At 67.4% G+C, this 226,296-nt stretch carries 199 protein-coding genes, 2 other RNA genes, 5 pseudogenes, 1 riboswitch and 1 other annotated feature (1 of these 208 only partly in view); of the genes and pseudogenes, 110 read left to right on the top strand and 96 right to left on the bottom strand.

Features of this window, described 5'->3' with window-relative positions; translation table 11 throughout:
• The 14 genes from murG to A3M1_RS0104530 all read left to right on the top strand — a co-directional run.
• A protein-coding gene (gene murG / locus A3M1_RS0104595; RefSeq protein ID WP_026221142.1) for an undecaprenyldiphospho-muramoylpentapeptide beta-N-acetylglucosaminyltransferase crosses the window boundary here: on the top strand, positions 1 to 851 show its 3' portion. 262 nt of this gene lie to the left of the window's left edge; 851 of the gene's 1,113 nt are visible here — the last part of the coding sequence; its start codon lies beyond the left edge, outside the window; it ends in the stop codon at positions 849 to 851.
• 111 nt (positions 852 to 962) lie between these two features.
• Positions 963 to 2,372 (top strand): UDP-N-acetylmuramate--L-alanine ligase, encoded by a 1,410-nt coding sequence (gene murC / locus A3M1_RS0104590; RefSeq protein ID WP_018387786.1) that lies wholly within the window; start codon positions 963 to 965, stop codon positions 2,370 to 2,372.
• Positions 2,369 to 3,289: a UDP-N-acetylmuramate dehydrogenase gene (gene murB / locus A3M1_RS0104585; RefSeq protein WP_018387785.1), complete on the top strand. Its 921-nt coding sequence runs from the start codon at positions 2,369 to 2,371 to the stop codon at positions 3,287 to 3,289. Before murC ends, murB begins: the two co-directional genes overlap by 4 nt.
• A 35-nt stretch (positions 3,290 to 3,324) precedes the next feature.
• Complete coding sequence (locus A3M1_RS0104580; RefSeq protein WP_018387784.1) at positions 3,325 to 4,245, top strand: D-alanine--D-alanine ligase; 921 nt, start codon at positions 3,325 to 3,327, stop codon at positions 4,243 to 4,245.
• Between the two features lie 74 nt (positions 4,246 to 4,319).
• Positions 4,320 to 5,225 (top strand): cell division protein FtsQ/DivIB, encoded by a 906-nt coding sequence (locus A3M1_RS0104575; protein ID WP_018387783.1) that lies wholly within the window; start codon positions 4,320 to 4,322, stop codon positions 5,223 to 5,225.
• Entirely contained in the window at positions 5,222 to 6,544 is a 1,323-nt protein-coding gene (gene ftsA, locus A3M1_RS0104570) for a cell division protein FtsA (protein WP_245261568.1), read from the top strand. The genes A3M1_RS0104575 and ftsA overlap by 4 nt, the downstream gene beginning before the upstream one ends.
• An 87-nt stretch (positions 6,545 to 6,631) precedes the next feature.
• Positions 6,632 to 8,347: a cell division protein FtsZ gene (ftsZ, locus tag A3M1_RS0104565; RefSeq protein WP_018387781.1), complete on the top strand. Its 1,716-nt coding sequence runs from the start codon at positions 6,632 to 6,634 to the stop codon at positions 8,345 to 8,347.
• A gap of 306 nt (positions 8,348 to 8,653) precedes the next feature.
• Entirely contained in the window at positions 8,654 to 9,592 is a 939-nt protein-coding gene (lpxC, locus tag A3M1_RS0104560; RefSeq protein ID WP_018387780.1) for a UDP-3-O-acyl-N-acetylglucosamine deacetylase, read from the top strand.
• 405 nt (positions 9,593 to 9,997) lie between these two features.
• Complete coding sequence (locus tag A3M1_RS0104555; protein ID WP_018387779.1) at positions 9,998 to 10,816, top strand: outer membrane protein assembly factor BamD; 819 nt, start codon at positions 9,998 to 10,000, stop codon at positions 10,814 to 10,816.
• Between the two features lie 192 nt (positions 10,817 to 11,008).
• Positions 11,009 to 12,682, top strand: coding sequence for a DNA repair protein RecN (gene recN, locus A3M1_RS0104550; RefSeq protein WP_018387778.1), 1,674 nt, complete (start codon positions 11,009 to 11,011; stop codon positions 12,680 to 12,682).
• Between the two features lie 105 nt (positions 12,683 to 12,787).
• Positions 12,788 to 13,942 (top strand): glycosyltransferase family 2 protein, encoded by a 1,155-nt coding sequence (locus A3M1_RS0104545; protein WP_018964199.1) that lies wholly within the window; start codon positions 12,788 to 12,790, stop codon positions 13,940 to 13,942.
• Positions 13,939 to 15,471, top strand: a complete 1,533-nt coding sequence (locus A3M1_RS0104540) for a glycosyltransferase family 39 protein (RefSeq protein ID WP_018387776.1) — start codon at positions 13,939 to 13,941, stop codon at positions 15,469 to 15,471. Before A3M1_RS0104545 ends, A3M1_RS0104540 begins: the two co-directional genes overlap by 4 nt.
• Before the next feature lie 65 nt (positions 15,472 to 15,536).
• Positions 15,537 to 17,759: an NAD-dependent DNA ligase LigA gene (gene ligA, locus A3M1_RS0104535; RefSeq protein ID WP_018387775.1), complete on the top strand. Its 2,223-nt coding sequence runs from the start codon at positions 15,537 to 15,539 to the stop codon at positions 17,757 to 17,759.
• 29 nt (positions 17,760 to 17,788) lie between these two features.
• Complete coding sequence (locus A3M1_RS0104530) at positions 17,789 to 18,346, top strand: cysteine hydrolase family protein (protein ID WP_018387774.1); 558 nt, start codon at positions 17,789 to 17,791, stop codon at positions 18,344 to 18,346.
• Positions 18,347 to 18,417: 71 nt separating this feature from the next.
• Here A3M1_RS0104530 and A3M1_RS25760 read toward each other — a convergent pair whose 3' ends face one another.
• The 3 genes from A3M1_RS25760 to A3M1_RS0104515 form a co-directional block, all read right to left on the bottom strand.
• Entirely contained in the window at positions 18,418 to 18,570 is a 153-nt protein-coding gene (locus tag A3M1_RS25760) for a DUF3309 domain-containing protein (RefSeq protein ID WP_018387773.1), read from the bottom strand.
• 106 nt (positions 18,571 to 18,676) lie between these two features.
• Positions 18,677 to 20,509 (bottom strand): aminopeptidase P family protein, encoded by a 1,833-nt coding sequence (locus A3M1_RS0104520; RefSeq protein ID WP_018387772.1) that lies wholly within the window; start codon positions 20,507 to 20,509, stop codon positions 18,677 to 18,679.
• Positions 20,510 to 20,665: 156 nt separating this feature from the next.
• Complete coding sequence (locus A3M1_RS0104515) at positions 20,666 to 22,015, bottom strand: aspartate aminotransferase family protein (RefSeq protein ID WP_018387771.1); 1,350 nt, start codon at positions 22,013 to 22,015, stop codon at positions 20,666 to 20,668.
• 101 nt (positions 22,016 to 22,116) lie between these two features.
• Between A3M1_RS0104515 and A3M1_RS0104510 the strand changes: the two genes are divergently transcribed.
• From A3M1_RS0104510 to A3M1_RS0104500, 3 genes are all read left to right on the top strand, one after another.
• The gene (locus A3M1_RS0104510) at positions 22,117 to 22,989 is read left to right on the top strand and encodes a LysR family transcriptional regulator (RefSeq protein ID WP_018387770.1); all 873 of its coding nucleotides are present in this window, start codon (positions 22,117 to 22,119) and stop codon (positions 22,987 to 22,989) included.
• A gap of 75 nt (positions 22,990 to 23,064) precedes the next feature.
• Positions 23,065 to 25,551 carry an ATP-dependent helicase gene (locus tag A3M1_RS0104505; protein WP_198291119.1) on the top strand — a complete coding sequence of 829 codons (2,487 nt, stop codon included), beginning with the start codon at positions 23,065 to 23,067 and terminating at the stop codon, positions 25,549 to 25,551.
• Positions 25,552 to 25,648: 97 nt separating this feature from the next.
• Positions 25,649 to 26,581: a 50S ribosomal protein L11 methyltransferase gene (locus A3M1_RS0104500; RefSeq protein WP_018387768.1), complete on the top strand. Its 933-nt coding sequence runs from the start codon at positions 25,649 to 25,651 to the stop codon at positions 26,579 to 26,581.
• Positions 26,582 to 26,611: 30 nt separating this feature from the next.
• Here the strand turns inward: A3M1_RS0104500 and A3M1_RS0104495 are convergent, their stop codons facing one another.
• Positions 26,612 to 27,124, bottom strand: coding sequence for a thioesterase family protein (locus A3M1_RS0104495; protein WP_018387767.1), 513 nt, complete (start codon positions 27,122 to 27,124; stop codon positions 26,612 to 26,614).
• A 254-nt stretch (positions 27,125 to 27,378) separates the two neighbouring features.
• Between A3M1_RS0104495 and A3M1_RS0104490 the strand changes: the two genes are divergently transcribed.
• The gene (locus A3M1_RS0104490; protein ID WP_026221137.1) at positions 27,379 to 28,794 is read left to right on the top strand and encodes an FAD-linked oxidase C-terminal domain-containing protein; all 1,416 of its coding nucleotides are present in this window, start codon (positions 27,379 to 27,381) and stop codon (positions 28,792 to 28,794) included.
• A gap of 173 nt (positions 28,795 to 28,967) precedes the next feature.
• Positions 28,968 to 32,594, top strand: a complete 3,627-nt coding sequence (locus A3M1_RS0104485; RefSeq protein ID WP_018387765.1) for an AsmA family protein — start codon at positions 28,968 to 28,970, stop codon at positions 32,592 to 32,594.
• 35 nt (positions 32,595 to 32,629) lie between these two features.
• On the opposite strand, the gene serB is transcribed toward A3M1_RS0104485, so the two are convergent.
• Positions 32,630 to 33,523: a phosphoserine phosphatase SerB gene (gene serB, locus A3M1_RS0104480; RefSeq protein ID WP_018387764.1), complete on the bottom strand. Its 894-nt coding sequence runs from the start codon at positions 33,521 to 33,523 to the stop codon at positions 32,630 to 32,632.
• A 50-nt stretch (positions 33,524 to 33,573) separates the two neighbouring features.
• On the opposite strand from serB, the gene miaA reads away from it, so the two are divergent.
• The gene (gene miaA, locus A3M1_RS0104475; protein ID WP_018387763.1) at positions 33,574 to 34,524 is read left to right on the top strand and encodes a tRNA (adenosine(37)-N6)-dimethylallyltransferase MiaA; all 951 of its coding nucleotides are present in this window, start codon (positions 33,574 to 33,576) and stop codon (positions 34,522 to 34,524) included.
• A 4-nt stretch (positions 34,525 to 34,528) separates the two neighbouring features.
• Here the strand turns inward: miaA and A3M1_RS0104470 are convergent, their stop codons facing one another.
• The 3 genes from A3M1_RS0104470 to purE form a co-directional block, all read right to left on the bottom strand.
• Positions 34,529 to 35,500 carry a sulfite oxidase heme-binding subunit YedZ gene (locus A3M1_RS0104470; RefSeq protein WP_018387762.1) on the bottom strand — a complete coding sequence of 324 codons (972 nt, stop codon included), beginning with the start codon at positions 35,498 to 35,500 and terminating at the stop codon, positions 34,529 to 34,531.
• 141 nt (positions 35,501 to 35,641) lie between these two features.
• On the bottom strand, positions 35,642 to 36,733 hold the full coding sequence (locus A3M1_RS0104465) for a 5-(carboxyamino)imidazole ribonucleotide synthase (protein ID WP_018387761.1): 1,092 nt from the start codon (positions 36,731 to 36,733) through the stop codon (positions 35,642 to 35,644).
• Positions 36,730 to 37,239 carry a 5-(carboxyamino)imidazole ribonucleotide mutase gene (gene purE / locus A3M1_RS0104460; protein ID WP_018387760.1) on the bottom strand — a complete coding sequence of 170 codons (510 nt, stop codon included), beginning with the start codon at positions 37,237 to 37,239 and terminating at the stop codon, positions 36,730 to 36,732. Before purE ends, A3M1_RS0104465 begins: the two co-directional genes overlap by 4 nt.
• A gap of 297 nt (positions 37,240 to 37,536) precedes the next feature.
• Here purE and A3M1_RS0104455 point away from each other — a divergent pair, with 297 nt between their 5' ends.
• Both A3M1_RS0104455 and A3M1_RS0104450 read left to right on the top strand, forming a co-directional pair.
• A complete protein-coding gene (locus A3M1_RS0104455) occupies positions 37,537 to 39,633 on the top strand; it encodes a murein L,D-transpeptidase (RefSeq protein WP_245261566.1) in 2,097 nt (698 codons plus the stop codon).
• A gap of 264 nt (positions 39,634 to 39,897) precedes the next feature.
• The gene (locus A3M1_RS0104450; RefSeq protein WP_018387758.1) at positions 39,898 to 41,613 is read left to right on the top strand and encodes a DUF882 domain-containing protein; all 1,716 of its coding nucleotides are present in this window, start codon (positions 39,898 to 39,900) and stop codon (positions 41,611 to 41,613) included.
• Between the two features lie 81 nt (positions 41,614 to 41,694).
• On the opposite strand, the gene A3M1_RS0104445 is transcribed toward A3M1_RS0104450, so the two are convergent.
• From A3M1_RS0104445 to A3M1_RS0104435, 3 genes are all read right to left on the bottom strand, one after another.
• Positions 41,695 to 41,979, bottom strand: coding sequence for a DUF2312 domain-containing protein (locus A3M1_RS0104445; RefSeq protein WP_018387757.1), 285 nt, complete (start codon positions 41,977 to 41,979; stop codon positions 41,695 to 41,697).
• Between the two features lie 173 nt (positions 41,980 to 42,152).
• Positions 42,153 to 42,455 (bottom strand): DUF1244 domain-containing protein, encoded by a 303-nt coding sequence (locus A3M1_RS0104440; RefSeq protein WP_018387756.1) that lies wholly within the window; start codon positions 42,453 to 42,455, stop codon positions 42,153 to 42,155.
• Positions 42,456 to 42,481: 26 nt separating this feature from the next.
• Complete coding sequence (locus tag A3M1_RS0104435) at positions 42,482 to 43,330, bottom strand: N-formylglutamate amidohydrolase (RefSeq protein WP_018387755.1); 849 nt, start codon at positions 43,328 to 43,330, stop codon at positions 42,482 to 42,484.
• Positions 43,331 to 43,505: 175 nt separating this feature from the next.
• Between A3M1_RS0104435 and A3M1_RS0104430 the strand changes: the two genes are divergently transcribed.
• Together A3M1_RS0104430 and A3M1_RS0104425 are read left to right on the top strand one after the other, a co-directional pair.
• Positions 43,506 to 44,798, top strand: a complete 1,293-nt coding sequence (locus A3M1_RS0104430; protein ID WP_018387754.1) for a glycerate kinase — start codon at positions 43,506 to 43,508, stop codon at positions 44,796 to 44,798.
• Entirely contained in the window at positions 44,767 to 45,354 is a 588-nt protein-coding gene (locus A3M1_RS0104425; protein WP_018387753.1) for a DUF1036 domain-containing protein, read from the top strand. The genes A3M1_RS0104430 and A3M1_RS0104425 overlap by 32 nt, the downstream gene beginning before the upstream one ends.
• A 136-nt stretch (positions 45,355 to 45,490) precedes the next feature.
• Here A3M1_RS0104425 and A3M1_RS0104420 read toward each other — a convergent pair whose 3' ends face one another.
• From A3M1_RS0104420 to A3M1_RS0104395, 6 genes are all read right to left on the bottom strand, one after another.
• Complete coding sequence (locus A3M1_RS0104420) at positions 45,491 to 46,990, bottom strand: Do family serine endopeptidase (RefSeq protein ID WP_018387752.1); 1,500 nt, start codon at positions 46,988 to 46,990, stop codon at positions 45,491 to 45,493.
• 219 nt (positions 46,991 to 47,209) lie between these two features.
• Positions 47,210 to 47,395, bottom strand: a complete 186-nt coding sequence (locus A3M1_RS0104415) for a DUF2065 domain-containing protein (RefSeq protein ID WP_018387751.1) — start codon at positions 47,393 to 47,395, stop codon at positions 47,210 to 47,212.
• A 12-nt stretch (positions 47,396 to 47,407) separates the two neighbouring features.
• The gene (gene hflC, locus A3M1_RS0104410) at positions 47,408 to 48,343 is read right to left on the bottom strand and encodes a protease modulator HflC (protein WP_018387750.1); all 936 of its coding nucleotides are present in this window, start codon (positions 48,341 to 48,343) and stop codon (positions 47,408 to 47,410) included.
• A complete protein-coding gene (gene hflK, locus A3M1_RS0104405; RefSeq protein WP_018387749.1) occupies positions 48,340 to 49,494 on the bottom strand; it encodes an FtsH protease activity modulator HflK in 1,155 nt (384 codons plus the stop codon). Before hflK ends, hflC begins: the two co-directional genes overlap by 4 nt.
• A 180-nt stretch (positions 49,495 to 49,674) precedes the next feature.
• A complete protein-coding gene (locus A3M1_RS0104400; protein ID WP_018387748.1) occupies positions 49,675 to 49,953 on the bottom strand; it encodes a ribbon-helix-helix domain-containing protein in 279 nt (92 codons plus the stop codon).
• Positions 49,950 to 50,138 (bottom strand): DUF4169 family protein, encoded by a 189-nt coding sequence (locus A3M1_RS0104395; protein WP_018387747.1) that lies wholly within the window; start codon positions 50,136 to 50,138, stop codon positions 49,950 to 49,952. The genes A3M1_RS0104400 and A3M1_RS0104395 overlap by 4 nt, the downstream gene beginning before the upstream one ends.
• Before the next feature lie 401 nt (positions 50,139 to 50,539).
• On the opposite strand from A3M1_RS0104395, the gene fumC reads away from it, so the two are divergent.
• A complete protein-coding gene (gene fumC / locus A3M1_RS0104390) occupies positions 50,540 to 51,931 on the top strand; it encodes a class II fumarate hydratase (protein ID WP_018387746.1) in 1,392 nt (463 codons plus the stop codon).
• Positions 51,932 to 52,177: 246 nt separating this feature from the next.
• Positions 52,178 to 52,684 carry a Spy/CpxP family protein refolding chaperone gene (locus tag A3M1_RS0104385; RefSeq protein WP_245261565.1) on the top strand — a complete coding sequence of 169 codons (507 nt, stop codon included), beginning with the start codon at positions 52,178 to 52,180 and terminating at the stop codon, positions 52,682 to 52,684.
• A 122-nt stretch (positions 52,685 to 52,806) separates the two neighbouring features.
• On the opposite strand, the gene A3M1_RS0104380 is transcribed toward A3M1_RS0104385, so the two are convergent.
• Positions 52,807 to 53,286 carry a GNAT family N-acetyltransferase gene (locus A3M1_RS0104380; RefSeq protein ID WP_018387744.1) on the bottom strand — a complete coding sequence of 160 codons (480 nt, stop codon included), beginning with the start codon at positions 53,284 to 53,286 and terminating at the stop codon, positions 52,807 to 52,809.
• The gene (locus tag A3M1_RS0104375; RefSeq protein WP_018387743.1) at positions 53,286 to 54,080 is read right to left on the bottom strand and encodes a thymidylate synthase; all 795 of its coding nucleotides are present in this window, start codon (positions 54,078 to 54,080) and stop codon (positions 53,286 to 53,288) included. Before A3M1_RS0104375 ends, A3M1_RS0104380 begins: the two co-directional genes overlap by 1 nt.
• 183 nt (positions 54,081 to 54,263) lie before the next feature.
• On the opposite strand from A3M1_RS0104375, the gene A3M1_RS0104370 reads away from it, so the two are divergent.
• The 5 genes from A3M1_RS0104370 to A3M1_RS0104355 all read left to right on the top strand — a co-directional run bounded on the left by A3M1_RS0104370 (position 54,264) and on the right by A3M1_RS0104355 (position 57,724).
• Positions 54,264 to 54,581: a hypothetical protein gene (locus A3M1_RS0104370; protein WP_018387742.1), complete on the top strand. Its 318-nt coding sequence runs from the start codon at positions 54,264 to 54,266 to the stop codon at positions 54,579 to 54,581.
• A gap of 35 nt (positions 54,582 to 54,616) precedes the next feature.
• Positions 54,617 to 54,970: a transfer-messenger RNA gene (ssrA, locus tag A3M1_RS25755) on the top strand.
• A gap of 52 nt (positions 54,971 to 55,022) precedes the next feature.
• The gene (locus A3M1_RS0104365; protein WP_018387741.1) at positions 55,023 to 55,850 is read left to right on the top strand and encodes an SspB family protein; all 828 of its coding nucleotides are present in this window, start codon (positions 55,023 to 55,025) and stop codon (positions 55,848 to 55,850) included.
• A gap of 63 nt (positions 55,851 to 55,913) precedes the next feature.
• Positions 55,914 to 57,218, top strand: coding sequence for an NAD(P)/FAD-dependent oxidoreductase (locus A3M1_RS0104360; protein ID WP_018387740.1), 1,305 nt, complete (start codon positions 55,914 to 55,916; stop codon positions 57,216 to 57,218).
• Entirely contained in the window at positions 57,215 to 57,724 is a 510-nt protein-coding gene (locus tag A3M1_RS0104355; protein WP_018387739.1) for a dihydrofolate reductase, read from the top strand. The genes A3M1_RS0104360 and A3M1_RS0104355 overlap by 4 nt, the downstream gene beginning before the upstream one ends.
• Before the next feature lie 98 nt (positions 57,725 to 57,822).
• Here the strand turns inward: A3M1_RS0104355 and A3M1_RS0104350 are convergent, their stop codons facing one another.
• From A3M1_RS0104350 to A3M1_RS0104320, 7 genes are all read right to left on the bottom strand, one after another.
• Complete coding sequence (locus tag A3M1_RS0104350) at positions 57,823 to 58,479, bottom strand: hypothetical protein (RefSeq protein ID WP_018387738.1); 657 nt, start codon at positions 58,477 to 58,479, stop codon at positions 57,823 to 57,825.
• Between the two features lie 103 nt (positions 58,480 to 58,582).
• Positions 58,583 to 58,708, bottom strand: a complete 126-nt coding sequence (ykgO, locus tag A3M1_RS0104345; RefSeq protein WP_013167868.1) for a type B 50S ribosomal protein L36 — start codon at positions 58,706 to 58,708, stop codon at positions 58,583 to 58,585.
• Positions 58,709 to 58,855: 147 nt separating this feature from the next.
• Positions 58,856 to 59,254, bottom strand: a complete 399-nt coding sequence (locus A3M1_RS0104340) for a DUF4260 domain-containing protein (protein ID WP_018964201.1) — start codon at positions 59,252 to 59,254, stop codon at positions 58,856 to 58,858.
• Between the two features lie 16 nt (positions 59,255 to 59,270).
• Positions 59,271 to 59,795: a ribonuclease HI gene (rnhA, locus tag A3M1_RS0104335; protein WP_018387736.1), complete on the bottom strand. Its 525-nt coding sequence runs from the start codon at positions 59,793 to 59,795 to the stop codon at positions 59,271 to 59,273.
• Positions 59,792 to 60,772, bottom strand: a complete 981-nt coding sequence (locus A3M1_RS0104330; protein ID WP_018387735.1) for a homoserine kinase — start codon at positions 60,770 to 60,772, stop codon at positions 59,792 to 59,794. The genes rnhA and A3M1_RS0104330 overlap by 4 nt, the downstream gene beginning before the upstream one ends.
• Positions 60,773 to 60,787: 15 nt before the next feature.
• Positions 60,788 to 61,768 (bottom strand): 4-hydroxy-3-methylbut-2-enyl diphosphate reductase, encoded by a 981-nt coding sequence (gene ispH / locus A3M1_RS0104325; protein WP_018387734.1) that lies wholly within the window; start codon positions 61,766 to 61,768, stop codon positions 60,788 to 60,790.
• Between the two features lie 68 nt (positions 61,769 to 61,836).
• Positions 61,837 to 62,463 (bottom strand): YceI family protein, encoded by a 627-nt coding sequence (locus A3M1_RS0104320; protein WP_018387733.1) that lies wholly within the window; start codon positions 62,461 to 62,463, stop codon positions 61,837 to 61,839.
• Between the two features lie 265 nt (positions 62,464 to 62,728).
• Here A3M1_RS0104320 and A3M1_RS0104315 point away from each other — a divergent pair, with 265 nt between their 5' ends.
• A complete protein-coding gene (locus A3M1_RS0104315) occupies positions 62,729 to 63,439 on the top strand; it encodes a DUF1013 domain-containing protein (RefSeq protein ID WP_018387732.1) in 711 nt (236 codons plus the stop codon).
• 76 nt (positions 63,440 to 63,515) lie between these two features.
• Here the strand turns inward: A3M1_RS0104315 and A3M1_RS0104310 are convergent, their stop codons facing one another.
• Both A3M1_RS0104310 and A3M1_RS25750 read right to left on the bottom strand, forming a co-directional pair.
• Positions 63,516 to 65,444, bottom strand: a complete 1,929-nt coding sequence (locus A3M1_RS0104310; protein ID WP_018387731.1) for a propionyl-CoA synthetase — start codon at positions 65,442 to 65,444, stop codon at positions 63,516 to 63,518.
• A gap of 329 nt (positions 65,445 to 65,773) precedes the next feature.
• On the bottom strand, positions 65,774 to 65,950 hold the full coding sequence (locus A3M1_RS25750) for a YdcH family protein (protein WP_018387730.1): 177 nt from the start codon (positions 65,948 to 65,950) through the stop codon (positions 65,774 to 65,776).
• 209 nt (positions 65,951 to 66,159) lie between these two features.
• Here A3M1_RS25750 and A3M1_RS0104300 point away from each other — a divergent pair, with 209 nt between their 5' ends.
• Positions 66,160 to 66,366: a YdcH family protein gene (locus A3M1_RS0104300; protein WP_018387729.1), complete on the top strand. Its 207-nt coding sequence runs from the start codon at positions 66,160 to 66,162 to the stop codon at positions 66,364 to 66,366.
• Positions 66,367 to 66,489: 123 nt separating this feature from the next.
• On the opposite strand, the gene A3M1_RS0104295 is transcribed toward A3M1_RS0104300, so the two are convergent.
• The gene (locus tag A3M1_RS0104295; protein WP_018387728.1) at positions 66,490 to 66,975 is read right to left on the bottom strand and encodes a peroxiredoxin; all 486 of its coding nucleotides are present in this window, start codon (positions 66,973 to 66,975) and stop codon (positions 66,490 to 66,492) included.
• 134 nt (positions 66,976 to 67,109) lie between these two features.
• Positions 67,110 to 67,970, bottom strand: a complete 861-nt coding sequence (locus tag A3M1_RS0104290; protein WP_018387727.1) for a protein-disulfide reductase DsbD domain-containing protein — start codon at positions 67,968 to 67,970, stop codon at positions 67,110 to 67,112.
• A 129-nt stretch (positions 67,971 to 68,099) separates the two neighbouring features.
• Here A3M1_RS0104290 and A3M1_RS0104285 point away from each other — a divergent pair, with 129 nt between their 5' ends.
• Complete coding sequence (locus tag A3M1_RS0104285; RefSeq protein WP_018387726.1) at positions 68,100 to 68,726, top strand: YqgE/AlgH family protein; 627 nt, start codon at positions 68,100 to 68,102, stop codon at positions 68,724 to 68,726.
• A 53-nt stretch (positions 68,727 to 68,779) separates the two neighbouring features.
• Here the strand turns inward: A3M1_RS0104285 and A3M1_RS0104280 are convergent, their stop codons facing one another.
• From A3M1_RS0104280 to A3M1_RS0104270, 3 genes are all read right to left on the bottom strand, one after another.
• Positions 68,780 to 71,845 (bottom strand): EAL domain-containing protein, encoded by a 3,066-nt coding sequence (locus A3M1_RS0104280; RefSeq protein WP_245261859.1) that lies wholly within the window; start codon positions 71,843 to 71,845, stop codon positions 68,780 to 68,782.
• A gap of 288 nt (positions 71,846 to 72,133) precedes the next feature.
• Complete coding sequence (locus A3M1_RS0104275; RefSeq protein ID WP_018387724.1) at positions 72,134 to 73,171, bottom strand: tetratricopeptide repeat protein; 1,038 nt, start codon at positions 73,169 to 73,171, stop codon at positions 72,134 to 72,136.
• Entirely contained in the window at positions 73,171 to 73,830 is a 660-nt protein-coding gene (locus A3M1_RS0104270; protein WP_018387723.1) for a thiamine phosphate synthase, read from the bottom strand. The genes A3M1_RS0104275 and A3M1_RS0104270 overlap by 1 nt, the downstream gene beginning before the upstream one ends.
• 296 nt (positions 73,831 to 74,126) lie before the next feature.
• Between A3M1_RS0104270 and A3M1_RS0104265 the strand changes: the two genes are divergently transcribed.
• Positions 74,127 to 76,622 (top strand): carbohydrate-binding protein, encoded by a 2,496-nt coding sequence (locus A3M1_RS0104265; RefSeq protein WP_018387722.1) that lies wholly within the window; start codon positions 74,127 to 74,129, stop codon positions 76,620 to 76,622.
• Between the two features lie 78 nt (positions 76,623 to 76,700).
• On the opposite strand, the pseudogene pstB reads toward A3M1_RS0104265, so the two are convergent.
• The 5 genes and pseudogenes from pstB to tkt all read right to left on the bottom strand — a co-directional run bounded on the left by pstB (position 76,701) and on the right by tkt (position 83,296).
• Positions 76,701 to 77,548, bottom strand: a pseudogene (gene pstB / locus A3M1_RS24925) (phosphate ABC transporter ATP-binding protein PstB).
• 160 nt (positions 77,549 to 77,708) lie between these two features.
• Positions 77,709 to 78,731, bottom strand: a complete 1,023-nt coding sequence (locus tag A3M1_RS0104255) for a class I fructose-bisphosphate aldolase (protein ID WP_018387719.1) — start codon at positions 78,729 to 78,731, stop codon at positions 77,709 to 77,711.
• 128 nt (positions 78,732 to 78,859) lie between these two features.
• Positions 78,860 to 80,059 (bottom strand): phosphoglycerate kinase, encoded by a 1,200-nt coding sequence (gene pgk, locus A3M1_RS0104250; protein ID WP_018387718.1) that lies wholly within the window; start codon positions 80,057 to 80,059, stop codon positions 78,860 to 78,862.
• Between the two features lie 79 nt (positions 80,060 to 80,138).
• Positions 80,139 to 81,149 carry a type I glyceraldehyde-3-phosphate dehydrogenase gene (gene gap, locus A3M1_RS0104245; RefSeq protein ID WP_018387717.1) on the bottom strand — a complete coding sequence of 337 codons (1,011 nt, stop codon included), beginning with the start codon at positions 81,147 to 81,149 and terminating at the stop codon, positions 80,139 to 80,141.
• Positions 81,150 to 81,304: 155 nt separating this feature from the next.
• Entirely contained in the window at positions 81,305 to 83,296 is a 1,992-nt protein-coding gene (tkt, locus tag A3M1_RS0104240; protein ID WP_018387716.1) for a transketolase, read from the bottom strand.
• Positions 83,297 to 83,700: 404 nt separating this feature from the next.
• Here tkt and A3M1_RS0104235 point away from each other — a divergent pair, with 404 nt between their 5' ends.
• From A3M1_RS0104235 to A3M1_RS0104210, 6 genes are all read left to right on the top strand, one after another.
• Complete coding sequence (locus A3M1_RS0104235) at positions 83,701 to 84,000, top strand: DUF4164 domain-containing protein (protein WP_018387715.1); 300 nt, start codon at positions 83,701 to 83,703, stop codon at positions 83,998 to 84,000.
• 9 nt (positions 84,001 to 84,009) lie between these two features.
• The gene (locus A3M1_RS0104230) at positions 84,010 to 84,393 is read left to right on the top strand and encodes a cell division protein ZapA (RefSeq protein WP_018387714.1); all 384 of its coding nucleotides are present in this window, start codon (positions 84,010 to 84,012) and stop codon (positions 84,391 to 84,393) included.
• A gap of 149 nt (positions 84,394 to 84,542) precedes the next feature.
• On the top strand, positions 84,543 to 85,331 hold the full coding sequence (locus A3M1_RS0104225; RefSeq protein ID WP_026221132.1) for an inositol monophosphatase family protein: 789 nt from the start codon (positions 84,543 to 84,545) through the stop codon (positions 85,329 to 85,331).
• A gap of 139 nt (positions 85,332 to 85,470) precedes the next feature.
• Positions 85,471 to 86,532 carry a hypothetical protein gene (locus tag A3M1_RS0104220; RefSeq protein WP_026221131.1) on the top strand — a complete coding sequence of 354 codons (1,062 nt, stop codon included), beginning with the start codon at positions 85,471 to 85,473 and terminating at the stop codon, positions 86,530 to 86,532.
• Positions 86,532 to 87,566, top strand: coding sequence for a peptidoglycan -binding protein (locus tag A3M1_RS0104215; protein ID WP_018387711.1), 1,035 nt, complete (start codon positions 86,532 to 86,534; stop codon positions 87,564 to 87,566). The genes A3M1_RS0104220 and A3M1_RS0104215 overlap by 1 nt, the downstream gene beginning before the upstream one ends.
• Before the next feature lie 10 nt (positions 87,567 to 87,576).
• Positions 87,577 to 88,059 carry an N-acetyltransferase gene (locus tag A3M1_RS0104210; protein ID WP_018387710.1) on the top strand — a complete coding sequence of 161 codons (483 nt, stop codon included), beginning with the start codon at positions 87,577 to 87,579 and terminating at the stop codon, positions 88,057 to 88,059.
• Between the two features lie 75 nt (positions 88,060 to 88,134).
• Here A3M1_RS0104210 and A3M1_RS0104205 read toward each other — a convergent pair whose 3' ends face one another.
• Positions 88,135 to 89,979: an ABC transporter transmembrane domain-containing protein gene (locus A3M1_RS0104205; RefSeq protein WP_018387709.1), complete on the bottom strand. Its 1,845-nt coding sequence runs from the start codon at positions 89,977 to 89,979 to the stop codon at positions 88,135 to 88,137.
• 101 nt (positions 89,980 to 90,080) lie between these two features.
• Here A3M1_RS0104205 and rpmE point away from each other — a divergent pair, with 101 nt between their 5' ends.
• The gene (gene rpmE / locus A3M1_RS0104200; protein ID WP_018387708.1) at positions 90,081 to 90,305 is read left to right on the top strand and encodes a 50S ribosomal protein L31; all 225 of its coding nucleotides are present in this window, start codon (positions 90,081 to 90,083) and stop codon (positions 90,303 to 90,305) included.
• A gap of 140 nt (positions 90,306 to 90,445) precedes the next feature.
• Here rpmE and A3M1_RS0104195 read toward each other — a convergent pair whose 3' ends face one another.
• On the bottom strand, positions 90,446 to 91,018 hold the full coding sequence (locus A3M1_RS0104195) for a DUF1465 family protein (protein WP_018387707.1): 573 nt from the start codon (positions 91,016 to 91,018) through the stop codon (positions 90,446 to 90,448).
• Between the two features lie 271 nt (positions 91,019 to 91,289).
• Entirely contained in the window at positions 91,290 to 91,496 is a 207-nt protein-coding gene (locus tag A3M1_RS0104190) for a DUF1192 domain-containing protein (protein WP_018387706.1), read from the bottom strand.
• Between the two features lie 147 nt (positions 91,497 to 91,643).
• On the opposite strand from A3M1_RS0104190, the gene A3M1_RS0104185 reads away from it, so the two are divergent.
• The 5 genes from A3M1_RS0104185 (at position 91,644) to A3M1_RS0104170 (ending at position 95,366) form a co-directional block, all read left to right on the top strand.
• Positions 91,644 to 92,645, top strand: coding sequence for an NAD(P)H-quinone oxidoreductase (locus A3M1_RS0104185; protein ID WP_018387705.1), 1,002 nt, complete (start codon positions 91,644 to 91,646; stop codon positions 92,643 to 92,645).
• A 271-nt stretch (positions 92,646 to 92,916) separates the two neighbouring features.
• A non-coding RNA gene (gene ssrS, locus A3M1_RS25745) (6S RNA) lies at positions 92,917 to 93,072 on the top strand.
• A gap of 11 nt (positions 93,073 to 93,083) precedes the next feature.
• Positions 93,084 to 93,689, top strand: a complete 606-nt coding sequence (locus tag A3M1_RS0104180) for a 5-formyltetrahydrofolate cyclo-ligase (RefSeq protein ID WP_018387704.1) — start codon at positions 93,084 to 93,086, stop codon at positions 93,687 to 93,689.
• 3 nt (positions 93,690 to 93,692) lie between these two features.
• Positions 93,693 to 94,508: a TIGR00282 family metallophosphoesterase gene (locus tag A3M1_RS0104175; protein WP_018387703.1), complete on the top strand. Its 816-nt coding sequence runs from the start codon at positions 93,693 to 93,695 to the stop codon at positions 94,506 to 94,508.
• Positions 94,509 to 94,619: 111 nt separating this feature from the next.
• Entirely contained in the window at positions 94,620 to 95,366 is a 747-nt protein-coding gene (locus A3M1_RS0104170; RefSeq protein WP_018387702.1) for a YebC/PmpR family DNA-binding transcriptional regulator, read from the top strand.
• A gap of 60 nt (positions 95,367 to 95,426) precedes the next feature.
• Here the strand turns inward: A3M1_RS0104170 and A3M1_RS0104165 are convergent, their stop codons facing one another.
• Positions 95,427 to 96,173 (bottom strand): sulfite exporter TauE/SafE family protein, encoded by a 747-nt coding sequence (locus A3M1_RS0104165; protein ID WP_018387701.1) that lies wholly within the window; start codon positions 96,171 to 96,173, stop codon positions 95,427 to 95,429.
• Between the two features lie 238 nt (positions 96,174 to 96,411).
• Between A3M1_RS0104165 and A3M1_RS0104160 the strand changes: the two genes are divergently transcribed.
• From A3M1_RS0104160 to A3M1_RS0104140, 5 genes are all read left to right on the top strand, one after another.
• Positions 96,412 to 97,341 carry a DMT family transporter gene (locus A3M1_RS0104160; RefSeq protein ID WP_018387700.1) on the top strand — a complete coding sequence of 310 codons (930 nt, stop codon included), beginning with the start codon at positions 96,412 to 96,414 and terminating at the stop codon, positions 97,339 to 97,341.
• Between the two features lie 97 nt (positions 97,342 to 97,438).
• Positions 97,439 to 97,990: a crossover junction endodeoxyribonuclease RuvC gene (gene ruvC / locus A3M1_RS0104155; protein ID WP_018387699.1), complete on the top strand. Its 552-nt coding sequence runs from the start codon at positions 97,439 to 97,441 to the stop codon at positions 97,988 to 97,990.
• Positions 97,987 to 98,604 (top strand): Holliday junction branch migration protein RuvA, encoded by a 618-nt coding sequence (ruvA, locus tag A3M1_RS0104150; RefSeq protein WP_018387698.1) that lies wholly within the window; start codon positions 97,987 to 97,989, stop codon positions 98,602 to 98,604. The genes ruvC and ruvA overlap by 4 nt, the downstream gene beginning before the upstream one ends.
• Positions 98,601 to 99,638, top strand: a complete 1,038-nt coding sequence (ruvB, locus tag A3M1_RS0104145) for a Holliday junction branch migration DNA helicase RuvB (protein WP_018387697.1) — start codon at positions 98,601 to 98,603, stop codon at positions 99,636 to 99,638. Before ruvA ends, ruvB begins: the two co-directional genes overlap by 4 nt.
• A gap of 56 nt (positions 99,639 to 99,694) precedes the next feature.
• Positions 99,695 to 100,327, top strand: coding sequence for a TetR/AcrR family transcriptional regulator (locus A3M1_RS0104140; RefSeq protein ID WP_018387696.1), 633 nt, complete (start codon positions 99,695 to 99,697; stop codon positions 100,325 to 100,327).
• A gap of 64 nt (positions 100,328 to 100,391) precedes the next feature.
• Here A3M1_RS0104140 and A3M1_RS0104135 read toward each other — a convergent pair whose 3' ends face one another.
• The gene (locus A3M1_RS0104135; RefSeq protein WP_018387695.1) at positions 100,392 to 100,871 is read right to left on the bottom strand and encodes a hypothetical protein; all 480 of its coding nucleotides are present in this window, start codon (positions 100,869 to 100,871) and stop codon (positions 100,392 to 100,394) included.
• Between the two features lie 141 nt (positions 100,872 to 101,012).
• Here A3M1_RS0104135 and A3M1_RS0104130 point away from each other — a divergent pair, with 141 nt between their 5' ends.
• From A3M1_RS0104130 to glmM, 11 genes are all read left to right on the top strand, one after another.
• Entirely contained in the window at positions 101,013 to 101,429 is a 417-nt protein-coding gene (locus tag A3M1_RS0104130; RefSeq protein ID WP_018387694.1) for a DUF2852 domain-containing protein, read from the top strand.
• An 85-nt stretch (positions 101,430 to 101,514) separates the two neighbouring features.
• Positions 101,515 to 102,024, top strand: a complete 510-nt coding sequence (ybgC, locus tag A3M1_RS0104125; RefSeq protein ID WP_018387693.1) for a tol-pal system-associated acyl-CoA thioesterase — start codon at positions 101,515 to 101,517, stop codon at positions 102,022 to 102,024.
• 390 nt (positions 102,025 to 102,414) lie between these two features.
• Complete coding sequence (tolQ, locus tag A3M1_RS0104120; protein ID WP_026221130.1) at positions 102,415 to 103,119, top strand: protein TolQ; 705 nt, start codon at positions 102,415 to 102,417, stop codon at positions 103,117 to 103,119.
• A 3-nt stretch (positions 103,120 to 103,122) separates the two neighbouring features.
• Complete coding sequence (tolR, locus tag A3M1_RS0104115) at positions 103,123 to 103,575, top strand: protein TolR (protein WP_026221129.1); 453 nt, start codon at positions 103,123 to 103,125, stop codon at positions 103,573 to 103,575.
• A gap of 3 nt (positions 103,576 to 103,578) precedes the next feature.
• Entirely contained in the window at positions 103,579 to 104,562 is a 984-nt protein-coding gene (locus A3M1_RS0104110) for a hypothetical protein (RefSeq protein WP_018387690.1), read from the top strand.
• Positions 104,563 to 104,588: 26 nt separating this feature from the next.
• Positions 104,589 to 105,959, top strand: a complete 1,371-nt coding sequence (gene tolB / locus A3M1_RS0104105; protein ID WP_018387689.1) for a Tol-Pal system beta propeller repeat protein TolB — start codon at positions 104,589 to 104,591, stop codon at positions 105,957 to 105,959.
• 164 nt (positions 105,960 to 106,123) lie between these two features.
• A complete protein-coding gene (gene pal / locus A3M1_RS0104100; RefSeq protein ID WP_371258776.1) occupies positions 106,124 to 106,609 on the top strand; it encodes a peptidoglycan-associated lipoprotein Pal in 486 nt (161 codons plus the stop codon).
• A 190-nt stretch (positions 106,610 to 106,799) separates the two neighbouring features.
• Complete coding sequence (gene ybgF, locus A3M1_RS0104095) at positions 106,800 to 107,654, top strand: tol-pal system protein YbgF (protein ID WP_245261564.1); 855 nt, start codon at positions 106,800 to 106,802, stop codon at positions 107,652 to 107,654.
• Positions 107,629 to 108,684: a tRNA lysidine(34) synthetase TilS gene (tilS, locus tag A3M1_RS0104090; RefSeq protein ID WP_018387686.1), complete on the top strand. Its 1,056-nt coding sequence runs from the start codon at positions 107,629 to 107,631 to the stop codon at positions 108,682 to 108,684. The genes ybgF and tilS overlap by 26 nt, the downstream gene beginning before the upstream one ends.
• Before the next feature lie 148 nt (positions 108,685 to 108,832).
• Positions 108,833 to 110,755, top strand: coding sequence for an ATP-dependent zinc metalloprotease FtsH (gene ftsH, locus A3M1_RS0104085; RefSeq protein WP_026221128.1), 1,923 nt, complete (start codon positions 108,833 to 108,835; stop codon positions 110,753 to 110,755).
• A 284-nt stretch (positions 110,756 to 111,039) separates the two neighbouring features.
• Complete coding sequence (glmM, locus tag A3M1_RS0104080; protein WP_018387684.1) at positions 111,040 to 112,383, top strand: phosphoglucosamine mutase; 1,344 nt, start codon at positions 111,040 to 111,042, stop codon at positions 112,381 to 112,383.
• Positions 112,384 to 112,596: 213 nt separating this feature from the next.
• On the opposite strand, the gene choV is transcribed toward glmM, so the two are convergent.
• From choV to A3M1_RS0104065, 3 genes are all read right to left on the bottom strand, one after another.
• Positions 112,597 to 113,793: a choline ABC transporter ATP-binding protein gene (choV, locus tag A3M1_RS0104075; RefSeq protein ID WP_018387683.1), complete on the bottom strand. Its 1,197-nt coding sequence runs from the start codon at positions 113,791 to 113,793 to the stop codon at positions 112,597 to 112,599.
• Between the two features lie 3 nt (positions 113,794 to 113,796).
• Positions 113,797 to 114,648: a choline ABC transporter permease subunit gene (choW, locus tag A3M1_RS0104070; RefSeq protein ID WP_018387682.1), complete on the bottom strand. Its 852-nt coding sequence runs from the start codon at positions 114,646 to 114,648 to the stop codon at positions 113,797 to 113,799.
• 213 nt (positions 114,649 to 114,861) lie between these two features.
• Complete coding sequence (locus tag A3M1_RS0104065; RefSeq protein WP_018387681.1) at positions 114,862 to 115,824, bottom strand: choline ABC transporter substrate-binding protein; 963 nt, start codon at positions 115,822 to 115,824, stop codon at positions 114,862 to 114,864.
• Positions 115,825 to 116,216: 392 nt separating this feature from the next.
• Between A3M1_RS0104065 and betB the strand changes: the two genes are divergently transcribed.
• Positions 116,217 to 118,385 carry a betaine-aldehyde dehydrogenase gene (gene betB / locus A3M1_RS24915; protein WP_018387680.1) on the top strand — a complete coding sequence of 723 codons (2,169 nt, stop codon included), beginning with the start codon at positions 116,217 to 116,219 and terminating at the stop codon, positions 118,383 to 118,385.
• Complete coding sequence (gene betA / locus A3M1_RS0104055) at positions 118,385 to 120,055, top strand: choline dehydrogenase (protein WP_018387679.1); 1,671 nt, start codon at positions 118,385 to 118,387, stop codon at positions 120,053 to 120,055. Before betB ends, betA begins: the two co-directional genes overlap by 1 nt.
• A gap of 14 nt (positions 120,056 to 120,069) precedes the next feature.
• Here betA and A3M1_RS0104050 read toward each other — a convergent pair whose 3' ends face one another.
• From A3M1_RS0104050 to A3M1_RS0104020, 7 genes are all read right to left on the bottom strand, one after another.
• Complete coding sequence (locus A3M1_RS0104050) at positions 120,070 to 121,020, bottom strand: phosphatase PAP2 family protein (protein ID WP_018387678.1); 951 nt, start codon at positions 121,018 to 121,020, stop codon at positions 120,070 to 120,072.
• Between the two features lie 275 nt (positions 121,021 to 121,295).
• Positions 121,296 to 122,069 carry a hypothetical protein gene (locus A3M1_RS0104045; protein WP_018387677.1) on the bottom strand — a complete coding sequence of 258 codons (774 nt, stop codon included), beginning with the start codon at positions 122,067 to 122,069 and terminating at the stop codon, positions 121,296 to 121,298.
• Positions 122,066 to 123,259: an electron transfer flavoprotein subunit alpha/FixB family protein gene (locus tag A3M1_RS0104040; RefSeq protein WP_018387676.1), complete on the bottom strand. Its 1,194-nt coding sequence runs from the start codon at positions 123,257 to 123,259 to the stop codon at positions 122,066 to 122,068. Before A3M1_RS0104040 ends, A3M1_RS0104045 begins: the two co-directional genes overlap by 4 nt.
• A complete protein-coding gene (locus A3M1_RS0104035) occupies positions 123,256 to 125,187 on the bottom strand; it encodes a DUF3483 domain-containing protein (RefSeq protein WP_018387675.1) in 1,932 nt (643 codons plus the stop codon). The genes A3M1_RS0104040 and A3M1_RS0104035 overlap by 4 nt, the downstream gene beginning before the upstream one ends.
• A gap of 52 nt (positions 125,188 to 125,239) precedes the next feature.
• Complete coding sequence (locus A3M1_RS0104030; protein WP_018387674.1) at positions 125,240 to 127,279, bottom strand: NADH:flavin oxidoreductase; 2,040 nt, start codon at positions 127,277 to 127,279, stop codon at positions 125,240 to 125,242.
• A gap of 121 nt (positions 127,280 to 127,400) precedes the next feature.
• Positions 127,401 to 128,183 carry a YoaK family protein gene (locus A3M1_RS0104025; RefSeq protein WP_245261563.1) on the bottom strand — a complete coding sequence of 261 codons (783 nt, stop codon included), beginning with the start codon at positions 128,181 to 128,183 and terminating at the stop codon, positions 127,401 to 127,403.
• 154 nt (positions 128,184 to 128,337) lie between these two features.
• Positions 128,338 to 129,318 carry a GlxA family transcriptional regulator gene (locus A3M1_RS0104020; protein ID WP_018387672.1) on the bottom strand — a complete coding sequence of 327 codons (981 nt, stop codon included), beginning with the start codon at positions 129,316 to 129,318 and terminating at the stop codon, positions 128,338 to 128,340.
• A 163-nt stretch (positions 129,319 to 129,481) separates the two neighbouring features.
• Between A3M1_RS0104020 and A3M1_RS0104015 the strand changes: the two genes are divergently transcribed.
• Complete coding sequence (locus A3M1_RS0104015; protein ID WP_018387671.1) at positions 129,482 to 130,231, top strand: hypothetical protein; 750 nt, start codon at positions 129,482 to 129,484, stop codon at positions 130,229 to 130,231.
• 9 nt (positions 130,232 to 130,240) lie between these two features.
• Here A3M1_RS0104015 and A3M1_RS0104010 read toward each other — a convergent pair whose 3' ends face one another.
• The 3 genes from A3M1_RS0104010 to A3M1_RS0104000 form a co-directional block, all read right to left on the bottom strand.
• Positions 130,241 to 131,407, bottom strand: coding sequence for a hybrid-cluster NAD(P)-dependent oxidoreductase (locus A3M1_RS0104010; protein ID WP_018387670.1), 1,167 nt, complete (start codon positions 131,405 to 131,407; stop codon positions 130,241 to 130,243).
• Between the two features lie 303 nt (positions 131,408 to 131,710).
• Positions 131,711 to 132,970 carry an SRPBCC family protein gene (locus A3M1_RS0104005; RefSeq protein ID WP_018387669.1) on the bottom strand — a complete coding sequence of 420 codons (1,260 nt, stop codon included), beginning with the start codon at positions 132,968 to 132,970 and terminating at the stop codon, positions 131,711 to 131,713.
• 190 nt (positions 132,971 to 133,160) lie between these two features.
• Positions 133,161 to 133,955, bottom strand: coding sequence for a DUF4394 domain-containing protein (locus A3M1_RS0104000; protein WP_018964206.1), 795 nt, complete (start codon positions 133,953 to 133,955; stop codon positions 133,161 to 133,163).
• Positions 133,956 to 134,121: 166 nt separating this feature from the next.
• On the opposite strand from A3M1_RS0104000, the gene A3M1_RS0103995 reads away from it, so the two are divergent.
• Entirely contained in the window at positions 134,122 to 134,706 is a 585-nt protein-coding gene (locus tag A3M1_RS0103995; protein ID WP_018387667.1) for a sigma-70 family RNA polymerase sigma factor, read from the top strand.
• Positions 134,703 to 135,425, top strand: coding sequence for an anti-sigma factor domain-containing protein (locus A3M1_RS0103990; protein ID WP_018387666.1), 723 nt, complete (start codon positions 134,703 to 134,705; stop codon positions 135,423 to 135,425). The genes A3M1_RS0103995 and A3M1_RS0103990 overlap by 4 nt, the downstream gene beginning before the upstream one ends.
• Positions 135,426 to 135,435: 10 nt before the next feature.
• Here the strand turns inward: A3M1_RS0103990 and A3M1_RS0103985 are convergent, their stop codons facing one another.
• The 6 genes from A3M1_RS0103985 to A3M1_RS0103960 all read right to left on the bottom strand — a co-directional run bounded on the left by A3M1_RS0103985 (position 135,436) and on the right by A3M1_RS0103960 (position 143,486).
• Positions 135,436 to 136,488 carry a GlxA family transcriptional regulator gene (locus A3M1_RS0103985; protein ID WP_018964207.1) on the bottom strand — a complete coding sequence of 351 codons (1,053 nt, stop codon included), beginning with the start codon at positions 136,486 to 136,488 and terminating at the stop codon, positions 135,436 to 135,438.
• Between the two features lie 82 nt (positions 136,489 to 136,570).
• Positions 136,571 to 137,935 (bottom strand): L-serine ammonia-lyase, encoded by a 1,365-nt coding sequence (locus A3M1_RS0103980; RefSeq protein ID WP_018387664.1) that lies wholly within the window; start codon positions 137,933 to 137,935, stop codon positions 136,571 to 136,573.
• A gap of 222 nt (positions 137,936 to 138,157) precedes the next feature.
• Positions 138,158 to 138,730, bottom strand: coding sequence for a sarcosine oxidase subunit gamma (locus tag A3M1_RS0103975; protein WP_018387663.1), 573 nt, complete (start codon positions 138,728 to 138,730; stop codon positions 138,158 to 138,160).
• A 16-nt stretch (positions 138,731 to 138,746) separates the two neighbouring features.
• On the bottom strand, positions 138,747 to 141,797 hold the full coding sequence (locus A3M1_RS0103970) for a sarcosine oxidase subunit alpha family protein (protein WP_018387662.1): 3,051 nt from the start codon (positions 141,795 to 141,797) through the stop codon (positions 138,747 to 138,749).
• 1 nt (position 141,798) lies between these two features.
• Positions 141,799 to 142,098, bottom strand: coding sequence for a sarcosine oxidase subunit delta (locus A3M1_RS0103965; RefSeq protein WP_018387661.1), 300 nt, complete (start codon positions 142,096 to 142,098; stop codon positions 141,799 to 141,801).
• 11 nt (positions 142,099 to 142,109) lie between these two features.
• Positions 142,110 to 143,486 carry a sarcosine oxidase subunit beta family protein gene (locus A3M1_RS0103960; protein ID WP_018387660.1) on the bottom strand — a complete coding sequence of 459 codons (1,377 nt, stop codon included), beginning with the start codon at positions 143,484 to 143,486 and terminating at the stop codon, positions 142,110 to 142,112.
• Between the two features lie 135 nt (positions 143,487 to 143,621).
• Between A3M1_RS0103960 and A3M1_RS0103955 the strand changes: the two genes are divergently transcribed.
• Entirely contained in the window at positions 143,622 to 144,479 is an 858-nt protein-coding gene (locus tag A3M1_RS0103955) for a tellurite resistance TerB family protein (protein WP_018387659.1), read from the top strand.
• Positions 144,480 to 144,838: 359 nt separating this feature from the next.
• Entirely contained in the window at positions 144,839 to 145,537 is a 699-nt protein-coding gene (locus tag A3M1_RS0103950) for an outer membrane protein (protein ID WP_018387658.1), read from the top strand.
• 24 nt (positions 145,538 to 145,561) lie between these two features.
• Here the strand turns inward: A3M1_RS0103950 and A3M1_RS0103945 are convergent, their stop codons facing one another.
• Positions 145,562 to 146,056: an SH3 domain-containing protein gene (locus A3M1_RS0103945; RefSeq protein ID WP_018387657.1), complete on the bottom strand. Its 495-nt coding sequence runs from the start codon at positions 146,054 to 146,056 to the stop codon at positions 145,562 to 145,564.
• Between the two features lie 41 nt (positions 146,057 to 146,097).
• The gene (locus A3M1_RS0103940; RefSeq protein WP_018387656.1) at positions 146,098 to 146,601 is read right to left on the bottom strand and encodes an invasion associated locus B family protein; all 504 of its coding nucleotides are present in this window, start codon (positions 146,599 to 146,601) and stop codon (positions 146,098 to 146,100) included.
• Positions 146,602 to 146,809: 208 nt separating this feature from the next.
• On the opposite strand from A3M1_RS0103940, the gene A3M1_RS0103935 reads away from it, so the two are divergent.
• The 3 genes from A3M1_RS0103935 (at position 146,810) to serA (ending at position 151,535) form a co-directional block, all read left to right on the top strand.
• Positions 146,810 to 148,405 (top strand): asparagine synthase C-terminal domain-containing protein, encoded by a 1,596-nt coding sequence (locus A3M1_RS0103935; RefSeq protein WP_018387655.1) that lies wholly within the window; start codon positions 146,810 to 146,812, stop codon positions 148,403 to 148,405.
• 152 nt (positions 148,406 to 148,557) lie between these two features.
• Positions 148,558 to 149,733, top strand: coding sequence for a phosphoserine transaminase (locus A3M1_RS0103930; protein ID WP_018387654.1), 1,176 nt, complete (start codon positions 148,558 to 148,560; stop codon positions 149,731 to 149,733).
• 215 nt (positions 149,734 to 149,948) lie between these two features.
• Positions 149,949 to 151,535: a phosphoglycerate dehydrogenase gene (gene serA, locus A3M1_RS0103925; protein ID WP_018387653.1), complete on the top strand. Its 1,587-nt coding sequence runs from the start codon at positions 149,949 to 149,951 to the stop codon at positions 151,533 to 151,535.
• Between the two features lie 72 nt (positions 151,536 to 151,607).
• On the opposite strand, the gene eda is transcribed toward serA, so the two are convergent.
• Positions 151,608 to 152,255: a bifunctional 4-hydroxy-2-oxoglutarate aldolase/2-dehydro-3-deoxy-phosphogluconate aldolase gene (gene eda, locus A3M1_RS0103920; protein WP_018387652.1), complete on the bottom strand. Its 648-nt coding sequence runs from the start codon at positions 152,253 to 152,255 to the stop codon at positions 151,608 to 151,610.
• Between the two features lie 148 nt (positions 152,256 to 152,403).
• On the bottom strand, positions 152,404 to 153,237 hold the full coding sequence (locus A3M1_RS0103915) for an oxidoreductase (protein WP_018387651.1): 834 nt from the start codon (positions 153,235 to 153,237) through the stop codon (positions 152,404 to 152,406).
• A gap of 54 nt (positions 153,238 to 153,291) precedes the next feature.
• Between A3M1_RS0103915 and A3M1_RS0103910 the strand changes: the two genes are divergently transcribed.
• The 3 genes and pseudogenes from A3M1_RS0103910 (at position 153,292) to A3M1_RS0103900 (ending at position 155,342) form a co-directional block, all read left to right on the top strand.
• A complete protein-coding gene (locus A3M1_RS0103910; RefSeq protein ID WP_018387650.1) occupies positions 153,292 to 153,936 on the top strand; it encodes a TetR/AcrR family transcriptional regulator in 645 nt (214 codons plus the stop codon).
• A gap of 112 nt (positions 153,937 to 154,048) precedes the next feature.
• A pseudogene (puuE, locus tag A3M1_RS0103905) lies at positions 154,049 to 154,963 on the top strand (allantoinase PuuE); the annotation flags it as partial.
• Positions 154,964 to 154,982: 19 nt separating this feature from the next.
• Entirely contained in the window at positions 154,983 to 155,342 is a 360-nt protein-coding gene (locus tag A3M1_RS0103900) for an MliC family protein (protein ID WP_018387648.1), read from the top strand.
• Here A3M1_RS0103900 and A3M1_RS0103895 read toward each other — a convergent pair.
• Positions 155,285 to 155,803 (bottom strand): ion channel, encoded by a 519-nt coding sequence (locus A3M1_RS0103895; protein ID WP_018387647.1) that lies wholly within the window; start codon positions 155,801 to 155,803, stop codon positions 155,285 to 155,287. The genes A3M1_RS0103900 and A3M1_RS0103895 overlap by 58 nt on opposite strands.
• A gap of 31 nt (positions 155,804 to 155,834) precedes the next feature.
• Here A3M1_RS0103895 and A3M1_RS0103890 point away from each other — a divergent pair, with 31 nt between their 5' ends.
• The gene (locus A3M1_RS0103890) at positions 155,835 to 156,674 is read left to right on the top strand and encodes a GNAT family N-acetyltransferase (protein ID WP_018387646.1); all 840 of its coding nucleotides are present in this window, start codon (positions 155,835 to 155,837) and stop codon (positions 156,672 to 156,674) included.
• Here the strand turns inward: A3M1_RS0103890 and A3M1_RS0103885 are convergent.
• Both A3M1_RS0103885 and A3M1_RS0103880 read right to left on the bottom strand, forming a co-directional pair.
• Positions 156,615 to 157,592: a DMT family transporter gene (locus tag A3M1_RS0103885; RefSeq protein WP_018387645.1), complete on the bottom strand. Its 978-nt coding sequence runs from the start codon at positions 157,590 to 157,592 to the stop codon at positions 156,615 to 156,617. The two genes, A3M1_RS0103890 and A3M1_RS0103885, sit on opposite strands and share 60 nt — an antisense overlap.
• A 159-nt stretch (positions 157,593 to 157,751) precedes the next feature.
• Entirely contained in the window at positions 157,752 to 158,651 is a 900-nt protein-coding gene (locus A3M1_RS0103880) for a VOC family protein (RefSeq protein WP_018387644.1), read from the bottom strand.
• A gap of 280 nt (positions 158,652 to 158,931) precedes the next feature.
• Between A3M1_RS0103880 and A3M1_RS0103875 the strand changes: the two genes are divergently transcribed.
• The 3 genes from A3M1_RS0103875 (at position 158,932) to A3M1_RS27065 (ending at position 162,096) form a co-directional block, all read left to right on the top strand.
• A complete protein-coding gene (locus A3M1_RS0103875; RefSeq protein ID WP_018387643.1) occupies positions 158,932 to 160,227 on the top strand; it encodes an adenylosuccinate synthase in 1,296 nt (431 codons plus the stop codon).
• A 28-nt stretch (positions 160,228 to 160,255) separates the two neighbouring features.
• Positions 160,256 to 161,755 (top strand): hypothetical protein, encoded by a 1,500-nt coding sequence (locus A3M1_RS0103870; protein WP_018387642.1) that lies wholly within the window; start codon positions 160,256 to 160,258, stop codon positions 161,753 to 161,755.
• Between the two features lie 212 nt (positions 161,756 to 161,967).
• Positions 161,968 to 162,096 (top strand): hypothetical protein, encoded by a 129-nt coding sequence (locus A3M1_RS27065; RefSeq protein ID WP_018387641.1) that lies wholly within the window; start codon positions 161,968 to 161,970, stop codon positions 162,094 to 162,096.
• Between the two features lie 62 nt (positions 162,097 to 162,158).
• On the opposite strand, the gene sucD is transcribed toward A3M1_RS27065, so the two are convergent.
• The 7 genes from sucD to gcl form a co-directional block, all read right to left on the bottom strand.
• The gene (gene sucD, locus A3M1_RS0103860) at positions 162,159 to 163,055 is read right to left on the bottom strand and encodes a succinate--CoA ligase subunit alpha (protein ID WP_018387640.1); all 897 of its coding nucleotides are present in this window, start codon (positions 163,053 to 163,055) and stop codon (positions 162,159 to 162,161) included.
• The gene (gene sucC / locus A3M1_RS0103855) at positions 163,055 to 164,254 is read right to left on the bottom strand and encodes an ADP-forming succinate--CoA ligase subunit beta (RefSeq protein ID WP_018387639.1); all 1,200 of its coding nucleotides are present in this window, start codon (positions 164,252 to 164,254) and stop codon (positions 163,055 to 163,057) included. The genes sucD and sucC overlap by 1 nt, the downstream gene beginning before the upstream one ends.
• 133 nt (positions 164,255 to 164,387) lie before the next feature.
• Positions 164,388 to 165,161, bottom strand: a complete 774-nt coding sequence (locus A3M1_RS0103850) for a fumarylacetoacetate hydrolase family protein (RefSeq protein ID WP_018387638.1) — start codon at positions 165,159 to 165,161, stop codon at positions 164,388 to 164,390.
• A 12-nt stretch (positions 165,162 to 165,173) separates the two neighbouring features.
• Entirely contained in the window at positions 165,174 to 166,151 is a 978-nt protein-coding gene (locus A3M1_RS0103845; protein ID WP_018387637.1) for a 2-dehydropantoate 2-reductase, read from the bottom strand.
• A 370-nt stretch (positions 166,152 to 166,521) separates the two neighbouring features.
• Positions 166,522 to 167,412, bottom strand: coding sequence for a 2-hydroxy-3-oxopropionate reductase (locus A3M1_RS0103840; protein WP_018387636.1), 891 nt, complete (start codon positions 167,410 to 167,412; stop codon positions 166,522 to 166,524).
• A 51-nt stretch (positions 167,413 to 167,463) separates the two neighbouring features.
• A complete protein-coding gene (otnI, locus tag A3M1_RS0103835) occupies positions 167,464 to 168,249 on the bottom strand; it encodes a 2-oxo-tetronate isomerase (RefSeq protein WP_018387635.1) in 786 nt (261 codons plus the stop codon).
• A gap of 183 nt (positions 168,250 to 168,432) precedes the next feature.
• Positions 168,433 to 170,196 carry a glyoxylate carboligase gene (gene gcl, locus A3M1_RS0103830; RefSeq protein WP_018387634.1) on the bottom strand — a complete coding sequence of 588 codons (1,764 nt, stop codon included), beginning with the start codon at positions 170,194 to 170,196 and terminating at the stop codon, positions 168,433 to 168,435.
• A 383-nt stretch (positions 170,197 to 170,579) separates the two neighbouring features.
• Between gcl and A3M1_RS0103825 the strand changes: the two genes are divergently transcribed.
• On the top strand, positions 170,580 to 171,398 hold the full coding sequence (locus tag A3M1_RS0103825) for an IclR family transcriptional regulator (protein WP_018387633.1): 819 nt from the start codon (positions 170,580 to 170,582) through the stop codon (positions 171,396 to 171,398).
• A gap of 359 nt (positions 171,399 to 171,757) precedes the next feature.
• On the opposite strand, the gene frc (A3M1_RS0103820) is transcribed toward A3M1_RS0103825, so the two are convergent.
• The 6 genes from frc (A3M1_RS0103820) to A3M1_RS0103795 form a co-directional block, all read right to left on the bottom strand.
• On the bottom strand, positions 171,758 to 173,008 hold the full coding sequence (gene frc / locus A3M1_RS0103820; protein ID WP_018387632.1) for a formyl-CoA transferase: 1,251 nt from the start codon (positions 173,006 to 173,008) through the stop codon (positions 171,758 to 171,760).
• 168 nt (positions 173,009 to 173,176) lie between these two features.
• A complete protein-coding gene (locus tag A3M1_RS0103815) occupies positions 173,177 to 173,617 on the bottom strand; it encodes a PAS sensor domain-containing protein (protein ID WP_018387631.1) in 441 nt (146 codons plus the stop codon).
• Between the two features lie 133 nt (positions 173,618 to 173,750).
• Positions 173,751 to 175,028: a formyl-CoA transferase gene (gene frc / locus A3M1_RS0103810; protein ID WP_018387630.1), complete on the bottom strand. Its 1,278-nt coding sequence runs from the start codon at positions 175,026 to 175,028 to the stop codon at positions 173,751 to 173,753.
• A 103-nt stretch (positions 175,029 to 175,131) separates the two neighbouring features.
• Positions 175,132 to 176,871 carry an oxalyl-CoA decarboxylase gene (oxc, locus tag A3M1_RS0103805; RefSeq protein WP_018387629.1) on the bottom strand — a complete coding sequence of 580 codons (1,740 nt, stop codon included), beginning with the start codon at positions 176,869 to 176,871 and terminating at the stop codon, positions 175,132 to 175,134.
• Positions 176,872 to 176,914: 43 nt separating this feature from the next.
• Positions 176,915 to 177,640 (bottom strand): GntR family transcriptional regulator, encoded by a 726-nt coding sequence (locus A3M1_RS0103800; RefSeq protein ID WP_018387628.1) that lies wholly within the window; start codon positions 177,638 to 177,640, stop codon positions 176,915 to 176,917.
• Between the two features lie 408 nt (positions 177,641 to 178,048).
• Positions 178,049 to 178,750, bottom strand: coding sequence for a GntR family transcriptional regulator (locus tag A3M1_RS0103795; protein WP_018387627.1), 702 nt, complete (start codon positions 178,748 to 178,750; stop codon positions 178,049 to 178,051).
• Positions 178,751 to 179,357: 607 nt separating this feature from the next.
• On the opposite strand from A3M1_RS0103795, the gene oxlT (A3M1_RS0103790) reads away from it, so the two are divergent.
• Together oxlT (A3M1_RS0103790) and oxlT (A3M1_RS0103785) are read left to right on the top strand one after the other, a co-directional pair.
• Positions 179,358 to 180,674 carry an oxalate/formate MFS antiporter gene (gene oxlT / locus A3M1_RS0103790; protein ID WP_018387626.1) on the top strand — a complete coding sequence of 439 codons (1,317 nt, stop codon included), beginning with the start codon at positions 179,358 to 179,360 and terminating at the stop codon, positions 180,672 to 180,674.
• A 657-nt stretch (positions 180,675 to 181,331) separates the two neighbouring features.
• Positions 181,332 to 182,657, top strand: a complete 1,326-nt coding sequence (oxlT, locus tag A3M1_RS0103785; RefSeq protein ID WP_018387625.1) for an oxalate/formate MFS antiporter — start codon at positions 181,332 to 181,334, stop codon at positions 182,655 to 182,657.
• A gap of 103 nt (positions 182,658 to 182,760) precedes the next feature.
• On the opposite strand, the gene A3M1_RS0103780 is transcribed toward oxlT (A3M1_RS0103785), so the two are convergent.
• Both A3M1_RS0103780 and thiC read right to left on the bottom strand, forming a co-directional pair.
• Positions 182,761 to 183,204 (bottom strand): NUDIX hydrolase, encoded by a 444-nt coding sequence (locus A3M1_RS0103780; protein WP_018387624.1) that lies wholly within the window; start codon positions 183,202 to 183,204, stop codon positions 182,761 to 182,763.
• 57 nt (positions 183,205 to 183,261) lie between these two features.
• The gene (gene thiC, locus A3M1_RS0103775; protein ID WP_018387623.1) at positions 183,262 to 185,079 is read right to left on the bottom strand and encodes a phosphomethylpyrimidine synthase ThiC; all 1,818 of its coding nucleotides are present in this window, start codon (positions 185,077 to 185,079) and stop codon (positions 183,262 to 183,264) included.
• A gap of 96 nt (positions 185,080 to 185,175) precedes the next feature.
• A riboswitch (TPP riboswitch) is annotated at positions 185,176 to 185,303 on the bottom strand.
• 118 nt (positions 185,304 to 185,421) lie between these two features.
• Here thiC and A3M1_RS0103770 point away from each other — a divergent pair.
• Positions 185,422 to 186,669: a lytic murein transglycosylase gene (locus A3M1_RS0103770; protein ID WP_018387622.1), complete on the top strand. Its 1,248-nt coding sequence runs from the start codon at positions 185,422 to 185,424 to the stop codon at positions 186,667 to 186,669.
• Positions 186,670 to 186,788: 119 nt separating this feature from the next.
• Here A3M1_RS0103770 and A3M1_RS0103765 read toward each other — a convergent pair whose 3' ends face one another.
• The 5 genes from A3M1_RS0103765 to A3M1_RS0103745 all read right to left on the bottom strand — a co-directional run bounded on the left by A3M1_RS0103765 (position 186,789) and on the right by A3M1_RS0103745 (position 191,519).
• Positions 186,789 to 187,676 carry a cation diffusion facilitator family transporter gene (locus A3M1_RS0103765; protein ID WP_018387621.1) on the bottom strand — a complete coding sequence of 296 codons (888 nt, stop codon included), beginning with the start codon at positions 187,674 to 187,676 and terminating at the stop codon, positions 186,789 to 186,791.
• A 131-nt stretch (positions 187,677 to 187,807) separates the two neighbouring features.
• A complete protein-coding gene (locus tag A3M1_RS0103760; protein ID WP_018387620.1) occupies positions 187,808 to 188,716 on the bottom strand; it encodes a sugar kinase in 909 nt (302 codons plus the stop codon).
• A 110-nt stretch (positions 188,717 to 188,826) separates the two neighbouring features.
• The gene (locus A3M1_RS0103755) at positions 188,827 to 189,588 is read right to left on the bottom strand and encodes an SDR family NAD(P)-dependent oxidoreductase (RefSeq protein ID WP_018387619.1); all 762 of its coding nucleotides are present in this window, start codon (positions 189,586 to 189,588) and stop codon (positions 188,827 to 188,829) included.
• Between the two features lie 110 nt (positions 189,589 to 189,698).
• On the bottom strand, positions 189,699 to 190,280 hold the full coding sequence (locus tag A3M1_RS0103750) for a lysozyme inhibitor LprI family protein (protein WP_018387618.1): 582 nt from the start codon (positions 190,278 to 190,280) through the stop codon (positions 189,699 to 189,701).
• A gap of 30 nt (positions 190,281 to 190,310) precedes the next feature.
• Positions 190,311 to 191,519 carry a pyridoxal phosphate-dependent aminotransferase gene (locus tag A3M1_RS0103745; RefSeq protein ID WP_018387617.1) on the bottom strand — a complete coding sequence of 403 codons (1,209 nt, stop codon included), beginning with the start codon at positions 191,517 to 191,519 and terminating at the stop codon, positions 190,311 to 190,313.
• 170 nt (positions 191,520 to 191,689) lie between these two features.
• Here A3M1_RS0103745 and A3M1_RS0103740 point away from each other — a divergent pair, with 170 nt between their 5' ends.
• The 5 genes from A3M1_RS0103740 (at position 191,690) to A3M1_RS0103720 (ending at position 197,752) form a co-directional block, all read left to right on the top strand.
• Positions 191,690 to 192,871: a GNAT family N-acetyltransferase gene (locus tag A3M1_RS0103740; RefSeq protein ID WP_018387616.1), complete on the top strand. Its 1,182-nt coding sequence runs from the start codon at positions 191,690 to 191,692 to the stop codon at positions 192,869 to 192,871.
• A 106-nt stretch (positions 192,872 to 192,977) separates the two neighbouring features.
• On the top strand, positions 192,978 to 193,805 hold the full coding sequence (gene map / locus A3M1_RS0103735; RefSeq protein ID WP_026221122.1) for a type I methionyl aminopeptidase: 828 nt from the start codon (positions 192,978 to 192,980) through the stop codon (positions 193,803 to 193,805).
• Between the two features lie 17 nt (positions 193,806 to 193,822).
• The gene (locus A3M1_RS0103730; RefSeq protein ID WP_018387614.1) at positions 193,823 to 194,455 is read left to right on the top strand and encodes a DNA repair protein RadC; all 633 of its coding nucleotides are present in this window, start codon (positions 193,823 to 193,825) and stop codon (positions 194,453 to 194,455) included.
• A 186-nt stretch (positions 194,456 to 194,641) separates the two neighbouring features.
• The gene (locus A3M1_RS0103725; protein ID WP_026221120.1) at positions 194,642 to 195,883 is read left to right on the top strand and encodes a site-specific integrase; all 1,242 of its coding nucleotides are present in this window, start codon (positions 194,642 to 194,644) and stop codon (positions 195,881 to 195,883) included.
• A gap of 600 nt (positions 195,884 to 196,483) precedes the next feature.
• Positions 196,484 to 197,752: an MFS transporter gene (locus tag A3M1_RS0103720; protein WP_018387613.1), complete on the top strand. Its 1,269-nt coding sequence runs from the start codon at positions 196,484 to 196,486 to the stop codon at positions 197,750 to 197,752.
• A gap of 13 nt (positions 197,753 to 197,765) precedes the next feature.
• Here the strand turns inward: A3M1_RS0103720 and A3M1_RS0103715 are convergent, their stop codons facing one another.
• Positions 197,766 to 198,740, bottom strand: coding sequence for an AraC family transcriptional regulator (locus A3M1_RS0103715; RefSeq protein ID WP_018387612.1), 975 nt, complete (start codon positions 198,738 to 198,740; stop codon positions 197,766 to 197,768).
• Between the two features lie 167 nt (positions 198,741 to 198,907).
• On the opposite strand from A3M1_RS0103715, the gene A3M1_RS0103710 reads away from it, so the two are divergent.
• From A3M1_RS0103710 to A3M1_RS0103695, 4 genes are all read left to right on the top strand, one after another.
• The gene (locus A3M1_RS0103710) at positions 198,908 to 199,963 is read left to right on the top strand and encodes a helix-turn-helix transcriptional regulator (protein WP_245261562.1); all 1,056 of its coding nucleotides are present in this window, start codon (positions 198,908 to 198,910) and stop codon (positions 199,961 to 199,963) included.
• 269 nt (positions 199,964 to 200,232) lie between these two features.
• Positions 200,233 to 201,669 carry a basic amino acid/polyamine antiporter gene (locus A3M1_RS0103705; RefSeq protein ID WP_018387610.1) on the top strand — a complete coding sequence of 479 codons (1,437 nt, stop codon included), beginning with the start codon at positions 200,233 to 200,235 and terminating at the stop codon, positions 201,667 to 201,669.
• A gap of 25 nt (positions 201,670 to 201,694) precedes the next feature.
• On the top strand, positions 201,695 to 202,933 hold the full coding sequence (locus tag A3M1_RS0103700) for an arginine deiminase (protein ID WP_018387609.1): 1,239 nt from the start codon (positions 201,695 to 201,697) through the stop codon (positions 202,931 to 202,933).
• A 68-nt stretch (positions 202,934 to 203,001) separates the two neighbouring features.
• Positions 203,002 to 204,426 carry a basic amino acid/polyamine antiporter gene (locus A3M1_RS0103695; RefSeq protein ID WP_018387608.1) on the top strand — a complete coding sequence of 475 codons (1,425 nt, stop codon included), beginning with the start codon at positions 203,002 to 203,004 and terminating at the stop codon, positions 204,424 to 204,426.
• 284 nt (positions 204,427 to 204,710) lie between these two features.
• On the opposite strand, the pseudogene A3M1_RS0103685 reads toward A3M1_RS0103695, so the two are convergent.
• Positions 204,711 to 205,847: pseudogene (locus tag A3M1_RS0103685) on the bottom strand (Fic family protein).
• A 341-nt stretch (positions 205,848 to 206,188) separates the two neighbouring features.
• Between A3M1_RS0103685 and trbB the strand changes: the two are divergent.
• From trbB to A3M1_RS0103630, 11 genes are read left to right on the top strand one after another with little or no spacing between them, the layout of a single operon-like run.
• Positions 206,189 to 207,160, top strand: a complete 972-nt coding sequence (trbB, locus tag A3M1_RS0103680) for a P-type conjugative transfer ATPase TrbB (protein WP_018387605.1) — start codon at positions 206,189 to 206,191, stop codon at positions 207,158 to 207,160.
• The gene (locus tag A3M1_RS0103675; RefSeq protein WP_026221119.1) at positions 207,157 to 207,489 is read left to right on the top strand and encodes a TrbC/VirB2 family protein; all 333 of its coding nucleotides are present in this window, start codon (positions 207,157 to 207,159) and stop codon (positions 207,487 to 207,489) included. The genes trbB and A3M1_RS0103675 overlap by 4 nt, the downstream gene beginning before the upstream one ends.
• Positions 207,489 to 207,758, top strand: a complete 270-nt coding sequence (locus A3M1_RS0103670) for a VirB3 family type IV secretion system protein (protein ID WP_018387603.1) — start codon at positions 207,489 to 207,491, stop codon at positions 207,756 to 207,758. Before A3M1_RS0103675 ends, A3M1_RS0103670 begins: the two co-directional genes overlap by 1 nt.
• Before the next feature lie 13 nt (positions 207,759 to 207,771).
• Positions 207,772 to 210,210: a conjugal transfer protein TrbE gene (gene trbE, locus A3M1_RS0103665; protein WP_026221118.1), complete on the top strand. Its 2,439-nt coding sequence runs from the start codon at positions 207,772 to 207,774 to the stop codon at positions 210,208 to 210,210.
• On the top strand, positions 210,207 to 210,959 hold the full coding sequence (gene trbJ, locus A3M1_RS0103660; protein ID WP_018387601.1) for a P-type conjugative transfer protein TrbJ: 753 nt from the start codon (positions 210,207 to 210,209) through the stop codon (positions 210,957 to 210,959). The genes trbE and trbJ overlap by 4 nt, the downstream gene beginning before the upstream one ends.
• A gap of 11 nt (positions 210,960 to 210,970) precedes the next feature.
• A complete protein-coding gene (gene trbK-alt / locus A3M1_RS0103655) occupies positions 210,971 to 211,240 on the top strand; it encodes a putative entry exclusion protein TrbK-alt (RefSeq protein ID WP_018387600.1) in 270 nt (89 codons plus the stop codon).
• A 3-nt stretch (positions 211,241 to 211,243) separates the two neighbouring features.
• On the top strand, positions 211,244 to 212,473 hold the full coding sequence (gene trbL, locus A3M1_RS0103650) for a P-type conjugative transfer protein TrbL (RefSeq protein ID WP_018387599.1): 1,230 nt from the start codon (positions 211,244 to 211,246) through the stop codon (positions 212,471 to 212,473).
• Entirely contained in the window at positions 212,470 to 213,159 is a 690-nt protein-coding gene (gene trbF, locus A3M1_RS0103645) for a conjugal transfer protein TrbF (RefSeq protein WP_018387598.1), read from the top strand. Before trbL ends, trbF begins: the two co-directional genes overlap by 4 nt.
• The gene (gene trbG / locus A3M1_RS0103640; RefSeq protein ID WP_018387597.1) at positions 213,156 to 214,139 is read left to right on the top strand and encodes a P-type conjugative transfer protein TrbG; all 984 of its coding nucleotides are present in this window, start codon (positions 213,156 to 213,158) and stop codon (positions 214,137 to 214,139) included. Before trbF ends, trbG begins: the two co-directional genes overlap by 4 nt.
• On the top strand, positions 214,136 to 215,317 hold the full coding sequence (locus tag A3M1_RS0103635) for a TrbI/VirB10 family protein (RefSeq protein WP_018387596.1): 1,182 nt from the start codon (positions 214,136 to 214,138) through the stop codon (positions 215,315 to 215,317). The genes trbG and A3M1_RS0103635 overlap by 4 nt, the downstream gene beginning before the upstream one ends.
• A gap of 2 nt (positions 215,318 to 215,319) precedes the next feature.
• Positions 215,320 to 215,541 carry a DUF2274 domain-containing protein gene (locus tag A3M1_RS0103630; RefSeq protein ID WP_018964212.1) on the top strand — a complete coding sequence of 74 codons (222 nt, stop codon included), beginning with the start codon at positions 215,320 to 215,322 and terminating at the stop codon, positions 215,539 to 215,541.
• 168 nt (positions 215,542 to 215,709) lie between these two features.
• Here A3M1_RS0103630 and A3M1_RS0103625 read toward each other — a convergent pair whose 3' ends face one another.
• Positions 215,710 to 216,492 carry a LuxR C-terminal-related transcriptional regulator gene (locus tag A3M1_RS0103625; protein WP_018387594.1) on the bottom strand — a complete coding sequence of 261 codons (783 nt, stop codon included), beginning with the start codon at positions 216,490 to 216,492 and terminating at the stop codon, positions 215,710 to 215,712.
• A gap of 2 nt (positions 216,493 to 216,494) precedes the next feature.
• Here A3M1_RS0103625 and A3M1_RS0103620 point away from each other — a divergent pair, with 2 nt between their 5' ends.
• From A3M1_RS0103620 to A3M1_RS26365, 4 genes are all read left to right on the top strand, one after another.
• Positions 216,495 to 217,226 (top strand): acyl-homoserine-lactone synthase, encoded by a 732-nt coding sequence (locus A3M1_RS0103620; RefSeq protein WP_245261561.1) that lies wholly within the window; start codon positions 216,495 to 216,497, stop codon positions 217,224 to 217,226.
• A complete protein-coding gene (locus tag A3M1_RS0103615) occupies positions 217,186 to 218,478 on the top strand; it encodes a cytochrome P450 (RefSeq protein ID WP_018387592.1) in 1,293 nt (430 codons plus the stop codon). The genes A3M1_RS0103620 and A3M1_RS0103615 overlap by 41 nt, the downstream gene beginning before the upstream one ends.
• 499 nt (positions 218,479 to 218,977) lie before the next feature.
• Entirely contained in the window at positions 218,978 to 219,214 is a 237-nt protein-coding gene (locus A3M1_RS27160) for a peptidoglycan-binding protein (protein ID WP_371258734.1), read from the top strand.
• Between the two features lie 99 nt (positions 219,215 to 219,313).
• Complete coding sequence (locus A3M1_RS26365; RefSeq protein ID WP_156029665.1) at positions 219,314 to 220,573, top strand: endonuclease/exonuclease/phosphatase family protein; 1,260 nt, start codon at positions 219,314 to 219,316, stop codon at positions 220,571 to 220,573.
• A 320-nt stretch (positions 220,574 to 220,893) separates the two neighbouring features.
• Here the strand turns inward: A3M1_RS26365 and A3M1_RS0103600 are convergent.
• A protein-coding gene (locus A3M1_RS0103600; protein WP_085930248.1) for an IS3 family transposase occupies positions 220,894 to 222,125 on the bottom strand; the annotation gives its coding sequence in 2 pieces (ribosomal slippage) (positions 220,894 to 221,828 and positions 221,828 to 222,125; 1,233 coding nt in all).
• Positions 221,725 to 221,841 (bottom strand) — a sequence feature (AL1L pseudoknot). It overlaps the preceding gene by 117 nt.
• A gap of 47 nt (positions 222,126 to 222,172) precedes the next feature.
• Here A3M1_RS0103600 and A3M1_RS25735 point away from each other — a divergent pair.
• Positions 222,173 to 223,533, top strand: a pseudogene (locus A3M1_RS25735) (IS66 family transposase); the annotation flags it as partial.
• A 33-nt stretch (positions 223,534 to 223,566) separates the two neighbouring features.
• Positions 223,567 to 223,886, top strand: a pseudogene (locus tag A3M1_RS26820) (Si-specific NAD(P)(+) transhydrogenase); the annotation flags it as partial.
• Between the two features lie 46 nt (positions 223,887 to 223,932).
• Here A3M1_RS26820 and A3M1_RS0103585 read toward each other — a convergent pair.
• The 3 genes from A3M1_RS0103585 to A3M1_RS24895 form a co-directional block, all read right to left on the bottom strand.
• Positions 223,933 to 224,745, bottom strand: coding sequence for a SapC family protein (locus A3M1_RS0103585; RefSeq protein WP_018387588.1), 813 nt, complete (start codon positions 224,743 to 224,745; stop codon positions 223,933 to 223,935).
• A 91-nt stretch (positions 224,746 to 224,836) separates the two neighbouring features.
• A complete protein-coding gene (locus A3M1_RS0103580) occupies positions 224,837 to 225,391 on the bottom strand; it encodes an invasion associated locus B family protein (RefSeq protein WP_018387587.1) in 555 nt (184 codons plus the stop codon).
• A gap of 59 nt (positions 225,392 to 225,450) precedes the next feature.
• Positions 225,451 to 226,296 (bottom strand): autotransporter outer membrane beta-barrel domain-containing protein (locus A3M1_RS24895; protein WP_018387586.1); only part of this gene is annotated, 846 nt, incomplete at its 5' end.

Below are 226,296 nucleotides of genomic sequence, written 5' to 3'. Positions count from 1 at the left end.
TCCGGCTGATGCGGGCGATGCGGCCGGCCATTGTCGTCGGCTTCGGCGGCTACCCCACCCTGCCGCCGATCCTCGCCGCCCATTACGCCGGATGCCCGACGTTGATCCACGAGGCGAACGCGGTGATGGGGCGGGCGAACACGCTGCTCGCTCCCCGCGTCACCGCCATCGCCTCCGGCTACCCCGACATCTGCGCCGGCAAGCCCACCCTCGCCGCCAAGGCGCATCACACCGGCAACCCGGTGCGCCCATCAGTGATCGCCGCTGCCAATGTGCCTTTCGCGCCGTTGGAGCCGGACGGGCCGATTGACCTGCTGGTGACCGGCGGCAGCCAGGGCGCGCGGGTGATGAGCGAGGTGGTGCCGGCCGGTGTCGAGGCGCTCGACGCGGGGCTGCGCGCCCGCCTGCGCCTCGTTCAGCAGGCGCGGCCGGAAGACATCGAGGCGGTGCGCGCCACCTATGCCCGCCTCGGCGTGCAGGCGGAAGTCGAACCCTTCTTCGCCGACCTGCCGGCACGCATCGCCCGGGCGCATCTCGTCATCTCCCGATCCGGCGCGATGACGGTGGCGGAACTGGGTGTTATCGGCCGTGCCTCCATCCTCGTCCCGCTACCGGGGGCTCTCGACCAGGACCAACTGGCCAATGCCACAGCGCTGGCCAATGGCGGTGGCGCGGTGGTGATGCCGCAAAGCCATTTCACTCCCGAGAGCCTCGCCGCAGCGCTCACTCGCCTCGCCAATGAGTCCGGTCGCCTGGAGGCGATGGCAAGGGCAGCCCGTGCCATGGGGCGCGCGGATGCTGCGGAGCGCTTAGCCGGACTCGTGCTCGCCATCGGCAAGATCGATGTCTAGAACCGCACCGCCCGCTTGTACCAAAGGCCCGGTGACGGGCGTGGCGCGCTCGTCTATTGCTGCGCGCCGGCAAAGCACGCCCGCCGCTCGTGCGGGCGGAAGGAAGATCCCATGAAGCTCCCGCTCTCTCTCGGCCCCATCCATTTCGTCGGCATTGGCGGCATCGGCATGAGCGGCATCGCCGAAGTGCTGCACAATCTCGGCTACACGGTGCAGGGCTCCGACGTCGCCGAGAGCGCCAACGTGAAGCGCCTCGCCGAGAAGGGCATCAAGGTGCTGATCGGCCACGCGGCCGAGAACATCGATGGCGCCGAGGTGCTGGTCGTCTCCACCGCCATCCGCCGCGACAATCCCGAACTGGTGGCCGCCCGCGCCAAGCGCCTGCCGGTGGTGCGCCGGGCGGAAATGCTGGCCGAACTGATGCGGCTGAAAAGCTGCGTCGCCATCGCCGGTACCCATGGCAAGACCACCACCACCTCTCTGGTCGCCACATTGCTCGATGCCGGCGGCTTCGACCCGACCGTCATCAATGGCGGCATCATCAACGCCTATGGCACCAATGCGCGCCTGGGCGATGGCGAATGGATGGTAGTGGAGGCGGATGAGAGCGACGGCACCTTCCTCAAGCTGCCGGTCGAGGTGGCCATCGTCACCAATATCGACCCCGAGCATCTCGACCACTTCAAGACCTTTGAGGCGGTGCAGGCCGCGTTCCGCAGCTTCATCGACAACCTGCCCTTCTACGGCTTCGCTGTCATGTGCACGGATCATCCCGTGGTGCAGGACCTCGTCGGCCATGTCGAGGACCGGCGGGTCATCACCTATGGCGAGAACCCGCAGGCGGATGTGCGGATCGTCGATGTCGACCTGCGCGGCGGGCTGTGCCGCTTCGCCGTGCTTTTCCGCGACCGCACCGGCGCGGTGGTGCACGAATTGCGCGACCTCGTCCTGCCGATGCCGGGCAAGCACAACGCGCTGAACGCTACCGCCGCCATCGCTGTCGCTCATGAGCTCGGCGCCAGCGATGAGCAGATCCGCAGCGCGCTGGCCGGCTTTGGCGGGGTGAAGCGGCGCTTCACCCGCACCGGCGAGGTGAACGGGGTCACCATCTTCGACGATTACGGTCACCACCCGGTGGAGATTGCCGCCGTGCTGCGCGCCGCCCGCGCCTCCACCGAGGGGCAGGTGATCGCGGTCGTGCAGCCGCATCGCTATACGCGCCTGCAGTCGCTGTTCGACCAGTTCGCTACCTGCTTCAACGATGCCGACCATGTCATCGTCGCCGACGTCTATGCCGCCGGCGAGCCGCCGATTGCGGGCATCGACCGCGACCATCTCGTCGAGGCGTTGCGTGCCCGGGGCCACCGCTCGGTAGTGGCGCTGAAGGGGCCGGAGGCGCTGGCAAAGCTGGTGAAGGGGCTGATGAAGCCGGGCGACTATGTCGTGTGTCTCGGTGCCGGCAATATCACCCAATGGGCCTATGCGCTGCCAGAGCAGCTGGAGATCGGGGCGGGCGCATGACCTTCCCCGACCTCACCGATGAGCTTTCCGCCCGCCTGCTGGATCTGCGCGGCCGGCTGATCGCCAACCAGAGCTTGGCCGAGTTGACCTGGTTCCGCGTCGGCGGGCCGGCGCAGGTGCTGTTTACCCCGGCGGACGAGGGCGACCTCGCTTATTTCCTCGCCAATCTGCCAGCCGAGATCCCGGTGACGGTGATCGGCCTCGGCTCCAACCTTATCGTGCGCGATGGCGGTGTGCCGGGCGTGGTGATTCGGCTCGGGCGCGGCTTCAGCGAGATCGCGGTGGAGGAGGGGTACCGGCTGCGCGTCGGTGCGGCGGTGCCGGACGTGAAGCTCGCCCGCGCGGCGGCGGAGGCGGGGATCGACGGGCTGGCCTTCTATCGCGGCATTCCCGGCGGCATTGGCGGGGCGCTGCGGATGAATGCCGGGGCCCATGGCGGCGAGACCTGCAACCCGCTCATTGAGGCGCGCGGCGTCGATCGGGCGGGGCATGTCCGCACCTTCTCCAACGCCGATTTCGGCTTCAGCTACCGGCATTCGCAAGCCCCCGCCGATGTGATCTTCACCAGCGCGCTGTTTCAGGGGCGGCCGGGCCAGACGACGGCGATACTCGCCGAGATGGACCGAATCACTGCCGCGCGCGAGGCCTCGCAGCCGATTCGCGAGAAGACCGGCGGCTCGACCTTCAAGAATCCGCCGGGCCAGAAGGCCTGGCAGTTGATCGACGCGGCCGGCTGTCGGGGGCTGACACGCGGCGGGGCTCAGATGTCGAAGCTGCACTGCAATTTCCTGATCAACACCGGCGGCGCCACCGCCGCCGACATTGAGGGGCTCGGCGAAGAGGTTCGCCGGCGCGTGAAGGACCAGTCCGGCGTCGAGCTGGAATGGGAGATCAAGCGTATCGGCCTTCCCGCCTGAGCGATGCGGCCTCATCGGCCGCCGAGGAGAATATGATGGGCAAGCATGTCGCCGTCCTGATGGGCGGCTGGTCGCCGGAGCGGCAGGTGTCGCTGTGGTCGGGCGAAGCGTGCGCGAAGGCGGCAGAAAGCGTCGGCTACCGCGTCACCCGCGTCGATGTGGGACGCGACATCGCGCAGGTGCTCAGCGCGCTCCAGCCCGACGTGGCGCTGAATGTGCTGCATGGCCGGCCGGGCGAGGACGGCACGATCCAGGGCATTCTTGAGGTGCTGCGCATCCCCTACACCCATTCCGGCGTGCTGGCCTCGGCGCTGGCCATGGACAAGACGCAGGCCAAGATCATCCTCGCCGCCCATGGCATCCCCGTGCCGGAGGGCCGCATGGTGTCGCGGGCCGAGGCCGCGCGCGAACATGTGCTGCCGCGCCCCTATGTGCTCAAGCCGAATACCGGCGGATCCTCCGTGGGGGTGTTCATCGTTCGCGAGGACCAGGAGTACCCGCCGCAGGAGCTGCATCGCGCGGACTGGGGATTCGGTGAGGAGCTGCTGGCGGAGCGTTATATCCCCGGCCTGGAGCTGACCTGCGCCGTGATGGGCGATCACGCGCTCGGCGTCATCGAAATCCAGTCCGACCTAAAGTTCTACGATTACGAGGCAAAATACGCTCCGGGCGGTTCCCGCCACATTCTGCCGGCCCAAATTTTACCGAATATTTACCAAAAGGCGCGGATGTTAGCGGTCAGGGCGCATCGCGCGCTCGGCTGTCGGGGCATCAGCAGGACTGACTTCCGCTACGACGACCAGGCCGGGGACGAATCCGGTCTTGTCTGTCTGGAGGTCAATACGCAGCCCGGAATGACCGAGACGTCGCTTGTGCCCGAATTGGCAGCCCATGAGGGCCATTCGTTCGGTGAGCTAATACGATGGATGGTGGAGGACGCTTCGCTCGATCGCTGACCCCGCGGCAGACGCTGGCGGGCAAGCGGACCGGCGCGGCCACCGGCGATTCGACCCGAGGCGAGCGGGCCCGTATGCCGGCGCGCCCGGCGCCGGTGTCCGAGCGTACCCGTCTGCTCGACCGAACCATCATCGGCGGCCGGCGGTTGCTCGTCGGCCTGTGCACCTCGCGCGCCGTCTTCACCGGCGCCGGGGCTTGGCTCACGGCGGCGCTGTTCGTCGCCACCGGCCTCTACGGCATGGAGCGCGGCGGCCATATGCCCGCGGCGATCGAGACCGCCCGCGACATGGGCGATGCCGCCGCCAACCTCGCCGGGCTCAGGATCGCGAACGTCAATCTCTCCGGCCAGAATCACGTCACCCCCGGCGACATCCTCGCCACGGCCGGGGTGAAGCCGACCTCCTCGCTGCTGTTCCTCGATGCCGAGGGTGCGCGCATGCGTCTCGAAGAGCTGGCGTGGATCAAGCGTGCCACGGTGCAGAAGCTCTATCCCGACCGCCTCGATATCCAGATTGTCGAGCGCGAGGGCTTCGCGCTCTGGCAGAAGGACGGCAAGATCAACGTCATCGCCCGCGACGGCACGGTGATCGCGCCCTATTCCGACGATCCGCGCTATATCCGCCTTCCCATCGTTGTTGGTGACGGCGCCGAGACCAGCGTGGTCGAGATCGTCGAGGCGCTGAGCCTGGTGCCTGGCGTGCGCGACCAGGTGCGCGCCGCCATCCGTGTCGCCGACCGCCGCTGGACGCTGAAGATGCGCAACGGCGTCGATGTGCGCCTGCCCGAGCAAGGGCTGAACGACGCGCTCGAACAACTCGCCCTGCTCGATCAGCAGAAGTCGCTGCTCTCGCGCGACATCACCATTGTCGACCTGCGCCTTCCCGACCGGATCTCGGTCCGTCTTTCCGACGCGGCTTATGCCGCCCGCGAGGCCGAGCTGAAAGCCAAGGCCAAGGCCAAGAAGGGCAGCAGCTCATGAGACCGCGTGCTCCCTTCGAGATCGCCCCGAAAATGCGGCCGCTGCCGCCGCGCCGCACCGGCGTGGTCGGCGTGCTGGAAGTCGGTACCTCCAAGATTGTGTGCATGATCGCCCGGCTGAAGCCGCGCGAGGCGACGTCCAGCCTGCGCCGGCGCACCCATTCGGTGGATGTGCTTGGCATCGGTCATACCAGCGCCCATGGCATCAAGGGCGGCACCGTCATCGACATGGAACGCGCCGAGCATGCGATTCGCCGCGCGGTGGATGCTGCCGAGCGCATGGCCGGGGCGCAGATCGCCTCCGTCATCGTCTCGCTGGCGGGCGGCCGGCTCGCCTCCGAGCATTTCAATGCCGAGGTTGATCTGCCGGAGCCGGCGGTCGCCGAGGGCGATATCCGCCGCGTGCTCGACGCCGCCTCCACTTTTGCCGTCGGCGAGGGGCGCACCATTCTGCACGCTTTGCCGGTCGGATACGCGCTCGACGGCGCTGGCGGCATTGGCGAGCCGCGCGGCATGCTCGGGCGCCGGCTCGGCGTCGACCTGCACGTCGTCACCGCCGAGGCGGCCGCCGTCCGCAACCTGCTTCTGTGCATCGAGCGCTGCCATCTCGGCGTCGAGGCCATGGTGGCAGCTCCCTATGCCGCGGCGCTGTCCACGCTGGCTGACGACGAATCGGAACTGGGTGTGACGCTGATCGATTTCGGCGCCGGCACCACGACGGTGGCGGTGGTCGAGAATGGCCATTGCGTGCATGTTGACGGCATCGCCATTGGTGGCCAGCACGTGACCAACGACGTGGCGCGCGGGCTCTCCACCCGCCTTGCCGATGCCGAGCGGCTGAAGAGCCTGCATGGCGGGGTGATGGCGATGGGCGCCGACGAGCGCGAAATGCTGACCGTGCCGAGCATTTCCGACGACCACGACCTGCCGCGGGCGATCCCCAAGGCGCGGCTGGTGCGGATTGTTCGCCCGCGTGTCGAGGAAATCGTCGAGTTGGTGCGCGACCGTCTTCATGCCTCCGGCCATGCGGCGGGCGCGGGGCGGCGCATCGTTCTCACCGGCGGTGCCGCTCAACTCACTGGCCTCGCCGAGCTTGTCGGTAACATACTGGGACCACAGGTGCGAATCGGTCGCCCGCTCGGTATTTCGAAGCTGCCCGAAGCGACGCGCGGCGCGCCGTTCGCTGTCGCCACCGGGCTTCTGGTCTATCCGCAGGTCGCGGGACTCGAACATTTCGAGGCCCGCCGCCGCCGCCTCTCGCAGGGCGACGGCTCCGGTTATTTTTCGCGCGTCGGTCACTGGCTGAGGGAGGCCTTCTGACGTGCTCCATCTAATCCGCGCCGGCGGAACCGGCACCACAGGGATCATGACGGGCCGCGCGCCCGCCGGCGTTAGGGGACACTAAAAATGACCATCAACCTCCAGGTACCGGACATCCGCGAACTGCGTCCCCGCATCACCGTGTTCGGTGTCGGCGGCGCCGGTGGCAACGCCGTCAACAACATGATCACGGCCGGCCTGACGGGGGTCGACTTCGTGGTCGCCAACACCGACGCGCAGGCGCTCACCCTCTCCAAGGCCGAGCGCATCGTGCAGATGGGCGTCGCCGTCACCGAGGGTCTCGGCGCCGGTTCGCAGCCGGAAGTCGGCCGCGCCGCTGCCGAGGAAGCGCTCGACGAGATCCGCGATCACCTGGCCGGCGCGCACATGGTCTTCATTACCGCTGGCATGGGCGGCGGCACCGGCACCGGCGCGGCCCCCGTCATTGCTCGCGCGGCCCGCGAGCTCGGCATCCTCACCGTCGGCGTCGTGACCAAGCCCTTCCACTTCGAGGGCCAGCGCCGGATGCGTATCGGCGAGATGGGCATCAACGAGCTGCAGAAGGGCGTCGATACCCTTATCGTCATCCCGAACCAGAATTTGTTCCGGGTTGCCAACGAGCGCACCACCTTCGCCGACGCTTTCGCCATGGCGGACCAGGTGCTCTATTCGGGCGTCGCCTGCATCACCGACCTGATGGTGAAGGAAGGCCTGATCAATCTCGACTTCGCTGACGTCCGCGCCGTGATGCGTGAGATGGGCAAGGCGATGATGGGCACCGGCGAGGCCTCCGGCGAGCAGCGTGCCCGCCACGCGGCCGAAGCGGCGATCGCCAACCCGCTGCTCGACGAAGTGTCGATGCGCGGCGCGCGCGGCCTGCTGATCTCGATCACTGGCGGCAAGGACCTGACCCTGTTCGAGGTGGACGAGGCGGCGACCCGTATTCGCGAGGAAGTCGATCCCGACGCCAACATCATCCTCGGCGCCACCTTCGACGAGACGCTGGAAGGCCTGATCCGCGTGTCGGTCGTCGCCACCGGTATCGACCCGGCGGTGATTCCCGAGCAGATCCCGCACGCCCTCAACAACCTTCCCGACCTTGGCGGGCGCCGCGTCTCGAACGCCGGTCGCGCCGCCGTGGAAGCGCGCCGCGACGCCGCTCTGCGCTCGGTCGCCTCGGCGCTCGACGCGGAAGATTTCGGCGCCCCGCATCACGAGCCGAGCTTCGCTGCCGCGCCGGTCAACGACCACCCCTATGGCGAGCCGTCCTATTCCCAGCCCGCCTATTCGCAGGCTTCCGCCGCGATCGACGAGGTGACGATCCGCCAGATGGCGCCCAAGCAGCCGCTCTATGCCGAGCCGGAGCCTGCCCCCTACAATGAGGCGGCCTATGAAGAACACGCGATCGAGCCCTTCATTCCGCCGCAGGCCGAGCGTCCCGCCCCGCGCATGCCGCGCGTCGACGAGCTGCCCATGCCGGCACAGAACCAGATCCGCGCGGCGCGCGGTGAGATGACCGATCACCATCACGCCGAGAAGAAGCGCATGACGCTGCTGCAGCGCCTGGCCAATGTCGGCCTCGGCCGCAGCCAGGAGGAGGACGAGGTGGAGCCGCCGGCGGACATGCGTCCGGTGGTGCGCCGCGCCCCGGCCCAGCCCGAGGCCCGGCCGCTCGCCGAGATGCGCCCCGAGGCTTCCGAATACGCCAAGCGCCCGGCGGCTCGCCCCGCCGATCCGCGTGCCGCGCGTCCGGCCGAGGACGACCATCTCGACATTCCCGCCTTCCTGCGTCGTCAGGGCTGAGGCGGGCATGACAGGCGGGCGCGTGCCGCCTGTTACAAAAGGTGTGACGCAGTGCAGCGCCCGGATCGTGAGGTCCGGGCGTAGCTATTTGGAATTAAATGAATTTTCAGGTTTTTGCGTCAGCGTAGAAACGGTAACAGACGGTAAGCAAGCGTGATTTGGCGCGGACTCTCGGCGCCGTTATCTTGCCAGCCAACGATAAGCGGCCGTAGCGGATTCGGTTCCGCGCTCTAAAGGGCGGCGCACTGTGTTGGTTTTGGGGATTGGGGAGAGCGGGGCGCTTGGCGTTGCCGCTTTTTGGGTCGAATGAACGCTGTACGGCAGACCACCCTTGGCGATGACGTGACGCTTTCCGGCGTCGGCGTCCATTCCGGCAAGATGGCGCAGATGCACCTCTCGCCCGCCGAAGCCGACAGCGGCATCGTTTTCTTCCGCAAAGACACCAATCAGTCCGTGCGCGCCTGCCGGGGCGCGGTGCGCGGCAGTGACCTCGCCACCGTGCTGCGTGATTCGAGCGGCCCGGCCGTTTCCACCGTTGAGCATCTGCTGGCCTGCTTTGCTGGCCTTGGCGTCGACAATGCCCGGGTCGAGATCGACGGGCCGGAAGTGCCGATTCTCGATGGCAGCGCCGGCGATTTTGTGGCGGCCGTGGATGAGGCCGGCATTGTCGAGACCGGCCATGCTCGCCGCTATCTGCGCGTGCTCAAGCCGATTCGCGTCGAGACCGAAACCGGCTTCGGCGAGCTCGTGCCCTATGACATGGGCTTCCGGCTCGAAGTCGAGATCGATTTCGACCATGCCGCCATCGGTCGTCAGCGCTTCGCCGCCACCATGTCGCCGGAGGTGTTCCGCAAGGAGCTCGCCGCCGCCCGCACCTTCGGCTTCGTCAGCGATGTCGAGCGCCTGTGGCAGGCGGGCTATGCGCTCGGCGCCTCGCTCGACAATACCATCTGTCTCGGCGACGAAGGCGTGATCAACACCACCGGCCTGCGCTATGCCGACGAGTTCGTGCGCCACAAGGCCCTGGATGCCATTGGCGACCTTGCCATTGGCGGTCTGCCGCTGCTGGCCCGCTACCGTTCCTACCGTGGCGGCCACAAGCTGAATTTCGCCGTCGTCGACGCGCTTCTGTCCGACCGCTCCGCCTATGAGATCGTCGAAGCCCGTATCCCGGCCCGCCGCACCGTCAGCAGCAATGCCGGCCTGATCGCGGTCGCCGTCCCGGCCTACGCGCCGGAGCTTTGAGTCTCCCTTCGCTGCGCCTTGGCCTAGCATCGGTACAGGCCGCTGGGTTGGCTTCTTTCCCATTGGGGTTTGTCGGCTGCGGGCGACGTTTGGCTGTTCCGTCTCCTCGCCGCCTTGGCGCGACCCGCCCGGGCCCGTTCTTTCCGCCCGCCACCTAGACCGCGTCCGGCGCGCAACAGGTGGCATGAAATGGTGGCCGGTGGCACCTCTTTGCTCTTGGCATCCCAAGGCGCCATAATCCGGTCGGAAAGCCGCCTTAGCGCCTGACCACGCACTTGGCGTCGAAGCAGCGACCAGATCGGGATCCAACTTGTGATGCGTCTTCTCTGTCTCGGCCAGACTGTTCCCGCACAGGGGACCCCTGCCATCCGCCGCGCCGGCACAGCGTGCTCGGGTGTCGTCGCCGTGCGCCTGCTGGGCCTTGTCCTGGCCGGCGCCTCGCTCGGTGGCTGCGCCAGCCTGTTCGACACCAGCAAGGAAGAGACGGTCTACCCCGACGTCCCGGCCGAGCAGCGCTACAATGAGGGCCTGACCCTCATGCAGAAGGGTGAATATGCCCAGGCGATCACCCGCTTCGAGGATGTCGACCGCCAGCACCCCTACTCGGATTGGGCGCGCAAGGCGCTGCTGATGATCGCCTATGCCAATTACACCCAGGGCTCCTATGACGAGTGCATCGCCGCGGGGCGGCGCTACCTCGCGCTGCATCCGGGCTCGGAAGATGCCGCCTATGCACAGTACCTGATCGCGGCCTCCTATTTTGACCAGATTCCGGACATCTCCCGCGACCAGCAGCGCACCCAGCGCGCGATGGATTCGCTTGAGGAAGTGATTCGCAAATTCCCCAACACCGAATACGCCGTCAGCGCCAAGAAGAAGCTCGAAGTCGCCCGCGACCAGCTGGCCGGCAAGGAGATGATGATCGGGCGCTATTATCTCGAACAGCGCAATTATGCCGGCGCCATCAACCGGTTCAAGGTGGTGGTCACGCGCTATCAGACCACCCGCCATGTCGAGGAGGCGCTCTACCGCCTCACCGAAGCGTATATGGCGCTGGGGGTGATGAGTGAGGCGCAGACCTCGGCGGCGGTGCTCGGCTATAATTTCCCCGACAGTTCCTGGTACCAGGACGCCTACAAGCTGGTTCAGTCGCGCGGCGTCGATCCGAAGATGAACGAGCAGTCCTGGATCGCCAAGGCCTTCAAGGGCTTCACTCTCGGCTGAGGCCTGACAAGGGCCTTCGGGGCGGATGATCGAGCGGTTATTTTCGGGCGCGTTGCCGCAGCAGGAAAAGCGCCCCTTTCGCCGCGTCGCGACCTGTGAGAACATAGCAAGAACACGAATGCGCGCCCTGCCGCGGCATGCTAGAAGGGCGCGCCCCCTTGTCCTGCGGGTAAACGTTCTGGAGCGTCACGCATGCTGATCGCCCTGTCGATCAGGGATATCGTGCTCATCGAGCGGCTCGACCTCTCCTTCCATGCTGGCCTCACCGTCCTGACCGGCGAGACCGGCGCGGGCAAGTCGATCCTGCTCGATGCCTTCACCCTCGCCCTTGGCGGGCGAGGCGACGGGTCGCTGGTGCGCCAGGGCACGACGCAAGGGCAGGTGACGGCCGAGTTCGACCTCGCCGCCGACCATCCGGTGCGCGGAATGCTCGCGGAAGCGGGCATCGACGATGATGGCGCGCTGGTGCTGCGGCGGGTGCAGCACGCCGACGGCCGCACGAGGGCCTTCGTCAACGACCAGTCGGTGAGCGCGCAGATGCTACGCGGTCTCGGCCGGCGGCTGGTGGAAATCCACGGTCAGCATGACGATCGGGCACTGGTCGACCCCGCCTCGCACCGCGCCCTGCTCGACGCCTATGGCGGGCTGGTGGAACTCGCCGAGGAAGTGGCCGCCCGGGCGCGCGGCTGGCGCGTGGCACGTACCGAGGCGGCGCAGGAAAAGGCGCGGCTCGACGAGGCGGCCAAGGAGGCGGATTTCATCCGCCACGCGGTGGAAGAGTTGACTGCCCTAGGTCCCGAGCCGGGTGAGGAAGAACGGCTCGCCACGCGCCGCACTGAGATGATGCGCTTCGAGAAGATCGCGACCGATCTCGCCGATGCGCAGGACGCCGTCGGCGGCAATAATTCGCCCATTCCCGGCCTTGCCGCCGCCGTGCGCCGGCTGGAACGCCGGGCCGGCGAGGTGGAGGCGTTGGTGCGGCCGGCGGTCGAGGCGATCGACGCAGCGCTGAACGCACTGGACCTCGCCCGCACCCATCTCGACGCCGCACTGCGCGAGGCTGATTTCGACCCGAACGAGTTGGAGCGCATCGAGGAGCGGCTGTTCGCCCTGCGCGCGGCCGGGCGGAAATATGCCTGCACGGTGGATGACCTTGCCAATGTCGCGGCGCGCTTCGCCGACCAGATCGACGCGCTCGACCATGGCGCGGAGACGCTGAGGGGGCTAGAAGCCCGCGCTGATGCCATGGAGGCGGCCTATCGTCAGGCCGCGCGCGACCTGTCGCTGAAGCGCCGGGCCGCCGCGGTGGCGCTGGACGCGGCGGTGAACGCTGAACTGCCGCCGCTGAAGCTGGAGAGGGCGCGCTTCCTCACCGACTGCCAGATGGACGAAGCGGCGCAGGTGGACGGCTATGACCGGATCGAGTTCTGGGTCCAGACCAATCCCGGCACCCGTCCCGGCCCGATGATGAAGGTGGCGTCCGGCGGCGAGCTGGCGCGCTTCCTGCTGGCGCTGAAGGTGGTGCTGGCCGACAAGGGGTCCGCGCCGACGCTCGTCTTCGATGAAATCGACACCGGGGTTGGCGGGGCGGTGGCCGATGCCATCGGCGCCCGGCTGGCCCGGCTCTCGTCCCGTGTGCAGGTGGTGGCGGTAACGCACGCCCCGCAAGTGGCGGCGCGGGCGGGGAATCACTTCCGAATCGCCAAGGAGGCCATGGCCGATCTCGACCGGGTGGCGACGCGCGTGGCGCCGCTGGCGCCCGATCACCGGCGCGAGGAGATCGCCCGCATGCTCTCCGGCGCTGAAGTGACATCCGAGGCACGGGCGGCTGCCGACAGGCTGCTGAAAGGTGCCATAGCCGATTGATGCTATGCCCGGCCGGTGCTCGCGGCCGCGCGAGCCCGTCGACTTCCGCGCCGTGCTGTCCTATTCGACGTCCGCACGCTCCGTTCCTCTCTCCGCCGGCTGCTCATGACGTCCTCGCTTCCCCCCGCGCCCGCCCCTGCCGCGCCGGTCTTCATCGGCGCAAACCCGGGCCCGGCCGTAGCTCCCGACCTGACAGTGGTCATCCCCACTTTCAACGAGCGCGGCAATCTGGAGCCGCTGGTGGCGCGGCTGGCGCATGTGCTGGCCGGCATCGCCTGGGAGGCGATCTTCGTCGACGACAATTCCCCCGACGGCACGGCGGACGCGCTGCGCGGCATCGGCCGGCGCGACCCGCGCATTCGCTGCATTCGCCGCGTCGGGCGGCGGGGGCTGGCGGGGGCGTGCATCGAGGGCATGCTGGCGGCGCAGGCGCCGGTCGTCGCCGTGATGGACGCGGATCTCCAACATGATGAGAGCCTGCTGCCGCAGATGCTGGAAGCGATGGGAACGGGTGCCGATGTGGTGGTGGCTACGCGCTACGCTCCGGGCGGCGACGCGGAAGGCTTCAGCGCCTGGCGCGGCCGGGGCAGCCGGCTCGCCACCACGCTCGCCCAGCGCGTGCTGAAGGTCACGTCCTCCGACCCGATGAGCGGCTTCTTCATGCTGCGGCGGGAAACGGTCGAGGAACTGGCGCCGAAGCTGTCGACACAGGGGTTCAAGATCCTGCTCGACATTCTCGCCTCCGCGCGGGGGCGGCTGAAGGTGAAGGAGCTGACCTACAGCTTCGGCGTGCGGCAGAGCGGCGACAGCAAGCTCGACAACCGGGTGCTGATGGATTTTCTCGGCCTGATCGTCTCCAAGGCGTCCGGCGGCCTCGTCTCGCTGCGCTTTCTTTCCTTCGCCACCGTGGGCGCGGCCGGGCTTGTCGTTCATCTCGCGGCGCTGCGCCTCGGCCTCGGCTTCGCGCTCAGCTTCCTGGTGGCGCAGACCATCGCCACGCTAACGGCGATGACCTTCAATTATGTGCTGAACAACCTGCTCACCTATCGCGACCGCCGGCTGTCCGGCTGGGCCTTCCTGCGCGGGCTGCTGGCGTTCTATGCGATTTGCGGGCTCGGGGCGGCCGCCAATGTCGGCGCCGCCGAATGGGCCTTCTACCAGACCGCGCAATGGTGGCTTGCCGGCATCGCCGGTGCCTGCATCGGCGCGGTGTGGAACTACGCCATGAGCCGGGCACTGGTGTGGAAGGACGCGGCATGAGCACGCTTTCCGCCGGTCCGGCGCCGGCCTCGTCCTCGGCCGGCGATATCGCCACGCGCGGCGCGCTGGCGCTGATCGGCCTGATGCTGGTCTGGCGGCTGGTGCTCGCCGCCTTTGTGCCGCTGGTGCCTGATGAGGCCTATTATGCGCTGTGGGCACAGGGGCTCTCGGCCGGCTATGTCGATCATCCGCCGATGATCGCGTTCTTCATCCGCGCCGGGCAGATGCTGCTGGGCGACACCCCGCTCGGGGTGCGGCTGTTCAGCGTGTTGGCCGCGCTGCCGGCGAGTTGGTTCGTCTGGCGGGCGGCGGAGGATCTGCTGGAGGATCGCCGCGCCGGGGCGCTGGCGGCGGTGCTGTTCAATGCGACGATCTTCGGCTTTCTCGGCATGACGCTGGCGACGCCCGACGCGCCGCTGGCGCTGTTCTGCGCAGCCATGGTCTGGTGTGCCGCGCGGTTGGTGCGCGCGCCCCGTCCACTCTGGTGGCTCGCCATGGGGCTGGCGACCGGGCTGGCGGCGCAATCGAAATACTCCGGTGCGATGCTGGCCGGCGCCTTTTCACTGGCGGTGCTCGCGCTGGCGCCGTTGCGGCGACAGCTGCTGACTCCCTGGCCCTGGCTTGCGGCGCTGCTCGCGCTGCTGGTGTTTCTGCCGAACATCGCCTGGAACGCCGCTCATGACTGGGCGACGCTGACCAAGCAGGGCGGCCGGGTGACGGCGCAGGCGCCGTTCCGCCCCGGCTTCCTGCCGGAATTCGTCGGCTCGCAGATCGGGCTGGCGACACCGCTCATCTTCCTGTTCGCCGTCCTTGGCCTGCTGCCGCGCCGCGCGGCGGCCGCCTTCCGGCCAGGCGGCGGGCGGGCGCTAGTGATGATCCTGCTCTTTGTGCCGCTGGCCTATTTCGCTGTACATGCGCTGCGCTCGCGGGTCGAGGGCAATTGGGTCGGCTTCCTCTACCCGCTCGTGGCCATCGCGGCGGCGGCGGGCATGCTGGCCCCCGCGGGCAGCGGCTGGGCCGGGCGAAACCTGCCGGGGCTGGCGCGGGCGACGCTGCCGCTGGCGTTCGGCCTGATACTGGCTTTGGGGATTCACGCGCTGTTCGTGCCCACGACGCTGGCGGGAAATAAGGATGCGGTGCTGCGGATGACGCGCGGCTGGCCGGAATTCGCCGCCGAGATCGACGCAAAGCGGCGCGCCATCGGCGCCAGCGCGATCCTCACCAATGACTACCAGATGACCTCTATGCTGAAGCGGGAACTACCCGGCGTCACCGTGCAGCAATTCGACGAGCGCCAGCGTTACGCCTTCATGGACGAGCCGGAGGTGCTCTCGCTGCCGGGGCCGCTGCTGCTCGTGCTGTCCACCTTCCGCTCCTTCAACGACATCACCGGCGCCTTTGGCGGGCGGGAGGACCTCGGCGAAGTGTCGCGGCGTTTCCGCGATGTGACGATGCCGCCGGTGCGGCTGTTCCGCCTCGACCCGGTGGAAACGCCCGCACCTGACGCGCCTGCGCCGCCCGTGCCCTGATCGGGAGACTTGAGGCGGTCGGCGATTTCTGGAAAAGGGAGAGGGCCCCGGCGGTGCCCCCGCCCATGCCTGCGGTGAATGCCATGTCGCGATCCCTGACGCCTTCCTCCGCCACGCCGGGCGACGAGCGGCCCTATGATGCCGGGCCGGTGGATGTGACGGCGCTGACCGCCGATGAGGCGGCTCGCGCGCATGCGCGGCTGGGCGAGGAGATCGCCGGCCATGACCGGCGCTACTACCAGGATGACGCGCCCACCGTCTCCGATGCCGAGTACGACGCGCTGCGCCGGCGCTATGAGGCGATCGAGGCGCAGTTTCCCGAGCTGCGCGGCATGGACAGTCTCTCGGAAAAAGTGGGCGCGGCGCCCGCCGCCAAATTCGCCAAGGTGCGCCACGCCGTGCCCATGCTCTCGCTCGGCAATGCCTTCGCCGACGAGGAGGTGGAGGAGTTCGTCGCACGGGTGCGCCGCTTCCTCGGCCTTGCCACGGATGCAGGCCTCACCTTCACCGCCGAGCCGAAGATCGACGGTCTGTCCTGCTCCCTGCGCTATGAGAACGGCGTGTTCACGCAGGCGGCGACGCGCGGCGACGGCTTCGAGGGCGAGGACGTGACCGCCAATGTCCGCACCATCGGCGAGATCCCGCAGCGGCTGAAGGGTGATGATGTCCCCGCCGTGTTCGAGGTGCGGGGCGAGGTCTATATGGGCCACGACGCCTTTGCGGCCATCAATGAACGCCAGCAGGAGGCGGGCAAGCCGGTCTTCGCCAATCCGCGCAACGCAGCGGCGGGCAGCCTGCGCCAGCTCGACCCGAAGATCACCGCCAGCCGGCCGCTGCGCTTCTTCGCCTATGCCTGGGGCGAGGTGAGCGAAGGCGGGCTTCCCGCCGACACCCAATTCGGCGTGATCGAGGCGTTCGCGCGCTGGGGCCTGCCGACCAACCCGCTGACCGTGCGCTGCCCTTCGGCGGCGGAACTGCTGGCGCACTACCGGATGATTGGCGAGCAACGGGCGACGCTGGGCTACGACATTGACGGTGTCGTCTACAAGGTCGACAGCCTCGCTTTGCAGGCACGACTCGGCTTTGTCTCGCGCTCGCCGCGCTGGGCGCTGGCGCATAAATTCCCCGCGCAGCGGGCGATCACCCGGCTGGAGCGCATCGAAATCCAGGTCGGGCGCACCGGCGCGCTGACTCCGGTCGCCAAGCTCACCCCGGTGACGGTGGGCGGCGTGGTGGTCTCCAACGCCTCGTTGCACAATGAGGATTATATTCGCGGCATCGGTGGCAATGGCGAGCCGATCCGGGGCGGGGTGGACATCCGCGAGGGCGACTGGGTGGTGATCCAGCGCGCCGGCGACGTGATCCCGCAGGTGGTCAGCGTGGAGCTGGACCGCCGGCCGGCCGAGGCAAAAAGGTATGAGTTTCCCACGCTCTGCCCCGCCTGCGGCTCGCATGCGGTGCGCGAGGAGGGCGAGGTGGTGCGCCGCTGCACTGGCGGGCTGATCTGCCCGGCGCAGGCGGTGGAGCGCATCCGCCATTTCGTCTCGCGCGACGCCTTCGATATCGAGGGGTTGGGTGAGAAGCAGGTGCAGGCCTTCTTTGAGGCCGGGCTGGTGAAGCAGCCGGCCGACATCTTCACGCTGGAGGCGCGCGATTCCGCGCCCGGCGCGCTCACAAGGCTGAAGAAACGCGATGGCTGGGGGGAAACGTCGGCCAAAAATCTGTTCGCGGCGATCGCGTCGCGCCGTCAGGTGCCGGTGAACCGCTTCCTCTACGCGCTCGGCATCCGTCATGTCGGCGAGACCAACGCGAAGCGACTGCTGCGCCATTTCCCCACCATCGAGGCGCTGCGCGAGACCGCGCTGGCGGCGCTGCCGCCGGGCGAGGCGCATCCCAAGGGCAATGAGGCCTGGGCCGAACTCGTGGGCATCGAAGGTATCGGCGCGGTCGTGGCGGAGGCGGTGGTCGATTTCTTCGGCGAGCCGAACAACCAGGCCGCCGTGGAGGCGCTGCTGCGCGAGGTGACGCCTGAGCCGATGGAGGCGATCGCTAGCGCTGGCGCGGTATCCGGCAAGACGGTGGTGTTTACCGGCGCGCTGGAGAAGATGACCCGCGACGAAGCCAAGGCCATGGCCGAGCGGCTGGGCGCCAAGGTGGCGGGCTCGGTGTCGAAGAAGACCGATTATGTCGTCGCCGGGGCCGATGCGGGTTCCAAGCTCGCCAAAGCGCGCGATCTCGGCGTAGCTGTTCTGACCGAAGACGAGTGGCTGGCGCTGGTGGCTGGCTGAAGGCGGCGAGACCGCGAGAGGGAAAGCACATGACCACGACGGCCCTGCTGATCATCGACTTGCAGAACGACTATTTCCCCGGTGGCCGCTATCCGCTGGACGGCACTGAGGTGGCCGCCGTGAAGGCGGGTGAACTGCTCGCGCTCGCCCGTGAGCAGGGCACGAACGTGGTGCATGTGCGTCATGAAATGGTGGGAGAGGACGCCCCGTTCTTCGCGCGCGGCACGCAGGGGGCGGAGATACATCCCAGCCTTGCGCCGTTGGAGGGGGAGGCGGTCGTGGTCAAGGAAGCGGTAAATGCCTTCCTGAACACCGATCTCGACGCGCTGCTGCGCGGGCGCGGCATCACACGACTGGTGATCGTGGGGGCGATGAGCCACATGTGCGTGGACGCGGCGAGCCGGGCGGCGCTCGATCTCGGCTATGAAGTGACGCTCGCCCATGACGCGACAGCTACCCTGCCGCTGTCCTTCGGCGGCACTGATGTGCCCGCGCCGTCCGTTCAGGCGGCGATGATGGCGGCGCTGGAATTCGCCGGGGCGGCCGTGGTCACGGCGAAGGACGCCGCGGCAGCGCTTCGCGCCTGAGCCGATCACACCACATGAAAAAGCCGCCGCGGGGGGAGACGCGGCGGCTTTTCCGGTTCGGCGCGCGACGGTCAGAGGCGGCCGGTAAGCATCATCACGATCAGGATCACCAGCAGAATGGTGACGAGGCCGCTCGGGCCATAGCCCCAATTGCGGCTGTAACCCCAACTCGGCAGGGCGCCGACAAGGATCAGGATCAGAATTACAATCAGAATAGTCGTCATCGCCGAGTCTCCAGCCGTCCCGTTACATTGGTCGCTGGGATAACGTCGTTGCGAGGCGATGGTTCCATTGAACCATTCTTGTCCTGTCGGGCGCTGAAACGGGCCGTCAGACCGCCAGCGGCGCGGTGGCGGCCTCCAGCCAGGTGCGGGTCGCCTCATCCACCAGCGGGCCGATCTCGGCGCGCACGCGCGCATGATAGGCGTCGAGCCAGGCGACCTCATCGTGTGTGAGCAGCGCCATTTCGATGCCGCGCCGGTCGAAGGGGGCGAGGGTGAGCGTCTCAAAGGCGAGCAGCGTCCGCTCCGCCCCGGGAATGACCGGACCGTCGACCACGATCTCCAGATTCTCCAGCCGGATGCCATAGGCGCCGGTCTTGTAGTAGCCGGGCTCGTTCGAGAGCACCATGCCGCGCGCCAGCGCCACCGTGCCGAGCTTGGAGATGCGCGCCGGGCCCTCATGCACCGAGAGATAGGCCCCGACGCCATGGCCGGTGCCGTGGTCGAAGTCGAGCCCCGCCGCCCACAGATGCTGGCGGGCGAAGCTGTCGAGCTGTGAGCCCGACGTGCCGAGCGGGAACACGGCGCGGGCAATGGCGATATGCCCCTTCAGCACCCGGGTGAAGCGGTCGCGCATCTCCGCGGTCGCGGTGCCGACGATGAGCGTGCGGGTAACGTCGGTGGTGCCGTCCTCATACTGCGCACCTGAATCGATGAGGAACAGCTCATCGGCACAGATTGGCCGGTTGGTCGCCTCGCTGACGCGGTAATGCACGATGGCGCCATTGGGCCCGGCGCCCGAAATGCTGGGGAAGGAAATATCCCTCAAGGCGCCGGTGTCGCGGCGGAAGCTCTCCAGCGCACAGACCGCGTCGATCTCGGTCAGTGCGCCTTTGGGTGCTTCCGAGTCGAACCAGGCGAGGAAGCGGGCGAGCGCAGCCCCGTCGCGCCGGTGCGCGGCGCGCATGCCGGAAAGCTCAGCCGCGTTTTTCGCCGCCTGCATCAGCGCCACCGGGCTCACCCCGTTTGAGGCCTTGCCGCCAGCCGCCTCGATCCGCGCCGCCAGCAGGCAAGGGGCGGTCGCCTGGTCGAGCCGGATGGTGGCGCCGCCGGCGGCCGCCATTTCCACCGCCCGCTCCAGCAGCACCGGCTCGGCGATTTCGGTAAACTGGCCGAGGGCGTCGCGCACGGCGTTGGAGAGCTTGCGCCCGTCGACGAACAGGGTCGGTCGGCCGGTGCGCGGAATAAGCGCCCAGGCGAGCGGCAGCGGGGTGAAGTTCACATCGCCGCCGCGAATGTTGAAGACCCAGGCGACCGAATGCGGATCGGAGACAACCAGCGCATCGAGCTTCTGCTCCCCAAGCGCCGCCTGCACGCGGGCGATCTTGTCGGGCGCGCTTTCGCCGGCCAGAGCCGGGTCGCGCAGAGTGACGGGGGCGAGCGGGGGCGCCGGGCGGTCATGCCACACAGCGTCGAGCGGGTTGCCGTCCACGGCCACCAGCACGCCGCCGGCGGCGGTGGCGGCACGGCGCAGCTTCTGCTCGCTCTCCACCGTGGTCAGCCACGGGTCGTAGCCGAAATGCGCACCGGCCGGCAGGTACTTCGCCAGCCAGCGGTCGGGCGCAGTCTCGGCCAGCGGAACCACGGTGAAGGAGGCGGTGTCGACCTGGGCGGCGGCCTGCAGCGTGTAGCGCCCGTCGACGATGATCGCCGCCTCGTCGCGCAGCACCAGCGCGACGCCGGCCGAGCCGGTGAAGCCGGTGAGCCAAGCGAGCCGCTCGTCGCAGGGCGGCACATATTCGTTCTGGTGCGCATCGGCGCGGGGAATGAGGAAGCCGTCCAGCCCGCGCCGCTCCAACTCCTCCCGCAGCAGCTTCAGCCGGGCGGAGCCCAGCGCAGGGGCGGCGGAGTCGGCGAAAGTCTGGAACTTGGCTTCAAACATCGGGGGCCTTGGAGCGTGCTGCACGGGTGGGATTCCGCGTGATCAGACCATGCCCGGCCCGCCGATGCCAGCGCCGTTAAACAGCCCCACGGCCTTACGCTGGGTCCGGTATCGGTCCGCCGGCTGCGCCTGCAAGGGCCGCTGCCAGCGCCCCCCTCAGCGTGTGGCGGCAGTGATGGAGTCGGAGATGATCTCCAGTCCGCGGTCGATCTCGGCTTCCGACACGGTCAGTGCCGGGGCGATGCGGAACACGCCGCCCATGCCCGGCAGCTTGACGATGTTCATGCTGAGGCCGCGCGTCATGGCCTCTTCCATCACGCGGGCGCCAAGCTCGAAGCCGGGCTCCTTGGTGCTCCGGTCGAGCACGGTTTCCAGCCCGAGCAGCAGGCCGCGCCCCCGCACATCGCCCACGCACTCATGGCGCTGCTGCAGCGAGAGGAGGCCGTCCTTGAGCCGCTGCCCGCGCGCGATCGCCTGCTGCACCAGCCCGTCGCGCTCGACCACGTCCAGCACGGTTACGCCGACGGCGGCCGGCAGCGGGTCCGAGACATGGGTGGTGTAGAACAGGAAGCCCTTCTCGAAGGCCTTTTCCTCGATGTCAGGAGCGGTCATGACGGCGGCGAGCGGCAAGCCGGCGCCGAGCGTCTTTGACAGTGTCATGATGTCCGGCGTCACGCCGTCGCGCTGGAAGGCGAACATGTCGCCGGTGCGGGCGATGCCGGTCTGCGCCTCGTCGAGGATGAGCAGCATGCCGCGCTCCTCGCATTTGCGCTTCAGCGCCCGGAGGTAGCCCGGCGGCAGTTCGAGAATGCCGCCGCTCGACAGGATCGGCTCGGCGATGAAGGCGGCCAGCGCCCCGGTGGACTGGCGGTCGATCAGGGAAAACGCGTCGTCCAGCTCGGTCTGCCAGTCATTGGAGCCGTCCAGATGGGTGAAGCGCGGGCGGTAGGAGTTCGGCGCCGGAATGACGAAGGAGCCGGGCGAAACCGGCCCATAGCCTCGGCGGCCGGCGCTATAGGTGGCGGCTGCCGCCGCGCCGGTCATGCCGTGCCAGCTCTGGGCGAAGGCGACGATTTCGTGCCCGCCGGTGACGAGCTTGGCCATGCGGATGGCGGCTTCGTTCGATTCCGCCCCGGTGGAGAGCAGTTGCACCCGCTCCAGCCCCGGCGCCAGCGTGGCGAGGCGCGAGGCGAGTTCGACCACGGGGCGCGAGAGCATGCCGGAGAACAGATGGGCGACGCGGCGCATTTGCCGTTCGACGGTTGCCACGATGTCGGGGTGGGTGTGGCCGAGCACGGCGCTCATCTGGCCGGAGGTGAAGTCGAGAATGCCACGCCCGTCGGCATCATAGACGAAGCTGCCCTCCGCCCGCTCGACGATGATGGATTCGAAGCTCGGCCCGTAGCGGGTGAGGTGAGTGTCGGCGGCTGCCCAGAAGGCGGGATCGGCGTTCAGCGATACGGCGTTCTGCGGCTCGGCACTCAGCGGCTCGGCGTTCAACGACATCGGATCACCCTCGATTGGCCATGGAGAAACAGCTATCGAGCCTTGCCTGCGCAAGCAAACTGATATTGTTTCATTCTGATATCGATAAAATTGATACCTGGATGACCCTCATCCCAGACCTCGACCTCGCCTTGCTCCGCAGCTTCACCGTGGTGGCGCGCACGGGGTCGATCAGCGGCGCCTGCCTGCAGATCGGCCGCACCCAATCGGCGCTGAGCATGCAGATGCACCGGCTGGAAAGTGCCCTCGGCCAGCCGCTCCTGCACCGCAGCGGCTCGGGCGTCCGCCTCACCACGGCGGGCGAGAAACTGCTGGTACATGCCGACGCCCTGCTCGCCCGCCATGACGAGATCCTCGCCGACATGGTGGGGACAGGGCTGCGCGGCTCTGTGAGCTTCGGCTGCCCGGAGGATTACTCGGCCGCCTTCCTGCCGGAGCTTCTGCGCGGCTTCTGCGCCCTCCACCCCGATGTCGAATTGCGCATGGTGTGTGCGCCGACGCTGGAACTGCGCCCGCTGCTGCATCGGCGGCAGATCGAGATGGCGCTGGTCTCGGTTCCCGACCCCGCGGGGAGCGAGGTGATCCGGCAGGCGGACTTCGTCTGGGTCGGCGATTCCCCCGCGCCGTCGGTGCTCGCCCACCCAAGCCTGCCGCTGGCGCTGTCGGCGCCGCTGACGCTGGATTACCGCGCCGCCTGCGCGGCGATGGAGGCGATCGGCCGACGCTACCGCGTGGCCTTCGCCAGCAACAGCCTCACCGGCCTGATCGCCATCGCCCGCTCCGGCCAGGCGATCAGCGTGCTGACCCGGATGGCGGTGCCGCCGGACCTGCACATCGTTTCGCAGGGCATGCCGGCGCTTCCCAGCATCGGCATCGCGCTGGACTATGCCGATCCCAGCCCCTCGCTGGCGGCGCGGGCGCTGGGCGCGCATATAGGGGCCGCGCTGCCGGCGCTGCGCTATCGCGCGGGCTGAAATTCCCGCTCGTGCGCCGCGCCCTCGCCAAACGGGCATGCCGATGCCATTTTGTTCCGCCAAGAATCATCCATCATGACTGAGAGCAGGCCTTTGGCCGATCCCCGAAACACCCCGGATGGCGACCCGTCCGACTTCCCCTTCGACCTGCCGGCCGCCACGCCGCGCCCCGGCGGCATAGCCGCGCGTGCGGCGGCGCTTGCCAATCCGGGCCATGGCGCGCAAGGGCGCGGCGTCTATCTCGACGGGCTGAACCCCGAGCAGCGTCAGGCGGTTGAAGCCACCGAGGGCCCGGTCCTCGTGCTTGCCGGCGCCGGCACCGGCAAGACGCGGGTGCTGACCACGCGCATCGCCCACATCCTCTCGTTAGGCCTCGCCTGGCCCTCGCAGATCCTCGCCGTCACCTTCACCAACAAGGCGGCGCGGGAAATGAAGGACCGCATCGGTGCCATGGTCGGGGAGCAGGTGGAAGGCATGCCCTGGCTCGGCACCTTCCACTCCATCGGCGTGCGGATGTTGCGCCGGCATGCCGAGCTGGTGGGGCTGCGCTCCAGCTTCACCATTCTCGACACCGATGACCAGATCCGGCTGTTGAAGCAACTGCTTCAGGCGGAGAACATAGACGAGAAGCGCTGGCCGGCACGGCTGCTCGCCAACACCATCGACGGCTGGAAGAATCGCGGCCTCGGCCCGGCGCAGGTGCCAGCCGGCGAGGGCTCGGCCTTCGCCAATGGTCGGGGCGGGGCGTTCTACGCCGCCTATCAGGCGCGGCTTAAGGCGCTGAACGCGGTGGATTTCGGCGATTTGCTGCTCGAGAGCATCCGCCTGCTGCGCGAAAATCCGGACGTGCTGGCCGAATATCACCGCCGCTTCCGCTACATTCTCGTCGACGAGTACCAGGACACCAACGTCGCGCAGTATCTTTGGCTGCGTCTGCTGGCAGCGGGGTCGCGCAATGTGTGCTGTGTCGGCGACGACGACCAGTCGATCTATGGCTGGCGCGGGGCGGAGGTGGACAACATCCTGCGCTTCGACAGTGATTTTCCCGGCGCCACAGTGGTGCGGCTGGAGCGCAATTACCGGTCCACCGGTCACATCCTCGGCGCGGCGGCGCACCTCATCGCCCACAATGCCGGGCGGCTCGGCAAGACGCTGTTCTCCGAAGGCGAGAGCGGCGAGAAGGTGACGGTGACGGGCGCCTGGGACAGCCAGGAAGAGGCCCGCGCCATCGGCGAGGAGATCGAGCAGCTGCAGCGCGCCGGCCATGCGCTGGCGCAGGTCGCCATTCTCGTGCGCGCCTCGTTCCAGATGCGCGAATTTGAAGAACGCTTCGTCACGCTGGGGCTGAACTACCGCGTCATCGGCGGTCCCCGCTTTTATGAGCGGGCGGAAATCCGCGATGCGCTGGCCTATCTCAGGGTCATCGCCTCGCCCACCGACGACCTCGCCTTCGAGCGCATCGTAAATGTGCCCAAGCGCGGGCTCGGCGACGTGGCCCTGCGGCAGATCCACGACCACGCCCGCGCCGCGCAGCTGCCGCTGAGCGAGGCCGCGCGCGAACTGGTTGCGAGCGAGGAGCTGAAGCCGAAGGTGCGCTTGACCCTGCGCGATCTCGTCGGCTCGTTCGACCGCTGGCGGGAGCAGATGGCCACCATGCGCCATCACGAGCTGGCAGAGATCGTGCTGGATGAATCTGGCTACACCGAGATGTGGCAGAAGGACCGTTCGGCCGATGCGCAGGGCCGGCTGGACAACCTCAAGGAACTCGTCCGCTCGATGGAGCCGTTCGAGAATCTCATCGGCTTCCTCGAGCATATTTCGCTGGTGATGGATGTCGATCGGGGCAATGGCGGCGATGCCGTCAACATCATGACGCTGCACTCGGCCAAGGGTCTGGAATTCGAGACCGTATTCCTGCCCGGCTGGGAGGAGGGCGTGTTCCCCAACCAGCGGGCGCTGGACGAGCAGGGCCGCGCCGGGCTGGAGGAGGAACGCCGCCTCGCCTATGTCGGCATCACCCGGGCACGGCGCCGGGCCAAGGTGTTCTTCGCCTCCAACCGGCGCATCCACGGGCAGTGGCAGTCCGCCGTGCCAAGCCGCTTCCTCGACGAATTGTCGGAGAAGGATGTGGAGGTGACGGAATCGCGCGGCGGCCAGGGCTGGGGTGGCGGCCAGTCGGGTCGCTATGGCTACGGGCCGAGCCGGTTCGACGAGGCGCAGACCTTCGGCTCCTCCTATTCCACGCCGGGCTGGCAGCGGGCGCAGAACGCCTCGCGCGGTGGCGCGAGTGCGTCGTCGGGCGGGTTTTCCGGCGGCAGCTTCACCGACAGCCGCCCCTCGCGCTTCGCCGCAAGCGAGAAGGCGCGCGGCGGGCTCGTCATCGAGGGCGAGCTCATCGCCCGCTCCACTGGCCCGGCAGCGCGCTTCGCCATCGGTGACCGGGTGTTCCACCAGAAGTTCGGCTATGGCGAGGTCGCCTCGGTGGAAGGCAACAAGCTCACCGTGCAGTTCGACAAAGCCGGAGAGAAGAAGGTGGTCGACAGCTTCGTCGAGGCAGCGTGAGGACGCTTGCCGTCTTCCCGCGCTGGCGTTCGGGCGCGTCCTCGCTTACAGAGCGCGCACGCCGCCTTGGACCGCCCGCTACCCCGTGAGGACCGCCATGCTCGAAGGATTGCCGCCCAATGGCGCGTCGCATGTGATGCGGGTGGACGCGCCCGAGCATGAGGCGCGGGCCATTGCCGAATATCTCGGCGAGAGCTTCGACCCGGCCGAGGTGGCCGCTGCCGCCTTCGAGGTGGAAAACCGCGCCGAGGGCGCCGGCTGGGCGGTCGAGGTCTATTTCGGCGACCCGCCTGATGAGGAGATGGTGCGCGAACTGGTGGCGCTCGTCTCGCCTGAGGCGGCGGCGGCAGCGGTGTTCTCGCTGCTAGACAAGAAGGATTGGGTGGCGGCGTCGCTGGAAGGGCTGGCCCCGGTCGCCATCGGCCGCTTCGTCGTCCATGGTTCGCATGATCGCGGGCGGCTGGCGCCGAGCCGGATCGGCATCGAGATCGAGGCGGCACTGGCCTTCGGCACCGGCCATCATGGCACCACCAAGGGGTGTCTCGCCGCCATCGCCGCCTATGGCAAACAACGCCGCCCGGCCCGTACGCTCGATGTCGGCACCGGCACTGGCGTTCTTGCGATGGCGGCGGCACGGCTGTTCCACGCGCCGGTGCTGGCCAGCGACATCGACCCGGTGGCGGTGACGACGGCGCGGGCCAATGCGGTGGCCAACCGCGCCGCGCCCCATATCCAGTTTCTGCACGCGCCGGGGCTGGGTGCGGGAGCATTCCGCCGCCACGGTCCTTACGACCTGATCCTCGCCAATATCCTGCTGCCGCCCCTCAAGGCGATCGCCCGCCCGCTCAGCCTGCTGCTGGCGCCCGGTGGCACGGTGGTGCTGTCGGGGCTGCTGCCCTCGCACGCCAATGCGGCACTGGCCGCCTATCGCGCACAGGGGCTGCGGCTCAAGCGTCGCCGCACCATCGAGGGCTGGACCACGCTGGAACTCGTGGCCGACCGCGGGCGCAACGAGACGCCCGCCGCCTAGCGGTGAGAGTGGTGCCGCAGCGCCGGCCGCTCAGCTCAGCCGGATCGGCATGTTGACCGGCCGTCCGAGCCCTTCCGGCACCGGCAGCGCGCCGTGGGCCGCCTTCATCAGCGCCAGCCGCTCCAGTACCTCGTCGGGGAAAGGCACCACGCGCCGGGTGCCGGCTTCCACATGCTGGGCGATCTGCTCATAGGTCGAGGCGATCCAGCCCTCGCGGGCATGGTGCAACTCCTGGAACAGATGCATGCGCTTGTCGTCGTAATTGATGAGGCGCAGCGTGGCCCGCACCTCCTGTCCAGCGCGAAGCTCGCGCTGGAAACGCTGATGAGCCTCCATCGTGACGAAGGAGGCGCTGCGGCTTTCCACCAGATGCGGGCCAAGCCCGACCAGGAACACCGCCTCGTCGACCGCGCGGTCGAACAGCAGGCTGTAGAAGGCCGCATGCAAATGCCCGTTGTGATCGGCCCAGCCCGCGTCGACCGTCATCACGGACGACACGAAAGGCGCGAAAAATACGGGTTCGAAATCGATCCCGTCCAGCATGACACCATCCCGACCGCCGAGCGCGAGGTACCGCGCTGCCTTATTGACAAGCATTGTGCCGACATTCCGTGCAGTCGTCACCTGCCGAGATGGCAAATGAATGACTGAATTCTTGCTTCGGCGGGGTTTCAGGGTGCTTTTTGCGCGGCAACCACGCCCGCCGTGAGTCGCGGCCTGCCTTGATAAGGTATATGCCGTTGGCGCTGCCGGCTCTGCTGCCGCGTGGCGGGGGAACCAAGCTGAAGGAGAGCGGGATGGAAACCACGGTCGAGGAGCGTCCCGCGGCGCAGGCGGGCGTTGCCCCTGTGCAGGAGGTGATCGCTGCCCTTTCCGCCCATTTTGGCGAACGGCTCGCCATCGGCCGGGCGATCCGCGAACAGCACGCCAACACCATTACCTGGCTGCCGAATGAGGCACCGGACGCGGTTGTGTTCGTCGAGAGCACCGAGGAGGTGCAGAGGGTCGTGCGCGCCTGCGCGAAGCACCACGTCCCCGTGATCGCCTTCGGCACCGGATCCTCGCTGGAAGGGCAGATCAATGCCCCGCAGGGCGGCATTTCCGTCGACCTCTCGCGCATGAACCGGGTGTTGTCGGTTCATCCCGAGGACCTCGATTGCGTGGTCGAGCCGGGGGTGACGCGCAAGCAGCTGAACGAGCATCTGCGCGATGCCGGCCTGTTCTTCCCCATCGATCCTGGTGCCGATGCCTCGCTGGGCGGCATGGCCTCCACCCGCGCCTCGGGCACCAATGCGGTGCGCTATGGCACGATGAAGGACAATGTCGTCGCGCTCACCGTCGTGCTGGCCAATGGCGAGGTGATCACCACCGCGCGGCGGGCGAAGAAATCTTCGGCCGGCTACGACCTCACCCGGCTGCTGGTGGGGGCGGAGGGCACGCTCGGCATCATCACCAGTCTGACGCTGCGGCTGGCGGGCATCCCCGAGGCGATCTCCGGCGGGGTCTGCGCTTTCCCCACCATCCGCGCCGCCTGCGACGCGGTGATCCTCACCATCCAGTCCGGCCTGCCGGTGGCGCGAATCGAACTGCTGGATGAGGTGCAGGTGCGTGCCTGCAACGCCTACTCAAAGCTCGATCTCGCCGAGCAGCCGACGCTGTTCGTCGAGTTCCACGGCACGGAGGCGAGCGTTCACGAGCAAAGTGAGAGGTTTCGCGATATCGCCGCGGAATATGGTGGCGGCGGCTTCAGATGGGCGACGCGGCCCGAGGAGCGCACCCGGCTCTGGCAGGCACGGCACGACGCCTATTGGGCCTGCCTGCCCCTGAAGCCCGGCGCCAAGGCGCTGGCCACCGATGTGTGCGTCCCGCTCTCCCGCCTCGCCGACTGCGTCGACGAGACCAAGCGCGAAATAGAGGAGATGGGCATGCTGGCGCCGATCGTCGGCCATGTCGGCGATGGCAATTTCCACACCGTGACGCTGGTCGACATGAGCGACCCGCAGGATGTGGCGAAAGCGAAAGACTTCATCTCCCGCATGGTGAAGCGTTCGCTGGCCATGGGCGGCACGGCCACTGGAGAGCACGGCGTCGGACAGGGCAAGCGTGGCTATATGGAAGCCGAGCACGGTGCCGCCACGCTCGATGCGATGCGGGCGATCAAGCAGGCGCTTGACCCGCAGAACATCATGAATCCCGGCAAGATCCTGCCCTGAGAGGTGGGCGCGAGGGAAGCGGTCGAGGATCCGCCGGGGTTCTTGGTCGCCTCTGCATCAATTCGCGCCTTGCGCGCGCTGCGGAGAACGCGAAAATTATCAACAATCTAGCGTAGAGTGTTCCGGTGTCCGCCAGGCAGCGGGACGCCGGGGCCGGAAGGCCGGAGGAACGTGTGCAGAACCTGCTGTTGACGATTGCGGGCGCGATCATATTGGCCGTTGCGGCGGCCTTTGCGGCGCCGTTCGTCGTCGACTGGTCGCAATGGCGCTCGACCTTCGAGGCGCAGGCGGCTCGGACGCTGGGCGCTCCCGTCATCATCCGCGGCCCGATCGACGCGCAGATCCTGCCGACCCCGCGCGTGGTGCTGCGCGACGTGTCGATCGGTCTCGATGGCGGCGGCACCGGCATCACCGTGGCGGAGCTCTCCGGTCGGCTCAATCTGGGCGCGCTGATGCGCGGCGAGGTAGTGGCCGACCATGTCGGCCTGCTGCGCCCGCGCGCCCGGCTCGTGGTCGACACGACAGGCAAGCTCTCCCTGCCGACCGGCGCTACCCGACCGGGTGGATTCAGCATCGCCGGGCTCTCTGTCACCGAGGGCAGCTTCGAAATTCTCGACCGTGCCAATGAACGCACGCTCAAGCTCGACTTGGTCGATCTTACCGGAGAAGTCGGCGGGCCCATTGGCCCGGTCAGACTGGAGGGTGAGGCCAATGCGGCCGGCCTGCGCCGCCGGGTGCGGCTCAATCTGACGCAGTTTGCCGCCGACGGCACCGCCAAGTTACGCCTCGGGGCGCAGAATGTCGGCTCGCCGCTGAGCGTCGATGCGGACGGGGTGCTGAGCCTTGCGGGTGGGGCGCCGAGCTTTCGTGGCCGGGCGGCGCTGGTGCGCGCCGCGCCGACTCCCGCGCCTACGCCCGCCCCGGGCGGCGCCGGTGCCGACATGCTCAAGGCCTGGAGCCTGTCGGCCAAGGTGGAGGCGACGCCGCAGGCGGTTGCCGCCACCGATCTCAGCCTGACGCTCGACGCCGCTGAGCGGCCGTTGGCGCTTTCCGGTTCCGCCCGTCTGGTCGGGGCGGGGCCGGGCAACCCCGATTCGCGGCTCGACCTCACCTTGGCGGCGCGCCAGCTCGATCTCGGCGCCATGACCGGCGGCGCGACACCGCTGGCGGCAACCGACGCGCTGGCCCGCCTGCTGGCGCCGCTGGCCGATCTCGCGGTCGTCGGCTCGCTCGATCTTTCCAGCGACACCGTGCTGCTCGCCGGGTCCGCGGCGCGCGAGGTGAAAGCGGGTCTCGACTGGTCGCCCGGCGGCTGGCGCGCGCGCGCGCTGGAAGCGCGGTTGCCAGGCGGGGCGCATATCGCGCTCTCCGGAAGCCTGCCGCGCGTGGCCGCCACCGGAGATCCAAACGCCGCGCTATTCGGTGGCGGCGGGGTGCTGGAGGCGCAGGATCTGCCGGCCTTCGTCGCCTGGGCGTTGCCGCAGGCCAGCGGGCTCGTCGCCAGCCTGCCCGCCGGCGCGGCTCGGCTTTCCGCTGAGCTCAGCGTCAGCGCCGGCGGCTTCGCGCTGGACAAGATCGCTCTCTCGGCCGGGGAGAGCCGGTTCGCGGGTACGGCCGCTTATACGTTGCCACCGGCCGGCGGGCGGGGCCGGGTCGACGCGGTGCTGACGACTTCGGATGTCGATGTCGACGCGCTATTGCCGCCAATACAGCGCTTGGTGAATCTCGGTGTGGAAACGACGGATCTCAACCTTAGCCTCAGCGGCCGGCAGGTGCGTCTTGCCGGGGGCAGCGCCCAAAGCCTGGACGTCATCCTCAAGGGTGGGGCCGACGGGCTCGGCATTGAACGCCTCGCCATCGAGGATTTCGCCGGGCTCGACCTCACCGGCTCCGGCCGGCTCGCCGCGTTCGGCGGCGGCACGGCCGGCAGCGCCCGCTTCGCTGCCAAGCTCTCCGGGCCCCGTGCCGATGGCCTGCCCGGGCTGGCGGGCGCCTTCGGCTTGACCCAGATCGAACCGTTCCTTGTCGCGACGCAGGCGAGCCTCGCGCCGGTGGACCTTTCCCTTACCCTGGTGTCGCAGGCCGGTCGCACCACAATCGACGCAAATGGCCGGCTCGGCGGCCTGTCCGGCGGCGGGCAGATCGGCTTCGGCGCGGACGGCAAGCTGAGCGGGCGGGCCACGCTCGATGCGCGCGATGGCAGCGCCGTGCTCTCCGGCGTCGGCGTGCCGGGCCTTCGCCCCAATCTTGGTCCGGCCCGCCTCGCGCTAGATCTCGGTCAGCGGATCGAGGCGACGCTGGATTTTGGCGGGGCACGGCTGCGCGCAGAGGGCACGGCGGCTTTCGACGCCGCTGGCCGCCTCGACCCCGATCTCGCGCTGACTCTGGAGAGCGCTGACCTCGCGGCGTTGGTGCCGCAACTGGGAGCCTCCGCCTCCGGCACGGTGCCGGCACGGTTCACCGGAACGCTCGGCCGTGAGGGCGAGGGCTGGTGGATACGCGCGCTTTCCGGGTCGCTGGGTGCGCAGCGGCTCGACGGCGCCCTCGCTTACATGCCGGGCGAGCCGCTGCGGGCGGAGCTGGCCACGCCGCGCTGGAATGTCGCGACGGCGCTTGGGCTCGTCGTCGGCGCTTCCGGCGCCGACGAGGCGGAGGGATGGTCGCGGGCCCGCTTCGGCCCGGCGCCGCTCTCCACCCTTGCCGCCGAGCTGAAGCTTAGCGTTGGACGTTTCGATCTTCCGGGAGGACTGGCGCTCGGCGAGGCGAAGATCGTGGCACGGCTGACCGAGGGGCGGCTCGCAGTGGAGAGCGCCACCGGCACGCTGGCCGGGGGGACGTTCGCCGGCAAGTTCAACCTTGGCCGCGCGGGCGAGGCCGTGCAGTTTGACGGCCGGCTGGGACTGACCAGCGCCGAGAGCGCGGCGCTTTTTGCGGCCCTCGGTGTTACGCAGCCAAAGCTGCGCGGCCGTGTGAGCACCACGCTTGACGTCACCGGGCGGGGCAATTCGCCCTTCGCGCTCGCGAGCCAGCTGCAGGGGCAGGGCAGCCTCGCCATCGAGGGGCTGGAGGTCGACCAGAGCGACCCGAAGGCGCTGCACTATGTGATGCTGGCGACCGAGCGTGGTCCGCCGCCCGACCAGCAGCGCCTGGCGCAGCTGCTGAGCGACGGCCTGGCGCGCGCGCCGCTCAAATTGGCGCGGGTGGAGAGCGCCGTCAGCGTGGTCGACGGCGTGGCGCGCACCAGCGCCGCCCGGTTGGCGATGGGCGAGCAGCGTTTCGGGCTGAGCGGGGCGCTCGATATTCCGGCTCTGAGCTTTGAGGCGACGCTGGAGATGCAGGATGTCGCCAGCGTGGGCCTGCCCGCCGCTCCAGCTGCGGCTGTACAGTGGCGAGGCCCGCTTGCTGCGCCAGAGCGCCGTTTCGACCTGACGGCGCTGAGTACCGCGATCAACATGCGGGCGCTGGAGCGGGAAACCAGGCGGCTAGAGGCGGAATATGGCCGCACGCCGCTGACCGATGGCGGCGAGGCGACGGACGCACCGCCGGTGCGCCGGCCCGCCCCCGCCCCGCAGGCGGCGCCGCGCGCGGCTTCCCCAAATGTCGCACCGCGCCGGGTGCCGGCAACACCGGCTGCCCCGCGCGTGCCGGCTAACCCTGCGGTACCACAACCCTACTATGGGCAATATACACCGCCAGGGACATTGGCGCCGGGCAGCGCCGCGCCGCCGCTGGCCCCGCCGGTGGATATTCCCAATGACCCGCTGCGCAACCGCATCATTCTGCCGCCACTTGCGCCGTGAGGCCGGGGCGGGCCATTCGCGCCCGGCGTGCCGGTTCAGGCGTCGACGAATTCGTGGGCAGCGTATCCCTGGAGATAGAGCAGGGCGGTGAGGTCGCCATGGTCGATACGCACCTGAGCCGCTGCCGCCACGGCGGGCTTGGCGTGATAGGCGACACCGAGCCCGGCGGCGCCGATCATTGCGAGGTCATTGGCGCCGTCACCGACCGCCAGTGTCTCGGCAGGAGCGAGGCCGAGGCTGTTGCTCCATTCGACCAGCGAGGCCAACTTGGCCTCGCGGCCGAGGATCGGCTCCTCGACAAGGCCGGCGAAGCGGTCGCCATCGGCGATCAGCACATTGGCGCGGTGGTCGTCGAAGCCGATCATGTCAGCCACGCGCTCGGTGAACAGGGTGAAGCCGCCGGAAACCAGCAGCGTGCGGGTGCCGTGCGCCTTCATCGTCCGCACCAGCGTTGTGCCGCCCGAGGTGAGGCGGATGCGCTCGGCGATCACCGTGTCGACCACGGCGAGCGGCAGACCCTTCAGCAGCGCCACGCGCTCGCGCAGCGCCGGTTCGAAGGCGATCTCGCCGCGCATGGCCCGCTCGGTGATGGCGGCGACATGCGCCTTCATGCCGGCGTAATCGGCCAGTTCATCAATGCACTCCTGCCCGATCATGGTGGAATCCATATCGGCAAGAAAAAGCTTCTTGCGCCGTCCCTCGGCTGGGAGAAGCGCCACGTCAACCGGGGCGCCGACCAACGCCGCACGCAGCACCTCGATGTCGGCCGCGCCGTCATGCTCGATCTCGGCCGCGATGCCGGGATTGAGCCAGCGCGCCGCGCCGGGGGCGGGCAGGGCGGCGCGGGCACGGGTAAGCAGCGCGTCATCCACCGCAGGGGCGGCCGGGTGCGAGACGAGGACAAGGATGTGGGACAGGGATTCGGACATGGCTGCGACTGGGACCTTGCCGCCGGGCCGGCGTCGGGCAAAAAGGCAGGATGGAAACCCGGAAGAGCGAGGCGGACGTGACCGTGAGAGCTGCCCGTCCGCGCGCCGTGCTTATTGCAGGACCGACCGCGAGCGGCAAGTCGGCGCTGGCGCTAGAGCTTGCCGAGCGCACGGGCGGCGTGGTCATCAACGCCGATTCCATGCAGGTCTATCGTGACCTCCGGGTGCTCTCGGCGCGGCCAACGCCCGAAGAGGAAGCGCGGGCGCAGCACCTTCTCTATGGCCATGTCGACGGCGCCATGGAGTATTCCGTCGCGCATTGGCTGAAGGACGCGCGGGCGTCGCTGAACGCGGCGGAGGCTCAGGGCCGCCTGCCGATCTTCACCGGTGGCACCGGGCTCTATTTCAAGGCGCTGACGCAAGGGCTGTCGCCGATCCCGGCCATTCCAGCTGAGATTCGCGATGCCGTGCGCGGCCTCGATCTCGACGCACCGGCGCTGCATGCGCGGCTGGCTGCGGTGGACTCGGAGACGGCGGCGCGGCTGCGGCCTTCCGACACGCAGCGGCTGATGCGGGCGCTGGAAGTGTTCGAGGCGACGGGCCGCCCGCTGGCGCGCTGGCAGGAGGCGCCGGCGGAGGGCCCGGTCCTGCCCGCGGCCGACTGCGTGCGGCTTTTCCTCGCCACTGATCGGACGGTGTTGCGGGCCCGCATCGCCGATCGCTTTCACGCCATGATGGCGCAGGGCGCGCTGGAGGAGGCGCGGGCGCTGCTGGCACGCGGCCTGCCGGCGGACCGCACGCTGCTCAAGGCGCATGGCATGCCCTGGTTCGCTCGCCATCTCGCCGGCGAGATTCCGCTGAAGGCGGCTGTCGAGGGGGCCATTCTCGACACGCGGCACTATGCCAAGCGGCAGGAGACCTGGTTCCGCCACCAACTGGATGGCTGGACTGCGCTGCCGCGGGAAGACGCAGCGGAATTTCTGGCGCAGGCGGTCGCGTGATGCCTCAGGCCCGCGCCGCGCGCCGGGCGGGGAGGGGCCGCAGGCGCAGCACGATCTCGCTCACCACCGCGACGCCGATCCCGGCACCGGCAACCCACCAGCTTGGGCTGATGGCGTAGGTGAAGGAGAGGTTTGCGGCCAGCACTCGGCCGGGGTCGATGCCGGTGGCGGCGGCGTACCAGCCGGCCTCGATCAGCGCGGTGAGAACGCCCGAGGCTGCAGCCAGCGCCGAGAGGTTCAGAAAGCCGGTGCCGCGCCCGTAATGCTGCATCACCCGCCAGCCCATCAGCCAGACGAAGAGCCCGGTCATCAGCACCGGTTGGGTGACGTCGAGCTTCTGCTGCATGAAAAAATGCAATAGTGCGAGCGCGGTGGCGGGGTAGACCAATTGGTGCAACAGGTTCCAACGCGGCCCGCCCAGCCGTCGGATGGCGCCGTCCCACGACGTGGCCGACAGCGCGGCGAAGGCCAGCAGCGCGACGAACCCGATGGTGAGGTAGATGCGCAGCACGATCTCACTTGCCGCTGTGGCGAGGTTCCCAGTGTCGACGAGATAGACGGCAAAATGCACGCCGATGAGGAAGGCGGCGCCGAGCCCCAGCGTGCGCCGCGTAAGCAGCAGCTTGGGCCAGTTGAACAGCCGACGCGCCGGCGTGACCGCGAGCGAGACGAGCAGCAGGCGCACCGCCCAGTCGCCGACGAACAGGATGATCTGGATCAGCGGGCGCGCGCCCAGCGCCGCCTCGCCGCCCAGCGCCCCGCCGGGCGCAGAACCGCCCAAACCCGGTCCGCCGAGGCCGGGTGCGCCTAAACCTGGCGCATCCAATCCCGGGCCTCCAAGGCCGGGGGCGTCGGGGGCGGCGAAGCCGCCGCCGAGCGCCTGAGCCAGCAGCAGGCCGAGGGGGAAGAGGACGACCAGCAGCGCGCCGATCTTCTCGGGGCTGAGCTTGCCGGAATTCTCGCGCAGGAAGGGCATGGGCGGTCCGCTGGGGTCGATGACGGGGCAGTTCCCCGCCTATACGCCCGCAGCGGCGTCGGAATTTCACCGGCGCTGCGCACGATGGCGTGATGGATCGCCGCGTCATCGTGCGAAGGGAATCGGAGACAGAGCGCGCCTTCACTCCTCGAAGATGCGGGTCACATGGCCCATCTTGCGGCCTGGGCGGGCCTCGGCCTTGCCATAGAGGTGCAGATGCGCGCCGGGCTCGTCGAGAATGGCCTGCCAGTCGTCGGCCTCGTCGCCGATGAGATTGGTCATCTCGACATGGCCGAGCCGCTCCACCGCGCCCAGCGGCCAGCCCGCAATGGCCCGCACATGCTGCTCGAACTGGCTGGTGACGGCCCCGTTCAGCGTCCAGTGGCCGGAGTTGTGCACGCGCGGGGCGATTTCGTTGACGATGACCCCCTGCGCGCCGTCCACCACCACGAGGAACATTTCCACCGCGAACACGCCGACATAGCCCAGCGCCTCGCCGATGCGGCGGGCGATCTCGCGTGCCACCGCATCCACAGCCGGGGTCACGTCGGCCGGTACGGTGGAGCGGTAGAGAATGTGGTGGCGGTGCTCGTTCTCCGTGACTTCATAGGCCTTGAAGCGGCCGTCCTCGGTGCGGGCGGCGACCACCGAGACCTCGCGCTCGAACGGCACGAAGCCCTCCAGGATCGAGGGGTGGTGGCCGACCGCCTTGAAGGCGGCGGCGGCATCGTCGCCCTCTTGGATGATGACCTGGCCCTTGCCGTCATAGCCGAAGCGCCGGGTCTTCAGCACGGCTGGGCGGCCGATCTCGGCAAGCGCGGCTTCGAGCTCCGCCTCGTCCTGCGCGGCGGCGAAGGGCGCGGTCTCGATGCCGAGGCGGGAGACGAAGGTCTTTTCCTCCAGCCGGTCCTGGGTGATGCCGAGCGCCCGCGCGCCCGGATGCACCGCCACATGCCGGGAGAGGAACTCGGCAGTGTAGACCGGCACGTTCTCGAACTCGTAGGTGACGACGTCGACGGCCTTGGCGAACTGTTCCAGTGCCGCGAAGTCGTCATAGGCGGCGCGGGTGTGGGTGCCCGCGACGTCGAAGGCCGGGCTCGCCTCCTCGGGGGCGTAGATGTGCGTTTTCAGCCCGAGAGGGGCGGCGGCAAGGGCGATCATGCGGGCGAGCTGGCCGCCGCCGAGAATGCCGATCGTGTCGCCGGGGGCGAGAATACGGGAGGGGGCGCTCATTCCGGTCGCTCCGTCACGGCGGCGGTGCGCGCCGCGCGCCATGCATCCAGCCTTGCCGCCAGCGCCTCGTCGGTGAGGGCGAGTACGGCGGCGGCAAGCAGGGCGGCGTTGGTCGCTCCGGCCTTGCCGATGGCGAGCGTGCCGACCGGGATGCCGGCCGGCATCTGGACAATGGAATAGAGGCTGTCGAGGCCGGACAGCGCCTTCGATTCCACCGGCACGCCGAACACCGGAAGCGAGGTAAGCGAGGCGACCATGCCCGGCAGATGCGCGGCGCCGCCGGCGCCGGCGATGATGACCCTGGTGCCGGCTGCGCGCGCGCCCTTGGCGAAGGCGTACATGCGATCCGGCGTGCGGTGAGCCGAGACGATGCGGCACTCATGGCCGATGCCGAGCGCATCAAGCGTTTCGGCAGCATGGCGCATGGTTTCCCAGTCGGACTGGCTGCCCATGATGATGGCGACGGGTCGATTGTCGGCGGCCATCCCGGCCGTCAGGTCGCTCATTCTGTCTATCCGCACCTTTAGGGAAAGGCGGGGATTATAGGAATCGGCGCTTCGGGAGCAAGGGAAGATGACAGCCGGGCCAGGCAGAGTTTGCCGGGAGACCGGTGGCTGCCGCGAGGATATGCTTAACAGAGCCTTTACCAAGCCCCGGCAAAGTGGCGGCCGAGAGATTCCCGGAGGATCCCCCTGCCGTGTTCGTGAGTTGAACCGTCTGTGGGCTGTGGTCAGATCGTCGCCGAACCCCTGCCGGGAAAGGCGAGGCCGGTCTGTCCGGGGCGGGAACAAGCGGAGAAGTCGATGTCCGGTCGCGGCGTAACGGGTAAGGGAGAGGGGCGCGGCGCGGTTCGCCGGAGGGCGTGCGCGACGCGACTGCTGACGGTGGCGGGTCTCGCCTTCGCGACAGCCGGTACCGGCCTTTCAGCCATGGCGCAGGAAAACGGCCTGGCGCCAATGGGCCAGGCCATTGCTATTGACCGCGCTGGCGAGGGCACGGGCGACAGCCTCTCCGCTTTCAATGTCGAGGCAGCGGGATTGCTGCGCTCCGGCGAGGCGGCAGCGGCATTGCCGGCGATCGCCGCTGACGACCAGCCCTTCGATGCGGCCGATCCGCGCCGTCCCAGCCCGGCACGCAGCGCCGCGCTGGCTCTCCACAGCCCGGCCGTTCCGCTTGCCGCTGAGACGGTTGCTGCCGAGCCTGTGGCGGTGGTTCCCTCCGCCGCACCGACGGTGGGCGATGGCGCGCCCGGCCTTGGCGAAGGCACGAGCGGCGCCGCTACGGAAAGTGGTGCAGCACCCGAACCGGCTATGGCGGCTCCCGCCGTGACGGCGGGCGAATCGGCATTTTCAAAGCGCCTCGCGGAAATCGTCGCGAGCGAGCTGGCGCGCTTCGCCGCACGGTCCGCCGACCGAGAGGCGCTCACTGCCTATTACACGGCGCGGAACTTTCAGCCCGCCTTCACCGGCGAGGGTGGCCTTGCCCCGCTCGGGCAGGTCGCGCTCGACACCTTCGCCGCGGCGGGGGCGGAAGGGCTCGATCCCGCCGACTACGCGGTGGCCCCCCTGCCTGCCAATGCTGACGCGGCGCAGCTCGCCGAGACCGAGATGCGACTTGCCGCGACGACACTGCTTTATGCGCGCCACGTGCAGAGCGGCCGGTTCGATCCCAAGAGGCTGTCCAAGGATGTCGACCCGAGCCCGACCGTCCCCGATTCGGCGGCGGTCCTCGCGCGTGTCGCCGATGCGCGCGATCCGCAGGACGCACGGGCGGCCCTTGCCAGCTTCGCCCCGCAATATGACCAATACCGGCTGTTGAAGGAGCAACTGGCGCAGCTACAGGCGCAAGGGCAAGTCGTGTCCCACGCCCCCATTCCTTCCGGGCCTTCGCTGCGGCCGGGCGAGAGCGACCCACGGGTGCCGCTGCTGCGCGCCCGTCTCGGCGTCGGCGCGGATGCCGGCGCGCAAGAAGGCGACGAGTTCTATGATGACCGTCTGGTGGACGCGGTGCGTGGCTTCCAGCGCCTTGCCGGCCAGTCGGTCGACGGCATTGTCGGCCGCGGCACGCTGGCGGCGCTGAACGATTCCGGCGCTGACCCCATTCCCGACATCATCGCCAACATGGAGCGCTGGCGCTGGCTGCCGCACGAGGTCGCCCCAGCCTATGTGATTGTGAACATTCCGGAATTTATGGTCCGCATCATTGTGGACGGGAGCCCGGTGCACGAGACCCGCGTGGTGGTCGGCAAGCCGGAAACGCAGACGCCGATCCTCAGCGAGAGCATGCAATATGCGGTGTTCAACCCGTCTTGGCATGTGCCGCCGAGCATCATCCGCAACGAGATGCTGCCCAAGTTGAGGGCGGACCCCTATGCGCTGGTGCGGCAGGGCATCGATGTGGTGCGCAATGGACGGGTGATCGATCCCGGCACGGTGGACTGGCGCCGCGCCGGCACGCAGGGCTATTCGTTCCGGCAGGAGCCGGGCGAGCGCAATGCGCTGGGCCGCATGAAGTTCATGTTCCCCAACAAGCACTCGGTCTATCTGCACGACACGCCGAGTCGGGCGCTGTTTGCCCGTGATCGCCGCGCCTTCAGCCATGGCTGTGTGCGCGTGCACGAGCCAATGGAGTTCGCCGAGGCGCTGTTCACGCTCGGCCGGCCGGGCGAGGGCTGGAGCCAGCAGCGGCTGTCCCGCTTGCTCGGCGGTGACGAGAAATCGCTGCCGCTGAAAAATAAATTTCCCGTCCATCTCGTCTACTTCACCAGCTTCGTGGACGGAAACGGTCGATTGGTGACGCGCGAGGATCTCTACGGCACCAACGCCGCCACCAAATCGGCGCTGGGCCTCGGCGGAACGCGCCAATTTGCCGATCGCCGGGCGGACACGGTGCGGCGCTGAGGCGAAAAGGCAGCTCCGCACCAGCGCGCTGTGGCTCTATAGCCACGGTCGAACATAAACCGTGTCCTGATGTGGTAATCCCTCGCGAATTTGACTGTGCGGCACTCTTTTGCCACAGTGCGTTTCTAGTCCGAAAGGCAATAGGCGTGGGGGCGGGGTCGTAATGACCTCTTAACCAAACCCGACAAGACTATGTTCACCAAGCGCGGTCCGGGCGCTCCTGCCCGTACCGTCTCAGGAAACGTTGATATCGGGTCCCCGTCCTTGCGCATCACCCTCGCCCTCCGCTCGTCGAAATTCGCCAAGGTCGCCGCCATCGCAGCGGTTGCCACGCTGTGCGGCGCCGATTTGCTGCAGGACGCGGTGGCCAATGGCGACACGCGCACGCTGACCTTCCACCACGTTCATTCTGGTGCCAACGCCACCGTGACCTTCAAGCGAAATGGCCGCTACGACCCGGCAGCGCTGAAGCAGCTCAACGTCCTCATGCAGGATTGGCGGCGCAAGGAATCCATCGAGATGGACCCCCGGCTGTTCGACATCGTCTGGGAGGTCTATCGCGAGGTGGATGCGACGCAGCCGATCCAGGTGATCGGCGGCTACCGCTCGCCGGCGACCAACGCGATGCTGCGCTCGCGCTCGCGCGGCGTCGCCCAGACCAGCCTGCACACCCAGGGCAAGGCGATGGACTTTTACATTCCCGGGGTCTCGCTGGCGAAGGTGCGTGAGGCGGGACTGCGGCTGCAGCGCGGCGGCGTCGGCTTCTACCCCACGTCCGGCTCGCCCTTCGTGCACATGGACACGGGCGGCGTGCGCCACTGGCCGCGCATGAGCCGGCCCGAGCTTGCCCGCGTCTTCCCGGACGGTAAGACCGTCCATGTCCCTGCAGACGGCAAGCCGATGTCCGGCTACGCCTCAGCCCTGGCCCAGGTCGAATCGCGGGGCAGCGAGCCGGGCGGCGCCGGTGCCGCCTTCGCCGGCCTTCCCGGCGGCAATGATCCCAAGCGGCGGGTTGCGGCCAACGGCGCACCGCCGAAGAACATTTTTGCCGGCCTGTTCACCAAGGACAGCGACGACGAGGAAGAGGCAACGCCGGTTGCCGCACCCACCGAGGCGGCGCCGGCCCGGGTCGCGGCGGTGGTGCCGACCCCACCCGCCCCTTCCGAGCCCCAACAGGTCGCGCTGGCCGCTGCCGTCCCCACCCCTATGCCCCGCCCGGCGCTGCCGGCCGCTGCGGCACCTGCGGTCGCGTCGGCCGCTGCGCCGATGGCGCCCTTCGAAGTGGCCTCGCTCGGCGCGGTGCCACTTCCCCAGCCCAATCCGCTGCCGCGCGGCGTCGTCGCTTCCGTGGCGGCGCCGGCTCCCCGTCCCGTCGCCTCAAGCGTCGCGCCCAGCGACAGGGCCGATCTCGCCGCGCTTGCCGCCGCCATTCCGCTGCCGGGCACGCCTGAGGCGACCAATAACCGACAGATCGCCAGCGCTCTCTCCGGCGCGCCGCTGCCCCAGACCCGCCCCAGCGAGATGGGCGGTCTGCCGGAAGTGATCGTGCGCGGAACCAGTGGCGAAGGCCCGGCGCTTGCCTATGCCGACGCCGCCGGCAGCGTGTTCGCGGCGCCGCGGGCCCAGCCCGGCCGCGCGCCGGAGGCCGATATGGCGACTGCCCGCGCCGCCCGTCCCGCCGGGGCTCCGGCCACGCAAGCCGCGCAGGCGCGCAAGCCTCAGCCCTATTCGCAGGCGATGGTCGCGGAAATCCGCCGCCTGTTCAGCGGCCCCAGTGTTTCCGGCAAGGTCTCCATGCACCTGCCGGAACTCCGCCGCTTCGCCGCCTTCGTGCTGCCGCCGCGCCGCATCGTCGCGGCGCAGTTCAGCCGCGATGGCGCCAAGGGTCTCTCCACCTCGCAATTCTCCGGCGAGGCGGTTGTGGCGGTTCCTGTGGTTGCGATGATGACCGGGCCAGCCCCGCTCAAGAAGGCGCTCTAGCCGGGGCGCACGACGCCTGAAACGGAACGGGCGGCCACTGGCCGCCCGGTCGGTTCGACAGGTTTTGACAGAGGGCCGGGCTCAGCTCTCGCCCAGCATCCCAAGCGCCTGCATGTAAAGGTCGACGATCGCCTCGTGCTCGGCGCGCTGGTCGGCGTCCTGCTTGCGGATCTTCAGGATTTCCCGCAGCGCCTTGGTGTCGAAGCCGGTGCCCTTGGCTTCGGCGAAGACATCCTTGATGTCGTCGGCAATGGTCTTCTTCTCTTCCTCAAGGCGCTCGATGCGCTCGATGAAGGATTTCAGCTGCTCCTTGGCGAAGCCGGCGGCGGCGTCGGACAGGGGCTGGTCGTTCGGAATATCGGACATGTTGTCTCCGGGGCATCGGGCAGGGCCCGGCGTCTAGACGGCAATTCGGGCGGCGATAGGGAGCGCAAGCGGGGCGGGCCGTCAAGGCAATGGCGCATCCGTACGTCTATGCGGGGCCAGCTAGCCCCGCTATCCACTGCCAATCCGGGGAAAAGGGGGCCCCCGGCGCGGGCTCAGTGCGGGCCCGGTCCGGGGAAGGCCGCCTTCTGCTCTGGCGTCGCCTCGCTCTGGTGGCGGGCCTTCCACTCCTCATAGGGCATGCCATAGACCGCTTCGCGGCTCTCATCCTTGGTCAGCGGCACGGCGCGTTCCTTTGCCGCGTCCAGCAACCAGTTGGACAGGCAGTTGCGGCAGAAGCCGGCCATGTTCATCAGAGCGATGTTCTGCACGTCGGTGCGCGCCTGGAGATGGGCGACGAGCCGGCGAAAAGCGGCGGCCTCCAGCTCGGTGCGGGTCTTATCGTCGAGATCGGACATCGAAATCTCCCGGGTAGGTCTGCCGGTCAGATGGGGGGTACCGGGCCGGTACGCGAGCCATAGACGCACGCTTCGTGCAATTCCGGCCGGGCGAGGATGTCCGGCAGCAGCCCGGCGAGCCGGTCGGCCCAGGCGCGCTGGCCCTCAACTTCGGCGATCAGGTCCTGGCGGATTTCCAGCAGCGTGTTGGCCAGACCCCTCAGCGTGGCATGGCGGAACAGGCAGTCGCCGCGCAAGGCACCGTCATAGGGCTCGTTGTCGCCGACGATGAGGTCGCCCGGCGCCTCCAGCGCGTCAATGAGCTCGCGGGTGAAGCGCGGGTCGCTGTCCCACAGCACGGCGGCGTGCCAGGGGCGGGCGAGTCCGCGCCAAACCGGCGTAAAACTGTGCAGTGAGAGCAGCACGGGTACTACGCCCTGCGCCAGCGCCGCCTCGATCTCGGCGTGGATGGCGTCGTGATAGGGGCGGTGAAAAAGCGCCAGCCGGCGCTCAATCTCCACATCATCGACATGGCGGTTTCCGGGGATAACCGCGCCATCCGACAGGCGCATCACTAAAGTGGGGTCATCCTCGCCGCGATTGGGGTCGATCAACAGGCGCGAGAAGCGCGAGAGCACGGCGGGGCAGCCAAGACGGTGCGCCAGCATGCGGGTGACGCCGGCGGCGCCGATATCATAGCCGATATGGCGTTCCAGCTCGGCCTTGGGCAGGCCGAGCGAGCCATAGCCGGGCGGCAGCGCGTTAGAGGCATGGTCGCACAGCAGGATCAGCCCGGCCTCCAGCGTTCCCGGAATGCGCTCGAAAGCGGGGAACGGCACCGGAGCGTCGGCGACGCTGTCGGTCGTGGCGGGGTCTTCCATCGAAAGGCGGCGCATAATTGCCCGTGAGCTGAGGCGAAGTGTTCAAGAGGATATCGACGCGAGCCCTGCCGTGCCATAGGAATACGCCCGTTTCGCGTCGCGCGGCCGGGATTCGCGTTCGCGCGCAATAAGCAATCGCCGGGCAATGGACCGGCAGGAAGGGCCCCTTCGGGGGGCGGGCAGGGTGGTAATGACTGAGGCTTCGGCGCGTGACTTTCTCGATCGCCTGTTTGCCGCCGCTGTTGCGGCCGCGCATCCGTCCACCTGCCTGCCGCCGGCACTGCCGCCGCCTCCCGCCCATGGTCGGCTGATTCTGCTCGCCGCCGGCAAGGCCGCCGGTTCGATGCTGGAAGTCGCCGAGCGGCATTATCTCGACGAGATGGGCCTCGACCCTGCCCGGCTGGTCGGCATCGGCGTCGCCCGCCATGGCTATGGCCGACCCACCCGCCAGCTGGAGATGGTCGAGGCTGGCCATCCTGTGCCTGATGCGGCGGGCCTTGCCGGCGCGCAGACGGCGATCGACCTCGCCGCTTCCGCTACGGCCGACGATCTCGTGCTGGTGCTGCTCTCGGGCGGCGCTTCGGCCAACTGGATCGCCCCGGCCTTTGGCGTCGAACTCGACGACAAGCGGGCGCTGACCCGCGCGCTGCTGCGTTCGGGAGCCAACATCACCGAGATCAACACGGTGCGAAAGCACCTCTCGCGCATCAAGGGTGGCCGGCTTGCGGCGTTGGCCCAGCCGGCGCGGGTGGTGACGCTTTCCGTTTCCGACGTGCCGGGCGACGACCCCGCGGTGATCGGCTCGGGTCCCACCGTGCCGGACCCGACGACGCTGGCCGAGGCGCGCGACGTGCTCGCCCGCTACCGCATCGACCCGCCGCCCTCCGTCGCGGTGGCGCTGCGCGACCCGGCCAATGAATCGCCCAAGCCCGGCGATGCGGCCTTTGCCGGTTCCCAGTACATCCTCATCTCCCGCCCGGCCGATTCCTTTGTCGCGGCCGAGAAGATTGCCCGCGAGGCCGGCATCGAGCCGGTGTTGCTCGGCGACAATCTAGAGGGCGAGGCCCGCGAGGTGGCGCAGGCCCAGGCGGCCAAGGCCAAGGAACTGAAGGCGGCGGGCCGCAAGGCGGTTTTGCTCTCGGGCGGCGAACTCACCGTCACCATGCGCGGACAGGGCCGGGGCGGCCCGAACCAGGAATATGCGCTGGCGCTGGCGGTAGCGCTCGAAGGGGCGGCGGGCATCTATGCGGTGGCCGGCGATACTGACGGCACCGATGGCGGCGGCGGCGATGCCTCCGATCCCGCCGGCGCATATGTGATGCCGGACACGCTGGTGCGGGCGAAGGCCTTGGGTCTCGATCCTGCCGCCTTTCTCGCCAATAACGATTCAACCAGCTTCTTCGAGTCCCTCGGGGATCTGCTCACACCGGGGCCGACCTGCACAAACGTCAATGATTTCCGAGCTGTTCTCGTCGACGAGTGACACTGTCTCCAGAGGCGTCGCCTCTGGCGCGACCCGTCGGAGCGGTGCGCTGCGGCGCGCCTTTGCCCGCGTCCTGCTTCCGGCCGTGCTGGCGGTGCCGGTGCTTGCCGGCCTGATGCCGCAGCCGGCAGCGGCGGATTTCCGCCTGTGCAACCGTTCCAGCAGCCGGGTCGGCATCGCGCTCGGCTACAAGGACGGCAATGCCTGGTCCACAGAGGGCTGGTGGAACATCGGCGCCAATAGCTGCGAGACGCTGCTGCGCGGCGATCTGGTGGCGAGGTTCTATTACGTCTACGCCATCGACTACGATCTCGGCGGGGAATGGTCCGGCAAGGCCTTCATGTGCACCCGCGAGAAGGAGTTCACCATTCGCGGCATCCAGGACTGCCTGGCGCGGGGCTTCGACCGCACCGGCTTCTTCGAGGTCGACACGCACGAGCAGAAGAGCTGGACCGTTCAACTGACCGAAAGCAAGACCTCCCAGGCCGAGGCCGGCAGGGGCCTGCCGGCCGGCGGGCTCTCCCCCTTGCCGCCCATGCCGCCGCCGCGGCCTTGAGTGCGGCCGCGCGACGGCGTCCTCAGCCCTCTCATGCCCATGCCAACGGAAAACCCCGGAGCGAGGCTCCGGGGCGCCGGCGTCGTAGCGCTGTCAGTTGACGTCCCTGGCCACTGGCCGGATCACGCGTCGTTGTTCACTCGATCGGCAGAGCGGTGAAACGGATCTGCCCCTCGGGATCGGCCACCATCAGCAGCGCCGAGCGGCGGCCCTCCTTCTTGAGTGCCGCCAGGCGGTTTTCCACATCGCCGGGCGTCAGGGTAGCTTCCTGATTGACCTCGACGATGAGATTGCCAGCCACGATGCCACGCTCGGCGGCGACAGAGCCGGGCTCGACCGCCATCACCACCACGCCCTTGAGCTCTTCCTTGATCTTGAAGCGGGTACGCAGCTCCGGAGTCATCTCGGCCATTTCGACGCCCATGAGCTTGCGCGTCGTCACCGGCGGCGGCGTATCCGGCTTCTGTTCCGGCGTCTCGGCGGCGCTGGGCGAGGCCGTGCCCTCGTCAAGCCGGCCGACCACCAGTTTCAGCGTCTCCTGCTGGCCCTTGCGGACGACGACGACCTCCACCTCCTTGTCGACCGGGGTGTCGGCGACGATGATCGGCAAAGCGCGCATGTCGCGGACCTCCTTGCCGTCAAAGCTGACGACGACATCGCCGGCCTTCAGGCCGCCCTTGGCGGCGGGGCCATCCTCGTTCACCGAGCCGATCAGCGCGCCCCGCGCGCGATCGAGCGAGAGGCTTTCAGCAATCTCCGGCGTGACCTGCTGGATGCGGACCCCGATCCAGCCGCGCCGCGTCTCGCCGAACTCCTTGAGCTGGGCGATGATCGGGATGGCGGTGTTGGAGGGCACGGCGAAGCCGATGCCGATGGAGCCGCCGGAGGGCGAGATGATGGCAGTATTGATGCCGACTACGTCGCCTTCCATGTTGAAGAGCGGGCCGCCGGAATTGCCGCGGTTGATGGCCGCGTCGGTCTGCAGGAAATTGTCGTAGGGGCCGGAATTGATGTCGCGGTTGCGGGCGGAGATGACGCCCACGGTGAGCGTGCCGCCAAGGCCGAACGGGTTGCCGATGGCCATCACCCAGTCGCCCACGCGCAGAATGTCTGAATTGCCGAACTTCACCGCCTTGAGCGGCTTGTCGGGCTCGGGCGTCACCTTGAGCAGGGCAATATCGATCTTGGTATCGCGGCCGACGATCTCCGCCTTCAGCTTCGAGCCGTCGGCGAAATTGGCATAGACCTCGTCGGCGTCGGCGATGACGTGATTATTGGTGACAATAAAGCCGCTCGCGTCGATGACGAAGCCCGAGCCCAGCGAGGAGACGCGACGCGGCGCCTGGTCCTCGCCCTGCTGCTGGCGGCGCTTGAAGAACTCCTCGAAGAACTCCTCGAAAGGCGAGCCCGGCGGCAGTTCCGGCGTCGGCACACTGCGCGAGGGGGCGACGGTTTGCGAGGTGGAAATATTGACCACCGCATCCATGATCAGGGCAGCGGTGTCGGCCACCGTGTCGGGGCCTTTAGCGGCAGCGGCGTGGGCCACAAGCGGCATCAAAGCCAGCGGTGCGGCAAGGCTGAGGGCCATCAGAGCAGCGGCAAGCCGGCGCGCGAAGCGTTGCGCCGTGCGGGGCATCTGGGGGGAGGAGGGGGCCCGTTCCAGAGCAGCAAGCGCGACGGTTGAACGCTTAAGGCCGGGGCCTTCAAGGCAGTTGATCATGAAGCCTCCTTGACGCCGCCACGCGGATCCGGGCGGAACGGCCCGAAAGACACGGGTCGTTGCTTCAGACGCTACCCGTCGCAAGATGCGATGCAAGCCAAAAGAGCGCGAGGCGGGGCACGTGGCCCCGCCTCTTTAGCCTCGGATCAGCCAGACAATGGCAAGGCCCAGAATGGCGCCGACAATACCGGCCACCCGCAGCGGCGAATCGGTCAACTGCGTGATCGCATCGGCGGAGCGGCGTACCGCCGCCGGAGCGGCGGCAAGCACCAAGCCTTCGATAACCAGCACGAGGCCGAGCGCGACGATGAGATCATACATCGTCGCGCCGCTTTAGTTAGCGGGCGCGAGCGGCGCGGACGAGGTCGCCGGCGCAGCGGCCGCGCCGGCGGGCGTGGCCGGGCGAGCCGCCGGATTGCCGAAGAAGCGGAAGAACTCCGAATCCGGCGCCAGCAACATGCGTGTGTCCGAGCCCTTCAGCGACGCCTCATAGGCCTGCATCGACCGATAGAAGTCGAAGAAGCCGCGGTCCTGATTATAGGCCTGCGCGAAGATCTCATTGCGCTGGGCCTCGCCTTCGCCGCGCAGCTGGTCGGCGGTGGCATTGGCTTCGGCGACAATGATCGTCGAGTCGCGGTCGGAGCGGGAGCGGATGGTCTGGGCCGCTTCGGCGCCCTGTGCACGGATCTCGGAGGCTTCCCGCTGACGCTCGGTCTGCATGCGCTGGAACACCGCCTGGCTGTTGGCTTCGGGCAGGTCTGCGCGACGGATGCGGACATCGATGACATCGATGCCGAAGCCGGCCGCTTCACGATTCACCTGGTCGCGAATGCGCGCCATCAGCGCCTCGCGCTGGTCACGCACCACTTCGATGAAGGTCGATTCGCCGAGCACGCGGCGCAGCGACGAGTTCAGGATGGTGGCGAGGCGCGAGTTGGCCGCGTCAATGGTGCCGACCGACTGGTAGAACCGCAGCGGATTGACGATGCGGTAGCGCGCGAAGGCGTCAACGACGAGACGCTTCTGGTCGGCGGCGATCACCTCCTGCGAGGGATTTTCGAGGTCCAGAATGCGCTTGTCGACGAAGATCACGCTGTCGATCAGCGGGATCTTGGCGTGCAGGCCCGGTTCCTCGATGACCCGGATGGGCTCGCCGAGGCGCAGCACCAGCGCCTGCTGGGTCTGGTAGACGCTGAAAAGGGCCGAGAACAGGCCGATGAGGACAACGGCGACAAGGATCGCCAGAACGAGACCGAGGCTGTTCCTCATTTCGCGGCTCCCTGAGCGGCCGCCGGAGCGGTGGTGCTGCCCGTGAGCGGAGCAAGGGGCAGATAGGGGACGACGCCGGAGGAGCCGCCTGCCGCAGGATCGATGATCACCTTGTCCATTCCGCCGAACACGCGTTCCATTGTTTCGAGATAGAGGCGCTGGCGCGTGACTTCCGGCGCCTTCTGGTACTCTCCCAGAACGCTGAGGAAGCGCGCCGCCTGGCCTCTCGCCTCGATGATCGCCCGTTCCTTGTAGCCCTCGGCACCCTGGGTGATGCGCGCGGCGTCACCTCGGGCTTCGGGCACCACGCGGTTGGCGTAGGCCTGGGCCTCGTTCTGCAGACGCTCGGCGTCCGCACGCGCCGCCTGGACGTCGCGGAAGGAATCGATCACCTGCGAGGGCGGATCCACCTTCTGCAACTGGACCTGGGTGACGAGAACGCCGGCCTTGTAGCCGTCGAGCGTGCGCTGCATGAGCTCCTGCACCGCCGTTTCAATGTTCTGGCGGGCGCCGGTGAGGATCGGCTGAATGTTCGTGCGGCCGACCACCTCGCGCATGGCGCTTTCGGCCACGGCCTTGATGGTGCCTTCCGGGTTCTGGACGTTGAACAGGAAGTTGGCGGCGCCGACATCCTCTGTCGAACCGGCTGCTGCGGGCTTCACCATCCAGAAGACGGCGAAATCCACGTCGACGATGTTCTCGTCGCCGGTCAGCATCAGGCTCTCTTCCGCCACATCACGCATGGCGGTGCCGCGGCGCGGATCGTCGCCGGTGCGGATGCCGATATCGATGCGGTTGACGCGCGTGACCTGCGGGGTCAGCACGGTCTCGATGGGATAGGGGAGATGGTAGTTCAGGCCGGGATTCGTGGTCCCGACGAATTTCCCGAAGCGCAGCACCACGCCCTGCTCGTCGGGCTCGACCCGATAGAAGCCGGAGAGCAGCCAGACGACGATGGCCAGAGCCACCACCACCACGATGCCCTTGCCGGTGCCGAAGCCGCCCGGTATCGCCGTCCGCAGCTTCTCCTGACCACGACGGATCAGATCTTCAAGGTCAGGAGAATTCGGTCCCGACGATTGCGGACCAGTGCCCCAGGGGCCGCGCGGACCACCGCCCCACGGCCCGCCGCTCTGGTTCTTCCATGACATTCCGCGCCCACTCCGTTTGCGCGCCCGGCTTGTCCGGGCTCGCAAGCGCAGAACCGGCAGACGCCACCGTGCAAGAAAACCCGCGCCTCGCCGTCCGAACGACGTGACGAGGCGGTTATAGGTGACGAGGCATCAGGTTACAACGCGCCGCCACCTCCCGATATGGGATCTGTTCCGGGTTTACGCAACGGTAGAGCGCAGGGATCCATTACGCTCGGCGTGTTCCACTGCCTCGCGGCTGGGAGCTGGGCTGCGATAATGCGCCAGGACATAGAGCCGGATCGCCGACGACAGGTTGCCCTGATTGCGTCCGGAATCGATCGAGGCGACGATTTCCGACAAGGTGCTGCGCCGATTGGCGGCAATCTCCTTGAGGGCGTCCCAGAACTGATCTTCCAGACTTACGCTGGTCTTGTGCCCGGCAATCACGATTGACCGCTTAACCACGGGGCTCTTCATGTCTCGTCCTCTCGTATGCGCCTATGCCCTTCAAGCATTTTTTCCTGCTTTCGTTCCTCGGCCGCCGCCAACTCGCGCTGATACTTTGAACGGCCAAACTCCAAACGCCGGGCGGCGGCGGTTTGTTCCGCCTGCTCGCGGGCGATCCGCTTGCGATGGCGGTTGAGATTTACGATGTCGCCCACGGGCGCCTGCCTCCAAGGATCGGGGACGCAGAATCTGCGCGTCGGCCTTTATTACTTCTCTCATAATATCGGCGAAAATGGCTCTTTCCAAGAATTTGCAGGCATGTGGTACGCGGCGGCCGTCGCCGGTGGCGCTTGGTTAAAGCGTTGTGGGTAGCCGGCTGCTGGGTGCTTTCCGAAGGGGTGGGGTATTTGGATACGCTATAAATGTGCGTGTCGCTGGCCTTGAAGGGGGTAGTCGTCACGCATTTGTGATCGATATCGCCGGAACGTTGCGGGAGGCTGGCGCCGGTTCTTCGTCGCATTTCGTCCCTCGGCGTCGCGTGCTAAACCGCCGCGAGGATCGAGGCCCCTCTGATTGGGCCATCTTGACGCACCCGACCTCCGAAAGGCTTTGACCGATGAGCACTACCCGCATCGAAACCGACACGTTCGGGCCCATCGAGGTGGAGAGCGACAAATACTGGGGCGCGCAGGCGCAACGCTCGCTCGGCAATTTCAAGATCGGCTGGGAAAAGCAGCCCCTGCCAGTGGTGCGGGCGCTCGGGATCGTCAAGCGGGCAGCGGCAGAGACCAATCGCGATCTCGGCCATCTCGACACCGCACTCGCCGACGCCATCATCACGGCGGCGCAGGAGGTGATCGACGGCAAGCTCGACGCGCATTTCCCGCTGGCGGTCTGGCAGACCGGCTCGGGCACACAGTCGAACATGAACGCCAATGAGGTGATCTCGAACCGGGCGATCGAGATGCTCGGCGGCACGCTCGGCTCCAAGAAGCCGGTGCACCCGAACGACCACGTCAATATGAGCCAGTCGTCCAACGACACCTATCCGACGGCGATGCATGTCGCCGCCGCCGAGGAGATCGCCCACCGGCTGCTTCCGGCGCTCGCCAAGCTGCGGGATGCGCTGGGCGAGAAGTCTGCCCAGTGGCAGCACATTATCAAGATCGGCCGCACCCATACCCAGGACGCCACGCCGCTGACGCTTGGACAGGAGTTCTCCGGCTATACCCATCAGGTTGCAACCGGCATCGAGCGGGTTGAGCAGACCCTGCCGCGGCTGATGGAACTGGCGCAGGGCGGCACGGCGGTCGGCACCGGGCTCAATGCACCTATCGGCTTCGCCGAAAAGGTGGCCGAGCGCATCGCCGTCATCACCGGCCTTCCGTTCACCTCGGCGCCGAACAAGTTCGAGGCGCTTGCCGCTCATGACGCGATGGTGTTTTCGCATGGCGCAATCAACACGGTGGCGATGTCGCTGTTCAAGATCGCCAATGACATTCGCTTTCTTGGCTCCGGCCCCCGATCGGGCCTTGGGGAACTGTCGCTGCCGGAAAACGAGCCGGGCTCCTCGATCATGCCGGGCAAGGTGAACCCGACGCAGTGCGAGGCGCTCACCCAGGTGTGCGTGCAGGTGTTCGGCAACAATGCCGCCCTCGGCTTCGCCGGCAGCCAGGGCCATTTCGAGCTGAACGTCTACAACCCCGTTATGGCCTATAATTTCCTGCAGTCGGTGCGCCTGCTCGCTGATGCGGCGGTCAGCTTCACCGACAATTGCGTCGTCGGCATCGTGCCGCGCGAAGACAATATCAAGGCGGCGCTGGAGCGCTCGCTTATGCTGGTGACGGCGCTGGCGCCAAAGATCGGCTACGACAATGCCGCCAAGATCGCCAAGACTGCGCATAAGAACGGCACCACGCTGCGCCAGGAAGCGGTCGGTGGGGGCTATGTTACCGATGAGGAGTTCGACGCTGTTGTGCGGCCGGAGAAGATGATATCTCCCGGTTAATATATATTCATGAATCTGAACGCTCATTCATCTTCGTTTCTGAAGGTAATCGAGGTTCATTACCGAAGTTTCATTTGAATCTTTCGGCGCCATAACCCAGCATCGGCCTCACCTTCACAGGAGATGAGGCCGATGAAACGTACGATCATTGCTGCAACTGCCGCTGCCCTTCTCGCCGGTGTGACTTTCGGCGTCGCGGCGCCGAAGCCGGGTAGCCCCGACCACCCGCGCCCGAGCGTCGAGCAGATGGCCGAATTCGCCAGCGCCATGAGCGACGCCCGCATCGCCGCCCTGAAGGCTGGGCTGCGGCTGACCGCCGAGCAGGAGAAGCTGTGGCCGGCGGTGGAGACCGCGCTGCAGGAGTCCGCCAAGGGGCGGATGGAAAATCGCGCGGAGCGTCGCGCCGAACGCGCGGACATGCCCAAGGGCGAGCGCCCTGACGTGATCGAACGCCTGCGCGCGCAGGCCGATGGCATGGTGGAGCGCGGCCAGATGATGAAGAAGGTCGCCGACGCGGCCGCCCCGCTTTATGACAGCCTCGACGGATCGCAGCAGCGCCGCTTTGCCATCCTGTTCAAGCAGATAGAGCATCCGCGCATGGCCGACGGCCGCGACGGCAAGGGCCACGGCCCGCATCGCGCCGGCCCCGGCAAGCACGGTCACGACGGCCCGATGCACCACCGCATGCCGCCCGGCCCGATGGACGATGGCCCGGATGGGCCGGAGGCCGGTCCGGACGCCGAGCCGCTCTGAACGGCGGCAACGGCAGCCACCGCTCGCTCCTCCAACGCATCAGCCGCCGGCGTCTCGCCGGCGGCATTTTCTTGAGTGCCTTTCCTGGGGACGCTGTTGAGCACGGCGTCGGTGCAGGCTTGTCAGTCCGCGGCAAGCCTCTCGAGAGCTTCGCCGCTCACGCGCTGCATGGTCCAGGCGTCGAGCGGCACGGCACCGACCGAGCGGTAGAAGCGGATCGCCGGCGCGTTCCAATCCAGAACGTTCCACTCGAAGCGACCAAGCTTCTCCTCCACGCAGCGCCGTGCCAGAAGCTGCATCAGCGCCTTCGCGATGCCGCGCCCGCGAAATTCCGGGCGCACGAAAATGTCTTCCAGGAAGATGCCCTGCCGGCCGCGAAAGGTGGAGAAGGTGTAGTACCAGAGCGCGAAACCGGCCGGCGCGCCCTCCCACTCGGCAATGTCGCAGAACACGCGCGGGCTCGGCCCGAAGAGGTCGCGGGCGAAATCCTCGGCGGTCGCCTCCACCTCATGCAGCAGCTTCTCGTACTCGGCGAGCTCGCGCACGAAGGCGAGGATCAGCGCGGTGTCATCCCGCTCGGCGGGGCGCAGGGTGAGGGCCATCACACCGCAACCTTCGCCTTGATGGCCGGGTGGGGGTCATAGCCTTCGACGGCGATGTCCTCGAAGCGGAAGGCGAAGAGGTCGTGCACGTCAGGATTCAACTGCAGCCGCGGCAGGGCGCGGGGGGCGCGGGAGAGCTGCTCGTGCACCTGGTCGATGTGGTTGAGATAGATGTGAGCGTCGCCGAACGTGTGAACGAAGTCACCCGCTTTCAGCCCCGTCACCTGCGCCACCATGTGGGTGAGGAGGGCGTAGGAGGCGATGTTGAACGGCACGCCGAGGAAGATGTCGGCCGAGCGCTGGTAGAGCTGACAGGAGAGCCGCCCGTCCTGCACATAGAACTGGAACAGGCAGTGGCAGGGCGGCAGTGCCATGTCAGGCACGTCGGCCGGGTTCCAGGCCGAGACGATCAGGCGGCGCGAATCGGGATTGCGGCGGATGTCGGCGACAACCTGCGCGATCTGGTCGATCACCCCGCCCTGCCCATCCGGCCAAGAGCGCCACTGATGGCCATAGACGGGCCCGAGGTCGCCATTGGCGTCGGCCCATTCGTCCCAGATCGAAACGCCGTTTTCTTTGAGATAGGCGATGTTGGTATCGCCCGCGAGGAACCACAGCAATTCGTGGATGATGGAGCGCAGGTGCAGCTTCTTCGTGGTGACCAGCGGAAAGCCCTCGCCAAGGTCGAAGCGCATCTGGTGGCCGAACACCGACAGCGTGCCGGTGCCGGTCCGGTCGTCCTTGCGTGTGCCCTCGCGTAGCACCCGCTCCAGAAGCTCGTGATAGTTCCGCATGCCTGTGGTTCCCAAGGCGTTTATGCCCACGACATATAGCATACGCCGCCGCCGGCACACCCGCCTGGCAACCTTTCGGCCCAGCGTCTCCAGCAAGCCCATGCGCCGGCCGGGGCGCTAACGGGGAACATTCCCGGCAGGCTCGACTTGTCCCGACGCGACCAAAGTCTGAGGGAGAAAGCCGTGACCAAAAGCACCGACGCGCTTAACACCGATCTACACCGCCTGCGCATGCACCTGAACCTGCTGGAAAAGGATGCGACGCACCCGCTCGACTTCACGGTGGAGCACGCTCATACGGCGCCGGCGCTTGTACTGCGCGAGGGCCAGGCCCTGCGAAGCGCCCATTCCGACGTGCGGCTCGATTACGAGATGATGCGCCAGATCTTCATGGAAACATTGCGCGCGGAGATTGCCGCGCAGGAGGAAAAGCTGCTCGGCACCAATGGCGGCAACCGGCCGATCGAGCATTTGCAATATGGCGACCAGACCGAGGCATAGGCTTCAAGGGGATAGGAAGGGGGAGTTGCGCGTGCCCCCTTCCAACCGGACGGGCAAACCCCTATATTCGATTTGCCGGCGCAAGCCGGATATGGCGATAAACGGACATCGGAATAAACTCTTCGGACCCGGGGGCAGTACCCGGCGCCTCCACCGGAACCCATCGAAGGGTGGGCTGCGGCGGGGGCGAAACAGGATCGACGAGAGCGTAAAGGGTCTTCTTTCGCCCGGCATGGTACCGCCGTCATCGGACCAAACATATAGTTGCCAACGACAACTATGCTCCGGTTGCTCAGGCCGCGTGAGCGGTTTGATCTACGGAAAATAAGTCCAAGCGGGTAGCACCGTGAGGCGGGGTTCGCAGGCACCTGGCAACAGAAGCCTGCACTTCATTCTCACTACCTACTGGCCGTCGGGGCGGAAATCGGGTTCATTGCCGGCATGAGCGTCGATCTGATCCGATATGACCTGCTGGTGCAGGATGCGTTGCGCGGCGTCGTTGGCCGCGTCCTTACCGATGTGGCCCGTGACGGCCTCCCCGGGGAACACCATCTCTACCTGGCCTTCGATACCTGCGCGCCCGGCGTGCGGATTTCGCCGCGCCTGAAGGAGCGTTACCCCGAAGAAATGACCATCGTGCTCCAGCACCAGTTCTGGGACCTCATCGTCACCGACCAGTTCTTCGAGGTTGGCCTTTCCTTCAACGGCATTCCCGAGCGCCTGCACGTTCCCTATGCGGCGCTGAAGGGCTTCTTCGACCCTTCTGTCAAATTCGGGCTGCAGTTCGAATCAGTGGAAGACGAAGACGACGCTGACGCCGAAGACGATGGCTCGGAGGCGCCCACCGCCGTGCCGACGCCGATCGGCGAGAGCCGGCCGACCTCGGTTCCCTCCACCCGCGCGCCCACGCGCCTGGCCGAAGTGCCGCCTAAGCCGGCGCCGACGGAGGCTGTGGCTTCCCGGTCCATCGGGTCGAAGCCCGCCGCGCCGAAGCCTGCCGCGCCGGTCGCTGTACCGGATGCCAAGGCTGCGCCGAAGCAGCCCGGCGCCGCGCGTGCGCCTGCCGTCGATGCTGCGAGCTCCGAGGACGCTTCGCGCCCGTCCGCCGGCGACGAGGCCCCCGGCAAGACGGCTCCCGACAGCAAGGTTGCCGACAGCAAGGCATCGGATGCCAAGAGCGCTGAGAAGTCGGTGGATGGCGACGAGCCGACCGATGGCGGCTCGGGCGGCGCCCAGGTCGTACGGCTCGATGCGTTTCGCAAGAAATAACCGCGCGCAGGCGCTGAGCCGTGGGTGCCCGGTTTCGCCAGATAGCTCCTGCCAAAGCCGGACGTGAACGTGGCCGCACAGCATGATGTGATCGTCGTCGGCGCTGGCGCCGCAGGCCTTGCGGCAGGGGCGCGGTTGAAACAGGCCGGAATCGATGTGCGCGTGGTGGAAGCGGCGGCCCGGACCGGCGGGCGGGCCTTCACCGACACAGCGACCTTCGGAATCGCCTGGGACCGGGGCTGCCACTGGCTGCATTCCGCCTCGGTGAACCCGTTGCGGGCGGCGGCGGACGAACTGGGCCTCGCCTATCTCGCCCGCGGCAACCGCAAGGCCCGCACCACTCATCTCGGCGATCGCTGGGCCGATGAGGTGGAGTGTGAGGCCAGTTGGAACGACATTCAGGCCAGTTACGCCGCCATCCACAAGGCTGGCGAGGACGGGCGCGACATCGCCGCGAGCGAAGTGCTGACCGAGGCCGTCCTGTCTCCGCCGTGGGCGCGGCTGGCGCGGCACTGGCTGACCCTGCTCTCCGCCGCCGAGCCGGAGCGTCTGTCCACCCTCGACTATGCCGCCTATTCAGATACGGGCGAGAACTACCCGGTCGAGAAGGGCTATGGCGCGCTGGTGCAGGCGCTCGCGGCGCGGGAGGCGCCGGAGCTCGACATCGTCACCGGCTGCGCGGTTTCCACCGTCGACTGGTCCGGAGAGGGGGTGACGCTCGCCACCTCGCGCGGCACGCTTACCGCCCGGCTCGCCATTGTCGCCGTGCCGACTTCGGTGATCGCGCGTGGAGGCCTTGCCTTTGCACCCTTGCTGCCGCCTGATCTCGCCGAGGCGTTCGAGGCGCTGCCGCTCGGGGCGGCGGAGAAGGTCGCCTTCCTGTTCGATCGCGACGTGTTCGGCGTCGAGCCCACCAGCTATATCGACACGCTGGACCTCCGCGACCCCGCCCGCAAGCCGGTGAATTTCACCCTCAACCCGTTCGGCCAACCCATGGCGATCGCCCAGCTCGGCGGCGCCAACGCCGCAGCACTGGTGCAGGCCGGGCCGGCGGCGATGCGCGATTTTGCTCTTGCCGCGCTGACGGACGCCTTCGGCGCCGGGATCGAGACACATATCGTCGGGGTCGCCACAACCGGCTGGGTGGCCGATCCGCTAATCGGCGGCGGCTATAGCTGCGCGCTGCCGGGCCTCGCCCATATGCGCGCGCGGCTGACGCAGACGCTTACCCGGCCGCTGGGCGACCGGGTGCTGTTCGCCGGCGAGGCCTCCTCGCCGCACGCCTATTCCACCGCCCATGGTGCGCACCAGACCGGCCTCACCGCGGCGGACACCGCGCTGGCGCTGCTGCGCGGGAGGTCCGCATGACCGTGCTTACCCTCGTCGCCGCCGTTGCGGAGAACGGCATTATCGGGCGCGGCGACGCGCTGCCCTGGCACATCTCCGGCGATCTTAAGCGCTTTCGGGCGATCACCTGGGGCAAGCCGATCCTGATGGGGCGGCGCACTTTCGAATCGATCGGCCGGCCGCTGCCGGGGCGCACCAGCCTCGTCATCACCCGCGACACCGGCTTCCGGCCGCCGGAGGGCGTGCTGGTGGTGTCCTCGCTCGGCGCGGCGCTGGAGCGCGGGGCGCAGGAGGCTGAAAAGCTCGGCGTCGACGAGATGGCGGTGGTGGGCGGCGCGCAGATCTACGCGCAGGCCTTTCCGCATGCCACGCGGCTGCGCCTGACCGAGGTGCATGGGCGGCCGGAGGGCGACGTGCATTTCCCAGCCTTCGCCCGCGAGGCGTGGCGGGAGGTCGGCCGCGAAGGGCCGATAAAGGGCGAGAAGGACGAGTTCGCCTTCAGCTTCGTGGATTACGAGCGGGCCTGAGCGGCGACGCCCTCGTCATCCCTTAGATCGGTCGGCCCTCGACCTTGCGAACGGCCGATCTCAGATCGGTCGGCCCTCGACCTTGCGAACGGCCGATCTCAGATCGGCCGGCCCTCGACCTTGATCGAAAGTTCCTCCTCCAGATCCTCGATCTCGTCGAGATGGGGATAGAGCGCGAGGGCATGGCGCGCTGCTTCAAGCGAGCGCTTCTCGTCGCCGATTTCCTTGCAGATGATGGCGATGCCCGCCCAGGCGCCGTAATGGCGCGGCTCGCGGGTGACGACCTGGCGCAGGTCGATCAGCGCATTGGAGAAATCCTGCCGCAGGAAGAAGACGGTGGCGCGCTTGTTCCACGCTTCCAGATAGTCGGGCTCGATCGCCAGCAGGCCGTCCAGCAGTTCCACCGCAAGATCGAACTTCTTCGCCTGAGTCGCCTGGGAGGCGCGCGCCATCAACAGGTCCGCCGTGTCGCTGCCCGAGGGGGTGAGAGCGACGTCGATGCGTGCGGCGATTTCCTTGGCCGATTCCTTGTCCGGTGCCGCCTTGAGTGCAGCAAACAGCGCATCGAGGCGCTTGCCGCGGTCAGGTTCCGCCGGCTTTGCCACTGCGGAGGGATTTGCCGCCTCGGAAGACTTGGCCGCCTCGGCAGGCGGAGCAGCCTCCACCCGCTCCGCAGCACCGGGAGGGGAGGTGGTCTGGGCCATGGCGCCGAGTGGCGCGGCGGTAAGGATCAAGGCAGCAAAAAGGGCGCGCATTTCTCCATGTTAGGAGTCACGGCGCCCTTGAGCAATATTCACCGGCCGATGTCCGCGAAATCGTGAACGCGGCTGAACGGCCGTAAGGCTCAGCGAACTTCGATCAGCCCTGGCGGGCCTTGAAGCGCTTCTGAGTCTTGTTGATGATGTAAACGCGGCCCTTGCGGCGCACCAGACGGTTGTCGCGGTGACGGCCGAGCAGCGACTTGAGCGAGTTACGGATCTTCATGACACTAACCTTCGGATCGACGGCGCCTGCGTATGAGACGGCGCCCCATGGCCGCGCCTCGATCCGCCAGCAGAAATTGAGGCCCGGCTGATAGCGGAGCGGAGGGGGCCTTGTCAATCCGCGCGCCCGCTTCCCGCGCGGCCTTCCTCAGTTTCGGCCGATACGGCCAAGATGCGTGTCGGCAAAACCCGCTGCATATTTGAGGCCATAGCCAAGCACGCGGTCGAGCCCGATATGCGCGATCCAGATAAGGGCGATCGCCCCGGCCAGAGGCGCACTGAACCCATAGGCGAGGCCGCCGAGCAGGGCCGGGGCGACATAAGTGTGGGCTGCGTTATAGAACAAGGCGCCGGGGCGCGGCCCGGCGAGATAAGCCAGCATCGAGAGGTCCGGCGCCAGAATCAGTGCCGCGAACAGCCACCAGCTAGCGCCGAGCGCGGCATAGGCCACCAGCGCTGCGGCGAAGACGGCGAGGCCTTCCGCGCGCAACAGCGCGGCAGGGGCGCCCGTCACCGCGCCAGTGGGCCCGCCAAGACGAGTGGTCATGATGTCGTGTCCCGACTCAGTAGGCGCCCCGCGCGGCCTTGTAGGGCGCCATGCCGGCCCGGGCGAGCTCATCGGCGCGCTCATTCATCTCGTCGCCGGCGTGGCCCTTGACCCAGTGCCAGCGAATTTCGTGGCGGGCGATGGCGGCTTCCAGCCGCTCCCACAAGTCGACATTCTTCACCGGCTTCTTGTCGGCGGTGCGCCAGCCATTGCGCTTCCAGCCGGCGATCCATTTGGTGATGCCGTTGCGCATATATTCGCTGTCGGTGTGCAGATCGACCGTGCAGGGGCGCTTCAGCGCCTCCAGCGCGGAGATCGCCGCCATCAACTCCATGCGGTTATTCGTGGTGGGGGATTCGCCGCCGGAGAGTTCCTTCTGCGAGCCGGCATAGTTCAGGATCGCGCCCCAGCCGCCGGGGCCGGGATTGCCCGAGCAGGCACCATCGGTCCAGATCGCGACGATGCCTTTTGGCGCGTCGCCGGGCGTCTCTGTCTTGGCGTCGTCGGCGAAGACGCGGGCGGTTCCGGGGGCTGTCTTCACGTGTGGGGGCCTTCGATGATTCCGTAGTCGCGCGGGCTCGTCACCGAGCGATGGAAGCGCAGCTTGCGCAGATATTCCAGCGGGTCGTGCGGGCGCACGAGCGCGCCGGGTGGGACGTTGAGCCAGTCGACCAGCCGGGTGAGCAGGAAGCGCAGCGCCGCCCCGCGCGCGAGCAGCGGCAGCGCGGCGATCTCCTCGGCCCCGAGCGGCCGCTCGCCCTGATAGGCGGCGAGCAAAGCGCGAGCCTTGGTCTGGTTGAAGGCGCCATCCGGCTCGAAGCACCAAGCGTTGAGGCAGATGGCGACGTCATAGGCCAACAGGTCGTTGCAGCCGAAATAGAAATCGATCAGCCCCGACAGCCGCCCGTCGGTGAAGAACACATTGTCCGGGAACAGGTCGGCATGGATGACGCCGCCCGGCAGGTCCGTCGGCCAACGCGCCTCCAGCACGGCGAGTTCATCGGCGATGAGGGCGGAGAGGCCAGGCGCCACCGTGTCGACCCGCTCGCCCGCCTGCTCGTAGAGCGGACGCCAGCCGGCGACCGAGAGCGCATTGGCGCGATGGAAAGCGGTGAAGTCGGCCCCGGCCTTGTGCAGCCCCGCCAGTGCGGCGCCGAGCGCGGCGCAATTGGCGGCGGTCGGGCGGCGCACCGAGGTGCCGACAAGGAAGGTGGCGATCAAAGCCGGCCGCCCGGCCAGCGTGCCGAGCGCCACGCCCTCGCGGTTGCGCACCGGCTGCGGGCAATCGATGCCGCGCGTCGCCAGATGCTCCATCAGCCCGACGAAGAAGGGCAGGTCGGCCGGGTTCACCCGCTTCTCATAGAGCGTCAGGATGAAGCTGCCGGCCTCGGTCTGCAGCAGGTAGTTGGAGTTCTCGACGCCCTCGGCGATGCCCTTGAAGGCACGCAGCCGGCCGAGATCATAGGTGGCGAGGAAGGCTTCGAGCTCTTCCGGGGAGACATCGGTGTAAACGGCCATGGGGTGGGGTCGAGCCTATTCGGCAGCGTCGGAGCGGAGCTGCCGGGGCAGCGGGAAAAACACATCCTCATGGGCGGTATGCACCGTCTCCACCTTCAGCGTGTAGCGTGCGGCGAAGGCGTCGAGGATTTCCTCGACGAGGATTTCCGGGGCCGAGGCACCGGCGCTGACACCCAGCGAGGCAATCGCGCCGAAGGCGTTCCAATCGATCTCGCTCGCCCGCTGCACCAGCACGGCGTGGCGGCAGCCCTCGCGCTCGGCCGCCTCGCGCAAGCGCTGGGAGTTGGACGAGTTCGGCGCGCCGACCACAATCATCGCGTCTACTTCAGGGGCGACGCGCTTGACCGCTTCCTGCCGGTTGGTGGTGGCGTAGCAGATGTCTTCCTTGTGCGGCGCCACCATGGAGGGGAAGCGCTCCCTCAGGATGGCGACGATTTCGGCGGTGTCGTCGATCGAGAGGGTGGTCTGCGTGGTGAAGGCGAGATTGCCAGGGTCGCGGGGCTGGAAGAGCCGCGCCTGCTCGGCGGTCTCGACCAGCGAGACGGCGCCCTCGGGCAGCTGGCCCATCGTGCCGATGACTTCCGGGTGGCCGGCATGGCCGATCAGCACGACCTCGCGCCCCCGCTTGTGGTGCACGGTGGCCTCTCGGTGAACCTTTGTCACCAGCGGGCAGGTGGCGTCGATGGCGAAGAAATTGCGGCGGGCCGCGTCCTCCGGCACCGCGCGGGCGACGCCGTGGGCGGAGAAGATGACGGGGGAGGTGGTGCCGGCGGGGATTTCGTGGAGTTCCTCGACGAACACGGCGCCCTTCGCCTTCAGCCCTTCCACGACGTATTTATTGTGCACGATCTCATGGCGCACATAGACCGGCGGGCCATACATCTCCAGCGCCCGCTCCACCGCGTCGATGGCGCGCACCACGCCGGCGCAGAAGCCGCGCGGGGCGCAGAGAAGGACGCGAAGCTCGGGCTTCCGGGCAGATGTTTCGGGGGTCATCGCAGGGTCCAGCGGGGGCCTCGCCACCGTCATGGGTGCCGGGGCCCGCGCTGTCAAGCGTGGCCGGATCAGGGCTGCTTGATGAAGGCGCCGACGATGTCGAGGGCCACCTCGTCGGAAATGACCGGCGCGCCGAAGCCCAGGCCGAAATCGCTGCGGCGGATTTCGGTGGTGGCGGTGAAGCCGATATTCTCGGCCTTGGTCATCGGGTTGATGCCGGCGCCGAAGAAGCTGACATCCAACGTGACCGGCTTTGTCACCCCATGCAGCGTCAGTTCGCCCTCAATGGTGGCGTCGGTGCCTTCAACCGTCACCCGGGTGGATTTGAAGCTGGCGGTGGGGAATTTCGCCGTGTCGAGGATTTCCGGGCTCGCCAGATGGGCGGCAAAGCCTTCCGAGGTGACGCGCAGGCCGGACATGGGGATGGTGACTTCCAGCTTCGCCTCGTCCGGCTTGGTGGGGTCGAGCACCAGCGTCCCGGCGGAGGCGCCGAACATGCCGGCGAGCGGGGTAATCCCCATGTGATCGACGGTCCAGACGATCTGGGTGTGGTCCGGGTCGACAGTGTAGCTGCCGCCGGTAATGCCCGCGACATCCTCGGTGCCGGGCATTTCGCGCGTGGCTTCCTGCGCGAAGGCGCCGGTGACGGCGGTGAGGAGGAGGGTGGCGGCGGTCAGAAGTCGAACAGGCTTCATCGCGTCATCCTTGCTGGTTGGGGGGCCGCGGACGCTAGCAGCGCAGGAACATAACCGCCACCCCAAGCGCCGCGTCTTTGGATTTGCAGGAAGGCGCGCGGAAGCCTATATTCGCAACATCCCGGTCATCGCGAGACGGTCCGAGGCTCCGCCCCGCAGGGTGGTGGGGCGCGGGGAGAAGTTTGCGCGGCCGAAAGAACTCAAATCTGCACGCCGGCTCGGTTTCATCGCCAGCCCGGCGCCTCACTGGATGGAGCTGCGTCCCATGGCGAACGCCCCCCTCATGCCGAAGGCCACCGCCGTGTGGCTGGTCGAGAATACCGCGCTGACCTTCGACCAGATCGCGGACTTTTGTAAGCTCCACGTGCTTGAGGTGAAGGGCATCGCCGATGGCGAGGTCGCGCAGGGCATCAAGGGCAGCGACCCGATGACCACCAGCCAGCTGGCCCGCGAGGAAATCGAGCGCGCCGAGAAGAATCCCAATTATCGCCTGAAGCTGCTGGAATCGAAGGTGCGCCTGCCGGAGCCCAAGCGCCGCCGTGGCCCGCGCTACACCCCGGTTTCCAAGCGCCAGGATCGCCCGAACGCGATTCTCTGGCTGCTGCGCAACCATCCGGAGCTGAAGGACAGCCAGATCATGCGGCTGGTCGGCACCACCAAGACCACCATCGAGTCGATCAAGGAGCGCACCCACTGGAACGCGGCGCATCTGACGCCGATGGACCCGGTGACGCTCGGCCTGTGCTCGCAGATCGACCTCGATATCGAGGTGCAGCGCTCCTCCAAGGATCGTCCCGCCACGGCGGCGCCGTCCGGCGAGCACGAGGCGACGCTGCTGCCGGTCGATGTTTCGATCGGCGACGGGCCGGAGCCCTTCGTGCCGAGCCGCAAGCCGCGCGAGGAGCCGATCGACCTGGAGACCGTGTTCGCCAAGCTCGGCGGCTCGCGCAAGAGCGAGGCCGACGACGAGGAATGAGCCCCGCCCTGCGGCGCGCGGCCTGAAGGATCAAAGCCCGGGGCGCAGGCTCCCGGGCTTTTTCGTAAGTGGGCGCCTACGCGGCCGTCACCTTGGCGAGGCCGCGGGCGCCTAGTGCCAAGGCGATCTCGTCGAGGGCGGCCGGGTCATCGATGGTCGCGGGCATGTTCCACGGCTCGGCATCGGCGATCTTCTTCATCGTGCCGCGCAGAATCTTGCCGGAGCGCGTCTTGGGCAGGCGGTTGACGGTGATGGCGAGGCGGAAGGCTGCCACCGGGCCGATCCGCTCGCGCACCAGCGCCACGATCTCCGCCTCGATATCGGCCGGCGAGCGGGCCACCCCCGCCTTCAGCACCACGAAGCCACATGGCACCTCGCCCTTCAGCTCGTCGTGAATGCCGATAACAGCGCATTCCGCGACATCGGCATGGGCGGCGAGCACTTCCTCCATGCCGCCGGTGGAGAGGCGGTGGCCGGCGACATTGATGATGTCGTCGGTGCGGCCCATGATGAAGAGCTGGCCATTGGCATCGGTGAAGCCGGCATCCGCCGTCTTGTAGTAGCCGGGGTAATCGACGAGGTAGCTCTCGCGAAAGCGCTCGTCCTGCCGCCACAGCGTCGGCAGGCAGCCGGGCGGCAGCGGCAGCTTGATGGCGATGGAGCCCATGCGGTCGGGGCCCACGGGGTGGCCGCCCTCGTCGAGAATGTCGACCTGGTAGCCCGGCATCGGCACGCCCGTTGAGCCGACGCGGATCGGCAGGGCGCCGAGGCCGACCGGGTTGCCGGCGATGGCCCATCCGGTTTCTGTCTGCCACCAGTGATCGACCACCGGCACACCGAGCCGGGCCTTGGCCCATTCCACCGTGTCGGGGTCTGCCCGCTCGCCGGCGAGGAAAAGGGTGCGCAGGCTGGAGCGGTCATAATCGCCCATCAGCCGCCCTTCCGGGTCTTCCTTCTTGATGGCGCGCAGGGCGGTGGGGGCGGTGAACAGCACCGCCACCCGGTATTCTTCGATCACCCGCCAGAAGGCGCCGGCATCCGGCGTGCCCACGGGCTTGCCCTCGTAAAGGACGGTGGTGCAGCCGGCGAGCAGTGGGGCGTAGACGATGTAGGAATGGCCGACCACCCAGCCGATATCGGAGGCCGACCAGTAGACCTCACCCGGGCGCACATCATACAGGCCCTCCATCGACCAGCGCAGTGCCACCATGTAGCCGCCGCTGTCGCGCACCACGCCCTTGGGCTTTCCGGTCGTGCCCGAGGTGTAGAGGACGTAGAGCGGATCGGTGGCTTCCACCGGCACGCACGCCGCCCGCTGGCCGGCGGCGAGGGCGGCTTCGCGCCGTGTGGCCCAGTCATGATCGCGGCCGGGTGCGAGGTTCGCCTCCACCTGCGGGCGCTGGAAGATCAGGCAGGCATCGGGCTTGTGCTTCGCCATGGTTAAGGCGAGGTCGAGCAGCGGCTTATAGTGGACGACACGCGAGGGCTCGATGCCGCAGGAGGCGGAGAGCACGACCTTGGGCTGGGCGTCCTCGATGCGGCTGGCAAGCTCGGCAGCGGCGAAACCGCCGAACACCACCGAATGCACCGCACCGATGCGGGCGCAGGCCAGCATGGCGAACATGGCTTCGGGGATCATCGGCATGTAGATGACGACGCGGTCGCCCTTGCCGACGCCGAGCGCACGCAGCACGCCAGCGAGCACGCTCACCTCGTCTTTCAGCTCGGCATAGGTAATGCTGCGCTTGGCCCCGGCGACCGGGCTGTCATAGAAAATCGCCGGCTGCGCGCCGCGCCCGGCGGCAACATGCCGATCCACCGCATTGTGGCAGACATTGGTGGTCCAGCCGGGAAACCAGCGGCCATAAATGCCCTGCGAGGCATCAAAGGTGCGCTCGCCTTCCGACGTCCAGTCGATGGCGCCGGCGGCTTCGCGCCAGAAGCCTTCGGGGTCGTGAATGGAACGTGCGTGCATGTCGGGGTAGCGGCTGGCGGGACCGGGCATCGCGGGCGTCTCCCTGAGGAACGTTCTTGTCGGGTAGCGTTTTTATTGGCCCGAGATTTCGCCTTTCGCGACGGTCTGGCAAGACGCTGAAATGCTTACGCCCTTCGTCTGGTTTGTCCCGAACAAGACGTCTGGACGCACAAAAGCGAACCGCCGGCAAAATGCCGGCGGCCGGGTCTTGCATCCAATCAATGGAAGGTCGTGAATTCAGGCCGGCACAGCCATAACACGCCGATCCGATGGCATCGATCGGCTCGACGAACAGCCCTCAAACTCGGTGAGACAAAGGCTCGTCCGATCCGCATGTCTCAGCCTGATCGGCACTGGCTCTAGTGCAGCGTCGCGCCCTTGCAGCGGGCGATTTCGTCCTTGAGGATCAGCTTGCGCCGTTTGAGGTCGGCAATGCGGGTGTCGTCCGTCGCGGGGCGGGTAATCTCTTCCCGCAACTGCTTCTCGAGTGCCTGATGGCGACGTTCCAACTCGGCAACATGCGACTGCATGGTCATGGACAGTATCTCCTGTCTTCCGAAGCGAACGTCATCAGTCTGTCACGAGAGGCACGGGCTGTCGATGAAAGGATGTGCTGCACTGCAGCGTGGTAACGGGAGGGGCGGGCTGCCCCGCTGTTGCGGCCGGCGCGCAGGGCGGCGATACTCTTTTCGGACCCCGGCCGTTCCGGGGATGAGTCGGTTTTCGGGTCGGGCGTTTGACACAGATGACGGCGGATGAGGAACGCGAGCTCCTGGCTCACCTCGAGCGCTTGCGGCAGGAGCACCGTGATCTGGATGTCGCGATCCAGGCACTGCAGGATATGCCGGGCAGCGACCAGCTTCAGCTTGCCCGTTTCAAGAAGCGCAAGCTGCAGCTGCGCGACCGCATCGGCTATATCGAGGATCAGATCTGCCCCGACATCATCGCCTGAGCGGCGGGAAGTGCCGGGACGGGGCGCGCGCTGCCGACCCGGAGGGGGCGGCTTTTGCGGGGCGCTCCGACCCGCGATCCCGGCGCGAGGGCTACGCCATCGGCCGGGACCAGCGTCGATCGATCAGAACTGCGTGAGCAGCACGTCGGCGTTGGTCTTGTCTGCCTTGCTCGGCACGTCCTCGACATTGAGGATCAGCACCTCGCCATCGTCGACCAGCATCGAATAGCGCTTGGAGCGCACGCCGAGGCCGGCGCCGGAGGCATCGAAATCGAGGCCGACCGCCTTGGCGAACTCGGCATTGCCGTCCGACAGGAAGACGATCTTGCCATTGGCATTGGACGCCTTTTCCCAGGCTGCCATGACGAAGGGATCGTTCACCGCCGTCACCGCAATGGTGCTCACGCCCTTGGCGAGGATTTCCTCGGCGCGGGCGATGAAGCTCGGCAGGTGGTTCTTGTGGCAGGTGGGCGTGAAGGCGCCGGGAACGGCGAACAGCACGACCTTCTTGTTCTTGAAGAGCTCATCGGTGGATTTCGGCACCGGGCCGTCCTCCGTGGCCACGCGGAAAGTGACGCTGGGGAGCTGGTCGCCAACCTTGATCGTCATGGGTGTTTCCTTCTCTTACGGCGGAAAATGTGGGACCGGAACCCGCCGAGGTACCGTGCAGACCGGCGCCCGCCGCGACAGGCGGGTCCGATCGGACGGTACCATACCGATTTCCCGCGGGGCGGGAAGCGGGTTCAGCGGGCGGAAAGGGGGGCGTCCACCTCGACGGCGCGGTCGCCATCGACGAGGGTGAAGCGCAGACGGGCGGTGGTGACATCCGCGCCCTTGGGAACCCCATCGACCGGCAGCACGAAAACGGTTTGCCCGTCGGCACCGGTTTCGCGCGCCGGCAGCGGCAGCGCCCAGCCCTCGTCCGGCCCCTCGACGAACAGATCAGCCGTGGCGGCGTGGTCGACATGGGTCACGATTCGGAGGACGGCGCCGTCAGAGGCGTGATGCAGCTCGGCCGTGGCGATGCCCGGCTCGCCCGTGGCGCCGAGGCCTTCTGCGCCCAGGGCGGCGGGGCGCGGAACGCTCGCCAGCGCCTGTGCCAGGGCAGCGGAGGGTGCGCTGGTGTCGCCAGCCGACAGGGCCAGATCGAGCGCGGCATTGGCCGGCTGGCAGATTTTGCCGCAGACGGCGAAATCGAGGTTCAGCTTCAGTTCGACGGGCTGCGTGCGGTCCTTCGGCGTGATGCGCAGCGGCAGGAGCACATCGTGCTTGTAGCCGATGGAGAACGAGCCGCCATCATCGAACCGCGACGGTGCCGGCCAAAGCACCTCGACAGCCTCGACATTGCGCGAACCGCTCCAATCAAAATGCGGCGGCACCCCACTGTCGCCGGGATAGCGCCAATAGGTCTTGAGGCCGGGGGGCAGGCGGATTTCGACGCCGCCCATCAAGGCGCCGTCCTGGCTACCGCCCGCGACGAGGCGCGCCGCAGTGCCCTCGGGGGCCGACCAGGCGGACATGTCGCCGGCAAGGGCCGAACCCGCGAGGGGCACGAGCGCGAGCGAGCACAGAGTGAGGTGACGCAGACGGCACAGCATGGCCATGGCGATAGCCTCTCCACTCGCGAGGGGGAAGTCGCGCGGGGCGCACTTTCGTGTGAGGCCGCGCCGGCCGGCCGGTCGACATAAGCGGGCGGGCTTGAAAATGCCCCGGCGGGGATTAGGCTTCTCTTCATGTGGATCGGACGCGAGCGCCCCCGAAGTCCCGACGCCCCCGCCGGCGGGACCTTTCTTGACGGACAGATGCTGGTCGCCATGCCGGGCATGCGCGACGAGCGTTTCGCCCGCGCGGTGATCTATCTGTGTGCACACTCGCCGGAAGGGGCGATGGGCATTGTGGTCAACCAGCCGGCCAGCCACGTGAATTTTCCCGATCTTCTGGTCCAGCTCGACGTCATTCCGCAAGACGAGCGCATCCATCTGCCGCGCAGCGCCGGCGGGGTGAAGGTGCTGCGCGGAGGACCGGTGGAGACCGGGCGCGGCTTCGTGCTGCACACCGCCGATTTCTTCATCCAGGATTCGACCCTGCCGATCGACGACGGCATCTGCCTGACAGCGACGCTCGACATTCTCCGAGCGATGGCCACCGGCAGCGGGCCGGCCAGCGCGATGCTGGCGTTGGGCTATGCCGGCTGGGCGCCGGGGCAGCTCGAAAACGAGATCCAGCAGAATGGCTGGCTGCATTGCCCGGCCGATCCGACGCTGGTGTTCGAGGCCGAGGCCGGGGAGAAATACGATCTGGCCCTGCGCAAGATCGGCATCGACCCTCGCATGCTCTCCAGCGAGGCCGGCCACGCCTGAGCCCACACGTGGCCAGGGCTCTGCGGCCAGCGCTCCGGCGCCTACCTTCAGTTTCAGGCTTGCGTGGTCGGCACGGACGCCGGCGTGACAGAGGATGAGGCTGCCGGGCGGGCGGCCGCCTGTGAGTCTGCCGCAGCAGAGGTCGGCTGAGCGGCGGCACGCTGCGCGGCTTCGGCGGCGCTGGCGGGCCGTGCAGCGGCGGCCAGAGGGGTGGTGGCCGAGCCTGTGCCTGCACGGGCGCCGCGCGACAGTTGGCGCCCACGTTCGAGCAGGGAGGTGGGCGGCTGCTCGGGCTGCAGGCGCTTGCGGGCCTCGTCAGTGGTCAGCGCCTCGCCGAAGAAGCGACCCTGGCCATAGCGGCAGCCCAGCTTGCCCAGCGCGGCGGCGACCTGCTCGGTTTCGACACCCTCGGCGATGATGTCCATGCCGAGATCCTGCGCCATATTGACGATGGTGCGCAGGATGACGGGGCGCTGCGCCTTGTTGCCGCTGCGGCCCAGCGCCTTGGTGAAGGTGCGGTCGACCTTGATGCTGTCGAAGGGAAAGCGCTGGAGATAGGCGAGCGCCGAATAGCCGGAGCCGAAATCTTCCAGCGTCAGGCCAGCGTCGAGCTCGCGCATGCGCAGGAGGATCTGCGCCGTGTATTCTGGATTCTCCATCGCCAGCGATTCGGAGAGTTCCAGCTTCAGCGTGCCCGGGGCGACGACATTGCGGGCGAGCACGGCCTTGAGGTCCTGCAGCATGTCGTGGCGCAGCATCTGGCGCGAGGAGATGTTGACCGAGACGAAGATCGGCTCACCGCGCAGGGTCCGCTGCCACACGCCGAGCTGCCGGGCCGCGCTGTCGAGCACGAAAAGGCCGAGATCGACGATCAGCCCCGATTCTTCGGCAAGGCCGAGGAAGTCGTCGGCGGCCAAGGCCCCCATCGTGGGGTGCTGCCAGCGCATCACCGTTTCAAAGCCGGCGATCCGGCGCGTCGCGAGGTCGACGATGGGCTGGTAGAGAACGCTGATCTCGCCACGTTGCAGCGCCTGGCGCAGGTCCTGCTCCATCGTCAGCCGGTCGAGCTTCTGCGTCCGCATATTGGGCCGGAACACTTCGATGCGGTCGCCGCCGACGCGCTTGGCGAAGTACATCGCCAACTCGGCATCCTTCAGCGTCTCCATCGGGGTGCGCTTCTGCCCGTCGGCGAGCAGCAGGCCGATGGAGGCGGTGATGAAGATTTCGCGGTCGCCGAAGGTGATGGGCGCGCGCAGCGTGCGGCGCAGCGTATCGGCGAAGGCGGTGATGCGCTCCGGGTCGCGCTCGGACAGCAGGATCAGGGCGAAATGGTCGCTGCCCAGACGCGCAAGCGTGTCCTGCTGCTTCACGAGGCGCATCAGGCGGCGCGCGACGGTGAGCAGGATCGAGTCGCCCGCCGGCATGCCGAGAGAGGCATTCACCTGCTTGAAGCGGTCGAGGTCGATCAGCATCACCGTCGGGCGGATCTGGTCGTCGCTGCGGGCAAGGCCGGCGGCGCCGGAGACGCGGTCGAGGAACAGCTCGCGATTGGGCAGGCCGGTCAGGTTGTCATGCACCGCGTCGTGCAGCATGCGCTCCTCGGCGGTGCGGCTGTCGGTGACGTCGGAGAGCGTGCCGATGCAGCGAACCACCTCGCCATCTGTGCCGACCACTGGACGCGCGCGCAGGTTGAACCAGAGATAATGGCCGTCATGCGCGCGCAGGCGGAAATCCTGGTCGATGCGCCCGCGCCGCTGGTCCAGCAGTCCGTCCAGCGTGGCGCGGAAGCGGTCGCGGTCACCGGGATGGATGATGTCGAGCCAGCCGGCGGCCTCGGTTTCCAGCGTTCCCTGCTTGAGGCCCAGCATGTGCTCGGCCTCGGGGCTGACATGGATGCGGTCAGTATCGACATCCCAGTCCCAGACAATGTCGCCCGAACCCGCCACCGCCAGCGCCCGCCGCTCCAGTTCCTGCGCACTGCCGGCGACCGAGCCGATGCCGGCGAAGGCGTGCTGCATCACCGTGAACCCGATCAGCATCACGATCAGCACCAGGCCGCCGAGCAGCGCCGGGGCGACGAGATCGTTGCCGATGCGGCCCGACACCGCCATGCCGGCGGTAATCACCCACACCACCAGCAGGAAGAGCGTCGGGATGATCAGCACCGCCCGGTCGTAGCGGTGCAATGCCAGCCACACGACCACGCCGAAGCCCATGAAGGAGACGACCAGCAGCGAAGGCCGGGCAATCCCCGCCGCGGCGGAAGGGTCGAGAAGCGCAAGCCCGACGATGGCGGCGAGGAACACCAGCCAGCCGGCGGTGACATGGGCGTAGCGCACATGCCAGCGATTGAGGTTGAGATAGGCGAACAGGAACACCACCAGCGTCGCGGCAAGGATCGCCTCGCCCGCCGCGCGCCAGAATTGCTGCGCCAGCGGCGAAATGCCGAACACTTTCGACCAGAAGCCGAAATCAAGGCCGATATAGCCCAACACCGCCCAGGCCAGTGCCGCCGCCGCCGGGAACATGGCGCTGCCCTTCACCACGAACAGGATGGTGAGGAAGAGGGCGAGCAGGCCGGCAATGCCGATGACGATGCCGTTATAGAGGGTGAAGCTGTTGACCTTGTCCTTATAGGCCTCCGGCTCCCACAGATAGAGCTGTGGCAGCCCGCCATCGCCAAGCTCGGCCACCAGCGTTACCGTGGTGCCGGGGTCGAGGGTGAGGAAGAACACATCGGCATCCGGCGCGTTCTGCAGCTCCGGGCGGAAGCCCTGGCTCGTCGTCACGTTGAGGATGCGGCGATTGCCGAGGTCCGGCCAGAACACGCCCGAGCCCACCATGCGATAATGCGGGGCGACGATCAGCCGGTCGACCTGTTCATCGGTGTTGTTGGCGAGGGCAAACACCGCCCATTTGCTGCCATTCGGCCCCGTCGCCACCGAGCGCACTTCGATGCGGCGCACGATGCCGTCGGCGCCCGGCACGGTGGAAACCTGGATGCGGTCCGTGTCGCTGGTGCGGCGCTCAATGGCGGGGGCGAGGTCGACGACCGGGGCATCGAGCCGGATGGCCACGGCCTCCAGCGCGCGGGCGCCTGGCATGCCCAGAGCGAGCATCGCGAACAGCAGCGCCGCCGCCACCGCGAACGCCCGGGCGACGGCCGGCCGGCGGGAGGGAAGACGCGGCGTTCCCCGCGACGGCACTGGACGAACAATGAGCAAACGAAATCCCCAGAAGGCTGCCTTGAACGCCGCGCCGCGGGCTCCCGACGGCGAAGCGTCACGATGAGTAACGGTGCCCGGCGGCATGAGCAAGGCGGGAACTCCCCACCCTGAGCCGGCGTCGGCGCGGAAAGAGGGCGCCTGTCCCCGAATTCGGGTCGCGATCAAAACCGCGAAGCATGGCTAATAGGCCGGGGCGGGCGCCCACGGCTTGACGAGTGTCTGCGCCTGCGCCCGCTGTTCGGGCGTGAGCGAGGCAACCAGCTTGTCGAGCATCGGGTCGTCGAGGTTCTGCGCCTTGGCGGCAAGGTGCCAGGCGGCGGCGGCAATCACGTCCTTGGGAGCGCCCCGCCCGGCGGACAGGATACGGGCATAGCGGTTCTGCGCGATGGTGTTTCCCTGCAGCGCCGCCTTGCGGAAAAGCGCGGCCGCGCGCTCCTCATCCTTCGGCACGCCCGTGCCGTTGAAGACCACGATGGCGAGCTCCGTGGTGGCGACGTCGTTGCCGACCTCACTGGCGCGCTGGAGCAGCCGCGCCGACTCGACAGGGTCGCGCGGCACGCCATTGCCGTCGCGATAGAGTGTCGCCAGCGCATAAAGGGCATCCGGCTGGTCTCTCTCAGCCCCGCGCTTGAACCATTCGGCAGCGATGGCCGGCTCCTTCGGCGCCACCTGCCCCTGGAGATAGACGAGCCCGAGATTATAGGCGGCGCGCGCGTTTCCGCTTTCGGCGGCCCGGCGGAAGAAGTCGACCGCCTGGTCTTTGTTGGAGGTCGAGGCGGAGGCCATGAGAATCGCGCCAAGGGTGAAAAGCGCGTCAGGATTGCCCTTCGCCGCCGCCGCTTCGTACCATTTGCGCGCCGCTGTCGGGTCCTGTCGCACACCATAACCCTGGGAGAGCAACTCCGCCGCGAGCACCATGGAGACGGCGTCGCCCTGCGCATTGGCCCGGCTGACGGCGAGATCGAGTGCCGTGCGGTAGCGGCCGCGCTGATAGGCGGTGAAAGCGGGGTCGGGATCGACGCCCAGCGGGGCCTGGGTGCTCGGCGTGCCCAGCCTGGGGCCGGGAGGATTCGGTGCGGCGCGTTTGGCTGCGCCGGGCGCCGTCTCGGTCGCGGACTGCGCCTGTGCCGCGCCCGCCGGGGCGGTCCACGCCAGACACGCCAGCAGCGCGCCGGCCGGGAAGGCCAGGGATCGGCCGGGCGCGCGCGGCGGCCGCATTAGGAAGCGTCCCCGATGGCGGCCAGCCGCTCGGCGAGCGCCCGGGCACCGTCGCGCGGCGCCTCGAAGACCAGCGTATCGACGGCCACGAAGTCGGCTCCGGCAGCGACAAGCGCCGTCACCTCGTCAAGCGTGCGCGCATAGCCAACGCAGGGCGGCTCGAAGACCTGCGCCCACCAGTCGATGCGCTCCAGCGTCGCCTCGAAGGGCGGGCGGCGCCCTTCGGCGTCCGGCTCGCCGAACATCACATAATCGGCACCGTTCTCCGCCGCCGTCATCGCGTCGTGCTTGGTGCGCAGCGCTCCTGCGCCAGCGATGCCGTCGGGACGCAGCGTCGGCGCGGCACTTTTCAGCGCCGAAGCGTCGTCGAAATGGGCGCCGTCGGCTCCAAGAGTGGCAACGAGCGCGACGTTGCCCTCAAGAAGCCCGGCGGCGCCGATGGCGTGGCAGGCATCGAGCAGAGGCCCCATAGCCTGTGCCGCCGCGCCATCGAGGGGGCGCAGAAGCACGGCCGCGATGTCGACCTCCTGAGCGGCCTGGCGGAGCGCCTCGGCCTGCGCCGCGATGCCGGCCGGATCGGCGAGGGACGGCACGAGTACATAGAGGCGGGGCGCCGGTCGAGCCGGCGTGGAATCGGAGCGGGAGGAGGAACGAGCCATCAGGGAACAGTCTTGTGACGAGCCATGGGGAAGCCATCGTGCAGGATGGCGGCGAAAGCACGGCACGCGCGCCAGTCTGTCTAGCGCGCGTGCCCCTCGGCGGTCCAGTGATGGGCCTGGAAGGAGGGAGAGCATCTCTCCGCCTTAATGCGGTAACATTTTAACGGCGTTCTCTCCTCCCGTCATTTCGCGTCAGGCCCGGGCCAGTCTTATCGGCGCACAATGGCGGTGATATTGGTTGGCTGGGCGCCATCGCCCGGCCTGTCGCCGGATCGTTGCTGCCCGTTGGGGGAAACATGCGCCATCATCCTCATCCCATCGCCGCACTTGCGGCGGTTCTCGCCATAAGCGTTACGCCGGCTCTCGCGCAGCAGCCGGCCGCTCCGGCGGCGGCGGCCACGGCCGGCCCGGCTTCCGCCATTCCGCCAGCGCTGGCCTGGCCGCGCAGCTTCGACCTCGGCGACAAGCTGCTGCAGGTCTATCAGCCGATGATCGAGCAATGGAACGGGGACCAGATCTCCGGCCGCGCCGCTGTCGCCATCGGTCCGAAGCCCGACGCCAATGGCGCCTCTTCCACCACGCCCGCCGCCGGCCCGACCTATGGCCTCGCCCGCTTCACCGCGCGTGTGGCGATCGACAAGCCGTCCAAGCTGGCGCAACTGAGCAATATCCGCATCACCTCGGTCGATTTGCCGACCGATTCCTCGCAGGATGCGGTGCTGCTGAACGCGCTGCAGTCGCGCATCTCGCCGCAGGGCATGACCTTCGCCCTTGATCATCTGATGACCAGCTATGCCGCGACCAAGCAACTGGACAAGGAGATGACCCAGCCGGTGGAGAACACGCCCCCGCGCATCATCTTCGCGGACAAGCCTACCCTGCTCGTGCTGGTTGCCGGCCAGCCGGTGCCGCGGCCGGTGGACGGGGTGCCGGGCTTCCAGCGGATCGTCAACACCCAGCCGCTGATGCTGGTCGACGGCGCCGGCCTCTATCACCTTCAGGCCGCCGGCACCTGGTACCAGGCGCCGGCCATTGCGGGGCCATGGACCGTTACCGCTCAGCCGGACCCATCGCTGGAGGCCGCCGGCAGCACGGCGACCTATGAGGAGCCGGCGCAGACCATGCTGCCTGCCAATGGGCAGAAGCCGGCGACGCCCCCGGCGATCCTCGTCTCCACCACGCCGACCGAGCTCGTCATCACAGCCGGTGCGCCGCAGATGACGCCGGTGGGCGGCACCTCGCTGTTGCGCGTGAGCAATGCCGACCACGCGATCATCCTCGATCCCGACAGCAACCAGTATTATGTGCTGATCTCGGGCCGCTGGTTCCGCGCCGCTGGTTTCAATGGCCCATGGAGCTTCGTGCCCGGCACCAGCCTGCCCGCCGGCTTTGCCAAGATTTCGCCGACCGACCCGGCGGCGAATGCGCTGGTCGCGGTGCCCGGCACGCCGCAGGCGAAGGAGGCGGCGATTGCCGCCACCGTGCCCCAGACCGCCACCATCAAGCGCGATACGCAGCTCACCATCAAATATGATGGCGGGTCGCCGAAATTCGAACCGATCAAGGGCACTATCCTGTCCTCAGCGGTGAACACCCGCACGCCGGTGATCCAGCTTGACCCGGCGCGCTATTATGCGCTGTTCCAGGGGGCCTGGTTCGTCTCGGCGACACCGACCGGCCCGTGGCTGGTCGCGGACGTGGTGCCGGACGCGATCTACACCATCCCGGTGTCCTCGCCGCTGCACTACGTCACCTATGTCCGCGTCTACGCCTCGACGGCCGATGTCGTCACGGTTGGCTACACGCCCGGCTATATGGGCGTGGTGATCGAGCCGGGTGGCACGGTGGTCTATGGCACCGGCTACAATTGCGTCGGCTATATCGGCACCTATTGGTATGGCTGCCCCGCCACCTATGGCTATGACGCCGCCTTCGCCTGGACCGACGGCTTCGGCTTCGGCTACGACGCTGCCTTCGGCTGGGGCGCGATGTATCCCTGGTGGGGTCCGTATTGGCGGCCCGGCCCCTGGGGCGGTCCCTGGGCGGGTGTCGACATTGCCCGCACCAACATCTATGGCGCCTGGGGCGGCGCGGCGACCTGGGATCACGCCTGGGGTGTCGGCCCCTATGGCACCGCCTGGGGCGCTAACGCGGTCCATGGCGTGACCGGCTGGGGCACCGATTTCGCCGGCCGCTCCGGCGCCGCCTTCAACCCCTGGACCGGCAATTATGCCGCCGGGCGCTCGGCCGCCTTCTTCAACCCCTACACGGGCGCCCATGGCGAGGCGCGCGCCGGGGTGGCGGGCAATGCCTATACCGGTAACGCCGTCGCCGGCCGCGAATCGGCGGGCTACAACCCGACGACAGGTGTCGGCCATGCGTCGGAGACAGGGGTTGTCGATAATGACGGCCACGTCAGCGTCGACAGCCGCGGCGTCGCTGGCAATGCCAAGACCGGCAATGGCGTGGCCTGGAACAACGGCAACGTCTATACCGACCATGACGGCTCGATTCACCAGTACGACGCCAATAATGGCTGGCAAAGCCAGTCCATCGACGGATGGAAGGCCAACACCGATGCCGACCAGATGGGTCGGCTGGACCAGCAGCGCCAATATCAGGGCTATGGTGACCAGCGCGCCGACAGCTTCGCCCGGGCCGGGGGCTATGACGGTTTCGGCGGCGGAGACCATTATGGTGGCGGCTATGGCGGTGGCTTCCACGACGATTTTGGTGGAGGCGGCGGCTTCCGGGGAGGCTTCGGCGGAGGCTTTGGCGGCGGGCGCCGCTGAAGTCGGATTGTTTATATAGCGACACGTCATCCCCGGCCTAGTGCCGGGGATTTTTTTGCCGCGGAGGGAGGGCGCTGCTCAGCCCATCCGGCCGGAGACGTAACTCAGGGGGCGTTCCTCGCGCGGCTCGGTGAACAGGCGCGCGGTCGGGCCGAATTCGACCAGTTCGCCGAGATAGAGGAAGGCCGTGTAATCGGCGATCCGGGCCGCCTGCTGGAGGTTGTGGGTGATGATGACGAGAGTGCTCACGCTCTTGAGCTCCTCCATCTTCTCCTCGATCTTGGCGGTCGATATCGGGTCGAGCGCCGAGCAGGGTTCGTCGAGCAGGATCACTTCCGGGCGCACCGCCATGGTGCGGGCGAGGCACAGGCACTGCTGTTGGCCACCCGACAGGCTGAGGGCGGAATGGTCGAGCAGGCCGCCAACTTCCTCCCACAGCGCCGCGCGGCGCAGGGCGTCCTCCACACGCTGGTCGAGCTGAGTTTTGGTCAGCTCCTCGTTGAGCCGCATGCCGATCGCGACATTGTCATAGATCGACATCGGAAAAGGGGAGGGCTTCTGCGTGACCATGCCGACCCGCCGGCGCAGCGTCAGCACGTCCACATCGGGGCCGAGAATGTCCTGCCCGTCGAGCAGCACCTGTCCCTCAACATGCTGGTCCTCGTAGAGGTCAGCCATGCGGTTGAGCACCCGCACCAGCGTGGACTTGCCGCAGCCGGAAGGGCCGATCAGTGCCGTCACGCGGTTGGCGTGATGGGGAAGGAAATGTCGTGCAGCGCCGGCGTGGCGCCGAAGCGGAAGCCGACATAGCGGATGTCGAGCTTGACCGGGCTCGGCAATGGCTCGCCGGCGCGGGCGGAGGGATGGGCGAGGCCATGCGCCTCGAAGCCGTCGGGGGTAAGGCTCGTCTTGAGATTGTGTCGCACGCGCGTCTCTCCCATGCCGTGATGCAAGGTTAGAGGCTCGTGCCGTCCGCACCTTGCGCAAGGTCAAGATGGGATGAAAATCTGATCTGTCGAATATAAGCCGACAAAACAAAGACGCCGCCCTGCGGCGGCGTCTTGCATTGCCGAGAAGAGTGGCCGATCAGGCGGCCTTCTGCTGTTCACTCTCGGGCGTCCACTGGCCCAGCGCGGCGAGATAGTTCATCCGGGAGCGGTGCGTGAAGGCCGCTTGGCCGGCAGCGATGTTCTCCGGCTTGCCGGACCAGGCCTTCTGCGGCGCGGCCTGGAGGGCGCGGCCATAGGAGAAGGTGAGGTTCCACGGCAGCCCGCCGCCGCGGATCATGGCGTCGAGATGGGCGGTGGCCTCCTCGTCCGACTGGCCGCCGGAGAGGAAGGCGACGCCGGGGACGGCGCTCGGCACGCAGTTCTTGAGGCAGCGCACGGTCTTGGCCGCCACTTCCTCGACCGAGGCCTGCTTCTGCGCCTTGCGGCCGGCGATGACCATGTTCGGCTTCAGCACCATGCCTTCAAGCTTCACGCGGCCATAGAAGAGCTGCTGGAACACTTCCTTCAGCACCCATTCGGTCACGTCGTAGCAGCGGTCGATGTCGTGATCGCCATCCATCAGGACTTCCGGCTCGACGATCGGCACGATGCCGGCCGCCTGCGCCAGGGCGGCATAGCGGGCGAGCGCCTGCGCATTGGCGAGGATCGAGGTGTAGCTGGGAATGTGCTGGCCGATATCGATCACCGCACGCCACTTCGCGAAGCGGGCGCCGAGGTCGTAATATTCCTTGAAGCGGCCGGCGAGGCCGTCGAGCCCCTCGGTGATGGTCTCGCCGGGGCAACCCGGCTGCGCGTGGGCGCCGAGATCGACCTTGATGCCGGGGATCGAGCCGGCAGCCTCGATGAGCGATACCAGCGGCGTGCCGTCCTTGGCCTTCTGCCGGATGGTTTCGTCGAACAGGATAACGCCGGAGATGTACTGCGTCATCGCCTCGGAGCGGAACAGCATCTCGCGATAATCGCGCCGGTTCTCTTCCGTCGATTCGACGCCGATCGCATCGAAGCGCTTCTTGATGGTGCTGGCGCTCTCATCCGCCGCCAGCAGGCCCTTGCCACCCGCCGCTAGCTTATACGCAACCTCTTCGAGGCTTGCCGTCATGTCTCTCTCTCCCGCGCGAAACTGACCGTCCGGCACCGCGACCGGATCGAACGCGGGGCCGGACCTGTCGGATACTAGCACTGGGCGGCGCGATCCTGAATGACAGGACCGCGCCGCCCAGGCGTCGTTCAACGTCTCAGGGCTTCGACGCCCGGCAGGGGCTTGCCCTCAAGCCATTCGAGGAAGGCGCCGCCCGCCGTCGACACATAGGTGAAGCGGTCCGCCACCCCGGCATGGTTGAGGGCGGCCACCGTGTCGCCGCCGCCCGCTACCGAAAGAAGTCCGCCGGCGTCGGTGAGTTCCGCCGCAGCCTGCGCAACCGCCACCGTCGCGGTGTCGAAAGGCGGCAGTTCGAACGCGCCGAAGGGTCCGTTCCAGACAATGGTCTTCGCGCCTTTCAGCCGGGCGACGACGTTTTCGACCGAGGCCGGGCCGGCGTCGAGCATCATCTCGTCCGGCTTGATGTCATCGACCGAGGCGACGCGGTGCGGCGCGTTGGCCTTGAACTCGGTGGCGGCGAGTGCGTCGACCGGCAGCACGATCTCGCAGCCGGCGGCCTTTGCCTTGTCGAGGATTTCCAGCGCGGTGCCGGCCAGATCGTGTTCGCACAGCGACTTGCCGACATCCTTGCCCTGTGCGGCAAGGAAGGTGTTCGCCATGCCGCCGCCGATCACCAGAATATCGACCTTGGCGACGAGATTGCCCAGCAGGTCGAGCTTGGAGGAGACCTTGGCGCCGCCGACGACGGCGAGCACCGGGCGTTCCGGCTTCTCCAGCGCCTTTGCCAGCGCCTCGATCTCTTCCTGCATGCAGCGTCCGGCAAAGGCCGGCAGCTTGTGGGCGAGACCCTCGGTGGAGGCATGGGCGCGATGGGCGGTGGCGAAGGCGTCGTTGACATAGAGTTCGCCAAGGCCGGCCAGGGCCGCCACGAAGTCCGGGTCGTTCTTTTCTTCGCGCTTGTCGAAACGGGTATTTTCCAGCAGCAGCACGTCGCCGGGCTGCAGCTTGGCGACAGCCGCCTCGGCCACAGGGCCGATAGTGGCGGGGGCGAAGGCGACGGGCTTGCCGAGCCGGCTCGCCACCTCTTGGGCGATGAAGCCCAGCGACAGCGCCGGGTCTTCGCCCTTGGGGCGTCCGAAATGGGCAAGCAGGATCACTTTGCCGCCCTTGTCGGAAATCTCGCGGATTGTGGGCAGCACGGCCTGGATGCGGGTGTCGTCAGTGACGCGGCCATTGTCGACCGGCACGTTAAGATCGACGCGCACGAGCACGCGCTTATTGGCGACGTCGGCGTCGTCGAGGATGCGAAAGGCGGAGGCCTCGCTCATGGTCTTCTCCCTTGGATTGTTGATCTTGGATGCGAAACGGCCGGACCTCCTTGGCGGGAGGCCCGGCCGGGCCGAATGTTCAGATCAGCTTTCCGAGGGCGACCGCCGTGTCGGACATGCGGTTCGAGAAGCCCCATTCATTGTCGTACCAGGACAGTACCCGGACGAAATTGCCTTCCAGCACCTTGGTCTGGTCGAGATGGAAGATCGAGGAATGGGGGTCGTGGTTGAAGTCGGTGGAGACGTTCGGCTGGTCGGTGAAGCCGAGGATGCCCTTGAGCGGACCGCTGGTGGCGGCGGCCTTGATCGCCTCGTTGATCTCCTCCTTCGTCACCTTCTTCTTGGCGACGAACTTGAAATCGACGACCGAGACATTCGGGGTCGGCACGCGGATCGAAGTGCCATCCAGCCGGCCGGCAAGCTCGGGCAGCACGAGGCCGACGGCCTTGGCGGCGCCCGTCGTGGTCGGGATCATCGACAGCGCCGCAGCGCGGGCGCGGTAGAGATCCTTGTGCATGGTGTCCAGCGTCGGCTGGTCGCCGGTGTAGGAATGGATCGTCGTCATGAAGCCGTGGTCGATGCCGACGGCGTCGTTCAGCACCTTGGCCACCGGCGCGAGGCAATTGGTGGTGCAGGAGGCGTTGGAGACGACCAGGTGATCCTTGGTCAGCTTGTCGTGGTTGACGCCGAAGACCACCGTCAGGTCGGCGCCTTCCGCTGGCGCGGAAACCAGCACGCGCTTGGCGCCGGCGGTCAGATGCGCGGCGGCCTTGTCGCGCGCGGTGAAGATGCCGGTGCATTCCAGCGCCACGTCGACGCCGAGCGCCGTGTGCGGCAGCTCGGCCGGATTGCGCACCGCCGTCACCTTGATCGGGCCGCGGCCGACATCGATCGTGTCGCCGTCGACCGTCACCGTGCCGTTGAAGCGGCCATGGACGCTGTCGAAGCGGAAAAGGTGGGCATTGGTCTCGACCGGGCCGAGATCATTGATGGCGACGACTTCGATATCGGTGCGCCCGGACTCGATGATGGCCCGCAGCACATTGCGACCGATGCGTCCAAAGCCGTTGATGGCAACCTTGAGCGTCATGCGTTTAATCCCCAGGTAAGCTTTATCATCACGATCCGCGCGAGGGCCTCATAGCGCGGCGATTGCCAGGACACCAGTCGCTCTTTTGACGCTGCTTGCTGGGCGCAGGGCTGGCGCATTGTGCATGCGCCAGCCGCATAGCTTGTAAGGCGGCTTCAGCGCTTGAGACGGCTGAGCGCGGTCGCCACCACGGCTTCCACGGTGATGCCGAAATGGGCGAACACCTCGGGGGCCGGGCCGGAGGCGCCGAAGCCCCGCATGCCGACAAAGGCGGCGTCGGAGCCGACGATCTCGTCCCAACCCTGGCGGATCAGCGCTTCGACCGCGATCTTGACCGGAGCCGAGCCCACCACCTGACGGCGGCTTTCCTCGGGCTGGTTCAGGAACAGCTCGAAGCACGGCACGGAGACGACGCGGGTCGCCACGCCCTGCGCTTCCAGCTGCTCGCGGGCCTTCATCACCAGCGAGACTTCCGAGCCGGAGGCGAACAGCGTGACCTGCGCCTCGTCGGAGGCGGAGGCCAGCTCATAGGCACCGCGCGCCGTGAGGCAGCGCTCGCTGTCGTCGGTGCGCAGCAGCGGCAGGTTCTGGCGGGTCAGCGCCATCACGCTCGGGCCGGTCTTGTGCTCCAGCGCCAGCTTCCAGGCCTCCGCCGTTTCCACCGTGTCGCAGGGGCGGAAAACGAGGAGGTTCGGAATGGCACGCAGCGCCGCGATCTGCTCGACCGGCTGGTGGGTCGGGCCGTCCTCGCCCACGCCGATCGAATCATGCGTGAACACATAGACCACGCGCACGCCCATCAGCGCCGCAAGGCGGATGGAGGGGCGGCAATAGTCGGAGAAGACGAGGAAGGTGCCGCCATAGGGGATGAAGCCGCCATGCAGGGCGATGCCGTTCATCGCCGCCGCCATGCCGTGCTCGCGGATGCCCCAGTTGATATAGCGGCCGTCATATTTCGGCGGCTCGACATAGACCGAGGTGGCCTTGGTCTTGGTGTTGTTGGAGTGGGTGAGGTCGGCGGAGCCGCCCACCATCTCCGGCAGCGCCGCCGTGAGGGCCTCCAGCACGATCTCGGAGGATTTGCGGGTGGCCACGGCCCCGCCATCGGCGCGGGCCTTGGCGATGACCGCGGCGATCGTCTCGCCCAGCTTGGAGGGAAGGTCGCCGCGGACGCGGCGCTCGAACTCGCCGCGCCGCTCGACATCTACCTCGTTTAGCCGCTGGTTCCAGTTCTTGTGCGCCTGGCGCGAGCGCAGGCCGGCGAGGCGCCAGGCGTCGAGCACGTCGCTGGGGATGACGAAGGGCTCGTACTCCCAGTTCAGGAAGGCGCGGGCAGCGGCGATCTCGGCCGCACCGAGCGGCGCGCCGTGAACGGCGTTGGTACCGCCCTTGTTGGGCGCGCCGTAGCCGATGGTGGTGTGGCAGGCGATCAGCGTCGGCTTGTCGCTGGTCTTGGCGGCCTCCAACGCGGCAAGGATGGCGTCCGGGTCATGGCCGTCGACGCGGGTCGCGTGCCAGCCCGAGGCCTCGAAGCGGGCGAGCTGGTCGGTCGCAACCGAGAGCGCGGTCGAGCCGTCGATGGTGATGTGGTTGTCGTCCCACAGCACGGTGAGCTTGTTCAGCTTCTGCCGGCCGGCGATCTCGATCGCCTCCTCCGAGATGCCTTCCATCAGGCAGCCATCGCCGCAGATGACATAGGTGTGGTGGTCGACCAGATCGGCGCCGAACTGGGCGGCGAGCATGCGCTCACCGAGCGCGAAGCCGACTGAGTTGGCGAGGCCCTGGCCGAGCGGGCCAGTGGTGGTCTCGATGCCAACCGTATGGCCATATTCCGGGTGGCCGGGCGTGCGCGAGCCGAGCTGGCGGAAATTCTTGATGTCGTCGATCGACATGCCCTCATAGCCCGTGAGGTAGAGCAGGGCGTAGATGAGCATCGAGCCGTGGCCGGCGGAGAGGATGAAGCGGTCGCGGTCCGGCCAGTGCGGATCGGTCGGGTCGTATTTCAACACCTTGCCGAACAGGACGGTGGCGACGTCCGCCATTCCCATGGGCATGCCCGGATGGCCGGAATTGGCGGCTTCGACGGCATCCATGGCCAGTGCCCGAATGGCATTGGCCATGCGATCGTGCTTCTCGCGATTTGACATGAGGACGGATGTCTCCGAGGCAGATGGGTTGCTGTGTCAGGGCGCGACGTTTCGAGGCCGCAGGCCGGGCGGCGTTGCTCCCGGGCGGGCCAGCTCAGCATGCGGGCGGGGGCCGGCGAGTGATAGCATCACCGGGCCCGCTGTCAAAGACAGGCGTGTGACGCAGGGCGCGTAAGAGGGTTTGTCCGCTCCCTCGGCCTTGCCAACGCCGTCGGCCCGGGCGCGAAGATGTGGGCAGTTCGATCCCCATGCGCGTTAGTTGACGCGGTTTCCGCCCGCAGGCTCAATATCGCCGGAATCGTTCGGCGATGAATCGCTTGACGAGGGGCCGGAGATGTCGCCTTCCCCACCTTCGATGAAGGCCCCTGCTTGCTGCCCTCGCCGGGCGAAAGAACGGAGACGTCATGAACGCGCCTGAGGCGGGCGAACCGACGAGCGTATTGGAAGCGGCGCTTCGGCGCTTTGACAGTGCGGTCGATGCTCTCGAAGGCGCGATCGAGCGCCGGCTGGAGGTGGAGCGGCAGGAGGCCGCGCTCGCCCAGCAGCTGCACGTGCTCGGGGCCGACCGTTCGCGTCTCGCCGACGCTCTCGACGGCGCGCAAGCGCGGGCCGACCGCCTCGATACCGCCAATGACGAGGTAGCACGCCGCCTCGGCAGCGCCATGGAAACCATTCGCGCGGTGCTCGCCGCGCAGGAACGCTAAGGGGCGGCAATGGCCTATGTGACCATCAGCATTGGCGGGCGCGCCTATCGCATGGCCTGCGACGACGGCCAGGAAGACCATCTCAGCGGGCTTGGGGAAGAAGTCGATGCGCGCATCGACCAGCTGCGCGTCGCCTTTGGCGAGATCGGCGACCAGCGCCTGAGCATCATGGCCGCCATCACCATCGCCGATGAACTGAGCGAGGCGCGCCGGCGCCTCAAAGCGGTGGAGCAGGAGGCGGCGACCGAACGCGTCGCCCGCAGCGCCGCGACCCAGCGGCTTGGTGAGACCGAGGCACGGCTGGCGCGCAGCGTCGCCTCCGCAGCCGAGCGGCTGGAGCGGCTGACCCGGGAGCTGGGCACCAGTCCGTCCGGCGGGGTGGGCATGGGCTGAAGACCCTTGCGGCGGCGCGGGTTGCCGTCCGCCGCCTTTCGCAGCTGTGTCGCGGGTGGCGGGCGCGGCGGGCTTGACGCGGTTCGCCGCGCGGCGCACAGGAGCAGGCCGTTCTCTGGCTCCCGATCGCGCTTCATCTGGAATTTGACATGATCCGTACTCCCCTGATGACCGTCATGGTCCAGGCCGTCCGCAAGGCTGGCCGCTCCCTGATCCGTGATTTCGGAGAGGTCGAGAACCTGCAGGTGTCGCTCAAGGGGCCGGCCAATTTCGTCTCCAACGCCGACCGCAAGGCCGAGCGCATCCTCCAGGACGAGCTGACCAAGGCGCGGCCGAGTTATGGCTTCATCATGGAGGAGAGCGGGGAGGTCGATGGGACCGATGAGAGCCATCGGTGGATCATCGATCCGCTCGACGGCACCACGAACTTCCTGCACGGCATTCCGCTGTTCTGTGTCTCGCTGGCGCTGGCGCGCGACGGGGTGCCGGTGGCTGGGGTGATCTACAACCCTGTCACGGACGAGCTTTTCGTTGCCGAGAAGGGCGCTGGCGCCTTCATGAATGATCGGCGCATCCGCGTGGCCGCCCGGCGCAACCTCGCCGATGCCGTGGTGTGCTGCGGCCTGCCGCATATGGGGCGCGGCGACTTCGCGCAGTTTGGCCGTGAATATGCGACCATTGCCCCGAAGGTGGCGGGCCTGCGCCGCACCGGCACCGCCGCGCTCGACCTTGCCTGGGTGGCCGCCGGCCGCTTCGACGCCTTCTGGGAGCGGGGGCTCAGCCCCTGGGACATGGCGGCAGGAATCGTGCTGGTGCGCGAGGCGGGCGGCTATGTCTCGGACCTCGACGGCGGCGACAAGATGTTGGCCAAGGGCGACATCATCGTTGGCAATGATACGGTGCGCCGCGACCTTCTGACGCTCGTAAGCAAGGCGTAGAGAAAGCCGTAACGGTAAAGAGATGGCGCGGGCTGATCTGGGTTCTGCGGCGTTCCTTTTCCGTGCGTCTGTGGCATAGTCCGGCCCGAAGGGCGGTCTTTTCGGGCCATCGCCGTCCTTCACGGGGACGGCCGAGGGTATGAGCGCTACGGATTCTTTTCATAAATTGTCATCGCCCCGCATCTTTCTGGTGCGGATGTTCGTGTTTATCCTGCTGTGCGTGGCGCTGGCCTCCATTCTGCACGAGCCGATCTGGCGTGCCTTTCTCAACAATCCCGGTCTGAACGGCGTCATCTTCGGTGTTCTGCTGATCGGCATCATCTTCGCCTTCCGCCAGGTGTTGCGTCTGCTGCCGGAAGTCGAATGGGTGAACAGCTTCCGCATTGCTGATCCGGGCCTCGAAGTGCGGCAGGCGCCGGTGCTGCTGGCGCCGATGGCGGCGCTGCTCGGCGACCGGGTCGGGCGCATGTCGATCTCGCAGGCGACGATGCGCGGCATCCTCGAATCCATCGGGACCCGCCTCGATGAGGCGCGCGACCTGCTCCGCTACCTCACCGGTCTGCTCGTCTTTCTCGGCCTGCTCGGCACCTTCTGGGGCCTGCTGGAAACCGTCAGCTCCATTGCCGGCGTCATCAGTTCGCTCGATGTCGGGCCGGAATCGGCCTCGGTCCTCGACACGCTGAAGACCGGTCTCGCCGCGCCGCTGGGCGGCATGGGCATCGCCTTTTCCTCCTCGCTGTTCGGCCTCGCCGGTTCGCTGGTGCTCGGCTTTCTAGACCTTCAGGCCGGGCAGGCGCAGAACCGCTTCTATATCGACCTCGAAGACTGGCTCTCCACCACGGTCGAGGATCTCGGCACGGAGGCGGCTCGCGCCCGGGGGCCGGTCCCCGTGCCGTCCCATGCGGCGCCGATCGGTCCGCTGCCGCTGCCCTTGCCGCCGCCGCCTGCGCCGGTGCCTGATTTCAGCGATCTGTCCGCCGCGATTGCGCGGCTTGAGCGCACCATGACGGAGGCCGGTTCGCAGCGCGTCACCACCGCCATGGCGCATCTTGCCGAGAGCCTCCAGGGCCTGGTGCAGCACATGCGCAGCGAGCAGCAGATGGTCCGTGACTGGGTCGAGGCGCAGGCCGAGCAGCAGCGCGACATCAAGCGCTTGCTGGAGCGCATCGCTGAAACCAAGTCGGATCGCGAGAGCGCCTGATGGCCCTGGGACGTTCCCGCCGTGGCGAGCGCCACATCGACTACTGGCCCGGCTTCGTCGACGCGCTGTCGACGCTGCTGCTGGTTTTTGTCTTCCTGCTGTCGGTCTTCGTGCTCGCACAATTCGTGCTGACTCAGGAGATCGGCTCCAAGGACGATGCCATGGCGCGGCTGCAGGCGCAGATCCGCGAGCTGACCGACCTGCTGGCGCTGGAGCGGGCGAGCGACGCCGAGACCGACAGCCAGATGGGCGCGTTGCGCGCCAGCCTGCTGCGGCTGGAGCAGGAGCGCGACGTGCTGCGGGAGGCGGCGATCGCCGTCGCCGGCCCCGAGGAAATCGCCGCCGCCGAAAGCCGCAGCGCCGAACTTGCCCGGGCCCTTGGTCAGGAGAAGGATGCCGCTGCCCAGGCCGCGGCCCAGATCGCCATCCTCAACCAGCAGATCGCCGCCCTTCGCCGGCAGATCGCGGCGCTGGAGGAGGCGCTGAACATTTCCGACCAGAAGGACAAGGAAAGCCAGTCGCGCCTCGCTGATCTCGGCCGACGACTGAATGTCGCCCTCGCCCAGCGGGTGCAGGAATTGACGCGCTACCGCTCGGACTTCTTCGGCCGGCTGCGCGCCATTCTCGGCGACCGGCCGGATGTGCGGGTGGTGGGCGACCGCTTTGTCTTCCAATCGGAAATCTTCTTCGACCGGGCCGCCGCGCAGTTGCGCGGCGACGCGCTGCCGGCGCTCGACAAGCTCGCTACCGCCTTAATCGAGCTGGAAAAACAGATTCCTGCCGATCTCCCCTGGGTGCTGCGCGTCGACGGGCACACCGACGACCGGCCAATCTCGACCCCGCTCTATCCCTCGAACTGGGAGCTTTCGGCGGCGCGTGCCATCGCGGTGGTGCAGTATCTCGCGCAAAAAGGCGTGTCGCCGCAACATCTTGTCGCCGCCGGCTTCGGCGAATACCAGCCGATCGATTCCGGTAGCGACGACGAGGCCCGCGCCCGCAACCGCCGCATCGAACTCAAGCTGACCGAGCGATGAGCCCACAGCGATGAGCGAGGACCGCGCCACCCTGCTGGCTCCGTTCGACTGGAGCCACATGCCTGGCATGACCGATCTATGGGTCGAGGCGTGGCAGGAGGCGTTGCCGGAAATCGACTTCGAGGCCCGGCGCGGCTGGCTGTGCCACCGCATCGGCACGCTGATCGACGAGGGCGCCGCGATCGATCTGGCGCTGGCGCCGGGAGAGGGCGGCATGCCGGGGGCGCTGCTCGGCTTCGTTTCAGTTGATCCGACAACGGGTTACGTCGACCAGCTCGTGGTGCATCCCGACCATTGGGGCGCCGGGGTGGCGAGCCGGCTGGTTGCTGCCGCTGCGGCCCGCTCGCCGCGCCATCTCGTGCTCGACGTTAACGAGCAGAACGAGCGCGCGGTGCGGTTTTACCAGAAGGCCGGCTTCACCGTGGTGGGACACGGCGTCAACGCCACCTCCGGCCGCCCGACGCTGCGGATGGAGCGTCGGGTGAAGCGTTAGGCCGATGAGGCCAAGTTTAAGGCCGATGAGGTGGAGTGTCAGGCCGATGCGGCCGGTCAGGCCGACGCGGCGCGGCTACCTCCCGCCATTCACCTCGCCGAACTGCAGCGCCGCTAGCCGCGCATAGAGCCCGCCACGACCGACCAGGCTGGCATGGGTGCCCTCCTCGACGATACGCCCGCCCTCCATCACCAGGATGCGATCGGCCGACAGCACCGTCGCCAGGCGGTGGGCGATGACCAGCGTGGTGCGGCCCTGCATGGAGAGATCGAGCGCCTGCTGCACCAGCGTCTCGCTTTCGGCGTCCAGCGCCGAGGTGGCCTCGTCGAGCAGCAGGATGGGCGCCTGCCGCAAAATGGCACGGGCGATGGCGAGGCGCTGGCGCTGGCCGCCTGACAGCGTCACCCCGCGCTCGCCCACAGGGGTCTCCCAGCCCTCGGGCAGGCGGGCGACGAACTCGTCGGCGCGGGCGAGCCGGCCGGCTTCCTCCACCTCGGCGTCGCTGGCATCCGGGCGGCCGAGGCGGATGTTCTCGCGGATCGAGGTGGCGAAGATGGCGACATCCTGCGGCACCAGCGCGATGCGGGCGCGCACCGCCTGCGGATCGGCCTCGGCGATGTCGACGCCGTCCACCAGCACCTGCCCGGCGACGGGATCATAGAACCGCAGCAGAAGCTGGAACAGCGTGCTCTTGCCGGCGCCCGAGGGGCCGACCACGGCGATGCGCTCGCCGGGGGTGACGCTGAAGCTGACGCCGGCCAGCGCCGGCACGTCCGGCCGCGCGGGATAGGCGAAGGCCACGTCCCGGAAGGCGATGGCGCCGCGCGCCGGCGCGGGCAGCGGCACGGGGGTGGCCGGCACCGTGACCTTGGGCTTCTCGTGCAGCAACTCGGCGATGCGCTCGGTGGCGCCGGCCGCCTGCGAGATTTCGCCCCAGACCTCGCCGAGCTGGCCGAGGCCGCTCGCCGCCAGCACGGCGTAGAGCACGAACTGGCCGAGCGTGCCGGCGCTCATGGAACCGGCGAGGACGGCGTTGGCGCCGGCCCAGAGGATGCCCACCACACTGGCGAAGACCAGGAAGATGCCGATTCCGGTGAGCCAGGACCGCGCCTGAACGGCGTTGCGCGCGGCATTGAAGGCGTGTTCCACCTCGCCGGCGAACAGCTTGGAGGCCGCCGCCTCGGCGGTGTTAGCCTGCAGGCTGCGCACCGAGCCGATGGCCTCGGCGGCATAGGCGGAAGCCTCGGCCAGCGTGTCCTGCGCGCTGCGCGAGCGCTTGCGCACCCCGCGCCCGGCGCCGATGAGCAGCGCGACGATGACCGGAATGGCGATGAGCAGCGTGGCGGCGAGCCAGGGGCTGGTGATGACCATCATCACCGTGGCGCCGAAGAACAGCACGATGTTGCGCAGGGCGATGGAGGCGGAGGCGCCGACGGCGGACTTGATCTGGGTGGTGTCGGCGGTGAGGCGCGAGATCAGCTCGCCCGACTTGGCGCCGTCATAAAAGGCGCCGTCGAGGGTGAGGACATGGGAAAACAGCTGGGTGCGCAGATCGGCGACGATGCGCTCGCCCAGCGTCATGACGAGGTAATAGCGCGCGGCCGAGGCCATCGACAGAACCGCCACGACGCAGATCATGACCGCGAAATAGCGGTCGATGAAGCCGGCATGGCTTTCATCGAAACCGAAATCGATCATCCGCCGCACCGCGATCGGCACCACCAGCGTGGCGATGGCCGCCACCAGCAGCGCCGCCAGCGCCGCCAGGGCGCGGCCGCGATAGCGCAGCAAATGCGGCCAGAGCGCCATCAGCGGTTTGAGGCGCGGGCGGCGCGTGGCGGCCTTGTCCGGCACGGCTGTCGTGGAAGCGACGGTGGAAGCGGACGGGGAAGGCGGGGAGGCGGCTTGTGTCACGGGCATGTCTCGGTTATAGAGCCGCTCGGATTTCCGGCAGGATCGTTTTGTAGATCGCCGCATGGCTCCCGCGAGGGGCCGGCCTGCGGCGGCTGAGGATGCTACCCATGAAGAGCGACATCCATCCCGACTACCACTTCATCAAGGTGGTGATGACGGACGGCACCGAGTACACGACCCGGACGACTTGGGGCAAGGAGGGCGACGTCCTCCAGCTCGATATCGATTCGACCTCGCACCCGGCCTGGACCGGTGGCTCCGGCCAGCTGCTTGACCGCGCCGGCCGCGTGTCCAAGTTCCAGAAGAAGTTCGCGGGCTTCCTCAAGGCCTGATCGGCCGGGAAGGAGCGCCCCTCGGGGCGCGCCACCGCTGCGTTTGTCGAACCAACGGCATCCGCCCTCGCGCAAGGCCTGGCCTGGCGCGAGGGTTTTCGTTTGCCTGGCGTCGGGCGCAAGCTGAAGCTCGGGGGCGGTCAACGGTTCTCGAAGGCGCGGCGCAGGCGGCCGATCTGCCCGGCGACGACATTCGGTCGCAGGCCGGCATTCTCCACCGCCGAAGGCGCTGACAGCACCGATTCGAGCTGCGCGATGCGTCGCTGCAGGTCGAAGCTGCGCTGGATGAGCGCGACCAGGGCTTCCGGCACCAGCGCTTCCTGGTCGATGTCGCGCAGCGGCCCCCTGATGTCGATCTTGCCGGCCTCGCGGCGGGCGGTCGCCTCGGCCATCTCGCGCTCGGCGACGGCGCGGCGCAGCAGCAGCCAGGAGGCGAGCTGCATCAGCCGGGTGGAAAGCCGCATGCTCTGCTGCACATAGGCGGCCAGACGCCCCGGGGAGAGGGCCGCACTGGCGGCGCGCCCCTCGCCGTCGAGATAGGCGGCGGTCTCCTCGACCAGCGCCATGCCGTCCTGAAACAGCGCGAAGAAGGCGGGCGAGGCCAGCCGACGCTCGGCGAAGCGGATCATCTCGGCCGAGGGAGCTTCACGGGTCTCGCGCGGGCCTTCGTCCGGCGTGCCGTCTCTGTCCGAACCTTCGCGGAAGCTGCCCATCGTGCCGAACCCTCACTGGCGCATGGCGGCGCCCGACACCGCAGTCTGTCGCGCAGCGGCGCGGCGCTGTCCAGTCGGCGGCGACGGATTCGGCGGGGGAGCGATTCGGCTCGGGGATAGCGGGGATGAAAAAAGAGCCGCCCAGAGGGCGGCTCGTGAAGTGGTAGACAGGGATGCGTCAAACAGAGTGGACAGAGGCCACTCGCGGTCAAAAAAGACCGCCGCCAGTAATAGGTTGGAAAGCTTAACCGGGGGTTAAGGCGCCCCGGCCTCAGCGCTTGAAGAAAGTCTCGGCGGCGGAACGCGAGGCGCGCTTGGCCTCCAGCGTGCGCTTCAGCCGCTCGATCTCGGCGGAAAGCTGGGCGATGCGCTCCTCGATCTCGGCCTCCGAGAGGGCGGATATGTCGCTGCCGACCAGGTGCCCCGCCGGCTTCAGGGCCGGCGCTACCGCAGGAAAAAGGTCGTCGTCGATCGCCATGGCATCGCTCCTGTTGATCGCCGGCACGATCAGCGCCCGGCCGGCGGATCGCTGTTTTCGCGAGTTTAGCCGCCCCTGCCGGCGGTTGCCAGCGCTGGCGGCTTGACCTAGGACGGTCATCACATTCGACAGGATGAGGATCACGCCGTGACCGAGCTGCCCGCCACCATGACCGCCATCGGCCTGCCCACCCCGGGCGGCCCGGAAGCCCTGGTTCCCGAGCAGCGCCCGGTGCCGGCGCCCGGCGCGGGCGAGATCCTCGTCAAGGTCGCGGCCGCCGGCGTCAACCGGCCTGATGTGATGCAGCGCAAGGGGCTCTACCCGCCGCCGCCCGGCGCGCCTGACATTCCGGGCCTCGAAATTTCAGGCGAAGTGGTCGCTCTCGGCGCGGGCGTGACGCGCTGGCAGCTGGGCGACAAGGTGTGCGCGCTGGTTTCCGGCGGCGGCTATGCGCAGTACTGCCTCGCCGACGAGGGCTCCGCCCTGCCGGTGCCGGCCGGCCTTTCCATGGTCGAGGCGGCGGCGCTGCCGGAAACCTTCTTCACCGTCTGGACCAATGTGTTCGACCTGGCCGGGCTGAAGGCGGGCGAGCGCTTTCTCGTGCATGGCGGCACCTCCGGCATCGGCACCACGGCCATCCAGCTCGCCAAGGCGTTTGGCGCCACGGTGTTCACCACCGCCGGCAGCGCCGAGAAGTGCGAGGTCTGCCGCCAGCTCGGCGCCGATGTCGCCATCGACTACAAGACCGAGGACTTCGTCGCCGTGCTGAAGGAAAAGACCGGCGGCAAGGGCGTGAATGTCATTCTCGACATGGTCGGGGGCTCCTATATCGCCCGCAATTACGAGGCCGCCGCGCCGCAGGCCCGGCTGGTGCAGATCGCCTTCATGGAAGGCTCCAAGGTGCAGATCGACTTCATGCGGCTGATGCTCAAGCGCCTGTCGCATATGGGCTCGACCCTGCGCTCGCGGCCGAAGGCAGAGAAGGCGGCGATCGCCGCGTCGCTGGTCGAGAAGGTGTGGCCGCTTATCGCGGCCGGCACGGTGAAGCCGGTGCTCGACCAGAGCTTCCCGCTGGAGAAGGCCAGCGAGGCCCATGCCCGCATGGAGACCAGCGCCCATATCGGCAAGATCATGCTGACGGTGGGCTGAGGCCTGACAGATCGCTGCGGCGGATGCCCGGGCGAGGGGCATGCCGAAGACTCTTCGCTGGGTCCCGGATCGGCGCGGCGTCTTGCGCCGCTGGTCCGGGACCCAGCGCTTCGTGTCCCGGCCAAGCGACGGCGCAGCCGGAGCGCTGAGCCGGGATCCAGCCGAGACTCTTCTGCCAGAAACGCCTCACGCCCGCCCCGTTCACCGAAAGCTGTTCACCCCGGGCCTTCCCCCTCTGGCAATTTGGCCTGCGGCATCCTAGATTTGTCGTGCGGGGCTGCGGGGTTCGTCAGGAGCACATATTTCCGGGGCCTTATCGATCTCAAAGGGAACTGTCCCTGACCAAGCTCCTGGGCTTGGACACACGGTGCCCACCTACGTTGTAGGTTCCCGGGATCGAGCCTCCAACGGCCATCGCGGCTCCGCACTCATCGTATCATGCCCCACTTGACCGACGCCCAACTTGACAAGGCCAGCCTTCGCGCCGTGGCGCTCGCCCGGAGGGCGGCGCTCGACCCCGCCGCGCGCGCCGAGGCGGCCGAAGTTGCGGCCGCCAATGCCATGCAATGGCTCGGCGAGGTGAGTGGCGAGGTCGTCTCCGTCTTCTCCCCCATTGGCGGCGAGATCGCCACCGACCCGCTGGTGCGGCGGCTGCGGGAGGCGGGGGCCTGCGTCTGCCTGCCGATCGTGCTGGAGGCCGGCAAGCCGCTGCTGTTCCGGCTATGGGAGGCGGGCGAGGAACTGGCGCCGTCTGCCGGCCCCGGCCGCTTTTCCATTCCCGCCCCGCCGGAGCGCGCGCCGGCGGTCTCGCCCGACGTGCTGGTGGTGCCGCTCGCCGGTTTTGACGCGCGCGGCAACCGGCTCGGCTATGGCGCCGGCTTCTATGACCGCACGCTCTGCCTGCTGCGGCGCGCCAAGCGCATCGAGGCGCTGGGCTATGCCTTCGCGGTGCAGCAGCTTGCCGCCGTGCCGGCCGAGCCGCACGATGAGCGGCTCGACGCCATCGCCACGGATGCCGGCATCGTTCGCCCGGCCGAGGATTGACGCATGCGCCTTCTCTTTCTCGGTGACGTGGTCGGCCGCGCCGGCCGCACGGTCGTGCTGGAGCACCTGCCGCGCCTGCGCCGCGACTGGGCGCTCGATTTCGTCGTGGTGAACGGCGAGAACGCCGCCGGCGGCTTCGGCATCACCGAGGCGATCTATGAGGAATTCCTGGAGGTGGGTGCCGACGCGGTGACGCTCGGCAACCACGCCTTCGACCAGCGCGAGGCGCTGGTGTTCATCGAGCGGGCGCCGCGGTTGATCCGCCCGGCCAATTTTCCGCCCGGCACGCCGGGACGCGGCGCGGCGCTGGTCGAGGCGGCGAACGGGGCGCAGGTGCTTGTCGTCAACATGATGGGCCGGGTGTTCATGGACCCGCTCGACGACCCCTTCGCCAGCATCGACCGCGAACTCGACGCCGCCCCGCTCGGGCTGGTGGCCGACGCGACCATCGTCGATTTCCACGCCGAGACCACCAGCGAGAAGCAGGCCTTCGGCCATTGGTGCGACGGGCGGGCGAGCCTCGTCATCGGCACCCACACCCATGTGCCCACCGCCGATCACCGTATCCTGCCCGGCGGCACCGCCTTTATGACCGATGTCGGCATGTGCGGCTGCTATGACGGGGTGATCGGCATGGACAAGGAAGAGCCGCTGCGCCGCTTCACCCGCAAGATCGGCTCAAGCCGCTTCGAGCCCGTCGCCGGGCCGGGCACGCTATCCGGCCTTGCGGTGGAAACCGACGGCGCCGGGCGCGCCGTCGCGGTGGCGCCGGTGCGGATCGGCGGTGGCCTGAGCGGCGCGGTGCCGGACTTCTGGTAGAGCGGCGCTTTACGCGCGCCCGCCCTCTCGCCTATAAGCCGCGCACCCTTTTGTTTCAGGTATTCGGACAGGGTTGGCCGCAGGCCCGCCCGGTGTGACGTGGAGGCGGCCATGGCGGGTCATTCGCAATTCAAGAACATCATGCACCGCAAGGGCAAGCAGGACGCGGTGCGTTCCAAGCTGTTCTCCAAGCTGGCGCGTGAAGTCACGGTCGCCGCAAAGCTCGGCATGCCCGACCCGGCGCTGAACCCGCGCCTGCGCGCCGCCGTGCTGGCCGCCCGTGCGGAAAACATGCCCAAGGACAATATCGACCGCGCCATCAAGAAGGCGCTGGGCGGCGACGCGGAGAATTATGACGAGATCCGCTATGAGGGCTATGGCCCGGGCGGCGTCGCCGTCATCGTCGAGGCGCTGACCGACAACCGCAACCGCACCGCCTCGGAAGTGCGCTCCTTCTTCACCAAGTCCGGCGGCGCGCTGGCCGAGACCGGCGCCGTCTCCTTCATGTTCGACCGCATTGGCACCGTCGAGTTCGACGCCGCCAAGGCCTCGGCCGACGACATGCTGGAAGCCGCCATCGAGGCGGGCGCCGACGATGTGACCTCGGACGAGCACGGCCACGAGATCGTCTGCTCGGTGGAGAACCTGCACGAGGTGGCTCGCGCCTTGGAAGCCAAGTTCGGCGAGCCGCGCAAGTCCGGCCTGGTCTGGCGCCCGCAGAACACGGTGGCGGTGGATGACGAGGTGGCGGAAAAGCTGATCCGCCTGGTCGACAACCTCAACGACAATGACGACGTGCAGAACGTCTATGCCAATTTCGAGCTGTCCGACGCCTTCATGGCGAAGATGAGCGACTGAGCGCTCATTGTGGAAGGCGCGTCATCCCGGGCGGGATGACGCCATGGCGAGGGGACGGCCTCACCGCCCGATCAGCGCGTCGAACAGCGGCAGGCTGAGAAGGGCGGCGGCGGCGATCACCCAATAGGCGGCGATGCGGTAATGCCGGTCCGAGGCGCCGCGAAAGGCGCGGGCACCGGCATAAAGCCCGATCGCATAGGCCGGGCCGAGCAGAAGGGTGAGCCGCCCCACCTCGGCGGTGAACATGCCACTGACCGCATAGGCGGTGCCGCTCGCCAGCGTGACCAGCGCGAAGAAGCCGAACAGGTTCGCCCGCACCAGCACGGAGGACTGGCCGCTGCCGAGCCAATAGGCGACCACGGCGGGGCCCGACATCTGCGCCGCGCCGCCGCAGAAGCCGGCAACGGCGCCGACCGCCAGCGTCGTCGGCAAAGAGTGCCGGCCGCTATGGCGCCAGCCGGACACCAGCAGCGCGAGAAGCCCGAGGCCGAGCAGCGCCAGCGCCCAGCGCAGCACCATGGGGTCCATGTGGGCAAGCACCCACACCCCGGCCGGCACCGCCACCACCGCGCCGGCCGCCAGCGGGGCCACCTGCCGCCAGATGCAGGCGCGAAGCGCCGGCACGAGGAAGGGCAGGGTCAGCAGCGTGTCGATGACCAGCAGGGAAGGGGCGGCGACGCGCGGGCCATAGGCCGCACTCACCAGTGGCACGAAGATGAGCGCGCCGCCAAACCCCGAGAAGCCGCGCGTGACGCCGGCGATCAGCGCGGTGAGGAAGGCCCAGACAAGGGCGGGATCGAGGGCCATGGGGAACCGAAGGAGCGCTCAGCGCCGAAGTGTGGGCCGGCAGACCTAGTCTCGCCGCTGTGTGCCGTCAACACGGTTGGTGATGGATGTGACACATCCATCAGCTTTCGCGAACGTGGCCATTCGCAAAACGCATTTGCGCGAACCGGTCGCGCACGCCACATTCGGCGCAACATGCCGCCCGACATCGTGCCGGGCGCCCTATTTTCCGGCGCCGCGTTGCGGCGGGATATCGATCATGAACAAGTCCGTTTCGGCGGCCGCTTTTGGCGGCACCGCCACGCCCTCGCTTTCCGATCGCCTCACAGGTGCCGGCTGCGCCCTTCTCGCCATCGCCATCTGGGGCGCCTGGATCGTCTCCACCCGGCACGCCGTGCACGGGCATTTGTCGCCGGCGACGGTGGGCTGGCTGCGCTTTGTCGTGCCGGCGGTGGTGCTGGCGCCGGCCTGGTGGCGCATCGGCCTGTGGCCGAAGCGCGGCTTCCTGCCCTTCCTGCTGTGCTTTCTCGGCGCCGGTGCCTTCTTCTTCCTCGATGTGGCAACCGCGATGCGCTTCGTGCCGGCGGCCGATGTCGGCCCGCTGCTGCCCGGCACCATGCCGCTGATCGTCGCCGTGATCTCGGTGCTGGTGTTCCGCGAGCGGCTGGGGATCGGCCGGGCGATCGGCTTTGCCGCCATCGCGCTCGGCGTGGTCACGCTCGGCGGGCGCGGGCTGCTCTACCCGGAAGACGGAGCCTGGCGCGGCCATGCGCTGCTGCTCATCGGGGCGGGGATGTGGGCCTGCTACACGCTCGCCTTCCGCCGCACCGGTCTCAAGGCGACCGAGACGGTCGGGCTGGTGGGTCTGTGGTCCACGGTGGTGCTGACGCCCTATGGTGTGCCTGGCGTGGTGGAGGCGGTGGCCAGCGGCTATGGCCGGGAAGTGCTGTTCCAGCTGCTGATCCAGGGCCTGCTGTCGGGTGTCGTGGCGCTGGTGGCCTTCGGCATCGCCATCGAGCGGCTCGGCTCCTCACGCGCCGCCGCCTTCACCGGGCTGGTGCCGGCGGTGGCGGCGCTGATCGCCGTGCCGGCGCTGGGCGAGCATCCCGACATGGCGGCGATCATCGGCGTGGCGGCGACGGGGGTCGGCGTGGTGCTGGCCAGCGGGGCGTTCAGCGGGCGGCGTTAACGTTCCGTCAACCATGATCGGCGTCCCGGTCGTGCCGGGGCGCGCGGCGGCGCATCGCCCCTTTCCGTTCGTCCTTTGTTCGGGTACCCCCTAGGGGATGGCGACGTCTCCGATTCGCATCCTCGGCCTCGATCCCGGCCTCCGCCGCACCGGCTGGGGGGTCATCGAGGCTGTCGGCACCCGCCTCGCCTTCATCGCCTGCGGCACGGTGATGCCGCCGGAGGAGGGCGGGCTGGCGGAACGGCTCGCCTGCCTGCACAATGATCTCGCCAAGGTGTTGCGCACCTACACCCCCGACGAGGCGGCGGTGGAGGAGACCTTCGTCAACGTCAACCCGGCCTCGACGCTCAAGCTCGGCCAGGCGCGCGGCGTGGTGATGCTGACCCCGGCGCTCGCGGGTGTGCCGGTTTCCGAATATGCGGCGCTGCTGGTGAAGAAGACCGTGGTCGGCGCCGGCCGCGCCGAGAAGGCGCAGATCCGGATGATGATGAAAATCCTGCTGCCGCAGGCCGATTTCACCACCGACGATGCCGCCGACGCGCTTGCGGTGGCCGTCACCCATGCGCAGCATCGGGGCATGGCGGCGATGAAGGCGCAGATGGCGGCGAAGGTTTCGACAAAGCTCACCGCAAGGGTTGCAGCACGATGATCGGCAAGCTGAAGGGCCTGGTCGATAGCTATGGCGACGACCATGTGATCCTCGACGTGCAGGGGGTGGGCTATCTCGTGCACTGCTCGGCCCGCACGCTGCAGGCGCTGCCGCGCGTGGGCGAGGCGGCGACGCTGTTCATCGAGACCTTCGTGCGCGAGGACATGATCCGCCTCTACGGCTTCGTCTCGCAGGCGGAGAAAAGCTGGTTCCTGCTGCTGCAGAATGTGCAGGGCGTCGGCTCCAAGGTGGCGCTGAACGTGCTCTCGACCCTCTCGCCGTCCGAACTCGCCAATGCGGTGGCGCTCGGCGACAAGGTGATGGTGGCGCGGGCCAATGGCGTCGGGCCGAAGGTCGCCGCCCGCATCGTCGCCGAGCTGAAGGACAAGGCGCCGGGCTTTGCCAGCGTCGACCCCGGTGTCGCCGGCCTTGTCGCGCAGATCGAGGACCGGCAGGCACCCGGCCCGGTGGCGGACGCGGTCTCGGCGCTGGTCAATCTGGGCTATGCGCCGATCCAGGCCAGCGCCGCCATTGCCGGCGCGGTGCGTGAGGCGGGCGAGGGCGCCGACACCGCCCGGCTGATCCGCCTCGGCCTGAAGGAACTGGCGAAGTGAGCGAAAAGCGCCTCATCGCCCCGGACAAGCGCGAGGAAGATCTCGCCGAGGCCTCGCTGCGGCCGCAGAATCTGGCCGAGTTCGTCGGGCAGGAGCAGGCGCGGGCCAATCTCGACATCTTCATCAAGGCCGCGAAAACGCGCGGCGAGGCGCTGGACCATGTGCTGTTCGTCGGCCCGCCGGGGCTGGGCAAGACCACGCTGGCGCAGATCGTGGCGCGCGAGCTGGGGGTGGGCTTCCGCTCCACCTCCGGCCCGGTCATCGCGAAAGCCGGCGACCTCGCGGCGCTGCTGACCAATCTCGAAGAACGCGACGTGCTGTTCATCGACGAGATTCACCGTCTCAATCCGGCGGTGGAAGAAATCCTCTACCCCGCGATGGAGGACTATGAGCTCGACCTCATCATCGGCGAGGGGCCGGCGGCCCGCTCGGTGAAGATTCAGCTCTCCAAGTTCACCCTGGTGGGCGCCACCACGCGCTCGGGCCTGCTGACCACGCCGCTGCGCGACCGCTTCGGCATTCCGATCCGGCTGAATTTCTACACGGTGGAAGAGCTGGAACTGGTGGTGACGCGCGGTGCGCGGGTGATGGGCATCCCGATCGCCCGGGACGGCGCGCGCGAGATCGCCCGCCGGGCGCGGGGCACGCCGCGCATCGCCGGGCGGCTGCTGCGCCGGGTGCGCGACTTCACCCTGGTGGCGGGCAAGGAGATCATCGACCGCGCCGCCGCCGACCATGCGCTGCTGGCGCTTGAGGTGGATGGGCTCGGCCTCGACCAGATGGACCGGCGCTACCTCACCGTGGTGGCGATGAATTATGGCGGCGGGCCGGTGGGGGTGGAAACCATCGCCGCCGCGCTCTCCGAGCCGCGCGACGCCATCGAGGAGATCATCGAGCCCTATCTGGTGCAGCAGGGCTTTCTCCAGCGCACGCCGCGCGGGCGGGTGCTGACCGCGCACGCCTTCAAGCATCTCGGCCTCACCGCGCCGTCGAGCGTCAACCAGATGCCGCTGTTCGACGAGGGCGCGGATTAACCCCGTGCGCGTCCGGCCATCGACGTGATCTTCCGCGTGATGTAAGTCCCCTTCACATGAGCTGGTCCCGGAACGGCGGAGAATCGCGCGGCTATCATCACGGCAACCTGCGGGAAGCCCTGATGAAGGCGGCGCTTGAGCTGATCGCGGAGAAGGGCACCGCCGGCGCCACCTTCGCCGAGGCGGCGCGCCGCGCCGGCGTTTCCCCCGCGGCGCCCTACCGGCATTTTCGCGACCGTGACGAATTGCTGGCGGCGGTGGCGGCGGATGGTTTCGAGCGCTTCACCAAGGCGCTGGAGGCGGGCTGGAACGAGGGGCGGCCGACCCCGTCCGAGGCCTTTGAACGGCTGGGACGGGCCTATCTCGCCTTCGCCCGCGAGCACCCGGCGGACTATGTCGCTATGTTCGAATCCGGCCTGCGCAGCGAGGCCTTCCCGGCGCTCGACCAGGCCGGCCAGCGCGCCTTCGGCGTGCTGCGCGAGGCGGCGGACACGCTGGTCGCCTCCATGCCGCCCACCGTGCGCCCGCCGGCGCTGATGGTGGCGCTGCACACCTGGGCGCTGGCGCATGGCGTCGCCTCGCTGTTCGGCCGCGCCGACGGCGCCCGCCGCAAGCTGCCAATGGCGCCCGACGACCTGCTGGAGGCCGCCTTCCTGGTCTATCTCAAGGGGCTGGCTGCGGGGGGGTAGAGCGCGCGCCGATCAGCTTGCATCGCCAGCGGATCGGTAAATCGCCCTTTAGCGCCGGTGGTGGTCAGCCCTCAGCCACGCTGTTGACCTCGATCCCGTCCTGCGCGGTGCGGCAGAACAGAAGGATATCGTCCGGCTTGTTTTCCGGCGTCAGGATCACCGGGCGCCCGGCTTTCTCCGCCAGCCAGAGCATGAACCGGCCAAGCGCCTGCCAGTCTTCCGGCTCGCAGACATCGGCGGGATCGATGTCGAACTCGATATCGTCGCTGCGGAAGAAGTGCAGGTTGACCTGCACCTCGCCGGCATTCCACCGCAGGCTGGGGCTTGCGTTTCCCCAGATGGCGAACACATCCTCGACACGCGCGGGCAGGGCGGCGAGCTCGCCGTCGATCTCAAAGACGGATGGCGGGTCGAGGGCGCGCAGGCCGTCCAGCACGGCCTGCCAGCCTTCGGGGCCGGCATCGAGCACATAGAGATCGCGCAAGGCGCCATCCGGCTCGAAAATCCAGGCGACGTCGGTCCAGGCGGGAATCGGTGCAGTCATTGGATGTGTCCTTTTCCCTTCAATCCCGCAGGTCGCCCCCATTGACAAGATGGGAGTCGATTTCTATCTATGTGAATGTGATTAACATTAACCCAAGCGGGCATCGGGCCCGCGAGGGTTCTACCCAGGAGCGGTACGCCCATGGAGCTCGCACAGAAGCTCGACAGTTACGGCAAGCCGGCCTGGATCGCGCTCACGGTACTGGGCTTCATGGCCTGGTGGCCTCTGGGTCTTGCGGTCCTGGCCTTCACGATAGGGAGTGGACGGATGTTTTGTGGTGGCAAGCGCGGCTTCGGCCGCTGGCAGGAAGAGGGCGCGGAAGCCGTGCGCAATTTCGGCAGCCGGTTCGGCGGCGGTTTCCCCTCCAGCGGCAACCGCGCCTTTGACGAATACCGTCAGGAGACGCTGCGCCGGCTGGAAGACGAGCAGAAGGATTTCCGCTCCTTCCTCGACCGCCTGCGCCAGGCCAAGGACAAGGCGGAGTTCGACCAGTTCATGGCCGACCGCCGCAACCGTCCGGCCGCGCCTTCCGCGCCGATGGATGATGTCCAGAACTGACCCACGGCGATCCTAATGCGGCCGCGCCCCTCACCCGAGGGGCGCGGTTCTTTTTTTGCCGGGCCTTCTCGTTTATGAGGGCAGCATGAACGAGCGCCCCGATCCTTTTTCCCCTGACGTCCTCAAGGCCGACCCCTTCCTGCATCTGGCGGGAAGGCTGGTGCCGGGCGGGCATGTGCTGCCCGTCCGGGTCTATTACGAGGACACGGACTTTTCCGGCATCGTCTACCACGCCAACTACCTGAAGTTCATGGAGCGCGGCCGCTCCGACCATCTGCGCCTCATCGGCGTGGTGCAGGGCGAATTGTTCGGCGAGGCGCTGGCCGAGGCGCCGGGCTTCGCCTTCGTGGTGCGCTCGATGGAGCTGCAATTCGTCCGCCCCGCCCGCATCGATGACGTGCTGGAAGTGCACACCAGCCCGGTGGAAGTCGCCGGCGCCTCGATCACGCTTGCCCAGAAGGTGAAGCGCGGCGCGGACCTCATCGTCGAGGCCAAGGTGAAGGTCGCCTTCGTCGCGCAGGGGCGCGCGCGGCGCATTCCGGACGCGCTGCGGGCGGCGATGAAGCTGGCGCTGGAGCAGGCCCCGCAGCCCTGATTGCGAGCCCGGTAACAAAACACCCGTAAAGCTGTTGCGATGCGGCAACGCTAACCCGGTATTAACCCTAATAGGGTGTTGTACCGGGCGGCTGCGGGTGCGGCCCGGCCTCGATCGCCCAAGTTTGGACAGACTCGGTCGGTTGATGGCGGACGCGTTCCCACAGCAGCCATGCAGGGCATTCGCTGCTTCGCAGCCGATGCAGGGCGGCAGTGCGACCTTTAACGAGCTGGCAGGATTGGCTTGATGACGCTGAAGAAGCTTCTATTCGCGGTGATGCTGGTTCTGGCGGCGCCGGCGTCCATGGCCATCGCCCAGAACGCGCCCGCGCCCGTGACCGCCGCGCCGACAGCGCAGGTCGACGGGCAGGCCGTTGCCGCCCCCGACGGCATGGTGGCGGCCCCGGCGGGTGCCGGCATGGGCAGCGCCGACCTCTCGCTGATCGGCCTTTTCCTTCAGGCACACCTGATCGTGAAGTTCGTGATGGCGGGCCTCGTGCTCGCCTCGGTCTGGGTGTGGGCGATCATCATCGACAAGACCATCCTGTACGGGCGGATGAAGCGGCAGATGGACCGCTTCGAGACCACCTTCTGGTCCGGCCAGAGCCTGGAGGAGCTGTACCGCTCGCTGTCCTCGCGGCAGAACCACGCCATGGCGGCGATCTTCGTGGCGGCCATGCGCGAGTGGAAGCGCTCCTATGAAGGCGGCGCGCGCTCGCTTTCCGGCCTGACGCAGCGGCTCGACAAGGTGATGAACGTCACCATCGCCCGCGAGGTGGAGCGGCTGGAGAACCGGCTGCTGGTGCTGGCGACGGTGGGTTCGGCCGGCCCGTTCATCGGCCTGTTCGGCACGGTGTGGGGCATCATGACCAGCTTCCAGTCCATCGCCGCCTCGAAGAACACCAGCCTCGCCGTGGTGGCGCCGGGCATCGCGGAAGCGCTTTTCGCGACGGCAATTGGCCTTATCGCCGCCATTCCCGCGACGATTTTCTATAACAAGTTCGTCTCGCAGGTGAACCGGCAGGCGGCGCGGCTGGAGGGATTCGCCGACGAATTCTCCGCCATCCTGTCGCGCCAGATCGACGAACGGGGCTGATCCATGGGCATGTCCGGAGGAGCAGGAGGCGGCTGGCACTCGCGGCGTTCGCGCCGTCGCGCGGGCGGCGCCGTCATGTCCGAGATCAACGTCACGCCGATGGTCGACGTGATGCTGGTGCTGCTGATCATCTTCATGGTCGCCGCGCCCATGCTCACCACGGGCGTGCCGCTCGACCTGCCGCAGACCGAGGCCAAGGCGGTGCCGCAGGAAAGCGCGCCGCTGATCGTCAACATCACCAAGGACGGCAAGATTTTCCTGCAGGACACTGAAATCCCCGTCGACGAGCTGGTGCCGAAGCTGCAGGCGATCGGCAAGGCGGGCTATGAGGAGCGCATCTTCGTGCGTGCCGACAAGAGCCTCGACTATGGCTCGGTGATGCGTGTGATGGGCCGCCTGTCCGGCGCCGGGTTCAAGCGCGTGGCGCTGGTCTCCGAAGTCGAGCAGGGAGGCTGACGCATGAAGGCGGGCTTCCTTTCCTCGGCGGCGCTTCACGTCGGCATTATCGGCTTCATGGCGGTCTCCTTCGCGTCTCCCTCGCCCTATGAGGCGACGCCGGCCGAATCCATGCCGATCGACATCATCTCCGATGCCGAAATGTCGAAGATGATGGCCGGCAAGAAGGATGCGCCGAAGGAAGCGCCCAAGCCCGTCGTCGAGAAGAAGGCCGACACGCCCAAACAGGCGGAGAATCTCGAATCGAAGGTCTCCGAAAAGCCCGAGGTGAAGGCCGCGAACGAGCCTTCCACCCCGCCGCCGCCGCCCCCGCCGCCCCCCGAGGCCAAGCCGGCCGAGCCCAAGCCGCCGGCGGCCCGGGCCGAGGCCCAGCCCGCCCCGCCGCCGCCGCCGGACGCGGAGGCGCTCGCCGCCAAGCCGCCCGAGCCGCCGAAGGACCAGCCCAAGCCGCAGGAGCAGGCGCAGGCGACCCCGCCGCCGCCCAAGCCGCCGCAGAAGCCGAAGAACATTCCGCCCAAGGTGGTGCAGGAGCCGGCGCCCGAGCGCGACTTCAACCCGAACCAGATCGCCGCCCTGCTGAACAAGCAGGACCCCCGGCGCATGGCGGCACTGGGCGAGACGATCAACAACTCCGCCTCGCTCGGCGCCTCCGCCGGCACGGCCACTACGCTGTCGCAGACCGAGATCGACGCGCTGCGCGCCTATATCGCCCGCTTCTGGAAGCTGCCGGCCGGCGCGGTCGATGCCGCGCAGGTCACGGTGGTGTTCAAGATCGTGCTGAGCCCGGACCGCAGGATGGTCGGGGCGCCGCAGCTGGTCGAGGTGCAGGGCGGAAGCAACCCCTATGGGCCGATCGTGCGCGAGACGGCCCAGCGGGCGCTGTACGAGATCGCCAATCAGCCTAATCCGTTCCCCATGCTGCGTGCCGATCGTTACGACACGTGGAAGGAACTGGAGCTGGGGTTCAACCCGGCCATGCTTCATTGATGCCCGTTTTTTTCGAGGTACCCAGAATGTCGCGGCGTTTTCCCCTTGAAGCCAACGGCCTTGTCGGTCGCCGGTCGGTCCTCGTCGGCATGGCGGCGCTTGGCGGGGCCGGGCTTGGCGGGGCCGTACTGGCGCCGGATCTGGCGCGTGCCGCCGTCCGCCTCGACATCACCTCGGGCACGGTGCAGCCGCTGCCCATCGCCATCACCGAATTTGTCGGCGGCGGCAGCCCGCAGGACATCGAGGCCGGCCGGGGCGTTACGCAGATCATCTCCGCCGATCTGCGCCGCTCGGGCCTGTTCGCCCCGATCGACCCCGCCGCCTTTGTCGAGAAGATCGCCAATCCGGACGCCTCGCCGCGCTTCCAGGACTGGCGCGTCATCAACGCGCAGGCGCTCGTCACCGGCCGCATCACCCGCCAGCCGGACGGGCGGGTGAAGGCGGAATTCCGCCTGTGGGACGTGTTCGCCGGCCAGCAGCTGATCGGCCAGCAATATTTCACCCAGCCGGAGAACTGGCGCCGGGTGGCGCATATCATCGCTGACGCGATCTATGAGCGGCTCACCGGCGAGAAGGGCTATTTCGACACCCGCATTGTCTTCGTCGACGAGAGCGGGCCGAAGGAAAAGCGGATCAAGCGCCTCGCCATCATGGACCAGGACGGCGCCAACGTGACCTATCTCACGCGCGGCGACGACCTCGTGCTGACCCCGCGCTTCTCGCCGACCAGCCAGGAAATCACCTATATGAGCTATGGAAACGGCGAGCCGCGCGTTTTCCTGCTCAACATCGAGAACGGCCAGCGCGAGGTGGTCGGCAACTTCCCCAATATGAGCTTCTCGCCGCGCTTCGCCCCCGACGGCCAGCGGGTGATCCTGAGCCTGCAGCAGGGGGCGGATTCCAACATCTTCGTGATGGACCTGCGCTCCAAGGCAACCACACGGCTGACCGACACCGCCGCCATCGACACCGCGCCCTGCTACTCGCCTGACGGCACGCAGATCTGCTTCGAGAGCGACCGCGGCGGCGGCTCGCAGATCTACCTGATGAATCCCGACGGCTCGAACCAGCGCCGCATCTCCTTCGGCGACGGGCGTTATTCTACGCCGGTCTGGTCGCCGCGCGGGGATGTGATCGCCTTCACCAAGCAGGCGCAGGGGCGTTTCGCCATCGGGCTGATGCGGCCGGACGGCTCGGGCGAGCGAATCCTGACCGAGGGCTACCACAATGAAGGGCCGACCTTCGCGCCGAACGGGCGGGTGATCATGTTCTTCCGCGATGCGGGGGGCGGGGGTGGTCCGCAGCTCTATACGGTGGACATCACCGGCTATAACGAGCAGCGCGTGCCGACCCCGAGCTACGCTTCCGACCCGGCCTGGTCGCCCTTGCGCTCCTGAGCGGGTTCTGTCAGGGAACGATTAACCATAAGCGGCGGTTTACGGCACGGTCGTGAAATTGGCGTAGTTCAGCAAGGTTTCGTAAAGCACGACGGAACATTGATGAACGCCAGCAGCCAGTCGGCAGATCAGTCGGGAATTCAGGAGTCAGCGGTATGATCCGTATGTTGCGCCATCTGGGCGGCGCGCGCGTCGCCTTCATCGTCGGTTTCGCGATGCTCGCGGCCGCCTGCGCCAAGAACCCGATGGACGGGGCCGGCACGGCTCTCGGTTCGGCGCCTCCCGGCAGCCCGCAGGAGTTCATCGTCTCGGTCGGCGACCGCGTGTTCTTCGAGAGCGACCAGACCGGCTTGACGCCGCAGGCGCAGGCGACGCTCGACAAGCAGGCGCAGTGGCTGAACCAGTATGCCCGCTACAGCTTCACCATTGAAGGCCATGCCGACGAGCGCGGCACCCGCGAATACAACATCGCCCTCGGCGCTCGCCGCGCCCAGAGCGTGCGCGATTATCTCGTCCAGCGCGGCGTCGCCGCCAACCGCATGCGCACCATTTCCTACGGCAAGGAGCGCCCGGTCGCGGTCTGCAACGACATCTCCTGCTGGTCGCAGAATCGCCGCGCCGTCACCGTGCTGAACGCCACCGGCACCTGATCGCCGGATCCGCGCGTCCACGTGACCCGGCTCGCCCTGCGGGCCGGGTTTCGTGTTTCTGGAGCGTTGTCCGGGGTCATCACGTGCAACGGGATGACCCTGGGTCAAACTTTGGACGCGATCGGCCCGGTATGCTCAAATGGAAAGCGCGCGGCCTCCTGCCGCCGCTCCGCTGCTCCCGTTCCAGTGCATGGCCATGATGACCGTCCGCCCGCTTCGCTTCGCCGCTCTCGTTCTTGTCGCCGCTCTCGCTGCCTCTTCCGCGCCGTTCGAGGCCGCGCAGGCGCAGGCGGACAACAATTTCTTCGGCAATCTCTTCAAGCCGCCGGGACAGGTGCGCGCGGGCAACCAGCCGGCGCAGGTTGAAGAAACCGACAGCCTCCTCACCCGAATCGACCGGCTGGAAAACCAGCTGCGGCAGATGACCGGCCAGATGGAGCAGCTGCAATTCCGCAACCAGCAGCTTGAGCAGCAGGTGCGGCTGCTGCAGGGCGGCACCGGCGCCGGGCCGGCTGCTGCTGCCGGCCGGCCCGACGTGTTCGATCCCGCCGCGCAGGCAGGGGCGGCCGGTGCGCCGCGCCCGCTGGGAGCCACCGCCCCGAGCGGCGCGCCGATGGACCTCGGCACCCTGTCGGGCGCCGCGGCGGGCGCCCAGCCGGCAGCCTCTCCGAAGGAGATGTTCGACCTCGGCTTCGGCGCGCTCCAGCGCCAGGATTATGCCGGCGCGGGCCAGACCTTCGAGCAGTTCGTCAAGCTCTACCCAACGGACCGCGCCACGCCGGACGCCTATTACTGGCTGGGCGAGAGCCAGTATCTGCGCAAATCCTACAAGGAAGCGGCGCAGAATTTCCTCAAAGTGTCGACCGACTTCCCCAATGCGGTGAAGGCGCCGGATGCCCTGCTGCGGCTCGGCCAGTCGCTCGCGGCGATCGGCGAGAAAGACGCTGCCTGCGCGACGCTGAACGCTGTCGGCAACAAATACCCGCGCGCTTCGGCAACGGTGAAGCAGGGGGTGGAGCGTGAGCAGAAGCGCGCCGGCTGCTGAGGCCGCGCCCGCCGACCCTGCCAACGGCCCTGACGCGGCCGGCCTCGCGGCGCTCTTTGCGCCCTTCACTGCTCATGCCGATGTTCTGCTCGCGGTGTCAGGCGGACCCGATTCGACCGCGCTGCTGCTGCTGGCCCATCGCTGGCGCACCCAGTGCGGCGCGACGACCCGGCTGCACGTTGCCACAGTGGACCATGGCCTGAGGGCCGAATCACGCGCCGAGGCGCGGGATGTCGCCGCGCTGGCGCAGCGTCTGGGCCTGCCGCACGCCGTTCTCGACCTTGCCGCCCCGCTGCCGGGCACCCGCCTGCAGGAGGCGGCACGCGATGCGCGCTATGACGCGCTGGCCGCCTATGCGGCGGCGATCGGCGCCAGCGCGCTTGCCACCGCCCACACGCGCGACGACCAGGCTGAGACGGTGCTTTTTCGGCTGATGCGCGGTTCCGGCATTGGCGGGCTGGCCGGCATTCCCGCCGAGCGCCCGCTGGGAACGCTGACGCTGCTGCGTCCGCTGCTCGGCCGACCGAAGGCTGAACTGGTCGCGCTCTGCCAGGCGGCCGGCGTCGGCTGTGCCGAGGACCCCTCGAACAGCAATCCGCGCTTTGCCCGGGTGCGCCTGCGGGCGCTGCTGCCCTTGCTGGCGGCGGAAGGCCTTGATGCCGCCGCCGTGGAGCGCCTGGCGCGCCGCATGGCCCGGGCCGAGGCGGCGCTGGAGGCGGCGACAGACGCCGCCGCTGCCGCTCTCTGGCCGGCATGGCGCGACGGGGAGGAGCCGCTGGCTTTTCCCCGCGCCGGGCTTGCCGCCCTTCCCGAGGAGATCGCCCTGCGCCTGCTCGGGCGGGCGGTCGCGGCGGTGGGCACGGGGGCGGTGGAGCTTGGCAAGCTGGAGGCGCTGCTGGCTTTTATCGCCGGGCTGGGGCGAGACGAGCAGGGCGCCCGCACCCTCGCTGGGGCGGTGGTGCGGGTGAACCGGCGGAGTGTCACACTGGCTCCCGCGCCCGCACGGCGACCCTCCGGTTCCGCCCGGTGACGCCGATTTGCGCGGAAGGTCGCAGGTGCCTTGCTCCCGGCATCTTGGCAATTACCCCTGCGCCACCTAAATTACGGAGCGACAAGGGAGGGCCGCCAGCGCCGGCGGTGCCCGCGCGTCGGTCAAATCCGACGCCGAAAGGGACATGATGAACGCCAATATCAGGAATTTCGCCCTCTGGGTGATCATCGTTCTTCTGCTTCTGGCGCTGTTTTCGCTGTTCCAGAATCCGGCGCAGCGTCAGGCGACGAACGATGTCAGCTTCTCGCAGCTGCTCAATGAGGTCGATCAGGGCCGCGTGCGCGACGTGGTGATCCAGGGGCCGGAGATTACCGGCACCTTCACCGACGGGCGCACCTTCCAGACCTATTCGCCCAATGATCCCTCGCTGATCCAGCGTCTGTACGGCAAGGGCGTGTCGATCACCGCCAAGCCGCTGACTGACAATGTGCCGTGGTTCGTCAGCCTGCTGATCTCCTGGCTCCCCTTCATCGCGCTGATCGGCGTCTGGATCTTCCTGTCGCGGCAGATGCAGGGCGGCGCGGGCGGCAAGGCGATGGGCTTCGGCAAGAGCCGCGCCAAGCTGCTGACCGAGGCGCATGGCCGCGTGACCTTCGAGGACGTGGCCGGCATCGACGAGGCCAAGAGCGACCTCACCGAGATCGTCGACTTCCTGCGTGACCCGCAGAAGTTCCAGCGGCTCGGCGGACGCATTCCGCGCGGCGTGCTGCTGGTCGGCCCGCCCGGCACCGGCAAGACGCTGCTCGCCCGTGCCATCGCGGGTGAGGCGAATGTGCCGTTCTTCACCATTTCCGGTTCCGACTTCGTCGAGATGTTCGTCGGCGTCGGCGCCAGCCGCGTGCGCGACATGTTCGAGCAGGCGAAGAAGAACGCGCCCTGCATCATCTTCATCGACGAAATCGACGCGGTCGGCCGCCATCGTGGCGCCGGCCTCGGCGGTGGCAATGATGAGCGCGAGCAGACGCTGAACCAGCTCCTCGTCGAGATGGATGGCTTCGAGGCCAATGAGGGAATCATCCTCATTGCCGCGACCAACCGTCCGGACGTGCTCGACCCGGCGCTGCTGCGTCCCGGCCGCTTCGACCGTCAGGTCGTGGTGCCGAACCCGGACGTGGTCGGCCGCGAGCAGATCCTCAAGGTGCATGCCCGCAAGATCCCGGTCGCGCCTGACGTGAACCTCAAGGTGATCGCCCGCGGCACGCCCGGCTTCTCCGGTGCCGATCTCGCCAACCTCTGCAACGAAGCCGCCCTCATGGCCGCGCGCCGCAACAAGCGCATGGTCACGATGAGCGACTTCGAGGACGCCAAGGACAAGGTGATGATGGGTGCGGAACGCCGCTCGCTCGTCATGACCGAGGACGAGAAGATGCTGACCGCCTATCACGAGGGCGGCCATGCCATCGTCGCGCTGAAGGTTCCGGCGACCGATCCGGTGCACAAGGCCACGATCATCCCGCGCGGGCGTGCGCTCGGCATGGTGATGCAGCTGCCGGAGCGCGACAAGCTCTCCATGTCCTATGAGCAGATGACCTCGCGCCTCGCCATCATGATGGGTGGTCGCGTCGCCGAGGAGCTGATCTTCGGCCCCGAGAAGGTGACGTCAGGCGCGGCTTCCGACATCGAGCAGGCCACCCGCCTCGCCCGCATGATGGTGACGCGCTGGGGCTTCTCGGACAAGCTGGGCAATGTCGCCTATGGCGAGAACAATGACGAGGTGTTCCTCGGCATGTCGATGCAGCGCCAGCAGAACGTTTCCGAAGCCACGGCGCAGACCATCGACAGCGAGGTGCGTCGGCTGGTGGACGAAGGCTATGCCGAGGCCAAGCGCATCCTGACCGAGAGCAAGGACGGGCTGGAAATCCTGGCGCGCGGCCTGCTCGAATATGAGACGCTGTCCGGTGACGAAATCATCGGCCTGCTCGACGGCAATGCGCCGGTGCGCGACACCACCATCGAGCCCGCCAATACGCGCGGTTCGGTGGTGCCGAGCGCCGGCAAGAACCGCCCGCCGCGCCCGGATGCCGGCATGGAGCCGCAGCCGCAGGCGTGATCCCCGTCGCGGGGTTAATTGAGGGGAAGGTCTGCGCAAGCAGATCTTCCCTTTTTATTTGTCGGCGACCGCGCCGAGCGGCAGGCGGGCGAAGTATCCCGCGAGATAAGATCGCGTGATCCTGGTCGCGCCGGCGTCAAGCGGCGTCTTTGACGGCCGGGCCGGCGCCGCAATGAACGCTTACACTTTGTGAAACCCTTGCGTGTAGGCTCGATGATAGAGAAGAGTAAGAACCGACGCGCCGATGGCGCACCGGGACGGCGTCGATTCGCATGAGGCAGGGCATGGCACGCACATTATTCGGCACCGACGGGATTCGCGGCCGGGCCAACGGCATCATCACGCCGGAACTCGCGCTGCGGGTCGGCATGGCCGCCGGGCTGGTGTTCCAGCGCGGCGACCACCGCCACCGTGTCGTCATCGGCAAGGACACGCGCCTTTCCGGCTACATGATCGAGAACGCGCTGGTCGCCGGCTTTACCGCCGTCGGCATGGATGTGCTGCTGCTCGGCCCGATGCCGACCCCGGCGGTGGCGATGCTCACCCATTCCATGCGCGCCGATCTCGGGGTGATGATCTCCGCCTCGCACAACCCCTATGACGATAACGGCATCAAGCTGTTCGGCCCCGACGGCTACAAGCTGTCCGACGAGCTGGAAACCCGGATCGAGGCGCTGATCAGCGGCGACATGGGCAGCATGCTCGCCCAGCCCGCCGATATGGGCCGCGCCAAGCGCATCGAAAGCGTGCACGCCCGCTATATCGAGTTCGCCAAGCGCACCTTGCCGCGCAACCAGTCCTTTGACGGCCTGAGGGTGGTGGTCGACTGCGCCAATGGCGCGGCCTATCGCGTCGCCCCGGAAGCGCTGTGGGAACTCGGCTGCGAGGTCATCACCATTGGCGACCAACCGGACGGCTTCAACATCAACCGCGATGTCGGCTCCACCGCGCCCGAGGCCTTGGCGGCCAAGGTGCGGGAAGTGCGGGCCGATATCGGCATTGCGCTGGATGGCGACGCCGACCGGGTGCTGATTGTCGACGAGAAGGGGCGGCTGGTGGATGGCGACCAGCTGATGGCCGTGGTGGCCGAGAGCTTCCACGAGGATGGGCGGCTTTCGCGCAACGGCATCGTCGCCACCGTGATGTCCAATCTCGGCCTGGAGCGCCATCTGGCCGATCTCGGCCTGACGCTCGCCCGCACGCCGGTGGGCGACCGCTATGTGCTGGAGCACATGCGCGCCCACGGCTTCAATGTCGGCGGCGAGCAGTCCGGCCACATCATCCTGTCGGATTATTCGACCACCGGCGATGGCCTGGTGGCGGCGCTGCAGGTGCTCGCCATGGTGCAGCGCCGGCAGCGGCCGGTTTCGGAGGTGTGCCACCGCTTCGAGCCGCTGCCGCAGATCCTGCGCAATGTGCGCTACAAGAGCGGCCGGCCGCTGGAGAATGACGGCGTGCTCAAGGCGATCGCCGCCGCCGAGCTCAAGCTCAACAGCCATGGCCGGCTGCTGATCCGCCCCTCCGGCACCGAGCCGGTGATCCGGGTGATGGCCGAAGGCGACAATCGCGACCTGGTCGAGGCCGTGGTCAACGACGTGGTGGAAGCGGTCGGGCTGGCGGCGGCGTAGGGCCGTTCGCTTGCCGAGAACCGTCGCCCATTAATTCCCCTCGCGCCGTCATGGCCGGGCTTGTCCCGGCCATCCACGATTCCTGATGAGGTGAAGGCGTGGATCCCCGGGTCGCGCCCGGGGATGACGGCCGGTTGCGCATCCGGCATGATGCTTGAGGCTATCGCGGCAGCGCGATGTTCCCGCTCCCGTCGGGGGAGAGGGCCTTGCCCCTCAGCCGTCCAGCCTTCTGAGCAATCCGCGATAGATCTCGTCATCGTCGCACAGGCCGGCGAGGCGGCCGAGGCTGTCGACAAGCAGGATCGGCAGGTCGGTGTGGCGCTTCAGCTCGATCGCCGCCTTCAGCTTGAGGTCGACCGGGGCGACGATGCAGTCGGCATCATGCGCCAGCTTGTCGTCGATCAGGCCGGCCTCGCCATCGGCCGAGGCGAGCACGCCCTGGCGGCCGTCGAGATCGAGCGAGATGGGCCGCCCTTCGGCGTCCACCTTCACCTTCACCCGTCCGCCCTTGTCGAGCACCACCTCGTCGCCCTGGCGGGCGAGGCTGGCGGCCGGGCGCATCACAGCCGTGCCGCGCAGCACGTTCAGCGGGTTCATGTGCTTGACGAATTCGGCGACATAGGCGGTGGCCGGGCGCAGCAATATGTCCTCCGCCGTGCCGGCCTGGACGATGCGTCCGCCCTCCATGATGGCGATCTTGTTGCCGAGCTTCAGCGCCTCGTCGAGATCGTGGCTGACGAAGACGATGGTCTTCTGAATGCGCCGCTGCAGATCGAGAAGCTCGTCCTGCAGTTTGTCGCGGATCAGCGGATCCAGCGCGGAGAACGGCTCGTCCATCAGCAATATGTCGGCATCGGTGGCGAAGGCGCGGGCGAGGCCGACGCGCTGCTGCATGCCGCCGGAGAGCTCGTTGGTGTATTTCTCGGCCCAGTTGGTCAGGCCGACCATGGCCAGCTTCTCGTCGACGATGCGGTTGCGCTCGGCCGCGCTCATGCCGCCGCGCAGTTCCAGCCCGAAGCCGACATTGTCGCGCACGGTGCGCCAGGGCAGCAGGCCGAACTGCTGGAACACCATGGACACGGTGTGCATGCGGATGTCGCGCAGCGTGTCCTCACTGCAGCGGGCGACGTCGATGGCGGCGCCGTTATGCTCGACCAGCACCTCGCCGCGGGCCACCTCGTTCAGCCGGTTGATGGCGCGCAGGATGGTGGACTTGCCGGAGCCGGAGAGGCCCATGAGCACGCAGATCTCGCCACGCTCAATGGCCAGGCTCACCCCCGCCGCGCCGAGCACGGCCCCGGTGGCGGCGAGGATCTCGTCGCGTGAGCGGCCCTCGTCGATCAGCCTCAAGGCGTTCTTCTGGTCGGCGCCGAAGACGATGTCGATGTTGCGGAATTCAACGGCGGGCATGGCTCAACCCTTTCGCGAGCGCCGCTCGGGCCGCTTGCAGACGCGGTCGAGCACGATGGCGAGGACGACGATGGCGAGGCCAGCCTCGAAGCCCATGGCGATGTTCACCGAATTCAGCGCCCGCACCACCGGCTTGCCGAGGCCGTCGGCGCCGACCAGAGCGGCGATGACCACCATGGACAGGCTGAGCATGATGCACTGGGTGATGCCGGCCATGATGGTGGGCAGCGCATAGGGCAGCTCCACCTTGAACAGCAGCTGGGTCTTGGTGGCGCCGAAGGCCTTGCCGGCTTCATAGAGCGCCGGCGGCACCGAGGAGATGCCGAGATGGGTGAGGCGGATCGGGGCGGGAATGGAGAAGATGACGGTCGAGATCAGCCCCGGCACCGCGCCCAGCCCGAAAAGCACAAGCGTGGGAATGAGATAGACGAAGGTCGGGATGGTCTGCATCAAATCGAGGATCGGCCGGATGGCGGTGTAGAGCCAGGGCCGGTGCGCGGCGGCGATGCCGATCGGGACGCCGACGACGACGCAGACCAGCGTGGCGCAGATGACCAGTGAGAGCGTCTCCATCGTCGCCGACCAGTAGCCGAGATTGGTGACGAGGAGCAGCGCGCCGACGATGAACACCACCAGCCCGATGGAGCGGTGCACCAGCCAGGCGGCGAGGCCGAACAGCGCGATGAGGAGCAGCGGCGGCACCCAGAGCAGCGCTTCGGTGAAGCCGCCGATCAGCGCGCCCAGCACCAGCGAGACGAAATCAAAGAAGCCCTGACCATGGGTGGTGAGCAGGTCGACGAAGTCGCGGAGCCAGAGTCCCAGCGGAATCTTGTGCTCGGTCAGCCAGTCATACATCGGTTGCGTCCCCCCGCGGCGATGAGCAAATTTATCTCGCCGTGGCCGAGCGGACCTCCGGCGTTGCTATCCCTCGTCATGGCCGGGCTTGACCCGGCCAACTCAGTCGTTCGCGTTGCTCGCCCTCAGGCCGAAGGCTGTCATCCCGGGGCGAGGCCCGGGGATGACGGCCTGACGTGGCTCCCTCGCGCGCGGAGGGGAGCCATCATGTGCTCAGAGCTTGAGCGCGGCCTTCACCGCCGGGACGGCGGGCTTGCCGTCGATGGTGGTGACGCCGGCGAGCCAGGGCTCCCACACGGTCGGGTTGGCCTTCAGCCACTTGTCGGCCGCCTTAGCGGGCTCCATGCCGTCGAGCAGGATATAGCCCATCACCACATTCTCGGTGTCGAGCGAGAATTTCAGGTTCTTGATCAGCGTGCCGACATTCGGGCATTCACTGGTATAGCCGGTGCGGGTATTGGTATAAATGGTCGCGCCGCCATAATTCGGGCCGAACACATCGTCGCCGCCGGTGAGATAGCTCATCTTGTACTTGGCGTTCATCGGGTGCGGTTCCCAGCCGAGGAAGACGATGGCTTCCTTGCGGCGGGACGCCCGCTCGACCTGGGCGAGCATGCCCTGCTCGCTGGATTCAACGAGGTCGAAGCCCTTCAGGCCGTATTTGTCGTCCTTGATCATGTCGAGGATCAGACGGTTGCCGTCATTGCCCGGCTCGATGCCGTAGATCTTGCCGCCGAGCTTGTCCTTGAACTTGGCGATATCGGCGAAGGACTTGAGGCCTTCGTCGTAGAGGTAGGTCGGCACCGCCAGCGTGTACTTGGCGCCTTCCAGATTAACGCCGATGACCTCGACGCTCTTGTCGTCGCGATAGGGCTTCAGATCGGCTTCCATGGTTGGCATCCAATTGCCGAGGAAGACATCGATATCCTTGGTCTGCATGGATTTATACGTCACCGGCACCGAAAGAACCTGCGTCTTCGGGGTGTAGCCGAGGGCTTCCAGGATCGAAGAGGCGAGGGCGGTGGTGGCGGTGATGTCGGTCCAGCCGACATCGGCGAAGCGGACCGTCTTGCAGGCCGCCGGCTCGGCGGCCTGGGCCTCGTCGCGGGGCTGGGGAGCGAGGCCGAGCGCCAATCCTAGGGCGGCGGCGGCCATGAAATTGAGCATGCGCATCATTGTTGTTCCCGTTGGCATCCTGGCAGGATCATGGAACCGGCATGGCCTAACGCCAAGCCCGGTACGGCCGGAATCGACAAGTCGGGGACGGCGGGGTGTCTCGGTACCCTTTAGGGCCCTGCCCGCTCCGCCCGGATGCGGCCTCTGGAGGCTTCTTTTGAACAGCTATTCAAAACGCGATCGGACCATTTGTCACGCGCAATCTTTGCCCAGAAACGACGAATTTACGCCGCTTTTCACGGCGTTTGCCAAATTGCGCCACGGCCGCAGAAGCATTGCGACGCGCCCGTCGCCGGTATTCCATGCCGGGCCGGGCGGGGATTGCCGGCACGTTTGATCCATGTATTGTACGATCATTCAATAGCTCCCTTCGCGTCGATCAGGAGGTGCCGGTGGCCCGGGCGAATGCGCAGGTGCAGAAGCCTCAGGCGCGGTTCGATGAGGTGGACGATCAGGCCAGTGAGTCGCGTGTGGACGACACCCGCCGGCGCGCGCCGGAAGATGTGCGCCGTCGCCAGCTGATCGACGCCACCATCGAATCGCTCGCGGAAATCGGCTTCAACGCTTCGACCCTGGCGCAGATCGCCCGGCGGGCCGGTGTCTCCCCCGGGCTGGTGGCGCATTATTTCGGCGACAAGGACGGGTTGCTGGAGGCGACGCTGCGTCACCTCTCGCTGCGGTTGTGCCGGGCCACGGCGCAGCGGCTCGGCGCCGCGTCGACCCCCCGCGCCCGGGTGCAGGCGCTGATCGACGCCAATCTGGCGCCGGAGGAGTTTGACCAGCGCACCTCAAGCGTCTGGCTCGCCTTCTGGGGGCAGGTGCTGCATTCCGAGCGGCTGCGCCGGGTGCAGCGCATCTATCAGGCCCGCATGCTGGCCAATCTGCGCCACGATCTGCGCGGGCTGGTCGCGCCCGGTGATGTCCACCGCATCGCCATCACCATCGCCGCCATCATCGACGGGCTGTGGCTGCGCTCCTCGCTTTCCGCCGCCGGCGAGACCGATTCGGTCAGCGCCCGGCAGGTCGCCTCGCTTTTCGTCGATGCCCAGATTGCCGCCGCCGCGCCGGCGCCCCCCACCAACGGACCCGCGACCATGACCAGCCGTCCTCCCCTGCACGCCAACCATATTGGCGGGCAGTACCGCCCGCATGGCGGCGCCACCTTCACCACCGCCAACCCCGCCACCGGCGAGGTGCTGGCGGAAATCGAGATTGCCGGCGAGGCAGAGGTCGAGGCGGCGGTCGTTGCCGCGCGCAAGGGCCAGAAGATCTGGGGCGCGATGACCGGGGCCGAGCGCGGCCGCGTGCTCAAGCGCGCGGTGGACCTGCTGCGCGCCCGCAATGACGAGCTGGCGCATCTGGAGACGCTCGACACCGGCAAGCCGATCCAGGAAACCAGCGTGGTCGACGTGCTCTCGGGCGCCGACTGCCTCGAATATTACGCCGGGCTCGCCGCCGGCCTCTCGGGCGAGCATGTGGATCTGGGCCCCAGCGCCTTCGGCTATACCCGCCGCGAGCCGCTGGGCATCGTCGCCGGCATCGGCGCGTGGAACTATCCCCTGCAGATCGCCTGCTGGAAATCCGCCCCGGCGCTCGCCTGCGGTAATGCGATGATCTTCAAGCCGGCGGAACTGACCCCGCTCACCGCGCTGAAGCTGGCCGAAATCTATGCCGAGGCCGGCGTGCCGGAGGGCGTGTTCAGCGTGGTGCAGGGCTTTGCCGATACCGGCCGCCTGCTCACCCGCCACCCCGCCATCGCCAAGGTCTCGCTCACCGGCGAGGTCGGCACCGGCAGACGTGTGATGGCGGATGCCGCCGGCACGCTGAAATATGTGACGCTGGAACTCGGCGGAAAATCGCCGCTGATCGTGTTCGAGGATGCCGATCTCGACGACGCGGTATCGGGCGCGCTGCTGGCGAATTTCTATTCCGCTGGCGAGGTCTGTTCCAACGGCACCCGCGTCTTCGTGCACGAGAGCGTGCGCGCCGCCTTCCTCGAAAAGCTCACCGCGCGCATGGCGAAGATGGTGGTCGGCGACCCGCTCGACCCGGCCACCCATGTCGGCGCGCTGATCTCGCCCGAGCACATGGAAAAGGTGCTCCGCTACATTGCCAAGGGCAAAGCCGAGGGCGCGACGCTGCTGGTGGGCGGCCACCGTGTCACGACGGGCGCGCTGGCCAAGGGCTGCTTCATAGCCCCCACCGTGTTCGATGGCTGCACCGAGGCGATGAGCATCGTGCGCGAGGAAATCTTCGGGCCGGTCATGGCCGTGCTGTCCTTCACCGGGGAGGACGAGGTGATCGCCCGGGCCAACGACACCGAGTTCGGTCTCGCCGCCGGCGTGTTCACCAGGGATCTGGCGCGCGGGCACCGGGTGATCGCGCAGTTGCAGGCCGGCACCTGCTGGATCAACGCCTACAACATCACGCCGATCGAACTGCCCTTTGGCGGCGCCAAGCAGTCCGGCCTCGGGCGCGAGAACGGCAAGGCGGCGATCGAGCACTACACCCAGCTGAAGAGCGTCTATGTCAATCTCGGCCGCGTCGAGGCGCCTTACTGATGCAGAGCGGCGCGCACGACCTCTATGACTTTGTCATCATCGGCGCCGGCTCGGCCGGCTGCGTGCTGGCCGACCGGCTGAGCGCGGACGGAAGCAACCGCGTTCTCGTGCTGGAATATGGCGGCTCCGACCGTTCCGTGTTCATCCAGATGCCGAGCGCGCTCTCCATCCCGATGAACATGAAGAAATACAACTGGATGTATGAGACCGAGCCCGAGCCGGGCCTGGGCGGGCGGCGGATGCACTGCCCGCGCGGCAAGGTGCTCGGCGGCTCGTCCTCGATCAACGGCCTCGTCTATATGCGCGGCGCGCCGGCGGATTTCGACCGCTGGCAGCAGGAGGGGGCGCAGGGCTGGTCCTATGCCGATGTGCTGCCCTATTTCAAAAGGGCGGAAAGCCGACGCGAGGGCGGGGATGAATATCGCGGCAGCGATGGCCCGCTCGCCACCCGCTACGGCACGCTGGAAAACCCGCTCTACCGGGCGTTCATCGAGGCGGCGCAGCAGGCCGGCTATCCCGCCAGCGAGGACGTGAACGGCTTTCAACAGGAAGGCTTCGGCCGCATGGACATGACCGTCAAGGACGGGGTGCGCTGGTCGGCGGCCAATGCCTATCTCAAACCCGCGATGAAGCGGGCGAACCTGAAGGTCGAGACCCATGCGCGGGTCGAGCGCATATTGTTCGAGGGGCGCCGCGCGGTCGGCGTGCGCTGGTCGCGCGGCGGGCAGCACTATCAGGTGCGGGCGGCGCGCGAGGTGATCCTGTCGGGCGGCTCGATCAATTCACCGCAGCTGCTCAAGCTCTCCGGCATCGGCAGCGCCGATGAATTGCTCCCGCTCGGCATCGAGATGGTGGCGCACCGGCCGGGGGTGGGGGAGAATCTGCAGGATCATCTGGAGATCTATTTCCAGCAGGCCTGCACCCAGCCGATCACGCTCTACGCGAAAATGGGGCTGATCCCGCGCGGGCTGATCGGCGCGCGCTGGCTCTTGAAGAAAGACGGGCTCGGGGCCACCAACCATTTCGAGGCGTGCGGCTTCATCCGCTCACGCCCCGGCGTCGCCTCGCCGGACATCCAGTATCATTTCCTCCCCTTAGCCGTGACCTATGACGGGCAGGGGCTGGCCAGCGAGCATGGCTACCAGGCCCATGTCGGGCCGATGCGCTCGAAGAGCCGGGGCTGGGTGCGGCTCAAATCGGCCGATCCGGCGGAGGCGCCGCGCATAAGGTTCAACTACCTCTCCCATCCCGACGACCGCAGCGAGTTCCGCGCCGCCGTGCGGCTCACCCGCGAGATCTTCGCGCAGTCAGCGTTCGCGCCCTATCGCGGGCGGGAAATCCAGCCGGGAGCGGGGGTGGTCAGCGACGAGGCGATCGACGCCTTTGTCGAGGAAAAGGTGGAGAGCGCCTATCACCCCTCCTGCACCTGCCGGATGGGGGCGGTCTCCGACCCCTTCGCGGTGCTCGATCCGCAGATGCGGGTGATCGGGGTGGAGGGGCTGCGTGTGGTGGATTCCTCCGCCATGCCCTCCATCACCAACGCGAACCTGAACGCGCCGACCATCATGCTGGCGGAGAAGGCGGCGGACCATATTCTCGGCCGGCCGCTGCTGGCGCCGTCCAACGCGCCGGTCTATGCCGCGCCGAACTGGCAGAGCGCGCAGCGCTAGGCGCCCCCCGCCGCTCAGGACAGGTTCGGGCCGGCCGGCGTGCCGGCGCCGGGCGCCGGAGCGCCGTTCGCTGCGTCGCGGGCGGCGGCCCGGGCGGCGGCGCCGGGATGGACCGAACGCTCGGCGCGGCGCAGGCTGCGGATGCCGCGCCACGCGGCGACCGCCTGCCGCCCGATCCAGCCGCGAAGCGCGGCGCGGTCATCGGCCCAGCGATAGCCGAGCGCGGTCAGCCGCGTCTCCAGCGCCGCATCGGACAGGGTGTTGCGATAGCGCACGAAGATGAGGTGATGCAGCACTGCGGCCAGGATCAGCATCAGCCCGACCGAGATCAGCACGTCGGACAGGAAATGCCCGCCAAAGGCGATGCGGTTCAGCCCGACCGCGGCGACGAACAGCCCGATCAGCACGCCGACCGGCCCGCGCCATTCGCGCGGCAGGAACAGGATCAGTGGCAGCAGGCAGGCGGTGAACGCGGCCTCGCCGGAGGAGAAGGAGTGGTTGCCCAGCCCCTGCGGGCCGATCATCCACGGGTTCCCGAACGGCCAGGTGCCGCCGAATTCGGTGATGTTGATCGGGCGCGGGCGGCCCCAATAGGGCTTGAGGATGCCGTTCACCAAGAGGCCCGGGCCGAGCAGGAACAGCGGAATGAAGAACAGCGCCAGGCGCGGCGGCAGCAGGCTCGTCTTCGCGGGGAAGGAGAGCTTCAGGACCAGGCACACCAGCACCAGCAGCGGCAGAAACAGCGAGACATTGGAGGCGAAGGTGCGGAAATCCTGCAGCAGCGGGATATGGGCGGCGGGAAACCCCTTGCCGGGCTCATGGAACAGCCCGGCGACGGTAAGGTCGATCTGCGGGAACAGATAGAACAGGAACGAGATCGCAGCGGTGGCGAGGATGGCCGTCGTCAGCGGCGCGCGCGCGAAGAAGGAGGCCCTGGCGCGCGAAGTTTCGTTCGGATCGGACATGTTCAGTCGGTCTGTCTCAGCGAGGAATCACGGGAAGACGCAGGCGGCCCGGCCTTGGCGGCTCAGCGCGCCGTAGGGCCGTCTGCCGTAACGGCAGGTGCGGGGCGGGTACCGGCGGTCTCACGTGTTTCTGGCATGATCGGTTCCCTCTCGCGCATGCGTCGCCGGGCCCCCGGGAAGCGGTAGGTTGTTAGCCGCTCTTCGTGGCAAATGCATGGGAAAAGGCGCGGGGCCGCCCGGCAAAATCGGCCGCTTGCCGCTGAGGCGAGCCGGCTTCAGCGCCCGGCCCGCAGGCCGAGCACGCGCAGATGCGCCAGAATCTCCCGCGCCGCCTCTTCGGGCGCCGGATCGACCAGCAGCCGGCCGCCGCCGCTGGCGGCCTCGGTGGCGGCGCGCAGCCGCTCCAGCGCGCTGGCCCCGGCCGCCGCCTTGGCGATCAGCTTCGGGCGGGGGCGATAGGCGCGCTCCTCGATCTCAGGCGCGGGGGCGGGCAGACCCTCGCGCGTCTCCACCTCGCGAATCTCCACCCGTCCCCGCCGCATTCCGGCAAAGGCGAAGGGCAGCGGCGGCGGCGCGGCGGGGTGGACGGTGACGAGCGCCGGCAGCCGCACCACCAGACGCCGCCGGGCGCCACGCGCCAGCGCCTGCTCGATGGCGAGCGTGCCCGGCGCCTCTCCGGGCCCCAGAGCGGCGGCATCGGCGAGGATCGGCCGGCCAAGCGCGCGCGCCAGCGTGTAGGGCAGCAGGCCGGAATCCTCTCCGCCCTGTCCGGCGCGGCCGGCGAGGATGAGATCATAGCCACCCGCCGCCAGAGCCGCGGCAAGGGCGGGGACGGGGTCCGCCGCGCCATCCCCGCGCAGATGGATGAGATGGGCGAGGCCATGGCCGAGCGCGTCGTTAAGCGGGCCGAGCTCCGGGCCGGCATGCAGGCCGGTGACCTCCGCACCGAGATCCACCGCCAGCCGCAGCGCCTGCAGTTCCACCGGCACCGGGGCGGGGCGGCCGGACACGCTGTGCCGGCCAGCGGACAGCAGAACCGCGATCTTCATGAGGCGCGCTCCTGCTGCAGCAGCGCCAGCAGCGCCGGCATCACTTTCTGCGCGTCCGCGACGATGGCGAGGCCGGCGCGCTCGATCATCGCGGCGTGCAGGTCGGTGTTGACGGCGATCACCTGCTCGCATTTCGTCACGCCCTGCAGATGCTGCGGCGCGCCGGCGATGCCGAGGGCGACATAGACCCGCGCGTCCAGCACCGTGCCGGAGGCGCCGACTTGGGCACTGCGCGGCATCAGCCCGGCATCGCACAGCATGCGGCTGGCGCCCGGCGTGGCGCCGAGCGCCGTCACCAGCGCGCGGAAGGCCTCGAGATCGCTCACGCCATTGCCGGCGGAGACGACGAAATCAGCCTCCGCCAGCGACACCTTCGCCGGATCGGCCGGGATGAACTGCGCGGAAAGGATGGCGCCGCCGGCGGGCTGCGGGAAGGCGAACTCCACCGGCAGCGCCTCGTGCAGGCTGCCCGCATGCGGGGCGACGGCGTCCGGGGCCAGACTGAGAAGGCGCGGCGGCGCGCGGCGCTGTTCCACTCGCCGGCCACGCGCGGCGCGGGTGACGGCCTTGGGGCTGAGGCTCTCCGCACCGGCGAAGAACGGCTCCCCCGACAGGGCCGCGAGCCGGCGGGCGAGGTCGCCGCCCTCCGCGCTTTCCGGGAACAGCACATGGCGCAGGTCGAGCGCGGCAAGCGCGGCGTTCAGCGCCAGCGCCTTGGTCTCGGGGTCGTAGCCGGAGACGGGCAGGGCCAGCACGCGGTCAGCCCCCGCCGGGCCGAGTTCCTCGCCCGGCTGCTCGACAAAAGCGAGCACCGCCCCGCCGCCTTCATCGGCCAGCAGCCGCGCGGCGCCGAAGAGCTGGCGGTCATGGGCGGAGAGCCGCCCGCCCGGCGCATCCGGCACCAGGGCGACGAGAAAGGCCGGCTCGGTGATCACCACGTGGCGCGGGGCGGCTTCGACAGGCGCGGCGAGGGTGGGCGCGGCGGCCGGGACGGTGGCGAGGCGCTGGGCGCGGTCGAGCCGGCGGCGCAGCGTGCCGGGCACCAAAGCGAGGCGTTCTTCCGCGCGCGGGTCGCGGCGCGGGCGGCCGGTGGCGGCGGGCAGGGCGGCGAGATCGAAGCGCGGCCGGGCGCCGCCGGCGACAAGATGGGCGGCACGGGCGGCGCGGGGGTCCTTGCGCGGGCGGCTCATGCCGGCACCTGCGCCGGGCGGGCCGGCGTGGTGCCGGCCTTTTCCACCGCCATCAGCACCAGCTCGGCGATGTCGTGCACCGCCGGGCGCGCGCCAGTGACGCCTTCCAGCATGGCGGAGCATTGCGGGCAGGCCACCGCGACGATGCCGGCGCCGGTCGCGCTCGCCTGCGCCATCCTGATGTCGGGAATGCGCCGCTCGCCCTCGATGTCGGACACTGGCGCGCCGCCGCCGCCGCCGCAGCACATGGAGCGCTTGCCCGAACGCTCCATCTCCCGCCGTTCAATGCCGAGCCGGTCGAGCAGGCGGCGCGGGGCGTCCACCTCGCCATTGTAGCGGCCGAGATAGCAGGGGTCGTGATAGGTGACACGCGCCTCACCTAGCGTGCCGAAATCGAGCCGTCCCGCCGCCGCCAGCTCGTCGAGAAAGGCGGTGTGATGGATCACCTCGTAGGTGCCGCCGAAGTCGCGATATTCGTTGCGCAGCGCGTGCAGCGCGTGCGGGTCGGCGGTGAGGATGCGGGCGAAGCGGTAGCGCGACAGGGTGGCGATGTTCGCGCGGGCGAGGCGCTGGAAGCCGGCCTCGTCGCCGAGCCGGCGGGCGAGGTCGCCGCAGTCGCGCTCCTCCGCGCCGAGCACGGCGAAATCGACCCCGGCCTTCTGCAGCAGGGTGACAAGGGCACGCAGCGTGCGGCCATAGCGCAGCTCATAGGCGCCCTCGCCGAGCCAGAGCAGAATCTCCGCCTCGCCCTTGTCGGACATCAGCGGCAGGGTCAGGCCGGCGGCGAAATCGGTGCGGGAGGCCAGCGGGCGTCCGCCCGGCTCGTCGGCGTAACGCAGCTCCATCAGCGGCGCGGCGGCCCGGGCCGGAACAGCGCCGAGTTCCAGCGTCTGGAAGCGGCGCAGATCGAGGATGGCGTCGACATGCTCGATCATCATCGGGCATTCCTCGACGCAGGCGCGGCAGGTGGTGCAGGACCACAGCGTGTCCGGGTGGATCATCGCCCCTTCGCCGACGATCGGCAGGCCCGGCCCGCCAATGCCGGCCACGGGGCGGGCGTTCGGGTAGGGGCTGCCGGCATAGGCCGCGTTGGTGGCGCCGGGCTGCAGGCTGGCGGCGAGGTCCTGGATCAGTCGCTTCGGATTCAGCGGCTGGCCGGCGGCGAAGGCCGGGCACGCCACTTCGCAGCGCCCGCACTGGATGCAGGCATCGAAGCCGATCAGCCGGTTGAAGGCGAAATCCTCCGGCGTCGCCACGCCGAGGCGGGGCGCGTCGAGGTCGAGCGGGGCGAGCGCGGTGGCACGCTCCCCGTTGAAACGGCCGGGGCGGGGATGGGCGACAAGATGGGCGGCGCCGGCAAAGGCGTGGCGCATCGGGCCACGGTCGATCTGCCACGCAAGGCCGATGCCGCCCACCGCCGCGAAGGCGAGGCCGAGCAGGCCGAGCAGCCACAGCGCCCCGCCGAGCGAGGCGTCCAGCGCGACGAGGAAGCCGCCGCCGGTATAGGCGGCGAGCAGGAAGGGCAGCAGCTGAAACCGCCCGCCGGAGAGCCGCGCCGGCTTGTTCGGGTAGCGCCGCCGCCCGACCATCGCCCCGCCGGCAAAGGCGGCGGCGAAGGTGAGCGCGGTGAGCCACCAGAACAGCCTGTTATCGCCGAGCGCGGGGATGAGGCCGAGGAGCGCGAGGGCCGAGCCGGCCAGCAGCCCGCCGGCCGCCAGCGCGTGCATGCGCGCGGCATAAGGATCGCGCCCCACCACATGGTGGACATCGACGAGGTAGCGCTTGGGCAAGGCGAGGAGCCCGGCGGCCCAGTCCACCTTCGCCGCGCGACCAATGCGCCACAGAAGCGCGCGGCGCATGGCGAGCGCGCCGGCGAGGAGCAGCATGGCGAGGACGGTGAGGGAGAGGAGGAGCGCGAGGTCCGTCATGAGGCGCCGCCGTCACTCGCTTCCCCGGGGATGACGGTGCTCATGATCGCCCTCACAGATCCTTGCAGAGCCGGAGCGAATCATAGAGCGCGGCGTGGATGTTGCGCCCGGTCCAGGCGTCGCCGACGCGGTAGAGCGCAAAGCCGGGCTGGCCGGTCCAGCGCGGCGGGCGGCCTTCGATGAGCGCGTCGAGGTCGGTCTCGCCATCATTGACGGAAGCACCGCGCAGCGCCTCGAACACAGCGTCCACGGGCAGCGTGCCGTAATCGACCACGACACGGTCGACCACGCGCTCCTCCTCCGCCTCGGTCATGGTGTTGCGCAGGGCGGCGATGAGGCGGTTGCCCTCGGGGTAGATCTCGATCAGCTCGGTGTTGGGGGTCATCACCACGCCGAGCTTGTAGAGCTCGCGCAGATGCACCGGCTTGTTGGTGGTGCCGACCTCCTGCGCGATCTGCACGTCGTGCGTCACCATCTCGACCAGGCAGCCCTTCTTGGCCAGTGCCTCGGCGGTGGAGGCGGCGTTGTGGCCGCCGATCTCGTCGAACAGCAGCACCGAGCCAGTGGGCTCGACCCGGCCGGTGAGGATGTCCCAGGTGGAGACGGCGTGCTCGTGCCCCTTGGCATGGCCGAGATTGGGCACGCCGCCGGTGGCCATGATCACCACATCAGGCGCCTCGGCGGTGATGTCAGCCGCGCTCGCCTCGCGGCCGAGGCGGATGTCGACGCCCTTCTTCTGGACCTGTCCGTAGAGCCAGCGCGGAATGCCGGACAGCGCCTCGCGCCAGGTGGCCTTGGCGGCGATGTTGACCTGGCCGCCGACGACGGCCTCCTTCTCGAACAGCACCACGGAGTGGCCGCGCTCGGCGCAGACGCGGGCGGCTTCCAGCCCGGCCGGGCCGGCGCCGACCACCACCACCTTGCGCGCCACCTCCGCCTTGGCGATGACGTGCGGCATGGTCGCCTCGCGGCCGGTCGCCGCGTTCTGCAGGCACAGCGCGTCGCCGCCGACATAGATGCGGTCGATGCAATAGCCGGCGCCTACGCATTGGCGGATATCGTCGTCGCGGCCTTCCATCAGCTTCTTGACGAGGTGCGGATCGGCGATGTGGGCGCGGGTCATGGCGATCATGTCGACATGGCCCTCGGCGACGGCGCGGGCGCCGGTGGCCAGATCCGTCACGCGCTGGGCGTGGAACACGGCGACGTCGACCTCGCGCTTGATGGCGCTCGGCAGATAGAGGAAGGGCGCGACCGGAAAGGACATGTTGGGCAGGGAAAGGGCATGGGCCATCTCGTCCCGCGCCTGCCCACCGACCACGTTGAGGAAGTCGACCAGGCCCGCCCGCGCATATTCGGTGGCGATGGCGAGGCAATCCTCATGGTTCAGCCCGTCGGCGATCAGCTCGTCGCCGGACATGCGCATGCCGATGACATAGTCGTCGCCGGTGGCCTCGCGCATGGCGGTGAGCACTTCCTTGCCGAAGCGCATGCGGTTTTCCAGGCTGCCGCCATATTCATCCGTGCGCTGGTTGACGGAAGGGCTCCAGAACTGGTCGACCAGATGGCCATGGGCGGCGGAAATCTCGCAGCCATCCAGCCCGCCCTCCTTGCAGCGGCGGGCGGCGTCGGCGAAGGCCTTCACCACGCGGCGAATGTCGTGCTTGTCCATCGCGCGGGGAATGGTGCGCGAGGCCGGCTCGCGCCGCACCGAGGCGGAGAGCGTCGGCAGCCAGTTCTCCGTGTCCCACTTCGTGCGCCGGCCCATATGGGTGAGCTGGATCATCAGCTTGGCGCCGTGGGCGTGCACGCGCTCGGCAAATTGCTGGAAATAGGGGATGACGCTGTCGTCGGTGACGGAGATCTGGTTCCACGGCGCGGCGGGGCTGTCGATGGCGACCGAGGAGGAGCCGCCGAACATGGTGAGCCCGATGCCGCCCTTGGCCTTTTCCATGTGGTAGAGCTGATAGCGCTCCTGCGGCTTGCCGTCCTTGCCATAGCCCGGCGCATGGGAGGTCGACATCACCCGGTTGCGGATGGTGAGCCCCTTGATGGTCAAGGGTTTGAGAAGTGCCTCGGCATTGGCGATCATGATGGTCGGCGCGCTCCTTCGCCTACGCATTCTAAACCCTGTCCTGACACGATAGGTCGCATGCGCCTATGCCGGACAGAAGATTTGCGCCATCGCGCCGGTAGCGTTGCGACCGAGCCGTTCAGCGCAGCAGGATGCGCAGCGCCGAAGGGCCGGCCAGCGCCAGCACCAGCAGCGCCAGCGGCACCGCGAAGACGAAGCCGACATAGTTGAAGCCGACCGCGCCGACCACGCCACCGCCGAAGAAGGCGGCGAGGAAATAGCACAGCAGCTTGAGCTTATCGCGGTCGGCCAGCACCAGCGGGCCGCTCGCGCCGCCCCGGCGGCGGTTGGAATAGAACAGCTTGCCCAGCTCGATGCCGATATCGGTGACGATGCCGGTCATGTGGGTGGTGCGGATCTTGGCGCCCGACATCTTGGTGACGGTGGCGTTCTGCAGACCCATGATGAAGCACAGCACCGCCACGGCGAGGCCGAGCATGAGGCCGGAGGTGCGGGTGAACGGGCCGATGGCGGCGAAGGCCAGCAGCAGCAGCGCCTCCAGCGTCAGGGGCAGCGAATATTCGCGGCCGGCGACATGCAGGCGCCCCCAGTTCACCAGCAGCGACGAGACGGCGGCACCCACGACGAAGGCGGTGAGCGCGCCCGCTGCGGCGAGAACAAGGTCCATCGCCCCCAGCACGGCGTAATCGGCGGCCGAGGAGATGATGCCGGACATGTGCGAGGTGTACTGGCCCACCGCCAGCAGCCCGCCGGCATTGGTGGCGCCGGCGACGAAGGTCATCGGCAGGCCGAGCCAGGCATCGGCGAGCGGTGTGCGCTCGGGCGCCAGCATGCCCGTCGTCAGGTCGCTGTAGCGTGCGGCCAGCTTGCGATAGCCGGTCGGGTTCACGGGCGCATTCATGGGCGCATTCATGGGCGCGTTCATCCGGCGCAGTCAGGACCGCACGCGGCTGGGGCCGCGTTCCGGTGGATGGGGGGCATTAGCCCTGTGTAATTAATACCACGAGCCGGCCGGCGCCAGAGCGCAGAAGTGCGTGCGGCGTGTCGCGGCCCGCTCAGGCGTTTGGGCGCGTCGGCGCGTGCGGCAGCGCCTCGCGCCGCTCGCGGCTGGGCGGGCGGCCGAAATGGCGGGCATAGGCGGTGGAGAAATGCGCCGCCGACTGGAAGCCGCAGGCGAGGCCGACATCGGTGACCGGCAGCGGCGAGAGCCGCAGCAATTCGCGCGCCCGCTCCAGCCGCAGCCGCAGCTGATAGGCCGCCGGGGCAACGCCGAGATGGCGCTGGAACAGCCGCTCCAGCTGGCGGGCGGACACGCCGAGCCGGTTGGCGATGCCGGAGACCCCGAGCGGCTGCTCGATGGCGGCCTCCATCAGCCGCACCGCGCGGGCGAGCGTCGGGTCCGGCAGCAGCGGGCGCGGGCGGGCGGCCACCTTTTCCACCCGGCGCGGGGCGCGGTCGACGATGAACTGCTCCGACACCTTGTCGGCCAGCGCGCGGCCGCCCTTGGCCTCGATCAGCGTCAGCATCATTTCCAGCGGCGCCACGCCGCCGGTGCAGGTGAGCCGGTCGCGGTCGATGGCGAAGGCCTCCTCGACGAAATCGACGCGGGGGAATTCCTCGCGCAGCGCCGGCAGGTTCTCCCAATGGACGGCGCAGCGGTAGAAATCCAGCAGCCCGGCCTCGGCGAGGACGAAGCTGCCGGTGCACAGCGCGCCCAGCGCGACGCCGCGCCGGGCGAGGCGGCGCAGCGCGTCGGCGATGGCGGGGGTGGCGGCGTGGCGCACATCAATGCCGCCGCACACCAGCAGCAGGTCGAGCGGGCCGGCCTCGGCCAAGGCGTGGGTGGGCGACAGGCTCAGGCCATTGCTGGCGACGGCGGGCGTGCCGTCCATGGTGAGGATACGCCAGGAATAAAGCTCGCCCTCGGTCACGTAATTGGCCATGCGCAGCGCCTCCAGCGCGTTGGCGCAGGCGATCATCGAATGGTTCGGCAGTGTGAGGAAGCCGATGCGGGTGAGGGAGGCGGTGTCGCGCACGTGGGAGGCACCCGGGGAATGGCTTTCCCAATGTTGCTGAGGATGATGTTCGGAAAGCGGCGCGCAGGATTACCTCGGCTTCGTCACCGGGCGGCGCCAATCATGCCGCAAAATGGTCGCCAAAACAGGGGGAAATGCGACGAGATAACGGGGGATTCCTTCCATGCGGCCGATGATGCATTCGCGCTCCACCTTCCAGTCCTGGCTGCCCGGCCGCATCATGCTGCCGGTCGGCTTCGCGCTTGCCATCGCCGCCGGCACCTATGTGATCGCCGAGAGCAATGGCTATGCCCGCGGCAAGGCGGACGAGGCCGGCGCGCAGCAGGCGCAGGAGAGCGTGAAGACGCTGGCCCGCCTCGTGGCCCAGCCGGTCGATCTCGCCGAGGAGCCAACCGACAAGGGCGACCAGCTCGATATTCCCACCATGATCCGCGCCATCGAGCCCGGCGCGGTCTACAAGCCGCCGCAGAAGGCCGCCGCCAAGCCGGCCGCCCCGCGCGTGACCACTGGCGAGGCGCCGCTGTCCAGCGACATCACGGTGGCCTCGCTGCCGGCCGGGGTGGAGCGCTTCGACCAATGCGGCGCGCGCTGCGACAGCCGCGACCCGATGGTGACGCACGCGGAGGCGCCGCTGGTCGTCGGCGCGCAGCCGCTGCCGCCCGAGCCTGCCGCCGCTGCCGCGCCGGCCGTTGCTGCCGTGCCGGTCGGCGTGCCGCGCGACCTGGCGGCCGCTCCGGTCGTCGTGCCGCCGGCGCCCGTTATCGCGCGGGTGGAAGAGCCCAAGGAGGGCTTTCTCGGCCTGCCGCCGATCCCCACCGCGAGCGAAATCGTCGACCGGACGGTGGAGGGCACCAACCGCGCCTATGACGGCATGAAGCAGGCAGTGAACGGCGCGCTCGACCTCTGGCGCTGAGGCGCTACCTCAGCGATCCACGACAAGGTTGCTGGTCGGCTTCGAGCAGCACAGCAGCGCCATGCCGGCATCGATCTCGCGCTGGCGGATGCCGCCGCCATGCTTCATCTCTACCGTGCCGTCGATCAGCTTCGACTTGCAGGTGCCGCACAGCCCCTTCGAGCAGGAGGAGGGCAGGCGCACCCCGGCGCGGCGGGCGGCGTCCAGCACGAACATGTCGGAGCGGCACTCGATGCTCCGCTTCTGCTTGGCGAATTCGACCGTGTAGGTGACGACCGGCGCCTCCAGCGCCTCGGGAATCGCCTGCAGCAGCTCGGCCGACACGACTTCCGCCGCCACGTCAGGCTCGGCTTTGGCCAGCTCGGCGAAGTCGAAGCTTTCCTCATGGTGGCGCGCCATGTCGAAGCCGGCGCCCTTCAGCATCTCGCGCACCGCCTTCATGAAGGGCGCCGGGCCGCAGACGAAGATTTCGCGCTCGGCATAGTCGGGCGCGACATGTTCAAGCACGCCAAGGCTGACCCGTCCGCGCAGGCCGTGCCAGGGCGCGCGGGGGCTGTCGGCCTCGCAGACCGGGGCGAAGCGGAAGGCGCCCGGCTGGTTGCGCGCCATCAACTCCAGCTCGTCGCGGAAGATGATGTCAGCCGGCGAGCGGGCGGCATGGACGAAGACGATGTCGCGCGGCGTGCCGAGATCATGGAAGGTGCGGGCCATCGACATCACGGGGGTGATGCCGCTGCCGCCCGACAGGAACAGATATTTCGGCGCCGGGGAGGGCGTGCCCTGCGTGAAGCAGGAGAACTCGCCCATCGGCCCGACGGCGCGCAGGGTGGAGCCGACCTTGATGTGGTCGTGCAGATGGTTCGACACCGGACCGCCGGGCACGCGCTTCACCGTGATGGCGAGCGTGTGCGGGCGCGTCGGCGCCGAGGCGATGGTGTAGCAGCGATTGATCGTCTCGCCGCCGATCTCCAGCTCCAGAGTGAGGAACTGGCCGGGCTGGTAGTGGAAGACGCACGGCTGCTGCGGCGCCAGCACGAAGGTCTTCACATCAGCCGTCTCCTCGCGGATGGCGAGGACGGTGAGCGCATCGTCGGCCTCCGGGTTCCACTCGGCCAGCGCGCCGGTCAGGCGCAGCGCGGCGGGGTCTGGCAGGACGGTGGGGGTGGGCGCGTGCATGGGGGCGGTGCCTGACAGTTTCATGGTTTAACGTGCAACGTCATCCTGAGCTGCCCGGCACCGCCGGGCCTCGAAGGATGGGGTGCTTTGCTTCAACATCCTTCGAGGCTCGCTGCGCTCGCACCTCAGGATGACCGTCTTACCGGGCTCGACGCCGAGACGTGGCCGAGACGTGGATCCCCGGGCCAAGCCCGGGGATGACGGTGTGCGTCACCCCGGGGATGACGGTGTGCGTCACCCCGGGGATGACGGTGTAAGTGCGGCGCCGACACCTCACGTGGCGGGGCCGAGGCGCCGCTGCCCTCAGCGCCCCAGATGCGCGTTCATCCGGTTGATGTACCAGTTGCAGAACTTGTCCACGAGCATCTCGGTGTGCGGGGAGTAAGGGCCGGGCTCATAGGCCGGGCTGCGGGCGCCGTCCTGGCAATAGCCGACCAGTTCCGAATCCTGGTCATTGGTGGCGTCCCACACGCCGGTGAGGTTCTCGATCGTGTAGTCGACCCCCTCGACCGCGTCCTTGTGCACCAGCCATTTGGTGCGCAGCAGCGAGCGCTCGGCATCCAGCGGCAGCACCGAGAACACCACCGCGTGGTCGGACATGAAGTGGTGCCAGGAATTCGGCTGGGTCCAGAAATGCAGCGCGCCGTGCTTGGGATCGTTGATGCGGCCGAGCAGCTTCTTGCACGCCGCCTTGGTGTCGTTGGTGTGGCTCTCGCCATCGCCGGCCAGCGGCAGGCGCTCGGTGCGGAAGCCGGTCGCCATGTCGTCGAGATGCTCCATCAGCGTGGAGGGGAAGCCGCAGCTTTCCCATTCGCGATGGCTGGATTTCAGCAGCTTGTCGTAATCCTCGGCCTCCTTGCGCTCATGCTCGTCGAGCTCCTCGGGCGCGAAGCCGAAGCCATAGGCGAAGAGCGGCACGGTCAGCTCGGGATGGTTGCCCGCGCAGTGATAGCACTCGCGGTTGTTCTCCATGGTGAGCTTCCAGTTGCCCGGCTCGATGATGTCCTTCTCGAAGGCGACCTTGGCGTTCTTCAGATCGTGCGGGGCGAGATAGGGCGCCATCTTCGCCGCCATCACCTCGAAATCTTCCGGCGGCTCGTCGGCCAGGCACACAAAGAGCAGCCCTTCCAGCGAGCGCACATGCACCGGCTTCAGGCCATGGCAGGAGGCGTCGAAGCCCTCGCCCATATGCGAGGCGGCCAGCAGCTTGCCGTCGAGGCCATAGGTCCAGGAATGGTAGCGGCAGACCAGGTTGCCGACCGTGGTCTTGTAGTCGTGCACGATCGGCGCGCCGCGGTGGCGGCACACATTGTGGAAGGCGCGGACCTCGCCATCATCGTCGCGCACCAAGAAGATGCTGGCCTTGCCGATCTCGAGCGTCATGGCGTCGCCCGGCTCAGGAATGTCGGGGTCGACGCCGACGAACAGCCAGTGATGGCCGAAGATCACGTCCATGTCGGCCGCGAAGATCTCGGGGCTGGTGTAGAACGGCGCCTCCAGGCTGTAGCCCGGCTTGCGGCGGCGCAGCAGCGCCTTCAGCGGCGTGGCGGTCGAATCCAGCATCGTCTGTTCTCCCTCGCGCGGGTTCCCGGCCCCGCTTGTCGTCTGGAATTGTTCGACGGAAGCGCGGCGCTGACTTTGCTGGAAGCGACAGGCAATTCTCTGGACGCGACATTCCCACGGCCCGCGCAACGCCAAGAGGACGGCGCGTCGCCGCGCCGCCCTCGCCGTGGTTGGCAGGAGGTGGAAAGGTTCACATCGCCGGCAGGATGGCGATGTCGTGCACCGTGCCCGCGACCCCGGCGATCTTGCCCGCCGCGGTGGCCTTGCCGGTGGCGAGATCAACCGCATAGAGCGTGTCGCCGGCCATCAGCCAGCCCTCATTGGCGCCGGCCGGGGTGGTGACGATGTCGAAGGCATAGGTGTCGCCGGTGACGCCGAGCTTGCCGACGGAATTGAGCACGCCATCATTGGGCGGGGCCTGCTTGACCAGTGTGCCGGCGGTGGCGTCGATGTCGTAGAGCGCGGTCTCCTTCGCGCCCTTCACCGAGTTGGTGTAGGCGCCGGCGACGACCTTCGAGGCCTTGCCCTTGTGCATGTCGCCCTCGGCATAGTTCAGCACGCCGTCCGTGGTCACCTTGCCGTCGTCGACATTGGCCCGCAGATTGGTGCCGTCGCTGCCGATCACCCGCAGCCGGTCGGCCACCGGGTTGAAGTCGACCGTGGCCATGGAGCCGGCCGGCAGCATGGTGGAGAGCTTCGACTTCGCCATCGCCTTGCCGCTGGCGGGGTCGATGGTGACGACGGTGCCATCGGCGAACAGGCCGTAGAGCAGGCCGTCGGCCGGGCGCACATCGATGCCGACGAGCGTGCCTTCGCCGGCGACCGTCATCGGGGTGCCGGCCTTGGCGGCCTTCACATCGACGAGGACGATGCGGTTGCCGTCGAGCAGGGCGGCGACGGACTGCGCCTGCGCGCCGGTGGTGGCGAAGGCGAGGCCGGTGAAGGTGAACGCGCTGAAGGTGAGGGCGATCATCGAGCTTTTCATGGTGGCGAACTCCGTTTCGCGCCGAACCCGTGTCGGCTGGGACAGAGCGGCTACACGCGGGAATCGCCGGCGGATGCAGCGACACGCGAAAAAATCTGTTGCCGTTGCATCCGAAACCGCCGGCGCGGCGTAAGAGTACCAAGCCTTACTTTGCGGGAGCCGCCCGATGACGACCCTGCTGCCAGCCCTTGAGGGCGCCGCCGAGGACGTGCTCGCCGAGGACGCGCTCGCCGAGGCGCTGCGCGGCTGCGCGCGCGGCGATCGCGCCGGGCTGCAGCTTCTCTATGACCGGCTGGCACCAAAGATGACCGGCGTCGCGCTGCGCATGCTGCGCCGGCGCGATCTCGCCGACGAGGTGGTGCACGACACCTTTCTGCGGATCTGGGAAAAGGCCGACAGCTTCGACCCGGCGCGCGGCCGGCCGACCTCCTGGGCCTTCGCCATCCTGCGCAACACCGCGCTCAACGCCCTGCGCGGCGAAGGGCGGATGGAGCTGGTCGGCGATTTCGAGGCGATCGAGCCGGCCAGCGAGGAGGCCGACGCCGAGACGCTTGTCATGGCGCTCTCCGAGGCCAGCGCGCTCAGGCGCTGCCTCGACCGGCTGGAGCCGGCGCGGCGCCGGGCGATCCTGCTCGCCTACATGCGCGGGCTGACCCATGGCGAGCTGGCGGGAAGGCTCGGCGTGCCGCTCGGCACCGCCAAGGCGTGGATACGCCGCAGCCTGCTCACCCTGCGGGAGTGCATGACATGAGCGCGGATGAGCGCGACCGGCTGGCGAGCGAATATGTGCTCGGCCTGCTCGATATGGAGGAAATGCGCCGCTGCGAGGAAAGGCTGGCGCGCGATGCCGGGCTCGCCCTGCAGGTGGAGCTGTGGCGGGCGCGTCTCGCCGAACTCGACGCCACTGCCGCCCCGGTGACGCCCGATCCGGCGCTGTGGCCGCGCATCGAAGCGGCGCTCGGGCCGGTGGCGCCCGCGACGCCGCGCCGGGTCGCGCGGCCCTCCCGGCTGGCGACATGGTGGGAGAGCCTGAGCCTGTGGCGCGGCTACGGGCTGGCGGCCTCGGCCGCGCTGGTGCTGCTGGCCTTCGGCACGGCGCAGCTGGCGCGGCAGGCGGCGCAGGCGCCGGTGCTGGTGGCGGTGCTGCTCTCGGACCAGAACCAGCCGGCGGCGGTGGTCAACGCCTTCCGCGATGGGCGCACCGAGCTTCTCGCCCTGAGCGCACTCAAGGCGCCGGAAGGCAAGTCGCTGCAGGTGTGGACGCTGTGGGACCGCGAGCGCGGGCCGGTCTCGGTCGGCCTCTTGGAGGCGATGCGCAATGTGGAATTGAGCGTCGAAGGCCTGCCGCGCCCCGCCGCCGCGCAGCTCTATGAGGTGACGCTGGAGCCGGCGGGCGGCTCGCCCACCGGGCGCCCGACCGGGCCGATCCTGATGAAGGGCAATGCCAGCCCGACCGAGACCGGGATCTAATAAGTGCGCGCTACTCGAACAGCCGCTGCGCCGCCATGCTCTGCACCGCCACCGGGGCGCGGGCGCGGGCATCGGACGGGGTGAAACCGTGCTGCGCCTTGAACTGGCGGGAGAAATGCGCGCAATCGGAGAAGCCGGCTTCCAGCGCGATGTCCGTCACCGAGCGCACGGTGGTATCGAGCAGGAAACGGGCATAGCGCAGCCGCAGCCGGCGGTAGAACTCCGCCGGGCGCTGGCCCATCACGGTCTGGAACAGCCGTTCCAGCTGGCGGGTGGAAAGCTGCAGCCGGCGGGCGATGTCGGCGATGGGCAGCGGGTCGGCGAGGTGCTGTTCCATCATCAGCAGCGCGCGGCGCACGCGGTCATCCGCCACCAGATCGGCGATCGGCGGGTGCGGCTGGGATTCGGTGCCGGGGCGCTGGCGGTCCAGCAGCAGCACATGCCGGCTCTTCTGGGCGATGGAGCGGCCCAAGAACTTCTCCACCAGCGCGGTGGCGAGATCGGCCGCGCCGCCGCCGCCGGCGCAGGTGATGCGGTCGCCATCGATGACATAGAGCCGGTCCGCCACCGGGGTGTGGTGGGGGAATTCCTCCATGAAGTCCTGGTAGTGATACCAGGAGACGCAGCAGCGCCGCCCGGTCATCAGCCCGGCGCGGGCCAGCACGAACGAGCCGGTGCACACGCCGACCAGCGGCACCCCGGCGCGGGCGGCGCGCTTCAAATAAGCGATGCTCTCCTCGTCGAGCTGCTGGCCGCCATGCAGCAGGCCGCCGACGACGATGATGTAGGCGAAATTCGCCGGGTCGGTGAACGGGCCGGAGGGCGCCACCGTGATGCCGCAGCTGGCGCGGATCGGCTCCTGCTTTGAGGACATCACCTGCCAGCGGGCGAGGATGGGGCGCGAGCGGTCGCCATCATCGGCGGCGAGGCGGAACTGGTCGACCATCAGCGAGAAGGCGGAGAGGGTGAAATTATCGGCGAGGATGAAGCCGACATTCAGCGCCGGCGCCGCCGCGTGCGCGGGGTGCGCCATGCCGGGAGAGGTGGGTCGCTGCTGGTTCATGGCCTGCTCCTGAAGGTAGCATAGCAAATTTGCCGCCCCAGGTCGCAAGCGGGTTGCAGTTTCGCGGTTGCCGCGCAGGCGTTCAGCATTCCGGCAGGTTCACGGCGAGGCCGCCCAGCGAGGTTTCCTTGTATTTCGAGGCCATGTCGCGGCCGGTCTCGCGCATGGTGACGATCACCTTGTCGAGCGAGACGATGTGGGTGCCGTCGCCATGCAGCGCCAGCGAGGCGGCGTTGACCGCGCTGATGGCGCCAAAGGCGTTGCGCTCGATGCAGGGCACCTGCACCAGCCCGCCAATCGGATCGCAGGTCATGCCGAGATGATGCTCCATGCCGATCTCGGCGGCGTTCTCCACCTGCGCCGGCGTGCCGCCCAGCGCGGCGGCGAGCCCGCCCGCCGCCATCGAGCAGGCCACCCCAACCTCGCCCTGGCAGCCGACCTCGGCGCCTGAAATCGAGGCGTTGATCTTGAACAGCGCGCCGATGGCGGTGGCGGTGAGCAGGAACACATGCAGCCCGGCCCGGTCGGCGCCGGGGCAATGGTCGCGATAATAGCGCAGCGTCGCCGGCACCACCCCGGCCGCGCCATTGGTCGGGGCGGTGACGACGCGGCCGCCGGCGGCGTTCTCCTCGTTCACCGCGATGGCGTAGAGGCTGACCCAGTCCATGATCTCGTGCGGGGTGGGGGCGTTGCGGGCGAGGAGTGCGTCGCGGATCGCCTTGGCCCGGCGCTTGACGTGCAGCCCGCCGGGCAATTCGCCCGAGGTGGCAAGGCCGCGGTCGATGCAGGCCATCATCGCCTCGACCACGCCATCGAGCCGCGCCTCCACCTCGGCGTGCGGACGGCGCACGTGCTCATTGGCGAGGACAAGCTCGGCGATGGAGCAATTTTCGCGCGCCGCATAGGCCAGCAACTCGCGGGCGTTGCGGAAGGGATAGGGCAGGGCGGCCTCATCGGCTGCCGGCGGCTGGCCGACCTCGTGTTCGGGCACCACGAAGCCACCGCCGATCGAGCACCAGCGCGCCTCATTGAGCAGCCCGCCATCGCCGGCGAAGGCGCGGAAGGCCAGCGTGTTCGGGTGCTGCGGGGTGGGCGAGACGCCATCGAAGACGATGTCGCGGGCGACATCGAAACCGATGCCATGAGTGCCGCCGAGCGGCAGGCGGCCATCCTCTGCCACGCCGGCGATGAGCGCGTCGGCCTGGTCGGGGTCGACATTGCGCGGATGGTTGCCGGCGAGGCCGAGCATGACAGCCTTGTCGGTGCCGTGGCCCTTGCCGGTCCAGGCGAGCGAGCCATAGAGCGTCACCTCGACCCGGGCGGTGCGGGCCAGAAGCCCGTCCGCCGTGAGGCCCTCAGTGAAGCGCAAGGCCGCCAGCATCGGCCCCACCGTGTGCGAGGAGGACGGGCCGATGCCGATCTTGAAGAGCTCGAAGGCGCTGAACATGGACGCTTAACCCGGTGGGACGATAAGGCCGCAGAGTCTTTGCTGGGTCCCGGCTCAGCGCTGCACAGGGTGCAGCTTGGCCGGGACACCGGGTCGGTCAGCTCGTCTTTCGTATCCCGGCCCAGCGGAGGCGCAGCCGAGGCGCCGCGCCGGGACCCAGGAGAAAACCTGCGTCTCGGCTTCGTCGTCGCTCGGTCAACGCCGCCGGGCTTTCGGCAAATCTCAGGCCAGCTCGCGGCGGGCGTCTTCCAGCAGTTCCCAGACATAGGGCGCGAAGGAACGCCAGACATCAATGTGGAACACGTCCGGGGCGTGGCGCACCAGCACGATTTCCGCCTTGTGGAAGATGGTGCGGGTGCACATGCCCACCGGGAACGCGCCCAGCGACAGGTCCAGCGGGTTGCCCTGGTTCAGCACGAAGGCGGCCTTTTCGCCCGCCACCTCAATGCCGGTGCTGCGCGCCGAGACATCGACCAGCGAGTGCGGCAGGCCTGTTGTGGCCGCCTCGATCGCGGCGAAGAGCGGGGCGGGCTCGGCTCCGGGGGCCAGCAGCAGCCACTCATCCGGGCCGAGCCAGAAGGCGAAGCGGCCACCCGCGGCATTGAAGCGGCAGGCCTCGCGCGGCAGGGCGACGCCGAACGCCTCCCCCGCCGGGCCGATCGCCGCCTCGCGGCCGCGAAACACCAGCCGCGCCGCCGGGCCGAGCGCGACAAGTCGCGCGGATGCGACAGCGCGCGAGACGGCCGCCAGCGCGGTGAGAGGGCTGGCGGGGGCCAGGGGCGTGGTCGAAGGCATGTTTACGCTCGGGCTCTCAACCATTGAGGCGTTCCCCCTTGGGATCGTAGAAGACCGGCTCGACCACCTCGACCTCGATGGCGTGGGTCGGCATCGGCACCATGAGCTTCTGGCCGATGCGGGCGCGCCCGCCCTTCACCATCGCCAGCGCGATCGAGCGGCCGAGAACGGCGCTGTGATAGGAGGAGGTGACGAAGCCGAGCATCGGCACCGGAACGGGGGCGGCAGGGTCGGTGACGATCTGCGCGCCTTCCTCCAGCACGATTTTGGGGTCGGTGGTCTTCAGCCCGACCAGTTGCCGGCGGTCCGGCGCCGACATGGCGTCGCGAGCGAGCGAGCGCTTGCCGACGAAATCCTTCTTCGCCTTGCCGACCGCCCAGCCGAGATTGGCGTCGTCAGGCGTCGCGGTGCCGTCCGTCTCCTGGCCGACGATGATGTAGCCCTTCTCGGCGCGCAGCACATGCATGGTCTCGGTGCCGTAGGGCGTGATGCCGAAGCGCTCGCCCGCCGCATAGACCGCTTCCCACACCGCCCTTCCATAGGCGGAGGGCACGTTGATCTCGAAGCCGAGTTCGCCGGTGAAGGAGACGCTGAACAGCCGCGTCGGCACGCCGAGGATGGTGCCCTCGCGCACGCACATATGCGGGAAGGCTTCCTTGGAGAGGTCGATACCCTCGATCAGCGGGGCGATCACCTCGCGGGCCTTGGGCCCCTGCACGGCGATAACAGACCATTGCTCTGTCGTGGAGGTGAGCCACACGTCGAGGTCCGGCCATTCGGTCTGGAGGTAGTCCTCCATATGCGCCAGCACGCGCGGGGCGCCGCCCGTGGTGGTGGTGACGTGGAAGCGGTCCGCCGCCATGCGGCCGACCACGCCGTCATCCATGACGAAGCCGTCCTCGCGCAGCATGACGCCGTAGCGCAGCCGGCCGGGTTCCAGCTTGGCCCAGGCATTGGTGTACATGCGGTTCATGAACTCGGCGGCGTCCGGTCCGACGATCTCGATCTTGCCGAGGGTGGAGGCGTCGAACATGCCGACGCTGGCGCGCACCGCCTTGCATTCGCGGGCGACGGCGGCGTGCATGTCTTCCATGCGTCCGCCTGCGCCGGCACGCGGGAAATAATGCGCGCGCTTCCAGTTGCCGACATCCTCGAAGGCCGCGCCGTGTTCGGCCGCCCAGTCGTGAATGGCGGTCTTGCGCAGCGGATCGAACACATCGCCGCGTGCCGCCCCGGCGAACAGGCCGAAGGTGGTGGGGGTGAAGGGCGGGCGGAAGGTGGTGAGCCCGATCTTCGGCACCGGCGTATCAAGCGCCTCGGACACGATGCCGAGGGTGTTCATGTTCGACGTCTTGCCCTGGTCGGTCGCCATGCCCGTGGTGGTGTAGCGCTTCACATGCTCGATGGAGCGCATGCCCTCGCGTGTGGCGAGCAGGATGTCCTTGGAGGTGACGTCGTTCTGCCAGTCGACAAAGGCCTTGGCCAGCGCCGGGTTGCGCCCGTGCGGGGTGGCGCCGATGAAGCCGGCGCTGCCGAGGTCTTCCGCGCTGGCGGGGATGGCGCGCGAGGGCGTGGCCGGGGCCGGGGTGGCGCCGCGCGCGGGGGAGGCGTGGTCGCGGGAGGCGAGGGCAGCCGCCTCGCCCTGGGCATAGCCGTCTTCCAGCACGCGCTGCAGGCCATGGACGCCCCGGCAGGCGCCGGCCGAGCGTTCGCGTTCCACCGAGGTGCCGGGGAGGTAGGCGCCGGCCGCGCCGTCCCAGATGAGCTTGCCGCGCGACTGCGAGAACAAATGTACGCTCGGCGTGAAGCCGCCTGATATCAGCACGCTGTCGCAGGCAATCGTCTCAGCGGGGCCGACCGCGCCATTCTTCACCTTGGCGAGCTGGGCGGAGGAAACCCGCAGCCGGCCCTTGGTGCCCACAAGCACGGTGGAGGGGCGCACATCGATGCCCGCCGCGAGCGCCCGGGCGGGGAGTTCGCCTGACACCTCAGTGCGCAGATCGGCGATGGCGGCGATGCTGACGCCGGCGGCCTTGAGGTCGAGCGCGGCGCGGTAGCCGGCATCGCAGGCGGTGAAGATCACCGCGCGCTCGCCGACCTTGGCGCCATAGCGGTTGGCGTAGGTGCGGGCGGAATCGGCCAGCAGCACGCCCGGCCGGTCGTTTTCGGGGAACACCAGCGGGCGCTCCAGCGCGCCGGCGGCGATCACCACTTCTGTCGCTCGCACCTGCCACAGCCGCTCGCGCGGCAAGTCGGCGCCGGGGGTGGCGAGATGATCGGTGACGCGCTCGGCCAGCGCGATGAGGTTATGCGGGAAATAGCCGAAGGCGGTGGTGCGCGGCATCAGCGTGACGTTGTCGCGCGCCGCCAGGCTCGCCAGCGTGGCCGCCAGCCACTCGGCCGCCGGCCTGCCCTCGATGGTGGCCGAGACTTCCGAGAGCAGCGAGCCGCCGAGTTCGGCCTGCTCGTCGCAGAGGATCACCCGCGCCCCGCTTTCGGCGGCGGCCAGCGCGGCGGCAAGGCCGGCCGGGCCGGCGCCGACGACGAGCACGTCGCAATGGGCGTGGTTCTGGGTGTAGCGGTCCGGGTCCGGCAGCTCAGGGGCGACGCCGAGGCCGGCCATGGCGCGGATCTTCGGCTCGTAGAAGCGCTTCCAGGCGCCTGCCGGCCACATGAAGGTCTTGTAGTAGAAGCCCGAGGGCAGGAAGGGCGAGGCGAGGTCGTTGACCGCGCCGGCGTCAAAAGAGAGCGAGGGCCAGCGGTTCTGGCTCTGCGCCTTCAGCCCCTCATGCAGCTCCACCTGGGTGGCGCGCAGGTTCGGCGCGGCGCGGGCGGCGTCGCGGGCGACATTGACCAGCGCGTTCGGCTCGTCCGAGCCGGCGGAGAGGAAACCGCGCGGGCGGTGATATTTGAACGAGCGGCCAATGAGGTGCACGCCATTGGCGATCAGCGCCGAGGCCAGCGTGTCGCCCTTGAAGCCGGAGAAGGTCTGCCCGTCGAAGCGGAAGGACAGCGGTGCGGCGCGGTCGATGCGCCCGCCCGAGGCGGTGCGGAAGCGGTTGGTCATGTCACTTGCTCCCGCCGCTGGAGGCGTCGACATCCGGGCGCGCTTCGCCGGCCTTGTAGGTGGTGACGAAGAAGTCGCTCACCGTGTCGCGCAGCGCGTTGAAATAGCGGCCGCAGCCATGGATGTGGCGCCAGCGCTCGGCGTGCAGGCCCTTGGGATTGGTGCGGTTGTAGAGGAAATCCGCCCATTCCTGGTCGGTGAGGGCGGAGGGGTCGGCCGGGCGGGCGATATGCGCCTCGCCGCCATAGCGGAATTCGACTTCCGGCCGGGCGCCGCACCAGGGGCAGGTGATGATGAGCATGGCTCAAATCCTCAGTGCGCGACGGCGGCGGCGGCCGCTTCGTCGATCAGGAAACCATCGCGGAAACGCTCCAGCGTGAAGGGCGCGTTGATGGCGTGCGGGGCGTCCCTGGCGATGGTGTGGGCGAAGACATGGCCCGAGCCCGGGGTCGCCTTGAAGCCGCCGGTGCCCCAGCCGCAATTCACATAGAGGCCCGGCACCGGGGTTTTCGCGATGATCGGCGAGCGGTCCGGCGTCACGTCGACGATGCCGCCCCAGTTGCGCAGCATGCGCAGGCGCCGGAACTGCGGCACCAATTCGCAGATCGCGTCCAGCGTGTGCGAGGCGATGTGCAGCGCGCCGCGCTGGGAATAGGAGGTGTAGGCGTCGGTGCCGGCGCCGATCACCATCTCGCCCTTGTCGGATTGCGAGATATAGGCGTGGATCGTGTTGCTCATCACCACGGTGGGGAAAGCGGGCTTCACCGGCTCGGACACCAGCGCCTGCAGCGGATAGCTCTCCAGCGGCATGCGCAGCCCGGCCATCGCCATGACCACGCTGGTGTGGCCGGCGGCGGACACGCCGACCTTCTTCGCCCGGATGAAGCCGCGCGAGGTTTCCACCCCTTCCACCGCGCCGGCGGCGTTGCGGCGGATGCCGGTGACTTCGCAGTTCTGGATGATGTCGACGCCGCGCGAATCCGCCGCGCGGGCATAGCCCCAGGCCACCGCATCGTGGCGGGCGGTGCCGCCGCGCCGCTGCAGCGCGCCGCCGATGATGGGGTAGCGCATGCTCTTGATGTTGAGCGGCGGGCAGAATTCCTTCACCTGCTCGGCGTTCAGCCATTCATTGTCGACGCCGTTCAGCCGGTTGGCGTGGACATGGCGCTTGAAGCTGATCTCGTCATGATGGTTATGCGCCAGCATGAGCACGCCGCGCGCCGAATACATCACGTTGTAGTTGAGGTCCTGCGACAGGCCCTCCCACAGCTTCACCGCGTGCTCGTACAGCGCGGCGCTTTCGTCGAACAGATAGTTCGAGCGCACGATGGTGGTGTTGCGCCCGGTATTGCCGCCGCCGAGCCAGCCACGCTCGATGACAGCGACATTGGCGATGCCGTGTTCCTTGGCGAGGTAATAGGCCGCCGCCAGCCCATGCCCGCCGGCGCCGACGATGATGACATCGTACTCGGCCTTCGGCTCGGGATTGCGCCACTGGGGCTGCCAGCTCTTGTGGCCGCCAAAGGCGCGGCGGAACAGCTCGAAGCCGGAGAATTTCTGCACATTCGCCTCCGACGGAAGATAGACGCCTGCGGTGCGCGGACCGCCGTGAACCTGAGCCGCATGGTTGCGCGGCGCCCCGCGCAAGGCGAGCATTGTTTCGGCGCTGGCGTTGAACGGATGCGACATTGGATGCGACATCGCCGCGTGAGGGCCGAAGCCCCCGGCGCGTTCACGCGCTGGTGATGGGCGCGGAGCGGGTTTCCTTGCGGAAGCCATGATCGCTCCCTACCTCCCAGCGCAGACAGCAACACGGGATGCACCATGTTCAACAGCGGTAGTTTCGACGCCAAGCGGCTGCTCGACCAGTTCCTCACGCCGCAGGCGGGCACGCAGGCGGGCACGCAGGGCGGTGTTCCCGCGACGCAGAATTCGCTGGGTGGCCTCCTCGGCGGGCTGACCGGCGGCCTTTCCGGCATCACCGGCAGCGCCAACGCCCAGCCCCCCGGGGCCGGCGCGCCCGGCGCGGCCTCCGGCGCCGGCGACCTGATGGGGCGGGCCAAGGACTATCTCGGCAATAATGGCGGCTCGCTCGCCTCCGGCGCGGCAGCCGGGGCGCTGGTGTCGCTGGTGCTCGGCAGCAAGGGCGGGCGCAAAATGGCCGGCAGCGCCATGAAGCTGGGCGGCCTCGCCCTGGTCGGCACGCTCGCCTACAAGGCCTACCAGAACTACCAGCAGGGCCAGCAGCCGCAGCAGACGGCGGCCGAACCGGTGCCGAGCCAGCTTCCCCCGGCGCAGTCGCCCTTCCACCCCGCGCAGGCCGAGCGCAGCCATTTCGACGTGACGCTGCTGCGCACCATGATCGCCGCCTCGCTGGCGGATGGCCATGTCGACGAGACCGAGCGCGCCGCCATCTCCGCCAAGCTGGGCGGCGCCCAGCTCGACGAAGCCGAGCGCTTCCTGACGCAGGAGCTTGGCGCGCCGGCTTCGCCCGAGGCGCTGGCGGGCGAAGCCACCTCGCCCGAGCAGGCGGCCGAGGTCTACATGACCGCGCTGCTCGCCATCGACGCCGACACCACTTCCGAGCGGGTGTTTCTCGCCCGGCTGGCGACGGCGCTGAAGCTCGACCCGGCGCTGGTGCAGCATCTGGAAGCCAGCGCCCGCGCCGCGCGCGCGGGGTGATCGCTGTCTTGTAAATTGACAGCGGGCCGTCATTCCGGCCGCCGCCGCAGGCGGAGTGCCGGGATCGCGCGCCGGAATTTCGGAGCGATCCCGGACAGGGCCTGCGGCCCTTCCGGGATGACGGAGAGGGGGCGGCAGGAACTTCGTTCCGCCTGAGGCAAAGCCCTATGGGATTGCCTGAGGCAGGACCAAGGGGGCCACCTGGGCAAAGCCGTTCCGGCTTGCCTGACGGCAGAACCTTCGGTTCGCCTGATGTAATCAAGGTTAAGCGTTAAGGTTAAGCCCCTCTTAATCACTCGCGGGCACAGTGCAGCCGTCGAAGAGCGCCGGGAATCTCCCGGCTCATCCGGGATGGTTGCATGCGTGATTTCGGGGCGTTGAAGCGTGGGGCGGGCCTGCGCGGGAAAGGCCGGCTTCTGGCGGCGGCGCTGGCGGTGATGCTGCTCGGCGCCGGCGGCGCGGCGCGGGCGGCGGACCCGATCGACGGGATGGGCGCCGACGATCTGCTGGCCGACGACCTGCTCGCGATGGCGCCTGAGATCGAGGAATCCCGCTTCTGGTATCTGCGCGGCGATATCGGCTACGTCTTCAACGATTCCGCCGATGCCGGGGCGGCTGGCCACATCCCTCTCAAGGATGCCGGCGTTTTCGGCCTCGGTGTCGGCGCGCGGCTCAGCGACCTGGTGCGGGTCGACCTCACGGCCGACTACCGCAGCCCGGCGGATTTTTCCGCGCGTGGGTGGAGCGGCGAGGCCAGCGCGACCACGCTGCTGGCCAATCTCTATCTCGATCTCGGCACCTGGCACGGGCTCACCCCCTATGTCGGGGCGGGCCTTGGCGCCAGCCATCTCGCGCTCTCGGGCGTCGCCGATGCCGAGGGATGGGGCCTCGCCTGGGCGGTGATGGCCGGCGGCACGGTGACGCTGGCGCCGAACTGGCAGCTCGATCTCGGCTATCGCTATCTCAGCATCGAAAACGCCGCTATGGGCGGCGTGCTGTCGGGCATCAGCCAGGCGGCGCATGAGGTGCGGCTCGGCGTGCGCTACCTGTTCGACTGAGGCCGCCGTCAGACGTTCGCGCCGTCAGAAGGTCTCGTCGGGATAAACGCCCCAGAGCCGCGCCTGCTTGACGAAACCGTCGAGGCCGTGGCCCGTCACCTCCACCGCGCACCACCCGCCCGAGCAGCTTTTCGGGCGCACCAGCACATGGGCCGCGAGATAGGCGATGATGGCCGCCTCCGCCTCGGGAGCGGCGCGCAGGGCGACATTGTCACCATCGCGCGTGCGGATCGACGCCGCCCGGCGCACCGTAAGCAGCGCGCTGTGCACCCAGCCGACATCGCCGGTATTGTCACGGATGCGGCGCCAGTTGCCGTAGCGGTTGACCACCTCGACCGGCCAGCCGCGCTGATGGAACACCCAGTGCACGCGATAGGCGACGCCCGGCCCGACGCGCACATTCGTCACTGCGTTCCTGAGCGTGGCGAAATAGGGAAGCGCGCGCTCGGCAAGCGCCGGCCCGCCGGACAGGAAGAGGGTCGCGAGGACGAAAAGCGCCGTGGCTCCCTTCTTCCTCACGATCCTGCTCCCTGTTTGTCCCTGCAGTGCCGGTCCGCCTTTCAGCGGCAGCCCGAGAGGATGCGGTCGGTGGCGGCGGTGACGCCGTTGAGCGAGAACACGTAGCTCGTGTCGTTGCCGCGCGCCGAGGTGGCGCTGATGTTCATCTGGCTGCCGCCGCGCAGGGCTTCGAGAAAGGCCGGTTCGCGCTCGGCCCGCCGCAGCCAGGCGCTGCTGCCCTCGGTCATGAGCGTGAACTTGTCGTCGCCGATGCTGGCGACCACCTGTGAGCCGGCGGCAAAATTGTAGCCGGTCTGGAAACTCACCTCGGTGCGCTGCGCGGTGTCGGGCAGTGCGGTGACAAAGAATGTCACATCGCCATGGGCGAGCTGCTCGGGCCTAGCCGAGGTCGGCATGCTGATCGTGTAGCATTGCGGCTTGCCGTTGGCGTTGAAGCGCCAGGCGCTCCAGTCCTTGTACTCGCCCATTGCTGTCGGCTTGGCAGCCATGGCGCCAGTTGTGGCAAGGAACATCACACTCAGTGCGATGGCGGTCCGTCCAATCATCGGGGGAAGCCTCCTCTCGTCTGTGGTTCAGCGCAGGAGACTTGTCGGTCAGCGTTAAGACAGCGTTAAGGCACGGGGCGAAAGCGCGATCACAATGTGGACAGGGGCGGAAATGCGGTAACGAACAGCCATCCTGCGCCCCTCTCGCTCGTCATCCGACACCAAGCCTGCTACCAGATACCTGCGGGAGAAACGCGGGAACCCATTCGTGATCGTCACCACCTGTTTCGAGAATTGGCAGACATGGGAAACCCAGGACGGCGCCATTCACTGGCGCGGCGCGCTCTATGATGACGCCGGAAGTCGGCTCGACCCCGCCAGCCTTATACCGCTCGGCCTAAGCGACATCCGGGACGTGGTCGAGTCCCACTACGGATTCTTTGCGTTCATCATGGAAAAGAAAGGATCGATCATTGCATGTGTCGATCCGATACGATCGATCCCGATCTTTTACATTGACGATGTCGTCATCAGCGACAGCGCTGAACATGTGAGGACCTGCCGGCCTGCCGCAGCGATGGATGCCGAAGCGCGGGCGGAATTTCTCCTTGCCGGCTATGTTACGGGTAATCGAGCCCTTTGGTCTGATATAAAGCAGCTATGCGCAGGAGAGATCGCCGTCTTTTCAGGCGGAGGCGTGAATCGGCAGCGCTACATCGAGTTCGACCACAGATCGGTAGCAGCTTTAAGTCACGAAGAATTCCGCTCGCGCCTCGATCGTGTTCTCGACCATATGTTCCGGCGGCTTATAGCGCATGCGGGTGGTCGCCAGATTGTCGTGCCGCTCAGCGGGGGCTATGACTCGCGGCTTGTCGTGACCATGCTGAAAAAGCTCGGATACACCAATGTTCTTTGCTTCAGTTATGGTGTTGACGGAAACGAGGAGTCAGCGGTCAGTAAATCGGTCGCCGAAGTGCTCGGCTTTCCATGGATATTTGTTCCCTATCGCAACGAGGACTGGCGGAGATCCTGGCGTTCCGACAGTGCCGCGTCGTACCGTTCCTTTGCCTCCGGCAGCTGCTCCTTGCCGCACATGCAGGATTGGCTGGCGGTAGAAAAACTCGGCGCGGAGCGGAAAATCGAATCGGATTGCATTTTCGTTCCCGGCCACGCTGGTGATTTTATCGAAGGTGGGTACATCACAGAGAATTTTCTGCACCCGCTGAATTTATCCAAGAACAGAATTATTGACTTCATCATCGCCTCTCATTTTTCCGCCGCACCGTCACGCGCGCGCGCGGAGATGGCGCGACTGCGACGTCGGCTGAGTGATGCGCTTGGAGATGGGCCATTCTGCAGTGAAGCCGACGCAGCAAACGCTTATGAACGCTGGGTGTGGGAAGAGCGGCAGGCAAAATACACGGCGAATTCACTCAGGGTCTATGATCATTTCAAGATCGACTGGTGGATGCCGCTCTGGGATCAGCAATTTATCCATTACTGGAACGCTGTGCCACTCGAACTCCGGATCGAGAGGAGGTTTGCCGTCGGCTATATCGAGGCCCTCTATCGCACGGTCGCCGGCTCGGCCGACCCAGCCCCTCGCGTCGATCTACAACGTCGGCGACCGGGGCTTCGATACACGCTCAAACTTGCGGTTCCGCGGTGGAAGTCGCAGGCGATTTCGCGACTGCTGCAAAAGCGTCGACTGCGGGCGACGTATAAGCGGATCGAGAATCATCCGCTCGGCTTTGCGTCTCTGGTGCCGCGAGAGCGTCTTCGGCCCTTGGTGCGCGAAGGCTACAACGTGATCGGCATTTATTCGAAGCTCTATCTTGAAGGGAGCTGGGGCGACCTTCGGTAGGCTGGCGGCCCGCGCCAGCGCGGAGGAGCCGGCGCGGAAGCCGGGGGAGCTCTGCCCCGTCTTTGCCCTTGCGTTCCCCCCGCGGCCGGAGTATCTCCGTTCCCGGGCTACCCTTCCCCACCGAAGGGCTCCCATCTGGAAGGATGGCTATCATGACGAATACCGCGCAGCCGGCTGTGAAGCCGGCCAATTCCAATTTTTCGTCCGGCCCCTGTGCCAAGCGCCCCGGTTGGACGCTTGAGGCCTTGAGCGATGCTCCGCTCGGCCGCTCGCACCGTGCCAAGGTCGGCAAGGCGAAGCTGAAGCTCGCCATCGACCTCACCCGCGAAATTCTCCAAATCCCCGCCGACTATCGCATCGGCATTGTTCCCGCCTCCGACACCGGCGCGGTCGAGATGGCGCTGTGGTCGCTGCTCGGCGCCCGCCCGGTCGACCTGCTGGCGTGGGAGAGCTTCGGCGAAGGCTGGGTGACGGATGTCGTCAAGCAGCTCAAGCTCAAGGATGCCCGCATCCTGAAGGCCGGCTATGGCGAGCTGCCGGATCTCGCGCAGATCAATTTCGACCATGACGTGGTGTTCACCTGGAACGGCACCACCTCGGGCGTGCGGGTGCCGAGCGCCGATTTCATCCCCACCGACCGGCAGGGCCTGACCATCTGCGACGCCACCTCGGCGGTGTTCGCGCAGGATCTCGACTGGGCCAAGCTCGATGTCGTGACCTATAGCTGGCAGAAGGTGCTGGGCGGGGAAGCCGCGCATGGCATGCTCATCCTCTCGCCGCGCGCGGTCGAGCGGCTGGAGAGCTATGTGCCGGCCTGGCCGCTGCCGAAGATCTTCCGCCTCACCAAGGGCGGCAAGCTGATCGAAGGCACGTTCGAGGGCGAGACGATCAACACCCCGTCCATGCTCTGCGTCGAGGACTATATCGACGCGCTGAACTGGTCGAAGCAGGTCGGCGGGCTCACGGGCCTTCAGGCGCGCTCGGATGCCAATTTCAAGGTGCTCGCCGACTATGTCGCCAGGACGCCCTGGATCGACTTCCTCGCCACGGTGCCGGAAACCCGTTCCAACACCAGCGTGTGCCTCGTGGTCGCCGACCCCGAGGTGAAGGCGCTGGCGCCGGACGCGCAGGCGGCCTTCGCCAAGGCGCTGGCGGCGTCGCTGGAAAAGGCCGGCGTCGCCTATGACATCGGCGCCTATCGCGACGCGCCGGCGGGCCTGCGCATCTGGGCGGGTGCCACCGTCGAGGCGTCCGATCTCGAAGCGCTGCTGCCCTGGCTCGACTGGGCCTTCGCCAGCGCCAAGGCGGGCCTCAAGCAGGCCGCCTGATCCCTCGCGCCTCCCCGCCGCTGACGCAAGGGGACGGCGAAGGGGCCGCGTGCGGCTCAAGGGCGAATGGCTCCTCTCCCGGCCGCGTTTCGCCCTCGACGCCTTCCCGCGTGCGCCCGACGAACGCTTCGTCGTCTCCTCCCGCCAGCGGCGGGACATTCCTTCCGCCCGCGTTGCGGGTCGACGTTCCCCCTTTTCCGAACAGGATGAAGCCCATGGCTCCCCGCGTTCTCATTTCCGACGCGCTTTCCCCCGCCGCCGTGCAGATCTTCAAGGACCGCGGCATCGAGGTCGATTTCCAGCCGGCGCTGGGCAAGGACAAGGACAAGCTGGCTGAGATCATCGGCAATTATGATGGCCTCGCCATCCGCTCGGCCACCAAGGTGACGCCGAAGATCCTCGCCAATGCCACGCGGCTGAAAGTGGTCGGGCGCGCCGGCATCGGCGTCGACAATGTCGACATCCCGGCCGCCACCGCCAAGGGCGTGATCGTGATGAACACGCCGTTCGGCAATTCCATCACCACCGCCGAGCACGCCATCGCCATGATGTTCGCGCTGGCCCGCGAAATCCCCGCTGCCGACGCCTCCACCCAGGCCGGCAAGTGGGAGAAGAACCGCTTCATGGGCGTGGAACTGACCGCCAAGACGCTCGGCATCATCGGCTGCGGCAATATCGGTTCCATCGTCGCCGACCGCGCCATCGGCCTGAAGATGAAGGTCATCGCCTTCGATCCTTTCCTCAGCCCTGAGCGCGCCAAGGACATCGGCGTCGAGAAGGTGGAACTGGACGACCTGCTCGCCCGCGCCGACGTCATCACCCTGCACACGCCGCTGACCGACAAGACCCGCAACGTGCTCTCGGCCGAGGCGATCGCCAAGACCAAGAAGGGCGTGCGCATCGTCAATTGCGCGCGTGGTGGGCTGGTCGACGAGGCGGCGCTGGCGGCGGCGCTGGAGAGCGGGCATGTCGCGGGCGCGGCCTTCGACGTGTTCATCACCGAGCCGGCGACCGAGAACCCGCTTTTCGGCCATCCCAATGTGATCTGCACCCCGCATCTGGGCGCGTCCACCACCGAGGCGCAGGAGAATGTCGCGCTGCAGGTGGCCGAGCAGATGAGCGACTATCTGCTGCGCGGCGCCATTTCCAACGCGGTGAACTTCCCCTCGATCACGGCGGAGGAAGCCCCGAAGCTGAAGCCGTTCATCGAACTCGCCGAAAAGCTCGGCTCCTTCGCCGGCCAGCTCACCGACACCGACATCCAGACCGTGCGCATCACCTATGACGGTGCGGTGGCCAGCCTGAAGATCAAGGCGCTGACCTCGGCGGCGGTGGCCGGCCTGCTGCGCCCGGCGCTGGCCGACATCAATGTCGTCTCGGCGCCGAGCATCGCCAAGGAGCGCGGCATCGTGGTGGAGGAGACCACCCGCGAGATCGCCGGCGATTATGAGAGCCTGATCACGCTGACCGTCATCACCGAGAAGATGGAGCGTTCGATCTCCGGCACGGTGTTCGCGGACGGGCGCCCGCGCATCGTCGACATCAAGGGCATCAAGGTGGACGCCGAGTTCGCGCCCTCCATGCTCTACGTCACCAATGAGGACAAGCCGGGCTTCGTCGGCCGCTTCGCCAGCCTGCTCGGCGATGCCGGGCTGAACATCGCCACTTTCGCGCTCGGCCGTGACCGGCAGGGCGGCGATGCCATCGCGCTGGTGGAAGTGGACGGCACGGTGCCGGGCGAACTTCTCGCCAAGGTGCAGCAGCTGCCCTCCGTGAAGCAGGCCAAGCCGCTGGTGTTCTGAGGCCGGAAGCAGACGCGACAAGAAAAAGGCCCCCGGAGAACCCGGGGGCCTTTTGCGTTGGAAACGGCCCGCTCAGAGCGGGAAGGAAGCCCGGTGCAGCTTGGCGGCGGCCTTGGCCAGCGCGACGATCTGCTCCCAGTCGCCCATCGTGACGGCGTCATTCGGCGCCACCCAGGAGCCGCCGACCGCGAGCACGTTGGGCTGGGCGAGGTAGGAGCCGACATTGGCCGGGCCGATGCCGCCGGTCGGGCAGAAGCGCAGGTCCGGCAGTGGGCCGGCCAGCGACTTCAGCAGATTGACGCCGCCCACCGCCTCGGCCGGGAACAGCTTCAGCACCGGAAAGCCCATGGCGTGCAGCGCCATCGCCTCGGTGGCGGTGGCGCAGCCGGGCATCACGGGCACCGGCGCCTCGGCCAGCGCTTCCGCCAAAGCCGGCGGGCAGCCGGGGCTGACCAGGAAGCGGGCGCCGGCATCGATGCATTTCTGGATCAGGTCGGGCCGCGTCACCGTGCCGGCGCCGACAATGGCGTCCGGCACCTCGGCGGCGATGGCGGCGATGGCTTCCAGCGCCGCTGGCGTGCGCAGCGTCACCTCGATCAGCGGCAGCCCGCCCTCGGCCAGCGCCCGCGCCAGCTTCACGCCGGCGGCGACACTCGGCACGGTGACGACGGGTACGACGGGAGCGCGGGCGAGCAGCAGGCTGGGATCGGGAAGCGACATCGGGCACCTTGCGAGATCTATGCGGGAGTTCCTGGCGACATGAAGACCGCCGGGGGGCGGCTTGTCGAGAGGCTCGGCCAAGTTTTGTGCAGTGCGGGGGGCGCATCCCGCGCACCGCGCCTGCGCGCCCCGGCGGCGGGCGCTCCGGTCAGGCCGCGAAGCTGGTCGAGCGGGAGAGGCTTTCCCAGGCGGTGATCTCGGCTTTCATCTGGCCCAGCTTCTGCGTCACAAGCTCAAGCGCGTCCTCGCCGAGAAAGAGGCGCGTTGGCGGATGATCGGCCGCGACGAGCTTAAGCAGGGCCTGCGCCGCCTTTTCAGGATCGCCGGGCTGGTTGCCGCTCTTGGTCTGACGCGCCACGCGCAGCGGGTCCATGACCGCATCGTAGTCGCTTAGGCTGCGCGGCGTGCGCTCCATCGACCGCCCGGCCCAGTCCGTGCGGAACTGGCCCGGCGCCAGTGCGGTGACGTGGATGCCGAAGGGAGCCACCTCCTTGCCGAGGGATTCGGAGATGCCCTCCAGCGCGAACTTGCTGCCGCAATAGAACGCGATGCCGGGCATGGTGATGAAGCCGCCCATGGAGGTGACATTGACGATGTGCCCGCGGCGGCGGGCGCGCATGCCCGGCAGCACCGCCTTGATCATCGCGACCGGGCCGAACACGTTGGCGGCGAACTGACGCTGAAGGTCGTCGATCGACGCCTCTTCGACAATACCCTCGTGGCCATAGCCGGCATTGTTCACCAGCACATCCACCGGTCCGACGGCCCGCTCGGCGGCGTGGACGGCTTCGGGAATGGCCGCGTAGTCCGTCACATCCAGCAGCAGCGGAAAGGCGCGCTCCGACGTGCCGAAGGCGTGCGCGTCGGCCGCCCGGCGCACGGTGCCGATCACCCGATGACCATCAGCGAGGGCGGCGGCGGCAAAGGCCCGTCCGAGACCGGAGGCGACGCCGGTGATAAGGAAGGTTCTGGAATGGGTCATGGGAGGTTCCTGCTGTTGAACAGAGCTAAATTTATATCATGATATAATTCCGAGATGGATCAAGACAAGCCCCGGCCCGCGCGGCCGAAGCAAACGACGCGCGCGCGCATTCTGGACGCCGCCGAGCGCCTGCTCGGGCAGGGCGACGCCGGCTTTTCGATGCGCGAGCTCGCCGAGGAAGCGGGGGTGAGCTTCGCGACGCCGTTCAACCAGTTCGGCAGCAAGGCCGGGATCATGCTCGCCCTGTCGGAGCGCCGCATCGACGCCATGCGGGACCGGCTTGCCCGTGCGGCGCTTCCGGCCACGGCGGTCGCGCGCGTGCTCGTGGCGGTCGATATTGCGACGGCGGTCATGCTGGGCGCGCCGGCGGTCAATCGTGCGGTCATGGCGGCGGTCAGCGCGCCGAACGATCCACCCGGCAATGTAGCCGGGCGCTCAGCCGCGTGGTGGGCTGAGGCGCTTGGTTCCGGCGCCGAACTCCCGGCTGCGACGCGCTCCCTCGCACTCACCGTGCTGCCCCATCAACTGGCCATCGCCTTTCGCGGCGTTCTGTCCTTCTGGACGGCGGGCGAACTTGCCGACGAAGGGCTCAGCCGGCAGGCGCGCGCGGCGGCGGCCGGGGTTCTGCTGGGCTTCAGCGGAGCTGAGGACCGGGCGAGGCTTATGGCGCTTCTTGAGGCGGGCAGCGGTCGAAGCTGAGCCCTATGAACGGCGAGCGTGCCGCAGGAATTGGTGTGGCCAGCTGCGCCTAGCCGCTTGAGCGCTCATGGCATAGCCTGATCCGGACGACACCGCCGCACCCGAGTGAGCCATGTTCCGAATCGATTCCCCCTATCCCCGCGACATGGTTGGCTATGGCCGCACCCCGCCGGACCCGAAATGGCCGGGCGGCGCCCGGATCGCGGTGCAGTTCGTCATCAATTACGAGGAGGGCGGCGAGAACTGCATCCTGCATGGCGATGCCGCCTCCGAGGCGTTTCTGTCGGAGATCGTCGGCGCCCAGCCCTGGCCGGGGCAGCGGCACATGAACATGGAGTCGATCTACGAATATGGTTCGCGCGCCGGCTTCTGGCGGCTCTGGCGGCTGTTCACCTCGCGCGGCCTTCCGGTCACGGTCTATGGGGTGGCGACCGCGCTGGCGCGTAACCCGGAAGCCGTCGCCGCCATGAAGGAGGCCGAGTGGGAGATCGCCAGCCACGGGCTGAAATGGATCGACTACCGCAACCATTCCTATGCGGCGGAGAAGGCCGATTTCGAGACCGCGCTACGCCTGCACACCGAGATCACCGGCGAGCGCCCGCTCGGCTGGTACACCGGGCGCACTTCCGAGCATACGCGCCGCATCGTCATGGAGGAGGGCGGCTTCCTCTATGATTCCGACATCTATTCCGATGATTTGCCGTTCTGGGTCGAGGGGCCGCGCGGGCCGCATCTGTCCATTCCCTACACGCTCGACGCCAATGACATGCGCTTCGCCATCCCCGCCGGCTTCGACCATGGCGAGCCGTTCTTCGCCTATCTGCGCGACAGTTTCGACGTGCTCTACGCCGAGGGGGCCGACGCGCCGAAGATGATGAGCGTCGGCCTGCATTGCCGTCTCGCCGGGCGGCCGGGGCGGTTTCTCGCGCTGCAGCGCTTCCTCGACCACATCGCCCGCCACGACCATGTGTGGGTGCCGCGACGGATCGACATCGCCCGGCACTGGCACCAACATCACAAGCCGTCCCCAAAGCCGGAGTGAGGCCATGACACCGCGCAACGCCTTCCTTGCCGCCCTCGTGCTCGCCGCGCTGCCCTGCGCCGCGCAGGCGGACCAGATCGTCCTTCCGCTGCCGAAGGGAGCAAAGGCGGAGACGATCCGCGTCGCCTATGACTGCGGCGCCTTCGGCCCTGTCGCGGCGCGCTATTTCAACGCGCCACCGGTGGCGCTGGCGAGCCTGTCGTTCAAGGGCGAGTTCCTGGTGGTGTCGAATGTCATCGCCGCCTCGGGCGCGCGCTACGCCGGCGGAAAATACATCTGGTGGACCAAGGGCAACAGCGCCGACCTCTATGACGTGACCTTGGGCGAGGACGCGGCGCCGGTGGCCTCCTGCACCTCCTCGTGAGCGGGCTCCTCATGGTGTGGAGCCCGCTTGCGCGGCGGACGGCGCACTTCAGGCAAATGCTGCTGGATTACCAGTAACAGCAGCGCGGTGGTCCAGCCGAACATCATGATGCCGCTGCCCGCCGTCATCGGGCCGATCAGGCGCGTCGCGGTCTGCTGCCCGGCATCGCCGAAGCCGAGGGCGGTGTAATTGACGAAGGCGGAGTAGTAGGCGTCGTTGTGGTCTGAAACGAGACCCTTGGACGCATAGACGACGGCCCAGATGCCGACCTCGATGAGATGGGCGCCGAGCAGCAGGATGTTGGCGACGAGGAGCGCCAGCAGCAGCCGCAGCCGGGGATGACGCTTGAACACCTGCTCATAGGCATCCGCGCAATCGAGGAGGATATAGGTGGCCATCAGATGAACCAGCATCACCAGCAGCATCATGGAGATGCCGAGGCCGATTTCCTCGAAGATCATCGTCGTCTCCCGGGGGCGGAGGAGGAGTGGAATGCCGGCAGATATAAGCATTCGCGCGCTTAACAGGGCGGAAATCGGGCTGACGGTGCAATGGGCGGCGGCCGAGGGCTGGAATCCCGGCCACGCCGACGCCGCCTGCTTCGCCACGGTGGACGCGGGCGGGTTTCTGCTGGCGGAACTGGACGGCGCGCCGGCGGCGGTGATCTCGGTGGTCAATTACGACGCGCGCTTTGCCTTTCTCGGCTTCTACATCGTGCGGCCGGATCTGCGCGGGCAGGGCATCGGCCTGCGCCTCTGGCAGGCGGGCCTCGCCCATGCCGGGGAGCGCACCATCGGGCTCGATGGCGTGCCGGCGCAGCAGGCCAATTATAGCAGGCAGGGCTTCGTCTTCGCCCATCGCAACATCCGCTTCGCCGGCACGCCGGAGGCCGGTGAGGCCGGCGACACGGTGGACCTCGCCAGCGTTGCGTTCGAGGCGGTGGCGATGAGCGACGCGCGGGTGTTTCCCGCCCCCCGCGCCGGCTTTCTCAAGGCCTGGCTCACCGCCCCCGGCCATGCCGGGCGGGCAGTGTGGCGCGAGGGGCGGCTCAAAGGGTGGGGCGTGGTGCGCCCGGCGCAGGCCGGGTGGAAGATCGGCCCGCTGATCGCCGAGGATCCGGAGACGGCGGACGTGCTGTTTCGGGCGCTGCGGGCGGCGGCGGGGAGCGAGGCCATCGTGCTCGACGTGCCCGAGCCGAATGCGGCGGCGCTGGCGCTGGCGCGGCGGCACGGCCTTTCCCCGGTTTTCGAGACCGCGCGGATGTACCGCGGCTCACTCCGCCCGGCGACGCTGCAGCCCCTCTTCGGCGTCACCAGCTTCGAGCTCGGCTGAGGCCGGGCCGACCCTCGGCCGGCCGGTTTTCGGCGCCCACAGCGTGGCGATGACGACGCCCGCCAGCACCAGGCCATAGCCGGCCGCGTGGTAGAGATGCGGGCGCTCGCCCAGAAACACGATGGCCAGCGCCGAGCCGAACACTGGCATCAGGTGAAAGAACGGCGCGGCGCGGTTCGGCCCGACCAGCTGGATGCCGCGATTGAAGAACAGATAGGCCAGCACCGAGGGGAACAGCGCGACATAGACGATGGCGGTGAGTGCCTTGGCATCGAAGACGAGCGGGGGGCTCACAAGACGCTCGGCGACGAAGAGCGGGGTCAGCATCACCACGCCGAGGCTGAGGCTGAAGCCGAGGAAACCCAGCTGGGAAAAGGCCGGCCGGCGCGCCAGCAGCGAGGAATAGGCGCCGTAGATGACCATCGCGGCGATGAGCCAGAGATCGCCCTCGTTGAACTCGATATTCACCAGGACCGCCGGATCGCCCCGGCAGATGATGGTGAGCACGCCGAGCAGCGACAGGAAGATGCCGCCCGCCTGGCCTATTGAGAGCCGCTCGCCATTGAGGATGAGCGACCAGAAGGCGATGAGCAGCGGCCCGGTCGACTGGATCAGCAGGGCGTTGAGCGCCGGGGTGAACTCCAGCGCGTGGTATTGCATGGTGTTGAAGACGGTGATGCCGGCCAGCGACAGCAGGCCGACCAGCTTCCAGTGCCGGCGCATCAGCGGCCAGTCCGCCCGCATGTCCCGCCACGCGAAGGGCAGGAGAATCAGCACCGCCAGCGCCCAGCGCATCCAGCCCAAGCTCGCCGGCGGCACATGCCCGGCGACATGGCGGCCCATCACGATGTTGCCCGCCCAGAACAGCGAGACGAGGGTGAGCAGCAGATAGGGCGCGTCGAACAGGCGGCGGAACATGAGCGGGGCCGGGTACGGAACGGGTGGCCCGCCCAGCCTCTAAAGCAATTCAGCCGCCCTGACGCCGCCGGATCGGCGGCGCGTCCATGAAATCTTCTGATCCATCCCCGCGCCTCGTCGATGCGTCGAGGCGATCCGTGGCGAGGGGCGGGGCGGCCTTCACGCCCCGGCGCGCAGGTGCAGCCTTGTGCCCCAGGGATCGGCGACCGCGAAGCCCTGCGTCAGCGGCGTGAGCGCCGCGCCGGCTGCCGCCAGCCGCGCCCGCACCGCCTCGACCGCCGCTGCATCCGGCAGCAGCACCTCGAAGGCCACCAGGCCGGTGCTGCCCGAGGGGGCCGGGCCACCGCCCCGGCTCTGCCAGATGTTCAGCCCCAGATGGTGGTGATAGCCCCCGGCGCTGACGAACAGCGCGCCGGGATAGCGATCGGTCGTCACCGCGAAGCCGAGCTCGTCGACATAGAAGCGGCGGGCGCCGGCGAGATCGCCGACCTGCAGATGCACATGGCCGACGCGCGTGCCCTCCGGCATGGGCGCGTCGAGCGGCACACCCTCGGGGGTGTCGGCCAGCAGCTTGCGCAGGTCGAGCGGCTGGGTCGCCATCTCGACCGTCAGTTTATCCCAGCGCCAGTCGCTTTCCGGGCGATCGCGGTAGATCTCGATGCCGTTGCCGTCGGGATCGTCGAGATAGAGCGCCTCGCTCACCAGATGATCGGAGGCGCCGAGCCGCACGCCCTGCGCGACCAGCCGGCGCAGCACGATGGCGAGGGCCGGGCGGTCGGGAACAAGGAGGGCGACGTGGAACAGGCCGGCGGTGCCGCGCGGGCGCAGGCTGGCGTCGGGCGCGCCGACCAGTTCGATCAGCGTTTCGGCGCCGACGCCGAGGCGCAGGCTGCCATCGGCATTGGTGCCGAGTGGCGAAAGCCCCACCGTGCCGGTGTAGAAGGCGGCAGAGCGCGCCGCGTCACGTACGCGCAGGCGCACCGCGCCCATGCGCAGGCCGGCCGGCAGGGTGGGCGCGGGGCTGGCGGAGGCGGGCGGGGCGATGGCGGTGCTGGTCATGACGGTTCCTCACGGCGGCGGCGTTCGATGCTGCTAAGGTCGTGCAGCGCCCGCGCGCCCGCAATCGGCAGATGATTGCAGGCGCGCAATACCGCCCTGCCATTGCCGCCCGGCGGGCCGCGACTTGTGCACCGCATCGTTGAAGGTGCCGGCGTTCTTGCCTCTCCCTGTGTCATCCCTTAAGACGATGCAGCCCCGGTCGGACGTTTCGCCGGGGCTTTGTCTGTGCGCGGGCACGGCACGCCGCCGCACCCCGCCTCGCAATGCAGGAGCGTGGCTCGTGGCGAATGTGGTCGTCGTCGGTTCCCAGTGGGGCGACGAGGGTAAGGGCAAGATTGTCGATTGGCTCAGCGAGCAGGCGGACGTCGTCGTCCGCTTTCAGGGCGGGCACAATGCCGGCCATACGCTGGTCGTCGGCAACACCACCTACAAGCTCTCTCTTTTGCCCTCCGGTCTGGTGCGCGGCGCGCGTCTGTCGGTGATCGGCAATGGCGTGGTGCTTGATCCCTGGGCGCTGGTTGACGAGATCACTCGCATAACCGGGCAGGGCATCGAGGTGACGCCCGAGCGTCTGCGCGTGGCCGAGACGGTCGCCCTCATCCTGCCGCTGCACCGCGAACTGGACGCCATCCGCGAGAACGCGGCCGCCTCCGGCACGAAGATCGGCACCACCAAGCGCGGCATCGGCCCGTCCTATGAGGACAAGGTCGGACGGCGCGCCATCCGCCTTGTCGACCTCGCCTCGCCGGCGACGCTCGACGCCAAGATCGAGCGGCTGCTGGCGCACCACAATCCGCTGCGGCGTGGCCTTGGCATCGAGGAAGTCGACGCCGGCAAGCTGCGCGCCGAGCTGATCGAGATCGCGCCGAAGGTTCTGCCCTATATGGACCGCGTCTGGTCTCTGCTCGACGATGAGCGTCGGCACGGCTCCAAAATCCTGTTCGAGGGCGCGCAGGGCGCGCTGCTCGATGTCGACCACGGCACCTATCCCTTCGTCACCTCGTCCAACACGGTGGCGGCGCAGGCGGCCACCGGCTCCGGCCTCGGCCCGGGCGCGATCGGCTATGTGCTGGGCATCACCAAGGCCTACACCACTCGCGTCGGCGAGGGGCCGTTCCCTTCGGAGCTGCATGACGAGGTCGGCCGCCGGATCGGCGAGCGTGGCCATGAATTCGGCACCGTCACCGGCCGTCCGCGCCGTTGCGGCTGGTTCGACGCGGTGCTGGTGCGCCAGACCGTGCGCACGTCAGGCATCAATGGCATCGCGCTGACCAAGCTCGACGTGCTCGACGGCTTCGACGAGCTGAAGATCTGCACGCGCTACCGCCTCGATGGGCAGGAGATCGACTATTTCCCCGCCGGGCAGGATGCCCAGGCGCGGGTGGAGCCGGTCTATGTGACCATAGCGGGCTGGAGCGAATCCACCGCCGGTGGCCGCTCCTGGGCCGACCTGCCGGCCGAGGCGGTCAAGTATGTGCGCCTGATCGAGGAACTGATCGGCTGCCCGGTGGCTTTGCTGTCCACCAGCCCCGAGCGGGATGATACGATTCTCGTGCAGAACCCCTTCGAATCCTGACGTTCCACCCCGGACCCGATCGCTCCCCATGGCCGATTACTACCCGCTCATCGCCCGCGCCATTGGCGGCCTCCCCGACAAGACCGGGGAGGCCCGCAAGGCTGTCTATGAGCGGGCAAGGCGGGCGCTTCTCGCCCAGCTGACCGCCGTCGACCCGCCGCTCTCCGAGCCCGATGTCGCCCGCGAGCAGCAGGCGCTGGAAACGGCGATCGGCCGGGTGGAGGCCGAATACGGCACTGCGACGCCGCCGGCGGCCAGCCAGCCGCCGGCCCGGCCCCCGAGCCCACCGCCGGCCGCGCCGCCACCGGCCGCATCCGCGCCGGTTCCCCCGCCGCCAGTGCCGCCGGTGCCCGCGCCTCCCGTTGCCCGGGCGCCGCTGACGGCCTCGCCTCTGCCGCCGCCTTCGAACTTTCCCGCTGCCGCGCCCCCGGCCGCCGCTTACGCGCGCGCCCCGGAACGGCCGCTGGAGCGTGCCGCCGACCCGGCAACGGGTTTCCATCCGACGGAGGCCGAAGCGGTCGCCGCCGGGCTGGAGCCTCCGCGCAGCGCCGGCGGTCCGTCCGACTGGCGCCGCGAAGCCACCCGGCTGGTGCGCGAGCGGGAAGCCGAGGAAGCCGCCCATCAGGGCGAGGAGCTTCCGGCCGAAATGCCCCCCGCCGCCGAAGCGCCGCCCGCGCAAGGCGGACGCGGCCGTCTGGTGGCCGTGCTTGTCTTCGTTCTGCTGCTGATCGCCGGTGGTGTCGTCGGCTATACCCAGCGTGAAACCATTGTCGGGCTGATCAATGGGGCAGGCAGCGGCACGTCCTCGCCCTCGGCCAAGGCCCCGGCGACCCCCGCGCCCAGCGATGCGCCCAAATCGACCGACCGGATCGTTCAGGCGGACGATGCTGCCGCTCCGGCAGCGTCGAGCGCGGCACCCGCCGCCAGCAGCGCCGCCGGCGACGCCTCCATCGGCGCCGACCAGCGCGCCGTGCTGTTCGAGGAGAGCCCGGGCGGCGGCGAGCAGGGCCTGCAGCAATATGTCGGCACGGTCGAGTGGAGCACGGAGAGCGCCAGCGCCAGCGACGGCCAGCCGGCCGATATCGGCGTGCGGGCGGAAATCTCGATCCCGGCCCGCAATGTCAGCGCTATCCTGACCTTCCGCCGCAATCAGGACCCCTCGATTCCGGCCTCGCACATTCTCGAAGTGCAGTTCAAGCTGCCGCCCGGCTTCGATCTCGGCAATATTTCCAGCGTGCCGGGCATGCGGGCCAAGGCCTCTGAAGGCGCGCAGGGCGCGCCGCTGGTCGGCCTCGCCGTGCGGGTGGCACCGAACTATTTCCTGGTCGGCCTGTCCTCGCTGCCGACGGATGTGCAGCGCAATCTCGGCTTCATCATCACCCGCAACTGGCTCGACCTGCCGCTGGTGTTCGAGAATGGCCGCCGCGCCATTCTGGTGCTGGAAAAGGGCCGCGACGGCGATGAGGCGTTCCGCGAGGCATTCTCGGCCTGGGGCCTGCCGGTCGGCCCGGCGCAGAAGGCCAACTGACGGTCCACGCCTCATTTTCCGCACGGCTTGTCAGGGGGAGCGCCACGCTCCCCCTTTTTGTTGTGCCCGGTGCTGGGGCACGGCCGGCGGTCCGCCCTTCCGCTGGGGTAATGTCATGCGCCCGATGCAAGGGTGGTATTTGGCATTAGGTATACCAGAAGCATCAACCCCTTCGTATGTTGCGTCGCAGCAAATTCGATCGGAGACGGCGCATGTTGCAGTCGGTTTACCCCCTCCTGCCGCTTCTCATCCTCGGCCACGCCCTAATCACCATCCTGGCCGTGGAACTGCTCGGCGAGGAAGAGACGGCGGCACTGGCGCCGGAATGCTACCCGGCCTGACATGAAAAAGCCCCGTGGCATCGCTGCCACGGGGCTGTGTCGTTTTCTGCCGGACGGCAGGATCAGGCGGCAGCGCGGCCCTTCAGGACCTCGACCAGCGTCTTGCCGAGGCGCGCGGGGGAGGGGGAGACCACGATTCCGGCCTCTTCCATCGCCGCGATCTTGTCCTCGGCGCCGCCCTTGCCGCCTGAGATGATGGCGCCGGCATGGCCCATGCGGCGGCCGGGGGGAGCCGTGCGGCCGGCGATGAAGCCGACCATGGGCTTCTTGCGGCCGCGCTTGGCCTCGTCCTTGATGAACTGGGCCGCTTCTTCCTCGGCCGAGCCGCCGATCTCGCCGATCATGACGATCGATTCGGTGGCGTCATCGGCCAGGAACATCTCCAGCATGTCGATGAACTCGGTGCCCTTGACCGGATCGCCGCCAATGCCGACGGCGGTGGTCTGGCCCAGGCCCTCCTGCGAGGTCTGGAACACCGCCTCATAGGTCAGCGTGCCGGAGCGCGAGACGACGCCGACCGAGCCCTTCTTGAAGATGTTGGCCGGCATGATGCCGATCTTGCACTCGCCGGCGGTGACGATGCCGGGGCAGTTGGGGCCGACGAGACGGGACTTGGAACCGTCCAGCGCCCGGCGCACCTTCACCATGTCGAGCACCGGAATGCCCTCGGTGATGCAGACAATGAGCGGGATTTCCGCCGCGATCGCCTCGCAGATGGCATCCGCCGCGCCCGGGGGCGGGACATAGATCACCGAGGCATCGGCGCCGGTCTTGTCGCGCGCCTCGGCGACGGTGTCGAACACCGGCAGGCCGAGATGGACCGAGCCGCCCTTGCCCGGCGAAGTGCCGCCGACCACCTGCGAGCCATAGGCCATGGCCTGCTCGGAGTGGAAGGTGCCGTTCTTGCCGGTGAAGCCCTGGGTGATGATCTTGGTGTTCTTGTTGATGAGAATGGACATCAGGCGGCTCCCTGCACAGCCTTGACGATCTTCTGGGCGGCGTCGTCGAGGTCGTCCGCCGGAATGACGTTCAGGCCGCTCTCGCGGATGATGGTCTTGCCTTCCTCGACATTGGTGCCTTCCAGGCGCACCACCAGCGGAACCTTGAGCCCGACCGTCTTCACCGCGGCGATGACGCCGCGCGCGATGACGTCGCACTTCATGATGCCGCCGAAGATGTTGACCAGAATGCCCTTCACGCTCGGGTCCGAGGTGATGATCTGGAACGCCGCCGTCACCTTCTCTTCCGTGGCGCCGCCGCCGACGTCGAGGAAGTTGGCGGGCTCTTCGCCGTAGAGCTTGATGATGTCGAGCGTGGCCATGGCGAGGCCGGCGCCGTTGACCATGCAGCCGATCGAGCCGTCGAGCGCGATATAGGCGAGGTCATATTTCGACGCTTCGATTTCCTTGGCGTCTTCCTCGGTCTCGTCGCGCAGGGCGACGATTTCCGCATGGCGGTAGAGCGAGTTGGAATCGAAGGAGATCTTGGCGTCGAGGCACTTCAGCTTGCCGTCCTTGGTGACGACCAGCGGGTTGATCTCCAGCATCGCCATGTCCTTGCCGATGAAGGCGGCATAGAGCTTGGAGACGATGTCGCCCGCCTGCTTGGCAAGGTCGCCGGAGAGGCCGAGCGCCTGGGCGACGGTGCGGCCGTGATGGGGCATCACGCCGGTGGCCGGGTCGATCGAGAAGGTGTGGATCTTCTCAGGGGTCGAGTGGGCGACTTCCTCGATGTCCATGCCGCCTTCGGTGGACACGACGAAGGCGACGCGCGAGGTGGCGCGGTCGACCAGGGCGGAGAGGTAGAACTCCTTCTCGATTTCGGAGCCTTCCTCGATATAGACCCGGTTGACCTGCTTGCCGGCCGGGCCGGTCTGGATGGTCACGAGGGTCTTGCCGAGAATCTGCTTGGCGTTGGCGGCGGCCTCGGCGGCGGACTTGACGACGCGCACGCCGCCCTTCTCGCCCGCGTCGGCTTCCTTGAACTTGCCCTTGCCGCGCCCGCCGGCGTGGATCTGGCTCTTCACCACCCAGACGGGGCCGGCGACCTTGGCCGCGGCGGCTTCCGCCTCGGAGCCGTCGAGAATGGCGACGCCATTCGGCACCGGAACCCCATACTCGCGCAGGACTCCCTTGGCCTGATATTCATGGATGTTCATTAAATCCGCTCCTCCACAACCGGACGGTCGGGAGAGCTGCCGAAGGCTCTCCCGTCGATTGGCGTATCCTATTTCCCTATAGGCGCAGACGCGCCAAGACGCTACTGCGCCGAAACGCAGACACCCTATGCCGCTACTGCACGAATGTGTTGCTGAGCGTCCCGATGCCCTCGATCACGATGTCCACCGTGTTGGTCGGGGCCTTCATCACGCCGACTCCCACCGACGTGCCGCAGCAGATGATGTCGCCGGGGTTCAGCGTCATATCGTGCGAAATGCGGCTCACCAGTTGGTGCGCCGAGAACACCATGTCGCTGATCGGGTAGCGCTGGCGCTCGTCGCCATTGAGCACGGTGCAGACGACGAGACTGGCCGGATCGACCTCGGTCGCCACCACGGGCCCGAACGGGCCGAAGCCGTCGAAGCTCTTGGCCCGCACCCATTGGGCGAAGGTGGCGTCCTTGTTGATGATGTCGGCGGCGGTGATGTCGTTCACGCAGGTGTAGCCGAAGATGTACGCGCCCGCCTCGTCCTCGGAGACGGCAGTCGCCTTCTTGCCGATGACGATGCCGAGTTCGCCCTCATAGACGACCTTGCCGTCATAGGAGGCCGGCCGGTGCACGGTGGCGCCGGGATTGGTGAGGCAGGAGCCGGCTTTCAGCAGATAAAGCGGATCAGCCGGAACGGGCGAATTGAGCTTCGCCGCCAGGGCATGGAAGTTGTTCCACAGCGCGATGATCTTGGTCGGCTCCGTCGGGGCGAGGAGATCGACCTCGGAGAGCGCGATGCGCTCTCCGGTCGGCGTGGCGCCATTGAACATGTCGCCGCTATGGACGGTGATGGTGTTGCCCTCAAGCGTGCCGAAGCCGGCCGCGCCCGAGCGCTGGTAACGAACCCAGTGTGCCATGTGTCGCCGAACTCAGTTGTAGCAGCCGGCGATCTGCGCGCGCTGGCGAACCAGGGCGAGCACGACGTCGAGGGTCGGGGTCGGGATTCCGGCGAGGCGGCCCATTTCCTGGACCACCGTGACCAGCGCGTCGATCTCCATGGCGCGGGAGCGTTCGAGATCCTGCAGCATCGAGGTCTTGTGCGCGCCGACCGCGCCCGCGCCATCGATGCGGCGCTCCACGCCGACGCGGAAGTTCACGCCGGACTGGACGGCGATTTCCTGCGCCTCAAGCATCATCGCCTTGGCCACGGCACGGGTGCCGGGATCGGAGGCGATCACGTCGAGCGTGGCGTGGGTGAGGGCGCTGATCGGGTTGAAGCAGAGATTGCCCCACAGCTTCAGCCACAGTTCGTCGCGGATATTGGGCAGGACGGGCGCGCGCATGCCGCCGGCCGCGAAGGCTTCCGAGAGCTTGGTGGCGCGCTCGGTGATCTCGCCCGAGGGCTCGCCCAGCGGGAACTTGTCGCCATAGACGTGCTTGATGACGCCCGGCTCGACCACTTCGGTGGCGGGATAGACGATGCAGCCAATGGCGCGCTCGGGCCGCAGGCCCGCCCACTGCTTGCCACCGGGATCGACGCTCTCCAGCGTCTTGTTCTCCAGATGGTCGCCATGCTTGTAGTAGTACCAGTAGGGCACGCCGTTGACGGCAGTGACCACGGCGGTGTCGTTACCCAGCAGCGGCTGCATGGCATCGACCACGCCCGGCACCGAATGGGCCTTCAGGGCGACGATGACATAGTCCTGCGGGCCAAGCTCGGCCGGGTTGTCGGAGCAGGGAATGTGCTCGACACGCTCCTCGCCGTCGATGAGCAGCTTGAGGCCGTTCTTCTTCATGGCTTCGAGATGGGCGCCACGGGCAACGAGGCTGACATCGACGCCCGCCCGCTTGAGCTGAACACCGACATAACCGCCGATCGCGCCGGCACCATAGATGCAGACCTTCATGGGACTCCCTCCTATATCCAGGCTACCCCCGCGGTGCCCGGATTTTGTTTGGTATTTTGTATGCCATGATTAGGTGCGATGAGCCCCTAGTCAAGAGCGAAGGCACGGGCGTGATAAAACGTCGCGCATGTTTAGCCGCTTCGCATTTCCTGGCGGGGCGTGTTTGCGACGTGTCACTTAAGTTACTTCGCGAGGGACCGGCTTGTCCACGGTGTATAGGCCAGAACAATTGTCTGAATGAATACGCAAAAGACGGCGCGGGGTGCCGCGTTTCACTGGCCGGACAGCAATGCTTACTTTTCTCGCCACAAACAGTTCGGGGGCGCCAAGCGCCCCCGAAGGTCGTACTGAATTATGAATTCAGATGGTGTCAGGCGTCCGGCGCGACGGTGTGATTTGCCATCAATTCCAGAGCCTTGACCAGGGCGGAGTGATCCCAGGCCGAGCCGCCATTGGCGGCGCAGGTGCTGAAAAGCTGCTGCGCCAGCGCGGTCGAGGGAAGCGCCATCTGCATCTGACGCGCGCCGTTCAGGGCGAGGTTCAGGTCCTTCTGGTGCAGCTCGATGCGGAAGCCCGGGTTGAAGGTGCGGTTGATCATCCGCTCGCCATGGACTTCCAGAATGCGCGAATTGGCAAATCCGCCCATCAGCGCCTGGCGCACCTTGGCCGGATCGGCGCCCGCCTTGGAGGCGAACAGCAGCGCCTCGCCGACGGCGAGGATGTTCAGCGCGACGATGATCTGGTTGGCGACCTTGGTGGTCTGGCCATCGCCATTGCCACCGACGAGGGTGATGTTCTTGCCCATCTTCTCGAACAGCGGCTTCACCGTGGCGAAGGCGCCCTCCGGACCGCCGACCATGATGGTGAGCGAGGCGGCCTTGGCGCCGACTTCGCCACCCGACACCGGGGCGTCGAGATAGTCGCAGCCGAGCTCGTTGATCTTCTTGGCGAACTCCTTCGTCTCGACCGGAGCGATCGAGCTCATGTCGACGACGATCTTGCCGGCCGAGAGGCCCGCCGCGATGCCGTTCTCGCCGAACAGGGCGGCGGCGACATGCGGGGTATCCGGCACCATGGTGATGATGATGTCGGCGTTCTTGGCGACTTCCGTGCCGCTGGCGCAGGCGACGCCGCCCTTGCCCGTCAGCTCGGCCGGGACCGGCTTGACGTCATAGAGATAGAGCGTGTGGCCGGCGTCGATGAGATGACCGGCCATGGGCGCGCCCATGATGCCGAGACCGACAAATCCAACATTCGCCATCGTCTTATCCTCGTTTTCCCAGACGTATTCGGTTTCTTGACCGCCGTGGCCTCACGCCACGCCGGCGAGTTCCTTGAGCCAGCCGAGGCCTGCCCCGGTTTCGCCCTTCGGCTTGTATTCGCAGCCCACCCAGCCCTCGTAGCCGATGGCGTCGAGATGGCGGAACAGGAAGGGGTAGTTGATCTCGCCGGTGCCGGGCTCGTTGCGGCCGGGATTGTCGGCGAGCTGGATATGCGCGATCTGGGCGAGGTTCGCCTCGATGGTGCGGGCGAGATCGCCCTCCATGATCTGCATGTGGTAGATGTCGTACTGGATGAAGAGGTTGTCGGAGCCGACCTCTTCGATGATCGCCTTCGCCTGCTTCGTGTAGTTGAGGAAGAAGCCGGGAATGTCGCGGGTGTTGATCGGCTCGATCAGCAGCTTGAGGCCGGCTTCCTTGATCTTCGGCGCGGCGAACTTCAGGTTGTTGACGAAGGTGTTGTGCAGCACTTCGCGATCGGCCCCGGCGGGCACGATGCCGGCGAGGATGTTGACCTGCGGGCAGCCCAAAGCGGTGGCGTACTCGATCGCCTTGTCGACGCCGGCGCGGAACTCGTCGACCCGCTCGGGCAGGATCGCGATGCCGCGCTCGCCGCCGCCCCAATTGCCGGCCGGCAGATTGTGCAGGACCTGCTGAAGATTATTGGCCTTCAGCTTGGCGACCAGTTCCTCGACCGGAAAGTCGTAGGGGAACAGGTATTCGACGCCGGTAAAGCCGGCGGCGGCGGCCTTCTCGAAACGATCGAGGAAGGGCACCTCGTTGAACAGCATGGTGAGATTGGCGGCAAAACGGGGCATGGACCGCTCCTAGGGCATTCGGAAGATGGACTGGCCCCCTCTCCCCGGCGGGGAGAGGGGTGGGGTGAGGGGGGCTACCGCAGGGCGGAGGCTTTCCCCTCACCCGCCGCTACGCGGCGACCTCTCCCCAACGGGGAGAGGAAAGTAAAGCTATTTGGCGCGCGAATGAGCGCGAAACCGCTCTCACGCCTTGGCGGCGCCTTCCAGCGGCAGGTCGAGCACGTCTTCGAACTCGTTCACCGCGTCGATCTCGGTGCCCATGGCGATGTTGGTGACGCGCTCAAGGATGAACTCCATCACAACAGGCACCTGGTGCTCCTGCATCAGCGCCTTGGCGCGGACGAAGGCGTCCTTGAACTCGTTCGGCGAGGAGACACGGACCGCCTTGCAGCCAAGGCCCTCGGCCACTGCCACATGGTCGACGCCGTAGCCGGCATTTTCCTCGGCATTGATGTTGTCGAAGGCGAGCGAGACTTCAAAATCCATGTTGAAGCCGCGCTGCGCCTGACGGATCAGCCCGAGATAGGAGTTGTTCACCACCACATGGATGTAGGGCAGCTTGTGCTGGGCGCCCACCGCCAGCTCCTCGATGAGGAACTGGAAGTCATAATCGCCCGACAGCGCCACGATCTCCGCGTCCGGGTCCGCCGCGCGCACGCCGAGCGCCGCCGGCAGGGTCCAGCCGAGCGGGCCGGCCTGGCCGCAATTGATCCAGTTGCGCGGCTTGTAGACATGCAGCATCTGCGCGCCGGCGATCTGGCTGAGGCCGATGGTCGAGACATAGCGGGTGTCGCGGCCGAAGGCCTCGTTCATCTCTTCATAGACGCGCTGGGGCTTCAGCGGCACATTGTCGAAATGCGTCTTGCGCAGCATGGTCTTCTTGCGGTCGAGGCATTCCTTGGCCCAGGCGGAGCGGTCCTTCAGCTTGCCGGCGGCCTTGTATTCGCGCGCCACGTCGAGGAACAGGTCGAGCGCGGCGCCGGCATCGGAGACGATGCCGAGATCGGGGCCAAAGACGCGGCCGATCTGGGTCGGCTCGATGTCGACGTGAATGAACTTGCGGCCCTTGGTGTAGACCTCGACCGAGCCGGTGTGGCGGTTCGCCCAGCGATTGCCGATGCCGAACACGAAGTCCGAGGCCAGCATGTTGGCATTGCCATAGCGGTGCGAGGTCTGCAGGCCGCACATGCCGGCCATCAGGTCGTGGTCGTCAGGGATGGTGCCCCAGCCCATCAGGGTGGGGATGACAGGCACGCCGGTCAGTTCGGCGAATTCGACCAGCTTGTCGGAAGCGTCCGCATTGATGATGCCGCCGCCGGAGACGATGAGCGGGCGCTCGGCCTCGTTCAGCATGGCGATGGCCTTCTCGGCCTGCTTGCGCGTCGCCTTGGGCTTGTAGACTTCGAGCGGGGAATAGGTCTCCTCGTCGAACTCGATCTCGGCCAGCTGGACGTCGATCGGCAGGTCGATCAGCACCGGGCCGGGGCGGCCCGAGCGCATGACGTGGAAGGCCTGCTGGAACACCATCGGCACCAGCGCCGGCTCACGCACCAGCACCGCCCATTTGGCGACCGGCTTGGCGATGGATTCGATGTCGACCGCCTGGAAGTCTTCCTTGTAGAGCCGCGCGCGCGGGGCCTGGCCGGTGATGCACAGGATCGGGATCGAATCGGCCGAGGCGGAATAGAGGCCGGTGATCATGTCGGTGCCGGCGGGGCCTGACGTGCCGATGCACACGCCGATATTGCCGGCCTTGGCGCGGGTGTAGCCTTCGGCCATGTGCGAGGCGGCCTCGACATGGCGCGCCAGGATGTGGCGCGTCTGGCCATAGGCGCGCATCGCGGAATAGAGCGGATTGATCGCGGCACCGGGCACGCCGAAGGCGGTGGTGACGCCTTCCATTGCGAGAATCCGGATCGCGGCATCGACGGCACGCATCTTGGCCATGGCAGTTCCTCCTCGTGTCGTCGGCTGGTGGGGGCTCGCCCCTCACGGGGCTGGCGGCGCCCGGCACCGGCCTTTCCGACCTGTTCAAAACGTTTGTCCGGCTGCCGCGCGCCTCATCCAGCGCCGGGTTCAGGCAACCGGGCGCATGCTGCGGAGCGGCATCATTCTTTCCGCAGTGCGGAATGAATTTCCGAAATCGCGGAAAACATGCCACGCCGGAGCTATTTCCGCAATACGGGATGTATTTCTGGTTTGCGAAAAATAAGCGGATGCGCCTTTATGCGGAGACGCGACGCGGCCGGGCGGTGGCATAAGATGGGTCGCTTGGGCAGTTGGGGTAGGGTGGAGCGTTCGCGCCCGCCATTTTCGGAGGTGATCTGCGGATGAACCAGGACGTCCCGACCGTGCGCCGCCGTGGCCGCCCTTCCTCCGCCACCGGCACCGAGGGCGGCGGCGAGGTGCAGTCGCTCGACCGCGCCATCGCGCTCTTGGAAGTGCTGGCGCTCTCCGACGGGCTGACGCTGAGCGAGGTGGCGCGCGCCGCCGAACTGCCGACCTCCACCGTGCATCGGCTGCTGACCACGCTGGAGCGGCGTGGGCTGGTCGGCCATGACGCGGCGACCGGGCTGTGGATGGTCGGCATCGGGCTGTTCCGCGTCGGCTCGGCCTATTTGCGCATCCGCAAGCTGCCCGAGATCGCCCGCTCGCTGCTGCGCGAGCTCTCGCACGGGGTGAACGAGACGGTGAACCTGTCGCTGATCGAGGGGCCGCATCTGGTCTGCGTGGCGCAGGTGGAAAGCCATGCGGCGGTGCGGGCGTTCTTCCGCATCGGCGGCGATCTGCCGATCCACGCCTCGGGCGGCGGCAAGGCCATCCTCTCCGCGATGAACCCGGAGGCGCGGCGCGCCTGGCTGGGCGGCGACCAGCTGCAGCGCTTCACCGAGCATACCCATGTTAGCCGGCGCGCCTTGCAGGCGGACCTCGCCGAGATCGCCGAGCGCGGCTTTTCCATCGACGATGAGGAGCACACGCCGGGCATGCGCTGCGTCGCGGCGGCGGTGCTGGACGAATGGCGCGAGCCGGTGGGGGCGATCTCGATCTCCGCCCCGACCGTGCGGATGCTCCCTGAGCGCATCGCCGACCTCGGCGCCCGCGTGCGCGAGGCCGCGCGGCGGCTGACGACGCAGTATTCCGGGCGGTAAGGTTCGCTACGGGCCGTCGTCATCCCGGACGAAGGCGCAGCCTTCGAGCCGGATGGTTTCAACGCGCCTGTGTTTCACGATCCCGGAGAGGGCTTACAGGCCCTTCCCGGATGACGCCCTTCCCGGATGACGACTTGCGTGCCGACAAAAAAAAAGCCGGCGCGGGATGCGCCGGCATTAGTCGCCTAGGAGGAACCGAACGTTGGGAAAACCCTTCGTCCTGCTCCGGGAGGCTCGTTGGCTGTTCCCCACCGCCACACAGAACCGCGCGGCGTGACGGGGAAGGCCGATTGGGTCCCGCACGTTGCGGGCAAGGAGCGGCGCGGGCGCCGCTCCGACAGCTCATTAGACCGAGGTGATCAGACCGCCTTGGCGTCGTGCAGGGCGACGATTTCTTCCTGCGAGTAGCCGAGATCGGCGAGCACTTCATTGGTGTGCTGGCCGAGCAGCGGCGAGGCGGTGATCTCGACTTCGACGTCCGAGAACTTGATCGGCGAACCGACGGTCAGATACTTGCCGAGCTTGGGGTGATCGACCTCGACCACGGTGCCGCTCTTGCGCAGCGACGGGTCGTTGGCGATTTCCTTCATCGACAGCACCGGCGCGCAGGGGATGTCGAACTTGCGCAGGATGTCGATGGCCTCGAACTTCGTCTTGTCGGCGAGCCAGGACTCGATGAAGGCGAAGATGTCGAAGATCTTGTCCTGACGGGCTTCGGCGGTGTTGTAGGCCGCGTCGTCGATCCACTCCGGCTTGCCCAGCGCCTTGCAGATCGGCGCCCAGGCATGGCCCTGGATGGTGAAGTAGATATAGGCGTTGGGATCGGTCTCCCAGCCCTTGCACTTCAGCACCCAGCCCGGCTGGCCACCGCCGCCGGCATTGCCGCCGCGCGGAACCACGTCCGAGAACTCGCCATGCGGGTACTGGGGGTATTCTTCGAGATAGCCGAGAGCGTCGAGGCGCTGCTGGTCGCGCAGCTTGACGCGGCAGAGGTTGAGCACCGAATCCTGCATCGACACGGCGACCTTCTGGCCCTTGCCGGTCTTCACCTTCTGGTGCAGCGCGGTCAGGATGCCGATGGCGAGGTGCATGCCGGTGTTCGAGTCGCCGAGAGCGGCGGCCGACACGGTGGGGGGGCCATCCCAGAAGCCGGTGGTGGAGGCGGCGCCGCCCGCGCACTGCGCGACGTTCTCGTAGACCTTCAGGTCCTCATAGGCGTGGCCTTCCGAGAAGCCCTTCACCGAGGCGAGGATCATGCCGGGGTTGAGCGACTGGATGTGCTCCCAGGTGAAGCCCATGCGGTCGAGCGCGCCGGGGCCGAAATTCTCGACCATCACGTCCGATTCCTTGATCAGCTTGGTCAGGACTTCCTTGCCCTGCGCCGTCTTGGTGTCGAGCGTCAGCGAACGCTTGTTGGAGTTCAGCATGGTGAAATACAGCGCGTCGGCGTCCTTGACATGACGCAGCTGCGAGCGCGTGACGTCGCCCGCGCCGGGGCGCTCGACCTTGATCACGTCGGCGCCGAACCAGGCAAGAAGCTGCGTGCAGGCCGGACCGGCCTGAACGTGCGTGAAATCGATGATCTTAATACCTTCGAGGGGCTTAGACATTGTAGTCGACTTCCCTTTTAGCGTTAACAGTCCGGACGGAGGCTCACCCTGCCGCCGGATTGAGATTTCCCATCCCTCGCGGATGGAAACCGTACTTCTCCCCATGCGCCCCGGCACTGTTACGGCGCCGGCTTGCATCTCCCAGGGGGTGATCGACTTCGGAACGACTCACGACTTCTTTTCGTCCACCCTGGCCTCACACTCCGCCAGGCGCCGGCGCAGATCGCGCTCCTCGGCCCAGCGGACTGTCTCGTCACGGATCACCGCCACGATCTCCCGCGCGGTGCCCGTCTCGTCCGTCAGAAGGGCGACCGTGAACGCGATGGACAGCGTCCGCCCTTCCTTGTGCAGTGCCGGCACGCGCAGGAGCTGCGTGCCGTATTTGGTCTGCCCCGACCGCATCGTCTCGGCGTAACCGTCCCAGTGCCGCTTGCGCTGGCGCTCCGGCACGATCAGGTCCAACGACTGGCCGAGGGCCTCGTCCTCAGAGAAGCCGAACATGTGCTCGGCTGCCGCATTCCAGAGCGTGATCCGTCCCTCGGCATCCGACACCACGACGGCGTCACCGATGGAGGCCACGAGCTGGGTACAGTCGACCTTGCTCCGCATGGCTCTTCGTCACTTTCCACCTCCCGCCGCCGGGAGGTTCCTGCCACGCGCGGCCGCCAAAGTGCCGGCCGCGAATCCGTCATGTCCTCCGAAACGGCCGCCGCCCGGGGCGGCCGCCCTCACGCGGACAGGCTCACTCGGCCGCCAACCGCACCGGCTCGCCGACCGCGCCTGAGGCCTTGATGCGGGCGATCTCGTCGCCACCCAGGCCGAGGACACCGGCGAGAATTTCCTCGGTGTGCTCGCCCAGCAGCGGCGAGCGCTCGACCTCGACGTCGTTGTCCGACAGCTTGATCGGGTTGCCGACGGTCAGGTACTTGCCGCGCGTGGGGTGGTCGATCTCCACCAGCGTGCCGGTCGCGTAGAGCGACTGGTCCTCGGCGATCTCCTTCATCGAGAGCACCGGGCCGCAGGGAATGTCGACCTTGTTGAGGATTTCCATCGCCTCGAACTTGGTGTGGGCCATGGTCCACGATTCGACGCGGTGGAAGATCTCGTTGAGATGGGGCAGGCGCGCCGCCGGCGTGGCGTAGTTCGGATCGGTCTTCCAGTCCGGCTCGCCGATGACGTCGCAAATCTTCCCCCAGACCGGGGCCTGGGTGATGAAATAGATATAGGCGTTGGGATCGGTCTCCCAGCCCTTGCACTTCAGGATGCGCCCGGGCTGACCGCCACCGGAATCATTACCGGCGCGCGGCACCGAATCGCCGAAGGGCAGGCCCTCGCCGAACTGGCTGTATTCGCGCAGCGGGCCGCGCTCCAGGCGCTGCTGGTCGCGCATCTTCACGCGGCAGAAATTCAGCACCGCGTCCTGCATGGCGCAGAGCACCTTCTGGCCGCGGCCGGTCAGCGTGCGCTGGTAGAGCGCCGTGACGATGCCGAGGGCGAGGTGCAGGCCGGTGCCGCTGTCGCCGATCTGGGCGGCGGTGACGAGCGGCAGGCCGTCGCGGAAACCCGTGGTCGAGGCCGAGCCGCCGGTGCACTGGGCGACGTTCTCATAGACCTTGCAATCCTCGAACGGGCCGGGGCCGAAGCCCTTCACCGAGGCGAGGATGATGCGCGGGTTGAGCTCCTGGATGCGCTCCCAGGTGAAGCCCATGCGGTCGAGCGCGCCGGGGGCGAAATTCTCGACCATCACGTCGCAGATCTTCACCAGCTCCTCGAGGACCTTCTTGCCCTCGGGGTTCTTGGTGTCGAGCGTGATGGAGCGCTTGTTGGAGTTCAGCATCGTGAAGTAGAGGCTGTCCGCATTGGGGACATCGCGCAGCTGGGCGCGGGTGACATCACCCTCGCCGGGACGCTCTACCTTGATCACATCGGCCCCGAACCACGCGAGAAGCTGCGTGCAGGTGGGGCCGGACTGAACATGGGTGAAATCGAGGACGCGAACGCCGTCCAATGCCTTGCCCATGGGGTTCCTCTCAAGATGACCCGGCTTTTCGCCGTTGTGTCGTTGTTACTTAGGGGATGGGACGGGTGGGGAAATTGCCGCTCCCCACCCGTCCCGGTTTGACTTACTTCTTCTTCACGACGCTCTGCGGGTTGAGGCTGCCGATATTGCCGCTCTCGCTGCCGGCGGCCGGGTCGATCACGGCGTTGATGAGGGTCGGCTTGCCGCTGTCCATCGCCTCGTCCACGGCGCGCTTGAGCTCGTCCGGGGTGGTGACGTGGACGCCGACGCCGCCGAAGGCTTCCATCATCTTGTCGTAGCGCGAGTCGGCGACGAAGACGGTGGTGCCGGGGTCGCGACCGGTCGGGTCGGTGTCGGTGCCGCGATAGATGCCGTTATTGTTGAAGATAACGACGCAGACCGGCAGGTTGTAGCGGCAGATGGTCTCGACTTCCATGCCGGAGAAGCCGAAGGCGCTGTCGCCCTCGACCGCCAGCACCGGCTTGCCGGTTTCCACCGCCGCGCCGATGGCGAAGCCCATGCCGATGCCCATCACGCCCCAGGTGCCGACGTCCAGGCGCTTGCGCGGCTGGTACATGTCGATCACGCCGCGGGCGAGGTCGAGCGTGTTGGCGCCCTCATTGACGAGGATCGCGTCCGGACGCTCCTTGATGACCTGCTTGAGAGCGCCGAGCGCCGAATGGAAATCCATCGGCGTGGAGTTCTTCAGCAGGCGCTGGGCCATCTTGCCGATATTGACTTCCTTGCGGGCGTTGATCGCGTCGATCCACTCGGCCGCAGGCGCCTTCCAGCCGGTCTTGATGCCCTCGTTCAGGGCCTCGATGACCGAACCGATGTCGCCGACCAGCGGCGCCGCGATCTCGACATTCGAGTCCATTTCCTTGGGCTCGATGTCGATCTGGATGAACTTCTTCGGGGCGTCGCCCCAGGTCTTGCCCTTGCCGTGCGACAGCAGCCAGTTGAGGCGCGCGCCGACGAGGACGACGACGTCCGAATCCTTCAGCACCGTCGAACGGGCGGCGCCGGCCGAGAGCGGATGGTTGTCGGGCAGCAGGCCCTTGGCCATCGACATCGGCAGGAAGGGGATGCCCGAGGTTTCGATGAAGGAGCGGATCTCCGCATCGGCCTGCGCGTAAGCGGCGCCCTTGCCGAGGATGATCAGCGGCTTCTTGGCCGACTTCAGCACGTCGAGCGCGCGGGTGACGGCGGAGGGGGAGGGGAGCTGCGCCGGGGCGGCGTCGATCACCTTGACCAGCGACTTGGCGCCGGCATCGGCATCCATCACCTGCGAGAACAGCTTTGCCGGCAGGTCGAGATAGACGCCGCCGGGACGGCCGGAGACCGCCGCGCGGATGGCGCGGGCGACGCCGATGCCGATATCGGCCGCGTGCAGCACGCGGAAGGCCGCCTTGCAGAGCGGCTTGGCAATGGCGAGCTGGTCCATCTCCTCATAGTCGCCCTGCTGGAGGTCGACGATCTCGCGCTCGGACGAGCCGGAGATGAGGATCATGGGGAAGCAGTTGGTGGTGGCGTTCGCCAGGGCGGTGAGGCCGTTGAGGAACCCCGGCGCCGAGACGGTGAGGCACACGCCCGGCTTCTTGGTCAGAAAGCCGGCGATGGCGGCGGCGTTGCCTGCGTTCTGCTCATGGCGGAACGAGACGACGCGGATGCCTTCGGCCTGCGCCATGCGACCCAGATCCGTAATCGGGATCCCGGGTACGCCGTAAATGGTGTCGATATCGTTCAGTTTGAGCGCATCGATGACCAGGTGGAAGCCGTCCGTGAGCTCCTGCTCGGTCTCGGCGGCGGCATTCACGTCAATAACCTGTGCGACTGCGGACATCCCGTATTCCCTCCCAAACGTCCTTCGGCGGGTTCATGCCGCCCTAATCTAGGTCTACGTGGTTCTCGACATGCTCAGCGAGCCGGATCGTATGGTCTCTGACCAGACGTTCGGCGCGGTCCGCGTCCCGCGCCTCGAGAGCAAGAATGATCTCCAGATGGTCGGATGCCGAACGCTGCGCCCGGTCCATCTCAAAGATCGTGCGGTGGCGGATGGCCCGTACATGGAAGAACAGGTTTTCCGTCATCGCCACGAGCAGCGAAGAGCCGCTCAGCCGGATCAGCGCCTGGTGAAACGCGATATTCGCACTGGAATATTCGTCGCACCGGTCGCGCTCGATCCGCGCCAGATCGAACTTCTTGAACAACGTCCTAAGCTCGGCGATCGCCTCGTCGCTTGCGCGCTGCGTGGCGAGGCGGGCCGCCATGCTTTCCAGCGCCGCCCAGGCCTCGATCATCTCGATGATCTCGGCCTTGGAACGGCGAACAACCATAATTCCCCGCCGGGGTACGGCGCGGAGCAGGCCCTCCTGCTCCAGCATCGCGACCGCCTCGCGGATCGGCGTCCGGCTTGCGCCGAGACGCTCGGAAATATCCCGCTCGTCGAGCAGCATCGGCTCGCTCGAGCCGTAGATGTTCATGTGCGTGATGGCTTCCTTGAGAGCGGCATAGGCCTTGCTCTTGAAGCTCTCCTTGGCCGGCAGGCGCTCGATGGTCAGGCCATTCTCACCGCTTTGCCAGTGCTTGCTCACAACTGCCTTGCTGTTCACGGAAGCGTCCTCTGCGGAAAACCCACAGCGGATTTCCGAAAAAGTGGCATACCAAATACCAACATGTCAATTCGCTTGTCCCCGTCGCGGGGCTGCCTCCGGCTCCTTTTCCTCACCTTCGCCGTGCGCTTTCTCAGCTCGTCCTGACCTTCAGTAAGGAGGGTGGAACGCACTTGCGTATGCAATATACCACGGTCGATCGGGCATGGCGAGGGCGCCGGAACACTTTGCGGCGTCCCGCAGTCAAAAGTTCGCTCCATTCTGGCAGGGGCTTGCGACCAGCGGCGGGCGAATCAATACCAAGGCCTTGAAAAGAAAAGGCCCGCCGCCGGATGGCGAGGGGCCTGAAGGGTGCGTCGCGCCCATGCTAGCGGCCCTGCGCCGGCCAGAAATGGCTGGCAAGCAGGGTCAGGAGGGGAATTTGCCGTGCTTCTCGACATGGGCGGCGAGGCCCAGCGTGTGCTCGCGCACCAGCCGCTCGGCCAGATCGGCGTCGCGGGCGACCAGGGCGGCGATGATGCCGCGATGCTCCTGCAGCGAGCGCTCGGAGCGGTTCTCCTGGCGCACCGACACGGCGCGGATGCCGCGAATGTGGATGAACAGGTTTTCCGTCATCTCGGCGATCATCTCGCAGCCGCCGAGCCGGATGATGTTCTGGTGAAAGCGGATATTGGCGTTGGAATATTCGTTCATGTGGTCGGCGGGCGCTTCGCCCTCGAAATCGTGGAAAAGCTCCCGCAGTTCCGCCAGCTCGCGGTCGGTGGCCCGGCTGGCCGCGAGCCGGGCGGCCATGCTCTCCAGCGCCGCCCAGACGACGATCATGTCGATGATCTCGCGCTTCGACTTGCGCACCACGAAGATGCCGCGGCGCGGCACCGAGCGCACGAAGCCTTCCTGCTCAAGGACGGTGAGGGCCTCGCGGATCGGCGTGCGGCTCACGCCGAGATCGTGCGAGAGCTGCCGCTCGTCGAGCCGGATCTCGCTCTCCTGCCCATACATGTCCATCTCGGTGATGGCCTTCTTGATGGCGTCATAGGCCAGGGTCCGAAGGCTGGTATTGGCGGCGAGAGGCGCGATGTTCAGCCTCGTCTGGGTGTCGGCGCTTTCCACGGGCGGTTTCCTCGTCAGTTGCTGAAGAAGTTGTTCTTGTTGTTGTCCGCTGCAGTTTTCCTGCAGGGCGGCCGGTTTCGCCCGGCCATTACGCGGTCCTGCCCCGGGATCCTTTGCGATTCTCTTAGGGGAACAGGCACTGTGAGCATCGTATAACACATACAGAATGTCCATGCGGGATGGCCCGACGCCGGCGGGGCCGGGCGCGCCGGCAACTCCCCGCGCGCCACCTCTCGCCGCCCGCCGCCCTTCGAGCGGCGCGGGCCCGGCCGGGCGACCAAGCGGTGGCCGAGTGGCGGCCAAGCCGCGCCCAAGCCGCGCCCAAGTGGCGCCAGCGTCGCGCCATGGCAGCGCCTGGCCTTTCGGGCATCTAACGTTAGGTAATAGAGGCGGAGTATTCCCTATCGTTATGTGCCGTCAGGTCATGCAGTTTCCTGTTAGATGCAGATGTCTGTGGTATGCAAAATTTTGCATTACCAAAAAACCATAGTATGGTCGGCGGAATGGCTGATCTAAGACGCGCCCTTGTGGGTGCGCGCAGCGGGCATTCAACAAGAAGAACAGCAAATAACTGATCTCTTTACGTTGGGAAACGTTCGAGGACAACATGACATCTGACGCAACGGCATCCGTCAATAAAAAGCGCTGGCTGCAGCTCGTGTTCGGCGTGATCTGCATGTGCATGATCGCCAACATGCAGTATGGCTGGACCTTCTTCGTCAATCCGATGCAGGAAGCCCATGGCTGGGATCGCGCCGCGATCCAGGTGGCGTTCTCCATCTTCATCGTCACCGAGACCTGGCTGGTGCCGGTCGAGGGCTGGTTCGTCGACAAATACGGCCCGCGCGTCGTGGTGCTGTTCGGCGGCGTGCTTTGCGGCCTGGCCTGGGTCATCAACTCCTATGCCGACACGCTGACCCTGCTTTATGTCGGTGCGGCGCTGGGCGGTATCGGTGCGGGCGCGGTGTATGGCACCTGCGTCGGTAACTCGCTGAAGTGGTTCCCGGATCGTCGCGGCCTTGCCGCCGGCATCACCGCCGCCGGCTTCGGCGCCGGCTCGGCGCTGACCGTGATCCCGATCCAGAACATGATCAAAAATCAGGGCTATGAAGCCGCGTTCTTCTATTTCGGTGTCGCCCAGGGCGTGGTGATCACGCTGATCGCGCTCTTCCTCGCCGCGCCGAAGAAGGAGCAGATCGCCGCCTTCGCCGCCAAGGCGATCGCCAAGGTCTCGCAGTCGGCCCGCGATTTCGCGCCGAAGGAGATGCTCTCCACCCCGCTGTTCTGGGTGATGTATGCGATGTTCGTCATGATGGCCGCTGGCGGCCTGATGGCGACCGCCCAGCTCGGCCCGATCGCCAAGGATTTCGGCATCGCCGATATTCCGGTGAGCCTGATCGGCATCACCCTGCCGGCGCTGACCTTCGCCGCTGCGATCGACCGCGTGCTGAACGGCCTTACCCGTCCGTTCTTCGGCTGGGTGTCGGACCAGATCGGCCGTGAGAACACCATGTTCGTCGCCTTCGCCATCGAGGGCGTCGGCATCTACGCGCTGAGCGTGCTCGGCCATAACCCGGTGCTGTTCGTCATCCTCACCGGCCTGGTGTTCTTCGCCTGGGGCGAGATCTACTCGCTGTTCCCGGCCATGTGCGGCGACGCCTTCGGCTCGAAGTTCGCCACCACCAATGCCGGCCTGCTCTACACCGCCAAGGGTACGGCGGCGCTGATCGTGCCGTTCACCAGCGTCATCACCACCATGACGGGCAGCTGGCACGCTGTGTTCATCACCGCTGCGGCCCTGAACATCGTCGCCGCCGTGATGGCGCTGGCCGTGCTCAAGCCGCTGGCGTCGGCCCATGGTCGGCGCGCGGCTGCCGCCGCGGCTGCGGCGAAGGGGTCGTCCAAGGTGATGGCGGCCGAATAGCCGCCTCTCCCCCACCACCCGTTTTCTTCAAGGGCCCGTCCTCGGACGGGCCCTTTTTCTTGTCCGCCACGCTGAGAGGCCCGCGCGCTCCTGCGGCGGACCCGGCAGATTGGCAGCATTCCAATTGTAAACAGGCGACGAAAATGGGGCGCGAACCGTGCGCTTTCGTGTCGTCGCCGCCCGAATGCGGTTGTCTCCAGTGACGAGGCAAAGTCTCCGTTCCCGAGCGTTCCTGCTATTCATCTTCTGTCGCGATTTGAACTGACGCAGGGGCGGCACGCGACAACGATGTGACATCTATTAAAGGCGATCTCGATAACAAGTGGAAAGTCTACAAGGTCTTTAGGCTTACGGAACGTGGGGTGAGTCGTAAATCGCAATTGGCATACATAATATTGTCGATTATGATCCGGCCTCAGCGGGTCGGTTCCGCAACCCTGCGTCAGGGCGCCTCCGAGGTTTCGGAACGCCACGTAAGGGGGCGGATACCGCGCAACCTTTGGGACCAAAATGCCGCTCAAGCGGCCGTCGCGGGGGCGACGCAGAAAGCGCCCCCGGGACCAACGACAAGCCGGCGCCCGAGCCGAACAGGCAACGGAACGACCGCAATAAAAAGCCGATCCGCGGCATTTATCGATTTGGGAGAGGAGATCGCCCTTGAGTACGTCCAAGACGCTGGCCGCCGTCGGGCCTGGCCAGGATTATTCGGAAAGCCGCCGTTGGCTTCAGCTTGTTGTCGGCGTCGTCTGCATGGTGGCGACCGCGAACATCCAGTACGCCTGGACCCTGTTCGTTCCTGAAATTCAGGAGACCTTCGGCTGGGAGCGCGCGTCGATCCAGATCGCGTTCACCATCTTCGTTCTGGTGCAGACCTGGCTCGCGCCGATCGAAGGCTATTTCATCGACAAGCTTGGCCCCCGCCTCATGGTCGCCTTCGGCGCCCTGTTCATCGGCGCGGCCTGGGTGATCAATTCGCAGGCCACCAGCCTGATGGGCTTCTACCTCGGCGCCGCCATTGGCGGTATCGGCGTGGGCTCGATCTACGCGACCTGCATCAACAACGCGCTCAAGTGGTTCCCGGATCGTCGCGGCCTCGCCGTCGGCCTGACGGCGGGCGGCTATGGCGCCGGCTCGGCCGCCACCATCCTGCCGATCGCCGCGATGATCGACAGCGCCGGCTTCCAGGAGACCTTCTTCTTCTTCGGCCTGCTGCAGGGCGGTCTCGCCTTCGTTGCCGCCTGGTTCCTGCGCTCGCCGAAGGCGGGTGAGGTCAAGGCCTCCACCAAGCTCAACCAGAGCCGCCGCGACTACACGCTCGGCGAAGCCATGAGCACCAAGCTTTTCTGGCTCATGTTCCTGATGTTCATCTGCGTCGTCACCGGCGGCATGATGGCGGTGGCCCAGCTCGGCGTCATCGCGCAGGATCTCGGCGTGAAGGAGTTCCAGGTCGACCTGTACTTCTTCGTCATGGCCGCGCTGCCGCTGGCCCTGATGCTCGACCGCGTCATGAACGGCATCTCGCGTCCGCTGTTCGGCTGGATCTCGGACCATATCGGTCGTGAGAAGACGATGGTCATCGCCTTCACCCTCGAAGGCCTCGGCATCATCGCGCTCGGCGCCTTCGGCCACAATCCGTGGGCGTTCCTCATCCTCTCCGGCGTGGTGTTCCTCGCCTGGGGTGAAGTCTACTCGCTGTTCTCGGCTCTCGCCGGCGACGCCTTCGGCACCAAGCACATCGGCAAGATCTACGGCGTGCTCTACACCGCCAAGGGTATCGGCGCGCTGTTCGTTCCGGTCGGCAACCTGCTGATGGAAGCGACCGGCACCTGGTCGACCGTGCTCTACACGGTTGCCGGCATGGACCTGTTCGCGGCCTTCCTGGCGATCGCGGTCCTGCCGCGCACGCTCAAGGCGCATGTGGCCCGTTCGGCCGCCATGCCGCCGGCGGTGGACAAGACCAGCACCGCCACGGCGCATGCCTGATCCATCGGCGGCCCGCGCGGCCGCCGGTCGGTCCTGCCAATTCAACGTCTCGACGGGGGGCCCTTGCGGGCCCCCTTTTCGTTTGCGCGGCGCGATGCGCCGTTCAGCCGATCTCGCCCGGCAAGGCGAGGGCGAGGTCGGCGAGATACCCAACCTTGAGGCTGGCGCGGGGGCCGAGCCCGGCGAGGGCCAAACGGTCGAACCAGCGCGCCTCCAGCGCGTCGTCGGCGGCCACCGCCTCGCCCGCGCGCCAGCGGCACAGCACGGCGATCATCGCGAAATGATGGGCCAGGGCGCCGTCGGGGCCGTGTTCGATGAAATCAAGCACGGTGAGCAGGCGGGGCATGTCGGCATGGATGCCGGTTTCCTCGTGAAGCTCGCGCAAAGCTGCGTCGAGATGGGTCTCGCCCGGCTCGATGCGGCCGCCGGGAAAACCCCAGAGCCCCTGGTCGGGCGGATTGGCGCGGCGCACCAGCAGCATCTCCTCCCCCCGCGCCACAAGGGCGAGAACGGCGGCGACGGGGCGGACCGGAGGCGGCAAGGTCATCGCGGCGATACTCCTGAAGGGCGCGCGGCCGGAGAGGCCCGGCCGCGCGGGAAAAACCTACTCCGCCGCCGTCGCGTCGCGATAGATCTGGCCGCCGCCGGCGCGGAAGCGTTCGGCCATGTCCTCCATGCCCTGTTCCGCTTCCGCCTGCCGGGCGGTGTCCCGGATCTCGTGGCTGATCTTCATCGAGCAGAATTTCGGCCCGCACATGGAGCAGAAATGCGCCAGCTTGTGCGCCTCCTTCGGCAGCGTCTCGTCATGGAAGGCCATGGCGGTATCGGGGTCGAGGGCGAGGCTGAACTGGTCCTGCCAGCGGAACTCGAAGCGCGCCCGCGAGAGCGCGTCGTCCCAGGCGCGCGCCAGCGGGTGGCCCTTGGCGAGATCGGCGGCGTGGGCGGCGATCTTGTAGGTGATGACGCCGGTTTTCACGTCGTCGCGGTTGGGCAGGCCCAGATGCTCCTTCGGCGTGACGTAGCAGAGCATGGCGGTGCCGAACCAGCCGATCATCGCCGCGCCGATGGCGCTGGTGATGTGGTCATAGCCGGGAGCGATGTCGGTGGTCAGCGGCCCGAGCGTGTAGAACGGCGCCTCGCCGCAGGTGGCGAGCTGCTTGTCCATGTTGGCCTTGATCTTGTGCATGGGCACATGGCCGGGGCCCTCGATGATGACCTGGCAGTCGTGCTTCCAGGCGATCTGCGTCAGCTCGCCCAGCGTCTCCAGCTCGGCGAACTGCGCCGCGTCATTGGCGTCGGCGATGGAGCCGGGGCGCAGCCCGTCGCCGAGCGAGAAGGTGACGTCATAGGTGCGCATGATCTCGCAGATCTCGGCGAATCGCTCGTAAAGGAAACTCTCGCGGTGATGGGCGAGGCACCACTTCGCCATGATCGAGCCGCCGCGCGAGACGATGCCCGTCACCCGATTCGCGGTCAGCGGCACATGGGGCAGGCGCACCCCGGCATGGATGGTGAAATAGTCGACGCCCTGCTCGGCCTGCTCGATCAGCGTATCGCGAAACACCTCCCAGCTGAGATCCTCGGCAATGCCGCCGACCTTCTCCAGCGCCTGGTAGATCGGCACGGTGCCGATCGGCACGGGTGAGTTCCGCACGATCCAGTCGCGGATATTGTGGATGTTGCGCCCGGTCGAGAGGTCCATCACCGTATCGGCGCCCCAGCGGATCGCCCACACCATCTTGTCCACCTCGTCGGCGACCGAGGAGGTGACGGCGGAATTGCCGATATTGGCGTTGATCTTGACCAGGAAATTGCGGCCGATCGCCATCGGCTCCAATTCGCCATGGTTGATGTTGGCGGGGATGACGGCGCGCCCGCGCGCCACCTCGTCGCGCACGAATTCCGGCGTCACCACATCGGGAATGGCGGCGCCGAAATCCTCGCCGTCGCGGATGAGGTCACGCATCCGCTCGCGCAGGCCGTTCTCGCGCAGGGCGACATATTCCATCTCCGCCGTGACGATGCCGGCGCGGGCATAGGCCATCTGCGTCACCGCGCCGGACTTTGCCCGCAGCGGGCGGTGGCGCAGCGGGAAGGGGGCCACCAGCTTGTCGGCCGGGACATGGCCATTGTCCTCCGGCTTCACCGCGCGCCCGTCATAGACCTCTATATCACCACGCGCGCGCACCCAGGCGTCACGCGGGCGCGCGAGGCCCGCCGTGATGTCGATGGTGGCGTCCGCGTCGGTATAGGGGCCGGAAGCGTCATAGACCGCGAGGTTGGGCTCGTTTGCGGAGGGGTGCAGCAGGATTTCTCGGAACGGCACCCGAAAGCCGCGCGCCGGGCATTCCGCATAGATGCGGCGCGAGCCGGGAATGGGCCCAGTGGCGACGCTAAGGCTGCGGGGAGTTTTGGTCGGCATGGTGGATCTCCAGAACCAGAGGTTGGGGAGACCCGGGTGTTGTGACGCTGGGGAAGGATGGCGATGCCAGGCACGGGTGCATGCCCGCGCGTGGCGACGCCATTCGGTTCCGATCCCTTCGCCGGCATGACCCGGATCAGGTTCGAAGGGTCATCGCGTTGCCCTGCCTTGCGGCATGGCCGGCGCTCTCTCAGCCCCCTAGCGGGGCTCCCCTTGGAACGCCATGATCTTCGACGAAAGTCGTCTTCGGGTCAAATCGCGCTGAGCCGTCACCCTGCGGCTGCCGTATTTCCTGTAGATTGCTGATCACAACGAAACGATGCCTGAGATATCGGGGGACCCATGGCCAGCACGACGTTTCCGCCCCGCACTGCGACCCGCCGCGCGTTGATCGCCGGCGCGCTTGCCTTCGGTTTGCTCGCGCCTGCTGCGGCCTTCGCCCAGGACAATTGCGGGCGGACGGGCGCCGGCTTCGATGCCTGGCTCGCCGGCTTCAAGCAGCAGGCGGTGGCGGAAGGCGTGTCGCCGCGCACGGTCGCGGCCGCGCTCAACGGCGTGACCTACGCCCCCGACATTGTCGGCACCGATCGTGGGCAGAAGGTGTTCGGCCAGAGCTTCTTCCAGTTCTCCGACCGCATGGTCGCGAATTACCGCATCCAGCAGGGGCGCCAGAAGATTCAGGCCAATCCCGAGCTGTTCAGCCGGATCGAGCAGCAATTCGGCGTGCCGGGCGCGGTGCTGGTCGCCTTCTGGGGGTTGGAGACCGATTTCGGCGCTTTCATGGGCGACAAGCAGACGATTCGCTCGGTCGCCTCGCTGGCCTGGGACTGCCGGCGGGCGGAGATGTTCCGCACCCAGCTGATGGCGGCGCTGAAGATCATCGACCGGGGCGACCTGACCGTGCAGACCATGCGCGGCCCCTGGGCGGGCGAGCTTGGCCAATTCCAGTTCCTGCCCGACCATTATCTGAACTACGGCGTCGATTTCGACGGCGATGGAAAGGTCGATCTCATCCGCTCGGCGCCCGACGCGCTGGCCTCGGCGGCCAACTACATCAAGGCACTGGGCTGGAAGGCCGGCCAGCCCTGGCTGGAAGAGGTGAGCGTGCCGGCTAACCTGCCCTGGGACCAGGCGGACCTGTCGATCAAGATTCCCCGCGCGCAATGGGCGCGCATGGGCGTGGTGCGGGCCGGCGGCGGCCAGCTGCCCGCCGACCAGCTTCCCGCCTCGCTGCTGCTGCCGATGGGGCGGACCGGGCCAGCCTTCCTCGTCTACCCGAATTTCGACGTGTTCACCGAGTGGAACAACTCGCTGACCTACGCCACCTCGGCGGCCTATCTCGCCTCCCGCGTCGCCGGGGCGGGGCCGTTCAACCGGGGCCAGGGCGACAAGATCCCGGTGCTCTCCATGGCGCAGGCGAAGGAACTGCAGACGCTGCTCAACGCGCGCGGCCACCATGTCGGGCGGATCGACGGCATCATCGGCGCGGCGACACGGCAGGCGGTGAAGACCGAGCAGCAGCGGCTCGGCCTGCCGGCCGATTCCTACCCGACGCCGGAGCTGGTGGCAGCGCTGCGGGCCGGGAAGTGAGCCTGTAGCCAGCAGATCAACGTCATGACCGGGCTTGGCCCGGTCATCTATGGGTTTCCTCCTCACCCAAAGACGTGGATCCCCGGGTCAAGCCCGGGGATGCCGGCGTGCAGCGACCTTTACAGTACCGGCACGCCCTGCTGCTTGGCCTTCACTTCCGGCTCGACATGGATGTTGACGAGCACATCGGCGACCTCGGCCTCCAGCGCGTCCTCGATGCGGTCGCAGATGGCATGCGCCTCGCTGACCGGCATGTCGCCGGGCACGACGAGGTGGAAGTCGACGAAGATCATGCGTCCCGCCTGGCGTGTACGCAGGTCATGCGCCTCGATGGCGCCGGTGGCCTCGGCGGCGATGCGGCGGCGGATGCGCTCCAGCGTCTCCGCCGGCACGGCCTGGTCCATCAGCCCGCCGACGCTCTCCTTCAGCACCGACCAGCCTGACCACAGGATGTTCAGCGCGACGAGCCCGGCCAGCACGAGGTCGAGCTTCTCCCAGCCCGAGAGCGCCGCCAGCGCGACGCCGAGCAGCACGCCGGCCGAGGAGACCACATCGGTCAGCAGGTGCCGGCCATCGGCGGCGAGCGCGGGAGAGCGGGCGCGGCGGCCTTCGCGAATCAGGATCGCGCACCAGATGCCGTTGATGACGGTGGCGAGGGCGTTGACCGCGAGGCCCTTGGGCGAGGCATCGAAGCTGTGCGGTTCGAGCCAGCCGAGATAGACCTCGCGGAAGATGGTGATGGCGGCGACGACGATCAGCACGCCGACGATGACGGCGGAAAAATACTCAGCCTTGGCATAGCCATAGGGGTGGGCGGCATCGGCCGGCTTGGCGCTGACGCGCAGCGCCAGCACCGCCGTGATGGCGGTGGCCACGTTGACGATGCTCTCCAGCGCGTCCGAATACAGCGCCACGCTGCCGGTGAGCATATAGGCCGCGTATTTCAGCCCGAGCACCACCAGGCTGATGCCGACATTGATCAAGGCGATCCGTGAGGAGAGAGCCATCGGCGCATACCCATTATGGCGCCGCGCGCCCGATGCCCAGCGCTTAGTCGCTCATGTCTGAAAAAGCAAGCAGCTGCAATGACTTGCAAGTCATTCGCAGAAGCGTTTGCAGTGCTTCGCGCCGACGCGGCTCAGGCGTTGGCGTGGCGGGGCAGCAGCGCGCCGCGATGGCGGATGACGCGGCCCGCCAGATGGTGCCCGGCCTGCGCCGCCGCTGCCGGCACGTCGCCGCCAAGGCGGGCGGCGAGATAGGCGGCGTTGAAGCTGTCGCCCGCCGCTGTGGTGTCGACGGGCTCCACCGGCTGGGGAATCGGCACGAGCTGCGCGGTGCCGCCGCTGACCACCAGCGCACCCTCGGCGCCGTTCTTCACCACGATTTCCTGCACGCCGAAGGTGGCGAGGCGCTCGGCGGTGGCGGTGGGGGAGCCGTCGCCCCAGAGCGTTGCCTCATCCTCGAAGGTCGGCAGGGCGATGGAGGTGCGCTTGAGCGCTTCGGCATAGACCGCACGCGCCCTTGCTACGTCGCCGCGCCAGTTGCGCGGGCGGAAATTGCCGTCGAAGACGATGCGGGTGCCGCGCTCGCGGGCGAATTCCAGCGTCGCCAGCAGCCGCCCGAGCCCGGCATTGGAATAGAGCGAGAGGGTGATGCCGGAGAGATAGATGAGGTCGGCCTCGATCAGCGCCTCGCACACCACTTCCCAGCCCGGCAGCTCGAACAGCTCGCGCGCCGGGGCGGTGTCGCGCCAATAGGTGAAGCTGCGCTCGCCCTGCGCGTCGGTGTCGATGAGATAGAGCCCGGCGGTCCTGCCCGGCACGCGCGCCATCAGCCTTGTGTCGAGGCCCTCGCCCTGGGCGGAGGCGCGGATGGCGTCGGAATAGGGGTCGTCGCCGAGCGCGGTGGCATAGGCGGTCTCGACGCCGGCGCGGGCGAGATAGACGGCGGTGTTGAAGGTGTCGCCACCGACCGACTGGCCGAAGCGCCCATCGGCGCCGCGTGCCAGCTCGACCATGACTTCGCCGATCGAAATTACCCGGGCCATGCGTCCCTCCCTATGCGCGTCGATTCGCGCGGGAGCCTCGCTTTATTCCATCAGCGAGGCAAGGTCGGGGCGGCTTCCGTCCCGCCCGGGGCGGGACGGAAGGGGCGGGCTCAGAACTGGACGCCGCGGGTCAGGGCGCCATCGACCACCAGATTGGTGCCATAGATGAAGCTCGCCGCCGGGCTCGCCAGGAAGACGGCGGCGTTGGCGATTTCCTGCGCCGTCGCCATGCGGCCCGTGGGGTTGAGCGCCAGCGCCTCGGCGTACAAAGCGGGGTTGCCGTCCTTGATCTGGTTCCAGATGCCGCCGTCGAAATAGGTGTTGCCCGGGGAGACGGTGTTGGCGCGGATCTTCTTCGGCGCCAGCTGGAAGGCGAGGCCCTGCGTGTAGTGGATCAGCGCCGCCTTGAACACGCCATAGGGGCCGCAGGCGAAGTCGATCTCGCGGCCGGACACCGAGGAGATGGTGACGATGGAGCCGGCGGCGCTCTGTTCGAGATAGGGCATGGCGGCGTTGACGAGACGCACCGTGCCCATGAGGTCGGTGTCGAAGCCCTTCTTCCAGTGCTCCTCCTCATGGCCGACCGCGAGCGCGCTGACATTGGCGACAACGATGTCGAGCCCGCCAAACGCGCTGGCCGCCTTCTCCACGAAGCCGGCGAGGGCGGCGCCGTCGGACACGTCGGCCCCGACGCCGAGCGTCTTCACGCCGGCCTCCGCCAGCCGGGCAGCGGTGGCCTGCGCCTCCCCGTCATGGCGGCTGCATACGGCGACGTCGCAGCCCTCGGCCGCCAGCGTCTCGGCGATGGCGAGGCCGATGCCCTTGGTGCCACCGGTGACGACGGCGCGCAGTCCCTTGAGTCTGAGATCCATGGTCGGTGATCCTTCAGAAGTGGGGGGAGTCTCGGCCCATGATCCCAACACCGCCGCCAACGCACAAGACACCTCGCCGGATTATCCCGGTGCGGCGTGCGGTGCGGCGCTTACGGCGCGATCATGATGATGCGCGGCGCGGTGGCGGGCGCGGTCGGCTGCCCAGTTTCGGCTGCGCTGCCTTCGGCCGGCTCTGCCGGGGGAGGCGCCGCCGGCCAGCCGCCTTCGGGAGCGTAGCGGGCTTCGAGATCGCGGGCGCGCTGTTCGTTGAGGCCGATCAGGCAGATCATCCGTTGCGCCATGATGCCCGAGCCGCCGAGCCGCCCGCCGACGCTCTGCCGGGGGCCCTCGCTCTCGAACGGGGCGATGCTCTGGCATTCGAAATTGCGCCAATGGACGAAGCGCCCCTGCGATTCCTCGAATAATCCGATCCACCGCCGCCGCTGCGCCGGCTGCAGATCCGCCCTCGCCTCGATCGTGGTGCCGACTCCCGCGACGCTCCGCTCCAGTGCGCGCTCGCCCGCCGCCTGCAACGCGGCGAGGCAATCGAGATAGGCGCGCGGTTCGGCATGCTGGCTCCGGCACGCCGCCACGTCCGCCCGTGCCGTCGAAATAGCGGCGCCGAGAACGAGTGGCGCGGCGAGGAGGAGGCCGAGGCGGCGGGGCAGGCGCCGTCGCGAGGGATGCGTCATCGGTCTCGGCCTCCGTTCGGCCCGCAGCACTCAGGCGGCGGGCGCCTTGCCCAGGAAGGCGTCCATGCGCTCCAGCGCGCGGGAGATGTTGGCGGCGGAATTGGCGTAGGACAGGCGAATATAGCCCTCGCCGAACACGCCGAAATCCGGCCCGCCTATGGTGGCGACTCCCGCCTCGTCCAGCAAGGCGGTGGCCAGCTTCTTGGCGGAGGCCCAGCCGGTGCCCGATATATTGGGGAAGGCATAGAACGCGCCCTTCGGCACGGCGCAGCGCACGCCCGGCAAAGCGTTGAGGCCTTCCACCACCAGATGCCGGCGACGGTCGAACTCGGCGACCATCTGCGCCACGCAGTCCTGCGGCCCGGTGAGCGCGGCCAGCGCGCCGAACTGCGCCGGGGCGTTGACGCAGGACCAGGCATTGACCGCGAGCTTGCGTGCGGCGTCGAACAGGCCTTCCGGCCACAGCGCCCAGCCGAGCCGCCAGCCGGTCATCGCATAGGTCTTCGACCAGCCATTGAGCAGGATCAGGCGGTCGCGGATTTCCGGGTAGGCCAGCAGGGTGGTGTGCGCCTCGCCGTCGAACAGGAACTGGTCGTAGATCTCGTCGGAGAGAATGGCGACGTGCGGATGCGCCGCCAGCCCGGCAATGAGGGCGTCGATCTCGGCCTTGGGGGTGACGCCGCCGGTCGGGTTGGCGGGCGAATTGAGGATGACGAGGCGGGTGCGCTCGGTGATGAGCGAGAGCGCTTCCGCGGCGGAGAAGCCGAAGCCGTTCTCCTCGCGCACCGGCACCGGGACGGGGGTAGCGCCGGTGAATTCGATCATCGAGCGGTAGATGGGAAAGCCGGGGTCGGGATAGAGGATTTCCGCGCCGGGCTCGCCCAGCATGAGGATGGCTGAGAACATCGTCACCTTGCCGCCGGGCACGATCATCACCCGGCCGGGGTCGATGTCGAGGCCGAAGCGGCGGTGAATGTCACCCGCCACCGCCTCGCGCAGCGGCTGGATGCCGACGGAGGGGGTGTAGCCGTGCTGGCCGTCGCGCAGCGCCTTGATGGCGGCTTCGACGATATGACCGGGCGTGGCGAAATCGGGCTGGCCAATGCCGAGATTGATGATGTCGCGCCCCTGCGCCGAAAGCGCGGCGGCGCGTGCCAGCACGGCGAAGGCGTTCTCCTCGCCGATCCGGTCGAAGGCCGCGACAGGGTGGGGCGGCAGGCGGGTGGCAGGCGTCATCATGTCCTCGTCGGCGTTGTGTTGGCGTTTCCGTTGGCGCGGCGCATCAAAGCTCTTGCAGTCTTTCGCATTCGTGTCACACGGGAGCGGGGCGAGGTTCAAGGGGCTGCGCCGGCCGGATCGGCAAATGGCCGGTCGCGTGGCCGGTGGCGCGTGGGTTGGGTGAGACGCTGATGGCTGTGCCGAACGACGAGACATCCGCGCCGCAGGCGCTGCCGCTCGGCGCCCCCGTTGACACCGCCCCGGCGCCGCGACCGTCGCGCACCCGCCTCTCCGGCCAGCATGTCGAGCTTGTGCCGTTCGATCTCGCCGCGCATGGCCCGGCGCTGTTCGCCGCCAGCCACGGGCCGGAACGCGACGCGCTGTTCGCCTATCTGCCGACCGGCCCCTATGAGGATTATGCCGCCTTCGCCGCCTATTACGGCGCGGCGGCGGAGCGCGACGACCCGCTGATGTTCGCCATTGTCGACAAGGCGAGCGGCGTGGCGGTCGGCCATGCGACGTATCTGCGGATCGACCCGGCGAACCGCACGATCGAGGTCGGCCATATTCTCTACACGCCGGCGCTGATGCGGACCCCGGGCGGCACCGAGGCGATGTATCTCATGGCCCGGCATGTGTTCGAGACGCTGGGCTATCGTCGCTATGAGTGGAAGTGCAACGCGCTGAACGCCCCCTCGCGCCGGGCGGCAGAACGCTATGGCTTCCGCTTCGAGGGGCTTTTCCGCCACCATATGATCGTCAAGGGCCGCAACCGCGACACGGCCTGGTTCTCGATTCTTGCGGAGGAATGGCCACAGATCGCCGTGGCGATGGAGGCCTGGCTGGCGGCGGAGAATTTCGACGCGGCCGGCCGACAGAACGTGTCGCTCTCAGTGCTGAATACGCGTGCGCTTGACGTGGAAGGCCGCACGCTGCGCCGGGCCGACCTGTCCGATCTGCCGGCCGTGGAGACGCTGCAGCGCGCGGCCTATGCCCGCAACCGCATCCTGCTCGGGGTCGAGCCGGTGCCGCTGCTGTGGGATTATGCCCGGGTGTTCCGTGAGCGCGAGGTGTGGGTGCTCGACGGCAATGAGGGGGTCGTCGCCGTCGCCATCCTCCAGCCGCGCGGCGAGGACCTTCTGGCCGACAGCCTCGCCGCCTGCCCGCGGGCGCAGGGATTCGGCCATGGTAACCTGCTGCTGGCGGCGGCGGAGGCGCGGGCACGGGCGCTGGGGCGGCCCATCGTGCGGCTCTATACCGGCGAACCGCTCTCGGCCAACATCAACTGGTACCGGCGCAAGGGCTACGTCATCGAGCGGGTGGAACAGCTGCCCGACCGGAGGCTGGTTCATATGTCGAAGCCGGTGGGATAGGGGTGGTGCGCGCCTGTTCTGCGCGCGCTTTCCTTGCGCCGGAGCGCGGATGGCTTACATTCGGCGCGGGTATTCGCCCTGAACCTGTGCTGTTGGACGTTCGATGATGAGCTATGTGGAGGCGGCCGGCGCGCCGCTGCGCAAGACCGGCCATATCAAGCTGCATGGCCCCGAGGGCTTTGCCGGCATGCGCAAGGCCGGGCAACTGACGGCGCAGGCGCTCGACCTCGTGCATGAGCTGGTGGCGCCTGGCGTGACCACCGAGGCGATCGACCGGCTGGTGTTCGACTTCGCCATGGACCATGGCGCGCTGCCGGCGACGCTGATGTATCGCGGCTACCGCAAATCCACCTGCACCTCGATCAACCATGTCGTCTGCCACGGCATCCCGAACGACAAGCCGCTGCGCGAGGGCGACATCGTCAATGTCGACGTGACGCTGATCGTCGACGGCTGGTATGGCGATTCGAGCCGCATGTATCCGGTGGGCGAGATTCCCCGCCGGGCCGAGCGGCTGCTTGATGTGACCTATGAATCGATGATGCGCGGCATCGCCGAGGTGATGCCGGGCCGCCATGTCGGCGATATCGGCGCGGCGATCCAGGATTTCGTCGAGCCGCTGCACATGAGCGTGGTGCGCGATTTCTGCGGTCATGGCGTCGGCCAAGTCTTCCACGATGAGCCGAACATCGTGCATGTGGGGCGGCGCGGCGACGGGCCGGAACTGATGCCCGGCATGATTTTCACCATCGAGCCGATGATCAATCTCGGCCGCCCGCATGTGAAGGTGCTCTCCGACGGCTGGACGGCGGTGACGCGCGACCGCTCGCTCTCCGCCCAGTTCGAGCACACGGTGGGGGTGACGGAGACGGGGTGCGAGATCTTCACGCTCTCGCCCAAGGGCTATCACAAGCCGATCTTCAGCAACGACTGAGCGAGGCGGGAGCCCGCATGGCGCGTAACCGAGCAGGGCGCAGCGGCGGCCGTGACGACCTGCCGGACGATCCTGATTCAGGAGCCGCGCCGGCCGGTTTCGCCGAGGCGGAGCCGCATTTCCTCGGCCATCGCGAGCGGCTGCGCGAGCGCTTCCGCAAGGCGGGAGGCGAGGCGCTGCCCGATTATGAATTGCTGGAGCTGGTACTGTTCCGCGCCGTCGTGCGGGCGGATGTGAAGCCGCTGGCCAAGGCGCTGATCGACCGTTTCGGCTCCTTCGCCGAGGTGGTCGGCGCCCCGCCCGGGCGGCTGCGCGAGGTGAAGGGCGTCGGCGAGGCCATCGTCACCGAGCTGAAGCTCATCGGCGCGGCGGTGGAGCGGGTGACGCGCGGCCAGGTGAGGGCGCGTCCCGTCCTCTCCTCCTGGAGCGCGGTGATCGCCCATTGCCGCGCCAGCATGGCCTTTGTCGAGCAGGAGCAGTTCCGCATCCTCTTCCTCGACAAGCGCAACCAGCTCATCCTCGACGAGGTGCAGCAGCGCGGCACGGTGGACCACACGCCGGTCTATCCCCGCGAAGTGGTGAAGCGGGCGCTGGAGGTGGCGGCGAGCGCCATCATCCTCGTGCACAACCACCCGACAGTCGCGCTGTAGGGTGCTGTGTCGAACCGTGGTGTATCATAGCGTAAGTGCTGTGGGGGCTAGATTTTAGCGCTTGGCGTGCTCCCGGAGGCTGTGGGATAGTGGGAGCGGCAAAAGGGATAGAGGACCGCTTTCCGATCCCAGTCGGCGATCCCGCTTCTCCTCGACCGATCCCAGTGCCCACGTGGGAGATGCGCCATGCCGAGCCTGACCGATACCGCCATCCGCCACGCCGTGAAGCGGGTGGAGACTAGCCGTAAGCAGGAGAACCTGCCGGACGGGGAGGGGCGGGGGACAGGTCGCTTGGTGCTGGTCCTGAAGCCCATGCCGAAGAGGGTGACTGCCGATTGGATGGCGCAGCAGTGGCGGGACGGTAAGCGGACGAAGAAGAAGCTTGGTGCCTACCCGTCGATGTCATTGGCGCAGGCGAGGGAGGTGTTCAAGCGCGACTACGCCGACTTGATCCAGAAGGGCCGGAGCATCAAGATCGCAACGGATACCCGGCCGGGTACGGTTGCGGATCTGTTCGAGGGTTATGTTGTATCGCTAAAGGCGGCGAACAAGCCGTCGTGGAAAGAGACGGAGAAGGGTCTCAACAAGATTGCCGGGACATTGGGGCGGAACCGCCTGGCACGGGAGATCGAGCCGGAGGAGATCGTCGAGTTGATCCGACCGATCTATGAGCGTGGCGCCCGGTCCATGGCCGACCATGTCCGGGGCTACATCCATGCCGCCTATGGCTGGGGCATGAAGTCAGACAATGATTACCGTCACGCTTCACCAAGACGCTTCCGGATTCCGTTCAATCCAGCCTCGGGCATCCCGACCGAGCCGAAAGTGCAGGGGACCCGGTGGCTGAGTGAGGATGAGTTCGTCCAGCTCTATCGGTGGCTGGAATGCCCGGACACCCCGATCCACCCATCTTATGCCCGGGCGGTTCAACTGATCATGCTGACCGGGCAGCGGGTGGAGGAGATCGCTCGTCTTCATGTTGATCAGTGGGACGCCAAGGAGCGGATCATCGACTGGTCGACGGCGAAGAACCTTCAGCCGCACGCGGTCCCTGTTCCCTCGCTCGCAGCCGAACTCATCGAGTCAATAACACCGAACGCATTCGGCTGGTTCTTCCCTTCAGCCAAGGATCCGACCCGTCCGGTCAGCCACGGCACCCTCTATGCCTTCGTCTGGCGTCAGCGTGATCGCGGCGTCATCCCGCATGCGACCAACCGGGATCTGCGCCGGACCTTCAAGACGCTCGCCGGCAAAGCGGGCGTCACCAAGGAAATCCGCGACCGGCTTCAGAACCATGCGCTACAGGATGTCAGTTCCCGCCACTATGACCGCTGGAACTATATGGTTGAGAAGCGCGCCGGTATGGACAAGTGGGACAAGTTCGTCCGCACCATGCTCGCGAAAAAGCGCGGTAAAGTCGCCGCTTGAGTGGCGACGGCCGGGTTTGCTCTCTACCTGCCCGTCGACTGCCCTCTTCAGCGACGTTCGCTTTGCGCCGCCGTCTCGGCCATTGATCGGGTAACGGCCGCAGCCCAAAAGCAGACATCAGCAAGTTGCGGGCGCGTCGGCACCATTGTGCCCTGATTATCGTCGGCGTGACGCGGTATAGCGCTTTATTTTGCATCGCCCGATGGAATATTGACACCGGTGGAACTCTAACGAGTTCTTTCGTTAAAGTTCGCCTATTTCGATGATATAAATCGGTTCGTCTTCGATTAGTACGGCCTGGCCACGCATGCGACCCCTTGACCGATGACACCTTTCGTTGCGAATTTCCAGCGTGTCAGTCCCGGCGCAACGTGGGTTATAAAAGAACTGGGCCATCAGCGGCCGCGAACACCTGCGGACTATGCATCCAAGCTTTGAGAGCTTGTGGGGAGCTATTAATATACAAGGCGAAAGCCGTGAAAGAAGGTCGCGTCTCGGCAGGCGCCTGATATGGTCTTTACCGCAATCGCGCCCGTACCTTCGAGATAGCATGTCTGCACCACCGCAACCCGCCATGGCCGTTCCGAGATGAGGTCAGCAGTGCATGAACGGACGGTGAAGCGACGGCGGCCAGCCTTCCTCGGCGTACTGCTGTGCAACATCTTGGAATGGTATGATTTCGTTATTTACGGCCTGCTCGCCGTCTATCTGGCGGGGGCCTTCTTCCCGCAGCAAAGCGACACCGTCGCGCTGCTGGCCACGCTCGCCGTGTTCGGCGTCAGCTTTGTGATGCGCCCGCTCGGCGGGCTGATACTGGGTGGCTTAGGCGACCGAAAGGGGCGCAAGCCGGGTCTCGTGATCACCGCTGGGCTGATGGGAGCCGCCACCTTCGCGATCGGTATCCTGCCGACCTTCGAGGCAATTGGGCTTGTCGCGCCGATACTGCTCCTGCTGGCACGGCTGGTTCAGGGCTTTTCCGCCGGCGGGGAATGGGGCATCGCCAACGCCTTCCTGCTCGAAGTTTCCCCCGAAGGTCGGCGCGGCTTCTCCACCAGCTTCCTGTCGGTCACCGTCGCGGTCGGCAGCGGCCTCGCCAGCGCGGTCGCAGCCATTCTGGTCAGCACGCTTTCGCCCGAGAGCCTGAAGGACTGGGGTTGGCGCGTGCCTTTTTTGATCGGTGGTTCGCTGGGGATCGTGGCGCTTTGGTTGCGCACCGGCATGGTCGAAACGCCGGTCTACGGCCCAGTGGCGGGGCGTGCCACGTCCACCGCTGAGGTACTGCGGCTGATACGTCGTCCCAGCCTGACCGTGATCGGTTTCACCATGCACTGGACGGTCTGCTATTACATCTTCCTCGTCTACATGCCGCTCTTTGCCCAAAGGCATGCCGGCTTGAGCGCGGCGCAGGCAACATGGTCCAACACGCTTGCCCTCGTGGCCATCATCCTGCTCGTGCCTCTGATTGGCAGGCTCTCGGATCGATTTGGCCGCCGCCCTTTTCTGCTCTGTTCCTGCCTGCTTGTACTGATGATGGTGATCCCCGCTATGTGGATGATCGTCGCGCTTCGCAGCTTTCCGCTTGTGGTGTCCATGCAATTGCTTTTCGCCGTTGCCATCGCGCTCTATTCCGGCCCGGCGCCGGCGGTCATTGCCGAGTTGTTTGCGACACCCGATCGTTCGCGCTGGTCGGCAGTGTCCTATGCCATAGCGGCGGCCGTGTTCGGCGGGTTCGCGCCGTTTATCGCCGTCTGGCTCACCACAGCACTGGACAGCCCTCTGGCGCCTGCCGGCTATGTGGTCGCCGCTGCGGCGACCAGCCTACTTGTGGTCTGGAACATGCCCGAGACGGCTCACAGGCCGATTTCCTGAGCTGCGACCCGCGCTACTCTCCGGCATCCGCAGGTGACGGCGCGCATCCGTAATAGGCGTGATAGGCGCGGGCGAAGCTAGAATAGCCCTCATAGCCGATGCGCCGGGCGACTTCGCTGATGGCGAGATCGCCGCTGCGCAACATTTCCTGCGCATGCTGCATGCGTCGTGCATGCGCATAGGCGTGGGGCGTGGCGCCAAAGAGCTTCCGGAAGCCCTTGGACAGTTCGTTGCGGTTCAAGCCGACACGCTGGACAAGTTGTTCGATGGTCGGCGGATCAGCGATTTCGCGCCGATAGATTGCCGCCGCCGTCTGGATCGCCCTTATCTTTGCCTGTTCGCCGATCAGGCGTGGCGCCGCGCGCTGGCGCAGGTCGTGCACCTGCGAGACGACGTCGCAGAGGATCTCGACAGCCTTCGCGCCCAGGAAGACGCCGCGCAACGGCTCGGCATAACGGCAGGAGACAATCTGATCGACCATAGCGATGCCGGCCGGCGAGAGCGGCAGGGAAAGAACGTCCGGCGTGCCGTGCTGCGAGAGGAATATCGGCCTGAAGGCAGGCGGAACGCGGTCAATATCGAGACCGTACCGCTCGATGAAGTGCTGGCGCTCGCAGACGATGAGGATGCCGCGCAGCCTTGTCCCGGCGTCCGTATCCGAGACGGACAGCGGAATGTTGCTCACCTGCAGCATATGCGGATTGACGACATCCATGCGCTGGCCGATCCAGCGGCTGTAGTGGCCGGCCACGATGGCCTGGATGCAGACCAAGTCGGTCCGCACCATCTTAAGACTGTAAGGCTCGGCCACATCGAAATTCATGACGTGAAGCAGGGTGAATTTGTCGAGGCGGCGGTAGCCGTGTTCACGAGTGCGAAACACGTCATCGGCATGTGCGAACACGCGGCTGGAGCGCACGAACTCGCCGACTCCCAGGCCCGAGCTTATGGCGCGAAAATCCAGATCCAGCTTGTGTTGCTTGTCCATACGCTGCAATCCGCGCCTGCTGCCCACTCGTCGCGACAGGACGCCAGCGACGCCACATCGTTCCTCGCGATCGTCCGGTCACATGCGAATCCCAGCGTGGCGGACTATCGCGTCTTTTCACAATCTATGTCCAGTTGTCACACGGGACTGTGCGGCCGTTGGGGAGCATGCGATCCGCCTCGTTCAGAAGCTCTCCGGACAGAACGACGCGCGTGCATCCCATTCTGTTCACCACCGCCGGCCTGCCGCCGCACCAGCAGTTCGGGGCATTCCGCGACGCCTATGAGGCGATCCTAGACATTGGGCCGCGTGCAGATGGCCAAACGTCCTTCGCCATGTCGCAGCGCATCTGGCCGCTCGGCCGTCTGGTGCTGACCAGCACGAGCCTGCCGCGCAAAGGTCATCCGGTCCGCTTGACCCATCTGCCCAAGGCCGTGCTCGACCACTGGTACGTCATGCTGCCGTGCCGCTTCGACGAGGCTGGTCTGGCGCATGCCAAGCCGGATGCGCGGCCCTGCATCCACTCTCTCGCGCGGCCCCTCGTCACAGAGATCGATGATGATGGGGTTCTGACACTGTTTGTGCCGCGGAACCTGCTGGCGGATTCGTGCCTCGACAACCTGCTGGACGTGCCGCTCGCCACCGGCCCGGGAACGCTGCTGGCCGATCTTATGCTGGCGCTGGATCGCCGGTTGCCGCTCATCGAGCCCCACAACGTCGATCACCTCGTCGAGGCGACGCGCTGCTTGCTCATCGCCGCCGCGCGACCGTCCCGCGACCATCTGGCCGAGGCCCAGGCGCCGATGGACCTTACCCTGCTCGAACGGGCCCGGCGGCTCATCCGGCTCCGTCTGACGGAACCGGCGCTCACGCCGGAGGCGATCTGCAAGGATCTCGGCGTGTCGCGCTCGCGGCTCTACCGACTGTTCGAGCCGATCGGCGGCATATCGGTCTATGTGCGGCGCCAAAGGCTGCAGGCGGCGCGGCACGCGCTGCTCGATCCGATGGAGGTCCGCCCGATCACACGCATTGCCGAGCAATGGGGCTTTCCCGATGCGTCCGTGTTCAGCCGCGCCTTCCGTCATGAATTCGGCGTGTCACCCAAGCAGGCCCGCGAAGCGTGCCGGATGGGCCGGCGTGGAACAGGCTGCCGCCCGAAAACCGCACTGAACTCCAGCCGCTTGCCGAGCCTCGGCGAACTTCTCCGCCAGCTTACCGCCTAGCTGGTGGAACACGCCCGCATCGCACACTCGGCGACTGTCTGGCTGCGCAATGCAGAATTCATGCTGCATGTGCGAGAAGTATTCATAATTGTTCTAGGGCGCGTCGCCATTTTTATTTCACACTTGTAGCACGTCGGGGACATGGCCTAGAGTAAATCGTGCAGATTGGGACTCGATGCCAACAAGTGGGACGCAATGCCCATTTATTGGTATGCCAGCTGGTCTATAGGTCGAGCACATACGCTCCCTGCTTTTTCAAGAGGCGCAACATGGCGGACACCTCTGCTGGCAAGCTCTCGCTTCCCGCCCTGACCGCGGTGGTGGTGGGTTCTATGGTCGGCGCCGGCATCTTCAACCTGCCGGGCCGATTCGCCACCGCGACAGGGCCGTTTGGCGCGATCATCGCCTGGGCGATTGCCGGCACAGGCATGTACATGCTGGCGCGTGTGTTCCAGGCGCTGGCAGAGAGGCGGTCCGACATCGACGCCGGCGTGTTCGCCTACGCCAAGGCGGGCTTCGGCGACTATATGGGCTTCCTGTCGGCGTTCGGTTACTGGCTCGGAAGCTGCCTCGGCAACGTGTTCTACTGGGTGCTGATCGGCTCGACCCTCGGGCGCTTCTTCCCCGAAATCTTCGGCGACGGCAGCACCGCGACCGCGATCATCGTCTCGCTGGTCGGAATCTGGGCCTTCCATTTCATGATCCTGCGCGGTATCGAGCAGGCGACTGTGGTCAACACCATCGTCACCATCGCCAAGATCGTGCCGCTGATCGTGGCCATTCTCGCCTTCGTGTTTTTCTTCAATTACGCGCAATTCTCGGAGAACTTCTTCGGCGGTGTGAACATGCCCGAGAAGACGTTGCTGGCACAGGTGCGCGACACCATGCTGATCACCGTCTTCGTGTTCCTCGGCATCGAAGGGGCCAGCGTCTATTCGCGCTACGCCAAGAAGCGCTCGGATGTCGGCACCGCCACCATCCTCGGCTTCGTCGCCGTCACCGGCCTCATGGTGGCGGTGACCTTGCTCCCCTATGCCACCGCGCCGCGCGCGGCCATCGCCGGCGTGGCCAACCCCTCGCTTGCGGGAGCGCTGGAACTCGTCGTCGGGCACTGGGGGGCGGTGTTCATCTCCATCGGCGTTCTGGTCTCGGTGCTCGGCGCCTATCTCGCCTGGTCGCTGATCTGCGCCGAAGTGCTGTTCGCTGCCGCCAAGTCGCAGGACATGCCGAAGCTGTTCGCCGCGCAGAACGGCAACCGCGTGCCCGCCAACGCGCTGTGGCTGACCAATATCGTCGTCTCGCTGTTCGTCGTGTCGACCTACTGGTCGCGCGATGCCTTCAACTTCATGCTCGACATGACCAGCGTGACGGCGCTGTTGCCCTATCTGCTGGTGGCCGGCTATGGCGTTCTGCTTGCGCGCAGCGGTGTCGGCTATGAGGCGACCCCTCGGGAGCGCGGTCGCGACCAGATCATCGCCTGGATCGCCGTGATCTACACGCTGTTCATGTTCGTCGCCGCCGGGCTGAAATATGTGCTGCTGGTCGCCGTGCTGTTCGTGCCCGGCACGCTGCTTCTCTACTTTTGGGCACGCCGCGAGCAGAAGGCGCGCGTGTTCACCCGCGCCGAGCTGCTCGTCTTCGGCATCACGGTTTTGGCCGCCGCCGTCGGTGCCTACGGCCTTCTCACCGGCACCATCACACACTGATCGACCAGTCATAGGAGCTCCCATGATGGAAATCCCCTTCGGTGTTCACTCCGAAGTCGGCCAGCTGCGCAAGGTGATGGTCTGCGCCCCAGGGCGCGCTCATCAGCGCCTGACCCCGAGCAATTGCGACCAGCTGCTGTTTGACGACGTGCTGTGGGTCGATGTCGCCAAGCGCGATCATTTCGACTTCATCACCAAGATGCGTGACCGCGGCATCGACGTGGTCGAGATGCACAATCTGTTGACCGAGACGGTCGCGATTCCCGAGGCGAAAGCGTGGATCCTCGACCATCAGGTGGTGCCGAACACGATCGGCGTCGGCTTTGTCGACGAGGTGCGCTCCTATCTCGACGGGCTGCCGAACCGCCAGTTGGCCGAGACCCTGATCGGTGGCCTGTCGACCTATGAATTCCCTGAGACTATTGGCGGCGAAACGCTGGCGCTGATCCGCGACGCGGCCGGGGTGAACGAATATCTGCTGCCGCCGCTGCCGAACACGCTCTACACCCGCGACACCACCTGCTGGATCTACGGCGGTGTGACGCTCAACCCGCTCTACTGGCCGGCGCGGCACGAAGAGACCATTCTCACCACCGCGATCTATAAGTTCCACCCCGACTTCACCGGCAAGGTGAAGGTGTGGTGGGGCGACCCCACCAAAGATTGGGGCCTCGCCACGCTGGAGGGCGGCGACGTGATGCCGATCGGCAAGGGGAACGTGCTGATCGGCATGAGCGAGCGGACCTCGCGCCAGGCGATCAGCCAGGCTGCGGCGGCGCTGTTCGCGCAGGGCGCCGCCGAACGGGTCATCATTGCCGCCATGCCGAAGCTGCGGGCGGCGATGCATCTCGACACGGTGTTCACCTTCGCAGACCGCGACTGCGTGCTGCTCTACCCCGACATCGTCGACAAGATCGACTGCTTCTCTTACCGCCCAGATGGCAAGGGCGGCGTCGAGCTGCGCAAGGACAAGGGCGGTCTTGTCGAGACCGTTCGCGAGGCGCTGGGCCTGAAGGAAATGCGCGTCGTCCACACGGGCGGCAACGACTATATGCGCGAGCGTACCCAGTGGGATTCGGGTGCCAACCTTGTCTGCGCCTCGCCCGGCGTCGTGTTTGCCTATGATCGCAACACCTACGCTAACACACTGCTGCGCAAGGCCGGCATCGAGGTCATCACCATTGACGGCTCCGAACTTGGGCGCGGACGTGGTGGCGGGCACTGCATGACCTGCCCGATCATTCGAGACGCGGTGGACTACTGAAATAGCCCCCTCCCTCTTCCCCGATGGGGAGCGGGAGGGGACCCCACCATCGTCGCGCAGGCGCTCGCATGAACCAGCCCACGGAACTGAAATTCGCGCTGCCGACACTGACCGCCATGGTGGTCGGCTCCATGGTAGGAGCCGGTATCTTCTCGCTGCCGCAAACGTTCGGGCGGGTCACCGGTGGTCTGGGCGCGCTCATCGCCTGGGGCATCGCCGGCGGCGGCATGCTCATGCTGGCCTTCGTGTTCCAGACCCTGTCACGTCGCAAGCCGGATCTCGACGCCGGCGTGTTCGCCTATGCCAAGAGTGGCTTCGGCAATTATCTCGGCTTCGCCTCGGCGCTCGGCTACTGGACCGTCTGCTGCCTCGGCAACGTGTCCTATTGGGTGCTGATCAAGTCGACGCTCGGCGCGCTTTTTCCGGTCTTTGGCGATGGCAATACCGTTATCGCCGTGGCGGTGTCATCGCTGGGCGTGTGGACCGTGCATTTCCTCATCCTGCGCGGCGTGCGCGAGGCGGCGGCGCTCAATACCCTCGTCACCGTCGCAAAGATCATTCCGATCCTGATCTTTCTCATCTTTGTGGGCTTTGGCTTCAACGCCGATGTCTTTGCCGCGAATTTCTCGGGTGGCGCGGACGCCGGCGGCCTGTTCGATCAGGTGCGGGGCACGATGCTGGTCACCGTCTTCGTCTTCGTTGGGATCGAGGGCGCGAGCGTCTATTCCCGCTATGCGCGCAAGCGCTCGGATGTCGGCTTCGCCACGTTGCTGGGCTTCCTCGGCGTGCTGTGCCTGCTCGTCCTGGTAACGATGCTGTCCTATGGCGTCATGCTGCGGCCGGATCTGGCGGGCCTCCGCAATCCCTCCATGGCGGGCGTGCTGCAGGCGGTTGTCGGTCCCTGGGGGGCGGTCTTCGTTTCCGTCGGGCTCATCGTCTCGGTACTTGGCGCCTATCTCTCCTGGTCGCTGCTGGCGGCCGAGGTCCTGTTCTCGGCCGCACGGATGGAGACCATGCCGGCCTTTCTCGCCGCCGAGAACCGGAACAAGGTGCCCGTCGCCGCGCTTTGGCTGACGAATCTGCTGGTGCAGTTCTTCCTCATCCTGACGCTGTTTGCCGAGCAGGCCTTCCTCCTCGCGCTCAAGCTCACCTCGTCGATGATCCTCCTGCCCTATCTTCTGGTCGCGGCCTACGCGCTGAAACTGGCGTGGAGCGGCGATACCTATGCCGAGACGCCCAAGGGCCGTGCAGGCGATCTCGTGCGCGCTGGTATCGCGACGCTCTACACGGTCGGGCTGATCTATGCGGGCGGATTGACGTTCCTGCTGCTGTCGCTGGTGATCTATGCGCCCGGCACTGTGCTCTTCATCCTTGCACAGCGGGAGCGCGGCCACCGCATCTTCACGCCCATGGAGCGGCTGCTGTTCGCCGCGGCAGCTACCGGCGCGGTGATCGCCATCTTCGGCTTGGCGACCGGGCGCATCAGCGTCTGATCACCTCGACGGCCTTACACGAAATCGCCCCAGCGCGTGACGAGCGCGGGAGCTGCCGACGCTCGGAACGGTCCTTCTGAAGGCCAGCGAAGGGTTAATTCCGGCCGCAGACATTCATCGGCGATATGTCGGCTTTTCGATTGTAGTCCCCATAACCAGCCAGTCTGCCACCGGCCCCAAATCGGCCATTCATCGTCCCCGCAGCTAACGTCGGCTTCTGGCGCATCCTGCAAGTTTGAGGGGATGCCGTGCCGACGGCGACCGAAAGAGCCCGAACAGTTGCGTCACATGCCGCCATCGCCCGACTTTGCCGCCGTCCCCTGCAGGTTCAGGTGGTAGCGCGTATATCGGCGCTCGCCGGTGCGCGTCAGGGCGCCTTTCTCGACCAGATCGTGCAGGTCGCGCGTGGCGGTGGAGCGTGAGGTGGCGGTGATCGCGAGGTAGTTCTCCGCGCTCAGGCCTCCCGTGAAGCCGCCAGGGCCCTCACGGAAGAGACGGGCGATCACCTTTTCCTGCCGTTCGTTCAGCTTGTCGCGGAAGCGATCGTAACAATGTGCCTTGGCGATCTGGAAGGCGACGCGGCCGAGCGTCGTCTCCTGGGCCGCGATGATCGTTTCCGCGAAATAGACCAGCCAGTCCGTGACATCGAGCGTCCGCTGGTGAATTTCGAGCTGGTCCTAATAGGCCTTGCGGTGCGGCTCGATGGTATGGGCGAGCGCGATCAGGGTCGGTTGCCCGATGTTCTGGGCGAGGGACTTTTCCGCCAGGGTTCGGCCGATGCGTCCGCTGCCGTCCTCGAAGGGATGGATGCTCTCGAAATAAAGATGCCCGATCCCGGCCCGGGTGAGTGCTGGCAAGGGCGTTTCGCCGTCGGGGGCCGAGCCATTGAACCAGGCGAGATAGGCGGCCATCTCTTCCGGAACCCGGGAGGATGGCGGCGCCTCGAAATGCACGGTCGGCCGATCCTGGCGGCCAGACACGATCTGCATCGCGTCTTCATGGCGACGGTAGCCGCCGATCGTCTCCAGATGCCGACTGTCGGCCATCAGCATGCGGTGCCAGCGGAACAGCGCGTCAGCGTCAAGGGGATCCGCCCTGCTCCGATAGAGATCGACCATCATCTCCGCGATGCCACGCTCTTTCGGCTTCACGTTGCGATTGTCGGTGTCGAGGCCGAGCTGACGGCGCAGGGAGGATTGCACGCTGAGGCGATCCAGCGTCTCCCCTTCAATCGTGCTGGTCTTGACGGCCTCGTCACTGAGAAGTTCGATCCGCAGCAGGTCCCGCTCGTCATCGCTCACATGCCGGACCGCACCGATCACCTCGCCAGTGAGCAGCAGGAACCGCCGCTCCAGAGGTTCGAGGGCAACCGGATCATAGGCAAAATGCGGCCAGCCGTGCTGCGTCCAGTTCCACACCATGAGCGATAGTGTCTCCCACTATAGCTCACAGAATAGCGGATACGTGATTGATAGATAGCCGTCCTATCGTTCATGGCAGAGCCGCGCCATCGCGCCCCGCGGGCTGATCGAACGGCCCCATCCCATTTCTTGCGCTGGCAAAGGGAGCATTGTTTCAAGCCGTGAAGCGGAGACTCGCCATGCCGCTTCCGATCGCCTCACAGCAGGTCCGCCGTTCGCCTGTCGTTGCACGCCACGCTGCGACGCTGATCGAATCCCGTTGAACCGGCCTAATATCGGGCTCTTTTAATCATCCCCACCCGGGATGAGATCGTCATGACCCCGGCATTGTCGGGGTTCGCATGGCGGCAGCACATCATCATCCGGGTTTTGCCCGCGGCGCGCGGATGCTGCGCACGGCGCTGGGTCCGGCGATCACTCGGCATCTGGAAGACCCGGCCGTCGTCGAGGTGATGCTGAACCCGGACGGGCGGCTGTGGATCGACCGTCTCTCGGAGGGACTGTCCGACACGGGTGGGCGGCTCTCCCCCGCTGACGGCGAACGCATCGTGCGGCTCGTCGCGCACCATGTCGGTGCCGAGGTCCATGCGGGAGCTCCGCGTGTTTCAGCAGAGCTGCCCGAGACGGGAGAGCGGTTCGAGGGACTGCTGCCGCCGGTCGTGGCGGCGCCGACATTTGCCATCCGCAAGCCCGCCGTCGCGGTGTTCACGCTTGAGGACTATGTCCGCGCCGGGATCATGTCGGCCGGGCACGCTGGCGCTTTGCGCCAGTGTGTTGCCTCTCGCGCCAACATATTGGTGGCCGGCGGCACCTCGACGGGTAAGACCACGCTGACCAATGCGCTGCTCGCCGAGGTCGCAAAAACCTCCGATCGCGTCGTTCTCATCGAGGATACGCGCGAACTGCAATGCGCGGCGCCGAACCTCGTTGCCCTGCGCACCAAGGACGGGGTCGCCTCGCTGTCCGAGTTGGTCCGGTCAGCGCTGCGGCTGCGCCCCGATCGCATCCCCATCGGCGAGGTGCGTGGCGCCGAGGCGCTCGACCTATTGAAGGCCTGGGGCACCGGCCATCCCGGCGGAATCGGCACCATCCATTCCGGCAGCGCGCTCGGCGCGCTGCGGCGGATGGAGCAGCTCATTCAGGAAGCCGTCGTCACCGTCCCGCGCGCGCTGATCGCCGAGACCATCAATCTCGTGGCCGTGCTCTCCGGCCGCGGCGCGGCACGCCGGCTCACAGAACTCGCCCATGTCGAGGGCCTCGGCCCCGATGGCGACTACCGCGTCACCCCTGTCCTTACCGGAGACCATCAATGATCCGATCGCTCCTTCGCGCTGGCAACGCATCCCGGCTGGCTGCGTCTGTCACCTGCGTTAGCCTGATGGCCACGGCCAGCGCTCATGCCTCTGGTTCCTCCATGCCGTGGGAGGCGCCGCTGCAATCCATCCTTCAATCGATCGAAGGCCCCGTCGCCAAGATCATCGCCGTCATTGTCATCATTTCGACCGGGCTGGCACTGGCCTTCGGCGACACCTCGGGCGGCTTCCGGCGGCTGATCCAGATCGTGTTCGGCCTGTCGATCGCCTTCGCCGCCTCGAGCTTCTTCCTGTCGTTCTTCTCCTTCGGCGGCGGAGCGCTGGTCTGATGGCCGAGACGGTTGAGGTCCCCGGGTTCAGCGTTCCGGTCCATCGGGCGCTGACCGAACCGATTTTGCTCGGCGGCGCGCCGCGTGCCATCGCCATCGTCAATGGCACGCTTGCCGGGGCCGTGGGTCTCGGCCTGCGGCTCTGGCTGGTCGGCCTCGCCATCGGGGTGATCGGACATGTCGCGGCAGTGTGGGCGGCGAAGCGCGATCCGCTCTTCGTCGAGGTGGTGCGTCGGCATCTGCGTATCCCCGCGCATCTCTCGGTCTGAGCGGGGTGCCATGATGATGAACCTTGCCGAGTATCGCAGCCGCAACCGTCGCCTTGCCGACTTCCTGCCCTGGGCGGCGCTCGCCGCGCCGGGCATCGTTCTGAACAAGGACGGCTCGTTCCAGCGCACGGCGCGTTTTCGCGGGCCGGATCTCGACAGCGCCGTGCCCGCCGAGCTGGTCGCGGTCGCCGGGCGCCTCAATAATGCCTTCCGCCGCCTCGGCTCGGGATGGGCGATCTTCGTGGAGGCGCAGCGCCATGCCGCCGCGACCTATCCGGCAGGAACCTTCCCCGATGCCGCCTCCGCTTTGGTCGATGCCGAGCGGCGGGCCGATTTCGAAGAGGCAGGCAGCCATTTCGAGTCGAGCTATTTCCTGAGCTTCACCTATCTGCCGCCGGCCGAGGACGCGGCGCGCACCGAAGGCTGGCTCTATGAGGGCCGCGATCAGGCGGGCCTTGATCCCCATGAGACGTTACGCGGCTTTGCCGACCGAACCGATCGCCTTCTCAATCTGATCGATGCCTTCATGCCGGAATGCCAATGGCTCGATGACGCCGAGACGCTGACCTACCTGCATGGCTGTGTCTCGACGCACAGGCACCGCGTTCGCGTGCCCGAGACGCCGATCTATCTCGATGCCCTGCTTGCCGATCAACCGCTCACCGGCGGGCTGGAGCCACGCCTTGGCGACCAGCATCTGCGGGTGCTGACCATCACCGGCTTTCCCACGGTGACGACGCCCGGCCTTCTCGATGAGCTCAACCGGCTGGCCTTTCCCTATCGCTGGTCCACACGGGCGATCCGGCTCGACAAGACGGATGCGGTCCGGCTGCTCACCAGGATCCGCCGCCAGTGGTTCGCCAAGCGCAAATCGATTGCCGCCATCCTCAAGGAGGTGATGACGAACGAGGCCTCCGTCCTTGTGGGCTCGGATGCCGCAAACAAGGCGGAAGATGCCGACCTCGCCCTGCAAGAGCTCGGCGCGGATCACGCCGGCATCGCCTATGTCACCGCGACGGTGACGGTGTGGGACGCCGATTCGCGCATCGCCAACGAGAAACTGCGACGGGTCGAGAAGGTCATCCAGGGTCGCGACTTCACGGTGATGACCGAGACCATCAACGCCGTCGACGCCTGGCTCGGCAGCTTGCCCGGCCACGTCTATGCCAATGTCCGCCAGCCGCCGATCTCGACGCTCAATCTCGCCCACATGATCCCGCTGTCAGCGGTGTGGGCCGGCGAGAGTACCGACGCGCATTTCGATGCACCGCCGCTGCTGTTCGGCAAGACCGAGGGCTCGACTCCGTTCCGCTTCTGCCTCCATGTCGGCGATGTTGGCCACACTCTCGTCGTCGGCCCGACCGGCGCGGGCAAATCCGTGCTGCTGGCGCTGATGGCGCTGCAGTTCCGGCGCTATGCGAGAGCCCAAGTCTTCGCCTTCGATTTTGGTGGCTCGATCCGGGCCGCAGCACTCGCCATGGGCGGTGACTGGCACGATCTCGGTGGCGGGCTCAGCGAGGGGAGCGCGGAGAGCGTTTCGCTCCAGCCACTCGCGCGCATTGATGAAGCCGCGGAGCGCGCTTGGGCCGCAGACTGGCTCACTGCCATCCTCACCCGCGAAGGTGTTCCCATCACGCCGCAGGTGAAGGAGCACATCTGGACGGCGTTGACCTCGCTCGCCTCGGCGCCGGTCGAGGAGCGCACCCTCACAGGATTCTGCGTCCTCTTAGCGTCCAACGACCTGAAGCAGGCGCTGCGTCCCTATTGCCTCGGCGGGGCATGGGGCCGGTTACTCGACGCCGAAAGCGAGCATCTGGGTTCGGCCACGGTCCAAGCCTTCGAGACCGAGGGGCTGATCGGCACGGAAGCCGCGCCGGCGGTTCTGGCCTATCTGTTCCATCGGATCGAGGACCGGCTCGACGGATCACCGACCCTCCTCATCATTGATGAAGGCTGGCTGGCCCTCGATGATGACGCCTTCGCCGGCCAGCTGCGGGAATGGCTGAAGACGCTGCGCAAGAAGAACGCCTCCGTCATTTTCGCCACGCAATCGCTGTCCGACATCGATGGCAGCGCCATTGCACCGGCTATCATCGAGAGCTGCCCGACACGTCTTCTGCTCCCCAATGAGCGGGCCATCGAGCCGCAGATCACCGCCATCTATCGCCGCTTCGGCCTGAACGACCGCCAGATCGAGATCCTCGCGCGGGCGACCCCGAAGCGCGACTATTACTGCCAGTCGCGGCGCGGCAACCGGCTGTTTGAGCTCGGCCTCAGCGAGGTCGCGCTGGCGCTGTGCGCTGCATCCTCCAAGACCGACCAGCAGGCCATCGACAAGGTCTTCGCCGCGTACGGTCGCGACGGCTTCCTGGACGCTTGGCTGCGTCATCGCGGCCTCGGCTGGGCCGCCGACCTCCTTCCCAACCTCACCAATCTGGAGACGCAGCCATGACGCTGTCCCGTCCGCGCGCGCTCACCGTCGCCGTCGCGCTGCTGACCGCGCCGCTCGCCCTCGCACCCGTGCTGTCCCCGTCCGCGCAGGCCCTCACGGTCTATGACCCGTGGAACTACGCGGAGAACATGATGTCGGCGGCGAGGGCGCTGGAGCAGATCAATAACCAGATCACCTCGCTGCAGAACGAGGCGCAGATGCTGATCAACCAGGCGCGCAATCTCGCCAGCCTGCCGCATTCCTCGCTGCAGCAGATCCAGCAATCGGTGCAGCGCACCCAGCAGCTTCTGGGACAGGCGCAGAGCATTGCCTTCGATGTCGGCCAGATCGACCAGGCCTTCCAGCAGCGCTATGGCAACATCCCGCTCTCGGCCTCCGATACCGATCTCGTCGCCGGTGCGCGCTCGCGCTGGCAGACCACGGTCGGTGGTCTGCAGGATGCGCTGCGGGTGCAGGCCGGCGTTGTAGGCAATGTCGACGCCAACAAGGCCGAGATGGCGACGCTTGTCGGTCAGAGCCAAGGCGCGACGGGCGCGCTTCAGGCCACGCAGGCCGGCAACCAATTGCTCGCTTTGCAGTCGCAGCAGCTTTCCGACCTGATCGCGGTGATGTCCGCCAATGGGCGCGCCACGGCGCTCTCCGAGGCGGAACGCGCGACCGCGGCCGAGCAGGGCCGCGAGCAGCGCCGGCGCTTCCTCACTCCGGGCGCCGGCTATCAGGCCGGCAATGCCCGCATGTTCAGCAACTGAGGGAGGCCGACATGGACGGAGCCATGCTGGCTCGGCTCGGCGCGGTGATCTTCGTGGCCATCGCCGGCACGGCGGCGGTCTTGGAGATGAGCCGGGAGGAGAAGGCGGCGGAGCCTTCACCCAGTCGGACGGTCGAGGCCGCGCGCTATCCTCTGCGAGATGAGCAGCGGCAGTGTCAGCAGCTGGGAGAGGCGGCTGCGCAGGATGCAGCTTGCCTGAAGGTCTGGGCGCAGACGCGGGACCGGTTCCTCGGGCGCCCCTCGCCGTACGAAGGTCGCTGAGCCATGAACGGCACCGGCGTCATCGACACTTTCCTGGGGGTCTTCACCTCCTATATCGACAGCGGCTTCGGCCTGCTCGGCGGCGAGGTCGCCTTCATCGCCACCACGCTTATCGTCATTGATGTGACGCTGGCGGCGCTGTTCTGGTCCTGGGGCGCGGATGACGACGTCATCGCGCGGCTGATCAAGAAGACCCTGTTTGTCGGCGTCTTCGCCTACATCATCGGCAACTGGAACAACCTCGCCCGCATCGTCTTCGAGAGCTTCGCTGGTCTCGGGCTCAAGGGCTCGGGAACGGCATTTTCCGTCAGCGACCTCATGCGTCCCGGCAAAGTGGCGCAGACCGGGCTCGATGCCGGTCGCCCTCTGCTCGACTCCATCTCCGATTTGATGGGCTGGGTCGCCTTCTTCGAGAACTTCATCCAGATCGCCTGCCTGCTTTTTGCCTGGGCGCTGGTGCTGCTCTCCTTCTTCATCCTCGCCGTCCAGCTCTTCGTCACCCTGATCGAGTTCAAGCTGACGACGCTCGCCGGCTTCGTGTTGATTCCCTTCGGCCTTTTCGGCAAGACCGCCTTCATGGCCGAGCGGGTGCTGGGCAATGTCGTCTCCTCCGGCATCAAGGTCATGGTGCTCGCCGTCATCATCGGCATCGGCTCGACCCTGTTCGGCCAGTTCACCGCCGGCTTTGGTGGGCAGACGCCCACCATCGACGACGCCATGGCCATCGTGCTGGCTGCCCTTTCCCTGCTCGGCCTCGGCATTTTCGGTCCTGGCATTGCCGCCGGCCTTGTCTCCGGTGGTCCGCAGCTGAGCGCAGGCGCTGCGGTCGGCACCGGCCTCGCCGCCGGTGGCGCCCTGATGGCAGCGGGCGGTGCCGCCAGCCTCGCCGTCCGCGGCGGCGGGGCGGCGCTATCCGCGACGGCGGCCGCGGCACGGGGCGGCGCAACGGCCTACAGCATTGTTGCGGCTGGTCAGTCAGGCATGGCGAGTGTCGCTTCGGGACTGGGCGGCGTCGCGCGGGCCGCAGGCTCCGCCGCCGTATCACCGCTGGCGAACGCCATCAACGGCGCGGCCTCGGCGTCCACCACCGGCGAGGTGCCCGACTGGGCCAAGCGCATGAAGCGCGACCAGTCGCTTCGCCACGGCGTCTCCGCCGCCGCCCATGCTGTGCGCTCCGGTGACAGCCATGCCGGCGGCTCTTCCGTCTCCCTCAATGAGAGCGACCGCTTATGAGCCTCTTCAAGCGACCCGCGACCCATTACGGCACCTCGCCCGAACCGGTCACGCCCTATCAGAAGGCAGCACAGGTCTGGGACGAGCGCATCGGCTTGTCCCGTGTGCAGGCGAAGAACTGGCGGCTGACGGCCTTTGGCAGCCTGTTCCTCTCGGCTGGCTTTGCCACTGCGCTGATCTGGCAGTCGACGAGGGGCACCGTCGTGCCCTGGGTGGTCGAGGTCGATCGTCTCGGTCAGACGCAGGCCGTGGGGGCCGCAACTGGAGACTATCGCCCGACCGATCCGCAGATCGCCTGGCATCTCGCCCGCTTTATCGAGCAGGTTCGCAGCCTGCCGGCGGATCCCGTCATCGTGCGGCAGAACTGGCTCAGGGCCTATGAGTTCACCACCGATCGGGGTGCTGCCGCGCTCAACGATTATGCCCGCGCCAACGACCCCTTCACCCGGGTGGGCAAGCAGCAGATCGCCGTCGAGGTCTCCAGCGTGATCCGGGCCTCTCCGGATTCATTCCGTCTCGCCTGGATCGAGCGGCGCTATGAGAACGGCCAGCTTGCTGCCACCGAGCGCTGGAGCGCGATCCTGACGCTGGTGATCCAGCCGCCGCGCGATGCCGAGCGCCTGCGCACCAATCCGCTCGGCATCTATGTCAACGCCATCAGCTGGTCGCGGGAGATGAGCCAGTGAAAACGTCCTTCCGTAAACCCGCATCTCCGGCTCTGTGCCGATCCGCCTTTGCGGTTCTCCTGCTCTCCGCAAGCGCGCTGGGCGGCTGCGCATCGGCACCGAAGCCGCCGCAGATCAGCTATGACAGTGACGTGCCGGCGCTGCCGACGGTGCCGACAGTGGTTCCGGATGAGCGTCCGCGCCCGCTGCACACGCCGCCCGCCTGGACGCCGGCCAAGGGCGGCACGGATGCGAAAACACCGGTTGCCCGCGTCGAGAACGCCAACGCGGCTGCGCGGGTCGAGCCGCGCCGCGAGGGCTATTACAACGCCATCCAGATCTATCCCTGGAGCGAGGGCGCGCTCTATCGGGTCTATGCAGCGCCCGGGCAGATCACCAACATCGCGTTGGAGCCGGGCGAGAGCCTGACCGGCAGTGGGCTGATCGCGGCGGGCGACACCGCCCGCTGGATCATCGGCGACACGGAGAGCGGCGAGGGTGTGAGCCGGCGCGTGCATGTGCTGGTGAAGCCGACGCGGGCGGACATCTCCACCAACCTCGTCATCACCACCGACCGACGCAGCTACATGATCGAGCTGCGCGCCGGCGAGAAGCCCTATATGCCGGCCGTCGCCTGGGCCTATCCGCAGGTTCCGGCGGCGCAGCGCGCCAGTACTCCGCCGACGCCAATCATCCCGGCCTTCACGGCCCGAAACTACCGCTACGCTCTGACCGGAGACACGCCGCCCTGGCGGCCAATGGCCGTCTATGACGACGGGCGCAAGGTCTATGTCGAGTTCCCGCGTGGCATCGTGCAGGGCGAGATGCCACCGCTCTTCGTCATCGGCGCGGCTGGGGAAGCGCAGATCGTCAATAGCCGCATCCACCAGAACATCCTGATCGTCGACCGGCTGTTCGGCGCGGCCGAGCTTCGCCTCGGCGGCGGTGAGCGTCCGCAGAAGGTGCGGATCGAGCGCACGGACGGGAGGCCGGCATCATGAGCAACCCCGACACTCATGACCTCGAGGCGGATCTCGGCGCTCCGACCACCGATCACGCCGCGGCGATGCGGCTGCGTCCCGAGCCGCCGCGCGTCACGCGTCTCTCGCGCAAGGTCCTCGCTGGCGCCGGGCTGGTTGTCAGCCTCGGCATAGGCGGCGCCCTGATCTATGCACTGCAGGGGCGCGACAAAGGGACCGGCGGCGAGGAGCTATACTCCACCAAGAACCGCTCCACCGCCGATGGCCTTTCCGGCCTGCCGCGGGATTACACTGGCCCCATCCTTGGGCCGCCTCTGCCGGGCGATCTCGGCCGGCCGATCCTTGAGGCACAGAACCGCGGCCAGCCCGTCGTGCCGCCGACAATGACAGCGCCACAGGTGGATCCTGAGCAGCAGCGGCGTCTTGCGGAACAGGAAGCCGCGCGGACCAGTCGCGTATTCTTCCAGGCGGCGCAGGCTCGCGCGCCGACATCGTCTGCGACGAGTGCTTCCGGCTTCAGCGGCCTTGGCGCCGTCGGGCAGGGCGGTACGCCTTCAGCCCAAGACCGCCAGCTTACCTTTCTCACTGCCACCGTGGATCGGCGCGTCGTCGCATCTGACCGTCTCATGGTGCCGGCATCGCCCTATGTGCTGCAGGCGGGCGCCGTCATCCCGGCCGCGCTGATCACCGGCATCCGCTCCGATTTACCCGGCCAGATCACCGCGCAGGTGACCGAGAACGTCTATGACAGCCCGACCGGCCGCATCCTGATTATCCCTCAGGGCACGCGCCTGCTCGGCCAATACGACAATGGCGTCGGCTTCGGCCAGCGCCGTATCCTGCTGGTCTGGAACCGGCTGGTCTTCCCCAATGGCCGCTCGATCGTGCTCGAGCGCCAGCCCGGCACGGATGAGCAGGGCTATGCCGGCCTTGAGGACGGCGTCGACATGCACGGGTGGGATCTTGCCAAGGCGGTCGGTCTCTCGACGCTGCTTTCCGTCAGCGCCGAGCTCGCCATGGATGACGATGAGGAACTGATCGAGGCGCTGCAGAGCGGGGCCCAGGACACCATCAATGATGCCGGGCAGGAGATCATCCGCCGGCAGTTGCAGGTCGCGCCTACACTGACCATTCGGCCCGGCTTTCCGGTGCGGGTCATGGTCACCCGCGACCTTGTGCTCGAACCCTACAGGTATTGACCATGGCGAAGCTGAAGCTCGGACCGATCATGAACGACAAGCCGGTGAAGGTGGCGCTCTCCCTACCCGGCGCGCTGCACCGCGATCTTATCGCCTATGCGGAGGTGCTCGCGCGAGAAATCGACCAGCCGGTCGAGGATCCTATCAAGCTCATCGTGCCCATGCTGGAGCGCTTCATCGCCACAGATCGGGAGTTTGCCAAGGCGCGGCGCGAAGCTGTGTGAGGCAGAGCAAGATGCCTCTGCCCCGACATTCAGCCCCACGATGGGCCTCCGACCAAGCTTGCTAGCCGAGTGCCATGGCTTGGGTGGGTTCTGTGGCCACCGCCATCTTCGCCCGCGAGCTCGCATCGAATGTCGGCTATCAGAAAACCCATGGACATCGCATCTGTCTCAGATGTCGATCAGTCCGCGATAGATGGCAATAGCCACAGCATGGGTCCGGCTCTCTGCTCCGAGCTTGCGCAGGGCGTTTCGCATATGGGTTTCCGCAGTTGCCTCGGAGATTCCCATTATATCGGCCGTTCCGGACGTGGTTTTGCCGCGCGCCGCCCAGGAAAGTACCTCCCGTTCCTTGTCCGACAGGACGATGGGCTCGGCCGCCAACCGTCCCGCATTCACGCCAAAGGTGGACGACCTTGGCCGGAAGTCCCGCCGCTTCAACTCCGTGGCCCTCTGCGCCCAGTAAATCATGATGACATGGAGCTCATGCCGCTTGAGCGTGAACATGCTCATGAACCTCTGCAGGCAGTCCCGCCAGAACAGGACAACCAGGCTCGAATACATCCGGCCGATTTCGTCGGTGAAGTGGAACGGGATTATCAGCCCCTCCGACCAGCGGTGGTCAGCGGCAGCCTCCATCAGCTTGATGGCGCCTGGTTTCCTGACGCCCAGCTGAGCCGGAAGTGGCAGTGAGCCCCAGGAAAACGGCGTGTTGCTTCTGCGCGCACTCGCGATCCACAGATCGGAATGGACGAACCGATTGTTTTGATAGTCGCCCTCCCATCCTTTGCCCGAAGTGCCGTCAGTAAACGGCATATCCAGGTGCGGGTGCCCGGTATCCATGAAATTGAAAGCCGCGAACCCGTAGTTCTCGATGATGGCCTGGAGCGCAGTACGGAGCTCTTCATAGCTCTCGCACGCCTCGATCGCGCTGATGCTCTCCTCGATGCGCATTATTGCCCAAACTCACGGTTTACCGTGATTGCCCGCTTTTACAGCATCCCGCAGTTTTGCCCTCGATAGAGCATCTGGGGGCGGGCTCGAAAATGCAACGTTCGGGGGACGGAGTACGCGCTGTTATCTTCACCGCCGATGACGATCCGGCAAGTTTTTGCGCCTTCAGCCGCTTTCGACATCTCTATTTTGTCGAGCAGCTCGGGTGGCAACTGGACGTCAAGGAAGGCCTTGAGACCGATGCGTTCGACAGCGACGCGGCGATTTATTGCATCGTACTCGACCAGGGTCAGGTCATCGGCGGTTGGCGGGCGCTCCCCACGGAGGCCCCCTATCTCGCCCAAACCGCCTTTCCGCAGCTGGCGACGTTTGGGATCTACCCTCGGCGCCCTGACGTATGGGAGATGACGCGCCTTGGAGCCACACGTCATCAGGCGCTGATTTACGGACTTATGTTCCGTTTCGCGCTCCAGAGGCAGGTCCACTCACTGGTGGCGGTGGTCGACACCACCCATGAACGTCTGCTGCGCCGGCACGGCATCCGGACGCGGCGATACGGTGCGCCTCGGCATATCGGGGTCACGACCCGGGGCCGCGCCATCGAGGCGATCGCCGGCGAAATCCCGCTCGCGGACCAGGATCCGAGGGTCATCGACCGCTTCCTTGCTGGCACTCGTCTCGCGGAGATTAGCGATGGAACACTGGTTTTCAGATCTGCCGGCATTTCGGCATGACCCCCTCGGCTTCCTGATGCAGAGGGGCAGCACGGCAACGGGGCCATTCGTTCCGCTGAGGCTCGCGCCATTCCCGGTCTACCTTGTCACCGACCCGGACCTGGTCAAGCCGATCATGAAGATGAGCGAGGCAGAGATCGACAAGGGGCGGCTCATCCATAAGCTCCGCGCCATCGTCGGCAAGAGCTCGCTGACCACGAGCGGACCCGGCCAGCAGGAGCGCCGGGCGGCGCTTCATGCCCAAATGGCTCGCGGTATTGCTTCTTCTTATGTGCCCCAGATATCCGCCCTTGTACGCGGCACCTTCGCCCATCTCCTGTGTGAAGAGCAGTTCGACGCGCATCGGGTCAGTGCCGCGCTGGCGCTCCGCGTCATCGCGAATGCCCTGTTCGGCGAAGGCGTGCTCTCAAAAGGCGATGAGACTGCCTTGCTGCACGCCGTCAAGCTCGTTGAAGACGACCTCGCCGAAGGCATGTTCCGCCTCGGCCCGCCGGCACCATGGACCTGGCTCCGCAACCGTCAGCGCCTTCACGCCGCCCGGACGATCATGTCGGCGGTCGTCCAGAGAACCCGCAAAAAGGCGGCTGCCAGCAGCCTGCTCGCCTCTCTCAACGGGCTCGGCCTTTCGGATAGGGACCTCGAGGACGAGGTGCTTATGATCCTGCTGGCGGGGCACCACACCACTGGAAGCGCCGCAGCCTGGCTGCTCTACCACATTGCCGCCGACCCCAACCTGGCTCAATCGCTTGCCCAGGAGGCAAAGCGCTGCATGGACCGCGGAGGAGAGCTGCGCGCCTCCGAACTGCCCACGGCGTCGATCAGTCTGGGGGTGGTCCGGGAGGTCCTACGCCTCTACCCGTCCGCCTGGTGGTTCTCGCGCGAGGTGAAGGCGAGAAGGGTGGAGATCGCCGGCCACACGTTTCGGCGGGGGACCTCTCTCCTCATCAGCCCTTGGCACATGCACCGCGATGTCCGCTTCTGGCCGGAGCCGGAGCGCTTCGATGGGGCGCGGCCATCGACGAGTCGGGCCTATCTTCCGTTCGGCGCCGGCCCGCGCGCCTGCGTCGGGCTTGGTATGGCGATGCTCGAGCTCCAAGTGATTGCCTTGGAACTGGCTGCGACCTTCAACACGGAACTGCGGATGAGCATGCCGCCCGGCCTTCCGAGGCCCTCTATCACGCTGGTCCCGCCTTCAATCCCGCTGGCGCTTAAGCCACGGTCCCTGGGCGCTCTGGAAGTCGCGGCCGAATGAGCTGGCACGCGTGCGCGAGGCTGCGGACGGCGGCGCCTCCGGCGCCGCGCGCAAACCAACACTCGATTTGGGTGAACCAATGAATCAGCAGCAGATCTTGCGCAGAGTGAGCGAACTAAGGGACGAGATCGAGAGTCAGGCGGGGGGGGTACCAGCCTGGAGGGTCGCAGCTTGTCTGGCGACGATGGTAGAACAGGAAGTCGTGTCAATTCTATATGAGTGTATAACGTTTGAGGAGTCGAGAATATTGAGCAAAAAATCTATTCATAATTCTTCTGATATTACATAGCCACTTGACAATCAATATTTGGATGTTTCGTGAATACATATTCCGAGCTGGTGCAGGATACGGGCGTACTAGCGCCGTGGCGGTGAGCGTCAGTTGGTCTTGTCCTTCACGGAAAGTGCCGTGTTGGCGTGCTCTCCACATCGCCGTCCCGATCGAGTGTAATGATTATGTCGATATTCGGATAGTCCAGCTTCTTGCCGGTGGAGTCCTGTGTGTTCCCAGTTGGATAGGGTGCGCCGCAGGACGACATTACGCTGCTCCTGCGTGATCTTCCCGCCAGTCGGCGGTTTGGTGCTGGCCTTTGGATATTTCGGCGGCGAAATTGATGGCAAGATTGGACCGAAAGCGCGCGAATCTCTTGTGCACCTACAAACGGACTATGGCCTGAATTCTACCGGTACAATCACGCCCGAGTCGCTCAATGCACTCAAGATACTTGTACAGTAGAGACGAACAGCGCGCCAGATCGCGATGGGGCGATGTCGGAACGGAAAATGGGTGCAATGACAGCACCTTAGATTAATTCTTTTTCATGGGGGCATCGTCATGATTCGGTTGGCGTTCGGACTCTCGTTGCTATTAATAGCAGGTACTGCGCAAGCAAATACGCTGACGGTCGCCACTTGGAATCTCGGTTGGCACATGTCGCGTGATGAGGCTGCCGCCTGGATCAAAAAGTGTTCAGCGCCTTTCACCAAAAATATCCAGAGCGGAAAATGGGAGCCAGCATCGGAAGGAACTCCGGGTTGGGAACTTAGATGGGGCCGAGACGCACCGATCTCCTGGGATATCGCCAACTGGGCGCCATGTGATGTTTACAAGGCGAACTTCAAGATAGTCCACGTGACAGAGGCGGCTTACCGCAAGCGAGACGAGCAGATCGCCGATTTGATCAGAAGCCGACTTAAGGCAGATATTATCGCGTTCCAGGAAGTCACTGGCGTGCAGGCTATCCGGGACGTGCTACCCGACAATGGTAAGGATTACCAGATTTGCTCATATGACGCGTTCAAGGTTCAGCGGCTTGGTTTTGCGTGGAAAAAGGAACTCGGTGCGGGCGAGTGCAAGACTGAGATCCCTCTTAGCCTTCCTCAACTTCCCGTAAAAGATCAGGTGCGGCCTGGCCTTTTGCTGACGCTGAATATCGAAAAAGAGCGTTTCCATCTCTTCAACGTTCATCTGAAGTCGTCATGCGTTACGCCCGTAGAGAGCGAGCCGGGGAACACGCGCGGTGCTCTTGCCGGTGACAATCCGCATTGCCAGATACTGCAACAGCAGATTATGCCCCTGGAAAACTGGATTGAACGCGCTGGCGAGAACGGCGATCGGCTGATCGTCCTCGGCGATTTCAATCGTGCCGTCTGGCATGAGTTGCACCTCAACGAGCCCGTGCGGACGGACGGTTCGAGTCCGGTGGGACCGCTGACCAACTCCGCCAAGGTGAACAGTCTGCTGCGCGAGGTCAACGATGGCTCACCGACCTCAAGCAATCTATCTCTGCTCCCGGAACGATGTCCTGTCAGCACTGAGGCTCAGGCATCCTGTGCCATCGCAGAGGCACCGGCAGACAAGACTGCGTGGCGTGAAGCCACAAAAGCGCTGGCGGCGGCCAATGAACTTGGATGCCGCAACCCGGTAGGTTTGGACCACATCCTGCTAGGACCGGGCCTGTCTGCACCCGGAGCCATGAAACTTCCGCTACAGCGAATGGGACGCACCCTAGCTGCGAACGCGACCCACCCGGACCCGCTTCTGTCGCTGTCAGATCACTGTCCTTTAGTCGCCGATGTCACTATTAGCCCTTAGGCGACCTGTGGGGCGGTAGTTCGTGGGCGATATCTTCAGCAGCCGGCGCACTGCCAGCGAGGGACAGTGCGCTCGTTTCCGCTCGGGCAACTGATGGCCTTCCCCCAACAGCGAACTCTCCGGTAGAGCCGGTTTGTTTCACCGCGTGGTCCCGCACCGGCTTGAGAAACGCCTGACTGCGTCGCCTCAGGTGAGCGTCGATCTGGCCGATATGTCGGCTTAGCAGCGCCAAAGCGTCTGGATCAGCGCCGTCCATTACCATGCGGGCGCGCACACGGCTCTGAACCGCCCCGGTTTCACCGGAGGCCATTTGGTTTAAGTCACGCCGCCATTTGCTGCTCACCGAGCATGACGTAGTAGCGCTCCTCGGCTTCGGCCGGCGGGATGTTGCCGATAGGCTCCAGGAGCCGGCGATGGTTGAACCAGTCGACCCAGGTCAGCGTGGCGAACTCGACGGCCTCGAAGGATCGCCAAGGCCCCCCACGATGGATGACCTCGGCCTTGTAGAGGCCGTTGATCGTCTCGGCGAGTGCGTTGTCATAGCTGTCACCGACGCTGCCGACGGAGGGCTCGATGCCGGCCTCAGCCAGCCGTTCGGTGTAGCGAATGCTCACATATTGCGAACCGCGGTCGCTATGGTGCACCAGGCCGCCGCGATGGGCGGGCCGTCGCTCGTGAAGGGCCTGCTCCAGGGCATCAAGCACGAAGCTGGCATGCGCGGTCCGGCTCACCCTCCAGCCGACGATGCGGCGAGCATAGGCGTCGATCACAAAGGCGACGTAGACGAAGCCCGCCCAGGTGCTGACATAGGTGAAGTCCGAGAGCCAGAGCCGGTTAGGCGCCGGCGCATGGAACACCCGGTTCACACGGTCGAGCGGGCACGGTGCCGACTTGTCCGAGATGGTCGTGCGGACCGGCTTGCCGCGGATCACACCAGCGAGGCCCATGCCCTGCATCAGCCGTTCGACGGTGCAACGGGCAACGTCAAACCCTTCGCGCATCATCTGTCGCCAGACCTTGCGCGCTCCATAGACCTCGAAGTTCTCGGCGAACACGCGCTCGATCTCGGGCCGCAAGGCCGCGTCCCGTAGCGCCCGTGCCGAGCACTTCGACGGATCAAGCCGCCGGGCGACATGCGCATGATAGGTCGATGGGGCGATCGGCAGGACCTTGCAGATCGGCTCGACCCCATACGCACCGCGATGATCATCGATGAACGCGATCATGTCTTCGACCGGCGGTCGAGCTCCGCCATGGCGAAATATGCAGATGCCTTGCGCAGGATCTCGTTCGCCTGCCGCAGCTCGCGGTTCTCGCGCTCAAGGGCCTTCAGCTTCGCAGACATATCCGTCGTCACCCCGGCCCGCTTACCGGCGTCGACCTCAGCCTTCTTCAGCCACTCGTTCAGTGAGTGTGCCGAGCAGCCAATCTTCGCCGCTATCGACACAATCGCCTGCCAGCGCGACGGATGCTCAGCCTCATGATCCAGCACCATCCGCACCGCGCGAGCGCGCACCTCAGGCGAGAACTTGTTCGTCGTCTTGCTCGTCATAGCCCCATCCTCTCAGGAGTTGGGGTCTCCGGCAAAGCCGGGGCGGTTCAGTCCTCGCTCACCTCAAGCTGACGATCGAGAAGCTCAGGCGCGAGCTTTACGGTCAGCGCTCCGAGCGCACGGTGCGGCTCATCGACCAGATGGAGCTTCAGCTCGAGGAACTGGAGGCCAGGGCGAACGAGGACGAGATCGCGGCGCAGGAGAGTGCACGCCTAGCATCACTGCCGGCGCCCACTCCCCGCCGCAGGCCCGTGCGCAAGCCCTTCCCGGAACACCTGCCGCGCGAGCGCGTCATCGTGCCGGCACCGACCACCTGTCCCTGCTGTGGCTCGATGAAACTGTCGAAGCTCGGAGAGGACGTCACCGAGACCTTTGAGATCATGCCGCGATCCTGGAAGGTGATCCAGACGGTCCGCGAGAAGTTCACCTGCCGCCAGTGCGAGGGCATCGACCTCTCCGTCTCGACGCTGGCGGATCAGGTAGGTACGGCGACTGTGGCGCTGAAGCCGCTGCATGAGCTGATTGCCCGGCATGTCATGGCAGCGGAGCGCCTGCATGCCGACGACACCACCGTGCCGATCCTGGCCAAGGGCAAGACCGATACAGGCCGGATCTGGACCTATGTGCGCGACGATCGCCCCTTCGGCGGCGCCGATCCGCCGGCGGCCCTCTACTTCGCCTCGCGCGACAGGCGGCAGGAGCATCCGGACGCGCACCTCGCGGGCTGGCAGGGCATCCTCCAGGCCGACGCCTATGGCGGCTATAACGGACTGTATGATCCCGCGCGTCCGGGCGGACAGGTCACGTCCGCGCTCTGCTGGTCCCATGCGAGGAGGCGCTTCTTCGAACTGGCGGACATCGCCACAAGCGCGTGGCGCGGGCCTGGCGCCGCGCCGGTATCGCCCATTGCCCTGGAGGCGGTGAAGCGCATCGACGCTCTCTTTGACATCGAACGCGGGACCAGCGACTTGAGTGCGCCGGAGCGTCGCGATGCCCGGCAGGCGCAGAGCCGCCTCTCGTCGATGACCTGCACGCCTGGCTCGGCGAGCAGCGCCTCAAGCTCTCCCGATCGGCCTCGGTTGCCAAGCCGATCGACTACATGCTCAGGCGCTGGAACGGCTTTGCAACCGTCCTCGATGACGGACGCGCCTGCCTGTCCAACAATGCGGCGGAGCGCGCCCTGCGCGGCTTCGCCCTGGGACGCAAGGCATGGCTCTTCGCCAGCTCCGGCTGCGGTGCCGAGCGCGCTGCCGCCATGGCGACGCTGATCACCACGGCGAAACTCAACGCCGTCGATCCGCAGGCCTGGCTTACCGATGTGCTCGCCCGCATCGCGGGGACGCCGCGGACCCGGCTCGCGGAACTGCTGCCATGGCCCTGGCAAATGCGAAACTGCCAGACGCCATAGCTGCCCCAACGCGGCCCTCGCCGGATGCTTACGATCGAGCCGCGCTCCACCTTTCTCGACTTCATCGACAAGGAGCTGATCGAGGAATTCGTCCACGAACTGCGCAATCGCAATGTCGCGCTGCGCTTCGGCGCCGTCGTCGCGGCCGCATCGCCGTCGAGCCGAAGACGCTGCAGATCGCCGTGCCCCACATCTATGCGGCGGGCGATGTCATCGGCTTCCCCAGCCTCGCCTCCACCTCGATGGAGCAGGGCCGCGTTGCCGCCTGCCACGCCTTCGGGCTGGAGCCGCCGCCGCCCGAGTTCTTTCCCTGTGGCATCTATTCGGTGCCTGAGATGTCCACCATGGGCATGCCCCGCCCTCGCGCCTGCCCGTCTTTGCGCCTGGACGGGCAGTCGTTCAGTCTTCCGGATTTCTGGCCTGAGTGCGGGTCTTCGCGGCTTCGGCGGCGAGGGCGCGCCAGCGCTGCTGCGAGGCGAGGTGGAGGACGATGAGGTCGAGCCAGCCCTTGGCGTGGAACTCGGCCAGCACCGGGCCGGGCAGCGCCCGGAAGGCGGCATCGTCGACCAGCTGGAAGCCCTGCACCACGGCGCGGCCGGCATCTTCATAATTGACCTGCGCCGTGCGCGCCGCCAGCAGGCCGTTGGCCTTCAGCGCCTGGGCGAAGGCGCGCGTGCGTTCATGGTCGGCGGCATAGGCCTCGCACAGCGCGATGGCCGCCTGCCCGGCCGGCGTGGGGCCGCCTTTGGCGTCGAACAGCAGCTCGGCCTCCTCGTCCCCGGCGGCGAGGCGGTCACTGGCGAGGCGATCACTTGCGAGGTCTGCACCGAGCAGCGTCGCACCGCCCTCGGCCACCGTCATGCCGATGAAGGGATAGCGCCTAGCATAGCCGGGGATATAGCAGCCCGCCCGCCACTGGCCGTCGGCCTCCACGAACAGGTTCTGCCCGGCGGCGAGGCCCGTCACCGCCAGCGGCATGGCGGCTTCATCGCTGGCGAAGACGAGGGGATAATCGCGCCCGGCCAACGCGAACTCGCCCGCTACGACCGGGATCGCCGTTGCGCCGGCGGCGAAGCCGAACGCCGGTCCGCGCCGGAGGCCGAGCCGGGCATGGTCCTGGAAGCGCAGCAGGCCCGGCGCGCGGTAGAACAGCGGCAGGGAAGCGGCAGGGACGGGTGAGGTGGCTGAAGCGGTTTCGGTCGGGTTCGTCACGGCAGGTACCTTTCGCGGAGCGGGGCGGACGGCGGGCCTTGGAGGCGCGCGGTCCGCTTCGCGTGAAGAGACAGGCGGATCGGCGCGNGGCCTACGGCTTNAGGCTGGCGTCGAGGGCTGCGGTGAAGCCCTTGAAGGAGAGCGGCAGCGTCACCGGGCGGCGGGCGCCGTCCTCGAAGGAGAAGCTGCCGCCCTCGGTGGCGGCCTTCAGCGCCTGCAGCGTGGCGGCGTCCAGCTCGGCTTCGGCGAAGCAGCCCTGCGGGCAGCGGGTGAAGGTGAGCTGCACCGGCTTGGCCTTCTCACCGAGCTGCACCTTCACCCCGGCCGGCAGCCAGACCCCGGCGGGCAGCTGCACCACCAGCCGCAGCGGCGCCTTCGCATCGGCCCGGCCGACCGCGACGCTGGCGATCAGCCCCTGCCCCTGCGCCTGGATGTTCTGCACCACCTCGCAGATCCGCCCAGTGTCGCCCGCCACGCAGCGCACCACCCAGTCCTGATAGGTGGCGGTGGTGAGGCCGGGCCGCGCCGCGGCACCCGCCGCCGGCGCGGCCGGCTGCTGCGCCAAAGCGGGGCCGGCGAGGCTGAGGCAGGACAGGCCGAGGCCCGCCAGGAGCGCCGCCAGTTTGAGGAAACGATGCGTCATCATACAACTCGGTCAGGTGTGGGTCGGGTGGGCGAGATCCGTGTGACCCCAGCGCGGTTGGCTCAGAACTTGAGAGAGAACTGCGCGCTGAAGGTGTTCTGGTTGGTCTGGTCGGCCAGTTGGCCGGCATAGTTGAGCTGCAGCTCGGCGCTGTCGGACAATTGGTAGCCCAGCCCGAGCCCGACCAGCGCCACATCCTGCGCGATCGGCACGCCCCGGATGGTGAACGGGTTGGCCCCGCCAGTGGCGAACAGCATGTCGGCGGTTGAGGTCGTGTCGCCAAAGGCATGCTGCCAGCCCAAAGTCGCGCTGGTGGTGAGGGTGCGGCCTGCCACGGTGAAGCTGGTGGCCGCCCGCACGCCCAGCGTGGAGTAGAACGTGCCCTGCGAGGCCCCGTCGACCGCCAGCGCCGAGGCGAGCGTGCCGCTCTCGGTGAAGCTGTCGCCGGAGATGTGGACATAGGCGAGCCCGGCAAAGGGCTCGAAGGCATAGGCCCCCACCGACAGGTCGTAGCCGATCTCGCCGAACAGCTGGGTGGTGCCCAGCGTGTAGTCGCCGTCATTGGCGCCGTAGAAGCCCGGGAACACCACCGAGCGCGACACCGAGATGTCGTGCCAGGTGTAGGAGGCGCCGCCGCGCAAAGCGAGCGCGTCGAACTGGGCGCCGGCATAGAGGCCGATGTCGTAATTATCCATCGTGCCCTGCGAGGAGCGGCCATCAATGTCGAACGAGGTCCGGCTGTAGCCGCCGACCAGGCCAACCCGCAATTGGTCGAGCACCGCGACATCGATGCCGCCGAACACGCCGCCGACCGTGGTGTTGACGGAAGCGGCATTGCCATTGCCCGAGATATCGCCCCAGCCGCCGAAGCCTTCCGCCCACAGCGTCGGGGTGAAGCCCTGCGCCAG

Source organism: Ancylobacter sp. FA202 (assembly GCF_000380205.1).
GTDB lineage: Bacteria > Pseudomonadota > Alphaproteobacteria > Rhizobiales > Xanthobacteraceae > Ancylobacter.
This window is presented reverse-complemented; position numbering and strand designations above follow the sequence as displayed.

Bases quoted from the DNA above. Each gene is read 5' to 3' on its own strand.
- A3M1_RS0104265 (WP_018387722.1), top strand. From the start codon at position 74,127: ATGCGCCATCATCCTCATCCCATCGCCGCACTTGCGGCGGTTCTCGCC.
- A3M1_RS0103980 (WP_018387664.1), bottom strand. From the start codon at position 137,935: ATGTTCAGCGCCTTCGAGCTCTTCAAGATCGGCATCGGCCCGTCCTCC.
- A3M1_RS0104045 (WP_018387677.1), bottom strand. From the start codon at position 122,069: ATGAAGATCGCGGTTCTGCTGTCCGCTGGCCGGCACAGCGTGTCCGGC.
- oxlT (WP_018387626.1), top strand. From the start codon at position 179,358: ATGACATCTGACGCAACGGCATCCGTCAATAAAAAGCGCTGGCTGCAG.
- trbE (WP_026221118.1), top strand. From the start codon at position 207,772: ATGATGAACCTTGCCGAGTATCGCAGCCGCAACCGTCGCCTTGCCGAC.
- A3M1_RS0104425 (WP_018387753.1), top strand. From the start codon at position 44,767: ATGATTTCCGAGCTGTTCTCGTCGACGAGTGACACTGTCTCCAGAGGC.
- A3M1_RS0103815 (WP_018387631.1), bottom strand. From the start codon at position 173,617: ATGCGGAGCAAGGTCGACTGTACCCAGCTCGTGGCCTCCATCGGTGAC.
- A3M1_RS0104300 (WP_018387729.1), top strand. From the start codon at position 66,160: ATGACGGCGGATGAGGAACGCGAGCTCCTGGCTCACCTCGAGCGCTTG.
- A3M1_RS0104110 (WP_018387690.1), top strand. From the start codon at position 103,579: ATGAAGGCGGGCTTCCTTTCCTCGGCGGCGCTTCACGTCGGCATTATC.
- A3M1_RS0103985 (WP_018964207.1), bottom strand. From the start codon at position 136,488: ATGAACCAGCAGCGACCCACCTCTCCCGGCATGGCGCACCCCGCGCAC.
- eda (WP_018387652.1), bottom strand. From the start codon at position 152,255: ATGTCGCTTCCCGATCCCAGCCTGCTGCTCGCCCGCGCTCCCGTCGTA.
- A3M1_RS0104330 (WP_018387735.1), bottom strand. From the start codon at position 60,772: ATGGCCGTTTACACCGATGTCTCCCCGGAAGAGCTCGAAGCCTTCCTC.
- A3M1_RS0104135 (WP_018387695.1), bottom strand. From the start codon at position 100,871: ATGACTGCACCGATTCCCGCCTGGACCGACGTCGCCTGGATTTTCGAG.
- A3M1_RS0103630 (WP_018964212.1), top strand. From the start codon at position 215,320: ATGGCGAAGCTGAAGCTCGGACCGATCATGAACGACAAGCCGGTGAAG.
- A3M1_RS0104280 (WP_245261859.1), bottom strand. From the start codon at position 71,845: ATGCTCGCTCTGGGCATGCCAGGCGCCCGCGCGCTGGAGGCCGTGGCC.
- murC (WP_018387786.1), top strand. From the start codon at position 963: ATGAAGCTCCCGCTCTCTCTCGGCCCCATCCATTTCGTCGGCATTGGC.
- A3M1_RS0104510 (WP_018387770.1), top strand. From the start codon at position 22,117: ATGACCCTCATCCCAGACCTCGACCTCGCCTTGCTCCGCAGCTTCACC.
- A3M1_RS0103955 (WP_018387659.1), top strand. From the start codon at position 143,622: ATGTTCAACAGCGGTAGTTTCGACGCCAAGCGGCTGCTCGACCAGTTC.
- A3M1_RS0103870 (WP_018387642.1), top strand. From the start codon at position 160,256: ATGGCCGATTACTACCCGCTCATCGCCCGCGCCATTGGCGGCCTCCCC.
- A3M1_RS0103740 (WP_018387616.1), top strand. From the start codon at position 191,690: ATGGCTGTGCCGAACGACGAGACATCCGCGCCGCAGGCGCTGCCGCTC.
- A3M1_RS0103710 (WP_245261562.1), top strand. From the start codon at position 198,908: ATGCGATCCGCCTCGTTCAGAAGCTCTCCGGACAGAACGACGCGCGTG.
- A3M1_RS0103990 (WP_018387666.1), top strand. From the start codon at position 134,703: ATGAGCGCGGATGAGCGCGACCGGCTGGCGAGCGAATATGTGCTCGGC.
- A3M1_RS0104195 (WP_018387707.1), bottom strand. From the start codon at position 91,018: ATGGGCAGCTTCCGCGAAGGTTCGGACAGAGACGGCACGCCGGACGAA.
- A3M1_RS0104215 (WP_018387711.1), top strand. From the start codon at position 86,532: ATGGCCCTGGGACGTTCCCGCCGTGGCGAGCGCCACATCGACTACTGG.
- A3M1_RS0104575 (WP_018387783.1), top strand. From the start codon at position 4,320: ATGCCGGCGCGCCCGGCGCCGGTGTCCGAGCGTACCCGTCTGCTCGAC.
- A3M1_RS0104375 (WP_018387743.1), bottom strand. From the start codon at position 54,080: ATGCGGAACTATCACGAGCTTCTGGAGCGGGTGCTACGCGAGGGCACA.
- A3M1_RS0103730 (WP_018387614.1), top strand. From the start codon at position 193,823: ATGGCGCGTAACCGAGCAGGGCGCAGCGGCGGCCGTGACGACCTGCCG.
- lpxC (WP_018387780.1), top strand. From the start codon at position 8,654: ATGAACGCTGTACGGCAGACCACCCTTGGCGATGACGTGACGCTTTCC.
- thiC (WP_018387623.1), bottom strand. From the start codon at position 185,079: ATGCCGACCAAAACTCCCCGCAGCCTTAGCGTCGCCACTGGGCCCATT.
- A3M1_RS0104445 (WP_018387757.1), bottom strand. From the start codon at position 41,979: ATGTCCGATATTCCGAACGACCAGCCCCTGTCCGACGCCGCCGCCGGC.
- A3M1_RS0103840 (WP_018387636.1), bottom strand. From the start codon at position 167,412: ATGGCGAATGTTGGATTTGTCGGTCTCGGCATCATGGGCGCGCCCATG.
- A3M1_RS0103940 (WP_018387656.1), bottom strand. From the start codon at position 146,601: ATGATTGGACGGACCGCCATCGCACTGAGTGTGATGTTCCTTGCCACA.
- tolQ (WP_026221130.1), top strand. From the start codon at position 102,415: ATGGTGGCGGCCCCGGCGGGTGCCGGCATGGGCAGCGCCGACCTCTCG.
- A3M1_RS0104290 (WP_018387727.1), bottom strand. From the start codon at position 67,970: ATGGCCATGCTGTGCCGTCTGCGTCACCTCACTCTGTGCTCGCTCGCG.
- A3M1_RS0103770 (WP_018387622.1), top strand. From the start codon at position 185,422: ATGGCCAGCACGACGTTTCCGCCCCGCACTGCGACCCGCCGCGCGTTG.
- frc (WP_018387630.1), bottom strand. From the start codon at position 175,028: ATGGGCAAGGCATTGGACGGCGTTCGCGTCCTCGATTTCACCCATGTT.
- A3M1_RS0104180 (WP_018387704.1), top strand. From the start codon at position 93,084: ATGCCCCACTTGACCGACGCCCAACTTGACAAGGCCAGCCTTCGCGCC.
- ruvA (WP_018387698.1), top strand. From the start codon at position 97,987: ATGATCGGCAAGCTGAAGGGCCTGGTCGATAGCTATGGCGACGACCAT.
- murB (WP_018387785.1), top strand. From the start codon at position 2,369: ATGACCTTCCCCGACCTCACCGATGAGCTTTCCGCCCGCCTGCTGGAT.
- betA (WP_018387679.1), top strand. From the start codon at position 118,385: ATGCAGAGCGGCGCGCACGACCTCTATGACTTTGTCATCATCGGCGCC.
- A3M1_RS0104490 (WP_026221137.1), top strand. From the start codon at position 27,379: ATGGAAACCACGGTCGAGGAGCGTCCCGCGGCGCAGGCGGGCGTTGCC.
- pal (WP_371258776.1), top strand. From the start codon at position 106,124: ATGTTGCGCCATCTGGGCGGCGCGCGCGTCGCCTTCATCGTCGGTTTC.
- A3M1_RS0104320 (WP_018387733.1), bottom strand. From the start codon at position 62,463: ATGAAGCCTGTTCGACTTCTGACCGCCGCCACCCTCCTCCTCACCGCC.
- A3M1_RS0104400 (WP_018387748.1), bottom strand. From the start codon at position 49,953: ATGAAGAGCCCCGTGGTTAAGCGGTCAATCGTGATTGCCGGGCACAAG.
- frc (WP_018387632.1), bottom strand. From the start codon at position 173,008: ATGTCTAAGCCCCTCGAAGGTATTAAGATCATCGATTTCACGCACGTT.
- A3M1_RS0104010 (WP_018387670.1), bottom strand. From the start codon at position 131,407: ATGCACGCGCCCACCCCCACCGTCCTGCCAGACCCCGCCGCGCTGCGC.
- A3M1_RS0104025 (WP_245261563.1), bottom strand. From the start codon at position 128,183: ATGAATGCGCCCGTGAACCCGACCGGCTATCGCAAGCTGGCCGCACGC.
- A3M1_RS0104140 (WP_018387696.1), top strand. From the start codon at position 99,695: ATGAGCTGGTCCCGGAACGGCGGAGAATCGCGCGGCTATCATCACGGC.
- A3M1_RS0104285 (WP_018387726.1), top strand. From the start codon at position 68,100: ATGTGGATCGGACGCGAGCGCCCCCGAAGTCCCGACGCCCCCGCCGGC.
- ftsA (WP_245261568.1), top strand. From the start codon at position 5,222: ATGAGACCGCGTGCTCCCTTCGAGATCGCCCCGAAAATGCGGCCGCTG.
- A3M1_RS0103850 (WP_018387638.1), bottom strand. From the start codon at position 165,161: ATGGCACACTGGGTTCGTTACCAGCGCTCGGGCGCGGCCGGCTTCGGC.
- A3M1_RS25750 (WP_018387730.1), bottom strand. From the start codon at position 65,950: ATGACCATGCAGTCGCATGTTGCCGAGTTGGAACGTCGCCATCAGGCA.
- ispH (WP_018387734.1), bottom strand. From the start codon at position 61,768: ATGACCCCCGAAACATCTGCCCGGAAGCCCGAGCTTCGCGTCCTTCTC.
- A3M1_RS0104365 (WP_018387741.1), top strand. From the start codon at position 55,023: ATGAGCGTCGATCTGATCCGATATGACCTGCTGGTGCAGGATGCGTTG.
- A3M1_RS0104465 (WP_018387761.1), bottom strand. From the start codon at position 36,733: ATGAGCGCCCCCTCCCGTATTCTCGCCCCCGGCGACACGATCGGCATT.
- ligA (WP_018387775.1), top strand. From the start codon at position 15,537: ATGCCTGCGGTGAATGCCATGTCGCGATCCCTGACGCCTTCCTCCGCC.
- A3M1_RS0104210 (WP_018387710.1), top strand. From the start codon at position 87,577: ATGAGCGAGGACCGCGCCACCCTGCTGGCTCCGTTCGACTGGAGCCAC.
- A3M1_RS0104515 (WP_018387771.1), bottom strand. From the start codon at position 22,015: ATGTCGTTGAACGCCGAGCCGCTGAGTGCCGAGCCGCAGAACGCCGTA.
- A3M1_RS0103995 (WP_018387667.1), top strand. From the start codon at position 134,122: ATGACGACCCTGCTGCCAGCCCTTGAGGGCGCCGCCGAGGACGTGCTC.
- A3M1_RS0103755 (WP_018387619.1), bottom strand. From the start codon at position 189,588: ATGGATCTCAGACTCAAGGGACTGCGCGCCGTCGTCACCGGTGGCACC.
- A3M1_RS0104380 (WP_018387744.1), bottom strand. From the start codon at position 53,286: ATGGCCCTCACCCTGCGCCCCGCCGAGCGGGATGACACCGCGCTGATC.
- A3M1_RS0104310 (WP_018387731.1), bottom strand. From the start codon at position 65,444: ATGCCCGGTCCCGCCAGCCGCTACCCCGACATGCACGCACGTTCCATT.
- A3M1_RS0103765 (WP_018387621.1), bottom strand. From the start codon at position 187,676: ATGGCTCTCTCCTCACGGATCGCCTTGATCAATGTCGGCATCAGCCTG.
- A3M1_RS0104040 (WP_018387676.1), bottom strand. From the start codon at position 123,259: ATGAGCCGCCCGCGCAAGGACCCCCGCGCCGCCCGTGCCGCCCATCTT.
- A3M1_RS0104315 (WP_018387732.1), top strand. From the start codon at position 62,729: ATGGCGAACGCCCCCCTCATGCCGAAGGCCACCGCCGTGTGGCTGGTC.
- choW (WP_018387682.1), bottom strand. From the start codon at position 114,648: ATGTATGACTGGCTGACCGAGCACAAGATTCCGCTGGGACTCTGGCTC.
- A3M1_RS0103695 (WP_018387608.1), top strand. From the start codon at position 203,002: ATGAACCAGCCCACGGAACTGAAATTCGCGCTGCCGACACTGACCGCC.
- hflK (WP_018387749.1), bottom strand. From the start codon at position 49,494: ATGTCATGGAAGAACCAGAGCGGCGGGCCGTGGGGCGGTGGTCCGCGC.
- ftsH (WP_026221128.1), top strand. From the start codon at position 108,833: ATGAACGCCAATATCAGGAATTTCGCCCTCTGGGTGATCATCGTTCTT.
- tolR (WP_026221129.1), top strand. From the start codon at position 103,123: ATGGGCATGTCCGGAGGAGCAGGAGGCGGCTGGCACTCGCGGCGTTCG.
- A3M1_RS0104050 (WP_018387678.1), bottom strand. From the start codon at position 121,020: ATGTCCGATCCGAACGAAACTTCGCGCGCCAGGGCCTCCTTCTTCGCG.
- A3M1_RS0103700 (WP_018387609.1), top strand. From the start codon at position 201,695: ATGGAAATCCCCTTCGGTGTTCACTCCGAAGTCGGCCAGCTGCGCAAG.
- A3M1_RS0103625 (WP_018387594.1), bottom strand. From the start codon at position 216,492: ATGCGCATCGAGGAGAGCATCAGCGCGATCGAGGCGTGCGAGAGCTAT.
- A3M1_RS0104540 (WP_018387776.1), top strand. From the start codon at position 13,939: ATGAGCACGCTTTCCGCCGGTCCGGCGCCGGCCTCGTCCTCGGCCGGC.
- A3M1_RS0104455 (WP_245261566.1), top strand. From the start codon at position 37,537: ATGTCCGGTCGCGGCGTAACGGGTAAGGGAGAGGGGCGCGGCGCGGTT.
- pgk (WP_018387718.1), bottom strand. From the start codon at position 80,059: ATGAGCGAGGCCTCCGCCTTTCGCATCCTCGACGACGCCGACGTCGCC.
- A3M1_RS0104030 (WP_018387674.1), bottom strand. From the start codon at position 127,279: ATGATCGCCAATGCCGAGGCACTTCTCAAACCCTTGACCATCAAGGGG.
- A3M1_RS0104530 (WP_018387774.1), top strand. From the start codon at position 17,789: ATGACCACGACGGCCCTGCTGATCATCGACTTGCAGAACGACTATTTC.
- fumC (WP_018387746.1), top strand. From the start codon at position 50,540: ATGAGCACTACCCGCATCGAAACCGACACGTTCGGGCCCATCGAGGTG.
- A3M1_RS0103760 (WP_018387620.1), bottom strand. From the start codon at position 188,716: ATGGCCCGGGTAATTTCGATCGGCGAAGTCATGGTCGAGCTGGCACGC.
- A3M1_RS0104435 (WP_018387755.1), bottom strand. From the start codon at position 43,330: ATGCGCCGCCTTTCGATGGAAGACCCCGCCACGACCGACAGCGTCGCC.
- A3M1_RS0104130 (WP_018387694.1), top strand. From the start codon at position 101,013: ATGGAGCTCGCACAGAAGCTCGACAGTTACGGCAAGCCGGCCTGGATC.
- A3M1_RS0103845 (WP_018387637.1), bottom strand. From the start codon at position 166,151: ATGAAGGTCTGCATCTATGGTGCCGGCGCGATCGGCGGTTATGTCGGT.
- A3M1_RS0104580 (WP_018387784.1), top strand. From the start codon at position 3,325: ATGGGCAAGCATGTCGCCGTCCTGATGGGCGGCTGGTCGCCGGAGCGG.
- ybgF (WP_245261564.1), top strand. From the start codon at position 106,800: ATGGCCATGATGACCGTCCGCCCGCTTCGCTTCGCCGCTCTCGTTCTT.
- A3M1_RS0103885 (WP_018387645.1), bottom strand. From the start codon at position 157,592: ATGTTCCGCCGCCTGTTCGACGCGCCCTATCTGCTGCTCACCCTCGTC.
- oxc (WP_018387629.1), bottom strand. From the start codon at position 176,871: ATGTCCGCAGTCGCACAGGTTATTGACGTGAATGCCGCCGCCGAGACC.
- A3M1_RS0104170 (WP_018387702.1), top strand. From the start codon at position 94,620: ATGGCGGGTCATTCGCAATTCAAGAACATCATGCACCGCAAGGGCAAG.
- trbK-alt (WP_018387600.1), top strand. From the start codon at position 210,971: ATGGACGGAGCCATGCTGGCTCGGCTCGGCGCGGTGATCTTCGTGGCC.
- hflC (WP_018387750.1), bottom strand. From the start codon at position 48,343: ATGAGGAACAGCCTCGGTCTCGTTCTGGCGATCCTTGTCGCCGTTGTC.
- A3M1_RS0104275 (WP_018387724.1), bottom strand. From the start codon at position 73,171: ATGCGGCCGCCGCGCGCGCCCGGCCGATCCCTGGCCTTCCCGGCCGGC.
- sucD (WP_018387640.1), bottom strand. From the start codon at position 163,055: ATGTCCATTCTCATCAACAAGAACACCAAGATCATCACCCAGGGCTTC.
- A3M1_RS0104175 (WP_018387703.1), top strand. From the start codon at position 93,693: ATGCGCCTTCTCTTTCTCGGTGACGTGGTCGGCCGCGCCGGCCGCACG.
- sucC (WP_018387639.1), bottom strand. From the start codon at position 164,254: ATGAACATCCATGAATATCAGGCCAAGGGAGTCCTGCGCGAGTATGGG.
- choV (WP_018387683.1), bottom strand. From the start codon at position 113,793: ATGCCCGCCGTTGAATTCCGCAACATCGACATCGTCTTCGGCGCCGAC.
- miaA (WP_018387763.1), top strand. From the start codon at position 33,574: ATGGAAACCCGGAAGAGCGAGGCGGACGTGACCGTGAGAGCTGCCCGT.
- A3M1_RS0104350 (WP_018387738.1), bottom strand. From the start codon at position 58,479: ATGCGCGCCCTTTTTGCTGCCTTGATCCTTACCGCCGCGCCACTCGGC.
- ruvC (WP_018387699.1), top strand. From the start codon at position 97,439: ATGGCGACGTCTCCGATTCGCATCCTCGGCCTCGATCCCGGCCTCCGC.
- A3M1_RS0103705 (WP_018387610.1), top strand. From the start codon at position 200,233: ATGGCGGACACCTCTGCTGGCAAGCTCTCGCTTCCCGCCCTGACCGCG.
- A3M1_RS0103715 (WP_018387612.1), bottom strand. From the start codon at position 198,740: ATGGACAAGCAACACAAGCTGGATCTGGATTTTCGCGCCATAAGCTCG.
- A3M1_RS0103910 (WP_018387650.1), top strand. From the start codon at position 153,292: ATGGATCAAGACAAGCCCCGGCCCGCGCGGCCGAAGCAAACGACGCGC.
- A3M1_RS0104005 (WP_018387669.1), bottom strand. From the start codon at position 132,970: ATGCTGGATTCGACCGCCACGCCGCTGAAGGCGCTGCTGCGCCGCCGC.
- A3M1_RS0104165 (WP_018387701.1), bottom strand. From the start codon at position 96,173: ATGGCCCTCGATCCCGCCCTTGTCTGGGCCTTCCTCACCGCGCTGATC.
- A3M1_RS0103975 (WP_018387663.1), bottom strand. From the start codon at position 138,730: ATGCCTTCGACCACGCCCCTGGCCCCCGCCAGCCCTCTCACCGCGCTG.
- trbJ (WP_018387601.1), top strand. From the start codon at position 210,207: ATGACGCTGTCCCGTCCGCGCGCGCTCACCGTCGCCGTCGCGCTGCTG.
- A3M1_RS0104495 (WP_018387767.1), bottom strand. From the start codon at position 27,124: ATGCTGGACGGGATCGATTTCGAACCCGTATTTTTCGCGCCTTTCGTG.
- A3M1_RS0104000 (WP_018964206.1), bottom strand. From the start codon at position 133,955: ATGAAAAGCTCGATGATCGCCCTCACCTTCAGCGCGTTCACCTTCACC.
- A3M1_RS0104065 (WP_018387681.1), bottom strand. From the start codon at position 115,824: ATGATGCGCATGCTCAATTTCATGGCCGCCGCCGCCCTAGGATTGGCG.
- A3M1_RS0104015 (WP_018387671.1), top strand. From the start codon at position 129,482: ATGCGGCCGATGATGCATTCGCGCTCCACCTTCCAGTCCTGGCTGCCC.
- A3M1_RS0104205 (WP_018387709.1), bottom strand. From the start codon at position 89,979: ATGCCCGTGACACAAGCCGCCTCCCCGCCTTCCCCGTCCGCTTCCACC.
- A3M1_RS0104220 (WP_026221131.1), top strand. From the start codon at position 85,471: ATGAGCGCTACGGATTCTTTTCATAAATTGTCATCGCCCCGCATCTTT.
- trbL (WP_018387599.1), top strand. From the start codon at position 211,244: ATGAACGGCACCGGCGTCATCGACACTTTCCTGGGGGTCTTCACCTCC.
- otnI (WP_018387635.1), bottom strand. From the start codon at position 168,249: ATGCCCCGTTTTGCCGCCAATCTCACCATGCTGTTCAACGAGGTGCCC.
- A3M1_RS0104420 (WP_018387752.1), bottom strand. From the start codon at position 46,990: ATGCCCCGCACGGCGCAACGCTTCGCGCGCCGGCTTGCCGCTGCTCTG.
- ftsZ (WP_018387781.1), top strand. From the start codon at position 6,632: ATGACCATCAACCTCCAGGTACCGGACATCCGCGAACTGCGTCCCCGC.
- A3M1_RS0104430 (WP_018387754.1), top strand. From the start codon at position 43,506: ATGACTGAGGCTTCGGCGCGTGACTTTCTCGATCGCCTGTTTGCCGCC.
- A3M1_RS0104255 (WP_018387719.1), bottom strand. From the start codon at position 78,731: ATGACGGCAAGCCTCGAAGAGGTTGCGTATAAGCTAGCGGCGGGTGGC.
- A3M1_RS26365 (WP_156029665.1), top strand. From the start codon at position 219,314: ATGATTCGGTTGGCGTTCGGACTCTCGTTGCTATTAATAGCAGGTACT.
- A3M1_RS0104470 (WP_018387762.1), bottom strand. From the start codon at position 35,500: ATGCCCTTCCTGCGCGAGAATTCCGGCAAGCTCAGCCCCGAGAAGATC.
- A3M1_RS0104340 (WP_018964201.1), bottom strand. From the start codon at position 59,254: ATGACCACTCGTCTTGGCGGGCCCACTGGCGCGGTGACGGGCGCCCCT.
- A3M1_RS0104230 (WP_018387714.1), top strand. From the start codon at position 84,010: ATGGCCTATGTGACCATCAGCATTGGCGGGCGCGCCTATCGCATGGCC.
- A3M1_RS0104385 (WP_245261565.1), top strand. From the start codon at position 52,178: ATGGCCGAATTCGCCAGCGCCATGAGCGACGCCCGCATCGCCGCCCTG.
- map (WP_026221122.1), top strand. From the start codon at position 192,978: ATGAGCTATGTGGAGGCGGCCGGCGCGCCGCTGCGCAAGACCGGCCAT.
- tkt (WP_018387716.1), bottom strand. From the start codon at position 83,296: ATGTCAAATCGCGAGAAGCACGATCGCATGGCCAATGCCATTCGGGCA.
- serB (WP_018387764.1), bottom strand. From the start codon at position 33,523: ATGTCCGAATCCCTGTCCCACATCCTTGTCCTCGTCTCGCACCCGGCC.
- A3M1_RS0103635 (WP_018387596.1), top strand. From the start codon at position 214,136: ATGAGCAACCCCGACACTCATGACCTCGAGGCGGATCTCGGCGCTCCG.
- A3M1_RS0104225 (WP_026221132.1), top strand. From the start codon at position 84,543: ATGATCCGTACTCCCCTGATGACCGTCATGGTCCAGGCCGTCCGCAAG.
- A3M1_RS0103915 (WP_018387651.1), bottom strand. From the start codon at position 153,237: ATGACCCATTCCAGAACCTTCCTTATCACCGGCGTCGCCTCCGGTCTC.
- A3M1_RS0103970 (WP_018387662.1), bottom strand. From the start codon at position 141,797: ATGACCAACCGCTTCCGCACCGCCTCGGGCGGGCGCATCGACCGCGCC.
- A3M1_RS0104415 (WP_018387751.1), bottom strand. From the start codon at position 47,395: ATGTATGATCTCATCGTCGCGCTCGGCCTCGTGCTGGTTATCGAAGGC.
- A3M1_RS0103960 (WP_018387660.1), bottom strand. From the start codon at position 143,486: ATGTCGCATCCGTTCAACGCCAGCGCCGAAACAATGCTCGCCTTGCGC.
- ykgO (WP_013167868.1), bottom strand. From the start codon at position 58,708: ATGAAGATCCGTAACTCGCTCAAGTCGCTGCTCGGCCGTCACCGCGAC.
- A3M1_RS0103675 (WP_026221119.1), top strand. From the start codon at position 207,157: ATGATCCGATCGCTCCTTCGCGCTGGCAACGCATCCCGGCTGGCTGCG.
- A3M1_RS0103965 (WP_018387661.1), bottom strand. From the start codon at position 142,098: ATGCTCATCATCACCTGCCCCTGGTGCGGCGCCCGGCCGGAAGTCGAA.
- A3M1_RS0103750 (WP_018387618.1), bottom strand. From the start codon at position 190,280: ATGACGCATCCCTCGCGACGGCGCCTGCCCCGCCGCCTCGGCCTCCTC.
- A3M1_RS27065 (WP_018387641.1), top strand. From the start codon at position 161,968: ATGTTGCAGTCGGTTTACCCCCTCCTGCCGCTTCTCATCCTCGGCCAC.
- A3M1_RS0104160 (WP_018387700.1), top strand. From the start codon at position 96,412: ATGAACAAGTCCGTTTCGGCGGCCGCTTTTGGCGGCACCGCCACGCCC.
- A3M1_RS0103670 (WP_018387603.1), top strand. From the start codon at position 207,489: ATGGCCGAGACGGTTGAGGTCCCCGGGTTCAGCGTTCCGGTCCATCGG.
- glmM (WP_018387684.1), top strand. From the start codon at position 111,040: ATGGCACGCACATTATTCGGCACCGACGGGATTCGCGGCCGGGCCAAC.
- tolB (WP_018387689.1), top strand. From the start codon at position 104,589: ATGTCGCGGCGTTTTCCCCTTGAAGCCAACGGCCTTGTCGGTCGCCGG.
- A3M1_RS0103615 (WP_018387592.1), top strand. From the start codon at position 217,186: ATGGAACACTGGTTTTCAGATCTGCCGGCATTTCGGCATGACCCCCTC.
- gcl (WP_018387634.1), bottom strand. From the start codon at position 170,196: ATGGCCAAGATGCGTGCCGTCGATGCCGCGATCCGGATTCTCGCAATG.
- A3M1_RS0103745 (WP_018387617.1), bottom strand. From the start codon at position 191,519: ATGATGACGCCTGCCACCCGCCTGCCGCCCCACCCTGTCGCGGCCTTC.
- serA (WP_018387653.1), top strand. From the start codon at position 149,949: ATGGCTCCCCGCGTTCTCATTTCCGACGCGCTTTCCCCCGCCGCCGTG.
- A3M1_RS0103950 (WP_018387658.1), top strand. From the start codon at position 144,839: ATGCGTGATTTCGGGGCGTTGAAGCGTGGGGCGGGCCTGCGCGGGAAA.
- rpmE (WP_018387708.1), top strand. From the start codon at position 90,081: ATGAAGAGCGACATCCATCCCGACTACCACTTCATCAAGGTGGTGATG.
- trbF (WP_018387598.1), top strand. From the start codon at position 212,470: ATGAGCCTCTTCAAGCGACCCGCGACCCATTACGGCACCTCGCCCGAA.
- A3M1_RS0104295 (WP_018387728.1), bottom strand. From the start codon at position 66,975: ATGACGATCAAGGTTGGCGACCAGCTCCCCAGCGTCACTTTCCGCGTG.
- A3M1_RS0104355 (WP_018387739.1), top strand. From the start codon at position 57,215: ATGACCGTGCTTACCCTCGTCGCCGCCGTTGCGGAGAACGGCATTATC.
- trbB (WP_018387605.1), top strand. From the start codon at position 206,189: ATGGCGGCAGCACATCATCATCCGGGTTTTGCCCGCGGCGCGCGGATG.
- A3M1_RS0103895 (WP_018387647.1), bottom strand. From the start codon at position 155,803: ATGATCTTCGAGGAAATCGGCCTCGGCATCTCCATGATGCTGCTGGTG.
- ybgC (WP_018387693.1), top strand. From the start codon at position 101,515: ATGAACGAGCGCCCCGATCCTTTTTCCCCTGACGTCCTCAAGGCCGAC.
- A3M1_RS0103900 (WP_018387648.1), top strand. From the start codon at position 154,983: ATGACACCGCGCAACGCCTTCCTTGCCGCCCTCGTGCTCGCCGCGCTG.
- A3M1_RS0104505 (WP_198291119.1), top strand. From the start codon at position 23,065: ATGACTGAGAGCAGGCCTTTGGCCGATCCCCGAAACACCCCGGATGGC.
- A3M1_RS0104440 (WP_018387756.1), bottom strand. From the start codon at position 42,455: ATGTCCGATCTCGACGATAAGACCCGCACCGAGCTGGAGGCCGCCGCT.
- gap (WP_018387717.1), bottom strand. From the start codon at position 81,149: ATGACGCTCAAGGTTGCCATCAACGGCTTTGGACGCATCGGTCGCAAT.
- A3M1_RS0104035 (WP_018387675.1), bottom strand. From the start codon at position 125,187: ATGACGGACCTCGCGCTCCTCCTCTCCCTCACCGTCCTCGCCATGCTG.
- A3M1_RS0104520 (WP_018387772.1), bottom strand. From the start codon at position 20,509: ATGTTTGAAGCCAAGTTCCAGACTTTCGCCGACTCCGCCGCCCCTGCG.
- A3M1_RS0103825 (WP_018387633.1), top strand. From the start codon at position 170,580: ATGAACCAGGACGTCCCGACCGTGCGCCGCCGTGGCCGCCCTTCCTCC.
- A3M1_RS0103930 (WP_018387654.1), top strand. From the start codon at position 148,558: ATGACGAATACCGCGCAGCCGGCTGTGAAGCCGGCCAATTCCAATTTT.
- A3M1_RS0104190 (WP_018387706.1), bottom strand. From the start codon at position 91,496: ATGGCGATCGACGACGACCTTTTTCCTGCGGTAGCGCCGGCCCTGAAG.
- A3M1_RS0104545 (WP_018964199.1), top strand. From the start codon at position 12,788: ATGACGTCCTCGCTTCCCCCCGCGCCCGCCCCTGCCGCGCCGGTCTTC.
- A3M1_RS25760 (WP_018387773.1), bottom strand. From the start codon at position 18,570: ATGACGACTATTCTGATTGTAATTCTGATCCTGATCCTTGTCGGCGCC.
- recN (WP_018387778.1), top strand. From the start codon at position 11,009: ATGCTGATCGCCCTGTCGATCAGGGATATCGTGCTCATCGAGCGGCTC.
- A3M1_RS0104235 (WP_018387715.1), top strand. From the start codon at position 83,701: ATGAACGCGCCTGAGGCGGGCGAACCGACGAGCGTATTGGAAGCGGCG.
- A3M1_RS0103725 (WP_026221120.1), top strand. From the start codon at position 194,642: ATGCCGAGCCTGACCGATACCGCCATCCGCCACGCCGTGAAGCGGGTG.
- A3M1_RS0103880 (WP_018387644.1), bottom strand. From the start codon at position 158,651: ATGACCAGCACCGCCATCGCCCCGCCCGCCTCCGCCAGCCCCGCGCCC.
- A3M1_RS0103780 (WP_018387624.1), bottom strand. From the start codon at position 183,204: ATGACCTTGCCGCCTCCGGTCCGCCCCGTCGCCGCCGTTCTCGCCCTT.
- purE (WP_018387760.1), bottom strand. From the start codon at position 37,239: ATGAGCGACCTGACGGCCGGGATGGCCGCCGACAATCGACCCGTCGCC.
- A3M1_RS0104270 (WP_018387723.1), bottom strand. From the start codon at position 73,830: ATGGCTCGTTCCTCCTCCCGCTCCGATTCCACGCCGGCTCGACCGGCG.
- A3M1_RS0103890 (WP_018387646.1), top strand. From the start codon at position 155,835: ATGCCGGCAGATATAAGCATTCGCGCGCTTAACAGGGCGGAAATCGGG.
- A3M1_RS0104500 (WP_018387768.1), top strand. From the start codon at position 25,649: ATGCTCGAAGGATTGCCGCCCAATGGCGCGTCGCATGTGATGCGGGTG.